Consider the following 230,206-nt stretch of genomic DNA (forward strand, 5'->3'; position numbering starts at 1 on the left):
CCACTCCTTGAGTTGGACAGCCACGTCGGGATCATGGGCAAGGCGGATGTGGCCAATACCCGGAAAGCTGGCCACGCCAGCGAGCGCCCAGCCCTTCCGTTCGCGGCCGCGGGCGCTGGACTCATGCACCAGTGCGTCCCCGAACAGCGCATTAGCCGGGTGCAGATGGCTGCGGGCGAGCGAGCCACAGACCACATAATGCCGGGCGCCGGGTAGCAAGGGTGGCTCGTCCTCAGTCGCATTTACGAACTCGCCGCGGGACAGGTTCCGGATGCCCTCACTACGCAGATCAATAATTTCACCCAATACCCGCAAATAGTCCCGCGTCGCCCGACCTGTCAGCTCCGCCGCTGCCCTGGCCCCTTTTGCCAACCACGAACCATCATGGGGAACACTGATATAGACACAATCACTCAGCTGTCCCACCCAGCCATAGCCATGGCGCTGGCCATGGTGGCAGGCACTGCGGATCAACAGCCCGCCCATACTGTGACCGATCAGGATAATCCGTTCAACAGCCACCGGCCATTGGCGGACCAGGGTATCAAGCATGTCGGCCAGAGTTTCTCCATTGCGGTATATTGGCCGGCCGGTGTTGTAGCGAAGGGTCAGGGGCGTAATGTCGCTGTTCGCAGCCGCCAGCAGCGAGCCGTAATGAGCGCCGTCACCGCCGGGAAGGGTCCATACCGACTCAAGCTCCATCAGACCGTGAATGGAAAGGCACAAGGTTGAACCGGAAGCCTCCACACACGGGGAGGCAGGATCGACTGACTCATGCCCATGAAAAAGCGCCATGGGCATGGCCAGGGGATTGTTGCGGGCCTCAAGCCAGTCTCCGAAGAACCCGCTGAAAATCGCTGAGGCGTGTTTTTGCCATGCCGGGGTGGTGTCTGTATCCATGCACAACCGCTACCGTCTTATGATCTAACCACCAGTCTACTCTGATTATTGCCCGACGATTGGCTGAAACTCCCTCACATGCCGCATTTTTATGTTGGAGTGGCGATCAGGTGGCTGGGGCATCGGTTTCACTGGCAGGTGGGTCCGCTTTTTCCTTCGCATGGGCCTGCTCGGCTTCCGCTTCCTTCATCAGCACCATGCCACCCTGCATCAGCAGCGACTTCAGGCGTGGATCGCTCTGCTCCACCACACCAAGGGTGAACGCAGCAGCAACAGCTTCCAGGGGGTTGTTACGGACAAGATTTCTGATGGAATCGATCGGAGAGGGCGGTGACTGCCCTTTGCCGTCTTCACCCTCAGAGGCAGACTTCTTCGAGGCAACCGGCCGGGTCATCCGATAGAAAAACAAAGCCAGCAATAACAGACAAAACAGGCCCGTCGCCGCCATCGCACCGGCATCGCCCAACCATGGGGACAACGCCAGTGTGGCAGCATTGACGAGCATATAAAAACTGGTAATCAACAGGGCGACCAGCAGCACAAAGGCCAGCATAAAACCGATAATGGCCGCAACTGCTTTGCGCAGGACGCCCCGTAACCAGGCTGAATCGAGCATGATCAGCGGTCCAGCAATCTACCAACAAGCAGTCCCGCAAGGAACATGATCATGATGCTGAGGAAAGGCCTTTCCCCGATTTTGCTCTCGGTATCGTCTATGGCCTTGGTGCCAGCATCACGGGCACGGTTGATGGCCTCATCGCCACGCTCCCTCACCTGGTCAAAAGCCTCCCGGCTCTCCCGGCGAATTTCATCACGGAGACTGCTGATGTTGCTCTTTTGTCCTTCCGTAACAGTTTTGGTGAGGTTGGAGAGATCGTCGCTGAGCTTTTTCAGATCTGCTCTTACCTGATCATAATCATTCTGGTTGGATTTCGCTTCCATTTGTTGCCTCCTTATCAGCAAACCTATGCTATTTTCGGTTTTTGATATCCATAAAAACTCTCGACTGAATAGTGCGTAAGAAAGTCAGATCGCATCTTTACAGATATTCAGTAACCATGGGTTTGTGAAGATTAACCATGATTACATTAACTGTAGCACAAGATAGGGGCCTCAATGGAAGCTCCCATTAATTGCGGCGCATTGGCTTGGCGTTTAGCCGGCTCATCATTACGAAACCGCCGCCAAAAAAAGGAACCCGACATGAGTGACCTGAAAACCCGTTTCGACGAAGCCGTAAACTACATCCAGAATGCCGAGGGCGATTTCAAACCGTCCAATGAAGTCAAACTGGAGTTCTACGCTCTTTACAAACAGGCCACCGAAGGTGATGTCAGCGGCAAGCGCCCGGGCATGATGGATTTCGTGGGCCGCGCCAAGTATGACGCCTGGGAAAAGCTGAAGGGCACCCCGTCCGAAGAAGCCATGCAGAGGTACATCGACAAGCTGGAAGCCCTGAAGTAACCACGCAGCCTGTTTTTATCGGGAGCAGCAATTGTTACAGATTGTTGCTCTTCGTCAATTTTCCCTGTGAAACTTTTGCGACGGTCAAACGGCTGTCATAAACTGCGCGCAATATAGGAACAACTACTCACAGGGAAGACGCACATGGATAGTACCGAGGCACTGGAACAGTCGCAGCCCGGCCTTGTCAGGCGAGTGACCAAGGCCATCCGCAAACACCATCTTAACTATCGCGCAGAGCAAACCTATCTCCACTGGATTTCCCGGTTCGTGCTTTTCCACGATCTGAAAAATCCGGAAACACTGCAACCGGGTGACCGACAGGCTTTCCTGGCACATCTCAGTGATCGTATGGAGGTATCACGAGCGCGCCTGAATCAGGCGAAGCAGGCTCTGGCATTCTTTTACGAGGACGTTCTGGGCAAAATCGAGACCGGAAGCGCTGCCGCCGCCTGAACCAGCGCTACGCAGGGGCGGGGGCACTGCCTCTCTCACTGGTCTGGCGTCATTGGCTGGTAACGGATACCCGTAATCACCACGTGGGTCCAGCCATCGGGAGTTCGCACGCCAACTTCGTCATCAATCCGCTTGCCGAGAAGAGCACGCGCCATAGGGGAATCGATGCTCAGGTAACCCCGGGACAGGTCGAACTCGTCAGGGCCGACGAGCCGGTAGGTGCTTTCGACGCCCTTCTCGTTCTCGATGGTCACCCAGGCACCGAAAAATACCTTGTTCCGGTCATCCGGCAATCGGTCCACCACCGTCAGCTCATCCAGGCGCTTGCTCAGGAACCGCACGCGGCGGTCAATTTCACGCAGCTGTTTCTTGCCGTAGATGTACTCGGCGTTCTCTGAACGGTCGCCCTGGGCGGCGGCTTCACGCACGGACTGGGTGACCTCCGGACGTTTCTCCTTCCACAGGTAGCGAAGCTCCTCGCGAAGGGCGCTTTCACCCTCCGCCGTTATGTAGCGGGTTCTGGCCATATAAAATCATCATTCAGAAATAAAAAAACCCCGTAAAAACGGGGTAAGGCTAGCGCTGTGCTGGAGAGAGAAGCAAGCGGAGTTTCCGCTGGCTTCCATAACTACCGCTTCGATTATGCACAGTCGAGGTTACACGGCAGTGGCCGCACGATTACGTTTTTTTCAGGGCAGAGATTAGGTTGTTCACTCTAGAGAGCGGCGTTAGGGTTCAGCCTAAATAACTGTATTACCACTTGAAGCTTTTTACTGATCAACACTTTCAGAAACAGGGCACCGACATGAATACAAAAAAACTCATCAACAGCGCGCTGAACGGTCTGGACAGTATCGGTTACCGGCTGGACCAGTATGGCATTACCGACAAGCTGAACCGACACAACCTGGCTGCCTTTATCATGCTGGAACAGAAACATCTGGAAGGCGAGTGGGACAGCATTCAGGCGAAGTTTGATCGCCGCCGCTCACAGGTCGAAGGCATTCTGAGCGCCATCGAAAGCCGTACCGATCCACTGATCAGGCCTCTGATCAGCCGTGTAGACCAGTTCCGGGGGGTGTCGGGAAGCTGATCAGGCACCTCTGAGCTCACCGGAAGATGTTTGCTCCCCGGTTTCCGGAGCCGGAATCGTCTGGCTATCCTTAAGACGCTTCCGGTTGGGGGAGTAGGCCGGCATACGAATCGTCACCATAAGTCCCGGATACTCCTCACCGGGGTGGTGATCGCTCAGCGAGATAACTCCCTGATGTATTTCTGCCACAGCACTGACAAGACTGAGTCCCAGACCATTTCCCGGTAGCGACCGGCTCTTGGCCACCCGGTAGAAGCGCTGGAATACCTGGTCCTTTTCCTCGTCGGGGATACCGATACCACTATCCCCCACTTCGAAAACCGCATCGCTTCCTTCCTTGCGAACATTTACCCGGATCTTGCCCTTTTCGGGGGTGTACTTGATAGCGTTATCAATCAGATTGCTGACCATCTGGAACAGTAAGTCCCGGTCTCCTTCAATCACCACGTGGTCTTCCAGGGACTGCTCGAAATCCTGATCCTTGTCTTCCGCCAGCGCCTCGTAGAGTTCACAGGCATCGCTGACCAGATCTCCCAGGCACACCTGTTTCATGTCCGCCGTATTACCCCGGGTTTCCAGCCGCGCAATCCGCAACAGGGCATTGAAGGTCGCCAGCAGCTGATCCGCCTCGGCCACCGCCTTACCGGCCTGGTCCCGCGCTTCGTCGTTGTCCACGGACATCAGGGTATTTTCCAGCTGGTTGCGTAGCCGGGTCAGGGGGGTTCTCAGATCGTGAGCGATACTGTCGGAAACATGGCGAATGCCTTCCATCAGGTACACAATCCGGTCCAGCATCTGGTTAAGGTTTTCCGCCAGCTGGTCGAAATCGTCGTCGGTACCCCGGGTGGGTATGCGCAGCGACAGATGCCCGTTCATGATTCGTCGGGACGTGTTGTTGATGACTTCAATTCGCCGCGTGGTACTCCGGCTCATCAGAAATCCACCCAGCAACGCCAGTGCCAGAGTAATCCCCATGCCCCAGTTGATGGCCGTCTCGATGACCCGCTTGAGGTTGGTGAGTTCGTCCACATCACGGCCGACCAGCAGGCGCAGGCCACCCTGAACCTCGAAAATACGCGCCCGCGCCAGGCGCTCGGGGCCGGTCCAGCCCACGGACTCATCCAGGGTGAAATTGATCCAGCCACTTTCCGAGCGTGAGCCGTTGGGCCAGGTTTCGATATTACCGGCGAGCTTGAGAAAGTCGTCTGTGGTCAACAGGTAAATGGATTTGGCATTGGGGTCGCGGGCAACGCGCTCGCGGATAATGGAAATCAGGCCATTGATACCGCTGCCGCGGTACTGTTCAGCGAGGCCGGCAATTTCTGCCTCGATGGTTTCATCGGTCTGCTCAGTCATGAACCCTGCTGTGCGCCAGTAGATGAACGCCAGCAACAGGAAAACCGAGGTGGCGAATACCACCATATACAACAGGGCTAACTGGAACGATGAGGTTCGAAGCTGGCTAAGCAGTTTCACGCAACATGTACCCTGCACCCCGGATGGTCTGCAGCAGCGGGGTATCGAATTCCTTGTCGATTTTTGCCCTCAGGCGGCTGATATGCACATCAATCACGTTGGTCTGGGGGTCAAAATGATAGTCCCATACTTTCTCAAGCAGCATGGTGCGAGTGACCACCTGACCGGCATTGCGCATGAGATATTCCAGCAGACGGAACTCCCGGGGTTGAACGTCGATATTGTGTCCTGCGCGCTTGACCGTCCGGGCCAGCAGGTCCATCTCCAGGTCCGCCACCCTCAGTACGGTTTCGGTTTCCGCGGACTGACGGTTGCGTCGTACCAGGGACTCAATGCGTGCCAGCAACTCGGTGAACGAGAACGGCTTGGTCAGGTAGTCGTCACCGCCACCCCGCAGGCCTTCGACCCGGTCATCGACATCGCCCAGGGCGCTGAGGATCAAGACGGGCACCTGGTTACCGGTGGCACGCACCGTCTTGATAATCGACAGACCATCCATTCCCGGCAGCATACGGTCGACAATCATGATGTCGTAGTCTTCGCTGGCGGCCATCATCATCCCGTCCTTGCCATCCGCCGCATGGTCCACGACAAAATCAGACTCTTTCAGCCCTTTGACAAGGTAGTTTGCCACGTCCTGATCGTCTTCAATTACCAGTGCTTTCACCGGTTATCCTCCTGAATAGCGGATTACATTAACAGCTAGGGTACGAAGAACATCGGTTGCCGGCCAGTTACGATCCTGTAAGAGGGTGTCGCCAATGGCGACGGTCAGGCCCCGTTCCGGAACCAGTTCAGACTTGCCGCCGTATCGCTGCTGGGGCGATATTCCGCACTCACCCAGCCACCATACCCCAGACGGTCGAGGGCCGCGAAAACATTCCGAAAGTTAATTTCTCCGGTACCAGGCTCATGGCGACCAGGATTGTCCGCAAACTGGATATGGCCAATCCACGGCAACAGACATTCCACTGAGCGTATCAGGTCCCCCTCCATGACCTGCATGTGGTAGAGGTCATACTGCAACTTGACGTTGCCGGCATCAACCGCCTCGATCAACTGCATGACCCGGGCAGAGGTATCCAGGAAGAAGCCCGGTATATCCACCCGGGAGTTGATGGCCTCCAGACAAAGAGTCATGCCTTCTTCTTCAAGCCTGGCGGCGCCATGATTGACGTTGTCCACCAGCGTTTGCCAGGCCAGCGACTCATCCAGCGTATCCGGCCGGATGCCGGCAAGGCAATTGATCTGCCTGCAGCCCAGGGCCTTTGCATAGCGAATGGCCTGTTCCACGCCTTCTCTGAATTCACCGACACGGTCTGGAAAGCAGGCAATGCCACGCTCGCCGGCGCTCCAGTCCCCGGCTGGCAGGTTGAAAAGTACCTGGGTAAGCCCGTTACTATCAAGCTCACGCCTCAGATCCTCTTCCGGCCACTCGTAGGGAAACAGGTACTCAACACCGGTAAAACCCGCCTCCCGCGCCAGCCGGAAACGGTCCATGAAATCCGCCTCGGTAAACAGCATGGAAAGATTGGCAGCGAAAACAGGCATGGCTTATCCCTTACGTTTGATGGCCGGTGAAGTGCCCAGCAGGGCACCATTGAGATGCTCCAGTTCCAGCAACAGGCCACTGTGGTCCACATCACTGTGCCCATTGGCCACCAGGCTCTGGTATTCATTATGCACCTGCTGCGCCAGAGGCAGAGTGAGCCCCTCGGAACGGGCTTCATCCAGAATCATACGCAGATCCTTGAGCTGGATCCGCGCCGGCGCACCGGGAGAGAAATCCCGGTCAATCATGCGCTGGCCGTGCAGTTCCAGAATCCGGCTACCGGCAAAACCACCCATCAGCGCCTCCCGCACCGCAGAAGGATCAGCACCACCCTTCGCCGCCAGCAGTAACGCCTCCGAAACCGCGCCAATGGTAATCCCCACAATCGCCTGGTTTGCCAGCTTGGCCAGTTGCCCGGCACCCACAGGCCCAATCGGCGTGCACTTCCCCAGCGCCTCAAACACGGGCCGTACCCGCTCAATATCCGCCTCCGGACCCCCGGCCATAATACTCAGCGTCGCCTGCTCAGCCCCGAGGGTACCACCCGACACCGGCGCATCTACATAACCGGCACCCTGTTCCCTAGCCAGTTCAGCATGGCGGCGAGCCAGCGAAGGCTGAACCGAACTCATATCAATATACACCGCCCCCGCTTTCAGCGCGCCGATACCACCCTGATCCACCATCACGCCGTCCACCACATCGCCGTTTTCCAGCATGGTGATCACCACATCAGCATCACGGATAGCGTCCTTCGGAGAACCGGCAATACCAGCCTCGCTTTGAAAAGGCTCACATTTGCTCGCGGTACGGTTCCACAAAGTGATTGGAAAGCCGGCACCCAACAAGTTCCTGACCATGGGCGCACCCATCAACCCAACACCGAGGAAAGCTATATGAAGCTGTTTCGTTACCATAATTTTTGGACCCTTACTGCCAATCCGGAAGAAGTGGGTGGGCAGGCCCTTCCAAAACACGCTGTGGATACGTCCCTGTACGCTCGGCTCCGCCATCCATGGCTCCGCACGGTTTTGGAAGGGCCTGCCCACCCACTTCCGCCCCAAGGTGTGTTTTAAAGGATTATACAAACAAAAACGCCACCAACCCCGCAAAGGGTGGTGGCGTTCTGACAAAAGCCGATATCATCCCTGGCTTATGCGGCGACGGCCTCTTCCGTCGTCATCTGGGCACGAATCTTCTTCATCGCGTTCTTCTCAAGCTGACGGATACGCTCCGCGGAAACACCATACCGGTCTGCCAGTTCATGCAGTGTAGACTTGCTGTCTGACAACCAGCGCTCCCGCAGAATGTCCTGGCTGCGCTCATCCAGCAGCGCCAGCGCCGACATCAGACGGCCATTGGAATCATCCGTCCAGTCCGACTGTTCCAGCTGGGTAGCCGGATTGCTGCGATGATCTTCCAGGTAGTACTGCGGTGCCTGGTAGGCATTGTCCTCGTCATCGTCCTGGGGGCCATCGAACGCGGTATCGTGAGAAGCCAGACGGCCTTCCATTTCACGTACCACTTTGGGTTCCACACCAAGGTCGCTGGCCACTGCCTTGACTTCCTCATGGCTTAACCATGCCAGACGCTTCTTCTGACTGCGCAGATTAAAGAACAGCTTGCGCTGGGCCTTTGTAGTGGCCACTTTCACGATACGCCAGTTACGCAGAATGAATTCGTGAATCTCGGCCTTGATCCAATGCACCGCAAAGGACACAAGACGCACGCCATATTCCGGATTGAAGCGCTTGACCGCTTTCATCAGGCCCACATTACCTTCCTGTATCAGGTCAGCCTGCGACAGACCATAACCGGCATAACTGCGTGCGATATGGATCACGAAGCGCAGATGAGAAAGAATCAACTCGCGAGCGGCCTCTACATCACCTTCGTAATGCAACTTTTCTGACAACTTGCGCTCTTCCTCAACAGACAACACCGGGATGGTGCTGGCCGCCTGAATATAAGACTCCAGATTGGCGCCTGGAACCAGCCTGTCGATGATCTGTAGATTTGTACCCATATTTTAACTCTCCTGACATGCCGGCCAATAAATGTACAGTGTGACCATTGACCACCAAGTGTTCCGCAAGTTCAAAAATTTCCTCAAAAACGTTTTAAAACAATAAACTGGAAACCTGACTGCCTTTTAAATTCTAACTTTAACCTACGCGAAAAGCAGGTCTGTTTTCAATACGGCATTTCCGAGACAAAATATCATCCGCCAGCAATCTCTCCAGGCTCTATATCGTCAAGATGGCGTTTGACAGCCAGCCATGCACCTAACCAGCCTAACAGCATGGCAGCAATTATCAACGCCAGCGCTCCGTCAAGGCTAAGCCCGTTAAGGGAGAATTCACTGCGATACAGCCCTGCCAGCCGCTCCACCGGGCCACTGAGCCACCAGAGTGATAACTGCAGCAGTATTAAAGCCACGATACCACCCCCGAGACCAAACCAGGCACCGGTATAGAGAAATGGCCGGCGCACGAAGGCATCCGTGCCGCCCACCAGCTTGGCCACCAGAATCTCATCACGTCGGTTTTCGATGGCAAGTCGCACGGTATTGCCGATTACCAGCACCACCGCTGCCGCCAGCAGCATCGCCAGCGCCCAGACGGCGCGACCGAGCAGGTCGGTCATGGCGTTCAGGCGCTGCAGCCAGCCCAGATCCACCTGAACGCGTTCAACGCCGTCCAGACCCTCGACAACCGTCAGCAGCATTTCCACCCCGTCAGCTGTGCGGGAACTTTCGCTGGGGGTGACCAGCAGGGTATGGGGCAGCGGATTCTCGTCCAGGTAGTCCAGAGCATCCTCAAGACCGGAAGAGGCCCGAAATTCCTCCAGTGCAGTATCCCGGTCAATCAGTTCCACCTCCGCCACCCGGCTGTCGTCGGTTACCGTGGCTTTCAGCGCCTGCGCCTCATCGATGGAAACTGAATCACCCAAATAGGCTGTCACCCGCGCGGAGCTCTCCCAGCCGGCGCTGACACCTTCCAGGCTGGCGAGCAATAACATCAGCGCCACCGGTAACGCCAGCGCCACGCCCATGACAGTCCAGGTCATCATGCTGGCAAGCGGGGACTGCCACAGACGCCGGGCGCTGTCCCGGGCGACTTTATGGTGGTGGCTCAGATAACTTTCGGCCTGTTCCCGCCAGGGGGAACGGCCACTTTTTGCGCCACGGCTCTGTTGCCTGCGGGATTCGTTAGCCATGCCAGCTCCCGGCAGCGCCAACACCGGCCGTCAGCCGGCCATGATCCAGTGTGAGCGTGCGACGCCCGAGATCATTGATCAGGGCGATATCGTGGCTGGCAATCAGTACCGTGACTCCAACCTGGCTGAACTCTGCAAACAGCCGCATGATATCGGCAGACAAATCCGGGTCCAGATTACCGGTGGGCTCATCCGCCAGCAGCACCGGGGGTTTGTTCACTACGGCCCGGGCAATGCCCACCCGCTGCTGCTCACCGCCGGAAAGCTGCAGCGGATTCATCTTTTCCTTGCTCAGCAGCCCCACCTTGTCCAGGGCGGCACGAACGCGGCGACCAATATCCCGGGCAGGCGTGCCCATGACTTCCAGGGGCATGGCGACGTTGTCGAAAACGGTACGGTCGAACAGCAACTGGTGGTTCTGGAATACCACGCCAATATGGCGGCGGATATAGGGAACCTGGCGGCGCGGCAGGGTATTGAGCACCTGCCCGCCGACAATCACCTCGCCGGCACTGGGGCGCTCCATCACCATGATCAGCTTGAGCAGAGTACTTTTGCCAGCACCCGAATGACCGGTGAGAAATACCAGTTCGCCACGCTCCAGACCGAAATTGACCTGGCGCAGAGCGGTATGATCGCTGCCGTAACGTTTGGTGACCTGGCGGAACTCGATCATCGAGGGTTACTTCTCCGGGCTTTCGTCGAACAGCGCATCCACAAAGGTGCGGGCATCGAAGCTGCGCAGGTCATCCACCTGCTCACCCACGCCGATATAGCGGATCGGCAACTGCAACTGCCGGGCGATAGCGAAAACAATGCCACCCTTGGCAGTGCCGTCCAGCTTGGTCAGGGTAATGCCACTGACTCCCACCGCCTGCTGGAACACCTGGGCCTGGTTCAGGGCGTTCTGGCCGGTACCAGCGTCCAGTACCAGCATGACTTCGTGGGGCGCACTGGCATCCAGCTTCTTTATAACCCGCACCACCTTTTCCAGCTCGCTCATCAGGTTATCCTTGTTCTGCAGGCGCCCGGCGGTATCTGCAATGACTACATCCACACCCCGGGACTGGGCCGACTGGACCGCATCGAAGATTACTGAAGCACTGTCGGCACCGGTGTGCTGTGCCACCACCGGCACGTTATTGCGCTCACCCCACACCTGCAACTGCTCAACGGCTGCTGCCCGGAAGGTATCCCCCGCCGCCAGCATCACCGACTTGCCGTCGCGCTGGAACAGTTTGGTGAGCTTGCCGATGGTTGTGGTTTTGCCCACGCCGTTCACACCGACCATCAGGATCACGTAGGGTTTCTTGCTGGCATCGATTTCCAGAGGCCTGGCAACATCCGCCAGCAAGCCATGGAGCTCATCACGCAACGCCTTGCGCAGGGCTTCCCCATCCTTGAGCTGATTGCGCTCAAGCTTATCCGTCAGCGATTCGATGATTTCCGAGGTGGCAGTGACGCCTACGTCTGCCATCAGCAGTGTGGTTTCGATTTCCTCCAGCAGATCCTCGTCCACTTTCTTGCCGACGGAGAACAGGTCGGCCAGGCCGCCGGTCAGGCTGGCACGGGTTTTACCCAGACCCTCGCGAATGCGCTCGAAAACGCTGACCGCCGGCGCTTCCCGCTCGGGTGCTACGGGGGCTTCGACCGGCGCTTCGGCAACCGGTGCGCTGACAGTCTCTGCTTTTTCCTCTGCCTCCGCTTTGGGTGTGGCACCTTCCGGGGCTTCCGGCTTTTTCTGGGGCACCGGCTTCGGCCGGGGAACACGCCGACGGTTGGCGGCCACATCCAGAACAAACACAAGCACAAGAAGGGCCAGAAGGCCGATATCAATCCACTCTGCCGTCATAGTCATACCATTGGTTGTCGATTCGCAGGATAAAAGAAAGACGGTATTCTAGCAGACTGCCTGCCCTAAGTGATGGTCACAGGTGACTCGCCCGATAAACCTTCGTAACGTAACATGGCGCAGATCGCAGCCAACCAGCATTCAGGGGTCAGTATTTCAGATGGCACGCAAGCAGAAACCCACGCCAGCCAGCGGCGGTGAACTCCGCATCATCGGTGGTGACTGGCGCAGCCGCAAACTGCGCTTCCCGGAAGCCGGCGGCGTCCGCCCCACGCCTGCACGCACCCGCGAAACCCTGTTCAACTGGCTGACATTCCACATCCCCGGCCGCCGCTGCCTCGACCTCTTCGCCGGTTCCGGCGCCCTCGGCCTGGAAGCCCTCTCCCGAGGTGCCGGCACAACCGTCTTCATCGACCACACCCCGGCACTGGCACAGGCACTGAGAAACAACCTGCGATTACTGAAATCGGACAAGGGGGAAGTCGTCTGCCAGAACGTCGATACCTACCTGGCGCAGCCACCGGCGGAAGCCTTCGACATCCTGTTCATGGACCCCCCATTCCGTCAGGGCTGGCTGGAAAAACTGTTGCCGATGATTGCGGTCAATGGCTGGGTAAAGCCCGGAAGCTGGATCTACGTGGAACACGAAAGCGATATGCCACCCCCCACGGCGCCGGCCAGTTGGAGCCTGCACCGGCAAAAAACAGCAGGCCAGGTGACTTACTGTTTATTCAGAGTGGAAGAATCAGAGCCTGTCTGAAGAAACCGAAAAAGCGATCCCACAGTGGTCAAACCGGTCTCGGGGTGGGGTACCTTTTCTGCCGGGAAAAGGTGTCTGAGCAAAGCGAGTTCTTTTCCCAGAAGAAAAGGTACCCCACCTCGGGACCAGACACCCCGGCCAACAGGCTACTAGGGCGAAGGCCGCAAAGAATAAGCCCGCAAATGTGCCGCAAAGTCCTCAAGGTAACGGATACCACTGGCCTCCGCCTCCCGGCACCACTCCTTCAGCGCCTGCAGCTTCTCCTGCGGCTTCAGCCCTCGCCGGCGCCACAACTGCTGTAGCTCATTGCTCTTCTCGTAGATCTGACGCAGTGCCTCGTTGCGCTCCAGCACCGTATCCAGGTGCTCCTTCTCATTCGGCTTGATCAAGGTAACCTCCCGGGACAGCAACCGCTTCAGACTGCGATAGCGGGGGCGGATCTCGTCGTCCATCAGCACCTTCTGCTGACGCAATACCGGCTCCATCACCCGCTTGCGATACTGGCGCATAATGTCGAAGCGGCTGTTGGTAATCGCCTGAACAGTTTCCACATCCACTTCCTGCTTGCCGGGCACGTAGTGCGCAATCGGCCTGAAGCCCTTGGGCTTTGCCAGCCCGAAGAACTGGAACAGGCGAATGTAGCCCCAGCCAATATCCACTTCGTACCAGCGACGGGAAAGCTTGGACGAGTTGGGATAGGTATGGTGATTGTTATGCAGCTCTTCGCCACCAATCAGGATGCCCCAGGGCGAAATATTGCGGGCATTGTCCGCACATTCGAAATTGCGGTAACCCATGAAATGGCCAATGCCGTTGACCACACCGGCGGCCCACACCGGAATCCACATCATCTGCACCGCCCATATCCAGATACCGTTCACGCCGAAAAGCAACAGGTCGATTACCGCCATCAGTTGAATACCAAGCATCCGGTAACGGCTGTAGACATTATTCTCCACCCAGTCTGCCGGGGTGCGCTGGCCGTATCGCTCAAGGGTTTCCGGGGTACCGGCTTCGTCGTAAAGTTCCGCCCCTTCAAGCAGCACCTTGCGAATGCCCAGAATCACCGGGCTGTGAGGGTCTTCCTCGGTTTCGCACTTGGCGTGGTGCTTGCGATGGATGGCGGTCCACTGCTTGGTATTCTGTGCCGTGGTCAGCCACAGCCAGAAACGGAAGAAATGCGCCAGCACCGGATGCAGATCCAGTGAGTTGTGGGCAGAATGGCGATGCAGGTAGAGTGTCACACTGATGATGGTGATGTGAGTGAGCCCCAGCGCAACCAGGATCAGCTGCATCACCGAAAGGTCCAGAAGGCCATTGTACCACATAGAATTTTCCTCTTTAAAGTCATAGGGTTGCGTGGTGCATGCCAGCCCGCCCATGCAAGCAGGCATGAGGGCTGACGGATCCGGTACTGCCCAACAACCGTATTCCACCACTCTAGCGTACAGTTGTTAGCCGGAACAACCGTAATTGGCAGCCAATTTGTTACTGATACACTTACCCGCTGACGCCCACGCAGTTGGAGTAAAGCCCCTTGCCCGAATTACCCGAAGTAGAAACCACCCGACGCGGCATCGCTCCCCATTGCGAAAACCGGACCATCACCCGGGTGACTGTGCGGGATCACCGTCTGCGCTGGCCGGTGCCGGGCAATCTCGCAGAACTTCTGGAGGGCGCGGTGATCCACACCGTTGACCGTCGCGCAAAATACCTGCTTATCGGCGTAAGCTCTGCCACTGTGGCCGGCTCGCTGATTGTACACCTGGGGATGTCCGGTAGCCTGCGGGTAATTACCGACCAGAGCGAACCTCTGCTTCATGATCATGTGGAACTGGAACTGGACAACGGCATCCGCCTGCGCTTCAACGATCCGCGCCGTTTCGGCTGCTGGCTATGGTCAGAAATGCCGGACCAGCACCCGCTGATTGCCGGACTGGGACCGGAACCCCTGACGCCGGAGTTCAACGGCCGTCTGCTGTATAGGCTGTCCCGGGGCAGGAAGACGGCGGTGAAGTCCTTCATTATGGATAGTCATGTCGTGGTGGGCGTGGGCAACATCTACGCCAACGAAGCGCTGTTCAAGGCCGGCATCCATCCCCGGCGTGCCGCCGGCCGTATCAGCCTGGACCGCTACAATCGGCTGGCAGAAGCAATCCGTGAAACCCTCAGCGCAGCCATTCTGATGGGCGGAACTACCCTGCGCGACTTTGTGAACAGCGATGGCAAGCCCGGCTATTTTGCCCAGTCTCTGCTGGTGTATGGCCGTAGTGGCGAGCCATGCAGGGAATGCGGGCATACCCTTAAAGAAATCCGGATGAACCAGCGCTCGACGGTTTACTGTAGCAGGTGCCAGCGATAGACCACGGCCAGACAACTATTGAAACAGAAAAATCGTTTGAAAATACGCAAATATGATTCATAGTTAACAGAGTATCCATAATCGCAAGCTACAATGAACGTGAATTATATCGCCAGCCCCCGCGGCACGGTGCCCATCGGCCGGACTGTAATGTCGACAGAAGGCGTTGACCAGGAATGCTGACAAAGCCAGGAGAAACAAGAAATGACCAGTAAGATTTCCCACATCGTTATTACCGCCGTAGCGGTTTGCCTGCTGGCGTTTTCCTCTGTCGGCCATGCCCAGGCTATTGATGAAAAGCCCTCCGCACTGGCAATGACCGGCGACGCCCTGTTTGTCCGCCCGGCCCTGTTTGCCACCACCATTATTGGCAGCGCTGTTTACCTGGTCTCCCTGCCATTCTCAGCCCTCGGTGGCAATGCCGCGGAAGCCGGTGAAGTGCTGGTTGTCGGGCCTGCCAAGGCCACCTTCGTTCGCTGCCTGGGCTGTACCCGCACCGGCAAAAAGCCAGAGACCGTCGAACAGGGCAATAACTGATCGGTAAAATCCCGCCTTGCCAATTTGCACATTATTCGGCAGCCTGAAGATCAACCAACTTCAGGCTGCTTTTGTTTATGGTGAACTGGCACTCCCTTGATACCGTGTTCCTGGATATGGACGGCACGTTGCTCGACCTGCATTTCGACAACCACTTCTGGCTCGAGCACCTGCCCCGGCGTTACGCCGAACACAACAACCTCAGCCCCGAAGAAGCCCGCGACACCATCATCCCCATGATCATGGCCGAACGTGGTTCCCTCAACTGGTACTGCACGGATTACTGGAGCGACCGTCTGGATCTGGACATCACCGGTCTCAAGTCGGAAGTCCGCGAGCGCATTGGCTATCTGCCCCACGTCACCGATTTTCTCGATGCGGTAAAAAGCGCCGGCCTGCGTTCGGTCATCGTCACCAACTGCCACCCGGACCCGCTCAGCCTGAAACTGCAGCACACCGGCCTCGACAGTCGCGTTGACAACATCATCTCCAGCCACCAGCTGGGCAAGCCCAAAGAAGACCCTGCCTTCTGGCAGGACCTGGCGAGCCTTGAAGTCTATCAGCCAGCCACCACCCTGATGGTGGACGACAGCTTTCCTGTCCTGGAGAGTGCCCGCACCGGCGGCATTGCCCAGTGTCTTGCCATTCTGGCGCCAGACAGCAAACAGGCGGCCCGGGACAAACACCCGGACATCCCGTCGATTCGTCACTTCAATGAAATCCTGCCGGCCCTGCGTCAGCGACAGCCCCTGCCATCCGGCCATTGAGACAGCTATACTATGGTTATATGCCCATCAGGTGAGGAGACATGACGGCAACCACCACTGAAGACACCCGCGTAAGACTCGACAAATGGCTATGGGCAGCACGCTTCTACAAAACCCGTAACCTCGCCAAACAGGCCATCGAAGGGGGCAAGGTTCACTACAACAGCCAGCGAACCAAACCCGGCAAACTGGTGGAACCCGGCGGCAAGGTTACCCTGCGCCAGGGATGGCAGGAGCGCATTGTCATCGTGGACGACATCAGCGAACGTCGCCAGGGTGCTCCCGAAGCCCAGAAGCTCTACCACGAAACCGAAGACAGCGTGAAACGCCGGGAAGAGCTCTCATGGCAGCGCAAAACCATGCAGGCGGCGCAATTACCACCAGCCCGGCGGCCCTCCAAGAAAGACCGCCGGGACATCCAGCGTTTCCGGGAACATAACGGGCTCTAGGTTCCTGCCTTTATCATCTGCGATTCCGACTTTAACGCTCAGGAGAAAACACCATGGCATCCCGGGACCAGTTCCAGCGATTTATTTTTGAAAACAGCCAGGTCCGGGGAGCCTGGGTGAAGCTCAACGACAGCTACAGCGAAATCGGCAACCAGGCACCCTACCCGGCCACTGTGAGACGCGTTCTCGGACAATCCCTGGCCGCCAGCGTATTGATGAGCAGCACCCTCAAGTTCGAGGGCACACTCTCTTTGCAGGCCCAGGGCAAAGGACCACTGCGCACCCTGATGGCCGAGTGCAGCCACGACCGCTTCATCCGCGGCCTGGCCCGTTACGATGAACACGCCGTCACCGAAGACACCCTGGATTCGCTGCTGGGTGAAGGCAGCATGGCCATCACCATCTCGCCGGAGAAGGGCCAGCGCTACCAGGGCGTGGTGCCCCGGGAAAAGGAAAACCTGGCTGGCTGCCTGGAAGAATACTTCGAGCGCTCCGAACAGATTCCCACCCGCTTCTTCCTGTTTGCCGGCGACAACTGCAGCGCCGGCCTGATGCTGCAGAAACTGCCCGGCGACACCGAACGGGATTCCGACCTGTGGGACCGCCTTAACCACCTGGCCAGCACCGTGGAAGCCGAGGAATTGCTGGGACTGGACAGCGAAACCCTGCTCCACCGCCTGTTCCATGAGGAAACCGTACGCCTGTTCGACGCTGAACCCGTTGCCTTCCGTTGCAGTTGCTCAAGGGGACGAACACTGGGCGCTCTGGAGGCCATCGGCCAGGAAGAGTGCTACAGTATTCTTGACGAGCAGGGTTCCATCGAAATGGACTGCCAGTTTTGCCATCAACACTATCGGTTCGATAGGAATGATATTGATCACCTTTTCACCGGTCATACGTTACACTGATCGCGGACTGAAAAGCCTGGATACCAGCCGCAGAGCGGCTTCCAGGGCAGTCGTTTTTTACCGGCGCCTCTGGCATAATAGCGCGCCTGAATTGACCCGATTGCTCAGATTTCCGTCAATTTTTTAGTTTTAGGGGGGACGGCCTGTGCAGTTACGATCACATCCCGAGGGCGAGGTCGAAGTGAGTAACACTTATAATGATCTGTGTACAGCACGACTGGTCGAGCTGGCACTGGAACGACGTGAAGGCCAACTGGCCGCAAACGGTTCACTGGTGGTAAAAACCGGCGAGCGCACCGGCAGGTCCCCGATGGACCGCTACATCGTGGAGGAGCCAAGCACCTCTGACGACATCCACTGGGGCCCCATCAACCGTCCGTTCGACGCGGAAAAGTTTGACGCCCTCTGGGACCGTGTTGAAGCCTACATCGCCGAGAAAGACAGCTTTGTAAGCCACGTACACGTCGGCGCCGACCCGGAACACTACCTGCCGGTGCGCATGACCACGGAAACCGCATGGCAGAACCTGTTCGGCCAGAACCTGTTCATTCGCCCGGACAGCTTCAACCCGGCCGACAAACAGGAATGGCAGATCCTCAACGCTGCCAATTTCAAATGCGTGCCCGAGCGTGATGGTACCAACAGCAATGGCTGCGTGATCATCAACTTTGCCCGGCGCAAGGTACTGCTGGCCGGCATGCACTATGCCGGCGAGATGAAAAAGGCGATGTTCTCTGTGCAGAATTTCCTGCTGCCAGAAAAGGACGTACTGCCCATGCATTGCTCCGCCAACGTGGGTGAGGACGACGAAACCTGCCTGTTCTTTGGCCTGTCCGGCACCGGCAAGACCACCCTCTCCGCCGATCCCGATCGTTTCCTGATCGGTGATGACGAGCACGGCTGGGGCCCTGGCACCGTCTTTAACATCGAAGGTGGCTGTTACGCCAAGTGCATCGACCTGAGCCGGAAGAACGAACCCATTATCTGGGACGCCATCCGCTTCGGTGCCCTCGTTGAAAACGTCACTATCGATCCTGACACACGCGAACCGGACTACAGTGACGTGTCCCTCACCGAAAACTCCCGCTGCGCCTACCCGCTGGAACACGTTGAGAAGCGCGTGGTTGAAAATCGTGCCGGTGAGCCGTCACACATTGTATTTCTGACCTGCGACATGACCGGCGTACTGCCGCCAGTCTCCATTCTCAGCAAAGAAGCTGCGGCCTACCACTTCCTCAGTGGCTACACCGCACTGGTGGGCTCTACTGAAATGGGGTCCTCTTCCAGCCTCAAAGCTACCTTCTCCACCTGCTTCGGCGCCCCCTTCTTTCCGCGCCCGGCCGGCGTTTACGCCGAACTGCTGATGAAACGCATGGACGAGTTCGGCAGCAAGGTCTTTCTGGTCAACACCGGCTGGACCGGCGGTCCCTACGGCGTGGGCAAACGCTTCAGCATTCCCACCACACGTGGCATCATTGCCGCTATCCAGAATGGCGATCTGGACGACGCTGAAACCGAGCACCTGCCCACTCTGAATCTGAACGTACCGGTAGACGTGCCTGGCGTCGACAACAACCTGCTGAACCCGCGTAACACCTGGGCCAGCAAGGAAGACTACGATGCCAAGGCGGCCGAACTGATCGGCCAGTTTGTTGACAACTTCAAGAAGTTTGATGTTTCCGACGCCATTGTGAAGGCAGGGCCGAAAGCGTAAGCCCGCCTTTACTGAAAAAAGCGCCTGCTCTCAGAGCACGCGCTTTTTTTGTGTTCAGCAAGCGCGGCCACGGGGCCGGCCATTATGGCTGCCCCAAGTCACCACTGTTCTCTGTCTTCGGCACTTTCCTCGGCTTCAATTTCTGCCTTGCGCTCCTGGATTTTTTTCATCTTTTCCTTCGATATCGGCATCTTGCCACTATCACGCAGCATGAACAGCCCACCTAGCACCAGGGCAACGGCACCAAGGAGGAAGACCCATCCTATGGTTGGCATAAGCATGACTCCCTGACCGGATTGGTTTTCCTTTATAGTGGACCACACGGGTTCAAACCTACAACCAGATTTCGGATATTAGTCCATGTCTTTTGCCAGAATCTACAGTCAGGCCGCCGCCCATAAGGGGGGAGAGGCCGCGCTTCGGTCAATGCTGCCCCATGTGGCCGAAGCCGGCGAACTGGAAGCGAAAGGAGACGACCGCTACCTGTCGGAGGTTACCCGCTGTGTATTCAAGGCAGGCTTTGTATGGCGGGTGATCGAGAACAAGTGGCCGGGTTTCGAAGATGCCTTCAAGGGCTTTGTGCCACTCTACTGGCAACAGGTGCCACCGGAAGTGCTGGAGGAACTGGCGCAGGATGAGCGCATCGTGCGGAACATGCAGAAAATCCGCACCGTGCCCGAAAACGCCCGCATGATTGTCGATGGTGCCCGAGAGCACGGCAGCTTCGGGGCTTTCCTGAGCCACTGGCCTTCCGATGACCAGGTGGGACTGCTGATCTGGCTCAAGCGCCACGGTGCGCGGTTAGGCGGCAACACCGCCCAGTATTTCCTGCGACGGGTAGGCTGGGATGGCTTTATCCTGTCATCGGATGTGGTCGCCGGACTGCACCGTGAAGAACGTCTGGATGCAACGCCCGGCAGCAAGAAAGCACTGGTTCAGGCGCAGGCAGCCTTCAACGACTGGCACCGGGAGACCGGCTTGCCTTACAGCCATTTGTCGCGGATTCTGTCCTTTTCAGTAGGGGACTGACTTCATTCACCGAGCAGGAGTTCCTTGGCCTCGTTGATGCGCGCAGCAAAATAGTTGCTACCGCCCCGGTCCGGATGCATTTTCTGCATCATCCGACGGTGCGCCTGGATGATGTCCTTGCGCGTGGCGTCGGGCTCCACTCCCAGTATATCCCGGGCTTCGCTTTCTGAAAGTGCACCGCCCCGGTAACTTTCTCCGCTTTCCCCACCTGCGCTTTCCCCACCTGCGCTGTCGTCGCTGGCGTGGGGGTCATCTGCACGCCAGGAGTCGCCGAAGCGGCGGTCCAGATAGGTTTCCAGCAGCCTGGCGGAATCGTCATCGTGCTGCCGGCAGTATTGCAGCAGTTCGATGAACTCGCCCTCGCCCAGATCTGCCAGCGCCCGGCCTGCCATGGGACCTTTGAGTATCTCGCCGGTCATGTTCCCGGAGTCATGGTCCAGTGTCATATCAAGGATGTCACTGGCAACGTGGGACTGGTTGCCGGTTCGGGCATCGGCACCGTCAGCCCCACCTCCGAAGCCACCACTGATACCGCCACCCAGCAAAGCCGGCAGGAAACGGCGCAGCAGGGGAAACAGGAATCCCAGCAGGGCAAACAGGAAATGCAGACGGCCCGTCAGCGCCATAACAACGACCATCAGGATGCCGGAGAATACCGCCAGTTTGATAATGGCCGGTTTGCGCTGACTGGCCGGCTGGCTGCGTAGCCAGAACCACGCAACTACCGCCAGAATAAGGACCAGAAAGGTTAATGGCACAATGAGCGCTACCTGATCTGTTGAGTCAACCGTTTCACTTCCGGGGAGCTGCCGCTGGAATAATCCTGCAATGCCCTGGCGCCTCCGGAAGCATAGACCGCAACGGCCGCCAAAAGATCCTTCAAGACCTGGGGGCTGTTGCGATCAAACCGTGCATAGGCACCCCCCGACAGTTTGCTCACCTGCTGGAAAACCGCTCTGGCATGGGCATCGCCGCCCTCGTGGAACATGAAAACCGGGGTTCTGAGCATGCCCAGTTCGCCGGCGGTGTGGCAGAGGTCGTCGACCGGCTCTTCGCAGCAATCGCCGATAAATACCACAGCCCTGACGGGCTGCACCCGGGTTTCCCTGACGGCATGAGCCAGAACCCGGCTGATCTGGGTTCGCCCGCCCAGGCAGGACACAGCGTTCATCAGCTTGAGCAGTTGCCCGGTTTCAGTAACGAATCCCGTGGATCTGAACTCGCGAAAACCCCGGTAATAACAAAGCTGTATTGCCAGGCCACCAAGATCCCGCGTTGCCATAAACAACTCGCTTTGCAGGTCACAGGCCTGATCCCAGGTAGCTTCCCGGCTGGCGGTGGCGTCCAGGGCAAAAATCAGCCGGCCCTGCCCGCCTCCTTTTTGCGGCGTCTTGCGAACCTGATGAATAAACTGGTCTATCGATTGTTTATCCGACCGTGTACTGACAGGTTTGTCATTCTTCGACATAGGCGTGAGGCCCCCCCCAGGTGACCTGGTTTCTTTAATAGTGGACCCTCGGCTTCGCTCCTACAACCGGTCTTACCGAGTCAGCAGGGTTGCACAGTGGGTCGCAAACCGCTATAGATTTGGTCAGCCGGTGGTGTCACAGCTATCGGCCAGTGACTAAAATGACAATAAACAATAAGGAGTTCCCGATGCGCAAACCTGAACTTGCCGCAACTGTTGCAGATCAAACCGGACTGACCCGGGACAAGGCCAGCGAAGTGATTACCGCTTTCACCGACCAGATCTCTGCCGCCGCTGCCCGGGGCGAAGATACTACCCTGATCGGTTTCGGTACCTTCAACATCCGCAGCCGTGACGCTCGCGATGGCCGCAATCCTCAAACCGGTGCTACCATCCGGATACCTGCCAGCAAAACTGTCGGCTTCAAGGCAGGCAAGGCGCTGAAAGATTCCATCCGTTAAAGCAGCAACCGGGAGGCCACATGGCCCCCGGGTTATTTTCCGGGCCAGGCCTGTTGCCCATTGCACAGGGTGAGACGAACCACACCTGGCAGATCTTTGCCGGGCAGCGGGACATGGCGTCCCACCGAGCAGAGGCTGATGTCGTCTGGCGTCCAGCTGGCATCGGGGTCGAACACGCACAAGTCTGCCACTGCGCCCTCCCGGAGTTCCGCGGAACGGCCAATGACGGAAGCCGGGCCTGAGGTTAGCGCCCGGACCAGGCTTGTCATGTCCAGCTCCCCTCGCTCCACCAGCAGCAGGCCCATCGACAGGGTGCTTTCAATGGCTGACAGCCCGGGCTCGGTGGCCTCCATCGGTGCCTGTTTGGCGGCGGAGTCGTGGGGCTGGTGCTGACTGGTGATGGCATCGATAGCGCCCTCCCGTACGCCCGCCAGCAGGGCCCGGCGATCTTTCTCCGAGCGCAGCGGTGGCCGCACATGGTAGCGGCTGTCAAAATCTGCCAGCGCGTCTTCAGTAAACATGAGCTGGTGCATGGCCACATCGGCGGTGACCGCAATACCTCGCTTGCGGGCGTCGGCCAGCATGTCGACACTGCGGGCGCAGGATAACTGGCCCAGATGCAGGCGCACGCCGGTCTCCTCCGCCAGCAACAGCATTTCCATCACCGCCGCCGTTTCAGCCACTTCAGGGATACCCAGAAGCCCCAGTCTGGAGGCCACCAGGCCATCGTGGGCGTAACCGTCGGCGGCCAGCGCCTGGTTTTCCGGACTGAACATCACCGTAAGGCCGAATGTCCGGGCATAGGCCATGCAGCGGCGGAGCACCCTGGCGTTTTTCACCGCGCGGGCGCCGTTGCTCATGGCAATACAGCCAGCGGCTGCCAGGCCCGCCATATCACTGAGCAGCTCACCTTCCAGGCCTCGGGTGATGGCACCCACTGGCAAAACCCGCACAGCTGAGCGCTTCGCTGCCACGTCGAGGATCAGATTGGTGACGGCGCCGGAATCGTTTACCGGCGAGGTATCCGGCGAGGCACACAGGGTGGTGAAGCCGCCGTGAGCCGCCGCCAGGGTTTCCGAGGCAATGTTACCTTTCTGTCCATTGCCGGGCTCGCGCAGATTGCAGCACAGGTCCACAAATCCGGGCGCCAGGATACACCCGGCGGCGTCGAAATCGCGATCGGAGGGCTCCCTCACAGCGGTATCGCCGAGTGCTGCGATCCGGCCATCCCGGATCAGCATTGTGGTTTCAGTATCGTTACCGGCCAGGCGGCCACCGCTTATTTTCAGACTGCTCATACCCGGGCCCTCCCTGCCTGCCTGCGAGTACGCTCTGCCATCTGGCCGCCCATGGCCATGGACATCACCGCCATGCGAATGGCAATGCCGTTGGTGACCTGGTTCAGAATCACCGATTGCGGCCCGTCTGCTACTGCAGACTCAATCTCCACGCCGCGGTTGATGGGGCCAGGATGCATCACAATGCATTCAGCATCCGCCAGGGCCAGTTTCTCCCGGCTGAGACCGTAAAGCCGGTAGAACTCCCGTTCGCTGGGCAGCAAGGCCCCTTCCATACGTTCTTTCTGCAGCCTCAGCATGATCACCACATCCAGGTTCTTCATGCCCCTGACCATGTCGTATTCGATGCTGCAACCCAGGCTCTCCACGTCGCGCGGCAACAGGGTGGCGGGGGCAATCACCCGTACTTCGGCGGCACCCAGTTCGTTCAGGGCACGGATCTGGGAGCGGGCCACTCGCGAGTGCAGCACATCGCCGACAATCGCCACTTTCAAGCCCTCGAAACGACCCTTGTGCTGGCGGATGGTAAGCATGTCCAGCATGGCCTGGGTGGGATGGGCGTGACGGCCGTCCCCGGCATTGATAATGGCTACGCCCGGGGTCACGCTCTCGGCGATAAAGTGAGGAGCGCCGCTCTGGGAATGGCGCACCACGAACATATCGCTGGCCATGGCTTCGAGGTTCAGCAGAGTGTCGGACAGCGACTCGCCCTTGGAAGTCGCGGAGGTACTGATATCCAGATTGAGCACGTCCGCTGACAGACGTTTGGCGGCCAGCTCAAAGGTACTGCGGGTGCGGGTGCTGGATTCAAAGAAGAGGTTGACGACAGTTCGGCCCCGCAATAGCGGTACCTTTTTGATACTGCGCTCCCCCACTTCAATGAAGGAGTCTGCGGTGTCGAGGATTTCTGTCAACAGCGCCCGGTTCAAGCCATCAAGGGTCAGGAAATGGCGTAACTGGCCGTCGTCGGTAAGCTGCAGGGATGTCGAAGAAGGGTCGTTTACCGTCATGTGTCGCCTGTTGGTGTTGTGCGTTCGCTGATTACCTGCCCGTTTCCTGCAGCTCTATGTACAGTGGATCCGGGCCGCGCAATTTCACACGCTGATGTGACTCCAGGGCCAGCACCTGTCCGGTTACGTCCGGTTGCACCGGCAATTCCCGTGCGCCCAGGTCAACCAGTGTGGCAAGGATGATACTCGCCGGCCGGCCGTAATCGAAGATTTCATTCATTGCCGCACGGATGGTCCGCCCACTCATGATCACGTCGTCGATGAGGATAATGTCCCGGTCTTCAGTACTGAACGGCAGGCTGGAAGGTTTCACTTTCGGGTTCAGGCCGATGCGGCTGAAGTCATCCCGGTAAAAAGAGATATCCAGCTCGCCCCAGGGCTCTTTCAGAGCGAGGCGCTTGCTCATGACATCCGCCAGCCAGACACCGCCGGTACGAATACCGATCAGCGCCGGGGCTGTCACGCCGCGCTCTTCCAGTATCCTGCGCAGGCCCGCTTCCAGGTCGTCCAGCAACCGGTCCATATCAAGCAATGCAGTCATTTCACTCCTCACTTCCAGCGGCCTGAGTGTGCTCAGGCAGAACGGGGTCCCTGCTGATGGAACCAGGTTTCCAGAATCAGTACGGCTGCGCGGTCATCAATGCCATCGCGGCCAAAATCGCGACTGCCACCGGCGGCCATGACGTCACCCCTGGCCTCGAAACTGGTCAGTCGCTCGTCCACCATTTCCACCTCAACGTGAAAGCGACCGTGTAAACGTTTGCCGAATTTGCGGGCCCGGGCACACATGTCGTTCTCGGTATCGTCCATGTTCAGGGGCAGGCCCACCAGCACCCGGTCCGGCTTCCACTCTTCCAGCAGGCTGCCGATCTGGTCCCAGTCGGGGACACCGTCACGAGCTGGCAGCATTGCCAGGGGTCTGCCGGTTCCGAGCAGTTCCTGACCACTGGCAACGCCGATGCGCCGGGTACCGAAGTCGAAAGCCATTATCCGGCGGTTTCCGGACTCAGGCATGACCAACGGACTCGCTGAGCTGGTTGAGGTCAATGCCGATCAGCTTCAATACAGCCTGGTAACGGTCTTCCCAGGGGGTGCGGAACAGAATGTCGCTGGTGGCCGGGCAGGTCAGCCAGGCATTGCTCGCCAGCTCGTCTTCCAGCTGCCCCTCACTCCAGCCCGCATAGCCGAGGCACACCAGATAGTTTTCCGGACCCTTGCCCGCACCGATGTCTGACAATATGTCCCGGGACGTCGTCAACAGGACATCGTCGGACACCTGGGCAGTGTTTTGCCAGCCGGCATCCGGAGAGTGCAGCACAAAGCCACGCTCGGGCTGTACCGGGCCGCCACCGTAGACCGGCACTTCCAGCTCGCCACCGTCCATGTCCAGTTGTTCGAGAATTTCCCCCAGCTGGATATCCAGGGGATGGTTAACCGTCAGTCCCAAAGCCCCCTCGTCGGAGTGCTCACACAGGTAAATCACTGCACCATGAAAGCGCGGATCCTGCAAATAGGGAGACGCCACCAGAAACTGGTGGCGCAGGCTGTGTGGAGAGTGTCTTGATGCTGTCATCCTGATGTCAGCCCTCGCCGTTCGAATACCCAGGTGCGGATAATTTCCAGTTCGTCGATATTCTCGCGCATGTCGTCCGGGAAGGGCGCAAAAGGTGCCGCCATTCTCACAATGCGTATCGCAGCATCATCAAGCACCGTACTCCCGGATGATTCGAGTATAGCCAGTTCCTTGATTGTGCCATCCTTCTGCAGCGAAACCAGCATCCTCAAAGTGCCATAGATTCCGGCTCGCCTGGCTTCGGTCGGGTAATTGATATTACCGACACGGGTAACCTTGCCGACCCAGTTCTGGACATACCAGGCGTTGGTCGATTTCAGGGTCGAAGCCGCAGTCACGCGCATGACTCTGGGCTTCTTGGCATAGGCCCGCTGCTGCTGGTCAAATCTGGCCTCCAGGCTGGCAATCTCCAGGCTTCTCTCCATCAGGCTTCTCTTTTCCCGTACCGGCAACGGCTCCTCTGGCTCAGGCCTGGCAGTCTCAGGCTTCGACACCCGGCGCTCACTGCGCGCCTCGGTCTGCACCACCGGCTGCTCCTGCTGTTGCGTGGGCGCAACCTGCGACCTGGGTTCGGGCTGGACCTCGGCAATCTCCTGCTGGCTGATTTCCGAGGGCTGCGGCGACGTCATTTCCACCGGCTCATCCTCGGAGCCACTGCCTTTCTGGCTGGTCTGGGCGAGAAAATCGGCCTTGTCAGGATCGGTCTCGTCATCGAACTGCGACAGGGTGATCTCCATGGTCTGTGCTGAAGAGCGGGGAGGCTCGGGGGCAAAGGTAATACCCAGCACCACGATGGCATGAAGCGCCAGCGCCATGAAAAGTGTGAAAGAAAACCGATCGAAATCGCTTACCTGTACTGCCATTCCTGAAGCTTACCTCGGTTAAACCCGGCTACGGACCATTATTTCAGACGACGCTCGATGGCATCCATCAACTGGCTGGATATATCGATTCCAAAGGCGGCATCAAGTTCCCGGATGCAGGTCGGGCTGGTCACGTTGATTTCGGTGAGATAGTCACCGATCACGTCGATACCCACGAAAATGAGCCCCTTTTCCTTGATCACCGGCGCCACCCGATCGCAGATTTCCCGGTCGCGGGGGGTCAGTTCGCGACCCTCGCCCCTGCCGCCTGCCGCCAGGTTGCCCCGGTTCTCGCCATGGGAAGGAATGCGGGCAAGTGCATAGGGAACCGGTTCGCCGTCAATCAGCAGGATGCGCTTGTCCCCCTGTTTGATCTCGGGGATGTATTTCTGGGCCATGGCCTGGTGGGCACCATGATTGGTCAGGGTTTCGATGATCACACCAAGGTTGTCATCGTTCTCTTTGACCCGGAAGATCGAACGCCCGCCCATGCCATCCACCGGTTTCATGATGACGTCGCCGTGCTCGGCATAGAACTCCTTCAGCCGCATGGCAGAGCGGGTCACGATCAGCGGAGGCGTGCAGTCTTCAAACTGCGCGGCAAACAGTTTTTCATTGCAGTCACGCAGCGTTGAGGCCGGATTGACCACCAGGGCACCCTGTTGCTCGGCGATTTCCAGAATGAAGGTGGCCATCAGGAACTCCCGGTCCACCGGCGGATCCTGCCGCATCAGGATCACGTCAAGATCACCCAGCGCCCTTTCCTGGGCACCGCCCAGGCGGAACCAGTCCTCCGGATCCAGGTGTACGGTGAGGTCGCGGGTTCTTGCTCTGGCCTGCCCGCCTTTCAGGTACAGATCCGGCAGCTCCATGTACTCGATTTCCCAGCCCCGCTTCTGGGCAGCAAGCAACATCGCCAGTGAGCTGTCTTTCCTGAAATGGATGTTCTCGATGGGGTCCATCACAATTCCGAGTCGGACTGTCATAATGCCTCGTCAGGTAAAAGGTTGAAAACACGAACCGGTCTGCAGAGCTGTGCCGGGAATAAATGCTATGCTTCGATCCCAGATGGTATTGTACCCGAGCCGCGAATGCATCCGGAGAAATCCCGTATCAATTACGTGACGTTCCGGGCAGAAGTACATTTGGTCACAAAGTTATACTTTTTATCCGGCCACCAATACTCTATAAATGAGCGGGATTTATAGAACAACGTTAACGGTTGTGCTAAAACCCCCGCTTGACAAAATAACGACAGTCGCAGAGCGCAAGGCAGTTGGACAATGGATGACAACTTCGAGAATCTGAAGATTATGGTGATCGACGACAGCAAGACCATTCGTCGCACCGCCGAAACCCTTCTTAAAAAAGTCGGTTGCGAAGTCATTACCGCAACGGACGGCTTTGACGCTCTGGCGAAAATTGCCGACTCCCAGCCCGATATCATTTTCGTTGATATCATGATGCCCAGGCTGGACGGCTATCAGACCTGCGCACTCATCAAGAATAACTCCTCTTTCAAAAAAACGCCGGTCATCATGCTCTCCAGTAAAGACGGACTGTTCGACAAGGCCAAGGGGCGCATCGTCGGATCCGACCAGTACCTGACCAAACCGTTCAGCAAGGACGAGCTTCTTAACACCATTCGCCAGTACGTTCCCCAGGCGGAACAATAAACCTGCTGAAGCAAAGCACTATTGAGGAAACCATGGCCCGCATTCTGATTGTTGATGATTCCCCGACCGAGGTTAAGAAAATCTCGACCATTCTGGAAAAGCACAAGCACGAAGTGCTGACGGCCGACAACGGCGCTGACGGCGTTGCCAAGGCCCGCGCCGAAACTCCGGACCTGGTACTGATGGACGTGGTCATGCCCGGCCTGAACGGCTTCCAGGCAACCCGTCAGCTGACACGTGCCCCGGAAACCGCATCCATCCCGGTCGTTATTGTAACCACCAAGGACCAGGAAACGGACCGTGTATGGGGTACCCGTCAGGGTGCAAAGGGTTATCTTGTAAAACCCGTCGTTGAAGACGACCTGATCAAGACAATCAACAGCCTGATCGCCTGATCCCCAACCGTGGAGTAAGCATGTCCGCCCAGGCCGCCCCTTTTGCCGTTCTGACGGATATCGCCCGACGCAGCCGCACCATGGCTGCCGGCCTGCCGGAACAACAGGAAGCTGTCGAACTCTGGAACGGCATCGGCTTTGTTCTTGCAGGCGAGCGCTATGTAGCGCCAATGGGTGAAGTCACTGAAATCCTCCATGTTCCCCGCTATACCCACATACCGGGGGTTCACCAGTTCATGTTGGGCGCCGCCAACGTGCGAGGCCGGCTTCTGCCACTGGTCGACCTTGCCGGCTTTTTCGAAATCCCCCGCTCCTCCCGCAGCCAGCGTGAGCGTCGGGTGCTGGTTGTCGAGCAGGGTGACGTGTTCAGTGGCCTGGTGGTGGACAGTGTCTCGGGCATGCAATATTTCGCAGCGGACAGCTTCGTGGCATCGCCACAGGATGTACCTGCAAACGTTCAGCCGTTTGTACATGGCGGTTACGAGCGTAACGAGGAAGTCTGGAAAGTGTTTTCTGCCGCCGAGCTGCTCGGGGACGAACGCTTCCTGGATGTAGCGCAATGGTAAGGGCGGAGACGACGGCAGGAACACCTTCCCGCCTGCCCAACGCCCGCAGAAACAAACTTGCCAATATTACGAAGAGGCCGGGAGCCAGAAAATGAAGAATAGAGCCGGAAGACTCGGTACGGGACAGGGAGGCAATAAACTGGTTGCCGGCCTGATTGTCGCACTGATCGCATTGACCGTCCTGCTCGTTGCAGTGCTGTTCATTATTAACAAGGACAGCCAGAACGATCAGGCATACATCGCCCACGCCTCGGAGCTAAGGGTACTGTCACAGGAAATCGCCAAGAACGCGACGGAAGCAGCTGGCGGTACCGCCTCGGCCTTCGACGCACTGCGACGCTCCCGTAACGAGTTCGAGCGCCTTTGGGGCTATGTAACCGACGGCAACCCGGAAACCGGCCTTCCGCCAAGTGAGATTGCCCGGAACAGTGACGTCCAGCAAACCTGGAACGAAGTAAGGGACAACGCCGACAGTATCCTGTCCACCCGTGACGCGGTACTCGGCCTCCACGAAGTCGCCCGGACCCTGAACGAAACCATCCCTCAGCTGCAGGTGGAATACGACGACATTGTTCAGATCCTGCTGGATAACAATGCCCCTGCCGAGCAGGTCGCACTGGCCCAGCGTCAGTCGCTGCTGGCCGAGCGGATTGTTCGCTCCGTCAATAACGTACTGTCCGGTGATGAAGACGCCGTTATTGCTGCCGACCGTTTCGGCCGCGACGCCAGTCTCTTTGGCCGCGTTCTTGAAGGCCAGATCAACGGCAACCCCGCTATGGGTATTTCGCAGGTTAACGACGAAGATGCCATCTACGGCCTCGAGGCTGTCGGTGAGCTTTTTGAATTCGTATCCCAGAACGTAGACGCCATCCTCGAAGCCTCCCCCGACCTCTTCAAGGTGCGTACTGCAGCCAGTGATATTTTCCAGAATTCCCAGGTTCTGCTGGACGAGTTATCCGTGCTTGCAGAGAAATTCCGGGGCCAGGCAAACTCCCGGTTCATCAGCCCGACTCTCGCCTTCATCATTCTGACCGCCATGGTGGGCATTGTTGTACTGATCGGCGTGGTGCTCTACCGCGAAGCCCAGGAGCGCCTGGCGACGACCCAGGAACAGAACGAGCAGAACCAGAACGCGATCCTGCGGCTGCTGGACGAACTCGCTGATCTGGCCGATGGCGACCTGACTACCGAAGCCACGGTCACCGAGGACTTTACCGGTGCCATCGCCGACTCCATCAACTACGCCATCGACCAGATGCGCGGGCTGGTACAGGCGATCCGTGGCACGGCCGTACGGGTAGCATCGGCCGCCCAGGAAACCCAGGCTACGGCCATGCACCTTGCCGATGCTTCCGAGCACCAGGCCCAGGAAATTGCCGGTGCATCTGCCGCGGTAAACGAGATGGCGGTGTCCATCGACCAGGTATCCTCGAACGCTGCTGAATCCTCCGCGGTTGCGGAACGGTCGGTCGCGATCGCGAAAAAAGGCGCGGAAGTGGTACAGAATACCATCCGCGGTATGGACAACATCCGCGAGCAGATCCAGGAAACCTCCAAAAGGATCAAGCGACTGGGCGAGTCTTCCCAGGAAATCGGTGACATCGTATCGCTGATCAACGACATCGCCGACCAGACCAACATCCTGTCCCTGAACGCCGCGATCCAGGCCTCCATGGCCGGTGATGCGGGCCGCGGCTTCGCAGTGGTTGCGGACGAGGTTCAGCGCCTGGCGGAACGTTCCTCTGCGGCGACCAAGCAGATTGAAGCGCTGGTAAAGACCATCCAGTCTGACACCAACGAAGCGGTTATCTCCATGGAGCATACCACCGCCGAGGTAGTCCGTGGTGCCCGCCTCGCCCAGGACGCGGGTATCGCCCTCGAGGAAATCGAGAACGTATCCATGAGTCTGGCGGAGCTGATCCAGAACATCTCCAACGCCGCGCGCCAGCAGTCGTCTTCTGCAGCTCACATTTCCAACACCATGAACGTCATCCAGGAAATCACTTCGCAGACCTCTTCCGGTACCAACGCGACTGCGAAGTCGATCGGTAATCTGGCAGAGATGGCGTCTGAACTGCGGTCCTCTGTTGCGGGCTTCACACTGCCCGAGGAAGAGTCGTCGGACCAGGAAGAAGAGGAAGACAGCGACGTTCCGGTGGTGAGCTGATCATCGCTCCGGGGCTGCTGACAGTTTATGGCTGAAACACGCAACCGTCCGCCAGCTGCCGACGGCATCTGGTCACTGCGCCGACTCCCCGACATGGACGAGGCGCAGTTCAGCCAATGGCAGACTCTGCTTGAGCACCGCACCGGCATCATCCTGTCATCAGACCGCAAGTCATTTCTCGAAACCAACCTCGGGATCCGCATGCGGGAGATCGGATGCAGCACTTACCAGGCCTACTATGAGCAGATCGTATCCGGCCAGGATGCCATTGTGGAGTGGTCTACGCTGGTGGACCGGCTGACGGTACAGGAAACCCGGTTTTTCCGGGACCCGGATGCTTTCAGGCTGGTGTCTGACTACGTGCTTACCCGGCCCCGTGAGGCACTGAAAAAGCGGCCGATTGAGGTCTGGAGTGTGGGTTGCTCCACCGGCGAGGAGCCCTACACCCTGGCAATGTTACTGAACGAGTGCATGGAGGGGTTGTCGCTACAGCCCCTGTTCGGGGTTACCGGGTCCGACATCAGCAAACCCGCCATCAACAAGGCCCGGTCCGGCCTGTTCAGTGCGCGCAAGTTGATGACGATGGACGAAGCCATGAAGGCCAGATACTTCCGGCCGGCAGAGCGGAACAACGTCGAGATCGTAAAAAGCATCCGGGAGCGGGTGTGTTTCACAAGGCTGAATGTGCTGGACCTGAAACACGCTCCCATGCACGGAATGAACATTATCTTCTGCCAGAATCTGCTGATTTATTTCCGGCGCTGGCGCCGGCGGGAAATCGTGAAACGGCTTGCAGAGCGGCTGGCGCCCGGGGGGTTGCTGGTGCTGGGCCAGGGAGAGCTGACCGACTGGCAGCCCCCGGGCTTACAGAGGGTACCCTCGGAACATGTGCTGGCGTGGATCAAACGCCAGACTGACGAAGAATAACCGGAGTGGTTATGGGCAATCACCATGACAGCATCGCCCTGGACTGGGTTCGGGGCGAAATACAGGACACGCTGACCCAGGGTCAGCAGGCACTGGAAGCATATGTCGAGAATCGGGACGACACCGCGCGCCTGCGCTTCTGCCTGAACTATCTCCATCAGGTTCACGGTTCCCTGCAGATGGTTGAGCTTTATGGCGCAGCCCTGCTGACCGAGGAAATGGAGAAGCTCACCCAGGCCGTCCTGAACGAAGCCGTCGCCAATGTGGACGACGCGGTAGAAGTGTTGATGCAGGCTATCCTGCAGCTTCCCCAGTACCTGGAGCACCTGACCAGCAGCAAGGATGATTTTCCGATGCTGCTGCTGCCACTGCTGAACGATCTCCGGGCTGCGCGGGGCGAATCACTGCTGTCTGACACGTCGCTGTTCAAGCCCGACCTGGCACCGTCCAGGGTTGTCGCAGCAGCCAATGTATCCCAGCGTCTGCAGGATCCGAAAGTACTCGGCCATATCCGCAAACTTCGCCAGATGTATCAGTTCGCCCTTGCCGGAGTGGTTCGTGAGGCCGATCTGGACGCCCACTTCGAATACATGCAGAAGGTTATCCAGCGGCTGATACGGTTGTGCCAGAAAACCCCGCGGGGACAACTCTGGAAAGCGGCCGGTGGCTTCGTGGAAACCCTTCAGCAACACGCCAATCCGGTGAATGCCGCCGTCAAGGCATTGTTGCGGGAACTCGACGCAGAAATCCGTCGACTGGCGGAAGAGCGTGTGGACATCCTGCAACAGCCGGCCCCCGAAGCTCTCCTCAAACACCTGCTGTACTATGTTGCCCGCGCCCGGGAGCTGGATACACCGCTGGTCCAGGAACTGCGCGCCGATTACCAGCTTGACCATGCACTGCCATCCGAGGATGACGTGGACGCCGCCAAGAGCCGGGTATCCGGCCCTGGCCGCGATGCTATCCACTCGGTGGTCAGCGCCCTGAACGAAGAGCTGGCCAGGCTCAAGGATCAGCTGGATCTGTTCGTCCGTTCCGATCTGAGACAGAACGATGAGCTGGAAGAACTGCTCCCCGGGCTGCGCCAGGTGGCCAATACCCTCGCTGTGCTTGGTCTGGGCATACCCCGCAAGGTCATTACCGAACAGCTTGAACTGGTGGAAAAGCTCTCCGCCCAGCCTGAAGCAGTAGATGACGGTACGCTGATGGATATCGCCGGCGCCCTGCTGTACGTGGAAGCCAGCCTCGCCGGGCTCGACAGCGATCGGCAGTCCGAGACCAGCCGCGCTGGCGAGGATCAGCAGTCCGTTAACATGGGTTCGCAAGAGCTGGGAGAAGCCAGCAGCGCCCTGTTAAGGGAATCACGCAATACCCTGGAGCAGGTCAAGACTGCCATCGTCAACTTCATTGCCTCCCAGTGGGAAACCGGCGAAATCGAACACGTGCCCGGTTTGCTTCACAGCATCCGCGGTGGCCTGAGGCTTATCCCTCTGGATCGTGTTGCCGACATGCTCGCCTCGGCCGAGCGCTACATAACCGATGTTCTGCTCGGGGGCAGGCAGGTTCCGGACTGGAAGCAGCTGGATACCCTGGCAGATGCGATTACGAGCATCGAGTACTACCTGGAGCGGCTGGCGGAAGGCATCGAGGACAATGACAGTGTTCTGGCCGTGGCGGAAACCAGCCTCGACTCCCTTGGCTTTCCGGTTGGCGCAGAGCCCACGTGGCAGCATCCGACGGAGGAAGAAGTACCTCTGGTTGAACCGGAAATGCCCGCAGAGTCAGCTGAAGCCGATACCAGGGGTTCGGATGAAGAGCTGCTGGATGACGAAATACTTGGCATCTTTGTCGAAGAAGCCGAAGAAGTCCTGGAAACCATCTACGAATTCTACCCTCGCCTGCGCCAGAACCATGACGATCGCGAAGCATTGACCGAAGTCCGCCGCGCCTTCCATACCCTCAAGGGCAGCGGCCGTCTTGTCGGCGCTACCAGTATTGGTGAGCTGGCCTGGGCGGTGGAAAACCTGCTGAATCGGGTCATTGACCAGACACTCCGGCCCAGTGACGAGATGTTCAGCCTGATCGACGATGTCAACGGCCGAATCCCTGCGCTGATCAATGACTTCCGCAGTGGCCAGGCTGATGGTGATGTGGCAGAGCTCATCGGGCGTGCCGAGTCCATGTCCACCACACGCAAGACCGAGATTGACAGTGCTAGCGCCGAGTCTGCCGCTGAATCTGACAGCGGGGAGACGGCAGCGGAAATCCCGCCAGAGCCACCGGCAGCGGTAGCGCAGGCAGAACAGTCTGTTGCAGAAGATGACGCAGAAGACGATCTCATCGACGACGAAATTCTCGAGATCTTTATCGAGGAAGCCGGTGAGGTTCTGGATACCATCGGTGAATTCCTGCCCATGCTGCTTCGCCAGCACGATGACCGTACCGCGCTGTCCGAAGTCCGACGCGGGTTCCACACCCTCAAGGGCAGTGGCCGCATGGTTGGAGCGCTGGTTGTCGGCGAGCTGGCCTGGTCTGTCGAGAACATGCTGAACCGCGTCATTGACGGCAGCATCTTCATGAATGATGACATTGCCGGTTTGTTGGAGGAGATAACGGCGGTTCTCCCCGAACTGGTCGAAGACTTCGAGAAGGGGCGCGCTCCGTCCCGTGACATCTCGGCGCTGGAAGCGCGTGCCACGGCCATGGCGAACGGAGAGATTCCCGACACCAGCACCATGCCGCCGTCGGACTCGCCGTCAGCCTCAGACAGGGAACACACCGCCGGGGCCCTGCAAACCGGGACAGACGACGAAAACGCCGTAGACCCCGTACTGCTGGATATTTTCGAGAGCGAGACCGAGACCCACCTGCAAACCCTGCAGGACTTTATCCACTCCGCCGGCGACAAGGCAAGCATTGCCTACACGGACGATCTCTCGCGGGCGCTTCATACCCTCAAAGGCAGCGCGCATACTGCGGGGATCGCGCCGATCGCCGCTGTGATTACGCCGCTGGAACGGTTTGTCAAGGAAGCCCGCGCCCGGAACAAGCGGGCTGACCAGGAAGTTGTCGGCCTCGTCGGTAACGCCTGTGACTTCCTCACCCAGGGTCTGAGCCAGATCCGGGAGAACCCCCAGGGTGACCTTCCCGGCACGGACATCTTCCTGGAAAAGCTGGAACAGATAAGCAATGCCACGCTGCGCGGCACCCGCTCCCGTGATGATGACACCGAAGACGATAACCGGCCGCAACTGGTCCAGCTATTCCTCAATGAAGGCCTGGACATCCTTCTGGATGCCGACCGGATTCTTGACGGGTGGGAGGAAGATCCCGGGCAGACCTCCGCACTGGACACCCTGCGTGCAGAGTTGCAGCAGTTGACTCGCGGTGCGCAACAGGCTGGCCTGACAGACGTTGCCGAGCTCTCGGGCGCGCTCACGAACGTTTACCAACGCGCTGCAAGGCCGGAATTCCAGCCAGATCCGCTCTTCTTCGATACCATCCGCGCAGGCCACGAACACCTGATCAACATGATGGATCAGGTGGCGGCCGGACTTGCCACTGAAAGCGGTGATGAGCTGATAGCCGCTCTCGGCGGGCTCGCTGTTGATGCTTCCGACGAGGCAGAAGAAACGGCGGATGCCTTTGAACAGGAATTCACCGGTGATCTGGAGGAGATTGATCGCAGCTTTGAGCTGGATACCGAAGATGCGGCGGAAGAAGGCAACGAACCGCCACCGCTGGCGGAAACAGACGAAGATCTGGATCAGGAACTGGCTGAGATCTTCCTGGAGGAAGCCCGCGACCTGATTGACAGTACAGCGGATGCTTTACAGAGCTGGAGTGACAATACCGGCAATCTTGACCTCCTGCGCCTGCTACAACGGGATCTGCATACACTGAAAGGTGGTGCTCGCCTTGCCGATATCCCGCCCGTTGGCGACCTTTCCCACGAACTGGAAAATCTGTTCGAAGGGCTGACGGAAAACCGCCTTGTCGTTACCGGCGAACTGTCCGACCTGCTGTTCCGCTGCCACGATCGCCTGGCGGGCATGGTGGATGCCCTGGAGCAGAACCAGCCGCCACGGCCGGCACCCGACCTTATCAGTGAAATCCACGCCTACATGGACAGCGCCACCGGCGGCTCCCGTCCAGCCACAGACATAAACCACGACGATGCCGAAGCCGGGGGTGATGAGGACACTCCGCTGGCTGATCCGGAGGAAGGCGACAGCGGGGAGGCGGAACATGGTACCGACCTCTCCCATCTCGACCCGGAGCTGACTGGCATCTTCCTGGAAGAAGCCTATGACCTGATCAACTCCACGGGCAGCGCACTGCACACCTGGAGTGAAGACACCTCCAACCGTGAAATTGCAGCACAGTTGCAGCGTGATGTGCATACGCTCAAAGGCGGTGCCCGCATGGCGGGTGTCGATGCCATTGGCGACCTGACCCATGTGCTTGAAGACCTGTTCGAGAAAGTTGCCGAGGGTCAGCTCAGCGCCAGTGATGACATGAACGACCTGCTGTTCGCCTGCCACGACCGGCTTGCGCAGATGGTCGAGCAGATAGCCACGCAGAAGCCGTGTCCGCCGGCGACGGAGCTGGTCGAGCAGGTGGAAGCCATTCTCTCCGGCAAACCGCTGCCCCCGGCAGAAGCTGAAGAAGCCCAGGAAGAGCCTGAAGGAAACGGGGACGCTGTTGATCAGCCAGAGCAACAGCCAGCCTCCGCCGCAGATGCCATTGCCGAGGGGGCCGACGATGATCTGGCAGGCATCTTCCTCGATGAGGGGCTGGAGATTCATGAAGCCATTGGCGAATGCCTGGCGCAGTGGAAAGACGAACCGGAGGAGCTGATCGGGGTAACCCAGCTGCAACAGGAGCTGCATACCCTCAAGGGGGGCGCACGCCTGTCCGATGTCGACCCTATTGCCGATCTGGCCGAAGCCTGGTCGGACGCGCTGGACCCCCTGATTGCCGGCTCCAACAACCAGGCTGTTGTGCTGGAACTCAGTGAGAAAGCTCATGGCGATTTGCGGAACATGCTTGCCAGCCTGGAAGACGGCAATAAGCCGGCCGCTGACAGGGTACTCATCGAGGCACTGAAAAATGCCTACAGCGCCTCAGGCGGTGAACTTTCCGAAGCCACTGCGCCAGCCGCGGCTTCCGGTGAGGAAGACGCTGTTGATGCTGAGGTTCTGGAGATCTTCCTGGAAGAGGCCGGCGAGATTCTCGACCAGCTCGAGCAGTTGCTGGACGACTGGCGCAAAGACCCGGGCAACCACCATTTTAACCAGGAAGCCCAGCGCGCACTGCATACCCTCAAAGGTGGTGCCCGACTGTCACAGCTTGCCGACCTGGGCGACAAGGCCCATGCTCTGGAAACACGGTTGATTGACCTCGGTGGTAACACCCCGGGCAATGACGCCTGGCAGGCCATAACTGAACATCACGATGGCATTGTGGCGCTGGTCACCGACATCCGTAACCGGTTTGAAAATACCGGCGCGGCTCCCGAAACCACTGAACCGGAAGCGAAGACACCGGAAGCAGCAACAGCCCCGGAGCCGGCCACAGAGAAGCCTGCCGAGCCGGAAAAACCGGCAGCACCTGCGCCCAGGCCCGAAAAAACGCCCTCCAGAACACCTGCGAAGGCGACTAACGCCCAGCGCGCGCCCCAGGAAACCATCCGGGTATCGGCACCATTGCTGGACGAGCTGGTCAACCTGGCAGGTGAAACCAGCATTACCCGTGGCCGTCTGGAGCAGCAGACCAGCGACTTCAGCCACAACCTCGACGAAATGGCCGCTACCATCGAGCGTCTGCGTGAACAGTTGCGCCGGATGGAAATCGAGACCGAAACACAGATCCTGTTCCGCGCCGAGAAAGAGCATGGACCGGATTACGGCGACGACTTCGACCCGCTGGAAATGGATCGATATTCCGCCATCCAGCAGCTGTCGCGGGCCCTGACGGAATCCTCATCGGACCTTACCGACCTGCGGGAAACCCTGTCCGACCGGGTACGGGACACCGAGACCCTTCTGGTACAGCAGTCACGGATCAATACGGAACTCCAGGAAGGTCTGATGAAGACCCGGATGATTCCGTTTGCCTCCATGGTACCCCGGCTACGCCGGATCGTTCGCCAGATCAGCGGCGAGCTCGGCAAGAAAGTCGAGTTTGATGTCCGTAACCCGGAAGGGGAAATGGACCGCAACATCCTCGAACGCATGATCGCGCCGCTGGAACACATGCTGCGTAACGCACTGGACCACGGCATTGAGACGCCGGCAGACCGCAAGCAGGCCGGCAAGCCGGAAACCGGAGAGGTTACCCTGTCACTGACCCGCGAAGGTGGCGATGTGGTACTGAGAATGATCGACGACGGCGCCGGCATCCCCGCCGGTGTCATCCGCGACAAGGCCGTTCGCCAGGGCATGATGTCGGCGGATGAGGACCTGAGCGAGCGGGAAATTCTGCAGTTCATTCTGCAGCCGGGCTTCTCGACTGCGCAGCAGGTGACCCAGATTTCCGGCCGCGGCGTCGGCATGGACGTGGTTGCCAGCGAGATCAAACAGCTCGGCGGCAGCCTGGATATTGATTCCACGGTTGGCAGGGGCACTGTCTTCACCGTCCGCCTGCCATTCACGGTATCGGTAAACCGCGCGCTGATGGTGTCTACCGGTGAGGATTTCTACGCCATACCGCTGAACACCATTGAGGGTATCGTGCGGGTCAGCACCTACGAGCTTGAAGAATACTACAAGCCGGACGCGCCCCTGTACGAGTACGCCGGCCAGCACTACCGCCTGCAGTATCTGGGCAGCCTGCTGAACAGCGATCACCATCCCAAGCTCCAGGGCCAGGCCCTGCCATTGCCAGTGATCCTGGTGCGTGGTGCCGAGCAGCCCATGGCCCTGCAGGTGGACAGCCTGATGGGTAGCCGCGAAATCGTGGTCAAGTCCCTTGGCCCGCAGTTCAACACGGTTCGGGGTGTCTCCGGTGCCACCATCCTTGGCGACGGCAACGTGGTGGTGATACTGGATCTGCCGGCGATGATCCGTTCCGATATCCTCTCCGAGCGCCAACGCATTGCCAACCTCGAAAAGGCGAAAGAAGCATCACGCCGCGAGGAGCAGGCTACCGTGGTTATGGTGGTGGACGACTCGGTCACAGTCCGCAAGGTTACCTCGCGCCTGCTGGAACGTAATGGCATGGAAGTCATCACTGCCAAAGACGGTCTGGATGCGGTGGCACAGCTGCAGGATCACAGGCCGGACATCATCCTGCTGGACATCGAGATGCCCCGCATGGACGGGTTCGAAGTGGCCAGCTTCGTGCGCCACGATGACAGTCTCAGAGACACTCCGATCTGTATGATCACCTCACGTACCGGTGAAAAACACCGGGAACGGGCATTGGCCATAGGTGTCAACGAATACCTCGGCAAGCCTTTCCAGGAGACCGACCTGCTTGACACCATCACGCGGCTGACCGGGAATCAGTGATGACCGGTCAGCCAGGACGGGCAACGGTCGGCATTGTCTCGGACATCGTGCTGCAACGGCACCGGCTGCACGAAGCCACGTCCAGGTTCGGCCTGGACGTCTGCTTTTCCGGCGACCCGGATCGCCTGCAGGGTTATCCGGAGTTCCCGGCTGCCAGTCTGTGGCTGATTACGCTGGAAGACGAGGCAGACCACCCGGTCCTGTTTGATCATCTGCTGGAGAACACCCAGGCACCGGTTCTGTTTGGCCTGGACCCGGCCCCGAAGCCCGGCACCACCGACTATGTGCGGTGGGAACGCCGATTACTGGACAAACTGGAACAGAGCCTCGGGCACCTTGAGAAGCTGGATTCTGCCGCCGCTATCGAGGAACTGGCCAACGACCAGCCCCGGACAGCAGGCTCGCCAGCACTGCCCCGCTGGATTCCGCCGGCCTCTGCAGACCTGCCGGCCGCAGAGATCTGGATTCTGGGGGCTTCACTTGGAGGCCCGGCGGCTGTCAAAACCTTTCTCGATAACCTGCCTCCGGGATTACCGGTGGGATTCGTCTATGCCCAGCATATCGACAGCAACTTTACCGAAGTGCTGACCCGTGTGCTCGGTCGCCATGCCCACTACCAGCTGAAACCGGCGGAAAATGGCTATCGCATTCACAACGGTGACGTTATCCTGATGCCGGTTGAGCATGAATGGACCCTGGACGACAGCGGTGCACTCCAGCAGCGGGACACGCCCTGGCCGGGCCCCTACGGCCCGTCGATTGACCAGGTACTGCTGAACATTGGTGACCATTACGGAGCTAATTGTCACGCCATCGTGTTTTCCGGAATGGGCAATGACGGCGCCATTGCCGCGCCATTGCTGAAGGCCTATGGTAGCCGCATCTGGGTGCAGGAAAGCACCAGCTGCGGCAACAGTTCGATGCCCGACTCGGTGGCAGCAACCGGTTGTTCCGTGTTTTGTGGCACGCCGGAACAGCTGGCCCGGGAACTCGTCAAAACGATTGAAGAATCCTGCCTGCTCAAGGGCCGGCAAAAACGGGATTCCGCCTGAGGAAATGAGTAATGAACGACAACAGCCAGACCCTGCCCTGCGTTATGATTCCCATGAGCGGAAAACAACTGCTGTTACCGAACGTTTCGATAGCGGAGGTTGTGGATTTCGCCAGTTCCGACCCGGCAGCCAATACACCGGAATGGCTGGTCGGTGAATTGGACTGGCGTGGCCTGAACCTGCCGGTTATCTCCTACGATGCAGCCAACGGCGGCAAGCTCATAGTCCCCGGTGGCAATCGGGGGCGCATTGTGGTGCTGAACACCATCGGAGACCACCACAATTCGGTGCCCTTCATGGCCCTGGTTACCCAGGGCATTCCCAGCCAGACACGCCTGACTGAAGATCAGCTGAAAAAAGTGGAAGGCGAGACCGGCCCCGCGGACCTGATGGTGGTGGAAGTGGACGGCGAAACCGCCATTATCCCGGATCTGGGCTACCTTGAGTCCCTGGCGGTGGAAGCATCCCGCTAGCTGAACCATCACGCTGAATTCGACACAGACGTGGCACTGTTTTTTGCTAATGTTATAATGTTGCAAATTCCGCAGGCCAGTGCCCATGTCATCCAGCGCTCTTCCCTATCGCCCCCATAACCACGAGGTTTGTGTTGCACAGGCACTGGCTGAGGCCAGGTCTATCTGTCAGCAGCATAATGCCCGCCTGACACCAACCCGCGAGCGGGTACTGGAATTGATCTGGCAATCCCACAAACCCCTTGGCGCCTATGACGTTCTCGCGGTTCTGGCAGAAGACGGCCATAACGCCGCGCCGCCAACCGTCTATCGTGCCCTCGACTTCCTTCAACAGCACGGTCTGGTGCACAGGATCGCCTCCCTCAATGCTTTTATCGGCTGCACTCATGCGGGTGAACGTCATAACGGTATGTTCCTGATCTGCCATACCTGCGGCAATGTCCTGGAACTGACCGCGCCGGGCGTATCCAATGCAGTAACACTGGCGGCTGCGGAGCAATCCTTCCAGCCGGATGACGTGACCATTGAGGTGGCAGGCTACTGCCCGCGCTGTGTACCGGAACCTGCCCATGACAGATGAAGCGCTGGTCGAACTGAAACGGTTAACCGTCAGATTTGATGACCGGCCTGTGGTTGATCACGTGGATTTACGCGTCCGGCGGGGCGATATCATCACCATTATTGGTCCGAATGGCGCTGGCAAGACGACGCTCATCAAGGCGGTACTGGGCATACAACCAATCTCTGGCGGCTCCCTGAGCATGACTCCCGGGCTGACCATTGGCTACGTTCCCCAGCATCTGACCCTTGAAAGCACACTGCCTATCAGCGTGAAACGCTTTATGCTGCTCAGCGGTCGTCCGCAAAAGCAGTGCCTTGATGCGCTGGCAAAGACCGGCATTGAGCACCTGTTCAATGCCTCGGTTCACCACCTGTCCGGTGGCGAGAAGCAGCGATTGCTGCTGGCCCGGGCACTGGCGCGAAGACCGGACCTGCTGGTGCTGGATGAACCCGCCCAGGGCGTGGATATAAACGGCCAGGCAGCACTCTATGATCTGATCCGGAGCGTGCGGGACGATCTGAACTGCGGCGTGATAATGATCTCCCACGACCTGCACCTGGTTATGGCAGCCACCGACCGGGTTATCTGCCTTAACCAGCACGTGTGCTGCAGTGGTTACCCGGCCGATATCTCGCACGACCCGGCCTTCATTGAAACCTTCGGACAACCGGTAGCGGAAAGCCTGGCGGTATACCATCACCACCACAATCACAGCCACGATCTCCACGGTGATGTTGTATCCGGCGAGGACGATGGCCACAGGGAGTGCTCCCATGCCCATCATTGATGCCGTGCTCGGGGACTTTTTCTGGCGGGCACTGATTGGCGGGCTTGGGGTAGCCCTGGTGGCCGGGCCGCTGGGCTGTTTCGTGGTGTGGCGGCGCATGGCCTACTTCGGAGATACCCTGGCCCATTCCGCGCTGCTGGGCATTGCCCTGAGTTTTCTGATCAGCGTGCCCGTCAACCTGGGTGTGATCATCACCTGCGTGGTGCTGGCCGTGGCTCTGGTTCTGTTCTCCCGCAGCAAGACTCTTGCCACCGATACCCTGCTGGGAATTCTGGCCCACAGTGCACTCGCCATTGGCCTGGTGACCCTCAGCTTCATGCCGGACATCAGGGTGGATCTGACCGGCCTGCTGTTCGGCGACCTGCTCGCCATGAGTCGCCGGGACCTGCTCTGGATCTACGGCGGTGCGGCGCTGATTCTGGGGTTACTCACCGTGCTTTGGCGTGGCCTGCTGATGAGCACCATTCACGAAGAGCTGGCGAGGGTTGAAGGTGTGCCGGTAGAACGCCTGCGGCTGGCACTGATGCTGATGTTTTCGATCGTCATCGCCGTTGCCATGAAGATTGTCGGGGTACTGCTGATCACCGCATTACTGATTATTCCCGCCGCCACCGCCCGGCGACTGGCACACAACCCCGAGCACATGGTGGGGCTGGCCATCGTATTCGGTTTTGTTGCCGTTAGCGGTGGGCTGACGCTGTCCTGGCACCTTGATACGCCCGCCGGTCCGTCGGTGGTGGTTACTGCGTTTTCAGTATTTCTGCTGATCTACGGCTCGGCCCGCCAGGCTCAGTCCTGACTGAGGGTCTTATGGGTGCCATCACACAGCGGTGGTGTTCCGGTGTGTTTGCAGCCACAGAATGTCACCTTTTCTTCCTTCTCGGCGGTGTATTTCACCGGCGTAAAGCCGGTCCCCTTGTGGGAGCCGTCGCAGAAAGGCTGACTCTCGCTACGGCCACAGGCGCACCACAAATAGTTCGTGCCGGCCTCCACTAAAACGGAATAGGGCGTGGTACTGGCTACTACTGGTTTCTCATCAGTCATCGGATAATCCCTGGTTATTTTTTCGACATTCCTGGGCAGTATAGTCAATGTACTGAGTGTTGCCGCGTTCCTGGCCTGCTTTTCTGGTGCAGGCTGGCATTGGGAGGGGCCTTGCCAGACACGCTACAAGCCCGTGCGGACCGCTACCAGGAAAGATCGCGTTATCCGTAAGCTGCGAGCATCGGTGCGGGGCACCTGTGCCAAACCGTGGAGCGCCAGGGATGGCGCGACCGAGCCCTACAGGGACGTATTTACGGGCGTGTTTGGAACAGGTGCCCTGCACCGATGCCTCCCCCAGGCCCAAAGGCCAGAATCCAATAAAACCCACCCGCGTTATCAGCGCTTCCCATCAAGTGGCCGCAACACGTCTTTCAGGCGGCCGGACTCCACCAGTTCCATGAACTCGTCGCCGAGGCGGTCACTCTCCGCAATGGCCTTGCGCCAGGCACGCTCACGGCCGGCGTCGTCACCAAGGTAGTGTTCGAAATCCTTGCGGTCCGGCAGCTTTTTGTCGGGGAGCGTCTCCAGATATTGGGGAGACGGCGACACCAGCAGCACGTCCTGCAGCCGGGTGGCATCACCCCGGCGCCAGGGCAGGGTCTTGTCGAACCAGCCGGGAACGACCTTATCGGTGAAGTGGGGATAGAGAATCACGCCAGGCTGTTTGTAGGGCAGATCCAGGTGATAGTCCAGCAGGCCACCGTCGCGGTAGAGTCCATCCGGTGCGCCGGGGATGTTGCGAACGCCGGACATCACCATGGGAATGGACGCCGAAGCCAGCAGCGCCGGCATCAGGTTGTCGCGGCTCAGGGCTATTTCATGGCTGGGGAAGTCCACCAGTTTGCCCAGGGGGGCTTTCTGCCGGGCGTCGTGGATGATGGCGCGCTCCATAAAGCGGCCCAGGTGGCGGCGACTGACCATATTGGCGCTGATGGTGTTCATCAGCGCCAGGCCGAGGCGGCCCCTGGTATCGTGCTCCAGCATGCCGCGGCTGCGGACCACGACAATATTCAGGCGATACCAGGGATGATTGAGGATGTGCTCCTCACAGCCGGCCAGTAATTCTTCCAGGAACAGCACACTCTTGCGGCTGACTTCAGCCATGCTGACACCCTTGGCGAAACGCTGATCGGTGTAAAGATCTGCCAGCCGGGCCAGTTGTGCCCCGGGATCGTCCGTTGACGCTACCGCTGCAAACCGCCAGCTTCCGATCGAAGAGCCAATAAGCGAACGCACCTGTGGCTTCTGCGGCAGAAAGTCGCCGAATATTGCCTTGTCGAGGCCGGAAATACCCAGCGCCTTGGGGCCACCCGCCGCTCCGGGCACAACATGCACATCGGCTGCAGTAAAAGGTTGCTTCTGCAACCGCGCCAGGGCGCGGTTGCCGGCGCGAATGGTCAGCGCAGGCGGACGGGTGTGGACAGCGGTCATAGCGGCTCCTTGATCAGAGCCAGCGAGTTTATCTAACTGCAGGCCGGGCAGCCATAGGCGCAGCATCCCGATTGACGCCAGCGCCAGTGTTGCGCCTGGCTACTTCGTTTGCCGGCAAAAATCCCGCCAGGCCCGATAAACCTCTGCTGCACTCTCGAAATGCGGGTAGTGGCCGACATTGCGCAGACCGACTACGTCGGCATCGGATATGAGCTCACGATAACGCCTGGCCATTGCGGCTCCGGAAACGGGGTCCGCCACACCGGAGATCAATCTCATCGGCTGCTTCGCATTCTGCAGCGCGCCCACCCAGCGATGGCGGTGACAGCGGCGTTCTTCCATGAAATGAATCAGGTTGTGCAGGATGCCACGGCCATTGTTGTAGGTCAGCAGATACCAGAAATCATCCATGTCCTCCTGGCCGGGCGCGTTATCGGGCGCGAACAGACGCCGGAAACTCCGCTCGAACACACCGCGGGTCAGACCCCGGCTGATCAGCCCTCCCAATGGACTACCCAGCAGCTTCTGTATCAGCAGGGGGTTGTGTACCTCCGGGAAAAGCGCCCCGTTGAGAAAGCCGACGCGGGTGATGGCAAATGGCAATACCCCTTCCTGGTCACGAGCCAACAGTTCCTGGGCCACACTGCATCCGTAATCGTGGGCTAACAGGCTGACATTTTTTAGGCCAAGGCCCGCAAGCCACCCCTCGATCATATCTGCCTGGTCTTCAATACTGTAATCATACAGTGCCGGCTTGTCAGAGAAGCCAAAGCCCAGCATATCCAGGGTCAGCAGCGAATGATGCTGCACCAGCATTGGCCACAGCCGGCTCCAGTCCCAACTGGCGGTAGGAAAGCCATGAAGCAGCACCACAGTATCGCCCTGCCCGGCCATGCGACTGAAAATGGCGTGCCCCCCGTAGGAAAACCATTTACCCTTCTGCTGCCAGCCTTCCAGCGTCCCTTTCATTGCGCCCTGAGCTGTCAGGCCCTGCGCTCCTGGTATCACCTGTTCCATTCCGGTTCCCTGAAACCTGCCCGAGAATGGAACTCTAAATCAAACGGGCCGGGGCCGCCATATCCGGACAGGCATTTTGCCAAACAGGGGGCTGCCGGGGGTGGTCTTATTAAACCGGATAGTCGTAGATCTGGAGGACACTGGCAAATTCCCTTAAGCTTTCGCCTTTGAACCGACACCAACACCGGAAGCCTCTATGACCAACAAGCTTGACGACCTGGCCAGCCATTTCCAGCACATTATCGCCGGCCTGGGCGAAGATCCTGGCCGCGAGGGCCTGCAGAACACTCCTCTGCGGGCAGCGAAGGCCATGCAGTTTCTCACCCAGGGGTACCGACAGAGTCTCGATGTCCTGGTTAACGATGCCGTTTTCGAGTCCTCCATGGATGAAATGGTTGTGGTTCAGGACATTGAGCTTTACAGCATGTGTGAGCATCACATGCTGCCGTTTATCGGCAAATGCCATATTGCCTACCTGCCTCAGGGCAAGGTATTGGGGCTGTCCAAGTTTGCACGCATTGTTGACATGTATGCGCGCCGGCTGCAGATCCAGGAAAATCTCACCCGTGAAATTGCCGAGGCCGTCGAAATGGTCACCGGAGCCAAGGGTGTCGCTGTGGTTATTGAAGCCCAGCACATGTGCATGATGATGCGCGGCGTTGAAAAGCAGAACTCACGTATGAAGACCTCAGTGATGTTGGGCCAGTTCAGGAAATCCCAGGCCACACGGACTGAATTCCTGACACTGATTCGGGATCGCTGAATATCCATCGATAACCTGGAGACCAGATGACTGCCGTGACCGGAAACCACCAAGCCACCGTGCGCATAAAGGATCTGCTGCTACGCGCGTATATCGGCATCAAGGAAGAGGAAATCAGCAACCAGCAGGACGTGCTGATCAATGTCCGGCTGACCTACAATGCGGCGGACGCCATCAACCAGAACGATATCCGTGTGGCACTGAACTATCGCACGATCACCAAACAGATCATCAGCCATGTAGAAGGCAACCGTTTTGCCCTTCTGGAGCGGCTGACCCACGAAGTGCTCTGCATTGTTATGGAGCATCAGGCGGTCAGCTGGGCCGAGGTGGAAATCGACAAGCCCCATGCGTTACGCTATGCGGAATCGGTGTCTGTCCGCCTTGAGGCACACCGGGCCACCTGACAAACCGGTAACCCGCATGTCCCGTAACAATCCCGAACAGCTACGCAGAATACTCGAAACCGTCCGCACTATTGCCCTGGTTGGTGCCAGCGACAAGTCCAGCCGCCCCAGCCATGAAGTGATGGCCTATCTGCAGGGGCGCGGGTACCGGGTGATACCGGTAAATCCCAGACTGGCAGGCAAGACGGTTCTCGGTGAAACCGTCTGGCCGGACCTCGCTTCTGTCACTACTCCCGTCGATATGGCAGATCTTTTTCTGGCCCCTGACCGCACCGACCCCGTCATAGACGACGCCATCAAACAGCAAATACCGGTTATCTGGATGCAGCTCGGGGTCATTAATGCAGAGGGTGCACTGCGGGCGGAAGAGGCAGGCATCACTGTTGTCATGGACAAATGCCCCAAGCAGGAAATTCCACGCCTTGGCATACCCCCTGTGACACAAACCGCAACGTCCCCTCGCGAAGGCCGGTAGTCCGCTCTCAGGCATGGATTCAACAATCGGTAACAGAACATCGCGTTTATCCCTCATAATCGGGGGAATCCGGCCGATATCCTGTTCAGTGAGTTCACCAACCGGAGCACTTTGTGGATAAACCTGCGTCAGCGCTATCCCTGTTTGTCAGGGGCTTGCTGAATCCGGTATTTCCAGCGCTGATTCTCCTGGTGTTCCTGGGTATCGCCCTGGTTCTGCAATACGGCATTGAAAGGCAGGATAACGCCCAGATCCAGTCCAATCTGGACAACGAGGCCCTCTCCATGGCCAAGCGCCTGGAGCGGGAATTTCTGGTTCATGCCGCGGCCATTCGGCGAATGGCGAAACGCCAGGAAGCCGCCCCGGACCTATCCCGGGAAGTATGGGCGCAGGACGCCCAGAACTACCTGGCCGATTTTGGTGTCTACCAGGCGATCGGATGGATTGACGAGAACTTCATAATCCGCTGGATAAAGCCCTACCAGGGCAACGAAGAGGCCATTGGCAACAGCGTCGCTTTCTCACCGGAGCGCCGGCAGGCTCTGGAAACAGCCAGGGCTACCGGCAACCTCGACATTTCCGGCGTTATTGACCTGAAACAGGGTGGCAAAGGGCTGGTTATCTACGCACCAATACTCTCCGGTGTCACCGACAACGGTTTCATTGCCGGCGTCTTCAGAATGGAAACACTTGCCCGAGAACTGTTTTCCCGGCGAGCACTGGAGTCCTTCCGCATTGATATACTGGACGATGGTAGCCCCACGTATGCCTTGAATCCCTCGGTGGCCACGGATCCCTCCTTCTCCAGCAGTGTCCGCGTCGAATTACCGACCCTGGACTGGACCCTGAAGGTTACCCCCTCTGTTTCCTGGGTGGGAGATCAGCGTAACAACTGGCCCTTGGTGACCTTCGTTGTCATGTTGTGCATGGGACTGTTGGTCAGTCTCACAACCTTGCTGGTGCAGCAGATTCTCAAACGCAATCAGGTGTTACTGAAAACGCGGCGCGAGCTGGATGCAGAAATCGGTCAGCGCCAGGCGGTACAGCAGGACCTGGTAAGGCTTGAAACCACTGACACACTGACCGGGCTGGCCAACCGCCGCTTTTTCATGGAAGACCTGGCCCATACCATGAGTATTGCCGACCGGCAGCTGCGGCAGTTAGCACTGGTGATGATCGACCTCGACCGCTTTCAGATGCTCAACGACTCGCTCGGTCACCAGTTCGGGGACGAACTGCTGATCAGGGTGTCCGAACGCCTGAACGCTCTCAGCGATGAAAGGATCATGGTCGCTTACTCTGGCGGCGACGAATTCATGATCCGCCAACAGCACGTGGAAGACATTGACGACATCATCAATCTGCTGGGCCAGATCAAGCATTGCTTTGAAGCGCCTTTTAATGTCCAGGGCGAAAAGCACGGCATCACCGCTACCATGGGCGTAGCAGTGTATCCCCAGAGCGGTCTCGACGCCGATACCCTGATGCGTAATGCGGACGTGGCGCTGTACCGGGCCAAAGAACAGGGCCGTAACACCTATCAGTTCTATACCGAGGGCATGCAGAACCGGGAAGTCATGCGCCTGGAGCTGGACAAAGATCTGGACAATGCCCTCGCTGAGGAAGAATTTGTGCTCTATTTCCAGCCCCAGCTGGATCTCAATGACTCATCGATCAACAGCGTGGAAGCTCTGATCCGCTGGCAGCATCCCCGCCGCGGCCTTCTGCCACCGGTGGACTTCATTCCCCTGGCGGAGGAAAGCGGACGCATTACCGATATCGGCCGCTGGGTTGTCATGGCGGCCTGCCGGCAGCTGGCAAAATGGCAGAACAGTCCGTTTTCCAACCTGCGTATTGCAGTAAACCTGTCAGGCCGCGAGCTGGACGACGAAAGTATTGTCGACCACATCCAGAATACGCTGGAATCTCACGGTGTTCCCGCAGACCGGCTGGAAGTGGAGCTGACAGAAGAGATTTTCATCCAGAACATCGAGCACAACCTCAACCAGCTCTCAAAGCTCCATAAGTTGGGTGTGCACCTGGCCATCGATGACTTCGGCGTTGGTTATTCCTCATTGGGTTACCTGCGGGATTTCCCGGTGGACCTGCTTAAAATCGACCGTTCCTTCATTACCGATGTCACCGAGCGCCATGACAATGCTGTCATTACCCGGGCAGTGATCAATCTCGCCCATAACCTGGGAATCCAGGTGGTGGCCGAAGGCGTGGAAACCCGGGAACAACTGAACTTCCTGAAAGATCACCGCTGCGATCTGATCCAGGGCTATCTGATCAGCCGACCGATTCCCGCCGACGAACTGGAGAAGGCGCTGGGCGCCGGTTTGCTGAATCTGGATACGCCGGTTGGTAGCTGATTGAAATGGGGGCTTTGAATCACCACTATTAGGGGTATCAGTTTTCAAGGTACCGGCTTATGAGTGCAAAATATCTGACCAGGGAACAGGAAGACCGCTTGCGGCGATGGGAAACCTGGAACAAGCGTTATTTTATTTTCGCGTTCTTCGCGCTGATTATAATTCTGGTTTTCAGCAGCCAGCTTGGTCTTTCCAGCGACGACAGCTGGGGCCCGCTGGGGATTCTCATTGCGGTATTGATCACTCCTATCATCGTCCTGCAATTGCGTCTGGAATGTCCTGCCTGTGGCCAGAAAATCGGCTGGCAGGCCAAGCTGATGGCCCCGGACCAGTGCAAGGCCTGTGGCACGTTCCTGCGCTCAAAAGACTCCTCTTCCTGAAAAAACCTTTGACCTGTGAGTAGCTCACAGGTTTTAGTCTATCCTTGGTGCAATGGCGGGTGGCATCCGAAGTGGAGTGCCATCCGTGAAGGAAAGACATCCTTTTCCGAAACACGCTCCTTCGGCCCATCCATGTGGCGCTTGAGCTTTGCCATCCATGGCTCCGCACAGTTTCGGAAAAGGATGTCTTCCCTTCACTCGATGAACATTGGGAATGGCCGTCAGAGTTATGAAAGTTAAAGACATCGCTATGGGTGCGGGGGTTAACCCCGATACCGTCCGGTTTTACACTCGGGAAGGGTTACTGAAACCTACGAGGAATCCGGACAACAACTACCAGCAGTACGACGCTGAAGATCTGCGGAGGCTGCGGTTTGCCCGCAAAGCACGTCAGTTGGGATTCTCGCTACCGGAAATCCGCCAGATTCTGGAACAGGCGGAGGATCATCATTCTCCCTGTCCCATGGTCCGGGATGTATTTCAGCAGCGGCTGGCGGAGGTGGAGCGTGAAATTGCCGAACTGCAGCAGCTTCGCAACCGTATGACGGCGGCGCTTTCTGCCTGGCAGGACATGCCGGATGGTACGCCGGATGGCCATACGATCTGCCGTTTGATTGAACACTGGGACGAATCAGTCCCGGAGCCAGCCACCGAGGAGTGATGCCTGATGAATGAGAAAACCGCGTTACACCCTGCGCTGTCGATATCCGGCGCATCCTGTCAGGGTTGCGTTCGCAGGATTCGGGGTGCTCTGGAGCCGTTGACCGGCAGTGGCGACCGGGTTGAGGTGAATCTGGACGAGCAGACGGTTGCGCTGCCGGATGGCGTTGATACCGGTGAAGCAGCCCGTGTTGTCACGGAGGCCGGTTACCCCGCCTCGCCCCTGACGGAGTCAGAGTCTTCCGCCGCTGGTCCGGTTCCGCAGAGTGACCATTGCCATGCCGGTAAAGATCAGGGCCAGACTGAAATCCGGCAGGAGCCTGAACAGGAAACGGGTAAAACCGGTTCTGCGGCTGACGGCGACCAGATTCACCTGGCGGTGACCGGCGCTACCTGCGCTTCCTGTGTGAACACCATTGAAAAGGCACTGAAGTCGGTGGATGGGATCACCGGGGCCCATATGAACCTGGCCGACAATACTGCCACGGCTACCGGGCATGCCGACCCGCAGACGCTGATTAAAGCAGTGGAAAGTGCCGGCTACGGGGCCAGCGTGATCGACGACCCGGATGCGGCGGATGATCGCAGGCAGGAACAGGATCGCAAGCAGTACAAGACGCTGTTGGTGAAGATGGCTGTCAGCCTGAGCCTGGGTCTTGGTCTGATGATCTGGGGCATGGGCTTCAACACCATGATGGTCACCCCGGACAACCAGATGACCTGGCTTACTCTGGGCATTCTGACCCTGGGTGTGATGATTGCCACTGGTGGCCACTTCTACACCGGTGCCTGGAAGGCATTCCGCCATCACAATGCCAACATGGACACTCTGATTGCCCTGGGGACCGGCACTGCCTGGGTCTATTCCATCGTGGTGGCCAGTGTCCCCGATGCGCTGCCGGAAATGGCGCGACATGTGTATTTTGAAGCCTCGGCGATGATTATCGGCCTGATCAATCTGGGCCAGGCACTGGAACTTCGCGCCAAGGGCAAAACCTCTGAAGCCGTGCGTCGGCTGCTGGACCTGCGGGCAAAAACCGCGCGGGTTATCCGTGATGGCGAAGAGCAGGACCTGCCGGTGGAACAGGTCCGGGTCGGGGACCGTATCCGTGTCCGTCCCGGCGAAAAACTGCCGGTGGACGGGGAAATCTCCGAAGGTACTACCCGCATCGATGAAAGCATGCTCACCGGGGAACCCATGCCCGTCAGCAAGGGCGAGGGCGATGGTGTGTCCGCGGGCACCCTGAATACTCACGGTTCGATTATATACAGGGCCACCCGTGTGGGCAGCGAAACTGCCCTTGCCCAGATTATCCGCCTGGTCAAGAAAGCCCAGGGTTCCAAGCCTGCCATCGGGCGCCTCGCCGACAAGATTTCCGCGGTATTCGTGCCCACGGTCATGCTGATAGCTGTAGTGGCCGCGCTGGTCTGGTACAACGTCGGGCCGGAGCCGACCGTGGTGCACATGATGGTCGCTGCCACCACCGTGCTGATCATCGCCTGCCCCTGCGCCCTGGGCCTGGCAACGCCAATGTCAGTGATGGTGGGTGTCGGCAAGGCTGCGGAATATGGCGCCCTGATCCGCCAGGGTGATGCCCTGCAGACCGCCGGCAAACTGGACCTGGTGATACTGGACAAGACCGGCACCATCACCGGGGGCCATCCGGTAGTCACCCGTTTCCATGCCACTGATGACGATAAAGGCAGATTGTTGGCCCTGGCCGCTGGCCTGGAGCAGCACTCGGAACACCCGTTGGCGGAAGCCATAATGGCAAAAGCCGGCGAAGAAGACGCCAGCCCGGAACATGTTACCGGATTCGAGGCCCTCAATGGCAAAGGCGTAAAGGGCGAGTTGGACGGTCAACCTTTACGCCTGGGCAATCGCCGCTGGCTGGAGGGTGAGGGCGTTGATCTGTCCGGGTTGCAGGACGAGGCCGATACCATTACCTCCGAAGCCGGAACGCCGCTGTTCCTGGCACTGGGTGAAAGAGCCATGGGCGTGATCGGCGTTGCCGACGCGATCAAACAGGATTCGCGGGACGCCATCCGCCGCCTGCACGATGCCGGCATTCGGGTGATGATGGTGACCGGTGACGTGGACGCCACCGCCCGGGCCATCGCCCGGAAAACCGGGATTGACGATTACCGCGCCGAGGTGTTGCCGGAAGACAAGGCCACCATCGTCAGCGAAATGCGCGGCAAGGGCTACACCGTAGCGATGGTGGGCGACGGTATCAACGACGCGCCTGCCCTGGCCGCAGCGGACGTCGGCTTTGCCATTGGCACCGGAACCGATGTCGCCATCGAAAGCGCCGGTATCACCCTGATGCGGGGTTCACTTCATGGTGTAGCCGATGCCATTGAGATATCGCGGGCCACCGTTCGTAATATCCACCAGAACCTGTTTGGTGCTTTTATATACAACTCCATGGGTATACCGGTCGCAGCCGGGCTGTTATACCCTGTATGGGGAATGTTGATGAGCCCGATACTGGCCGGCGCCGCCATGTCGCTGTCCTCGGTGACGGTGGTCACCAACGCCAACCGGCTGCGGTTTTTCAGAACCAGCAATAACGCCGGCAGGGAGGGGAACCAATGAGCACACTTCTGGTCAATGCCGGAGGACTGATCCTGATGGCCGCCATCGTCTGGTGGTTCTGGCTATCGCCCTCCGACGGCAGCAAACCGGACAACGATCACAGCCAACATCACTGAGGTAACGTCATGAAAAAACACATGCTGGCCCTGGGCCTCGTCGCCACCGTTGGTCTGAGCAGCCAATTACAGGCCGAAGAGGAGCTCAAAGACATTCATGTCTACAAGTCCCCCACTTGCGGCTGTTGCACCGATTGGGTGGATCATCTGGAGGACAATGGTTTCAAGGTGGAAGTGACCGAAACCAACGACCTGAACCCCATCAAGATCGATGCCGGCCTGACACCGTCACTGGCCAGTTGCCACACGGCGTTTGTCGGTGATTACGTGATCGAAGGGCACGTTCCGGCCAACGACATTCACCGCCTGATCGCGAATGCCCCGAAAGCCAAAGGCCTGGCGGTACCGGGCATGCCGGCGGGCTCCCCCGGCATGGAAATGGGTGACCGCAAAGATCACTACCAGGTGCTGATGTTTAACGAGAGCGGTCAGACCAGGGTGTTTGCAGAGCACAACTAGACTTTACTTCGCCCCATGACCATCCCGGCCGAGGAATCGAGCCGGGAAATTAACCCCGCGTAACAGGTCTGACTCATACCGCCATAACCGGTATACTCCCCGGCAACATTCAAATTTTATCCAGTCAGGTTCTGTTCATGCTAAACGCCGACGCCCTCACCCAGTTGCGCCAGCTGAAGTCCGATATTGAAGAAAACAAGGTGGTGTTTCGCGGCACTGTCAAAGCCACCAACGGGCGCTTCGGCTTTGTAGCACTGGATGAAGGCAGGGACGTGTTCCTGCCGCCGGAAGAAATGCAGAAAGTCCTGCCCGGCGACCAGGTTACCGTTACCGAGCAGGAAGGCGACAAGGGCAAGACCCAGGGCGTGGTGGACGAACTGCTGGAAACCAGCCTCGACACCTTCGTTGGACGCTATCTGGTGAAAGGCAAGGGCCACTTTGTAGTGCCTGAGACGCCTGGCATCAACCGCTGGATTTTCATTCCACCGCAAGAGCGCCAGAATGCAGAGCCCGATGACTACATCTACTGCCGCATCCACAAGCATCCCATCAAGGATGGCAAGGGCCAGGCAAAGATCCTGAAAGTGATCGGCAAGGCCGGAGAGTCCGGCATCGAGCGCTCCTTCACGGTCGCCACCTTCGACCTGCCGGATGCCTGGCCGGAAGCTGTTAACAAACAGGCCGAGGCACTGGATGAGTCCGTGATAGAGGCCAGGGGCGAAGACCGTGAAGACCGCACCGACCAGCCCTACGTCACCATCGACAGCCCCGGCACCCAGGACATGGACGATGCGCTGCTGGCCGAGCCCAATGCCACCGGCTGGAAACTCTCCATTGCCATCGCTGACCCCACTGCAGTCGTTGAGCCGGGCAGTCCGGCCGAGCAGGAAGCCTTCCGCCGCGCTACCGCCATCTACTTCCCCGGCGAGCCGCTGCCAATGCTTCCGGACTCCCTCAGCACCCGTCTGTGCTCGCTGATGCCGGAGGTCAAACGCCTGGCGCTGATCTGTGACCTGCAGGTAAACAACGACGGCAGTCTCGGCGACTACAGCTTCCACCAGGCGGTGATTCGCTCTCACGGAAAACTCAGTTACGAACTGGTATCCAACCTGATTGAGGGCCGGGAAGCCGATGACGTCAACGCGCTGTCGGACAGCGTCGTCAACAGCCTGGACCAGCTCCACCAGGCCGCCACGGCGCTCCGGAAATGGCGGAACGAGCACGCTCTGGTGAATGGCGACCGTCCCGAATTCCGCCTGCGCCTGGATGAGAATCGCCGGATACGGCTGATTGAACCTTCCGTGCAGAATGAGGCCCACCGCCTGGTGGAGGAATGCATGATCGCCGCCAACCGCTGTGCGGCCGACTTCCTCGGCCAGCAGAACAAGGGCCTGTTTATCCAGCATCCGGGTTTGCGCGAAGACCGTGCCGACAACGTTCGGGCCCTGCTGGAGGGCTATGCCCCCGACCTCGCCGGGGTGGATGCCACCAGTGCAGAAGGTTTCCGCGATCTGATGAAACAGACCGAGGGACTGGATTCGGAAGTACCGGTCAAGGCCGTCATCTCCCGCCAGCTTGCCCGTGCCGAGCTATCGTTCACACCTGCACCCCATCAGGGCATGGGACTGGCCGCCTACACCACCTTTACCTCACCACTGCGCAAGTTCAGCGACTTCTACGTGCATCGGCTGGTCAAGTCGATTCTGTGGCAGGAGCCACTGAGCGAGCTGAACGAGGCAGAGCTGGCAGAACTGCAACTGGCGCAGTTCCGCGCGCGGCAGGCGGCCAACAGCCTGGAAAGCTGGCTGAAAAGCGACTTCGCCCGCACCCTGGGCGAGGACGCCATGACCGGCGTAATCAGCCGCACCACGCCGTCGGGCTTTTTCGTGCGGCTGGACGCCAATGGTCTGGAAGGATTTGTCAGCTGCAAGACCCTGGACGGCAAGTTCAGCTTCGATCCGGTGACCCTGCGCCTGGTTCACAACAGGAACGGCCGAACCTTCCAGCTTGAGCAGCCGGTGACCGTGACCTTTTCCGGCGTGGATGACGAGCGCAAACAGATCCTTTTCAATCTGGTGGAAACACAGGCTGGAGATGGCGAGCCTGGCAACAAAGGCGACGCTTGAAAATCCGGTCTCGGATAACCATCGTATTGGGTTGAAGGCGCTTATTTATTACGGAGGTGAATCCGGATGCCTATCAGCCCAACGGAATTCCTGAAGAAGTACGGCTTCGAAGAGGAAGAAGAGGAGCGGGACCACAGCCTGCGCCACAATGCCCTGGAGCATGCCAGGCACCTCAAGCGCCCCCATGCCGGTACCCCTCACGACTGGGAAGAGTGGGAGCGCTACAAGAAAGAGCATCCCGATGAGGTCGACGACGATGAAGACAGCAACAACTAGCTTCCTTCAAGCATCCTCGACAGGCGTTCATCTTTTGCCCGCCACAGCTCCGCCAGCCAGTTCTTCACGTTTCTGCGGTGTTCGGCATCGGTTGCATAGTCCCGGCCCTTGAGGTGCTCGGGAATATCGAAGGTGTCGATCTCCATTTTTACTTCGCTGACCCTGCCGCACATGAAATCCCAGAAGGTGGGGGCACCACCCGGATAGGCGATGGTCACATCCACCAGGGTTTCGATGGCATCCCCCATGGCGTCCAGCACGAACGCCACCCCTCCGGCCTTGGGAGTCAGCAGATGGGTGTATTTTGATTTCTGCTGGTCGTGCTTGGCCTGCGTAAAGCGGGTGCCTTCCACAAAGTTCATGATGCTCACCGGTGTATGGCGGAACTTTTCGCAGGCCTGGCGCGTGGCTTTCAGGTCTTCACCACGTTTTTCCGGATGCTTGATCAGGTATTCGCGGGTGTAGCGTTTCATGAACGGGAAATCCAGGCCCCACCAGGCCAGGCCGATGACCGGCACCCAGATCAGCTGTTGCTTGAGAAAGAACTTGAGAAACGGCGCCCGACGGTTGAATACCCGCTGCATGGCAAAAATGTCGACCCAGCTCTGGTGGTTACTGAGCACCAGGTACCAGCTTTCCCGTTCGAGTTTTTCAGCGCCGTGCACGGTCCATTTGGTGCCATGGGTAAGTTTCATCCAGCCGGTATTGCAGGCCACCCAGGACTCGGAGATCCAGATGATGGCTTTGGTGCAGAGCACACGGAAGCCCTGGTGCGGAATGATGAGCTTGAAGATGGCCGGAATGTAGAGAAGCAGGCACCAGAACAGAGTGTTGAGTCCCAGCAGGATGGAGCTGAGTACGCCGATGACCGGAGCTGGCAGAAAGCTGAGCATGATTGTCCTGTTGTTGGTTTTATTGCGATGGACAAATGATACCAATGGTTGGCGCGTTTGGGCAGTGGCCTGAAGTAACCGGTTTGCCATTGGTGATGGACGTTCTTGCCATAGTTCTGGCCTGTGCGGAGCCAGGGATGGCGGAGCCCAGGCGTACAGGGATGTATTCACAGCGTGTTTCTGGATCACCCTTTCCGAGCCGTGCCGCCACCAACGTCAGAGGCTGGCCAATGTCGGGGGCAACTCCGACAGGCTGCGAACCACCGCATTCGGCTGAATCCCCCAGTCCTCGAAAACCTTCCCCGCATCCCTCTGAACCCATATGGCCATCAGCCCCGCTGCCCGGGCCCCGATCACATCCCAGGCATTACTGGACACCAGACACAACGGCTGATCCATCGCCCCCGTCGCCCGCCGGGCATAGGCATAAACCGCCGGATCCGGCTTGAAGCTCTTGATATCGTCCACCGACACCAACCCGTCAAACACCGCCAGCAGATCATTGTGGCCCAATACCTTCTCCAGCGCCGGATAGGTGCCGTTGGAAAACGCGTACATCAGATAATCCCCTTCCAGGGACTTCAATGCCGGCAGCGAATCATCAAACGCAGGCAGGGACAGATAGGCCGCCATCAACTCATCCTCCCGCTCCGGGTTCAGATCAAGCCCATGGCTGGCCATCGCATACCGCAGCGCCTGACGGGTACAGGCCCCGAAATCCTCATACATCCGCATCAGACCCTTGCGGAAGGAAAACTCCAGCTGCTTCTCCCGCCACTGGGCGCTGACAGACTCCGCCGCCTTGCCCGCATCCGGTGCCAGCAGTTCGGCCATACCCATCGGGTCCACCAGGGTTCCATACACATCAAATGCCAGAATCGGCTTCATCGCGATCTCCTTTGTCAGGCTTGCAGCGTAATCTCACTCCAGACAATGCCGAAACGGCATCTGAATGTATATTCAACAATGCCACAGCGAGAGCATAATAGGCAGCCCCCGGCACATAGCGTACACTCCCATTCATGAACCCCGTTGATGCATTTAACCTCGACATCCGCGCTCTCAGCACCTTCATTGCCGTGCTGGACGAAGGCAGTGTATCGAGGGCAGCCGTCCGCCTGGGAGTGAGCCAATCCGCGGTCAGCCACACCCTGGACCGCCTGCGGCAGGCCCTGGGGGATGCCCTGTTCGTCAAATCCGGCCGCGGCATAGTGCCCACCCGCTACGCCGTCCAGGCCGGGCCCCATATCCGCCAGATACTGGACGATCTACACTCCCTGTCCTCCGGCCCGCCATTCACACCGGCCAGCGCCGAATTCACCTTCACCATCGCCGCCAACGACTACCAGCGCGACCTGCTGTTACCCGGCTTACTGTCAGTCCTTCGACGGGAAGCTCCCGGCATTCGTCTGCAGGTAATCCCGTCCGGCATTCCCACCGCCGACATGCTGCGTAAGGACTTGTGCGATCTGATTATTTCCCCCCACGCACCGGAGGCAACCGATATCATGCAAAGGGGCCTGATGGCGGATCATATGGTGGTCTTCTTTGACCCGGCCCACCGTCAGCCTCCGCAATCCCTGGCGGATTACCTGAAGGCGGATCACATCGGCATCCTGTTCGGTACCGGCGAGAAAACAGCGTTTGAAGACTCGTTATCCGCCCGCGGCCTGACACGGCCAACGGCAGTCACCGTCTCCAACTTCTCCGGCCTGCCGGGGTTCCTGCGCGGAACCGACATGCTTGCCACTGCGCCGAAACGCATGAGTGAACACTTACTGCAGGACTTTGCCTCGACGCCTCTGCCCTTTGACTACAAGCCGTTCACCTTGCTGATGCTTTGGCATAAACGCAACCAGACCGACCCCGCGCACCGCTGGATCCGCAACCTCGTTAATGGCGTGGCCGCGACAATGAACGACCTCAATTCCTGATTCATCTGTTTTGTTCATATATTGTATGAAGCCGGCGGTCGTTATCCTGCCTCCATTACTACGTAGACTGATCAGATTCCGAGTAGGTCGCTGGAAGCGGGAATGGCCTTCCGAAACACGCTGTAAATACGTCCCTGTACGCTCGGCTCCGCCATCCATGGCTGCGCACGATTGCGGAAGGCCATTCCCACTCCCAGCTCGCTCACCATCGAATACCTTCAGGTCAGCTAATGCTCGCATTAACCAGTGTATGGACAACGATATTATTGGCAGCCGCTGTCGCCCTCGGGCCGCTGGCGATTGATATGTATCTGCCGGCGTTGCCCAGTATGGGGGAGTCCCTGTCAGCCGGTACCGGCCAGGTTCAGCTTACGCTGAGCGTCTACATGGCAGGTTTTGCTCTGGCCCAGCTGGTCTGCGGCCCCCTCGCCGACCGTTTCGGGCGCAAGCCGATCATGATTGGCGGTTTCCTGCTGTTTGCGGTTGCCAGTATTATCTGTGCGCTCGCCACCAATATTGAAACGCTGATCCTGTCCCGTTTCCTGCAGGCCCTTGGCGGCTCTGCCGGGCCTGTACTGGGTCGGGCGGCGGTGCGGGATATCTACTCCCCAAGGGAGGCTGCGAAGATCATGGCCATTCTCGCCAGCATCATGGCCCTGGCGCCGGCTATCGCACCTACCATTGGCGGGTTTATGGTGGTCGGCCTGGGATGGCAGTCCATTTTCCTGGCGCTGGCGGGTTATGCGCTGGTGATGGCAGTGGTTATTGCGGTGGGCATCCCCGAACCAATGCGACCGGAAAACCGGCAGTCCCTGCGCATCGGCAGCCTGTGGAAAAACTACCGGGCAATTGCCTCGGACGTCAGTTTCCTGGGATACACCCTGACCAACTCCCTGACCTTCGCCGGTCTGTTTGCGTTCCTGTCCGGCTCATCATTTGTGCTGATCGATTTTCTTGGCGTCGAGCCCCAGCATTTTGGCCTCTTCTTCGCCTGTATTGTAGCCGGTTATATCCTGGGCAACCTGACCGCCATTCGCCTTGGCCGCCGCCTGGTGCCAGACCAGATTCTGGTCAGGGGCCTGGTTATCTCGGTGGCCGGTGGCGGGCTGATGGCCGCGCTGGCGATTACACAGGTCTACAGCGTCTGGGCCGTGATCCTGCCCCAGACCCTGTTCATGATTGGCGTGGGCATGGTGCTGCCCCAGACCATGGCCGGTGCCCTGGCCAACTTTCCGCACATGGCGGGCTCCGCCTCTGCGCTTTTCGGCTTTGCCCAGATGCTGGTCGCAGCCACCATCGGCATGCTGGTAGGGCACTTCCACGACGGGACCTCTCTGGTGATGGCCGCGACCATCTCCACCTGCGCCATCGCAGCCCTGGCCAGTTACCTGCTGCTGGTTCAGCGACACCCCGCGCCCGGATTCGAGCCTGCCTGACAACAGTTTATTCCGGCTCCTGGATGAAAAAGCATCCAAAATGAGCTACACAGAGTAAGTTGTTCTGAAAACAAATCCATCAGGCCAGAAACAGGGAGCTCCAAATGAGCAATGTAACACTCGGCGGCGATCCGATTACCGTCAGCGGCACCTTACCGCAACCAGGCGACACAGCCCCCGATTTCACCCTCACCACCCAGGGACTGGAAGACGTCACCCTCGACAAATGGGCGGGCAAGCGCAAGATCCTCAATATCGTCCCCAGTGTCGACACCCCAACCTGTGCCACCTCTACCCGCAAATTCAACGAAAAAGCCAGCAGCCTGGACAACACTGTGGTACTCGTTATCTCCGCGGATCTGCCATTCGCCGCCGGCCGTTTCTGTGGCGCCGAAGGTCTGGAGGACGTTATTACATTGTCCAGCTTCCGTAACTACAGCTTCCAGCAGGATTACGGCGTTGCTATCCAGGACGGGCCACTTGCCGGCCTTACCGCCCGCGCGGTGGTGGTTCTGGATGAGGACAACACGGTTTTGCACAGTGAGTTGGTGGATGATATCAAGCATGAGCCGGATTATGAGAAGGCGCTTTCGGTGCTCTGATTCTTCACTTTTTTAGCCGGGCAGCGTCCATTGTCGGATTACGGCTTCGCCTGATCCGACCTACGTTGGGATTGGCGATAACTGTGTTGTCAGGTCGGGCTCGGGGTGGGGTGTCTTTTCTTATGGGAAAAGGTGTCTGAGCGAAGCGAGTTCTTTTCCCATAAGAAAAGACACCCCACCCCGGGCCCAGTCCCGTAGCCCGCCGTCTGCTCCTCATACCAACTCCCGAACCAGCAAACCTGCTAGAATCGCAGCCCCGAATAACACTTCAGGAACCAAAGCCCCAACGTGACCGACGCCGACTCCCAAGCCAGCCTGCCGCGCCAGTTGTTTACCATGACCTGGCCCATGCTTTTTGGCGTGCTGTCATTGATGACTTTTCAGTTGGTAGACAGTGTCTTTATTGGCCAGCTCGGCCGTGATCCGCTGGCTGCCCTGGGCTTTACCCTGCCCATGCAGCAGCTGATCATCGGGCTGCAGGTCGGCCTGGGCATCGCCACCACTGCCATCATCTCCCGTACCCTGGGCGCAGGCGACCAGCTGCGGGCAGAGCGCCTCGGCGGTCTGGTGGTCACTGTGGGCGCTATTCTGGTGATGATTCTGTGCATTGGCCTGTGGCTGCTGCAGACGCAGATTATGTCTGCGCTTGGCGCAGAACAGAGCCTGTTGCCACTGATCCGCACCTACTGGATACCCTGGCTGCTGTCTGCCTGGACCGGGGCAATGCTTTATTTCGGCTACAGCGTGTGTCGCTCCCATGGCGACACCAAACTGCCCGGTTACCTGATGGTGGCCACCAGCCTGCTCAACATTGCGCTGGACCCGCTTTATATCTTCGTCTTCGGCTGGGGTCTGCCCGGTGCGGCGCTGGCCACTGTTACCGCTTTCGGCATTGGCTGCCTATTCATCTATCCCAAACTGCTCCGTTGCGGCTGGTTGCGCTTTGACCTGAAGCAACTGGCTCTGGGGAGGGCACTCAGGCAGCTGAACGGCATTATGGCACCAGCGATGGTGAGCCAGTTGCTGCCACCGGTCGCCGCTATGGTGGCCACTGCACTGGTGGCCGGATTTGGCTCAGCGGCCGTAGCCGCCTGGGGTCTGGGTACGCGCCTGGAATTTTTCTCCATCGTGGTGGTGCTGGCGCTGACCATGTCCATGCCACCCATGGTCGGGCGCATGCTGGGTGCCGGCGAACTCGGGCAGATCCGCAAACTTGTGCGGCTTGCCGTCCGCTTTGTGGTGGTCTGGCAACTGGCCATCGGCCTGATATGGCTGATGGCCTCCGGGCTGGTATCGGAACTGTTCACCAGCGACCGGGAAGTCAGTGATGTGCTCGGCAGCTATCTGGTACGTGTACCCCTCAGTTACAGCGGGCTGGGCGTCTGCATGCTGATGGTGTCTGTCTGCAACGCCCTTGGGCTGGCGATGCGTGCCCTGCTGGTATCCACCCTTCGCCTGTTCCTCTGTTTTCTGCCCTTTCTCTGGTTCGGCGCCCAGATCGGCGGCATCAACGGGCTGATGAGTGGCGCCTTAGCTGGCAACCTGTTGGCCGGTGTCATGGCCTATGCCTTTTATCGCCAGGGCATCCGCAAAATGACAGCCCGGCACGCCGGCTCTTGACTTATAAGAATGAAAAAGTCTCAAACATTGGCTATACATACAGATTACTAATAAGCTGAACGCTTTGAAGAACTCACTCCTGACCGGCTGAATTCCGTTATGGACATTGGGCTTCTCGTATTTTTGCCTGTAGTGGGAGCCACTGCTTCGCTCCTCTCAAGGCTGAAGCAGCCCGGCCCGGATCATGTGCAGAACCACGCGCTGGTTGCGCTGATCGCCCCGGCCATTTGCCTGCTGCTTTTGCTCAGCTATCTTCCCCGGATCCAGTCCGGAGAAGCCCTTGTCTATTCCCTGTCGTGGGTTCCCGGGATCGGCCTTGACCTGGCCTTCCGGCTGGACGGTCTGAGCTGGTTATTTGCCACCCTGATTACCGGCATCGGCTGCCTGATCATTGTCTACGCCCGCTATTATTTCGCTGGCAAGGACACCGCAGGTCGCTTCTTCGTACTGATTCAGCTGTTCATGACGGCCATGCTGGGCATCGTGCTGTCGGAAAACCTGCTGTTCATGCTGGTGTTCTGGGAGCTTACCAGCCTGGTGTCTTTCCTGTTGATCGGCTTCACCTGTTCCAGCCGGGATGCACGCCGGGGTGCACGCATGTCGTTGGTGATTACCGGTGGCGGTGGCCTGGCCCTTCTCGGTGGCATTCTGCTGCTGGGGCAGATTGTCGGCAGCTACCAGATCAGCGATGTGCTGGCCGCCACCGATACCATTGTCAGCGATGACCGCTATCCGTTGACACTTTCGCTGATTCTGCTCGGCGCCTTCACCAAATCCGCCCAGGCGCCGTTCCATCTCTGGCTGCCCCACGCCATGGCTGCCCCCACGCCAGTCTCAGCCTACCTGCACTCAGCCACCATGGTGAAAGCGGGCCTGTTCCTGATGGCCCGCCTGCATCCGGCCATGGGCGACACCGAGCTCTGGTTCAGCCTGATTACCATTACCGGAATGATCACCCTGATGGTCGGCGCTTTCGTGGCCATGTTCATGCACGACATCAAGGGCCTGCTGGCCTATTCCACGATTTCGCACCTGGGGCTGATTACCCTGCTGATTGGCATGGGCAGTGAAATGGCGATGGCGGCGGCCCTGTTCCACCTGACAACCCATGCCCTGTTCAAGGCCCCCCTGTTCATGATGGCAGGAATTGTCGACCAGGCTACCGGCAGCCGGGATATGCGCAATATCAACGGCCTGTGGCGAACCATGCCGGCACTGATGCTTATTACCGTCATTCCGGCGGCGGCCATGGCGGGACTGCCACTGATGAGCGGCTACCTGAGCAAGAAAATGCTGTTCTCCGAAAGCCTGCTGGTAACGGCGCCCCACTGGGCCAACACGCTGATTCCGGTGTGGGTCACCATTGCCGGCCTGTTCTCCGTGGCCTATTCCGTACGCATCTTCCATAACGTGTTTTTCAACGGTAAACCGGTGGATCTTCCCCACTGGCCTCCCCGTAAAAAGCCGGTCGGCATGCTGGTACCGCTGTTCATTCTTGCCGCTGCCTCATTGCTGGTAGGGCTGGCACCGCAGGCCACCTACAACAGTCTGATTCACCTGGCAGTCATGGCCACGTCCATGACCCAGCTGCCGCTGTATGACTTCTCGGCTCTGTCGAACGCCCGGGTGCCGGCGATGATGAGCATGATTGCGATGATTGGGGGAATCGTGTTCTATCTTGCCCGTGGTCCGCTGTTTGCCATACATCGCCAGTTACCGGAAGTGGATGCCAAGAACATCTTCGAGCAGATCATGCAGCAGTGCATCCGCTTCGCCCAGTCACTGGTCTATCGCCTGGAAAATGGCTCGCTGCAACGCTACCTGGCGTTCATTCTGGTGGCTGCCATTGCGCCGGCACTGTGGCTGCTGGGCGGTTATAGCGGCTGGCAGGGCCCCTCTGAACTGACGGAGGTTAATCCGATCGTTGTTTTCGGCGCCGTCATCCTTTGTCTGTCCGCCATCGGCGTTGCACTGTTCCATCACCAGCGTCTGCCGGCCCTGCTTCTGTTGTCCGTCACTGGCCTGTTCGTTACCCTGGCTTTCGCCCAGTTTTCGGCACCGGATCTGGCCCTCACCCAGCTATCGGTGGAGGTCATGGCGGTGGTGATCATGATGCTGGCGCTGTCGTTTCTGCCCCAGACCTCGCCCAGAGAGTCCGGGGCCTGGAGGGTTGTCCGTGACCTGACACTGGCCGGCCTTGCCGGGATGGGCATTGCGCTCTTTGCCTACGCGGTACTGACACGCCCTGCCGAGACCATTTCCGGGTATTTCCTGGCCAACAGCGTTTCCGGTGGCGGCGGTACCAACGTGGTCAACGTTATTCTGGTGGACTTCCGGGGTTTTGACACCCTGGGTGAAATCACCGTGCTTGGCATCGCCGCCGTTGCAGTATTCGCGTTTACCCGTGATCTGCATCTCAAGGAACGGGTGGCCAGTGCCGGCACCGCAAAAGGATTCGCCGAACCTCATCCGGTCATCCTGCAGATGGTATCCCGCATGGCCCTGCCCATTGCCCTTCTGGTATCCGCCTATATTTTCCTGCGTGGCCACAATATGCCCGGCGGTGGTTTCATTGCCGGGCTGGTGACCGCCGTCGCCCTCACCCTGCAATATATGGCCGGCGGCCTGCTGTGGGCACAGGAGCGGATGCTTACGCACTTTCGTCCGCTGATTGGCGCCGGCCTGCTGATAGCAACGATTACCGGGCTCGGAAGCTGGTTGGTCGGCTACCCTTTCCTCACTTCCGCGTTCAGCCACATGCACTGGCCGCTGATTGGCGAATTCGAGCTGGCGACAGCGTTACTGTTTGATCTCGGGGTTTACACCACCGTAGTCGGGGCGACGCTGCTGATACTGGCAAACCTTGGCAAACTGATGACCGTGGCCGGCCCCGGCCAGGAGGTGGGCTGATGGAGCTGGTGATAGCCATTACCCTGGGCGTGCTGACCAGTACCGGTGTGTACCTGATCCTGCGGGCCCGCACCTTTTCGGTCGTGCTGGGCCTTACGCTGTTATCCCACGGCGTAAACCTGTTCCTGTTCAGCATGGGCCGGCTGACCACCGCGTCACCTGCCGTCATCGGGCTGGTGGAGGACTATACCGACCCGCTGCCCCAGGCGCTGGTGCTGACCGCGATTGTAATCAGTTTTTCGATGACGGCATTTGTTGTGGTACTGGCCCTGAAAGCGGCGGTGGAGCTGCGTAGTGATCACGTGGACGGCGAAGACCCGAACGAGGACCGTCAATGAACCACCTGATGATCATGCCCATCGTGATACCCCTGCTGACCGGTGCCTTCCTGCTGGTGATGTATCGCTACAACATCGGCCGTCAGCGCTCACTGGGCATTGGCTCCTGCCTGCTATTGGTGATGTTCGGAATATGGGCCGTTGTTCAGGCGGGTGTCACCGATTATACCCTTTACCACCTTGGCAACTGGCAGCCGCCATTCGGAATCGTGCTGGTGCTGGACCGGCTCAGCGCCACCATGCTGCTGCTTACCGCCCTGCTGAGCCTGTTCTGTGTACTCTATGCCAGCCGCGGTTCGGACCGGGAAGGCTCCCACTTTCACGCCCTGATGCAGTTTCAGCTTATGGGCATCAATGGTGCCTTCCTCACCGGGGATCTGTTCAACCTGTTTGTGTTTTTCGAAGTGTTGCTCATCGCCTCCTACGCGCTGCTGCTCCACGGCGGTGGCCGGGCACGCAGCCGGGCCGGGCTCCATTACGTGATCATCAACCTGGCTGGCTCGGCACTGTTCCTGCTGGCGCTGGGAATTCTTTACGGATTAACCGGCACGCTGAACATGGCAGACCTGGCTCGTGTGATCGCCGATGCACCGGAGGCGGATTTACCCTTGTTAAAAGCCGCCTCGCTACTGCTTATGGTGGTATTCGGTATCAAGGCTGCCCTGCTGCCGTTGCTGTTCTGGCTGCCGCGCGCCTATTCAGCTGCCAGTGCCCCGGTGGCTGCGCTGTTCGCCATTATGACCAAGGTGGGTTTTTACGCCATGGTGCGGGTGTTTCTGGTGGTGTTCGGACTGGACGAAGGAGCTCCTGCCAACGAAACAGCATTGGCGTGGCTGTGGCCCACGGCGCTGATCACCCTGGCGCTTGGCGGCATCGGCGTCCTGGGTGCGGCCAGCCTGCGCACACTGACTGCCTACCTGGTGATCGTGTCCGTGGGGATACTGCTGGCAACCCTGTCCCGCAATGATGAACAGCTGCTGGCCGCCAGCCTGTTCTACCTGCTGCACAGTACCATTATGACCGCAGTATTCTTCCTGCTGGCGGACCTGATCGGACGTTACCGCGACCAGGGTTACGACCGCTTTTCCGTGATCTCGCCGCTGTCACACCGCTGGGTTCTTGGCAGCATCTTTCTGGTGGCGGGTGTCAGTATGGCCAGCCTGCCTCCCTTCAGTGGATTTGTCAGCAAGGCGTGGATTCTGCAATCGTCCTCGCGGCTGCCGGACTATCTCTGGCTATGGGCGGCGATACTTGTGTCCGGTCTGTTAATCATCGCAGCTCTGAGCAGGGCCGGCTCGGGCTGGTTCTGGCGGCCGCAGGAGCGCACCCACAAAAGCGAACCGGGCCTGGACCGCGGCCGCACTGCCACCGTGTGTGTAATGCTGGCCATCAGCTTCGCTCTTGCGGTTTTTGCCCAACCGGTGATGGATTACCTGGAAGCAGCTGCAAGGCTGGTCTACCAGCCGTCCGGTTATGTAGATGCGGTGCTCGGTGATTACGTTCACCAGGGCGGGGAGGGAATCGAATGAACCGCCGCGAATTCTGGCTGCCAAGGCCGTTGTTCTCACTGTTTCTGGCGCTACTGTGGCTGTTAATGGTCAACAGTTTCTCGGTGGCCCACATCCTGCTGGGGCTGGCCCTGGGTGTTTTTATTCCTTTCATTACCCGTTCGTTCTGGCCAGAACAGGCCAGGGTGCGCTACCTGTTACCCCTGCTCAGGTACTTCCTGATATTGATGATAGACATCGTGCGCTCGAACCTGATCGTGGCAAGACGCATCCTCTGGTACCCCGACCAGCTGACGCCCGGTTTTGTCACCTTCCCACTGGAACTGGAAGATGACTTTGCCATCACCATACTGGCCAGCACCATTTCCCTGACACCGGGCACGGTAACCGCCCACTACGACAGCGACGCCGGCACTCTTCTGATTCACGCCCTGCATGTTACCGATGAGGATGAACTGGTACGGCAGATCAAGGCACAGTATGAACGGCCGTTGAAGGAGATCTTCCAGTGATTGCCACCGTGATTCCATTCGTGATCGGCGTGTTCTGCATCGCTGTCCTGCTCAATCTCTACCGGTTGGCCATCGGGCCGGACATTGTTGACCGGATTCTTGCCCTCGACACCCTGATGATCAACAGTATTGCCCTGATTGTTCTGGCGGACATCCAGATGTCCCTGGGCATTCTTTTCGAGGCTGCCTTACTGATTGCCCTTATGGGGTTTGTCGGTACCGTGGCCATGACCAAATATCTGCTGAGAGGGGATGTGATCGAATGAACGGTTCAGAGATGCCCCTGCTTCTGGAACTGGTTATCATCTTTTTTCTGGTAGCCGGTGCCATTGTCGCGCTGATCGGCTCCATTGGCCTGGCCCGGCTGAAGGATGTCTATATGCGCCTGCATGGCCCCACCAAGGCCAGCACCCTTGGCGTGGGCTGCATCCTGGTAGCATCGCTGCTGTATTTCAGCTTCCTGAAAGGCGGGCTGTCGGTGCAGGAAGCACTGGTGACCCTGTTCCTGTTCGTGACGGCGCCGGTCAGCGCCCACATGATGGCCAAGGCAGCGCTACACCGGAAACTGAAATGCTCCCCCCGGACCCGCACCGGCCCGCCGGATCAGTGACCGGCAAAGCGTGCACGGAAACTTTCCGGCATGGGCACAACGGATTTGCGCTGGTAGTTGAAGAACACAAAGCCGTATTTGGCCAGCGCCACCGGCTGTCCACTCTCGGCCTTGGTAACACGGAACACGAAATCGCCACCGTACTTGTTGAAGTCCATCAGTCCCACCTCGAACCTGAGCATTTCCGGAAAGAACGATTCCGACTGATACATGGTCGCCAGGTCGGTCACGATGATGCCGATGCCGTCGTTTCCGGCTTCCTGTACGCCATAGTTCACCAGAAACTGGGCCCTGGCTTCGGACAACATGGATATCAGCGCGTCATTGCCCAGGTGGTTGGCACCGTTGATATCGGCGATGCGAACCGGCATTCTGGTTTCGAAACAAAAGACGTCATCGGGAAAAGAGAGCTTGATACGGGCCAAGTTTGAATTCCTGTTTTGGGGAAGATTTCGGAAGAAGCCAATGATACTTGGTTGTTATCCTGCCTTCATCCCGGGACAGTAAGCCTGACATTGGTTAACCTGGTTTTTGCCTCCGGCGCATTTAGCCAGGGAGTAGCGGTGATCGGGATAGTGCTTTCAAAACACGCTCCTTCGGCACATCCCTGTGACGCTTGGGCTCCGCCATCCATGGCTCCGCACAGTTTTGAAAGCACTATCCCGATCACCGCCCCGGACTTTAACGCGCACCTACATCAAAAAGATAACGGACTTTTTATGGATATTCGCCCTGCTGCAACGCTGGTCCTAACAAAGGACACAACTGATGGCCTGAAGGTATTGCTACTGCAACGTACCTGGGAAGCGGTGTTCATGCCGGGCTTTTTCGTGTTTCCCGGTGGCTCGGTAGATGCGCAAGAGGCCTCAGGGAGAGAACACGCCATAGGGCCAGGAGATGCCGATATCAGTCAGACCATGAGTCTGGACGAGGGCGGCGCGGATTACATGCTGGCGGCGGTTCGCGAGTGCTTTGAGGAAGCCGGTATTCTGGTGGCGCTGGATAAAAACGGTCAGGAAATTACGCCGGATCACCCGGTTCACGGCGACCGCAAGGCATTATTCATTGGTGAACTGACACTATCCGAGGTTTGCCAGCGCCACAACCTGACCATTCCGCTGGACAGGCTGGCTTACCTGGGACACTGGACTACCCCACCGGGGCCACCCCGCCGGTTCGACACCCGGTTTTTTGTGGCGGTAGCGCCAGAGCATCAACTGGCCAGCCATGACGGCATGGAAACGATTGATAATATCTGGCTGAGCCCGGCACAGGCGCTGGAAGATCACCGTAGCGGGCAACGTTTACTGGGCCTCCCGACTATCCGGACATTGCGGATACTCAGCGATTTCGACACCACCGGGGCGGTGATGCGTTACGCCCACGCCAACCCTCCGGAGCCCTATCCCAGCAAGCCGTGGCCGGCGGTGAAGAAGGGCAGGACGGTTATGCTGGAGCCCGGAGCACCGGCCTATGACGAAGCCGCCAAGCTGGACCCGGAGGGAGAAGGATCAACCCGTGCGGACATTGTTCCCGGTGAACCGGTGGAGGTGGCAGCAGGGGTGGTGCGACTGACGGCGCCTAATCCGGGGATGATGACAGGGCCGGGCACCAATACCTATGTGCTGGGCCACGAACGCTTTACGGTGCTGGACCCCGGCCCGGACAACGCTGTCCATATTGAGCGGATTCTGGAAATTACCGGCGGTCTGATTGATCAGATTGTGGTGACCCACACCCATCAGGATCATTCACCGGGCACCGTGGCGCTGAAAGCCAGCACCGGGTGCCGGGTTTATGGGTTACCGGCGCCGGCAGGAGCGGCCCAGGACCCGACGTTTGCGCCAGACGAGAAACCTGTCCACGGAGATGTGATCAAAACCGATGCAGGCACCCTGAAAGTGCTTCACACCCCGGGCCACGCCTCCAATCACCTGTGTTACCTGCTGCTGGAGCAGGAACTGCTGTTTTCAGGGGACCACGTCATGCAGGGTTCCACGGTGGTGATCAACCCCCCGGACGGGGACATGAAGGCCTATCTTGAATCGCTGTATCATCTGCTGGACGAACCGGTACGCTACATTGCCCCGGCACACGGATTTCTGATGGGCCACCCCGAAGCGGTTATCGATTACCTCATTACCCACCGGCTGGCCCGCGAGCACAAGGTGGCGCGGGTTCTGAAGAACCGTGGCAGAACCAGCCTCAAGGAGCTGACAGCAGAAGCTTATGACGACGTGCCGGCGGCCATTCATGGTGTGGCGGCCCGTTCAGCACTGGCACACCTGTTAAAGCTGGAGACGGATGGAAGGGCGGCGAAGGAAGGCGAAACCTGGCATGCCACATCACACACCTGAGTTTCCGCCTGTCATCACTTATCGGGCCCCGGCCGGGGCCCTGTTATTTCTTTGCGATAATCCATACTGCGTGGACAATACCCGGAATGTAACCAAGAAGGGTCAGCAGGATGTTGATCCAGAAGTGCTTGCCAATCCCCACTTGTAAGAAGACACCCAACGGCGGTAACAAAATTGCAATCAGAATTCGCAAAAGATCCATAGCGTTAACTCCCTTTCAAACGTATAACTGATGCAGAACCGTAACATGCGTCCTGTAGCCTCAACCAATAGGTCATTTTGCGGAAATACACAAAAAACTTCATGAAAATGGCATTAAACCTGTGTCACAGCGGTATCCAGGGAACTTCGGGGCCACTATCCTTGTCCCGCCCTGCAAATACCGGGCACCTGGCCCCGAACGGCCGTCAACCTGAGAGAGACTATGCTGTACCGCTGGCTGACACCACTGTTTCGCGCTGGCCTGATTTCCACACTCTGCGGCAGCCTGGTAGTCCTGCCGACAGCGTACGCAGAACAGTCCGCTGGTTCCGATAAACAGGAAGTCCTCATGGCAGAGCTTGTCGGGGACGAAAATGTTGAAGATGTCGCGCAGTCCGAACCGCTGCAGTTATTAAAACCGCAAGAGCCATCAGCTCCGGTAAAAGAGCCGTCATTCCCGCTAAAAGAGCCCTCAGCCTCGATAAAAGAGCCTTCGGCCTCGGTAGAGAAGCCCCCAGCTGAAGTGCAGGAACCCTCAGTGGGGGCAACCGTGCCGTCAGAGCAGCCTGCACCACGGGAAGAAGCGTCCAGTCTGACGCTACTGGGCTCAGAGGTGCCACCAGGAACGGCCACACGGCTGTCCTGGTCACCGGCTATCCAGGGGGCCGGCCTGTCCCAGCCAACGCCTGTGCTGGTGGTCAACGGCGCCAGACCGGGCCCCACCCTGTGCCTGACAGGCGCTGTTCACGGCGATGAGCTTAACGGCATCGAGATCATTCGTCGCACCATATATGACCTGGAGCCGGCCAAACTTTCGGGCCGCGTTATCGGAGTCCCTATAGTCAATCTGCCGGGTTTTCAGCAGGGCAGCCGCTACCTGCCCGACCGCCGCGACCTTAACCGGCATTTCCCCGGCAGCCCCGACGGCAATCTGGCAGACCGGATTGCCCACTCGCTGTTTGAAAACGTGATCCGTCATTGCGACATGCTGGTGGACATTCACACCGGGTCCCTCAAGCGCACCAATCTGCCGCAGCTGCGCGCCGACATGAACAATCCCGATGTCGCTGAACTGACCCGCGGGTTCGACCGCATGGCAGTGGTTCACAGCACTGGTAGCAAGGGCATGCTCCGGTTTGCCGCCATTGACGCCGGCATCTGCGCTGTCACCATGGAAGCGGGCGAATCCCTGAGAATCCAGGAGCACCAGATCAAGGCCGGCGTCAACAGCCTGACCAGCCTGATGGACAAGGAAGGCATGATTTCGAGAATGTTTGTCTGGGGTGACCCGGAACCGGTGTATTACGACTCTGAATGGGTTCGGGCGGAACACGGTGGCATTCTGTTCAGTGAAACCAGACTGGGCGACAAGGTCGACAAGGGTGAAATCCTGGGCTATGTGTCCGATCCCATCACCAACGCCCAACACCGGATAAGAGCCAGCAGCAACGGCCGGGTAATCGGGATGGCCGTGGATCAGGTTGTCATGGCGGGTTTTGCCGCCTACCACGTAGGTACGGAGGCAGAAGTGCCCGCAGAGTAGTATCCTGTCGGGTTCCTGAAATCCTTCAGGAACCCGACAGGAGTCCGCGTGTCTTCAGATACCTCGAAACCACCTCTATGGCTGGCCTACACCGGCCTTGTCCTGACCCCACTGTTCTGGGCAGGCAATGCGGTCGTCGCCAAGGGCGTGGTGGGTGAGATTCCGCCACTGTCCATGTCATTCTGGCGTTGGGTGATCGCCCTGGTGATCCTGTTGCCCGTCGGATTGCCCGGACTCTGGCGCCAGCGCCAGACGATCCGTCAAAACTGGCTGTCTATTCTGGCACTGGCCACCTTCAGTGTTGCGGCCTTCAACTCGCTGCTCTACTTCGCCGCAGTCACCACCACCGCCACCAATATTGCGCTTATCAATGCCACCATCCCTATCATGGTGGCATTACTGGCCTGGATTCTGCTTGGGGATCGCACACGGCCGGTACAGGCATTCGGTATCGCCCTGGCCGTGCTGGGCATTCTGGCGGTGGTCGCCCGAGGGGACCTTTCGGTGCTTACCGGCCTGCAGGCACAACCCGGCGACCTGATCATGGTGCTGGCGGTATTCAGCTGGGGGCTGTTTTCGGTGCTGCTTCGCCGCCAGGCGGTACCATTGCCACCACTGACATTCCTGACCGTGCAGATTGCAACCGGAACAATCGTGATATTGCCGTTTTACCTGGTTGACCTGCTGTTCTTCTCCGGCGGATTCGAGCTGAACCGGTCAACAGCCCTGCCAATGATATACTTTGCCATATTCCCCGGTATTCTGGCCTATGCGTTCTGGAACCACGGCGTGCACCGCATCGGTCCGGCGAAGGCAGCCATATTCATGTATCTGACCCCGGTGTTCGCGTCGGTGATGGCCGGCATCTTCCTCGATGAGCGGCTTGGGCTGTTCCACATTATCGGCGGGTTGCTGATCCTTGCCGGCCTGTTCCTGGCCACCCGCACGACCGGACTCAATCAAAGATATCGATGAGCGTGTAAAGGGAATCAGTCTGTCCTTGTCGACATCGCCTGCCGGATCTGCTCCAGAGCGGTCTCCAGTGTGCGCCTTGGGCAACCGATATTCATTCGCATGAATCCACTGCCTGGCTCTCCGAAGGTATTACCCGGATTCAGACCGATGCCTGCCTGATGGACGAAGAAGTGTTTCAGCCCTGAATCGTCCATCCCCAGGGAACGGCAATCGAGCCATAACAGATAGGTGCCTTCCGGTTCCGTCACCGCAATGCCGGGTAGATGCTGGCGAACGTAATCGATCACGTAATCACGGTTGCCCTGCAGGTAAGCCATCAGCTGTTCAAGCCAGGGGCCGCCGTGGCGGTAACCGGCCTCGAAGCCGGCGATGCTGAAGGGATTGCACTGGCTCATGTGCATGGCGTCGAACACCTCTTTCAACGCCTTGCGGTGTGACCGGTTGGCTACTACCAGCGCCGACAGTCCCAGGCCGGGCATGTTGAAGGTCTTGCTGGGCGCCACCGCCGTGACCAGAGCGTCATCCTGGCCCGCCAGACGCGCCAGCACATGATGGGCGGGCTTGTCCGGATAGATCAGGTCACAGTGAATCTCATCCGACAGCACCATCAGGTTATGTTGCCGGGCAATCGACAGTACGGCCCTGAGCTCACTCTCACTCCATACCCGTCCCACCGGATTATGGGGCGAACACAGCAACAGTACCCTGGCATCGTCCCGTGCCGCGCAGGCTTCAAGGTGCCCGAGGTTCATCTGATATCGGCCGTTCACCTGCTCAAGCGGGTTTTCGATCACCAGACGGCCGGTTTTCTGAATGGAACTGAAAAAGGGGGGGTAGACCGGTGGCTGGATAATCACGCCCTCGCCTTCACCGGCAAACGCCAGGGCCGCGGCGTGAAGAGACGGTACCACGCCCGGCGCCATCAGTAACCAGTCCCGCTCGATGGTCCAGTCATGGTGACTTTTGAACCAGTCAATGATGGACCCGTACAGACTTTCCGGAAACAGCGTATAGCCGTAGACCGGATGCCGGGCCCTTTCCGCAAGAGCCTGCGTGACAGCCTCTGGCGCCGGGAAATCCATATCCGCCACCCATAGCGGAACCACATCCTCGCGCCCGAACACCGCCTTGCGGGCATCGAACTTTACCGAGCAGGTATTTTCCCGCTGAAGCGGCCGATCAAAGAAATCCGGCACAGAAGGCCTCCGTCATGGTGGTGGGTGCTGCACGGTATTCTGGGCCAGGAGTGATAACGGCCGCAACCAGAGGGGCTGTCTTTGGTCGCAAAAACGCAGGTTTTGCTTGCCCGGCACCGTCACTACTTGCGAACCTATCGGATTATTTGTGCGTCCCGGTACCTTTTCGGAGCCAATACATGCTTGCCCAGATTCTGTCCACGATGTTGCCGGTGTTCCTCATCGCCGGTTGTGGTGCCCTCTATGGTCGTTACCGTACGCCCGATATCAAGGGGCTGAATACCCTCAACATGGAACTGTTTGTACCCATGCTGGTGTTTGCTGTGCTGGCGGACCGGCAGGCGCCATTGCAGGAGTACACCAGCCTGGCCCTTGCCGCAACGGTAGTTGTGCTGGGTTCCGGTATTATCCTCTATCCCCTGGCAAGGGTACTGAATCTGAACCTGAAAACCTTTCTGCCGCCAATGATGTTCAACAATTCCGGCAACATGGGCATTCCCATGCTGGTGTTCGCCTTCGGCGAGGCGGCACTGCCGGCAGCCGTCGTGCTGTTTGTCGTAGAGATGCTGCTGCATTTTACCGTGGGTATCTATATGCTGGATCCACACACCTCGATCATCAGACGGCTGCGCCTGCCCGTTATTGTGGCCAGCATTGCCGGGCTTGCCGTCAATTTTGGCGGGGTGCCACTGCCACAGTGGCTGCTGGAGACCCTGAATATGCTGGGTGGAGTGTGTATCCCGCTGATGCTGTTTACCCTCGGTGTGCGCATGCTGGATGTCGATTTCAGCGACTGGAAACTGGGCATGCTGGGCGCCATTGCCGGCCCTGCCTCGGGGTTGATCCTGGCCTGGCCGATGATCGCGATTCTCGATCTGCCGGGCTTGCAGGTGGCTGCGCTGTGGGTCTTTGCAGCGATGCCGCCCGCTGTGCTGAACTATATGCTGGCAGAGCAGTACAAACAGGAGCCCCACAAGGTGGCCTCGCTGGTGCTGATCGGTAACCTCGGGAGCCTGGTGGTTATGCCCATTGTACTCGGACTGGTGTTTGCGGCCGGCTATGTCTGAAACCATTGCAGTCGTACGCGCCTCCCGCCCCAATTTCCTGGTGCTCGCGCTCCTGTGCGCGGGTCTTGGCGTTGCGCTGGCCTGGCAACAGGGTGAGCCACCACCACTACCGGATGCCCTTCTGGTACTTATAGGTGCTGTGCTGGCCCACGCTGCGGTCAACCTGCTCAATGAATATGAAGACTTCGCCTCCGGACTGGATCTGATCACCCGTCGCACCCCTTTTTCCGGTGGCAGCGGGGCGTTGCCGGAGATACCTTCAGCCGCAACAGGGGTCCTGATTGCGGGTTTCAGCGCACTGGCGATGGTGATCGCCATTGGTCTGTATTTCCTCTGGCTGCGGGGGCTGCCAATGCTGGCACTCGGTGCTTTCGGCGTTGTCCTGGTGTTGACTTACACCCGCTGGATTACCCGTTCGCCCCTCATCTGCCTGCTGGCGCCGGGGCTGGGCTTCGGCCCGGTGATGATTCTGGGAAGTCTGATTGCTCTGGGTGCCCCGCTGGATTCAACAGCTCTCACGGTTTCGCTGGTCAGCCTTCTGCTGGTAAGCGAACTGCTGCTGATCAACCAGATACCGGATGCCGAGGCAGACCGTAAAGTCGGGCGCCGGCACCTTGTCATCACCCTTGGCATACCAGCGGCCGTTCGACTCGTGGGCACCATGCTGCTGGCCAGCTACGGAGTGCTGATCGCAGGCCTGCTGGCAGGCTGGTTACCAGTGTGGAGCATCCTTGCTCTGGCGCCGCTGCCCGCGGCGCTGTGGATAACCCTCAGACTACCGGGCGCGGTTACCGATCCCCAACAGCTCGATACCCTTCTCGGCGTTAATGTTGCGGTACTGCTGACAACGCTGGCATTACTGATACCGGGTCTCAGCCTTTAAGCCGGAACACGCTGACCCGCCCACTCAACTGTTCCGCCAGCGTAGCAAGATCGCGGCTGGCGCCGGCCACCTGCTCGGAACCGGCGGAGGTTTCCACGGTGGAGTCGTGAATACGGCTGATGTTGCGATTTACTTCCTCGGCAACACTGCTCTGTTCCTCCGCAGCGCTGGCGATCTGGGCATTCATGTCATTAATCTCACCCACTTCCTGCCGGATCTGCGTCAGTGCCTGCTCTGCGGAACGGGTCTTTTCCACGGTGGTCCTGACCAGATCACGACTCGCCTCCATCACTTTCGCCGCTTCCCCGGCGCCGGTCTGCAGTTTCCCGATCATCTCCCGGATTTCACGGGTTGAATCCTGGGTACGGGTCGCCAGTGAACGCACTTCGTCGGCCACCACTGCGAAGCCGCGACCATGGGTACCGGCACGGGCCGCTTCGATGGCGGCGTTCAGGGCCAGCAGATTGGTCTGTTCTGCGATAGCATTGATCACTTCAATGATTTTTTCGATATTGGCGCTGTCATCGGAAACTCGATGTACGGTTGCCGACGCCCTTTCGAGGGTGTCGGCCAGTTCTCCGATAGAGACGGCCGTTTCCTGGACTACACGGTTACCGGTTTCCACTTCCTGATCCGCTTTGCCGGTCGCTGTGGCGGCACTGGAGGCAAATCCCGCCACTTCGTTCACCGTAGCTGCCATCTGGTTGATGGCGGTTGCCATTTGCTCCGCTTCTTCGGACTGAATGCGGATCTGGCGATTATTGTTGTCGGATGTAGACAACAGTTCGGAAGAGCTTCTGGACAATTCCGTTGCCGACTGGCGGACCTCACTGATAATTCCGGCAAGCCGTTCCACCGTATCCCTGAGTGCACCCATTACGCTGTCCGGATATTTCGTGCGGATATCCTGGTCAAGAATACCATCCGAGAGCCGGCGAATGGCGTCGGCGACCTCATCCGGCTCCGCACCGAGGGTTGAGCGGATCTTGCGGATAATAAGCACCGCCACGACAATGCTCAGCAATACCGCGAAGCCGGTCACCAGGAATATCATTCTGTTGAAATTGCCGGCTGCATCGCGCACCGCACCCACGTTTGTGGTGATGAAGGCTTCCTGATGATCGATGAAGGCGTTGATGCGATCAAGCCAGGTGGTATAGGCGGGGGAGACATCCTCCAGCAGAAATTCCCGGGCTTCATCGATTCGGCCCTGCTGGCGCATGTCCAGCAGCTCGTCAGTCAGCGCAAGGGTGGTACGCTCTATATCCTTGATATTCGCCAACAGGTCCTTTTCCCGCTCTGAAGCTCCGGCCGACCTGAATAACTGATCCATGGGTCTGGCAGATTCCACATAAAAGGTTTTCAACCGCTCGATATCCCGGAGATGGGTTCTCAGGTCCTGATCGTCGCGTACCAGTACCGCATCGCGGATAGCAATCGCACGATCATGAACACTGCCACGAAAATTGATGGCGTAGCGCTGTTTCATGGCTGCGTCATCGCCTACCTCAGTGAGTGTGCGGTCGATAAAGCCAACCCGGTGATTACCAATCACACTGACAAGCACCATCAGGGAAAGGATAAGGCCAAAACCCAGGGCAAGGCGTTTGGCGACAGTGAGATTGCTGAACATCATGTTACTCCGGCAATTTAAACCATACATCGAAGATATCTATTCCCCGGTTCAGCGAGATTGGATCAATGGATGGGCCAGATAATGGTGATCTTTTACAATTATTTTCATTGCTACGTATCGTTACGTCCCGTTGCAATCTGCAGGGGTAACCGGTGGATGCGCTTGCAACCGCCGGGGCTTTGTCCGAAGGTAAGATCATTCAGGTTGAATTTCATTTTGATACGGAGATCCGCCCATGAGTGTTCTGCTTCTCCTCCTCAGTGCATTGGTACTGATTTATCTGGGTATCGGTGGCACCACCGCCGCCGCTGTCCTGGTGATTGCAACGGTGATAGGCCTGTTTCAGGACGGCTGGCACATCCTCAGCATTCTGTTTGGCGGTGGCCTGCTTGCTCTGGGCCTGGTGCTGGTGCTGCCAGGCGACCTGAGACGCGAAAAACTCAGCGCTCCCCTGCTGGGCTGGGTAAGAGGGCGCCTGCCCACGCTTTCGGATACCGAAGCCGAAGCAATCCGCTCGGGCTCTGTGGACTGGGATGGGGAACTGTTTTCCGGCCAGCCCGAATGGTCCAGGCTCCTGGACGCAAAACCTGCCCATCTTTCCAGCGAAGAGCAGGCGTTTCTGGACGGGCCGGTGGAAAAGCTCTGCGACATGCTGGACGACTGGAAGATCACCCACGAAGACTATGACCTGCCTGACAAGGTCTGGAAATTCATTCGTGAAAACGGGTTCTTCGGGCTGATGATTCCCCGGGAACAGGGCGGCAGGGGCTTCTCCCATACCGCGCATTCCGAAATCGTAATGAAGATTTCCACCCGCAGCGTGTCTGCCGCTGTCACTGTCATGGTGCCCAATTCCCTGGGGCCGGGCGAGTTACTGATGGAATACGGCACTGATGCCCAGAAAGAGCATTACCTGCCCCGGCTCTCCAGCGGCGAGGAAATCCCCTGCTTTGCACTGACCTCGCCGGTGGCCGGTTCCGATGCCGGCGCAATTCCGGACAAAGGCATCGTCTGCAAGGGCCAGTGGAACGGCGAGGAAGTGCTGGGCCTGAAAGTCACCTGGAACAAACGCTACATCACCCTGGCACCGGTCGCCACGCTGATTGGCCTGGCCATCAAGGTGTACGATCCGGACCGGCTGCTGGGTGATTCCGACGAGATCGGTGTGACCTGTGTGATGATTCCCCAGGACCTTGAAGGGGTGCACTCCGGCGCCCGTCACTTGCCGATGAATACAGTGTTCATGAACGGCCCGACGTGGGGCAACGACGTCTTCATCCCCATGGACCAGATCATCGGTGGCCAGGACATGCTGGGCAAGGGCTGGAAGATGCTGCTGGAAACCCTTTCCATTGGCCGCTCCATCTCCCTGCCCGCACTGGGCACCGGCGCCGGCAAGGTGGCCAGCCTGGCAACCGGTTCCTATGCCCTCACCAGAGAACAGTTCGGGCGCTCCATCAGCCAGTTTGAAGGGGTGCAGGAAGCTCTCGAACCCATTGCCGGTTACACCTACATGATGGATGCCGCGCGTCTGCTGACCTCCGGCATGCTGGACCGGGGTGTGCGGCCATCCGTGCCCTCCGCGTTGCTCAAGTACCGCAATACCGACCTGATGCGTATTGTGATCAACCATGCCATGGATGTGGTGGCGGGCCGTGGTGTCATAACCGGCCCCCGCAACTTCCTGGCCCGGGCCTACCAGGCTGTGCCTATCGGCATCACGGTCGAAGGCGCCAATATCCTCACCCGCAGTCTGATGGTGTTCGGCCAGGGCGCTATCCGCTGCCATCCGTTCATTGTCGAAGAGATCGAAGCGGCAGGCATGGAAGACAACAAAGCGGCAGTCGAGAAATTTGACGGCATCTTCTATCGCCATATCGCCCACACCACCCGCAATGCGCTGCGATCGTTCGTGCTCGCACTGACTGGCGGCTTGCTGGAACCGGTACCACGCCAGGGCAACATCCAGTCCAGCTATCGCCAGCTGGCCCGCTTCTCCTCAGCTTTTGCGCTGATGACTGACGTAACCCTGCTGACCGTCGGCGGCGGCCTCAAGGCCCGCCAGCGTCTGTCCGGACGCATGGCGGACTGCCTGGTGCATCTGTACTACGCCACAGCCGTCATCAAGCAGTGGCACGAGGAAGGCTATCCGGATGATCAGCGCCCGCTGGTGGACTGGTGCCTGCAAACCAGCCTGCGGGACTTCAAGACGTCGATGCGCGAGCTGATCATTAACTTCCCGGTTCCACTGCTACGCTGGCCCATGCGGGTACTGGTGTTCCCGCTCGGGGCCACTGGTCTGAACGGGCCAAATGACAAGCTCGGCGCCAAAGTTGCGGCCAGCATCGTCAGGGATACGCCGCTGCGCCAGCGCATCAGCCGTGGCAGCTACATCAGCACTGACCCGGACGATGCACTGGGCCGCGTACTGAATGCCTACCGGCTTGCCAATGAAACCCGCGAAATGCGCGAGCGCCTGCATGAAGCCCTGCGCAATCGCGATGAAGACGAACTGGGCGGCATTGATCTGCTGATGGGCCACGAGCGCAAGGAACTGGTGGACTGGGCCTGTGATCAGGGTGTCGTGAAGAAGGAGGAATGCGACAAGCTTCTGGAAGCCCTGGAAGCGCTCTACGATGTTATCCGCGTGGATGCATTTGAAGCGGATGGCCTGAAGGCATTGTCCAGATGTGCCAAGGGCAAGCGCAAGGTCGTTGAACGCCCACCCAGAGAAGAAGAGTGATTCCCCTCAGCCGCGCCCGATAACCGGGTGCGGCTGAGGCTCTACATCTGATCTACCCGCCCGACCCCACTATTGCCTCAGCCTCTCGGTACAATTGCCACATTCTATGAAAGAAGAATCAGAAAGCGCTTTTTATTACGAACTTCTAGTTATAAAATACCACCTATATATTTCATTTAAGCATATAAAGATATTCCGGCAGGCTATATGGAACTTCAGTTCAGCGAGGTGACCAAATCATTTGGCGACCTCAATGTGATCAGGCAATTTGACACCACTATCCGCAACGGCGAAATCGTTGCGCTGGTGGGCCCGTCCGGTTGCGGCAAATCCACGTTGTTACACATGCTGGCCGGACTTCAACAGCCTTCTTCCGGGGGCCTGACTGCGGATGGTGCCTCGGTTGCCATGCCGTCCCCCGAGCGCACCCTGGTGTTCCAGGAACACGCCCTCTATCCCTGGATGACCCTGCTGGACAATGTAGCCCTGGCACTGGAGTTCCAGGACAAGCCCCGCAAGACATCTCTGGCAGAGGCCCGCAAATGGCTTTCCAGGGTCAGGCTTGTGGGATTTGAAGACTATTACCCCCATCAGGTGTCGGGAGGCATGCGCCAGCGTTGTGCCCTGGCCAGGGCCTTTATCGCCCGCCCCAAGGTCCTGTTGCTGGACGAACCTTTTGGTGCCCTGGATGCGCTGACCCGGATGACCCTGCAAAGCGTCCTCAAGGATCTGATCGAGGAAGAGCGCCCCACTGTGGTTCTGGTCACCCATGATGTGGATGAAGCCCTCTATCTGGCAGACCGCGTGATGGTTTTCAGCCAGCGCCCGGCGACCGTTTTGCGGGAAGTCGAACTGGGGCATATTCCCAAGACCCATGATCTGTCCGCTTTTGCCGATGTCCGTCGGGAAGTACTGAACCTGCTGGGCATTGACACTGACGAACACATACCCACTGATTCCCAAGGAGAAACGGCATGAACCGCTTTTTACTGGCTCCCGTCTTTGTCTTCCTGCTGGGCCTGGTTGTTGCCAGCCCGGCAACAGCCGCAGAAGAATTCCGTGTTGGTTATGTCCGCGTTATGGACGATGCCCAGGCCATGCTGGCCTACGAAGCAGGCCTCTATGAGAAGTATGGCCTGGACGCACAGCTGATCGAATTTACCTCGGGCACTGACCTGATCAAGGGCATTGTCGGTGGCCAGCTGGATATCGGCGTACTGGGCTTTTCCAACGCCTTTACCTGGGCTTCCAGGGGGGCGGACCTGAAAATCGTCGGTGGGGCCCAGCGCGGTTATCACTCCCTGCTGGTGCGCGAAGATTCCGGCATTGAATCGGTGGAGGATCTCGAGGGCAAAAGCCTGGCGTCCCAGAAACAGGGCAGCACCGCAGACATTGTGCTCAAGGGTGTAATGCTCGCCAATGCCGGACTGGAACCGTCGGACCTGAATATCATGGGTGTTGCCCCTGCTGTGGCGGTACAGTCGCTGGTTGGTGGTCGTGTGGATGCCGCCTTCCTTTTCGAGCCCTATGACCGCATTGCGCAGCTGGTCGCTCCGGTCAGGCAGATCTATGAGATTGGCGAAGTCTGGCCGTTCCCCTGCATGGTAGTGATCACTTCCGGGGAAACCCTGGAAAAGCGCAAGGACGTACTCTGGGCGGCACTGGATGCCCAGCGCGAAGCCATTGAAATGCTTGAGAACGACCCCGAGAAGGCAGCGCCCTACATCACCGACTACTTTATCCGGGAGCCGGTAGTGAAGTCCCGCAACCAGGGCGATGTTCCCAGTGAGCAGGTGATTACCGAGGCCATCAAGACCAACGACTTCAGCGCCAAGCTGACTGAAGACGATATCGGCCGCATGAAGGAACTGGCCGCCATCATGCAGGAACAGGGCATTCTCCAGGTGGAAGGCGAGTTTGATGTCGACTCCCTGCTCGACATGTCCTGGCAGCAGGCGCGTGAGCTCTAGGCATGAGTAATACCCAGTCAACCGGCGTTGCCAGCAAACGGGCCTATGTGGCCGCTATCGCCATCATCCTGTTTTTCTGGCAGGTGGCGGCCTGGTTCCTGCCGGACTTCCTGATGCCGGATGTACCGGTGGCCCTGCAGCGATTGTGGGAGGAACTGAACAGCGGCGACTTCTACGAGGGGCTCGGCAACAGCATGAGCCGCCTCGGCATCGGCTACGGGGCCGCCCTGTTCTTTGGCATTGTTCTGGGGCTGGTGGGGGGCACCCTCGACATGGTGCGCAGTACCCTGAAGGCCGCCATCATCATCCTGCAATCCATCCCGTCCATTGCCTGGGTGCCGCTGTTCCTGATCCTGATGGGTTTCGGCAACATGCCGATCATTGTGGTGGTGGCCATCGGAGCGTTCTTCCCCACCGCTCTGAGCGTGATGAATGCCACCGAGAGCGTCGAGAAAGTGCATATTTCAGCGGCGCGTGTGATGGGTGCGTCAAAGATGCAGATGCTCAGACGGGTCTACTTCCCTGCCGTTACCCCGGAGCTGATTACCGGCGCCCAACTGGCTTTCGGCAACGCCTGGCGGGCCCTGATCTCGGCTGAGATGATTGTTGGCTTCAGCGCCGGCCTGGGCAAATCCCTCGCCTATTCCGGCGAGATTGCGGACATGACCGGTGTGATGACCAACATCCTGGTGATTGCGATACTGGCCGCGGTGATTGACCAGGTCATCCTGGAGCGCATCAAGCACAGGCTGCTTCGTTACCAGTATCTCTGACACTCACTCCGCCCTGAGACCACCACGAATGGCCTCATCCACCAGCCACCGGCGCAGAATCCGGATACCCCGCTCGCGCTGGCGGCTGGTTTTCCAGGCGAAGTAGAATTTGTCCCCGGTCATCACCGAGTGGCAGGGCAAGCGCACAAAATCCCCCGAATCCTTTCGCGTGCTGAGCATGTAATCGTTCGTCAACGCGATACCCTGATGGTACCGCGCCGCCTCCAGCGCCAGCAGCATGTGACTGAAATGCTGGATTCGCGCCGCGCCGGGAATGGTCTGATCCACCCCGCGATACCAGGCCTCCCAGTCACCGGCCGCTTTGTCGAAAATACTGTGGGTGGAAAGCAGGGGAAACCGGGACACTTCCTCCGGTGACAACTCCGGCTCATCCCGCCCCTCAATCTCCGAATCCCGCCCCAGCTCCCGCCGGATACGCTGCCAGTAATCCTGGCTGCACACCGGAAACAGCCGCTCGATGTACAACAACTCATAACTGAACGCCGCCGATGCGGGCTTGATGGTAATAAAACAGTCTGCGACCCGGTCCGACAACACCGGATTCTCGCTACTCATCTCCAGTGACAGCTCCAGCTGCGGATGCTCGCGCTGCAAATCCGGCAACCGCGGCACCAGCCAGCGCACCGCAAACGAACTGAACACCGACAGCCGCAACCGCGACTCCTCATGCCCCAGCAACTGCTCACTCACCCGCTCAATCTGCAACAGCGCCGACCCTATCCCATCCAGATACTGCCGTCCCTCATCGGTCAGCGTCAGCGTTCGCCCGCTGCGCCAGAACAGCTTCTCACCCAGGTAGGTCTCCAGCTGCTTGATCTGATGACTGACCGCACTCTGACTCACAGCCAGCTCCTCAGCGGCCAGCGAAAAACTGTTCAGCCGGGCAACGGCCTCGAAGACGGGCAGTGATTTCAGGGGTGGAAGCTTCATTATCTATTTTTCTAATACCTATGGATTAAAGATCATTTTATCAGATATTAGCACAGGCATAGAATGCCAACACAAGGTTCAGGTTGAGAAACAAAAAGACCGTTTAAAAACACCGAGAGCCATCGCTGGAGTATGGGAGTCAGCGGGTAAGGCCTTTTCGAAAGCGTGCGGAGCCATGGATGGCGGAGCTCGAGCGTACAGGGATGTATTTACAGCGTATTTCGAAAAGGCCTTACCCGCTGGCTCAAACTCCCAAATTTCGAGCAAGACCAGAAATAGGAGTTTCCATGTCAGGCAAAACCGTAAACAGTGCAATCCTTCTGCTGGTGATCGGCAACGCCATGGCAATCATATCCGACGTCTTCATCAAACTGATGGAACCCGGCGCGCCGATCTTCCAGTTTGCCTTCCTGCGCTGCGTGATCACCCTGTTGCTGTTACTGCCCCTGGCCGGCCAGCTCAATCGCAAGCACCTGTTCTCCGGCTTCAAAGTCCACGCCGTGCGCGCCCATATACACCTGGCCGGCATCCTGTGCATGGTCGTTGCCCTGGCCAACCTGCCCCTGGCCACCGCCAACGCCGTCTTCTACGCCGCACCCATACTGGTCATGGTGCTGTCCGTCATCCTGTTCCGGGAAAAACTCACCCCCCTGAGCGTCTTCGCCGTATTCAGCGGGTTCGGCGGCATCATCGTCATCCTGAGACCGATGGAATTCAACTGGGCGGCCATCGCCGCACTGGCAGCCGCCCTTGCACTGGCCATCAACGCCGTCATGGTGCGCAAGCTGCCCCGGGAGCAGACCACCGTACACAAGCTGTTGCTGAACTACGCACTGATCATCCCGGCTGCCGGTGCACTGGCGATCTGGGAAGGCGCCGCCTGGGACAGTTCCATACTCGTCAGTGCCCTGGGTTCCGCCCTGTTTATCCTGGGCTACAACATCACCGTATTGCTGGCCTATCGGCAGGTAGACGCCAACCAGGTAACCGCTGCTGAATACACCGGGCTGATCTGGGCAGTTGGCATTGGCTGGATCTGGTTCTCGGAAGTGCCGGACCTGTGGTTCCTGGCCGGCAGCACCATGATCGTGGTGCCACTGATACTGATCGGCCTGCAGCAACACCGGCGCCGCTCAAGGGCGCCGGCCAGAGGCTTTAATCCGGATACTCAGCGGGTCACATCAATAAGCAGCTGAGCGCCCTGCTCTACCGGATGGTAGCCACTGTCGTATCCACGATATTACCGGGTGACGTCAACGCAGGTGAGACTCCAGTTCAAAGACGTGGGGGTCGTGATCGCCAAGGGCCCTGAGCGCCTCTGCCAGTTTCAGGAGGTATTCGCTGTTGGGACCACTGGGGCCCGACGAACGCGCAATCTGGCGGGCGATATCGAGGGAGGAGGCTGGTCCCAGAAAGGCGGCGTTGTCCGCAGTGGCAATGTAAACAAGTCCTTCTGCACTGCTTTTATCGTCGAATGTCATGGGCGTGCCGAAGCGCAGATAGCCGTTTTTCTCGCGCACGTCCAGATGCCGGAACACCTCCGGTGATACCCGATAGGCCATGCCCTTGCACAGAGCCCCAGGCTGCTCAATCAGTGTTACCACCCGGCCCGGAGCTTGCGGAGTGCCGCGGTGATCATGAGAGCCCTGCCAGAACCGCCGCGCCCAGCCCTCGATGGTTGCCGGGCGCTGCTCGATAAACGGGAAATCCACCTTGTAGATCAGCGAACCGTAGCCGAACAGCCAGACCGAAGACAGGCCCTCGAAGTTCTGACGCAAGCGGTTGTGTTCAACGGTCGTTATGGTCATCAGCCTCAATCATCCCTAAATTACTCAAACAGACGCCATGAATCCCGCTATCCCCGTCAACACGATCTCCGCCGCCATAGCGGACAGGATAAGTCCACTGATCTTGGAAAGGATGTTCAGCCCGGTCTTACCCAGGACTTTTTCGAGATAGCCGGACAGGTGAAGCAGTACCGCCAGTATGACCAGTCCCGACACCAGACCAAGCAGGCCACCGAGCACCTCCGATACGCTGCTCAACTCGGCACCGTAAACCAGAATAGCACCAATGGTGGCGGGGCCGATCATCACCGGTATCGCCAATGGCACCACGGCGATATCATCCCGGTCCTCGTCCGGCAGCCCGGTGGCGTGGTTGCGGGTACCACTGGTAACCAGGCTGATGGCCGTCAGGAACAGCAGGCTTCCGGCACCGATCCGGAATGAGTTCAGGGTAATGCCAATGGCACTGAACAGTACCGGGCCGGCAAAGAACAGTACCAGCCCCAGGATCAGCGCCGAGACAGTGGAGCGGCGGATAATCGAGTTCTTTTCCGCCGCCGGCAGGCCCCGGGTCAGAGCCAGGAACATGGTTACCACAAAGAACGGTGCCAGCAGGAACAGGAAACGGATCGTGCTGCTGATATAGGTACTGACAAACGCTTCAAACATTCAGAGTATCCGGCCAGGGGGTGAAAAACGGTACAGCATAGCGGCAGCGGCGCCTGAGCGCCGTACGGAAGTGAACGTATCCTAGCGTTTGACGCTGGGCTTGCGGGGTTTCCGTGGCTTTACCGGTTTAGCGGGTTTTCCCGGCCGCGGGGGCTTGCCGCGTTTGCCAGCCGGTTTTCCCGGCATTCCCCCTTTCCCATTCCTGCCACCGGGTCCATGGGGCGGCTTACCCGTCTTTTTGCCCGGCTTTTTCCCCGCCGGCTTCCTGGTTTCGCTGCGGGTGTCCGGGCTGACATCCGATGACGAGTCGCGGATCATGTCGAACAGGCCGGCCAACTCCTTTTCGCTCAGGTCACGCCACTCACCCACCGGCAATCCCTTCAGGCTGATATTCATGATGCGCACGCGCTCGAGCCGGGTGACGTCGTAATCGAAGAACTCGCACATGCGGCGGATCTGCCGGTTCAGGCCCTGCACCAGGGTAATACGAAACACGAAACGGGAGACCTTCTCCACTTTGCAGCGTTTGGTGACCGTGCCCAGTATCGGCACACCGGCACTCATACCCTGGACAAACTCCGCGGTCACCGGCTTGTCGACGGTTACCACGTATTCTTTCTCGTGGTTGTTGCCGGCCCGCAGGATCTTGTTGACGAGGTCGCCGTTGCTGGTGAGAAAGATCAGCCCCTGGGAGTCCTTGTCCAGGCGGCCAATGGGGAAGATCCGCTCGCCATGGCCGACGTGGTTGACGATATTCCTCGGCTCCGCCGGGTCGGTGGTGCTGACCACGCCCACGGGTTTGTTCAGGGCAATAAAGATCAGGTCTTCCTCGTCCCGGGGTTCGATCAGCTGGCCGTTAACGGTAACCCTGTCTCCCGGAAGGACCTGGTCCCCTACCTGGGCCGCCCTGCCATTGATGGCGACGTTGCCGTTCTCGATATAGCGGTCCGCCTCCCGCCGGGAACACATGCCACTCTCGCTGATGTATTTGTTGAGGCGGGTCGAGTTTTTGCCGGGCATGGGGTTCCTGTCCAAGGTCGGTTGTTTGATTGAAAATGTCGTGACGTTGCGGTTTCTGACGGATCAAAGTCAACCGGACGGGCTGATGTAGACCCAGTTGGTGCCTACGTCATCACACACCACGATGTCGCGGTTGATCTCCATGCACAGGGAGAGGTCGCCCGGCAACTCATCGTGATAGCGGGGCTTTACCGCCAGGTTTTTCTTGTCCTGCTTGAGCAGCGTAAAAGTCTGCTCCATGCGCCGGGCAAAGTCGACACCGCCGTCTTCCATGATATGGAAGGCATGATGGAACGCGGTGAAACTCATAGTGTTGGCACCCAGGCCGATGTCCACCATTTTGGGGATGTAGCGATCGTAGGCGTCTGACAGGTAACGTCGCACCGCTTCCTCGTCTTTGCGGCTGCCCTTGTATGAACTCAAACCCAGGCGGTTATCCGGCTCCAGAGCCCCATCCGCCAGTCTGCTGTTGGGCTGGTTCATCGCAAGGTCAAAACGGCGTTCCGGGCAGGTAATTCGCTGGCCTTCGAGGCGGCAATCCGCCAGCTGACCGCCATCCGCCGGTGGGTTGTTCTCCGGCTCAGCCACCTCCGGCTGTGTATCAGCCTGCTCTGTTTGAGTCCGGGCGTCGGCCGTTGCTGAAGCCCCGGGCTGCGGAACTTCCAGCCCCAGACGGCCGGCCGGCCGGCGTAAGAGCAGCGCCTGCACCTGTGGGTCGTTGCGTTTGAAATCCGTTGGAGAAGGCAAGCCTGCTCCCCCTCCTTCGGCGACAACCTCGCAGTACAGCTTTTCCAGACCGGTTTCCGCGCCTTCAAGGCAAGCACTCCCGGCTGCGTTGGCGGTGCTTATACACAGACCAAGCACCAACGAGGCGTGCCATCTAGTCCTCATCACGCTGCCCCAGTGCCACACGCGCCATCAGATCCTCAACCCGGCGGATGGTTTCTGCGTCGCCTTTCTTACCCGTAAGCACCACCTGGGAGCCGATAGTAGCAACGTACATCAGCAAGGACAGATCCCGTATGCGCTGGGGATCACTGCTCAGCCGCTCATACAGCTCACAGTTCTGGTTGATCCTGGCTTCGTCCACCTCGGTCACCAGGTCCGCCGCATAGTCGTTGCGGCGGGCAAAATCCCGCACCGCCAGCTCCACCTGAAGGCGGCGGATGTTGCGGGAAGCGTCGGTAAGCAGCAGTTCCAGAATCTGCCTCAGCTCGGTTTCCACATCCCCGCCTTTGGGTTTCCAGTACTGAAGCTCGTGGAGGCGCCGGTCCCGCCAGCGGTCGAGAAAGCTGACCACCAGCTCCTCATGGTCCTTGAAGTGCCAATAGAAACTGCCACGGCTGACGCCAAGCTTTTTCGACAGCGTCAGCACCCTCAACTGACTGAAACCCCCGGCAGCCACTTCGCCGGCGGCGGCGTCCAGCCAGTCGTCACGGGTCAGTTGTGCTTTTTCCGGCGTCTTGCGTCTGGTCTGTCGGGCATCAGTCATTCGGTGGTCAGATCCTGCTGCGGGCGGTTTATGGGAACCTGTGAGGTCGATTCTACATGAACAGGGGCACCACTTCTGAAACCGTTGACCCTGCCAAAAACATACATTAGTGTATGGCCAAACAATACACCAGTGTATGGAGATTTCAACGGGTGTCTTCATACCGATGATCAATCCTGTTCCAGTATCAGGGAGTTGCCCAATGAGTACTGCCCATTACGATCTGAATGGCTCTATCGCCGTTATCCGGCTCGATAACCCGCCGGTCAATGGCCTCGGCTTTGCCTTGCGCAAGGGTATTGTCAATGGCATTCGCAAAGCCGAGGCTGACGACGCGGTCAGGGCCGTGGTACTGATCGGCTCCGACCGCGCCTTTTCCGGTGGCGCTGACATCAGCGAATTCGGTACCGGCAAAGCCACCGCCGAACCCAACCTGAACACGGTCGTCAACTATGTGGAAACCAGCCGCAAGCCGGTCGTCGCCGCTATCAGCGGTGCCTGTATGGGCGGTGGGCTGGAACTGGCGCTGAGTTGCCATTACCGGATCGTCAAACCCGATGCCCAGATTGCGCTGCCGGAAGTAAAACTGGGCCTTTTGCCTGGTGCCGGCGGCACCCAGCGCCTGCCCCGGGTGATCGGCGCCGAACACGCGCTGAACATGATCGTCTCCGGCAGCGTGGTGCCCGCGAAGCAGTTCCAGGGCAGCGCCCTGTTTGACGAAATTATTGATGGCGAACTGCTGGATGCAGCCATTGCCTACGCCAACAAGGTTGTTAACGAAAACCGGCCATTGAAAAAAGTGCGCGACCTGAAAGTAAAGCACGCTAATCCGGAAGGTTTTTTCATGTTCGCCCACAATACCGTGGGGGCCATGACGAAGAACTATCCGGCGCCGCTGAAGTGTGTGAATGCAGTGGAGGCAGCCGTCACCAGACCCTTCGACAAGGGTATGGAAGTTGAGCGCGAAGCCTTCGTTCATCTGATGCACACCCCCGAATCCCGTGCCCTGCGCCATGCTTTCTTCTCCGAGCGCCTGACCAGCAAAATTGCCGATGTGCCCTCCGACACCCCGGTTCGCGACATCAGGTCCGTCGGTGTGATCGGCGGCGGCACCATGGGCACAGGTATCAGCATCAACTTCCTCAACGCCGGAATTCCGGTCACCCTGGTGGAAATGAAGCAGGAAGGCCTTGATCGCGGCGTCGCGGCTATCCGGAAAGTCTACGAGGGCCGGGTGAAAAAAGGCCGCATGAGCGAAGACGATGCCAACGCCAAAATGGCGCTGCTCACGCCGTCACTGAGCTATGACGACCTCGGCAACGCGGATCTGGTGATCGAAGCCGTATTCGAGGAAATGGGCGTGAAGCAGTCCGTGTTCGAGAAGCTGGACGAGGTGTGCAAGCAAGGCGCCATCCTGGCCTCCAACACCTCCACCCTGGATCTCAACAGGATCGCCAGCTTCACCAAACGTCCGCAAGACGTCATCGGCCTGCACTTCTTCAGCCCGGCCAACATCATGAAGTTACTGGAAGTGGTGCGCGGCGAGAAAACCTCCAGGGACGTTCTGGCCACTGCCATGAAACTGGCCAGGACCATCAGAAAGACCGCCGTGGTTTCCGGCGTGTGCGACGGCTTTATCGGCAACCGCATGATCAACCAGTACCAGCGCGAAGCCCTGCTGATGCTGGAAGAAGGCGCCAGCGTGCAACAGATCGACAGGGCCATCGAGAAGTTCGGCTTTGCCATGGGCCCGCTGCGCATGGCCGACCTGGCCGGCGGCGACATCGGCTGGGCCATCCGCAAACGCCAGTATGAAGAAAATCCGGACATGGTGAAGATGGTGGTGGCTGACCGTCTGTGCGAAATGGGCCGCTACGGCCAGAAAACCGGCGCCGGTTTCTACCGCTACGAGCCGGGCAACCGCAACGCCCTGCCTGATCCGGAAGTGGACAGGGTGGTCGATGAAGTTCGTGCCGAACTGGGTATTACCCCGCGCAGGATCAGCAACCAGGAAATCGTCGAGCGCTGTGTCTACGCCCTGGTCAATGAAGGCGCACAGATTCTGGACGAAGGGATCGCCCAGCGCGCCTCCGACATCGACATGGTGTACCTGACCGGTTACGGCTTCCCGGTATTCCGCGGTGGCCCCATGCATTACGCCGAAGAAGTCGGGCTGCTCAACGTGGTTCGCGCCATGCAGGCCTTTACCGAAGACCGCCACACCCAACCAGGCTTCTGGGAGCCTGCGGCCCTGCTCGCAAGGCGTGCCGAGGAAGGCGGGGGTTTCGACGATAAATAACCGGTCCACGAATTTATTCGGAGAATTATTATGTCCAATGATGTTGTCATCGTATCCACCGCCCGCACGCCCCTGGCCAAGTCCTGGCGCGGCGGCCTGAACATGACCCACGGCGCAACCCTGGCCGGCCACGCTATCCAGCATGCGGTCGAGCGCTCGAAAGTCGACCCCAACGAAATCGAAGACGTGCTGATGGGCTGCGCCCTGCCGGAAGGCTCCACCGGTAACGACGTCGCCCGTATGGGCGCCATCCGTGCCGGCCTGCCGGTCTCCGTGGCCGGCGCCACCATCAACCGCTTCTGCTCCTCGGGCCTGCAGGCCATTGCCATGGCGGCCCACCACATTGCCGTGGATCGGGTGCCGGTGATGGTCGCCGGTGGCGTGGAATCCATCTCCACCGTCCAGGCCAACCTCAACCAGAACTACCTGATGGAACCCTGGCTGGCGAAAAACAAGCCGGAGCTGTACTGGTCCATGCTGGATACCGCCGAAACCGTGGCCAGGCGCTATGGCATCAAGAAAGAAGATATGGACGAATACGGCGTCCGTAGCCAGAACCTGGCCGCCAAAGCCCGCGAAGACGGCAAGTTCGACGACGAAATCGTACCCATCACCACCACCATGGGTGTTGCCGACAAGGCCACCGGTCAGCTCAGCAGCCAGGAAGTGACGGTCAGCCAGGACGAGGGCATCCGCCCGGATACCAACCTGGAAGGCGTCAGCAAGATTCGCTCCGCGATGGAAGGCGGCGTGGTCACTGCGGGCAACGCCAGCCAGTTCTCTGACGGTGCTTCAGCGTGCGTTCTGATGGACAGCAAAATCGCCGAACAGCGCGGCGCCACTCCGCTGGGTATCTTCCGCGGATTCGCGGTTGCCGGTTGCGAGCCGGACGAAATGGGCATCGGCCCTGTGTTCGCGGTTCCCAAGCTGCTCAAGCGCGCCGGCCTGACGGTTGACGACATCGGCCTGTGGGAATTGAACGAAGCTTTCGCCGTCCAGGTTCTGTACTGCCAGCGCAAACTCGGCATCCCGATAGACCGCCTGAACGTCAACGGCGGCGCCATCGCAGTCGGCCACCCCTACGGCACCACCGGTTCCCGCCTGGTCGGCCACGCCCTGATCGAAGGCAAGCGCCGTGGTGTCAAGTACGTCGTCGTTACTATGTGCGTCGGTACGGGTATGGGTGCTGCCGGGTTGTTTGAGGTTGCCTAAGGCTTTTTTTGCCTGAAGCTTAGGTGGAAGCGGCTGTTGGGTGGGGGGTTCCGAAACACGCTGTAAACACGTCCGTGTGCGCTTGGGCTCCGCCATCCATGGCTCCGCACAGTTTCGGAACCCCCCACCCAACAGCCGCCCGTAGCTTTGCGCAATGGCCAACAGGTGCAGCTATCCAAGGCTAGAGAATGCTCGCCCAAAGCGATTTACAAAAGCAGGCACGCACGAACTCGAAGCGTCGGATGGGTATCCCCTTTCAAAACTGTACGGAGCCATGGATGGCGGAGTCCAAGCGTCACATGGATGTGCCGAAGGAGCGTGTTTTGAAAGGGGATACCCATTCGGCGCCACCCCCGAGTTTATAGGCCCGGCATTAAAAACCAACAGGCAACACAAAAGTCAAAACCATCAACCTCAGCCAAACAGACAAGAGGTGCAACATGGACCTGAACTACACCCCCGAACAAGAGGCGTTCCGCGCCGAAGTTCGCCAGTTTCTAGACGAAAACCTGCCGGATGACATTCGCGAACGGGTGCAGAAACGACTGCGCCCGGACAAGGCGATGACCGAGCGCTGGCAGAAGATTCTGTTTGATAAGGGCTGGGGCGCTTCCACCTGGCCGGAAGAATTTGGCGGGACCGGGTGGAGCCCGGTTGAGCAGATTATTTTCGAGGAAGAGTGCGCCCTCGCCGGTGCGCCCCGCCAGCTGGATTTCGGATTGCGTATGGTCGCGCCCGTAATCATGACATTCGGCAACGAAGCGCAGAAAAAACGTTTCCTGCCGGGCATTCTCAGTGGCGAGGACTGGTGGTGCCAGGGTTATTCCGAGCCGGGAGCAGGTTCGGACCTGGCGTCGCTGCGTACTTCGGCAAAACTCGAGGGCGATCACTATGTCGTCAACGGCCAGAAAACCTGGACTACGCTGGGCCAGCATGCCGACTGGATTTTCTGCCTGGTGCGGACCAGTAACGAAGGTAAGCCGCAGCAGGGGATTTCGTTCCTGCTGATTGACATGAATAGCCCTGGCATCGAGGTTCGGCCGATCATCATGCTGGACGGTGAGCATGAGATTAATGAGGTCTATTTCGACAACGTGAAAGTGCCCGCCGGGAACCTCGTCGGCGAGGAAAATAAAGGCTGGACCTACGCCAAGTTCCTGCTCGGCCATGAGCGTACCGGCCTGGCCAATGTGGGGCAGTGGAAAGCCATGATGAAGCGGCTGAAGGAAGTGGCGCGACAGGAGCAGGATGGCCAGCGGCCGCTGATTGAGAACACCCGCTTCCGTGACCGGCTGGCACAGCTGGACGCCGAGCTGCGAGCCCTTGAGCTGACGGTATTGCGGGTTCTGACAGACAAACGTGGCCCGGGGCCGCAGGCGTCGATTCTGAAAATCCGTGGCACGGAAATCGGCCAGCAACTGTTTGAAATGCTTATGGAGGCCGGCGGCCAGGATCCCATTGCCCATATTCCGGAAGCACTGGAGCTGGACTACAACGGCCCACGTGCGGGCTCAATGGAGGCGACACCCTCTGCCGGGGACTACTTCAACATGCGCAAGCTGTCGATCTTTGGCGGGTCCAACGAGATCCAGCGCAATATCATTTCCCAACTCGTGCTAGGTCTTTAAGGAGGCGCTATGAATTTTGATCTGAGCGAAGAACAGCAAATGCTGAACGATTCACTGCGCCGCTTCGTGACTAACGAATATAGCTTCGAAAAGCGCGGGGAGATAATCAGCTCCGGAACCGGCATTGACCGGGCCACCTGGTCGAACTTCGCCGAGATGGGACTGCTTGGCTTCACCTTCCCGGAAGACTTTGACGGGCTGGGCGGCAACGCCGTCGACACTATGGTGGTGATGGAAAACTTTGGCCGCGGCCTGGTGGTGGAACCCTATCTGGCGACGGTGGTGCTGGCCGGCGGACTGATCCGGGATGCCGGTAACGATGCGCAGAAAGCCGATATCCTGCCGGGTATCGCCAGTGGCGAAAGGCTTCTGGCACTGGCTCACTACGAACCGGGCGCCCGCTACAACCTGAGCCATGTGCAGACTACCACCCGCAAGGACGGCCATCATTTCCGGATCAGCGGCCATAAAACCGCTGTACTGCATGGCGGCCAGGCCAACCAGCTGGTCGTATCCGCACGCACCAGCGGCAGTGTGAACGATGAATCCGGACTGTCCCTGTTCCTGGTGGATCGTGACGCGAAAGGCGTCAAGGTGGACGACTTTGCCACCCATGATGGCCACCGCACTGCCGAGATCAGCCTCAGCAATGTCACGGTCAGTGCCGACAACCTGATCGGCACCGCTGATGGCGCCTTCCCGGCCATCGAAAAAGCCGTGGATCTGGGCATTGCCGCCCTTTGTGCCGAAGCCGTCGGTGCCATGGAAGCCATGAACGCCGCCACGCTGGAATACATCAAGACCCGCAAGCAGTTCGGGGTGCCTATCGGCAAGTTCCAGGTGCTGCAGCACCGCATGGCGGATATGTTTATCCAGACCGAACAGGCCAGAACCATGGCCATCCTGGCAGCCAGCGAAGCGGATTCCGATGACCGGGCCCAGCGCCGGGAAGCTGTCTCCATGGCCAAGACCCTGGTCGGACAGGCCGCGCGTTACGTGGGTCAGCAAGGGGTTCAGCTGCATGGCGGCATGGGCGTGACCGACGAGATGTTCGCTGCCCACCTGTTCAAGCGCCTGACCCTGATCAACCTTCTGTTCGGTGATGCCGATCACCACCTGGCGCAGGTCAGCGACGGACTGCTGGTTTAGACGGTCAAAGGCACAGACTGACCTGCTCCGGGTCCAGATTGCCGCCGGTAATGATCAGAACCGTGGCCCTGTCCGGAGCAGGCGGAACCCGGTTTTCCAGTAACGCTGCCAGACCAACGGCGGCGCCCGGCTCCACATAGAGCCTGGCCTCGGTCAGCAATTGCCGGGTAGCGTCGCGGATGCCGGCTTCGGTGACCGTGACAATCCGGTCTACCACCTGGCGGGAGGCGGCATAGGTGCAGTCACCCACCACCACCGGTGCCAGGCTGGCCGCCCAGGTATCCACCGAGTCCAGGCTGGCGCTGGCATCCTGATGTTGCCAGGCATTCAACATGGTGGCGGCTCCCTCCGGCTCAACGCCGATCAGCTCGACCTGCGGCCGCTGCGCCTTGATCGCCAGCCCCAGCCCGGAAATCAAACCGCCACCGCCAATGGGACACAACACCCGATCCAGCTCCGGTTTTTGACGCAGCAATTCCAGGCCAACGGTGCCCTGCCCGGCCATGATGCGGACATCATTATAGGGGTGAACCAGGGTCAGCCCTTCCTCATCCCGCAGTTCATGGCACAGGGCCACTGCCTGCTGGATACTGCCGTGAACAATCACCTCAGCGCCCAGCGCACGGGTACGGTGAATCTTCAGCGGGCTGGAACCTTCGGGCATCACCACCGTGAGCGGGACATCCTGCATCGCCGCCGCCCAAGCCAGGGCGATGGCATGGTTACCGGCGGATACCGTTACCAGGCCGGCTCTGAGTTCCTCCGCGCTGGCGGTCAGCAGCCAGTTCAATGCCCCTCGGGCCTTGAAGCTGCCGGTGCGCTGAAGGCTCTCGCACTTCAACCCGAGCGGCTGGCCCATGGCGGCATCCAGGTCAGGCACCTGCAACAGCGGGGTTTCACCGAGTTGCGGCCTGATGCGCTGCTCCGCCTCGCGAATCCTCGATTCATCAGGCAGGATTGGATTGCTCATGGTTCGCTCCCCTGTTTTTGTCTTGATCAAACCATGACGCGATCAGTGCTGACTATCAAGTCGCCGCTCTGCCACGCGCAAAATCACATCCTCAAATCAGTCCACACTTCCGTTTTCTGCCATGCCGCGGGCAGATCTGGCAACTTGCACTAGTATGTACATATCCAGAGACGTGTTTCATCGGGCAACCCGGAGGACGTATCAACAATGAAAATCGGTATCCCCAGAGAAATATTCAAGGATGAGCGACGGGTAGCAGCCACACCCCCGTCTGTTCACAAACTCATTGGCCTTGGCTACGAGGTAGTCGTTGAAGGCAGCGCCGGCGAGGCCGCGAACTACTCGGATGAAGCCTATGAAAAAGTGGGGGCGAGCATCGCGGCCGATACCACATCGCTGTGGCAGAATGCGGACTTCATCCTGAAAGTCCGTGCACCCATGGAAAATCCTGCCCTTGGCAAACACGAAGTGGATCTGATGAAGGAAGGGGCGTTTCTGGTCAGCTATATCTGGCCGGCGCAGAACCCCGAACTGCTTGAAAAGCTGGCCTCAAAGAAGATTACCTCGTTCGCCATCGACAGCCTTCCGCGCATCAGCCGTGCCCAGAAGATGGATGCTCTCAGTGCCATGGCCAACATTGCCGGCTATCGGGCGGTGATTGAGGCGGCCAACAATTTCGGGCGCTTCTTTACCGGGCAGGTGACAGCGGCAGGCAAGGTGCCGCCAGCGAAGGTCATGGTGATCGGTGCCGGCGTGGCAGGCCTTGCTGCGATTGGTGCGGCCAACAGTATGGGCGCCATCGTGCGGGCCTTTGATACCCGGCTGGAAGTAAAGGAACAGGTCGAAAGCATGGGCGCCGAGTTTCTGGAACTGGATTTCGGCGACGAGGAAGGCAGCGGCAGTGGCGGCTACGCCAAGCAGATGAGCGATGAGTTCATCAAGGCCGAGATGGCACTGTTTGCGGAGCAGGCGGAAGAGGTGGATATCATCATCACCACCGCGCTGATTCCCGGCAGGCCCGCTCCGAAACTGATCACTGCCGATATGGTGAAATCCATGAAGCCGGGTAGCGTGATAGTCGACCTGGCCTCGGAACGCGGCGGCAACTGCGAGCTGACCGAGCCCGGCAAGGTAGCGCATCACCATGGCGTGACGCTGATCGGCTATACCGATCTTCCCAGCCGTATGGCCAAGGTGGCCAGCGATCTCTACGCCACCAATCTGGTGCACCTGCTCACCGAGTTGACTCCGGAGAAGGACGGCAAGCCCCAGGTGAACATGGAAGACGATGTCATCCGCGGCCTGACGGTAGTGCGGGAGGCCGAGGTTACCTGGCCGCCACCACAGCCGGAAGCACCGGTCAGCCCGAAACCGGCGCCGGGCACAGAGGAACCGTCCGCCGCCGACAAAGCCGCTGCCAAGAAGGACGCCGATCGTCGAAGCCTGATTGGCAAAGGCGCTCTGCTGGTGGTGACGGCGCTGGCGCTCTATGGGGTTGGCGCCCACGCGCCGGAAAGCTTCCTGCAACACTTTACGGTGTTTGTACTGGCCTGCTTTATCGGCTGGCAGGTGATCTGGAACGTGACACCGTCGCTGCACACTCCGCTGATGAGCGTGACCAATGCCATCAGCGGCATCATTGTGATCGGTGCCATTCTGCATCTGGCCCAGGCGGAGAATATCGCCGTCGGCATTATGGCTTTTGTCGCGGTGCTGATTGCCAGCATCAACGTAGGGGGCGGCTTCCGGGTCACCCATCGCATGCTCAAAATGTTCCGCAAGTAGGAGGCGCCCGATATGAGCACAGGATTGGTGAGCGTGGCCTATGTGGTCGCAAGTATCTGTTTTATCCTCAGCCTGGGCGGCCTCAGCCACCAGGAATCGGCACGGCGCGGTAACCTTTATGGGGTGGCCGGCATCATCATCGCAGTGGGAGCGACTCTCGCCAGCGTTGGTGATGGCGGTATTACCGCCATTGTGATCGCGGTACTGGTCGGTGCCGGTATTGGTATTCCCATCGCCAACAAGGTGGAAATGACCCAGATGCCCCAGCTGGTCGCCCTGCTGCACAGTTTTGTGGGTCTGGCAGCGGTGCTGGTGGGCTTCTCCGGTTATATCGAGCCGCTGATCGCCACCACCGGCGCTGAACATACCATCAAACTGGTGGAAGTGTTCGTGGGCATCTTTATCGGCGCGGTGACCTTCACCGGGTCGCTGGTCGCCTGCGGCAAGCTGGATGGCCGCATCGACAGCAAGGCCCTTACCCTGCCCGGCCGCCACCTGATGAACCTGGTGGCGGTCATCGCCTGTGTCCTGTTGGGTGCCTGGTTCCTGGGCACCGACAGCATGGCAATGGGGATCATCGCCCTGGTTATCATGACGGTCATCGCCTCGGTGCTCGGCATCCATCTGATCATGGCCATTGGCGGTGCCGACATGCCGGTGGTGGTGTCCATGCTCAACAGCTATTCCGGGTGGGCGGCCGCCTCCATCGGTTTCATGCTGGGCAACGACCTGCTGATTGTCGTCGGTGCGCTGGTGGGCAGCAGCGGTGCCATCCTCAGTTACATCATGTGCAAGGCCATGAACCGTTCGTTCATCAGCGTGATTCTTGGCGGCTTCGGCCAGACCACCAGCAGCGCCAGCGCCACCGATTCTGACCAGACGGTGTACGAATCCAGCGTGGATGATGTCTGCGAGGAACTGCGCAATGCCGATTCGGTGATCATTGTGCCGGGCTATGGCATGGCGGTGGCCCAGGCCCAGAACGGCGTCAGCGATATGACGAAGATACTGCGGGAGCGGGGTGTAAATGTGCGTTTTGGCATCCATCCCGTGGCCGGCCGCCTGCCCGGCCACATGAACGTGCTGCTGGCGGAAGCCCATGTGCCCTACGACATCGTGCTGGAAATGGACGAGATCAACGCCGATTTTCCGGAAACCGATGTGGTGCTGGTGATTGGCGCCAATGACACGGTGAACCCCGCAGCCGCCGAAGATCCGGGCAGCCCCATTGCCGGCATGCCGGTACTGGAGGTATGGAAAGCCCGGCAGGTGGTCGTCCTCAAACGGGGCATGGCCACCGGTTATTCCGGTGTCGAGAACCCGCTGTTCTTCAAGGACAATACCCGCATGCTGTTTGGTGACGCCAAGGAAAGCATCGATAAGCTGGTAGGGGGTTTACGGGCCTGATCACTCAGGCCTCCCTGGAGAAGAACCTCTCAATCTGCCGGGCGTGGCTCTGGCCATCCCGGTAGCCCAGTTCGATCAGGCCACGGCAGAAACGTTTTTCGAACAGCAGGAAGCTGGCGAGGTTGGCACTGGAAAATGGCGCGGATTCCGACGCGCCAGTGAGCCGTCGCAACACCAGCGGCATGGCATCCACATACTTCATGGCCAGCTCATTGATGGGCTCGGACGGGGAGATTTCGAGGATGTCCACCGGGCTGAGGTCGATCCCGGATTTCTGCAGCCGCTCTTCCGGTATCAGTTCCAGTAACTGGTTAATCAGCCGCAGACGGTCGATGTCGTAGTCCATGGTATCCAGGAACATGCCGTTAAACACATGCGCCAGCACCTGGGTCAGCGTTGGCATACCGGGCTGGTCCGGGCGCTGGGGCGGGCACATGGCGTTGGCACTGACACCAATCACCAGCACCTTGCGTGCGCCCAACCGGAGCGCAGGGCTTATGTGAGCCATCTGGCGGGTAATGCCGTCACCAAAATATTCGTGGTTGATTTTCACCGGTGCAAACAGGGTGGGAATGGCTGCAGAAGCCATGATGTGATCCAGTCCCAGTTCAGTGCGCCTGCCACCACGCTGACCCACCGACCAGTCGTCAAGCCCTTCGGCCCCCTCAAAGAAACAGACATTCTGGCCCGTGGCATAACCGCAGGCATTCAGGCCCACCGCATCGATATCGCCCTCCTGGATCGTCTTGCGGATGCTCTGAAGGTCGATCTCCTGCTCCAGTAACTTCCGTAACGGTGAGTTATCCAGGAAAGATGCCGGCCCGCTCCCGGTCGGGCGGCTGATGGTCTTGCGGGCGATACTGCTGAAACTGCGCATCAGGCTGATGGTATCGGCCCTGAACACCCGATCCATGCTCAGCTCGGACCAGACCTTCTCCAGATGGTCTATGTTGTGGCGGAACAGCCCGCGATTACCAGCCACCGCCATGGCGTTGATGGCACCTGAGGAGGTACCGACTATGACATCAAACGGATGGCTCCAGTCCGGATACATATCAGCGATGGCTCGCAGCACACCTACCTGGTAGGCCGCTCTCGCCCCACCGCCCGTAAGAATTACACCGATCTTTGCCATGGCTGGTTTCCGCAGTAGGCAGCGCCCGGCATCACGCCCGCTTTATTTTGCGCTGGCGCCTGCTGGCAAACGGATTGTTGAAGCTGGAATCCTGCCCCTGTAATTCTGCTTCGGGGTGGTTCTTCGTCATCAGTTCCTTGACCTTGGGAACGTGTTTTTTGGGCGCATCCACCATAATCAGGTACTTGCCTGCCTCAATATCATCGTGAAAGGGCTCAATGCGGTAGTTTTCACCCTGAATACCCCCGAAGCCACCGATCCAGCCCCCGGCAATAACCACAAAGATGAACAGGGCTATCCAGGCAGCAGCCGGCATCTGCAGAATGTTCAGCAGTGCCAGCGGAAGTATGAAAGCAAGGGCCAGGATAAATCCGATAAGGGCACCACGTTCCACGTATCGGGGGAGGTCTGTACGATCGACAATGGAAGCTGTGTGAAGCTGGTGTGTATAGAGCCCGGCCTCATCCTTGCTGACAATATGGAAGCGCCAGTCGGTGACGCCATGCTCATGCAGGTCGTCGGAGATTTCCTTTGCGCTGTCAATCGAAGAGACCAGATAAAACAAACGTATCATGGTGTTTCTCCCTTCAGTCGCCAATCGATTACGATTAGGCGTTGTTATTATCACACCCTAGTTCAAAATCTCCGGTTTTACGCAATCCGGACCAACATCACCGGACCCGCAAGCGCGATTGTCCATGCGAACAAGGCAAGAAAGCCGTCCCTGGATATCATCGCAAGGCCGAACATCATCAGGGCCAGGCCGGCAATACTGGAGCTGAATGGCACAAGCTCGGTTGCCGGCATAACTACCCCAATGATCATACATGCCAGCGTCATCACATAGAGCCCGAACCCCTTGACCAGAAAGACCAGTCGCGGGCGTATCAGACGGTCAATATGCCGGGCGGGCAGGCGTAGCATCTCCAGACCCTGTACAAGCTTGTCGCGGGGTATCTGCCGCTGAACCAGAAAGTCTGGCAGCCAGAAGTGTTTCCGACCAATGAGGACCTGCCCCAGCGTCAACAGGGTGAGCATACCCATCAGCGTCGGCATCCCTGGCACACCGCTCAGGGGTGTTACCAGAATCAGTCCCACCATGAGCACAATCGGGCCAAACGTCCGGCGTCCCACTGAATCCATCATTTCTCCAATGGAAACGTGAGACCGATCGGTGGACCCGGCTTCTATCCGGTCCAGCAGCTCTTCAATATCAGCCGGCTCACGGTGATTATCCATAGCCACTGTCTCCGGATAGTCCGCGTTTTATTCGGTCGTGTTATACACGTAGGAGGACACGGTTCCGTCCTGATTGAAGCGCACTACCAGGTCAGTGGTTTCAGCATCACCAAAGGCGGACCAGCGGTACTTGCCGTAAGTCCAGGTACGCTTGCCGTCTTCAACACCGGTGCGCCAGGGCTCGCCAAACATTTCCTGAATCTCCGCTCGGGTGGTTTCCCCGATCTCGATCTGGTCCACATTGTGGGTGGCGAAGTCCTCACCGACAGTGGCGCAGCCTGCGACGACGACTGACAAGACAAACAGGGTAATGGTAAAAAATGACTTAACAGCGCTCATGGCGTATCCCTTCTATTGTAAATCAGACCATCAATCATACGGGTTTCAGGCGAAGATTAAATTAAAGCACGGACAGACACAAAAAGCCCCGGTGGCTGGCCGGGGCTCATCATCAACGCATTGTGAACTCAGTAAAGCTTCGCCAGTGATTTCCTGGCGAACGGCTCGACTTCAGCAATGCGACCTTCCTTCACTTTCACCAGCCATTCCGGATCCTGCAGAAGCGCACGGCCGACAGCAATCAGCTCAAACTCGCTGTTATTCATGCGCTCAACAAGCTCGTCGATGCCAGACTGCTCAACCGCTTCCTTCTTGCTGGCAAAGGTGCCGCTGATGAAGTCTTCCGTCAGGCCCACGCTACCCACAGACATCGCGGGTTTGCCGGACAGTTTCCGGGTCCAGCCTGCAAGATTGAGGTTGGAGCCTTCGAACTCCGGCTCCCAGAAACGGCGTGTGGAAGCGTGGAAAATATCAACGCCGGCTTCCACCAGCGGCTTCAGGAACTGCTCCAGTTCTTCCGGCGTATTGACCAGCCTGGCCTCGTAATCCTGCTGCTTCCATTGCGAAAAGCGCAGCATGATGGGGAAATCCGGACCCACGCGAAAACGCACGGCCTCGATGATTTCCACCACAAAGCGCAGACGGTTTGCCATGCTGCCGCCATACCCGTCGTCACGCTGGTTGGTGCCTTCCCACAGGAACTGGTCCAGCAGGTAACCATGGGCACCGTGAATCTCCACGCCGTCGAATCCGAGCGCCCTGGCATCCTGGGCGGCATCGGCGAAGGCATTCACCACATCGGCAATGTCTTCAACCGTCATGGCCTTGCCATTGGGTTTACCCGGAGCAAACAGACCAGAGGGGCTGTAAGCGGGCACTTTCGGGTCCGGTTCAATACCTTCCTTGCGCACTGCGCCCACATGCCATAGCTGGGGAAAGATGGCACCACCGGCTTGGTGAACCGCATCCACCACCTCTTTCCAGCCGGCAAGAGCCTTATCGCCATGGAAAAACGGCACGTTCGGGTAACCGTTGGCCGCCGGGTGATTCACCGTAGTACCTTCGGTAATCAATAGCCCGACGCCACCTTCAGCGCGGCGGCGGTAATAGTCCACCACTTCCTGGCCCGGTGCGTTGCCCGGCGAGAAATTACGGGTCATCGGGGCCATGGCAACGCGGTTACGCAGGGTCAGATTATGGATGTCAAAAGGCTCAAACAGGGGGCCAAGGTTCATACTCATGATAGATCGCAACCTCACTAATCTGGTTTCTTCAAGCAACCTTATTAAATCTGGTTTTACAATGCAACCCTATTAGGTACACTGCCAGACATGGCCAGAAAACGTTTTGATGATTCCAGCTGCTCCGTCGCCCGTGCCCTGAATGAAGTGGGAGACTGGTGGTCCCTGCTCGTGGTGCTGCACGCCATGTATGGCACACGCCGCTTTGTGGATTTCCAGCAGGAACTGGGCATTGCCCGCAATATCCTTTGCGACCGGCTGGCACGGCTGGTGGATAACCAGGTACTGAAGAAGGTGGATGTCGGCGAGCACGGCTCACGCTTCGAATACCGGCTGACAGAAAAAGGCCGCGACCTCTTCCCGATCGTCATTGCCCTGCGCCAGTGGGGTGACAAATGGAACCCGGCACCGGACCAGGAACCCCTGGACCTGCGGGACCGTTTAACCGGGCGCACTATCCGCCCGATGGAAGTTCAGGATGCCGACGGTAAACCGCTTACCGTCCGGGATGTGTTTGTACCGGAAGGCGACGCCGCCGACGAACTCAAGCCCCGGAAAGCAAAAAGACAGCCGGCTGACAAGCCGTAGAACTACCCCCTTCTTTCATTTTCTTGAGTTGAATCAATCCGCCGGCGAACTCGGCGCCCGGGGCTAGTTGCACTTGCGCTATGTCAAGTTTCCGTTCTCCGTAAACATTAACCTGTAGTCATTGATTATTCAGGTTCAAGGAGAAGGATATGTCCCGTAATTTTAAACTTGGCGTTCTTGCTGCTGGCATTCTGGCGGCCGCCCCTGCTGCGCAGGCGTTCGAGGCTGGTGATTTTATTCTGCGTGCGGGTGTGGCGCATGTGGCGCCGGATGATTCCAGTGATTCCATCACCGTGGGCGGTGCTCCATTATTAAGCGGGGCAGATTCTCAGGTTACAGTTGACTCAAACACCCAGCTCGGCCTGCGCGGTACTTATATGTTTACCAGTAACCTCGGTATAGGCTTGCTGGCCTCAACGCCTTTCCAGCACGACATCAATGGTGGTGGAGATATTTCAGGCGACGTAAAGCTGGGTGAAACAAAGCATCTGCCTCCAACCCTGACATTGGAGTATTTCCCAATGCACAGCTCTTCGGCTCTCCAGCCTTATGTCGGCGTTGGCGTCAACTACACAACCTTCTTCGAGGAAAAAACTAGTGACACTCTGAACAGTGTGGTGGGTGCGGAATACGATATCCCGGGGGCGAGTACTTCTCTGGAGCTTGATGACAGTGTAGGCGTAGCCGTTGAGCTTGGCATGGACTACATGCTGAGCGAAAACTTTGGCCTGAACGCGGCCATCTGGTGGGCAGACATCAACACTGACGCCAAGGTCGAAGTCTTTGACGGCGCCGGCAACTTTGCAGCAGAAACTGACGAATTCGAAGTCGAAATCGACCCGATGGTCTACATGGTAGGCTTCACCTACAAGTTCTGATAAACGTAAACGCCGAAAACCTCACGATTAGTGAGGTTTTCGGATAGTACGTCCTCCAGTGCGGGGCCTTCGGGCCCCGCTTTTTTATGGAGTCGGCCGGATCAGGCGGTTTCGCGCTGGGGTGAGCGTCGTGCCTGGCCACCGTTGCCATTCTGGCTACGGCCACCACTGCGGCCAGCGGGCTTGCCGCCAAAGCTGCGACCGTTACCGGCCGGTTTGCCATTGCCACCACCGTTGCGGTTACGGGCGCGGCTTGGATCCGCCTTGGCCTTGGGTTTCAGTGGCAGGTTGTTGCTCGGCTCAAAGCCTTCTACCGATTTACGCGGCAGCTGCTTCTTCAGCAGTCTTTCAATACCCGCCAGCATCTGGCCTTCATCGGCACTCACCAGCGACAACGCGTGACCGCTCTCACCGGCACGACCGGTACGGCCGATACGGTGCACATAGTCTTCCGGCACGTTGGGCAGCTCGAAGTTCACAACCTGGGGCAGCTGTTTGATGTCCAGGCCACGGGCGGCGATATCGGTTGCCACCAGAACACGCACTTCACCCTGCTTGAAATCGGCCAGGGCACGGGTGCGGGCACCCTGTGACTTGTTGCCGTGGATCGCCGCCGCAGTAATGCCGTCGCGCTCCAGTTTCTGGGTCAGGCGATTGGCGCCGTGCTTGGTACGGGTAAATACAAGTACCTGTTCCCAGGCGTTATCGCGCACCAGCTTGCTCAACAGGGCGGTTTTCTGGCTCTGATCCACCGGGTAGACAGACTGTATGATGCTCTCGGCAGCGGTGTTACGGGCCGCTACTTCCACCTGAACCGGGTTATCCAGCAGGCCCTCTGCCAGGGTGCGGATTTCCTTGGAGAAGGTGGCGGAGAACAGCAGGTTCTGGCGCTTGGCCGGCAACAGCGAGAGAATCTTGCGGATGTCGCGGATGAAGCCCATATCCAGCATGCGGTCAGCTTCGTCCAGCACCAGGATTTCCACTTCGTCGAAGCGAACCGCGTTCTGCTGGTAAAGATCCATCAGGCGGCCGGGTGTTGCCACCAGCACGTCCAGACCCTTGCGCAGCTTCATCATCTGCGGATTGATTTTCACACCGCCGAAAACCACGGCGGACTTGGTGGGCATGTACCTGCTGTACAGGGCCACACTGTCGTGTACCTGGGCCGCCAGTTCGCGGGTTGGCGCCAGGATCAGTACGCGCGGGCCTTTGCCGGTGCGGGGGTTTTCCGCCAGACGCTGCAGTAATGGCAGGGTGAACCCTGCGGTTTTACCGGTGCCCGTCTGGGCAGCCGCCATCACGTCCCTGCCGGAAAGCACGGCGGGGATGGCCTTGGCCTGAATAGGAGACGGGGTTTCATAACCCTGGTCGGTAGTAGCACGGACCAGTTGCTCGGACAGACCGAGTGAAGAAAAACTCATATTGTATAACTCTTGATTGTTCTGCCTCCACGAACACCGTTAAGGGCGAATGCGGGCAGATGCCATGGAGATTCATGGAATAAAAGACGACTACGGTCACACACCGTTAACGGGGTGACGTCCTCTGGCAGGTCGTATGGATAATTCGCAAGATGGCCGAAGCCGTGTACTGCGGAGTCCTTAGAGGCAGGATGCAGGCACGGTATCAGAGGGTCCGTGAAATAGCTATAGGTGCTTTTCAGTAGTAAGCTTTTTAATTTTCGGCAACGTTCGGCGAGCAGGGAACTCTCATCCACGCTGCCGGTCACTAGCCGCCGTACCTTAGCAAAAAAATCCACTCGATGACCGGAGAAGTCATGCTCAGCGTAGGCGTTGGCCCCTTCAGCCTTTCCATAGGACACCTGTTGCTGATTATGGCTTTTGTTGTCGCCCTGATTGTAGGGGCGTTAGCGGGCCGCAAGCAAAACCTTCCGATATCCGGCGCACTGGCGGATATTTTCCTTGTCGCCATGGTGGCCGCCCGCATCGGTTTTGTAGTCCGTTACTTCGAACACTATCAGGGCGACTGGCTGGGCATCATCGACATCCGCGATGGTGGCTTCGACGTGGTCTCCGGACTGGTAGTGGCGCTGCTGTTCACCGGCTACCTGCTCTGGCGACGCACCAGCATCCGTCGACCCCTCGGAATGGCAGTAGCCGCGGGCCTGATGACGTGGGGCTTCACCGCCGGTGTGATTGCCCTGATCGAGGATCAGACCCAGGGACTGCCTGATGTTGCCCTGACCGACCTGAATGAGCAACCGGTCAGTCTGGACTCCCTGACCCGGGGGCAGCCTACGGTGGTAAATCTCTGGGCCACCTGGTGCCCTCCCTGCATCCGCGAAATGCCGGTGCTGGAAGAAGCCCAGGATCTCTATCCGGGCGTCAACTTTGTTTTTGCCAACCAGGGCGAGCATCCTGAAACCATCAGCCGGTTTCTCAGCGCGCAGGACCTGAATCTGGAGCATGTGCTCAGCGATCGCCAGGGCGGCTTCGGCCGCGCCACCGGCAGCCAGGGCCTGCCCACCACTCTGTTCTATGACGCGCGGGGCAAACTGGTGGACAGCCACATGGGTGAGCTGTCCAAAGCCAGTCTGGCCCGGGGCCTTGAACGCTTCGGCGCCAGCCATCTCGAACCATCACCAACGAAGGAGGTAACATCACGATGACCCTGCCCCCACTGCCACGTTTATTATGCGGCGCACTGCTATCCACCACGGTTTTTGCCGCCGGTGTTCAGGCTGAAGACCGCCCGCAAGCCATTCAGCAACTTGAAGAACGCGGCGTGGAAGTCATGGAAAGTTTTCAGGCACCCGGCGGTATGACAGGCTACGTTGGCCAGATGCAGGGGCGGTCTCTGGCTTTCTACCTGACCCCCGATGGCAATCACGTGATCGTTGGCACATTGATGGATAAGGACGGCAACAACCTGAGCCAGGCCAGCATAGATGAACTGGTGACAGGCCCGAAATTCGAAAACGCATGGTCGGAAATCGAGGACAGCCACTGGGTCCGGGAGGGCAACAGGGACGCGGATACCGTCATTTACACCTTTACCGACCCCAACTGCCCTTATTGCAACCGTTTCCATCAGCAGGCCCGGCCCTGGATTGAAGCGGGCAAGGTACAGCTGCGCCACATCATGGTCGGTATTCTCGCTGAAGACAGCCTGACGAAAGCGGCCACCATTCTCGGCAGCGAAGATCCCGAAAAGGCGATGCATGAGCATCAGACCTCTTTCGAACAGGGAGGGATTGAGGTAGACCGCAAGCATGTGAGTGCGGCTCATCTCGAGGTAAAAGCCAATAACAGCCTGATGCAGGAACTGGGCCTGCAGGCAACGCCCAGCACCCTTTACAGGGGGGAAGACGGGAAAATCACCATGGTACAGGGCCTTCCCAATCCACAGGCACTGGAGCGCATGATGGGCCCTCGCCCCTGATGGCAGTTGCTGTCCCGCCGGCAAGAGTGGCGGGACTCAGACTCATTCCGTGGCGGCTTTGGCAATGCCGGCCAGCGCACCCTTCACTTTCTCGATGACCTCGTCACATCCATCAATGTCATGGCGCTGCCTGAGGTAATCGGGGTCGTTATAGCCCAGCCAGACTTGCCCCTCGCCATCCTCCCATACCAGTGCTTTCTGGGGCAGATCAATGGCGACACTCTGGGCGCACTGCATCAACGGCGTGCCCACCCTGGGGTTGCCAAATATCACCACCTCCGTGGGCCGCAACTCCAGACCGGCGCTGTCTGCACCATCGGTATGATTGATGCGATTCATTACCGTCATGCCTTTGTCTTTGAGCACGGCTTCCAGTTTGTCCGCCGTGGCCTCGGCACTGTGACTGCTTTTGACCGTCACCATCCCCTCGGCCGCTATCAGCGACAGCGGTAGAGCCAGCATTACAATCGCAATCAGACGCCTTGAACCCGCAAACATGAGTGTCTCCTCCCGTTGGATCATGTGCAGTCAGCATAGGCCAGTATGGCGTGCACTGCCTGTGCTACTGGGGGTATAGTGATACGAATTGGTTACAGGTCCGTAACACAGGACACAGATCCGGGTTACAAGAGGTCCCCAATGACTCATAAAATCGGTGGCGCGCTGCTTCCATTTTTCTTTGTCATCGCCGGTTGCGGCCAGGGTGATGCCAACGCTGTGAACATGGATAAATCTGCAGAACCACTGGCACCACCGGAAGAAACCGGTGTGCTAGAGGTTGCTACCCGCAATGGCTCCACCACCTACTACCTGGACCGCCACGAGAAGCCCAGCGGACCCGAATACAGCCTGATTACACGTTTTGCGCAAAGCAGGGGATGGGACGTCAACTGGACCATGCATGAGTCCACGTCAGCGGTGCTCGAGGCCCTGGAGTCAGGGAACACCCATATTGCTGCCGCCGGCCTCACTCATCTGCCATCCAGAACGGGGCAGTTCGTCCGCGGCCCGGCGCATACAGAAGTAACAGAGCAACTCGTCTGTCATCGGGAAATGCGACCGATGCCACGCATGCCCGAAAGCATCGCTGGCGTGGGAATTACGGTTACCGCGGACTCCAGTTATGTGGAAACACTTAACCGGCTGGCCGGCGACCACCAAGGCATTGAGTTCAGCGAGGACGCAGACCGCACCACCGAAATATTGCTGTCTGCAGTGGCCGAAAAGGCGATTGACTGCACGGTGGCCGACTCCAACATCGTCCAGGTGATGCGCCGCCACTTCCCTCATCTTGAAGTGGCGATGAACCTGAATACCGGCAACAACCTGGGCTGGTATCTGCCCGAAAGTTTCGGCGACCTGGCAGGCACCGCCCGCGAATGGATGAACAGCCCCGCCGGCGACGAGGCCATCGGCGACATGGAAAGCCGATACTACGCCTACATCGGAGAGTTCGATTTCGTCGACCTGAGAGCGCTGAACCGCCGCATTGATGACCGGCTGCCGAACTTTATCAATCGATTTTCCGAAGCCGAGGCCACTACCGGCATGCCAGCTGACCTCCTGGCGGCACTTTCCTACCAGGAATCCCACTGGGACCCGAGCGCCGTGTCACCCACCGGCGTCCGGGGCATCATGATGCTCACACAGAACACCGCACAGTCCCTCGGCGTTACCAACCGTCTGGACCCGGCCGCTGCCATTGATGGCGGCGCACGCTACCTGGCCGACCGTCATCGCCGGCTGCCGGACACAATTCCCGAGCCGGATCGTACTTTTCTGGCTCTGGCCAGCTACAACATCGGTCGCGGCCATCTGCTGGACGCCCGCCAACTGGCGCGGGAACTGGGTAAAAACCCCGATTCCTGGGACGACATGAAGGAGGTGTTGCCGCTGAAAGCCGACAAACGCTATTACCCGGGCACGCGCTACGGTTATGCCCGGGGCTATGAGCCGGTGCATTACGTACAACGCATCCGTAACTACCGGGATGTGATCAGCGCATCATTCAGGTAAGCGGGGGCTCAGTAAACTTTTGGGGCCCCCTCGGGGCGGGTCTTGAAACGTTTGTGCAACCACAGGTACTGGTCCGGCTGTTCGCGGATGGTGTCTTCAATATAGCGACTCCAGGCCTCAGTGTCTTTTTGTTTGTCCGTGCCAAAACCTTCCTGGATGGGTGAGAAGATGACCCGGTAGTGCCCGTCCGGTATCCGCAGATGGCTCACAAAGATGACCGAGGCACCGGATACTCTGGCAATGTAGCTGGGCGAGGTGATGCAGCCGGCGTCCGTGCCGAAAAACGGCACGAAAAGCTCGGTTTTGTTACCGAAATCCTGATCGCAGGCAAACCAGACTTCACCCCCTTTTTTCAGGAAGGACACCAGCGGGCGCAGCTCACGTTTGGTGAAGGGGCGGATACCGAAATGGCGCCGGCGACCGTTTTCAATCATGCGGTCGATAACAGGGTTGTTGTTGGGACGGTACATGTAGCCCGGTTTTTTCAGGTGGCAGGCAATCAGCGGCAACGCAAAGTCAAAAATGCTGTAGTGGCCACCAATCAGCAGTGCGCCCCTGCCCCTGGCCTGGGCCTCTCTCAAATGCTCCAGCCCGTGGACTTCGGCCTCCTCGCAGTACCCGGACATATCCCGCCACCAGGCATGGGTACTCTCCAGGAAACCACGGGCACAGGCAACAAAATTGTCCTGTACCAGCTGTTTACGGGCTTCTTCGTCAAGTTCCGGAAAACAGGTGGCAATGTTGGTGTTGGCCACTCTGGCCCGGGATTTCAGCTTGCCCTCCAGAAAACAGCCGAGCCGACGGCCAAGGCGCTGTTTGGCCGTCATCGGTAGCAATGAGAGCAAATACAGCGCAAATACCAGAAGCCACGATGGCCAGAGCGCGGGATGCCACAAGGGCCTGCTCTTCCTGTTCCTGCTGCCGGACATACATTATGGCCTGTTAAAAAACGAGTACGGAGCCTGCCACAGAACACTGGCAAAGTGTACTTCAAATGTGAGCGGAAACGTTCCGCCCCGCCTCAGGAGCCGAACAGGGCCGACTTCAGCGGCTGGAAAAAACCGGTCGGCGGCGCAGTGTTTTCCACCGCGCGAGCGCCGTCAAATTCCAGGTACCCGTCTTCAATCGGATCAAACCTGAGGGTTTTCACATCTGCCAGGTAATTCTGGGTGACCCTCCAGGGATCATGGGAGCCCTGGCGTGGCAGGCGATCATCGGCGCGGCGAATATACCCGGAATCCAGCCCGCCCATCACTGTGCCCTCACCACGGCTGTCGCCGGTATCCCGTGGTATACAGACGCGTTTGCCGCGGATGTCCATATAGTTCAACAGACGGCACAGGTATTCTGCAGCGATATCAACCTTCAGGGTCCAGGAGATATTGGTGTAACCGAAAATCATCCCGGCGTTGGGCACCCCCTCGACCATCACATTTTTGTACACAATCCTGTCCCGCAAAACCACGGGTTGGCCATCAACCACCAGATCCATGCCACCGAGCATCTGGATATCCAGCCCTGTCGCCGGAATGATGATATCAGCCACCAGCTGCTGGCCGGATTTCAGCCGTATGCCCCGCTCAGTGAAACGGTCAATATGATCCGTCACAACCGACGCCCTGCCTGCCCGGATGGCAGTGAACAGATCACCGTCCTTGACCACACACAATCGCTGATCCCAGGGATTGTAAGTGGGCGAGAAGTGACTCATATCGGCCTTGCCATCCAGTTGTCGGCGCACCAGGCGCAGCATCAGCCGGCGCATGATTGCCGGATTCCTGCGCGAACGGTTATAGAGAAAACGGGCAACCGCCACATTCCGCGCCCGGGTCAGGCGGTAAGCGGTTTCCGCCGGCAGTATTCTCTGGAAAAACATCGCCAGCCTGTCATTCGACGGCAAGGGTATCAAATAGGTGGGCGAGCGCTGCAGCATGGTTACGTGTCCGGCTTCTTCCGCCATGGTAGGTACCAGCGTCACGGCGGTGGCGCCGCTGCCAATAACCACCACACGCTTACCCGCGTAGTCCAGGTGTTCGGGCCAGTGCTGGGGGTGCACAATCTGGCCCCGGAAACTGTCTTCACCGGGAAAATCGGGTTTATAGCCGGCGTCATAATTGTAATAGCCCGTGCAACCAATCATGAAACTGGCGGTGAAGGTGAGTGTTTCGCCAGTAGCCTCCTGCTGGGCCGTCAGCGTCCAGCACCTGTCGGTACCGGACCATTCCGCGCGTTTGACTGCTACACCATACCGGATATGCTTTTCGACATCGTTTTCGGCGGCGGTGTCACTCACGTACTGCTTGATGGAAGGGCCATCGGCAAGAACCTTGTCACTGGTCCAGGGCCGGAAGCTATAACCGAAGGTGTACATGTCGGAATCCGAACGGATACCGGGATAACGGAAAAGATCCCAGGTGCCACCCAGGGATTCCCGGCGCTCAAGAATGGTGAACGACTTGCCCGGACACTCCCGTTTGAGATGACAGGCCATACCAATGCCGGAAACACCGGCACCGACAATCAGTACGTCGACATGTCCTTCGCTCATATATACCCCGAGTTACACGCTACTTATTATTCTGCCAGGGCCATTTGCCGGACATTTCCACCTCCAGAGTCAGACTCAGGAAGGTACGGATAAGAACGACGATGGCCAGAACCCCGATTGTCTCAAAGGTCAACTGCACTGCCACCGTGTAGATAATGTCCGATGCAATGAGAAATTCAAGCCCGAGCAGAATGCCACGACCCAGCAACTGGCGCAGTTCATCGAAGATCGAATCGCTCTCTTCCTTTTTCAGCGCCCTGGTTACAGCGTTATACAGCGCGTATAACGCAAACAAGGTAATAATGCCGATTCCGATGGATTCAATAATTGCAGCGCACCAGGCTGCCACGGGTGCTATAAAGTCAATCACGTCAACTCCCTATGTGTCAGCGAACACTGAAGCGCGAAGCTGCCTCATTGTTCGGCTATTGCAACTCCAATACAAGATTTCTGCCGCCAAGGAAGAGCACCCAGACCGCCACCGCAACCCAATGAATGATGACGGGAACCCAGATTGAACGCGAAACGACATAACTGTAACCACATGTGATTCCAAGGGCACAGACGATCACCAGAAACCAGGGATTCAGGAACAGGGGAATGGCAGTGTGATTGAATGCCAGCGCATTGATCGGATGCCACGCAACAAACGCGACCGTGCTGATTGCCACCGCCCCGGTGGCCCTGGCGGCGCCAGCTTTCAATGTGTTTCGCGGGATCAGAATACCCCTGAAAAAGGCTTCCTCAAGTAACGAGGGGAAAACAAATAATATAAGGGGCAACAAGGGTGCGATCTTCGAATCCAGCAATTCGACTTCCAGTAACCCTGCTTCAAATCCAGCGGATACCGATATAACGACGAGCACTGGCACCAGTGCCCAGGCTTTCAGAGGGGCCCGGAAAGGTGACGTGCAAAAACTCTTTCCAAGGTTGTTACGAAGGTAGCGTGTCATCTCATTAGCTGCTCGCAAGCATGTATCTAGCCAGCGTCAGGGCTCAACCTGGCCAACCAGTAGATCAACTCCACTTGCGGGTGGGCGGCTGGTAGTTCTTCAGTGCCGATACCAGCGCTTCGGGCTGTTGTTCGACAATCAGCATATCCGCATACTCCGGCTTGAGAAAACCGGCGCCGGACATCTTCAGAATGAAAGCCAGCAACTCATCGTAGTAGCCGTTGACGTTATAGAATGCGCAGGGCTTGCTGTGATAGCCGAGCTGGCCCCAGGTCCAGGCTTCGAAAATCTCATCCATGGTGCCCGGGCCGCCGGGCAGCGCGACAAACGCGTCGGCCATGTCGGCCATCAGGGCCTTGCGCTCGTGCATGGAGGCCACCACATCCAGCCGGGTCAGGCCCTGGTGGGCGAGTTCACGATCACGCAGTGATGCGGGGATGACGCCATACACTTCGCGGCCGCCGGCCAGCACAGCATCGGCAACCACGCCCATCAGGCCCACCTTACCGCCACCAAACACCAGATCTATGCCCTGGCTGGCCAGATACTGGCCAAACACTCCGGCGGCTTCAGCAAAACGTTCATCTTTACCCCGGCTGGAGCCACAGAAGACAGCGATTTTCATGACAGATTCCTATGACTGGATTCGTTGTTTGGTGTGTTGGGCAATATACTGTCAGGCATTGGTCAGGGACCAAAACTGCCTGGCTCACTGATATCAACACGGATTACCATCCCATGAAAACCGTTTTTTCACCACTGCACAACCGACGCACGGCAATGACCGAGCTGGACGGCGGCATCCTGATCGCGCCCCATGAGAAGCCATCAAGGGCTGAGACCATACTCAGCCGGGTGCGGCAGGAGCAGCTGGGAGAAGTACTGCCGCCATCAGAGTCCGGTCTGGGCCCGGTGCTTCGCGTGCATACCCGGGACTACGTGGACTTCCTCAGGACGAGCTGGGTGGACTGGACCGCCGGGGACAAACCCGGCGAAGCCATTCCCGCGGTGTGGCCCGCCAGGGGCATGCAGCAACGGGTACCGAAAGACATCGACGGCCGTCTGGGCTATTACAGTTTTACCGCTGATACTTCCATAACCGAAGGCACCTGGGACGCCGCCTGCGCCTCGGCCAACGTCGCGCTGACCGCGCAGGCGCTGGTAGCCAACGGCGAGCCCGCCGCCTTCGCACTGTGCCGCCCGCCCGGTCACCACGCCCATGCTGACCTGTTTGGCGGCTATTGCTTCTTCAACAACGCCGCCATATCCGCGCAGGCGTTTCGCGACCAGGGCGCCAGACGAGTAGCGGTGCTGGATGTGGACTTTCACCACGGCAATGGCACCCAGAGTATTTTCTACCAGCGTGACGATGTAATGACCATCAGCCTGCACGGCGACCCGGACCTGGTGTTTCCCCACTTCCTCGGCTTCGAAGATGAAACCGGGGAAGGCCCCGGTGAGGGCTTCAACCTGAATCTGGTATACCCACCCGGCACGCCTTTTCCAGTCTGGCGGGAGGGACTGGAAACCGCCTGTGCCAGAATAGAGGCCTATCAGGCCGATGTCCTGGTGATCGCCCTTGGCGTGGACACCTTCGAGCAGGACCCGATTTCCTTTTTCAAACTGACGTCGGCGGACTATCTGCTGATGGGGGAACGGTTGGGGAGACTGAACCTGCCCACCCTGTTTACCATGGAAGGCGGTTACGATGTGGACGCCATCGGCGTAAACGTGGTGAACGTGCTGAAAGGGTTTGAAGGCGCCCGGCTATGAACCGGGCTCCTCCAGGTTTTCAAAGGCTTTCGGATAACGGCGTTTCATCCGGGCGAGCCGGAAAATGGTGATAAAATTGGTGACCACGACCATGCCCTCCGCCAGGGTGCCGCCCACCGAGCCGATGACGATGTTATTCAGCATCCAGGCAATGGCTGCGGCCGCCAGCATCAACCGCATGGGAATGCCCCTGAGCATGAACATGCCCACGGTGCCGAAGATGGCGGCCGCAATGGCGAAGTAATCCACCGGGCTACGCCAGGTCAGTGCCGCAGCCACCAGATTCACCGCCAATACTGCCAACATCACCTGCCAGTTGCCGAGATAGCGACGGGCCAGCATGATGCGGCCGATCACCAGCAGGCTCAGAACGGCCGCCGTCCAGCTGCCAAACAGCGCAAACTGCAGCGCAAAGGCTACGTTCGCGGAAATCAGCAGCACCATCAGGCGGTCATCCCGCTTGCTGGCAAAGCCGACAATGCAGAAACCCAGCGCAATCAGGCTGACGACCTGGCCCGCCATGTCGGTATAGCTCATCCCCTCAAGCATGACGAACGATCATCAACAACCGGCAATGGCCTCCCAGGACCCGGATCACCTTCTGCGATAATCCGGGTCGGTCCAGCAAAGCGGCAGGGATTCCCCGGACGGGAAGTTCAGGCCGGCTTTTTCAAATTCCTCTGCATCCTGGGCCTCCTCACCGAAGTGCAGGCTGCCCTTCACTGTCGATTCATTGGGATCGAACAGCGCCCTGGTGTCCAGCACTTCAATCATGTGCCCGGTCGACTTTTCGGCGAGAAACATAAATCCCTCCCGGATTTCCCTGATGGTGTATGAAACGAGCTAGCTCGCGAACTCAATCTTCCTGAAGTCGAGTGTATTCTCTTTGGGCGAGGCTTGAATACCCATCACCTCGGAGCGACGCTTCACAACAATGTAGACGAAGCAGCTGAAGTACAACGCAATCACCAGAGCACCTACCCACTGGATGCGGAGGAAATCAAGCTGGAACAGCATGGTCAGACCACACATCGCAAGCAGGTTACCCAACCAGTATCGACCCTGACCGAACCTTTTCGCGGTCAGGTTCAGATTATCGGTGTAAAGCCGGATCAGCGAATCCAGTGAGTTGATCACCATCAGAACCCCCACGGTGATCATCGCAATGTTGATGAACGCTGCGATCTCCAGGCCCTCGGCATGATAGTGATACAACACCGAAAACCAGGTGGCAATGGCAACAGACGGAAATACCAGCATGGCCATCATCAGTTGCCAGGTGCGCAGACCGCTGACGAACCGTGCAGTGAACTGGCCGATCATGATGCTCCAGGAGAACCACCAGAACAGGTAAAACTCGTGATAGTCGTTCAGCGGCAACATGAACTGGTGCAGGTTAGTGAAGTATTCACCAATCAGCCCCGCCGTTCCCACGAAATCTCCCACACTGCCGTTATCCGTCAGGAATGCACGGCCCCACATTACCGCGATCAGGGCGATAAAAAGCCAGCTCGAGCCCACGCTGAGTATCTTTACATATTTGATTTTACTGCTGGAATACACTGCCGCCGCAATTGCCAGAAAGACAATCAGGTAGAAAGTGGGAACCACGGTTTCGCCATCGCCGATCTCCGGCAGGTACCAGGGCAGATTGACCAGCAACAGGAAGGCAGTGAAGGCACAGGTGCCGATGATCACCGCATTGTTGACCACTCTCACCAGGGGAATATCAAAAAACTTCACCCGTGGCTCAATCACGCAGAAATAGAAGCAGGTGAGAAAGTAAAAGCCCCAGATCAGGAAGGCCCAGAACCCGAACTCGATAGCGAGCGGGTTGGCAAAGCCGTATTCCGGGCTTTCCGACAGATTGCCATAGCCGGCAAATTCCGTCAGAGGGAACATGATCAGGCCGACATCGAGGCCAGAGGTAAACAGAATGGCAATGAACGTGAAAGTTCGCACCGGCGTCACGCCGATGACTTTCAGGTCCCACCATTTGAACAGGATCAGCGCGATAGCCGCGAAGGTGAAGATCAGGCCTGTGGATAACCAGAGTGTCATACACACCTCCGGCTACAGGATAACGTGATTATATCGGACAACATGGGTGTTCCTCCTCCACTTTGAAGCACGTGTTCATTCGAATAGGACACAAACCCCCGCGCTGACGGGTCAACACTTAACTATCGCGCACTCAGGACGGTGCGTTTTCCGCAGCGGCAGCGACGATAGGTAAGTCCTGATGGTTTGCATAAAAAACCGGCGGCCATTGCGCCACCGGGATATGGTCAGGCGGTCACGCGTCTGGCCCCTCCGGGGCGCTGGCGATTACGCCAATGCTGGTCCATTTCCACGGGGGCAACGGACGGATCCAGTGGCTCTACGCCACGAATAAGATCAGCGGCACGCTCCGCCACCATGATGGTGGGAGCATTGAGATTACCGTTGGGAATGGTAGGGAAGATGGACGAGTCCACCACCCGCAGGCCGCTCACGCCATGAACCCGGGTATCCGGGCCCACCACGGCCTGATCGTCCACACCCATCTTGCAGGTGCAGGAGGGATGGTAGGCGCTTTCCACCGCCTGGCGGACAAAGGCGTCGATTTCTTCGTCACTCTGCACATCGACACCGGGTTGTATTTCCGGGCCGCGGAACCGATCCATGGCGGGCTGGCTGATAATCTCCCGGGTCAGGCGCACGCAATCCCGGAAACCTTCCCGGTCATCCTCATGCTGCAGGTAATTGAACAGGATGCGCGGCGGTTGCCGCGGGTCACCTGACTGCACATAAACCGAACCACGGCTGCGGGGCTTGTTGTGGCCGATATGCAACTGAAAACCGTCGCCGCTGAAAGCTTCCTTGCCGTCGTACCGCATGGCCGCCGGCAGAAAGTGATACTGCATGTCCGGCCACTCAACGCCGGCCCTGGAGCGGATAAAGCCGCAGGATTCGAAATGGTTGGTGGCTCCCAGGCCATCCTTCTTCAACAGCCAGCGAACACCGATCTTGAGTTTGTTCCACCAGTCGAGCTTGCCATTAAGAGAGACGGGCTCTTTGCAGCGGAACTGGAAGTAGAACTCCAGGTGATCCTGCAGGTTGCCACCAACACCGGGCAGCTCGTGATTGACAGGAATAGCCGCCTGCTCCAGCACCTCACGATTACCAATGCCCGAGAGCTGCAACAGGTGGGGCGAACCAATGGAGCCGGCACTGAGAATTACTTCACTGGAGGCCGTCACATCCACCGGCTTGCCGTCTTTCTCGTAACGCACACCGGTGGCCTGCTTGCCCTCCAGCAATACCCTGTGAACCAGCGCATGGGTGACCACCGTCAGATTGTCCCGCTCCATGGCGGGCCGGAGGTAGGCATTGGCGGTGGACCAGCGGCGGCCATTCTTGACCGTCATGTGCATGGCACCAAAGCCTTCCTGGCGCGCACCGTTATAATCATCGGTGGCGAAATAACCGGCATCCACACCCGCATCCACAAACGCCCTGTAGAGCGGGTTCTGCATGTTATTGCCGTTATTCACACCCAGCGGGCCCTGGTCACCACGGTACTCATCACCGCCAAAAGCCCAGGTTTCAGCTTTCCTGAAATAGGGCAGGCAGTGACGATAGTCCCAGCCATCGGCGCCCTGTTGCTGCCACTCGTCAAAGTCACGGGCATGGCCACGCACGTAAACCATACCGTTAATGGAAGACGAACCGCCCAGCACCTTGCCCCGGGGGCAGTGCATGCGGCGGTTATCCAGGTAGGGTTCCGGCTCGGTCTCGAACTGCCAGGCATATTTTTTGGTGTTCATGGGGATGGATAGCGCAGTGGGCATCTGGATAAAGATGCTCTTGTCGCTGCCCCCGGTCTCCAGCAGCAACACCCGGTGGCGGCCATCCTCGGTAAGCCGGTTGGCCAGCACACAACCGGCAGACCCGGCCCCGACAATGATGTAATCGTAGTTTGCTTCTTTCATACGCAGCTCCGAGCAGCCCGGTCAGAACGGGCTGTCTATGTCCTCCATTCCCACGTACACCGCTTTCAGCTGCGTGTAGTGGTCGAGTGTGACGCGACCGTTTTCACGGCCAATACCCGAGAGTTTGTATCCACCCACCGGCATTTCCGCTGGCGAGGCTCCGTAGCTGTTGATCCAGCAGATACCCGCCTGGATCCGGTGAATAACCCGATGGGCGCGACGGATGTCGTTGGTAAACACACCGGCGGCCAGGCCGGTGTCAGTGTTATTGGCCCGATCAATGACTTCCTCTTCACCGGAGAAGGTCAGCACCGACATCACCGGCCCGAAGATTTCCTCACGGCAGATGGTCATGTCATCGGTGCAATCGGTGAAGATGGTGGGTTCCACGAAATAACCGCCAGGGGCGGATGCCGGCTTTGCGGCCTTGCCGCCGTGGCTGAGAGTGGCGCCTTCGGCGATGCCTTTCTCGATGTAGTCCAGAACCAGTTGCTGGTGTTTACCGGAGATCAGTGCCCCGAAGTTGGTGTCAGGATCTGTCGGATCGCCCATGCGGATGTTGTTCAGCGTCCGCTTCAGCAACCGGTCCATGAATTCCGAGTAGATGGCTTCGTGCACGAACACCCGGGTGCCGTTGGTGCATATCTCGCCCTGGGTATAAAAGTTGCCCAGCATGGCGGCTGATACGGCGTTGTCGATATCCGCATCATCAAAGATAATCAGCGGGGATTTACCGCCCAGCTCCATGGTGACGTCTTTCAGGGTGGAGGCGGCTGCCGTCATTACTTTCCTGCCGGTGCCTACTTCCCCGGTAAACGACACCTTGGCAATGGCCGGGTGGTGGGTCAGCCAGGCGCCCACCTCACCATCACCCTGAACCACGTTGAACACGCCCGCAGGCACGCCGGCTTCGGTGAAAATCTCCGCCAGCTTCAACGCGCCCATCGGGGTTTCCTCGGAGGGCTTGAAGATCATGCTGTTGCCCGTGGCCAGCGCCGGGGCCGACTTCCAGCAGGCAATCTGCAGGGGGTAGTTCCAGGCACCGATTCCGGCACACACACCCAGGGGCTCCCGGCGGGTGTAGTAGAAATCACCGCCGAGATCCTGCTGGTTACCCTCAACCGACGCGGCCAGGCCGGCAAAGTATTCCAGGGTATCGCAGCCGGTGACCACGTCGACCACCTGGGCTTCCTGCCAGGGTTTGCCGGTATCCTTTACTTCCAGGGCCGCCAACTCATCATTGCGTTCCCGCAGCAATGCCACGGCACGCTGGAGAATGCGTCCACGCTGGGCACCGGTCATTGCAGACCAGGTCTTGAAGCCGGCCTGGGCACTGCTGATAGCGGCCTCGCGGATACTGTCATCGGCTATTTCCATTTCATAGATCACCTCGCCCGTGGCGGGATTGACCACCGGGAAGGTTTCGCCGGACTCGTTGGCCATGGCTTGGCCATGGATGAAGTTCTGATAACGGGGTAATTCAGTCATAGGGTTCAGACCTGAGCTGGTGAATTCGTTGTCGGGTTGAGCGCGTTCAATGCAAACCGCTTGCACAGGGTCTCGGCGGCGGCGAAGCCTTCCTGGGGATCCGTGCTCAGGGCACTGCGCAGCCAGAAACCGTCAATCATTGCCGCCACCTGGCGGGCGGCTTCGGTGGCGGCCTGTTTCGGCAAACGCCGGGCAAAGGCGTAACGCAGATTGCTGTAAAGCCTGGCATTGTTTATCTGCTGTAGCCGCTGCAAGCCGGGCTCGTGCATGGAGCGGGACCAGAAGCTGAGCCAGGTTTTTGCGGTCAGTTCGGAGCGCTGGAACTCGGAGAAATTGGCTTCCACAATGCACTGCAGGCGCTGCTCCGGAGAGCCATCGGTGCGGGCCATTCGCTCCCGCAATTCCCTGCCAAGCTGGCCCAGCAGATAGCGAAGCGCCGCCTCGATCAGCCCCTGCTTGCCGCCGAAATAATGGCTGATGATGCCGGACGACATGCCGGCACGACGGCTGATGGAAATAATCGTGGTGTTCTGCAGACCCAGCTCGGCAATAGACGCCATGGTGGCATCAATCAGTTGCTGCTTTCGGGTGTCTTTTACTCCGACAATCGGCATCGCGGTTTTGACTCAATCTTAGTTAATTGAACGTTCAATTAAAATAAAGTGTACAGAAGGTAATTGACTTGTTCAACCGGGAGATACTCGCCCATAAAAAAGCCCCGCTATCCGGAAATCGGACAACGGGGCTGAAAACACGAACTGTTGGTTAGGGGTCAGCCGTGTGTGAACCTGTTTTCAGGCAGTGGTTCAGGCCGCCTCTTCGTCACTCTCGCTGTCATCAGCGGAATTGCGGATCAGGAAGTCAAAGGCGCTCAGGGCGGCCTTCGAGCCATCACCCATGGAAATCACGATCTGCTTGTAGGGCACGGTGGTCGCGTCGCCGGCGGCAAAAACACCCGGGATGGAAGTTTCACCGCGCTCATCAACAATGATCTCACCATGCTGGCTCAGCTCGATCGAGCCTTTCAGCCATTCGGTGTTGGGAATCAGGCCGATCTGGATAAACACACCTTCCAGGGCAACATGATGCTCTTCGCCGCTGTTCCGGTCCTTGTAGTTCAGACCGCTGACCTTACCGTTCTCGCCCACGACTTCGGTGGTCTGGGCGGAGGTCAGGATTTCCACGTTCTTCAGGCTGCGCAGCTTTTTCTGGAGTACGTCATCCGCCTTCATTTCAGAGGCGAATTCCAGCAGGGTAACGTGGCCGACGATGCCAGCCAGATCGATGGCCGCTTCCACGCCGGAGTTACCACCCCCAACGACCGCCACGCGCTTGCCCTTGAACAGCGGACCGTCACAGTGCGGACAGTAGGCGACGCCCTTGTTGCGGTATTCTTCTTCGCCCGGCACACCCAGCTGGCGCCAGCGTGCGCCGGTGGACAGAATCAGCGTGCGTGCCTTCAGAGAGGCACCGTTAGCCAGGCTGACCTCATGGAGACCGCCCCGACTGGACGCCGGGATCAGCTTCTCGGCGCGCTGCAGGTTCATGATGTCCACGTCGTATTCCTTGACGTGCTGCTCCATGGCCGCCACCAGCTTGGGGCCTTCGGTGTAAGGCACGGAAATCAGGTTTTCGATACCCATGGTGTCCGCCACCTGGCCGCCGAAACGCTCGGCGGCAATACCAGTGGAGATGCCCTTACGCGCTGCGTAGATGGCGGCTGCGGAACCCGCCGGGCCACCACCGATGACCAGCACTTCAAACGGGTCCTTGTGCTTCAGTTTCTCGGCTTCGCGCGCTTCCGCACCAGTATCCACCTTGGCGATAATCTGCTCCAGGGTCATGCGGCCCTGGCCGAACGGCTTGCCATTCATGTATACGCTGGGCACGGCCATGACTTCGCGCTGCTCTACCTCGTCCTGGAAGAGGGCACCGTCGATCGCGGTGTGCTTGATCCGCGGATTGAGAACGCTCATCAGGTTCAGAGCCTGAACCACGTCCGGGCAGTTCTGGCACGACAGGGAGAAATAGGTTTCGAACTCGAACTCACCGTCGAGGTCTTTCACCTGCTCGATCACCTCCTGGCTGGCCTTGGGGGGGTGACCACCGACCTGCAGAAGCGCCAACACCAGGGAGGTGAATTCGTGACCCATGGGAATAGCGGCGAATCTGACACCGATATCGCTACCCACCCGGTTGATCGCGAAGGACGGACGACGCACGTCTGCGGATTCTTCCGTGCGTAAGCTGATCTTGTCCGACAATGGCTCGATTTCGTCCAGCAGCTGCTTCAGTTCCTGGGACTTACTGCTGTCGTCATAGGCTGCAACCAGCTCGATCGGCTGTTGCAGCTTTTCCATATAGGCTTTCAATTGCTCCTTGATACTGGCATCCAACATGTTCTTTCTTCCTCTCAGGAAATCATAAAATCGAATTAGCAAACTCAGGTTGAGTCGAGAATCGAATATGTAAGTACACTACGGACAGGCCAGGCAGAGCTCAAATTAATTGATCTAAAGTATTTGATAGGCCTTTGCTATTCGACTCAGAAAATCAACCAGATAGAAATGAAGAAGGCCCGCGGTGCGGGCCTTCTTACCGGTTTCCACTGGTCTGAAACCTTAGATCTTGCCAACCAGGTCCAGTGACGGCGTCAGCGTCGCTTCGCCTTCTTTCCACTTGGCCGGGCAGACTTCGCCAGGATGGGCGCGAACATACTGCGCCGCTTTTACCTTGCGCATCAGATCGTCCGCGTCACGGCCGATGCCTTCAGCCGTGATTTCCATGGCCTGGATAATGCCATCCGGGTCGATCAGGAAAGTCGCGCGGTCTGCAAGGCCCTGGCCTTCACGCATTACACCGAAGTTATTGGTGATGGTGCCGGTCTGGTCGCCAACCATGAAGTAGTTGATCTTGCCGATGGTCTCGGAGCTGCTGTGCCACGCCTTGTGAGTGAAGTGAGTGTCAGTGGACACGGAAAATACTTCCACGCCCAGCTTCTGCAACTCTTCATACTTGTCGGCAACATCGCCGAGTTCGGTCGGGCACACAAAGGTGAAGTCAGCCGGATAGAAGAAAAATACGGACCACTTGCCTTTTACATCGGCTTCGGAAATTTCAACGAACTCACCCTGCTTGAAAGCAGTTGCGTTGAACGGCTTAATTTCGCTATTAATCATACCCATTAAAGATGTCTCCAGTTGGTTAGTTCAGGTAATGGCTAAACTTGAGTCGGATACAATATTGATCCGACCAAAAACATGCAAATTGATTGTTTTTAGTTGTTTGATAGGAAATTGCTATTGTAATTCCGGGCAGGCTGCAGGAAAAGACTATTCCGCGTTTTCGGGCTTGAAGGCACCCTTGTGGAATTCGATGGCGGTGTCCACTTCCTCTATGCCGCAGTCTTTTGGCTCGCTCAACGTGCCTCCGGCCAACACCTCAAGCACAGCATACACGCCATGAGACAGTGATTCGGTATTATAACCGCCCTCCAGGATCATCGCCAGGCGGCCATTACAGTGCCTGTCGGCAATTTGCTGGACAATTCCGGTCATGGCTGCAAAGCCCTCGTAAGACACATTGAGTGCCAGATCAAACCAGTGGGCATCAAAGCCGGCGGAAACCAGCACCAGGTCCGGTTTGAAGAAGTCTGCCGCCGGCACCAGAATCTCACGCATGGCCTTCAGATAGGCCACATCGCCAGCGCCGGCGGCCATAGGCACATTGACAGTGGTGCCCTCGCCGCGACCTGCGCCAACGTCGGTCAGCGAGCCGGTGCCCGGATAGAATGGCGCGGCGCGGTGCATATCGAAAAACATGACGTCCGGATCAGCCCAGAAAATATCCTGTGTGCCATTACCATGATGGGCGTCCCAGTCAACAATCAACACTCGCTTGCAGCCTAGAGCAGCATGGGCGTGAGCCGCCGCAATCGCCACATTGTTGAACAGGCAGAATCCCCTTGCCCGTGCCGGCTCGGCATGGTGACCGGGCGGCCGTACTACCGCGAAAGCGGCACCAGTACGACCCTCAACAACGGCTTCCACCGCCGCAATGGCAGTACCGGCAGCCACTTCGGCGGCCTGGACACTGCCAGGTGAAACCGCCGTGGTGTCCACATCCAGCCAGGCACTTTCATTTCGCAGAGAAAAAATGTCGTCGAGAAAGGACCGGGTATGGACCCGACTCAACTCATCCTTGGTTGCTGCCTTGCCGGGCTCGATCCGCATACCGGGAATCGGTTCGCGGGCCAGGAGCTCCATGATCGCAGTCATGCGGCCGGGGTGCTCCGGGTACTTCCACTGCACGTCCAGGTCCGACAGAATGGTGCGAATCCGCTTGTCCAGGCGGCCGGGCAAAAAATCCACATTGCTGTCCGGGGCATGAGCCAATACCCGCTCATCGTAAAAAACAGTGACGTCCCTTTGCTGTACCAAAGCCGTGTCCTCCCTATAGCAGCTCTGTGACCATCATAGCCCTATGAGGGTAAATAACAACGCTGCGCGCATCCGCCAGCGGATCACACGGGACTGACCTGCGACACCGGTGACTTCCTGCTCAATAGAGAGAGCTATCCCGGGAAAAACTCCAAAAAGTAACTGTACAAGCCGATCCCGATCAATACGTTAAACGGAAACGTCACACCGAGAGAGGCGAGCATGGCCAGTCCGATATCCGCCTCGGGAATGGCGTGTCGCACGGCCACCGGCGCTGCAATATAGGACGCACTGGCGGTGAGCGCACCCAGAATAACAATGGTGCCGGTCTCAAGCCCCAGCCACAGGCCCGTCGCCAGCCCGGGCAGAGACAGAATCGGAGGCATGCACAGGGCGAAGACAATCAGCCGCCAGTGGCGAAGCTGGATTTTGCGCAGGGTTTCGGCTGCCACCAGGCCCATCTCCAGCAGGAACAGCGACAGCACCAGGGAGAAAGCACCCGTCAGCGGCGCCGTCACGCCATCCCCTTTGTCCGGACCGTAGAGAATGCCTATAACCACGCCGCCAACGAGCAAAACAACGCTTCGGTTGGTCAGAGTCTCCTGCCACAACGGTGTACCTGTGCTGCTCGATTGGACCGACTCCTGGGTGAAACGCCGGTACAGCCAGAGACCGGTAAGGATTGCCGGCAACTCCAGCAACACCAGGTACAGGGTAACCTGCCCGTCAGTGGCCAGTCCCCGGGACTCGACCCAGGCCAGCGCAACGGCAAAGGTACCCGCGCTGACGGAACCGTAGTGGGCACAAAAACTGGCAGCGTCTGCCACGTTCAGCCGCACCAGGTGCCGCAGCAGCGGAAACAGCACCAGAGGAATGGCAAAGCCCAGTGCCATAATCGCCAGTACTTCTGTAACGAGTCCCCAGTGAAGGTTGCCATGCAGTGCCATGCCGCCCTTGAGGCCAATGGTCAGCATCAGCAGAAGGCTGAGAATATCGTAAACGGCCTTGGGGATCGTCAGGTCTGAGCGAAGGGTTCCCGCAATCACTCCAAGCAGGAAGAACATCACGATGATGTCGGGCATGAATCAAAAACTCCAGTACGAAAAAGGGCCCCGCAGGGCCCTTGCAATAACAGTTTAAGCTACGCAATCAGCTACGCCGTTCCCACCTGTTGTGAAGTTGGCCGGAACAGAATCGCGTTTGCCTGCTGGTTCGATGCAACCGGTTTTCTGGCCGGGGCCTGTGCCACCTCAAATACATGATAGGCTTCAGGGCCAAAGGGGTCGAGTGCGGTATCCAGATGCTGGTAACTGACAGGTACCGGGTCGCCCGAATATACCACTACAAATTGCCGTTCTACCATCGGAATGGCCACGTTCAGTGGTTGTTCCACCCACAGGTAAACGCCCTTCTGGGATACCAGGTATTCGCAGCGAACCACGCGATACCCTTCACGCAGCTTCAGCGTATTGGGTTCTCTGCCGATCTCGAGACGGAACTTGTGAATCGTTTTCATAGCCTGATCTCCTTCTATGGGACACAGTGCCATCATCCACAAACAATAAATCGAGAGGAATACAGTTTTTTCTGGTTTATTGTTCGCTTTTTTCGATTTTATCATTCAGTTCAGGACGCTCCCGCAATAACTCGGCCACTGCTGCGTTATGGCTTCCCCTGGCCCGGGTCACCGCATACAGGGTGTCCCTTACCTCGTGGATGCTGGCCACATGCTCTACCTGGTATTGCCGACAAACCTCATCATGGATTGCTGTGGGTGCGGCAAAATAACCCACGCCCTCGCGGCCGAACACCTTGATCAGAGCACTGTCATCCACCTCGGCAATCACTTTCACGCGGATATTCTGGCTGGAAAACCAGTTCATCAAAGCGCTGATATAAGGGGCATCAAGCGATGTCGCCAGAAATGGCTGCCGATCAAGACTTGCAGGAAAATCCGAAGACAATTTACGCGCCAGATCCGGGGCCGCAAACAGTGACATCGAGGAGCTTGCCAGCCGGTGACTGCGGAAATGGCTGGCCTCGCCCGACGCCGGCTCGCGATCAGTGAGGACAATATCCAGCTCGCGCTGGCCAAGGCGTTTCAACAATTCAGTGGTGTCACCGGTGCGGCAGCTCAGCCGCACTTCGCGGGCGAGGAACAGGGCCGGCGCGGTCAGATGATAGGCAATCAGCTTGTGGATTGAGGCGGCAATGCCGACTGACAGGCTCAGGGGTCTGTTTTCCGGCGGCTGCTGGAGCACATCGGTCAGCGCCTGGGCCGTCTGGAACATATCGTCGGCGTAACCGAAGACAGTTCGTCCGAAATCAGTCAGCTGCAGGGACCGGTTGGCGCGACGGAAAAGGGCATTGCCCAGGACGGATTCGAAGGTAGCAAGCTGGCCGCTGAGGGTCTGCGGTGTCAGCTCAAGACTCTCTGCCGCCCGGACAATGGAGCCCTCACGGGCAATCACCCAGAAGTAATAAAGATGTCGAAGGTTCAGGTTACCCATCTCTGACATGACTCACTGTTTGTCTGACACCTGTAGCACTGGCTGAGGGAGGCTAATACAGCTAACGCCGAAGTGCACCGGTGACTTTGAGGTAGCGAAGCGGAGACAAAGGCATCCGAGTGACGCGCCTGGTTAACTGTTCCCAAGCATGTATGCACGAAGCTGCCGCTCCTCTCGCATGACATAAAGGACGAGACCCCGCTTCTTATCCTCACGATAAAAAAATGCGGCACGGTGGAACCACTACCTCCCTGTATACCGAATCAGGGAGTTCTGGAGGAATCCGTCCGGATTGGGGAAAATCTTCCAAGCGCTCGGTCTTATCGAAAACTTCCTGGACCAGATGACTTGCGGCAACAGGATTATCCAGAACAATGTACTCAGCGATGGCATCCAGTTCTTGAACGGCAGGCTCAGTCCAGATTACTTCAGCCATTTACTCATTTTCTCCCTGGCCTCACTCTGGCTGTACGTTCTTCCCTCAAGTACAGCACGCGCGGCTACGAAACGGAGGCGAAGTCGCAATCTAGTAGACGTCGCCGTAACTGGCATGGTTAGGCATTGCTCAGTCTCTCGCACCGCATGGTACAGCCGGCAATTTGTCCGCCAGAGTTCGCTCCCAGGCCGTAGCAGCTTCCCGGGAACTGAATGTTCCCCGTAATTTTCCACTAAATGCTGGCGCCCATATTGTCGCCCTCAAGAACTCGCGGCCACCGGCAACAATGCGGCTCATTTTGCTGCGGTTTGTTTCCGTAAATTTCTCAAAGCTCGTGGCACCAAGTTCCGTCAATTTGATGAAAACCGGCCAGCCGCGGTCCGTCTGTTCCCCTACGGCTGACTCCTGCACATAAGACGAACACAGGTGAAACTCCAGCTCAGTCTCTGCCAATGCAATGGCGGGAGTAATCAGCAAAAGAATAGCCATCCATTTCATCGTGACGATTGCCTAACGAATGCATAAACGGCGGCTTTTACGCAGCGAAGCGGAGAAAAAGCCGCCCGGTGGAGGCCCATCGGCCGGAACGTATTTAATGCACTGGTTATGTGGTGCGCGGCGCAAACATGATGATTGCCATGCCCACCAAAGCAACGGCTGAGCCAACCAAATCCCAGGCCGTCGGACGGATGCCATCTACTGCCCACAACCAGAGTATTGCCATGAAAATATAAACGCCACCATACGCAGCATAGACTCTGCCCGCAGCGGTCGGATGCAATGACAGCAGCCAAGCAAATGCCGCAAGACTCAGCGCACCTGGCACCAGGAGCCAGATAGTTTTACCCTCGCGAAGCCAGAGATAGGGCAGTAACCAGATCCGCCAAGGCTACCGCCGGCGTTATACGCCCCCGGCTACCCTGCCCTTTACTCGCCAGGCCGGGCGTATAACTCCACCCGCAGCTTTGTCTCTTTTCAAGCCTATCAGAAGGTTACCTCGTTCGCTCGCGTACTGTTCCGGGATTTTGCGAACGCGTTCGGATAATTCCGCAAAACAATAAGGTGAAAGCCCATGCCCACTTACACGGTGACCACGGCCATTACAGCTATCAGTTCGGAGGGCATCTGGATTTATCTGCAAGATGTTGCGGCGGAGCAGATGGTTGAGTTTGGTCGTTTCCTGCCCTCACCGGTCCAGGAAGATTAATGGGGCGGGCTTAAAGCATCCCGCCACGAGTTCATCGCTTCCAGTCTGTGGCGCATCCGCCGCACATGGCTTCCTTCCCAGTAAAGCTGACGACAGGTGGCACAGGCCAACACATTCTGCCCGTCCAGTTTGGATGCCTGCGGGTAGAAATTCTGTATTTCCCGGTCGCTGGCCGGGTGAAGTGGTGTATTGCAGTTTTTACAGCGGCTGAACGGGGCATAACACCAGTCCAGGTCCAGCCTGAGTGTCAGTTCCTGCAGGCGCTCACATTCGCCCTGCGCCGCCAGGTAGATAACGTAGAAAGGTGCACAGCTGAACTCCAGCAGGTCGGAATCGGCGGTGATGATCCAGCGCTGTTGAGCCTGGGCCTGCTCTACCAGTTGCCGGTCCGATGCCCCCTCAACGGGCATGGTCACATCGTACCCGGCAATGCGTAGCCATTGCGCCAGGCCGTTCAGCATCTCGTCACACACAAAGCGCAGCGGTGCCAGTGAACACAGACTGCCTTCAATCAGCTTCATACCATCCCCACCGGCACTTGAAATGACAATAAGGCACTTTTTTACCTATTTTTGGTCACTAACCGCAACCACCGGAGAGCATCATGAATCACTTACTCGGATATTTACTGGCATCCCTTATCCTGTCCGCCCTGACCGCATTGGTCCATGCAGACAATAGAAACGAGTCACTGGTAAAGGCCTTTTCAGCGATGACATCCCTGGAGGATGGCTGGGAACCACTGGAATTTCCTGATATCGACCACCATAGCCGCTACCAGCTGGTGGACGACAACGGCGAGCAGGTGGTCAGGGCGACCACCGACAACAGCGCCTCCGGGCTGATCGCACGGGTATCGGTGGAACCCGGGGACTCGCTGGTTCTGCGCTGGCGCTGGAAGGTGTCGAATGTGTTCGAACAGGGCGACGCCCGCAAAAAGGACGGCGATGACTATCCCGCCCGGATCTACGTCGCGTTCGAATTCGAGCCTGAAGAAGCCGGTTTTTTCGAGCGCGCCAAACGCAAAGCGGTGGAAGTGGTGTTCGGAGAGGAACTGCCGGGCAACGCCCTGAATTATATCTGGGCCAACCGGCTGCCGGTCGGGGAGATCGTCGCCAACCCTTTTACCGATACCACGATGATGGTCGCGGTGAACTCAGGGGAGGAGAACAGCGGCGAGTGGGTTACCGTGGAGCGGGATATTGTGGCGGATTACAGACAGGCCTTTGGCCGCAAACCACCAAAACTGGCGGGAGTTGCTATCATGTCGGATTCCGACAATACCGGAGAATCCGCCACTGCCTGGTATGGCGATATCCAGTTGATCAGGCCCTAAAGCAGATCGGCTAAACCCGGAAGCTGAAATCCCTCGCTCAAAGGCCGGGGCTGCGGAACCTCACCGCGTTCTGCGAGGCGAAGGTAGGCATCATCAAATTCGTCACGCAACTGACTGCTTCTCGGGTTCGCCAGCGAGAACACCCAGGCCGTGTTCCGTATCCGCACAGGGTACTCACGAATACCCTGAACCGGAAACTCCTTGAGTACGGCTTTTACCGGGCCGTGAAAATCCAGCAGATAGTCGCCCCGTCCCCGCTTCAGCATTGCCACAGCCGCCTGATGACTGGGGGCGTCGGTCAGTGCAATATCAGGGGTGCGTTCCAGAAGATCCGCCAGGCCACCATAGGTGTAGCCGGAGATAAGAATCAGGGTTGTGCCCTTCAGATCATTGAAGTGCGAAACCGGCGGCATGGTTTGCATTCCCCAGGCGCTGAGCTGGAATGGCTGCGGGCTGACAAAGCTCTCCAGCACTTCGCCTTTGAGCGCCGGAACATCAGTGACACCGGGCCAGACGTCGATGCCACCGGTACGCAGGTAAAAATAGGCGCGTGTGACCGGCAGATACTCAAAATCCGGATCATACCCCGCTTCCTCCGCCACGCGGCGGGTCAGCTCGATAAAAGATCCTTCGGCACGACCATTTTCACTCTGGTATGTGAGCGGGGGCGCGTCTATGTATCCCACTTTGACGGTGTCGCGTAGTTGCTGGGCTTGGCCGGGGCCGGCAAGGAAAATAAATGCGATAAGGAAAGGCACAAGTCCACGGGGGGCAACAAAACGCCTGTGATACGAAAAAACACAGAAGAATGGGGTCAGAATTCCGGGTGTAATGATCATCGTTGCTGTTTGCCGCTGTCTTTTTATAAACCATAAAAAGAGTAACAGACCTGCGCCGGAATGCACTGATTGCCGGCGAGTTTTTGTCGATAGCGCGAACAGTGACCGGTTTACACCAGGTTGGTAACACTGAACAGGCCCACAGAGCCCATTACGATGGTATAGGGAAACGCCATGATCACCATGCGGCCATAGGACAGACGCACTAACGGAGCAATGGCAGAGGTCAGCAGGAACAGGAATGCCGCCTGGCCATTGGGTGTGGCCACGCTGGGCAGGTTGGTGCCGGTGTTGATGGCGATGGCCAGTTCCTGGAAGTGCTCATAGTCGATACTGCCGGCGTCCAGTGCCTGCTTTATTTCACTGATGTATACCGTAGCCACGAACACGTTGTCGCTGATCATCGACAGCAGGCCGTTGGCAATAAAGAACATTCCCGGCTGCTGGTCCTGTGGCAGGCTGAGCACAAAATCAATGATCGGCTTGAACAGGTGCTGTTCATGGATAACCGCAACGATGGCAAAGAACACCACCAGCAGCGAGGTAAAGGGCAGGGATTCCTGGAAAGCCTTGCCGATCTGGTGCTCGTCGGTTATACCGGTGAACGAGGTGATGAGGATAATCACCAGCAGGCCGATCAGTCCCACTTCTGCCAGATGAAACGCCAGGCCGATGACCAGTACCAGCGCGGCCATGGCCTGTACCCATAGAGCGGCCTGGTCAGCCTTGGTACGCCTGGTACGTTCGTTGTCGGCAAACTCTTCCAGCACCCGGCGAACCGGTTTCGGCAGGCGGGCGCCATAACCGAACCAGCGCAGCTTTTCCAACAGCCAGCAGGTCGTCAGGCCCGCAGCCAGCACCGGCAGGCTCACCGGCGCCATATGCAGGAAAAAGCTGACAAAATCCCAGCCTACCACCTTGGCTATCAACAGATTCTGGGGCTCGCCCACCATGGTGGCCACGCCGCCAAGCGCGGTGCCAATGGCGCCATGCATCAGCAGACTGCGCAGGAATGCGCGGAACCTGTCCAGGTCTTCCCGGTGCAGTTCAATCACCTGTTCGTCACTGTTGGCGTTATGATCCGTGTGCTGGTAGCCCTTTCCGGATGCCACCTTGTGGTACACCGAGTAGAAACCCACGGCGACACTGATGATCACAGCGGTTACGGTCAGCGCATCCAGAAACGCTGAAAGCAGTGCTGCCGCCGCGCAGAACAACAATGACAGGGCCGATTTGGACCGCACCCCCACCAATATCTGGGTAAAGGTTACCAGCAACAGCTCTTTCATGAAGTAGATACCCGCTACCATGAACATCAGCAGCAGGATAACCGGGAAATTCACCAGTAATTCGTGATACACCGCGTCTGCGGTTGTCATCCCTATCAACAGTGCCTCGATCGCCAACAGGCCACCGGGAAGCAGGGGATAGCACTTCAGTGCCATGGCAAGGGTAAAGATGAATTCGCCCACCAGAACCCAGCCGGCCACGACCGGCCCCAGGGTCCAGACAATCAGCGGGTTGGCAATCAGAAACAGGATAATGACCTGTTTGTACCAGGTGGGTGCGTTACCCAGAAAATTATGAGTAAAGCCGGAGAGTACGGTTTTGGGCATTGCGGAATCTTCTGAGTAAACAGTGGCTTGTATTGTATGTCAGAAGATCCGCATAGTCCTTGATATTTATGTGCCCGGTAATCCGTCAAAGGTACCGGATGAGTACCTATTTGGTCCTAAGACGCCTTCTCAACGGCGTCGGCCAGCATCTCGGCCGTAATCGCCGACAGGGTCCAGCCCAAGTGACCGTGCCCGGTGTTATAGAACACCGTGGACAGACGACCCGGCCCGACCCGCGGCATCATGTTGGGGAGCATGGGGCGCAGTCCTGCCCAGGGCACCACGCGCCGGGTGCTGACCCCCGGGAAACATTGCTCTACCCAGCGGGTGAGCGGCCGGATCCGGTCATCCCGGATGTCGCGATTATAACCACTGAATTCCGCAGTGCCCGCAATACGGAAACGGTCATCACCCAGCCGGCTGGTCACGATCTTGGTGGCATCGTCCAGCAGGCTGACGTTCGGCGCCGCTGCCCGGGAAGCCTCGTCGTCCAGTTCAACAGTGATGGAATAGCCTTTGACCGGGTAAATGTTGACACGATCGCCCAGCTTCGATGCCAGCGCCCGACTGCCAACACCGGCACAGATTACCACGCCGTCATAGGTTTCACGGGTTTGCTGTTCGCCATCATCTGACGTTACCCAGGCACTGGCCTGATCGGCACTGAGTTCGGTCACGGAGTGCCCATAACGTGTCTTGACACCAAGGCGCTGGATCGCGTCTGCCAGACCGTTGGTGAACTTGTGGATATCACCGGTTGAATCGCTCTCGGTGAAAAAGCCACCGTAATAACTGCCGGCCAGCGTGGGCTCGATGGCGCGCATTTCATCGGGAGTTACTGCCCGGCGCTGAAGGCCCCCGGCGGCCAGCAGTTTCGAGACGTTGGCAGCGTGGTCGAAGCCGGCCTTGTCACGATAGATATGCAGAATGCCCTGCTTCTTCAGGTCGAAGTCGATACCTTCCTCTTGCGCCCACGCAAACAGGTGTTCACGGGCGGCAATGGCCATACGGGCGGTTTCGGTGGTGTTGTTTTCATACTGGGGAATGGCGGCAACAAATTCGGCAAACCAGCTGAGCTTGTGCCAGGAAGGTCTGGGGCTGACCAGAAGCGGCGCATCACTGCGAAACATCCACTTCATGCCCTTGATCACCGTCTGCCAGTTGTTCCAGACCTCGGCATTGGAGGCCGACAACTGGCCACCGTTGGCAAACGACGTTTCCATCGCCGCGTAACGGTGCTTCTCGTAAACGGTGACATCCAGGCCGCGTTTGGCCAGAGTGTAGGCTGTGGTGATACCGGTGATACCACCGCCAATAACTGCAATACGTTTCATAGCAATCTCCAGGGAGCGTCGGGGGGTTTCCTTTCTACACCAGGTGGTAGAAAGCACCCCTTCCGTCACGGGACCTGAGAGATTCACGGCCCTTTCCACGAAAGCGGCCGCTTGCTCCTTCGGTGTGCCGACAGACGCAGTCGTCGACAACTCTTCGGAAAGTCTTCGTGCTAGCGGTCCTTTTGCCTGAGAGTTTCCGGGGCAGTTGCTCCTTCGGCGCCGGCTACACAGTTATGTGACCCGGTCTCTCCCGCTAGCAGGTTTTATATAGTTAGTGACTATCTACTTCAGAAAATAGCAAAAATCTGAAGGTTTGGTGTCAGAAAACAGCAAAGTTTAATAAAACTTACCTCATTCTTCGCGCCAATTTCTGCTTCGCAAGATTCTAAGGTTTAATATTTTCCGCCTTATTACTAGTCGTTTCGTTCAGAATCATAACAATAAGATTTAAAATTTTACATACTTACAATGACCTTCCCCAGTCCACTGCTCGGCATCAAGCCAGTGACAGGGACCAGTTCTCGTTCAAGTATTCCTGGCGAAGGGCGGGAGGCCGACTGCTCCAACGCCGAGCGAGTCAAATCTAGGTCGTCGGCTGGACAATCATGCTACCGCAAATTTTTAATCTAGCTTCTAGGATCTCTCGCCTAATCGTATGTCCTGTGTTCCTGGTGTTGGGAGAGATTATTACGGACTTGTCCTAGCTAGAGCAGCAAAGCTCGAGGCAGAAACTTCTACTCTGTTAAGTATCCCCTAGAGTCCACTCGTGTGCCATTTGACGCAATTCTTTGCGCCTTTTTTTGGTGCCATTCGCACTCTGTACGGTCGGGAACTCTTCCAAAAAGAAGATGCGGGCTGGGACCTTAAAATTGGCAAGCCCTTCTCTACAAAATGCCATCAGATCCGCTTCATCAACCTGGGCACCGCTATCACAGCAGACAAAAGCAATCGCCCTCTGAACATGGCGCTTGGTCCCGGTGACGATCGCGCATCCAAGCACGTCCGGGTGGCGCTCGAGATAGGCTTCGATCTCTGCTGGCGCGACCAAGAATCCGCCTAGCCGCAGTGCGTCACCTGCGCGTGTCATGAACATGAATCCCCCATCGGCCAATGTATAGCCCATATCGCCGGTACGAAAATAGCCATCCTCGGTGTAGGCCCTGCTGGTCGCTTCAGGATTGGCAAAGTAGCCCTGCATCAGACTTGGCGTTATCAGTTGTAATTCGCCCACTTGGGAGTGATCCAGAACCTGTTCAGTATCAGGATCAACAGCGCGCACTTTGGCCTCAGCAGATACCGGAATCCCCCCGCCAAACTCCCGCCGCTCCGGCTCATCGGGTTGCACCGCAAAAAGTGCCTGGCACTCGCTCATGCCGTAAAGACCACGCATGGCGATTCCTCGCTCCCGTGCTCGCTCAACTAGTCCCGGCATGCCGGCAAAGCGCGCGAATCCACAGAATCGCAAAGCAGGGAGAGGTACTTGATAATCGGTGGCACTGAGCATTCGTGCGACCATATCGTCACTGGCGCAAAAGTGTGTCACCTGATGACGGCGGCCCAACTCAACCGCCTCTTCTGCATTGAAGGTGGTTTGAAGCACGGCCATTTGCCCAGACGCCAAGCCACTGAGAAACTGGCTAAGCCCAAAGGTACCGCAAAATGGGAGAACTTGGAGAAGCGTAACTCCGGGCATCTCCAAATCAAGCGCTGCGGCAGTATCGCGGGCATGGCTGGTTAAGGCTGACTGCTTGTGTAGGACGAATTTGGGAGCAGAGGTGGTTCCGGAGGTAGTAAAGATGGTGCATGATGAGTCTGGCGTTCCATGATCCTGTTCAATGGGCGCGCATGCGGAGAGCTCCTCGAAGGGACAATGCGCTCGGCCTGGCAGAATTTCAGGGGTATCCTTACCAGTCTGGCGGCAAGCCACTATGTGCTCCACAGCCTCGAGCATCCCAGTCTCTACGTCACGCAGGATAGCGACGAAGTCAATCTCCTTGAAGTTGGGCCAGAGCACGATCATCTTGCAGCCTGAACGACCAACGGTATCACCGACTTCACTGCTACGAAAACGGGTATTGACCGCCACTGCAATAGCTCCCAGCCGAGCGCAGGCAAAATAGAGTATCGGCCATTCTGGAGTATTGGGTAGCCAGATAGCGACACGGTCACCGGGCTGGATACCCAACTTTTGGAGCCCTGCCGCAACTCGTCGGCTCTCATCCGCCAGGTTGCGGAAGGAGAGGTACTGCCCATTATGGAAGATCACAGGCGCGTCGCTAACCATGCTGTCCAGCATGTCGCCCAAGCTCTCCTGAAAGATGGGTTCTAGCATCATAAAAAGCACTCAATGCGTGGGGCCGGGAGCGGAGATATCATTTGCTTGTCCCGGTGTTTTGATGTCCTGATTCACAAAGTTAGTTGCATTTTGAGTCGGCCGCATCCTTGCGTAGCATCTTAGGACGTCAACTCCGACCAGTTGTTGCTTATATGCTCGGCGGTTCGTAGCGCAAGTGCATGCACTGTAAAAGTCGGATTAACGGCACCGCTAGTGGGAAAGAGGCTGGTACCGGCAACAAAAAGGTTGTCGACATCATGACAGCGACCGTAGCTGTCAGTCACCGAAGATTGTTGATCCCGACCCATGATGCATCCACCCATAATATGCATGTTTGCCTTTGGTCCGGCCCACACATCTTTGGCCCCGGCCTCCTCCAGAACCTCGAGTCCCCGAGCAACTGCCGCATCAAAGCAGCGGTTGTCGTCCTCCGAGTATTCATGCTCGACCCGTGCCACGGGAAAGCCGAAACGATCCTTCTCGCTACTCAGCTGCACCCGGTTTTCCGGCTGTGGCAGGTTTTCACCAACCAGGGTCATGGTGGCAAGGTGTGAAGCTGCACGATGCATGAATTTGTGAAGCTCCTGACCGAACAGGCCTCCCCGCGCATTGGCGACGCCAAGCAGATCCGTTGGTTTGAGAGCGTTGCCGATCAACCATTGCGAGCTGCCGAGATAGCCTTTATCCGGATCTTTCGCATAGTCATCCTGGCAAAGGAGCTGGCCGCCGGTCATACCAAATTCGTTTTCGGTGTTCTCTTCGAACATGCCAAAAAGATTGGCTGCACCGTGCGCCATCATATAGCGCCCTACCAGCCCACTGGAATTCGCGAGGCCCTGTGGATGTTGAGCATTCGCGGAATTGAGCAGGATCCTTGGGTTCTGAACAGCGAAAGCGCCCAGCACCACAATCTCGGCACTCAACTCGTGCCTGGAACCATCCGAGCTGAAATATTCGACCCCGACTGCCCGCCGGCCGCTCTCGTCGGTCAGCACCCGGCTAACGTGGCAATCCGTGCGCACTTCGGCTCCGGCGGCTTTGGCCTCTTTCAGATAGGTGACCAGGGGATTCGCCAGTGCGCCAATAGGACAGCCCGCATCACACCAGCCATCATAGATACAGGCAGGGCGGCCCTTGTAGGGTACGGAGTTGATTGCCATGGGCAACGGCGAGGTGTGCATTCCAAGCCGTTTGAAACCTTCAGCAATCAATCGCCCCTGGGCGAATTGCGCCAGCGGGGGCATCGGGTAAGGTTCACCTTCCGGGCGCCAGACTTCCAGATCTGCATCGCCGGACAGGCCTACCTCTTCCTGGATCCGGTCATAGAAGGGCTGCAGCGTGCCATAGTCGATAGGCCAGTCCAGCGCTTTTCCGAATTGTGTACGAACCTTGAAATCCTCCGGGTGTAACCGGAACCAGCAGGCATAGTGGTGCAGTGCAGCACCTCCCGTACCGTGCCCCTGGTTGAAATTGATGGCAATAGGGTCCTTGCCTGCAGTTTCAGTGGTCGCGGGCCTGGCTTTCAGCTTTCGGGCCCAGATCGAGGAGCTGTAAAGTTCATTAAGCTCCCTGGTTGGGCCTGCCTCGAGTACCACGACACTCCTGCCCGCCTCAGCCAGCTTTGCGGCGATTACGCTTCCACTTGCACCCGCACCAACGACAATGGCATCCACCTTGGTATTTGTGTTTATCTGCGACATGCCTTACCCCCTCCGCGGCCATTTTTCGGGCGGTGTAATATGCGCCATGTAAGGCACACCCAGTTCAGCAAACCCGGTTTTTGTGCCGTAATAGACGTCGAGCGCATCGTTGCGCAGCACGAAGCAGAACAGCGGCGCTGGCGCCCCTTTCCAAAGCGCAGGATTTGCGCCGACCAGGTCTTCAACCAGGGCGTTCCTGCCAGCCTCTTCCCCTTCGTAAAAGGGCTTGTCATAGCGTTCAGTGTGAACTGCGTTCAGCGAAGCCAGCCCAACTTTGTAAAAATCCGAAAACGAGCCGGTATAATCCATGTACTTCAGGATCAGGGCGGGGTTCTCCGCCATCAGCTGGGCATCGACAAAGTCAGCCAGCCCGGCATCCGACGCGCCGGGCAACAGAGTATCCCCGAATGTCTCAAGAGTGCGCACCTCTTCCTGGGTGAAGCTGTGCCATACTTTTTCACTGTTTACCCGCGTCGCTGCCTGCAATTTCAAGCTGACAGCAGAGGTCAGGATGCCAGTACCAACCAGTCCCAGAAAGGTGCGCCGGGACGTGCTGCGGGGTCGGTCGTTTTTATAATCAATCACCCTATTTATCCTCTTAAAAAAGAAGGCCCGCTTATCAGTATCCAAACGGGCCTTCTGACAATCAACAGCTTAAGTCATTGCTGCCCGGGATCATCTGGCGATATCAGAGAGCTCGCCACTCGCCGCCTGCTTGAGTACCTGCGGAGAGAACGACTCCGGCGTCAGTTCCGGCGTATTCTGCTTCATCGAAACTATGTCGATATAGGTCGCCCGCTGACGCTGGAAGTCGATGGCCTGAGTATGGAGAAATCCAAGAGCCGGCTCGCCGTTACCCGTGGTAATCGGGGCATAGGACTGACGCCACATCCTCCAGAAATCACCCTTTTTGTCGTAGATCTCCGAGTGGTAGATCAGGGGATAATTCGTATCCATATAAAGGACTTTTTTACCATAAGGGTGTTCCGCCGGTGGCGTTGCCTCTATCACAAATACTTCCTTTGGCTCCCAGGTGACATTGATCGGATTCCAGTAGGGCTCCGACTGCTCCACCAGGTTGGAATACTCATGCTCCACATTCGGGTTCTGAGCCGTGGTCACACCAAGAATCCACCGCTTGTCAACGACCTCCCAATCCGTGTACCAGAGCGGAAACGCGTTGATCGCCTGGTTATCATCGTTAAGCAGATCCATCTTTGGTTGTGGGTCCATCCACGACTGTCCGCCAGCAATGCGTCGCGTTCTACGAATGGATTTTACGTAAGCCCAAGCATCATCAACCTTGCCCGTATTGTACTGCTTGGTAAAGATCCCGAGCCCCGCCACGTCGTAGGGCTTGCTGAGTACCAGGAGGTAACTCGCATGCTCGTCTTCGTTACCGACGTTAGTCGGCTCGATCGCCGTTCTGCCTTCCAACAGCATTTTTGCACTTATAGCCTCGAAACGGTCTACGGTGCCGTTGTCCGCCTCGACCACAGTTACGTCACCCACAGCAATCCAGTTATCGCCGGTAATGGGGTTGGCGTAATAGTGGTTCCAGGCCAGCTTGTAGCCGGCATTCGGGTCATCGGCGCTAACATCGAGAAACGGGATCCCCGCCGTGTAGTTTTCAACCATCTTGGTATCAGGGTTCAGCCGGGCTTCACCAGCCTTATTCTTACTGGCGTCCAGATATGACGGGTTTAGCTCAGGCTCCTTGGAGGGCCCGAGTTTCATTGTGAGATTATGATTGCGGATCCACATCTCGAACTTGTCAGTAAGCAGATCCCGGACGGGGATACCCTCAAAGGTTTTATCCTGAAGGCTATCCAGATTGTCCTTGCTTATCACCGTACCCGCCGGCACTTCTTCGGCCATGGCCAGACCGCTCGTCAGGGCCAGCAGGCCACTCAGTGCCAACGGCTTGATTAGCTTTTTATATTCGTTTACTTGCATGGTGCACCCCATTGTTTTTTTTGGATGTCAAAGCGATTAGAACTGGTAAGTAATCCGAGTGTATAACTGGTCACTTTCATCAAAAGACCCGAATAGTGATGTTCCGTCAGCAGGGCTCTTATCGCCGCCGTAAAACAGGTCAAGCTCGGTCTTCAGGCGCCAATGCTGGCCAAAGGCAAACTCGACTGAAGGCACGAGTACACCACCGCCATTGCTGGCGTCGTGCACAGCCACCAGTTGACCCACAACGGAGTCATACTTGTAAGGAAGAGTAAAAATGGCCGTCAGCCAGGTGGTATGCTCGTCTTCCACCGTTCCAAAGGCGTTCTGAACGGCTTCAGGACTGCTGATATCCTGAGTGTGGTTGTCGAGGTAAGTATTGAACACCTGCAGACTCAACATGCTTGGGCTACTTGTGCCCAGCGTGTTCTGAAGTCGCAGGTTGGTGTCGAGGCCGAACATCATCCGGTAGGTATCTTTTTCCACAACACCCCCAGCCGGATTGTTGTAGGGTTTATCCGGTGTGTAGGCAAGCTCGGCCCGAAAGACGCTGTCAATGGGGGCTATATAGCCGCTCAGTGTGCCACCAACGATATCGATTTCGGGGTAAACGAATGCGGCTCCTATGGGTGCATTGGCCTTTTCTGTCGGGAACACAACAGGGTCCTGTCCCTGGGTGTGATAATAGTTAACGCTGTAGGCGAGGCCGTCATACTCACCCAAGGTGCCAGACCACCTGAATCCGTAATGAGGGTCGTCGGCATCACCCTCATCATTGTTGTAGTCAATCGGAAGCACTGTCCCCTTCAGGTTGAAACCCCGGTTGCCTTTACCTGCCCAGCGCCCCCCATAAAGGTCGTAGGTGTTACCGATATCCTCTTCGTCATCCAGCCCCGGACGCACCAGCAGCTGTAACTGGCCGCTCATCTCGGGAATGTCGATGGTCGCATTGGCTAGAATCAGCGGCTTGCGCCACTCTTCGTTCTCGGGTTCCAGGAAAGACCGCCAGGACTGGTCATAACCGTGAACGACATCCATGGCCTGAAAGAAATCCGTTTCACCCCACACCACTTGCTGCTTTCCAAGACGCAAAAAAATGCGGTCAGTAGGTCGAAAATCTGCATATAGCTCACGGACATCCAGTTCGTTTAGCTCATCCTGGAAATCGGCTCTGACGCCCGTTACTTCGGTCAGGTCTTCCAACCGATCCATATAATCGGTCATATATTCATAACTAGCACGTCCGATTGCCGTAACGCGCGCCGGGCCTACTTCCCCTCGTGCCTGGAGCAACGCTGTAGTGCGAGCCATAGACATATCCCACTTATCATCCTCGGCCGTTGCGGAAACGTCGTCCAGGTTCCAGCTCAGGTACTGACGCAGATAACCATTCACCGTGAAGTTGCCAACTTCAACCGCACTGACATAGCCTGGATAACCCGAGGCCAATGGTAAGACAATTGCAGCAATGCCCCTGATAAGCCTTCTGCTTGGTGCGCTAGCCATACGTTCTTCTCCGATGCTTTTTGTTTTATGCCCCTGCCATGCTTCACATGACCGGCATTGGAGCCGCGTGCGGACTACTGGAGACTCTCCCCTGCACAACGACCATTTACTTAAGCTCCTTGCTCGCTCACCGCGGATCCGTCCGAAGCTCTCTTGCGACCGCCGGTCAGAATGCGACCAGCATGGGTACGGGTTAAGCTCTTCCCTGCACCGCATAGGCCGCACCTGTCCCTGCCGAATCAGCCGAATAGTCCTCTCCCTTCCTGACTGCACCGAAAATGAACCGGGGGCGCAGCAGGTAAACCATTGAGGGAATAACAACCAGGGCACTAATGGCTGAAACGCTCATCCAGAGAGCAATCAGGAGCCCCATTTCGGCCTGGAAGCGCAATGAAGAGAAGAAGTACCAGAGAACGACGGAAGCGATCATCGTCGCGGCGGTGACGATCACGGCGCGGCCTGCTGTACTCAGGGCGAAAGCAATAGCCTCTCTGACGTCGCCATCCTTGTGGAAACTCTCGCGAATGCGGTCCGTAATATAAAAGGCATAGTCAACGCCCAGCCCGATTCCAAGGGCGGCGACCGGCAGCGTGTTGACGTTCAGACTGATGCCCTGCCAGCTCATGAAGCTGAATGTCACCGTGTTTGACAGCACCACCAAGGGTAAGAAAAACAGGCCAGCCTGGCTCGACCTGTAGGCCAGGGCGCAAAAGAAAAACAATACCAGCAACGCCAGGGCGATACTCTGGATCTGCCCCGAGAAAATTACCTCATTGGCTGCTGCAAGCACCCCGATCAACCCGCCTGCCAACCGGTACTCCACTCCGTCAACGGGATTCGCCGCGGCAAAGTCCTTGCTCGCCTGAATGGCGGTACGAATGGTGTCCCCCTGGTGGTCACGGAAAGACAACTGCACAGCGCCATTCTGGTACTTGATGTCGGAAAAGCGTGCGATGTCGCCCGGATCGGACCCTGCAAGGGCAAAGAACAGGAATTCGCCATTGACCAGTGCGTTGTCGCCGGTCTTGAAGAAGCGTGGATTACCTTCATGAAGCACCATGTTTACAGGCCGGATGACATCAACCAGGGACTGGGTGCCACCGACGCCTTCCAGGTTCTCCATGTACTGCTGGTACTGCATAATGTTGTCGAGAACTTCCGGACGCTTCAGGGCATCGGGTTCTTCGCCCTCAATGACGACAAACATCCGGTCACTGCCAGGGAAACGGCTATTGATGCTAGCGTCCGACCGGTTGTACTCGGAGTCCGGCCAGAGAATAGGTGACCCCGGGTTGGCGTCACCGACCGTAATGTCTTTGGCAAAAAAGCCTGACACTGCCAGCAGAACCACAGCCACTATCAAAACGGCAGAAGCACTGGCGCGGTTAGTCGTAAGCCGGGTACAAAGGCGGAGGAAAGCAGAGACAGCAGTATTGACCCGCAGGTCCACCAGCCGGTGCTCTGAGTCAGCCCTGACCCAGGAAAGTGCGACGGGAACCATGACAAGAGTGCCTATCACCATCGCACCAACCCACATTGCCCCGATCAGGGAGGCTTTCTGAAGCAGCGGTATGGGTGTCAGCGCGACCACCAGCATAGCGCCTGCATCCGTGGCCAGACCCAGCAGTCCCGGACGAAACAGCTTGCGTAATGCCAACCGCGCCGCATCGCGGGAATTCAGGCCACCGCTGCGACGCTCATCATCGAATGCCGAGTTCAGCTGGATAGTGTGGGATACGGCTCTTGCCGCTATCAGGAATGTAATGACGATCGCCAGCGGATCAAGGTTGATCCCCATCAGGGTGATAACCCCCATCACCCAGACGCCGGTTACTCCGCCCGACAACAGTGGCAGCAACATACCTCGCAAGGTGCCTTCCGTCACTAACAGAAGCAGAGCAATCACGCCGATGATCATACCGACAATTTTCAGAGTCTCTGGCAGATAGTTAATGATCAGACCGGCCAGGATGGGCTGACCGACGACTTTGACCTCAACGCCGTCAACTTCCACCTCATTTATGATTTCCTGGATTTGCGGATAGACCTTGTCGTAGTCGATCAGCCGGTCAATGAAGTCAACGGTAATTAGCGCTGCGCTCAGATCCTTGGAAACGTACTGGCCGTAAACCATCGGGTTGGAAATTGCGGCCTCCCGCAAAACCTCGATCTCCTGGTCACTGGAGGGCAGGTCCGGCCACATCAACGGTAGCGACTCAATGCCCTCGGTGGATGCCTGCACGTTTTTTATTTTCTTGCTGGCCAACGAGGTAATCTGAAACTGATTGACCGCGTCGATGTACTGCAGATCCTTGGTGATTCGCTGTACGATCTCCAGAATATCTCTACGGAAAATGTCGCCCTTATCCACCTGGACCATCAGGGTTACAACATTGGCTCCGCCAAAGGTCGTCTTATACTTTTCATTGATCTGCACGTAGGGGTGGTTGGCAGGCTGCAGGTCGCTGAAGGTTGTTTTAACCTCGAGCCCCAGAGCAAAATACCCCAACACAACAGTCACGACGGCAAGCAGGGCCACGACAGCCACTCGCCATTGAATCAAAAAACCCGAGAGTCGCTTAATCATTCTGATTCTCTCTTATCCACTTGAGCGACATCTGTGCGTGAGGTAAACGCATGTGATCCCTGGGGCCCCAGGAAACGGATCCCCCGACCGGCAATATAAAAGCCGCCATCGGTCGCCGTTATATTTGTGTACCAGCCATAGTTGCCGTCGGCGACCGAACCGATGTCCCATTGACCTGAGTCAGTCCCACTAACCAGAACACCGCCATTTCCAACCGCCTGGTAACGCGCGCCGCTCCAGCTCACGTCGAACAGATGCGCACTGGTGTCCAGTTCCACTGCAGTCCAGTGTTTACCACTGTCGACGGTCTGGATGACCGTGCCGGACAGCCCGACGGCGATGCCTTTTCCTCTACCTGAAAACGTGATGGCCATCAGACTTGATGCTGTGGGACTCGGTATGGATTCCCAGGTATCACCGCCATCCGGCGAACGTTGGATCTCACCGAATTCACCAACCACCCAAACAGCTCCGGAGGAATCAACCGCAATATCATTCCAGCTGACATCCTTTCGGGGATGAGCCTGTTGCCAGGTGGCTCCCCTGTCTTCGCTTAACAGCACCGTGCCCATCCCCCCAGCGACCCAGCCGCGCCCTTCGGCATCGACATGCGCTCGCAGGAACTGCCCACCACCCATGGGAAAGGTGTCTACCTCAAGCAACTGCCAGGAATCACCACCATTCCGGGTCATTAGCAAAACGCCCTTATCCCCAGCTGCGAAGGCAGTTTCAGCGTCCCATGCTGCGATATCCTGCAGGTGCGATTTCACCGGCGTCGGCTGGATCTGCCAGGTTTTGCCCCCATCCTCACTTCGAACGATTTTTCCAAAGCTACCCGCAGCCCACACCACGCGTCCTGAATCACCCGGGGACGCAACACCAAAAAAGTTATCGCGCGGCTCAATAGCCTGCGCCTCGACGCTGGGCACATCGACAGACGGCTTGACGAAGAACGCCACCCAGAAGAGTCCTCCGAGAATCAGCAGCGACAGTGCTACTTCAAGTGCATAAGAGACATAGTTTTTATTCATACAACCTCGAGTTTTTCGTCACTGATCCGCCGGCGCACCTTTGGCCAATCCTATGCAATCACCTGACAGATCTTGGGCGATGCCTCTGTCATCAGTTGTCAATTTTCAGTTAATAACAGGTTAGTTGATTAGTCAAATATATACACCTGAATTTTTTATGTCTGATATTTATTGGGGTGGTCAGGCCGCGACTCAGGTCGCCTGAACGCATCTGATGAAGACTAGGCGAATCGACCTGACGGGGCGGACGAAAGTGGCTGGAGCGCCAGAGGCCTCTCGGGAACCACGGCTACCAGGTGGGGCAAAGTTGGTTGGTATTGGATTGGCGCCGGAGCTTTTCAAGAGCCAGAAGCTGGCGCCTGACAGTCTTTCAGGCTTCCTGGCGAGCGCCAAGCCGATGCTCAAGCCACCCCAGGGGTATTGCCAGCATGGCTGTCAGCATGGCTGCGGCGATCATGGCCCACGCCCCGAACTGCCAGTCCCCTGACCACGCCACGAGCCAGGAAACTACCGCAGGGCCGGCGAACTGGCCCAGCTGGCTCCCCTGGACAACCAGCCCGGTTACGCTCCCCACCCTCTGGGGCCCGGGCGAATGTACCGTTATTCCAGCAATTACAGCGCCAGGAATCAGACCGCCAACCCCCGAAATAGCAACAGCACAGAGGAAGCGGATACTGCCGGCTATGTTTTCATTCACTAATCCCCAGGCGGCAACTGCCAGGCACACTGAAGCCCCCGCTATCAGTCCTGCGCGAGACACTCCTCGCCCCAGCAACCAGCCTGCCGACACTCCACCACCCGCGTTGGCAAGCATGACCAAAGCGGTCAGCTCCGCCGCTCGTGCCGTTGAATGACCGTACTGATCGATAAGCAAGGTAGGCAGAAAGCCGATCAGCGCCAGATGCTGGAAAGTAAAACCGGCAAAACAGGCCGCAAGCAGCAGAGGTCCGGGACTGGTGACGACGACCCTGAGATCCCCCAGACCACCTCCAGACCGCGTCCCGGGACGCCCCGGCGGCAGCACGGCGAGCACCGCAACCAGTACGGCGCCAACCAAAATAGAGTTACCCCACCACAGCCCACGCCAGCCCCAGCTACCCAGCAGCATTGGCCCCGACAAAAGCATTAAAGAAACACCGACCGGCATATAGGCGCTCCATATGCCCATGGCCATCCGCTGTTGAGCCCCGGACACCAGAATCGAGATGATTCGAGGGCCTGAAGTGCTGACCAGGAGGAATCCAACTCCCTCGATCAAACGGCTCGCCAACAACTGACTGAAGCCCTGCGAGCTTGCACCCCACGCGCTGGCAGCGACAATTAACGCCAGCCCACCGGTTAGCGTACGCCGGTAGCCAAATCGGTCCACTGTCATTCCCGAGAACAGGCCGCCAATACCCGCTAGCAAGCTGAATATGGCCACAATCCAGCCAGCCGCTACCAACGTCAGGTCCAGCTCCTGTCTTAGCAAAGGCAGTGCTACCGGCGCCTTACCAACCTGCAGAGCAGCAGCAACACCAGCGAGGAAAACCAGGCTGACCGCAAACCAGGCAGAGCGTTGGCCCGACAATTCTTGAGTCATTTCCCCATCATTCACTGAATACCCCTCTAATACGCTTGTTTGGATTAGCTCCGGCCAACCAAGATGCCTGATTTACAAGGGGCAACGCTTGTCCCTGCACCTTCACCCAAGCCCACATCATTAACGGTTATACTTTATACACTTAAAGAAAAATTGACTTTCGCCACAGTATTGCACTAAAGACAACAATTATTTGACATAGAGATATCTTCAAGTTAAAACTTTTAGTTACAATGTAATCTCCTGGGCATGCAGCTTAGCTGTCGAGGCAAAAGAATGGGTAAATAGAGTGAAAGACAAATCAGTTCGTAGTAAAGAGACAGTGCGGCTATGGCTGCGAATGCTTCCCTGCGTGAATATGGTTGAGCAGGTATTACGGGTCCGTTTTCGCGAAAACTTCGGTATGTCTTTGCCTCAATTCGATGTGATGGCCCAGTTGGCCCGCAGCAGTGAGCCCCAAACCATGTCTGAGCTATCTCGCCAGTTGGTGGTCACTAGCGGCAACATTACCGGCTTGGTGGATAGGCTTGTAAAGAGCGGATACGTCGTACGTAAACCTAGTGAAACCGACCGCCGCGTCCAGTATGTTCAACTCGAACCGAAAGGACGAGAAGAGCTGGAGAACATGGCAAATGCCCATGAACGCTGGTTGACCGAGTTGTTCGAAGGACTCCGTGATGAGGAACTGCAGGAGTTTAATGCATTGCTGGAGCGAACCAAGCGGCTTTTACGCCAGGCGCCAGAAACAAGAGCCTGAGCTGCGATGCATTATACAATCAGCAGCCCATTGACTCACTCTCGCTGCTGAAAGGCATGACCTGCAATTTTAATCAAAGAGTGCACTAAGCCTGGAAACACTACCAGGCTCACCGAGCGGCGAGAGTACTCGCTCCACCTTGCCCACAGAGTGTATTTTTCTCAACCAAAGGCCTGGATACCGGTTTGAGCCCTTCCGAGAATTAACGCATGTACATCGTGGGTTCCTTCGTATGTGTTGACCGCTTCCAAGTTCATGACATGGCGAATAACGCCGTATTCGTCAGAGATTCCGTTGCCTCCATGCATGTCCCGGGCGGCTCGCGCTACGTCTAGCGCCTTGCCGCAGTTATTACGCTTCATTAGTGAGACCATCTCAGGCGCCCATGCGCCTTCATCCATTAAACGGCCCACCTGCAAAGCACCTTGCAACCCTAGCGCTATATCAGTCTGCATGTCGGCCAGTTTTTTCTGTATAAGCTGGGTCGCGGCCAGGGGCCGACCAAACTGTTTACGGTCGAGAGTGTATTGTCTGGCCGCATGCCAGCAAAATTCTGCAGCACCCATCGCCCCCCAGCTAATGCCAAAACGGGCCTTATTAAGGCAACTGAACGGTCCTTTGAGGCCCTCAACATTAAGCCGGTTACCTTCAGGCACAAAAACCTCGTCCATGACAATTTCCCCCGTAACTGAGGCACGGAGCGAGAACTTGCCTTCAATCTTAGGGGCGGAGAGACCCTCCATCCCTTTCTCTAATACGAATCCATTAATAATACCGTCGAGCTTTGCCCAAACCACGAACACATCTGCAATAGGAGAATTGGTGATCCAGGTTTTTGCACCAGTGAGCTTGTAGCCGCCGGATACGGCGGTCGCCCGGCTAAGCATGCTACCGGGATCCGAGCCATGATCAGGTTCCGTGAGGCCAAAGCACCCTACCCACTCTCCACTAGCCAGTTTGGGAAGATATTTCTTTTTTACCGGCTCGTTACCGAAGGCAAAGATGGGATGCATCACCAGCGAAGACTGTACACTCATAGCCGATCGATAGCCGGAGTCGACACGCTCTACCTCTCGGGCAACCAACCCATAGCACACATGGTTTACCCCGGCGCCACCATATTGCTCAGGCAGGGTGGAACCCAAAAAGCCCAACTCCCCCAACTCCGTCATGATTTTCCGATCAAATATCTCGTGGCGGTTTCCCTCCAGCACGCGAGGCATCAACTGGTTTTGACAGTAATCGTGGGCGGCATCGCGCACCATACGCTCCTCGTCTGTGAGCTGACGATCTAGCATCAGGGGGTCTTCCCAGTTAAATATACTCATTGCTATTACTCCTAATTATGGTTTTAACCGTCAAAAGCTGCTGCGGTTCCGGAACTAAACACGTGTGCCCTTGGCAAATCACTATCTCGAGCTTGGCCTGGCAGCGATTACACCTAGGATTCGGGGCTAGGCACACTCTTGCGGGGAAGAGTAGGGGGCTACCTGGCTCGGCTTACATTGCTGGAGAACTCTGGGATCAGTGCAAACGCCGGCACCAAGCCCTGGAAATTCTCAGGCAGCCGCTATCAGACATGGGCTAAACCCTCCGGTGATATAGCTGCAGGGCCCGCCGAGCTGTCTTTTTTCAGCTTCGCTAGTTCTCTACGTAGATTGTCCCCACCTTCATCAGCCAGTGCCGCCTCACGCAGACGGTCCACAATAGCCGCAGGCTGCTCGCAATGCTTTATTTGCTTCAGCTCCGCCAGAATCAGTTGCAAACTTCTCAGTCCTCGCTCAAATGTGTCACCGTACCCTTTCACCAGGCGCTGGCAACGCACTACTTCGAGCGCCAGGCTGTAGTCAACCGGCACCAGATCGTGGACATGGGCGAGCCACTCATCAATCCGTGCCTGCTCAGCCCGATAACGCAGGGTTCCACGGCGCCAACGTCGCAGGCGGGCCGTCACGAACAGAATAGAAAATCCCAGTGCGGTAGACGTCCTCATCAGCCGCCCTTTGGTTGTAAAACGCCCTATCAACCCCCGGACCCATCCTGTATCGAGAATCCACTGGCCAAGGACAGCCGGCAGGGTATCGCAGATCTCTTCGACACGGGGATGCATGAACTCTGTGACGTGTACAACCTGATCGTCTTTGGCCTGCACTTCATTCCGAAAGCGCTGGAAGCGGGTAGAGCGGGTTTTCAGGTCGGCAACGCGGATGGTGTCTTCGTAGGCCATCCAGAGCGCCAGATAGCGCGCTGTTTCCCGGGAAAGCTCATAACCATGTGCTTCACCACCGTACCTACGGTCGAGCTGACTGACGGATTCCAGTCGATCCAGGTACAGGCCTGCATACTCGGGATCCTGGTAGTCTATTTGCCGCCGCACGCCTTCTACAGCGAGATCCTGAACACTCGAAGGCAACCTCCTGACGCGATCAAGCAGGGCTGCAACAGCGGGATGATGTTTCTGTACTGCATTTCCCTGCGGTGGCACATAATGGCCAACCTCGCCTTTTCCGCTGACTGGCTGTTCCGAGCCCTTACATGCCTTGTCGTAGGAAGCCGAAAAAGCTTTCAGGCTTGCCTCAACTCCAATACCACTCCGGCGGATGGCATCTTCATAGGCCTTACGTGGAAATGGCAGTGCCTTGGCGCCTGCGAGAGCGCCAAAAAGGACGGAACTGATAACGCTACCCTCGCTCTCAGCAAGAGCGGCCATATCAAAATAAACGAAATGTCTGGCCGCCTCCTCTCCCGCCTCGATAACCCTGGTGTGGTCCAGCAAACCGTCACCCAAGGCCATCTTTTCACCAATCGCATAGTCCCGATGGGTTGATGCGATCAGGGAGGTCCGGTCGCTTGTGACCATGCCGCGACTAATGGCGCGGCCCGCTTCCATCAGTTCCGCAGCAATAACGACATCAACGTCACCTTCCATGGGCATCAGGGCCAGTACGGGGTCTCGCCCCCGTTGTTTCGCATCGGCCTCCGGAAACATTTCCAGGTAATATATGGTTGCCCCGGTACGCTGAGCCACCCCAGGAACCGAAGTAGCCTGGGCCAGATATCCGTTGTGTTCTGCAAGATCCACTATCCAGTCAGAAAGTACGCCACCACCCTGGCCGCCCATTGCTAATATAGCGACCGTTATTGGCCTCGTGCCAGTACTCATAAATCTCTCCTCGCTCATCCTGCTCAGACCGCGTATTTGGCCAATCGCCGCTCACTCAGGCGCTGGAGTGCCCCAATGAACTTACCGCGCCAACGCGCAACAAACTGGTCTTTCCAATTGGGGTTGGAGACAATCTGCGCCCGATAAAAGGATGGGCACAACACCGCAGCGTGGGCCACTTCTCCACAGAGCCCACAGCCCACACAGCTGTTTTTGACATACGTTACCGGATCGGGCCTCAGCGGGTCAGGATTTGGTTTTACACTGAGCGACGGGCAACCTGACAGCCTTATGCAGGCTTTATCACCAGTACAGGTGTCGCTGTCGACGCCAAAGCGATTCTGCACCACCCTTGTCCCTTTTTTCAGCCGCTCACGACGTTTCGGTTTTTCCCGGCGCTCAAGGTTGAGCATGCACTCGGACTGAGCAATTATGATCTTTGGTCCTTTTTCTTCAGTGGTCAGCGCTTCCCGCAGAGTTTTCTGCATGCCTGCAAGATCATAAGTGTTGGTCAATGTACGGACCCACTTTGCGCCGACTCCGCGGACGGCCTCTTCTATGGAGTGGCCGGTATTGCGGTGCGGAACGCTGGCATGGGAGGAGGGAATGTCCTGTCCGCCAGTTGCAGCTGAATAGCCATTGTCGATGATCAGCAGAACGCTGTCGTACTCATTGAATATAGCGTTGGTTACACCGGTGGTAAGACCGTTATGCCAGAAACCGCCATCGCCCATGACGCTGATCGTGCGCCTGGCGTCCGGCACATTGAAGGCGGTGGCGCCTGCCCCACCCAGACCGTATCCCATGGTGGTATGACCGATGTTGAAAGGCGGCAGAATCGAAAACAGGTGGCAGCCGATGTCCGCACTCACATGCCGGGGCCCCAGGTCCTTCTCAACCAGCTTCATGGCAGTGAAAATGGGTCTTTCCGGACAGCCGGTACAGAAGCCAGGCGGACGCGCCGGCACAACTTCACTCAGAGCCTCAAACTTGGCCGGTGAGCTGCTGTCCTCCCAGGCTTCAGGTTTGAAGGTTAAAGGTTGCGCTTCTACCCCCTCCAGCCGATCTTCCGGTTGTGAAAGGAGATGGGGCGCAGTCGAGCCCAAAAACTTCTTCATACCGCCCATTAATGTGGCAGCGGTGTACTCTCCCGCCATCGGCAGTACGTCTTTACCGAAAAGCCGGGTCTGAAGATCTCCCTTCCGCAGAATCGAATGCAGGGCCTGCTCGAGGAAATCAGGTTGTCCTTCTTCTATCAAGAGGACCGCTCGCTTATTGGTACAGAATTTCCGCACCTCGTCATCCACCAGTGGGTAAGTGACGTTAAGCACATACATGGGTATGGAGCATTCACCATAGGAATCCGCCAACCCGAGCTTTTCCAGCGCACGAATCACGCTATTGTAAAGACCACCCTGGAGTATCAGCCCGATATTGTCTTCGGTGCCATCGAATACTTCGTTGAGTCCATGTTTGCGTATGAACTCCTGAGCGGCCGGCCAGCGATTTTCGACCTTTTCCTTCTCGTGGACGAAAGTTGCTGGCGGCAGGACAATACGGCCTGTATCTCTGTCCGGTCTATCAAGAGCATCGCGCAGACTCAATGGCGGGCGCTGGTTATCCTTGGCGATAAACTTGCCGTGGACGTGGCAGGCGCGAATCCGCAATTGCAGCATGACCGGGGTGCTGCTCGCCTCAGACAACTCAAAGCCTTTTTCTACCATCTCGACAATACTGGTAAGGTTGGGCCTTGGATCCAGCAGCCAGAACTGCGACTTCATGGCAAAGGCGTGGGTTCGCTCCTGCATAATGCTTGAGCCCTCGCCATAATCCTCACCGACGACTATCAGAGCACCGCCCATTACACCACCAGACGCAAGGTTTGCAAGTGCATCGGAGGCGACATTGGTTCCAACTGTAGACTTCCAGGCTACAGCACCGCGTAACGGATAGTTTACAGAAGCGGCCAGGCTGGCGGCTGCTGTCGCTTCGCCCGAGCTGGACTCGAAGTGAACCCCGAGCTCTTCCAGAATGTCATTGGCATCATTCAGTACATCCAGCAGGTGCGAAATGGGTGCCCCCTGGTAACCGCCAACGTAGGCGACGCCGGATTGCAGCAACGCCTTCGTGACAGCCAGGATACCTTCACCATGGAACTCCTCCCCGGCACCGCTGCGGAGCTTTTTAACTTCGTTGACAAACGATCTCTCTGCCATGGTTTACCCCATTATCAGATTGAAAATTTACCCGGCAAGGCAGCAATCAACCTTTTCAGGAAGGAACCAGCGCTAACACCCGGCAGGGGCTTCCTGAACCATTCCGGATCTTCAACGGTGCCGCAAAAATCACCGCGCCGGTGGGCGGAAGCTGATCGAGATTGGTCAGGCTGGCCAGTCCCATACGGTTGGTGCCGTGCATAATGTTATGGCAAGGCAGTGGGGGGTCGAGGGAAAAACCCTGCCCGGAATCAGTGCCAACCGTTTCTGCACCGAAACCAAGCACATCGCGCTGCTCTGCCAGAAAGCGGATCGCTGCCGCACTCGCCCCTGGGGTGTGGCTACCGCTTTCATCCATGTTCAGGAACTCATTGGGATCGGTGCGATGGGACCAGTCCGTGCGGAAAAATACCCATGCCCCGGCTGGAATGCGGCCGTGTTTCTCCTCCCAGGACTCGATGGCTTCGACGCTCAGAAGATAGTCATTGTCTTCCGCTGCCTGCGCCGAACAATCGATAACACAGGCCTTCGCTACGAATTTCTGTACTGGAATGGTATCTGTGGCGTTGTTCTCGTGATCTTTGCCGGTGACCCAGTGAATCGGTGCGTCAAAGTGAGTGCCTGTATGCTCTCCACAGGAAATATTGTTCCAGTACCAAAAAGGACCCCGTTCGTCATACCGAGAAATTTCTTCAATCCGCAATGGCCAGGACTTACCGAACTCCTCCGGCAACTGCAGCAATGGTGTGTCTTCTGACAGAGTCTGGGTCAGATCCACAACCCGGATTTCACCTGCAACAAGCGCTTCTGCAAAATCAGCCAGTTTTTGTGTATTCACGTCAACTCTCCCGTAATGACCATATCAACAGACATTCACTCCGCGTCTTGAACAGAACGCTTGTCCATGGTCGGCCTTTTTGTTGTATTACTGCCTTTGATATAACGCCCGCATTCAGGAGGATATTTTTGCGGGCCCGACACCAGCCTCCAGCTTTTCATTCGGTGCAATCACCTCGTGGCTTCGGGGCCGGGCCATTGTCTTCAGTTCGACCAGTTCATCCCGCTCCTTCTCTGACTGTCGTAACAGCTGGAACTTGCCTGCAAGATAGGGCTTCGGCCAGAACTGGTTTTTCTGTTCGTACCAGGCAGCGGATCGCAGGGTAAAGTAGGGATCACTCAGGTGAGGCCTTGCCATGGCCACCAGGTCAGCCCTGCCAGCAACCAGAATAGTATTCACCTGATCAGCGGATGTGATGTTGCCAACGGTTATAGTGCTGACCCCTGCCTCGTTGCGAACAAGGTCAGAAAAAGGAGTCTGGAACATGCGTCCATAGACTGGCTTCTGATCCGCGACCGTCTGACCAGCGGATACATCGATAAGGTCAACCCCGGCATCCCGGAACACAACCGCGAGCTCCTTAAGATCCTCAGTAGTCAAACCTCCCTCATGCCAGTCTCCCCCGGAAACGCGAATAGACATGGGTTTTTCTGCAGGCCAGACTTCACGGACGGCATGAAACACCTCACGGGGAAAGCGAAGACGATTTTCCAGAGATCCTCCGTATTCATCCTTCCGCTGGTTCGTGAGCGGTGAAATAAAGCTCGCCAACAGATAGCCATGAGCCATGTGCAGTTCAAGCATGTCGAAACCTGCCTCGTCGGCATAACGGGCAGAACGGGCAAAATCTGAAACTACCTGATCCATATGCTCCCGCGTCAGCTCTATCGGCACCTGGCTTTCGGGCAGATAAGGAATTGGTGAAGCTGAATAGATTGGCCAGTTACCCTCTGGCAGTGGGTGGTCCATCTTGTCCCAACCAAGCTGAGTTGACCCTTTGCGTCCGGCATGCCCTAACTGCATGCACATTTTGGCTCTTGACTCATTGTGGGCGAAGTCGACTATTCGCTTGAATGCATCACGCTGCTCTTCATTCCAGAGGCCGGTACAGCCCGGAGTGATCCGCGCATCCGGAGATGGGCAGGTCATTTCCGTATAGACCAGGGCCGCGCCGCCGATGGCGCGGCTAGCGTAGTGAACAAAATGCCACTCGTTTGGAACTCCATCCTGAGCCTTGTATTGGGCCATTGGAGAGAGAACAACCCGATTATCCAGTGTCATTTCTCTTAGCTGGAAGGGTGTAAACATCGGGGGCGTGTCGGTATCCACATCGAAGCCCGCGGCCTGCACCTGTCGGTTGAAAACTTCGGTGCACTGGTCGACGAAAGCCTGGTCCCGTAGTCGCAGATTTTCATAGGTGAGCTTTTTCGAACGCGACATGCAGCCAAATGCGAACTGCAGCGGTTCCATATCCCAATAGCGTCCCATGTTTTCAAACCAGGAAAGCGACACATCGGCGGCATGCTGAGTAACCTCGACATCGGTACGGCGATCCCGCTCAAAGGCAGTCAGCGCTGCTGGTACTTCTGAATTCGTCTTCATGGCCTCGAAAAGCGCGATCGCGCTCTCCATGGCCAGCTTGGTCCCGGACCCGATGGAGTAGTGGGCGGTATGCTGGGAATCGCCCAGCAACACGATATTGTCTTTGACCCAGTGCTTATTGCGAATCGCCGGAAATCTTCGCCAAAGTGACCGATTGGTGATGAACGAATGACCGTCCAGCTCTTCCGCGAAAATGTCTTCTATGACCTTCGTGTATTCTTCTTCCAACATCTGGCCAAAGCCGAAACCCTCCCAGGTTTCGGGTGGCATCTCAATCACCCAGGTACTGCGTCCCGGCTCATACTGATAGCTATGGGAAACGACAGGTCCATGCTGAGTTTCGCGGAAGAAATATTTGAAAGCGTCCAGTTCCCGCGAGGAGCCGAGCCAGCAGAAATAGTTCCGGCGCAAATCGACCTGGGGCTGAAACCAGTCCTTGTATTGCTCACGGATGAAACTGCCGATCCCATCCGCAGCAATGATCAGGTCGCTGTCGGAGAACTGATCCACGCTCTCAATCTCGGTATTGAAATTGAGGTGAACTCCAACTTCCTGGCACCGATCCTGAAGAATTTGCAGAAGCGTCAATCGAGAGCAACCACAGAAACCATTGCCTGCACATCGAATGACTTCGCCCTTAAAGTGAACATCGACATTGTCCCAATAAGCAAAGCTGCGACGGATTGCTTCATAGCTTGGATTATCATAGTCGTCCAGAAAACCAAGGGTTTCATCAGAGAAGACCACACCGAACCCGAAGCTGCTGTCAGGCGCATTTCGCTCATAGACAGTGATATCGTAATCTGGCCATTGTTTTTTCATCAAAATGGCTGCGTAAAGTCCACCCGGCCCACCACCGATTACCGTGATTTTCATGAATTACCCCTCGCCCCTGTTGGCAATTGATTCACTCAGGTTCCGCCGTTATATCTTTGCTTGTAAAAGCGACAACCCTTTAATTTGAGTATAACTTCGATACTTTACTTGTCAACTTTTTACTATTGAAATTTATGAAGCAGCTGTGCCCAGTGAAATGGAAGCCGCAACTCATTGAACCAGGGAAAAAAACAGCCTTACAAAATTCGACAAACCTCGTCGAAATCTGGTCGAGGACTACGCGGGTAGAGTGTTTTCTCCTCTCCATAGCCAATATTACAAAGGAAGTTAGAATGGACAGACGTGCCGGCGAAGAACTCCTGGTCCACAAGGGCATTATCGAAACCAGACATTGGCCCACAATCCAACCCGACCGCGCGCGCAGCAAGCATGAAGTAAGCGCCCTGAAGACTGCCGTTGCGAAAAGCGGTTTCTGCCGAAAGCTCAGCACTCTCGCGGAACATACCACTAAAATCCTTGGCGGGATTCAGGGTTGGGAGCTGCTTCCAAAACTGCAGGTCATACCCGAAAATAGCGGTCACCGGCGCCGCCATCGTCTTATCCCTGTTACCCGCAACCAGTGCAGGCCTGAGCCGTTCTTTGGCCTTCTGACCAACAATGAACACCATCCTTAAGGGGAAACCATTGAAACTGGTCGGGCCCATCTTCGCCAGGTCATAGACTTTGCGCAGCAACGTCTCGTCGACCGGGCGGTCCTGCCAGCCATTGAAGCTTCGTGCACTGCGAAACAGCAGATCCATCGAACCTTCAGTCAGGAACTTGCGGCTTGCACCGTTGTTTGTCGTACTCATCAGTCCCTCCCGGAAATCTGCCAGTGCGGAGAGTCCGCCGGAACCTCAGGCATCAGACTTCTCCGGACTCCGCTTCATCATGCCGAACCCGCCGTCGCAATATAGTAAGGGTTCCCGGCACCCGGGCTCAGCAAGAGCAAGCACGTCTGCCACCACAATCCCATGCGTACCGCCGTCATGTACCTCGGCGATATCACAATCAAAAGTGGTCAGACAATCCGCCAGCACCGGCGCGCCAGACACGAGCGTACTCCAGCTGCCTTCGGCGAACCGGGACTCGCCTGAATGCCGGCTGGACGCGAACCGCATCGCCAGCGCGTTCTGGCCGTGGGCCAGAACATTCACTGCCAGCGGCGCCCCGATTTTCAGCGACTGATAGGTCGCTGAATTCTTGTTTACACAAACCAGGATTCGCGGTGGCTCAGTGCTCAGAGAGCAGAATGAAGACACCGTCAATCCGGCCGGCCGGTTGTTCTGAACGGTTGTCGCCAGTGCAACTGAGGCCGCCAGCTGCCGCATGGCGCCACAGAACTCCTCGGCCGAAACATGCCTGGGCGATTGAGTTTCCCATCCCTTTTGCATACTTAAACCCCCCATATTCATTCATTTTCCTGCCGCTCGGCTTCAGCAATCGGCATGCGCAGACCCATCCGCTCAAGCCTTGGAAGCACCTCATCGCGGAAGTAAGGAAATTCCTTCACATAGTCCACGAAAGACAGAGTGCTGCCTGCGAAACCGGTGTCGTAGAGCTTCTGTATACCCGCCGCCACGGTGTCAGGATCGCCAACAAGTGGGTAACCGCCATGACCGCCCGCCATGCGGTTGCGCAGGGTTCGAATGACATCTTTGGGAAAGGATTCGGCATGTTCGAACATCAGGCGGATGATGTTGTCCACTGCATCCCAGTCGGCGACTTCATTCGCATAGTATTCATGGTATTCCTCGGCTTCTTTCTGGGTCGGCCGGCACACCACATAGGAGAGCGTCAGCATCTCCACTTCACGCTTTTTGGCCTGGGCCTGTTTTTTCAACTGCTGAATTTCCTCACGGGACTTATCCAGATCGATAGCCGGGGTAAACAGGAAGTCAGCGTTACGGGTGGCGAATACGCGACCGTGTTCAGATCCTGCCGCGTTAAAGATAGGCACGCGGGGGTTCACCGGTCGAGGAAGGCTATAGGTATCTTTGAGCTGATAGTAATCTCCGTTCCAGTCAAAGGGACCCTCTTCCTGCCACAGTTTATGCACCAGCGAAAACCACTCCTGGCCAAACCCGTAGCGGGTTTCATGGTCGCTGGGCAGATCAGTCCCCAGGGCATCATATTCGGGCTTATTCCAGCCACAAACTACGTTCAGCCCCGCACGACCATTCCCGATCTGGTCCATGGTCGCAATCTGCTTGGCCACGACAACAGGATGGTTGAAGGCCGTGTGGACGGTTGCAAAAATGTTAATTCGCTTGGTCAACGCCAGCAGGCCTGTTGCCCAGGTGACCGTTTCCAGAACGCTACCGTGAAAATTAGTCTCTCCGCCATACCCGATCCAGCGTGCAATCGGCAGCATGAACTCCAGCCCCGCCTCGTCCACCAGCTGTGCCAGCTTTACATTGTTCTCCCAGGAGTTAACCCAGCGCTCAGGGGCTTTAGTTACTGCGAGGCCACCGGAACAGTTAGATGAAAAGGTACCCAGCTTAAACTTATTGCGATTACGCATCGGGATCATAGGCGTCGACATACTTACATCTCCTGTTGTGGCCTTTGGCCACTGTTTTTTGCTTTTGTTTTACTAGTAAATTCAATTTAGGTTTAAACTTTCTACGTGTCAACAATCATGAACCCTAAATCTGATGTTAAGCTAGAGGAAATGTTTCAAAATAAGAGGGCCTCAGCGCCGTGGCGAATAAGCATGCAACTGATGATAAGAGCGAGAACAACCTACCGCGCTTGAGGGGAGAGCCTATCCCCCTTGATCGACACTGGCATTTGGCTAGAGATGAGCGCGAGACCTCGGTGACCGACCTTGAACATACACTGCTCCGCGCCTTTGCAGCTTTTGAGCGCTGGCAGTCGGAATGTCTCGCAGCAGTCTCCCATCAGCCCCTATCCAGTACCGATAACGCTGTACTTCATATTATTCGTATGAAGGAGCGCCCTAAAACCCTAACTGAAGTCGCTCGGCTACTGGCGCGGGACGACCTGAGTAACCTCCAGTACGCGATAAAGAAACTTACTTCAGCCGGTCTCGTGGAAAAAAGTAAAGAGAAAAAGCGCCGAGGCGTTGCCTACTCTGTCACTGATCAGGGCCGACAAGTCACGGACGATTATGCAGACCTGCGCCGGGCCTTGCTGATTCAAATGCTTCCCGAAGAAAGGGATTCATCAGCCCAGTTTGACAGCGCCAGACGCTTGCTGAACCTCCTGCAGGGAGTCTATGACCAGGCCGCTGTTTATGTAGTCAGTCACAGCAACCCTGACTGAAGGGCGGGGTCGGTGCCTCCTCCGCCCTGTCAGATCTCAGATCAGAAAGGAATGCTCGCCTTGAGCCACAGGGAGTCACCCTGGGGACGATTCTCAACCTGCAGTTCCCGCTCATACTTGAGCGAAACAAAGGCCCCCTTACCGTTGTCCCACTTCACCGACGGGCCAATGGCCAAAGCCTGGCCACGATTGCCGATATTGGTCCCGTTCAGACGATCATCGGTCAACTGTCGATAAGCATAACCTCCGACCCCTGCAATCCAACCGGGATGAACCGCATAGCCCAGGGAATAGTCGGCATGCAGCTCCTGACCGGAGTGGTAGTCGGTATCACTATTCTCGAAATTGTAGTCATACATCAGTTTGATGTCCCAGTTGAAACCCTCAGGATCAACATGAGAGACGGCATAGACCCCCTGTACGGTCCAGTAGTTGCGACCGATATTGGCCAACCGATTGCGATCGAAACTACCGGTAGGCACAAAGACATCGAACCCCACAGCACTGTGAAGATTAGGACTGTGGTGATAGGCCAGGGCCGTGGTGAGGTCGATATCACCGATTCCACGATCGCTGTCGTTCCGGCCATTCACAGTGACATCCAGGTCGACCAGCGGGAAGAGGCCGGCAAAGACCAGCTGCCCGCCCAGGATAGTCTGTTCAGTCACCCACAGCAGGCGAGGCGCCACGACATTGGCACGCAGCCGGAAGTCTATGGGCAGGCTGTCGCCCTGACCATCATGGAGATCATCGGCGGCATAATGATTGGCGTAGAGCAATGGATAGGTTCCCGGTGGTGGCAAGGCCCCCATCAGGAAATTCTCGGCGCCCATTGGATAGGCGGAGCCGCCACCCTCAGTGGCCTGGGCCGAGGCTGCAGTCAGCAGAGCCAGGCCGGCAACGCTGGCCCGTAATGCGGTAGAGACAATTGTCATCAGGTTATCACTCACTTCGTGTTGTTATTATCACCCGGAGCCCTAAGGCTCCGGCCATTGGGGGTCAGGCACATTGAAAACTGCCCTGGTAAAACAGCAGAGGTTTACCCTCTTCGCTGGCGAAGCGCAGTACCCGGCCAACAATAAGTAGGTGATCCCCGGCGACACGGGTGAACTCGACGCGACACTCCAGCCGTGCCAGGCTTTCCACAAGTAGCGGCACACCCTCAGCACTGGACCGGACATCGACACCCGCAAACTTGTCCTCAGCCGGGCGGGCAAACTGCATCGCCAGCGCCTCCTGCTCAGCACTGAGAATATTCACCGAGAAGCAGCGCCCCTCAATGAAGGCGTCAAGGTTGGGCGACTTCACCCCCAGGCTCCAGAGAATCAGAGGCGGATCCAGAGAGAGCGATGAAAATGAGTTAGCCGTAATCCCGATGGGTTCGCCGTCTTCGCCCGTCGCAGTTATCACAGTTACGCCGGTCGCAAAGTTGCCCAGAGTGTTACGCAGGGCGAGAGGATCCAGCGCCTCTACGGGATCTACAGCCGGACCAGGTGCGGTCATAGTAGTCATGGTTAAGCCCCCTCCTTCAGTTGCTCGTCGATAAGATGCCGGCAGGCCTTGGCGTCCAGCCACCAGGGCATATAGTCCGGCGGATTGTCGAATCCGTTGGCAAGCATGGAGGCCAGTTCCGGTGAGTGCTGGGCGGCACCAAGTAGCTCCAGGATGTGCTCGGGCGGTGGAAGTAGCAGACTATTGGTCCAGCTGACCACCTCACTGGCATAACGCCAGTAAGTCTCGAAGGTGGCCTGCATCCATGCCTCATCGAAGGCCTCGTCGCCACGAGCCAGGATCGACTCCAGGTAAATACGGCTGCACTTGGCACCATTGTTGGACCCCTGACCGGTGATCGGATCATTGACTACCAGGGCATCGGCAATGCCCAGCACATGGCGCCCGGAAGGCAGGGTAGCTACTGGTTTGCGCACTGTCGGCGGGAAACGACCGGCCAGAATGCCATTATCGTCCGTAAGTTGAACGTTCTCGCAGCGCTCCGCTTCCCAGGGAGCGTAAGTCCGTAACAGTTCGAGACTTTTGGCCAGATGCTGCTCAGGAGTGGATACCTCATGCCAGCAGTCCATCGGCCCACCGGGAATGCCCTCAAACACCATGATCTCGCAGGGTCCGTTAAGGGTCAGTGCCGGGAAGACGAAGTACTCGCCCACGCCGGGAATAAGATTGAAGGCCACCCGTGAGAAGTCCTTGTGAGGCCTCATGCCCTGCACGTAGGTCAGGGCCAGAGCCCGCTGGGGCTTATCGAAGCGTGAGCGTTGCTCGTCTCGCTCGAACAGCCGCACGATGTCGCCCTTGCCTGCCGCCACCAGAACCAGGTCATGGCTGACAGCCAGCTCCTCCAGATCATCGATTCCAGCATCGCGGATCACCAGCTCGCCGCCCAGGCGTTCGAACTCATCCATCCAGACCGGCATTTTGAGCCGTTGATCCACCGACTGGGCGGGACGATCCAGCGGCGCGGCCCAGTCGATCAGTTTGGTACCAGGGCGCTCAGGATCGGGAACCGTCATACCGATCCCTTCCACCGGGGGACAATCCTGCTCCCAGAAGTTCAATCCCAGGTCACGCTCCGTCTGCAGAGCCTGATCAAACATGCACTGGCTCGACATCACTCGCCCCTGGCGAATCTGTTCGCCGGTTCGGTTTGATATCATGGTCACCTGATAGCCTTTCTGGAGCAGGCCGATACCAGTCTGCAGGCCAGACTGACCGGCCCCTACTATGGCAATAGATCGAGTCATAGGAATTTCTCCACAAATTGTTGTTATTGAAGCCGTATGGCTGTTGGTGGATCAGCCGGCGAGCCGTGGGATCGCCGGCGCACGCTGCTCAGGGCCGAGTGCCGAATAGCCCCCGTCCACCGCGTAATCGGCGCCGGTAACGAAACTGGCCCGATCGGAGCAAAGAAAAAGCACCACCTGGGCCACCTCCTCAGGGTTCCCAGCGCGGCCAAGCATATGGAAGTCCGCTGCTACCCGATCAGTACGCTGGCGATCGCCGCCACTGACTTCTTCGATCAACCGCGACCAGGTCCAGCCCGGCGACACCGAATTGACACGGATATGATCTTCAGCCAGATCAAGGGCCATACTGCGGGTCACCTGTTGCATCGCGGCCTTGCTGGCCGGATAAAGCCAGCGTCCGGTCTGGGCGACCTGGGCCGAAATGCTGCTGAAGTTGACGATGGCACCGCCACCGCGACGGCACAGGGCCGGGTGAACGGCCCGGCTTGCCATGACGGCGCTGACGAGATTGATATCCAGCGCCTGAAGCCAGTCGGCCCGGGACGAGGTCAGACCATCGTCCAGGTAGCTGCAAGCTAAGTTGATCAGCGTGTCGATACCACCGACTTCATCCTCTACCTGAGCTACCGCGGCCTGCAGCTGATCATCCTTGGTGATATCAGTCGCAATAAAGCGGGCGTTGGGGCCCAGGCGATCAGCCAGTGCCGCTCCGCCTTCCTCATCGATATCGAGAATGGCGACATGACTGCCCGCCGCCACAAAAGCCTCGGCCAAGGCTTGGCCGATCAGGGTGGCTCCGCCGGTGATAATGACGCTGCGATTACGTAGTGATTCCATTTCCGCTTCCTCCACTCGATCAGCGATTGGCACTGTAGCCCCGGGCGGGCATCAGTTCGTTAAGAGAGTGGGGAGTGTCGCTGATGGTGCCGCTGTTATCTGCGGCCTTGATATCGATGGAATTACCCATACTGGTGCCTCCGGTTGTTGTTATTGGCGATTCATTGAGGAAATCCACGCCACTACCATAGGTGACCGGTCAGGCACAGGACGATCCGCTGGATGCAGCCACTATCCGCTCAGTGCAGAAAGTGGTTTTCCAGCACCCAAGTCAAGAAATTCGTCTTCTATACTCAGAGGCTCATCGGTATACGCTGATGCATAACAACAACAAGTGAGGTCTCCATGGCAGCACGAAAGTCGCTACCTGACTGGCTGAAGCGGGCCCTGATGAAGGGCAACCGGAGCCTGGTGTTCAGCTCGACGACAGTGGAAGAAGTGAGGGAGGGTGTGGCCAATGTCTTCAAACCACATCAACTGGAACCGCTCAGCAGCGGTGGCCGCCTGGCCGCCCGCCTCCATTCGGTCCCTCTGGGCCAAGTCTCTTATAGCCGCCTTGCCTATGGCTGTGATGTGCGCATCGATCCCGAGCACCTCGAGCGCTTCTATCTGATCCAGATGCCACTCGAGGGACAGGCCCAGATCGACAGCGACACCGAAAGTGTGATCTCCGGACAGGGCCTGGCATCGGTACTCAATCCTACGGCACGCCTGAGGATGCACTGGAGTAATGACTGTGATCAGTTGATGCTACGCATCGATCGCACTGCACTGGAGCAGATCTGCAGCCAGATTCTGGGACGCCCCCTGCGTGAGGCACTGCGTTTTCATCCAGAGCTGCGCTGGCGCGACACACCTGGCTGGTTCAACCTGATCACCTATATCACTCAGTTAATCGAAGGATCACCGGAGATCTATCAGGATCCATTGATTGCACCCCAGCTCGAACAGCTGATCATCCATACGTTACTGACGACACAGCCTCACAACTACAGCGAAACGCTGCGTCGGGAGGACAAACGACTCGCACCCCGCCACGTCAAGCAGGTGGAGGAATATATTGACGCCCATGCCGACAGGGCTCTCACACCAGCACAGTTGGCAGCATTGGCCAATGTCAGCCTGAGAACCCTTTATGCCGGCTTCCACGATTTTCGTCGACAGAGCCCCATGGAGTACCTGCGACAGGTGCGGTTACAGAGAGTCAGGCAAGATCTTTTGGCAGATAACAGCGGGGCTTCGATCACCGACATCGCCATGCGATGGGGCTTTACTCATATGGGCCGCTTCAGCCTCAATTACCGAAAGGTCTTCGGTGAATCGCCCAGGGACACCCGACGAAACCAGGGCCTGAGCACCCAGTAAAAAAAGCCCCTGTGCAGAGGACAGGGGCAGTGGCGAATAATGCGAAAGGTAAGACAGGATTCGCCCAAGACAACACCAGCAGCAATCAGTCAGGCACAACGGCAGTCGCCTCTATTTCCATTTTCGCTTCTTCTTCAACCAAGCCGGCGACCTGCACCATGGCAATTGCAGGAAAGTGACGGCCTATAACATCACGGTAGACTCGTCCAACCTCGTTGAGTCGGGAGAGGTACTCCTGTTTATCGACCACATACCAGGTCAGGCGCACAATATGCTCGGGGCCGGCATCCGCCTCCTGAAGAATAGTCAGAATATTCTGCAGGGTCTGGCGCAGCTGATCGATAAAATCGCTGCTTTTAAAGGTCTCGGTCTCATCCCAGCCCACTATGCCTCCGGTCACCACTAGCTGGCCTTGGGCGGCAATACCATTTGAATAACCTTTCGGGCGTTTCCAGTGCGGCGGATTCAGTATCTGCATATCATGTCTCCTAGATGTTAAGCGTCAATAGTCCTGGCAAGCTTATGCTGCAGTAGGGAGGGCAACCGAGCCCCACCCTCAGACCTCTCATTACCTGTCCAACCCAGATCCAGAAATGCCCTCAGGCGCTGCTCATTTCCGGAAAAAACGGAAGCACTTATTTTCATTCGCCGCTCGTCGAATCCCTGAAGCCGCAGCTCAAAGACCAGTTGGTCTCCGAGTCGACTGGGGCGATGAAATTCAACCTCGATCCGGGCTATCTGAGGCCCGGCTTCGAAGGCATTGCCGTCTGACGGGTAGTGCCATGTGCCCGCCTGAAGCAACCAGTCTTCTACAGCTTCGTCAAGCATTTCAAAATAGCGTGGATAGAACACAATCCCCGCCGGATCGCAGTCCTGAAATTTCACGCTGCGCAGTGTCTGAAAGCTCATTTCGCTACCGCTGAAGGCGTAGATGAACGGAAGGCTGCCAGGGTCTGTTTGGCGATAATCTGCTGCTGTACCTCTGAGGCGCCCTCATAAATCCGCAGTGCACGAATTTCGCGATACAGCTTCTCCACGGGTTCACCGGACACAACACCAAGACCGCCATGTAACTGCAGGGCAGCATCAATAACCTGCTGGGCCATCTCAGTGGCATGCAGCTTGGCCATAGCAGCCTCGCGTGAGATTCGTTGACCCAGGCAGTCCTTTGCCCATCCAGCGCGATAGATCAGAAGGGCGCTGGCATCGATGCCCATAGCCATGTCAGCGAGCTTGGCCTGAGTCATTTGCATATCGGCCAGTGGAGCACCGAACAGATAGCGCTGAGAGGTATGACCCAGCGCTCTGTCCATTGCTCGCCGGGCAAAGCCCAGAGCGGCCCCGCCCACCGTAGAACGGAATACGTCCAAGGTTGCCATCGCAATCTTGAAGCCCATTCCGGACTCACCGATCATGTTCTCCCGGGGGACCCGGCAGTCATCGAATTGCAGACGCCCAAGTGGATGGGGGGCGATCAGATCGATGCGCTCAGGCACCGAGAAACCCGGTGTAGCTGCATCTACGATGAACGCAGAGAGGCCTTTTGCCCCCGGTGCGTCACCTGTTCGTGCAAACACGGTGTAGGTGTCGGCGATCCCCCCATTGGAGATCCACATCTTGGTTCCATTGAGGACGTATTCATCGCCGTCCAGGCGGGCAGTCGTTGCTAGCGCACTGACGTCAGATCCAGCCTCAGGCTCCGACAGGGCGAAAGCTGCGATTCTCTCACCCGACCGAACGCCCGGCAGGAATTCTTCCTGCTGAGAACGGGTGCCAAACAACGACAGCGCGCCGGTACCCAGTCCCTGCATCGCAAACGCAAAATCTGCCAACCCTTCATGCCGGGCAAGCGTCTCACGGATCAGGCACAGGCTACGAACATCAAGTCGACCCTCAACACCTTCAGCCACACAGTGCCGAAGCAGACCCCCGCGTCCCAGGTCACGGACAAGCTGCCGGCAACTGGTATCCACGTCGTCATGGCTTATATGCTGAAGATGCTTGTCCGCCCAAGTCTCAACCTCAGCCGAAAGCTCGCGGTGACGATCCTCAAGAAATGGCCAGTCTAAAAAGGTCTTGTCGCTCATCAGTTACCCTCGAACACTGGTTTCTGCTTGTTGGCAAAGGCCTGGTAGGCGCGATGGAAGTCCTGAGCCTGCATGCACAGCGCCTGTGCCTGGGCCTCCGATTCGATGGCCTGCTCCAGGCCCATATTCCACTCCTGGTTCAACATCGTCTTTGTTATACCGTGAGCGAACGTTGGCCCTTCCAGGAGACGCTTTGCAACCGAGAGACCCTCGCCCTGAACTTCCGCAGGATCACAAAGGCGATTAAAAAAGCCCCAGCGCTCGCCTTCATTGGCCGTCATTGAGCGTCCGGTAAGCAGCAGCTCTGTAGCGCGTCCCTGCCCGATGATACGGGGTAGCATCGCACAGGCCCCCATGTCACAGCCGGCCAATCCTACCCGGGTGAACAGATAGGCAACCTTGGCCAGAGGAGTGCCCAGCCGGATGTCGGCGGCCATGGCAATAGCGGCCCCGGCACCGGCGCAGACTCCATCTATTGCGGCAATAACGGGCTGGGGACAGGCTCGCATCGCCTTGATCAGATCACCGGTCATACGGGTGAACTCCAACAGCTCCTTCATATCGCACTTTGTCAGAGGACCGATAATCTCATGGACATCGCCGCCGGAGCAGAAATTACCGCCCTCACCGTTGATGACGATTGCCTTGATGTCATCGGCGTAGACCAGGTTCCGGAACAGATCCCGCAACTCGGCATAGGAATCGAAAGTGAGTGGGTTTTTGCGCTCTGGCCGATTAAGGGAAATCATTCCAACCTCGCCTTCAGTGCGCCAGCAGAAATGATTAGCCTGGTAATCTTTAAGCTTCATTTTCTGATCCTTTTATTGTCATCATCATCAACAGTCAGGCGTGTCAGGAGCGCACGAATCACCGCTCAGTCGGGCAGGCTGGAATCACACTCGGGCTGCCAGCGCAGTGATCCGGAGGCCAGCCTCATTACATAACCTCACCGCAAGCTACGGGAATGGACTGACCCGTCATCGCATCAGAGTTGGGAAGGCACAGCCAACTCACTGCTGCAGCAACTTCCGCCGGCTGAACCAGCCGACCCTGGGGGTTGAGCCTGGTTAGCTGTTTCAGTGCCTCTTCGCGGGTGCGGCCAGTTTTCTCAACAATATTATTAAGAGCCTGGTTCATCATCTCGGTATCGGTATAACCGGGACAAACGGAGTTAATGGTTATTCCATCCCGGGCAACCTCCAGCGCAAGCGAGCGTGTCAGGCCAATGATCCCGTGTTTTGCGGCACAATAGCTTGCCACATGGCTGTATCCCTTAAGGCCAGCACTGCTCGCAATATTGATTACGCGACCCCACCCCTTTTCGCGCATGCCGCTCAGTACCTGTTGAGTACATAAGAAGGTACCGGTGAGATTAACCGCCAGCACGGTCTGCCAATCCCCAAGCGCGATCTTTTCAAAGGGAGCACTGACTGCGTTACCGGCATTGTTTACCAGCACACTCACCGGACCGAAATGATTAACCGCGCTGGTAAAAGCAGCCTTTACTGAGTCCGGATCGCTTATGTCGACACAGACGGCCTGCGCTTCCCCCAACCGGGCGCAGGTGGTCTCAAGCGGATCTTGTCGGCGCCCCATTACTGTCACGCGCATCCCCAGCTCGGCAAGGCGGACAGCTATTTCAGCGCCTATGCCTGTTCCACCGCCGGTAACCACTGCGTGTAGATTTTGTAAATCAGTGCCTGAAGAGATCGCGCTCTTTTTCATGCCTCAATTGCCTCTGTTTTTTAATCACGAAGAACGCTGACTGACGGGTTAGCCCGCTAAGCCTCCGTTCCTGCGGTCACGGCAGTGTTGCCCGATAGAGAGCTATCCACCAAATAGTCATTCATGGCCTCCCTGAGGGCTGGCGGAATCTCCAGCCCGCGTAATTGCACGCCGGAGGTATCCGTCAGAACAAGAACGACCTTTGCATTAAACCGGGCCTGTTCTTCACAATCGGCGATAACTATCAGTTCGATGGAGCTGCGCCCAGCACGAACCAACTGAAGTGAAAGACGCAACTCTTCGCCGAGACTGACCACCTGCCCCACCTCAAGCTCCAGCCGGACAGTTGGGATTCCCACCTGACGAGTGCCGTCGTGCATAGCGGCAAAGGAAAAGTCTAGCGGACCTCCGAACCACTCCTCGACCACCCTGTTGACCAGTTCGAAATAGCGACTTACCTGCAATTTTCCACTCGGCCCGCAGTGACTGGAACGTAATTTTAGCCGGCTCACGAAGACAGACATCCGTCCCTCACCTTTCTCTTTTTTTCGGCGGTCTCAATCCTAAGACTGCGATTGCCGCCACGTATGTGAGAGAAAACATAGCACCGCCTCCGTGTTACTTCAAGTATAAAATATTTATTCATTGATTATATGTACTGAAAGGATCTAATTGATGAATCTTGCAGACAGCCTTGAGAAGATAGTATTGATGGCAGAAAACTCAGAGCTTTCCGGGGAACCGGAAGCTCCCGTCTCAGGCGTAGGGATCATGCGGAGTTTTGCGGGGAGGGTAATACTCGGTCAGTATTCTATATTGGTCACACTGAGCTAGCTGAGCCCTGGAGTCGGGAACTTGTAAAAAGTAAATACGGCGCAGTTGTGTCGACAATAAGTCTGGGTGGATTATTTACAATTGACAGGAATCTTGATGGGTCTGGCCCAATGATCAGGACTCAGGACTATCGAGTTGAAGCTTGGCGATAGGTCTTACTTCACAATCTCCACGCCGTTCTCCCAGTGCGGCAACGCCGGCCAATAAGGACCCAAAGACTTTCGGTGACATTCGTATTATTGAACGCAAACCATCGCTACACAGCAATTCCCATGGATTCAGCTGGAGGCGGAGGTTGCCCCTCCAACTGGATAATGTTGGCAGTACGAATGTGTATCTGTGCAAATAGTGCGGACGTGTCCCATCCTAAAAAAACCGCCGTTCCGCGCGGTCGAGAATCACCGGAGGCCATTCTCATCAACCTTTAATGTAAGCAATCAAACATTAAAGTCTTTTATAAACCGAAAAATAATTTATGATCAAATACTTACTCCACCGTAACGCTTTTAGCCAGATTGCGGGGCTGGTCCACATCGGTGCCTTTGAGTACTGCCACATGGTAGGACAGCAGCTGCAGGGGCACGGTATAGACAATCGGCGACGTAATCGGGTGTACCGACGGCAGCGACATCACGTGGATGCCCTCCTGCGCCTTCACGTCGGCGGCCTGGTCGGCAAATACAAACAACTCGCCGCCCCTGGCGCGGACTTCCTCCAGGTTGGACTTCAACTTTTCCAGCAGCTCGTTGTTCGGGGCCACCGTCACCACCGGCATGTCACCGTCCACCAGCGCAAGAGGACCGTGCTTGAGCTCACCGGCCGGGTAGGCTTCGGCGTGGATGTAGGAGATTTCCTTGAGCTTCAGCGCGCCCTCGAGTGCCACCGGGAACATGGCGCCGCGGCCCAGGAACAGGCTGTGGAACTTGTCCATGAACGATTTCGACAGTTCGACGATCTCGGCATCCAGTGCCAGCACCTGCTCGACCTGCCCGGGAATCAGGCGGATGGCTTCAACAATTTCCGTTTCCCGTGCTTCTTCAAGGCCGTTATGACGAGCCAGCGCCAGGGTGAAGATCAGCAATGCGGTTAGCTGGGTGGTGAACGCCTTGGTAGACGCCACACCGATCTCGGGGCCGGCCTGGGTCATGATGACCAGGTCGGATTCCCGCACCAGGGAACTGCCCGGTACATTGCAGATAGCCATGGCGGCGCGGAAGCCGGCTTTCTTGGCCTGGCGCAGGGCGGCCAGGGTATCAGCGGTTTCGCCGGACTGGGAGATGCACAGAAACAGGGTATCGGGCTGGATAACGTGTTTGCGGTAGCGGAACTCGGAGGCTACCTCGACGGAGCAGGGCACGCCAGCCAGGTCTTCAATCCAGTAGCGTGCCACCAGACCCGCGTGGTAACTGGTGCCACAGGCGATGATCTGGACATGGCGCACGTTCTCCAGCAGATTGCCGGCCTGGGTGCCCAGAGCCTGTTCCAGCACGCGGGTATTGGTTATGCGGCCTTCGGTGGTGGCGCGAATGACCCGGGGCTGCTCGTGGATTTCCTTGAGCATGAAGTGGCGGTACTCACCTTTTTCGGCGGCATCGGAGCTGTGTTCGAAACGGGTGATCGCCCGCTCGACCAGTTGTTTGTCGCGGTCGTGAATCTCGATGCTGTCGCGGCGGATATCGGCAATGTCGCCCTCTTCCAGAAACATGAAACGGTCGGTCACCGGCGTCAGCGCCAACTGGTCGGAGGCGATGAAATTCTCGCCAATACCCACACCCACCACCAGCGGACTGCCCTCACGGCAAACCACCATGTGATCCGGCTCGTCGGCGTGGATCACGGCCAGGGCGTAGGCACCGCGCAAACGCTCAATAGCAGTGCTGACCGCCTGATAGAGGCTTTTGCTCACGCGGTACTGTTTTTCGATCAGGTGCACGACCACTTCAGTATCGGTCTGGGAGGTGAATTCAAAGCCTTCCGCTTTCAGTTCTTCCCGCAGTTCCTGGTAATTCTCGATAATACCGTTGTGAACGATCGCCAGGCGCTCGCCGGACATGTGCGGGTGGGCGTTGATTTGTGACGGCTCACCATGAGTTGCCCAACGGGTATGGGCGATACCGGCAGTGCCCTCCAGGCCTTCCCCGCTAATAACCTCGGCCAGGGCCGCAACCTTGCCCACTTCCCGCGCCCGGTTTATGGCATGCCTGCTGTCGATAACGGCCATGCCCGCTGAATCATAACCCCGGTACTCAAGGCGGCGCAGTCCCTCAAGCAAAATACCCTGAACATCCCTTTCCGATACTGCACCTACAATTCCACACATAAACCTGTCACCTGTTCTGAATGTACTGAAGCCTTTCCGGGCTTTCGAATCAGTCTTTTTTCACCGGGCGTTGCCAGTTGTCGATATTACGCTGGCGCCCGCGGGCCACCGCCAGTTCGCCTGTCTCTACGTCACGGGTGATGGTCGATCCGGCACCAATAGTCACATTGTCTGCCAGTGAGACCGGTGCCACCAGAGAGGTATTTGAGCCCACGAAGACACCGTCGCCTATCACCGTCCGGTACTTGTTCACTCCATCATAATTGCAGGTGATGGTTCCTGCACCGACATTCACATTACGGCCGAGTAGGGCGTCGCCCACATAGCTGAGGTGATTGATCTTGCTGCCTTCACCTACCTCCGCCTTCTTGGTTTCCACGAAGTTGCCCACCCTGGTTTGATCAGCCAGCCTGGTACCGGGCCGCAGCCGCGCAAACGGCCCGACCTGGGCGCCACCGCCAATCTCCGCGCCATCGATTACGGAACTGGCTTCGACACGGGTACCGGGGCCAATGGTGGCATCGCGGATCACACAGTTGGGACCGATACTGACATTATCGGCGAGGGTGACCGCTCCCTCGAAGACCACATTGACATCGATCAGCACATCCTGGCCTACCGTCAGGTTGCCACGAACGTCTATCCTGGACGGATCCGCCAGGGTGGCACCCTCGGTCATCAGGCGGTTGGCCTCCTGACGCTGATACCACCGTTCCAGTTCCGCCAGCTGCAGCCGATTATTCACGCCCTGCACCTCGTAGGCATTGGCGGGTTGTGCCACGGAAATAGCCACGTCTCTGTCGGCCGCCATGGCAATGATATCGGTGAGGTAGTATTCGCCCTGGGCGTTGCTGTTGGACAGTTGCGGCAACCAGTCCTTGAGGTGGCGTGCGGACACGGCAAGGATGCCGGTATTCACCTCGGTGACCGCTTTCTGCGCCTCCGTGGCGTCTTTCTGCTCCACAATGGCTGTTACCTGGCCGGCACCATTGCGAAGAATGCGTCCGTAGCCGTCCGGGTCATCAAGGGTGACAGTCAAAAGCCCGAGTGAGTCCTCACTGACCTTGTCGACCAGGTTCTCGAGGGTTTCCGCTCGAGTCAGTGGTACATCGCCGTAGAGAATCAACACCCGTGCATCGTCAGGTAATGCCGGCAGCGCCTGGGCAACCGCATGGCCGGTACCGAGTTGCTGCTCCTGCAACGCCCATTGTACATCCTCCGCCGGGGTGAGTGCCTTGACGTCATCGGCACCGTGCCCGATGACACCATGAATGCCCTCAGCGCCCAGTTTACGGGCCGTGTCCATAACGTGATGCAGCATTGGCTTTCCGGCAATGCGGTGAAGAACCTTGGGCAGGGCGGATTTCATGCGGGAGCCCTGGCCGGCGGCCAGAATTACAACGTGCAGGGATGTCATAGGGATACCATGCTCCGGGCTGGTGGCGGGTTTGAATGTATTGAACAAAAAAAGCCGCTTCCCTTGCAAATGACGCTCCGGAAAGATTCCGGCGGGTCATCCGTTTCAGGATGCGGCTCTTGTCAGGCGAACGGCTGCCGATACGCAGGTTCCGGGTGTAACCGGTTTCAGCGAACGTTCTTACGCAGCTTCTGAAGCGTACGCAACTGAGCGGCAGCTTCTGCCAGCTCGGCTGCGGCACGGGAGTATTCAAACTCGCCTGTCTTGTTTGCCAGTGCCTTTTCAGCTTCTTTCTGGGCTTCCAGTGCCGCTGCTTCGTCCACATCCTTGGCGCGAATAGCGGTGTCAGCCATCAGGGTGATGAGGTTGGGCTGAACTTCCAGGTAGCCACCTGAAACGTACAGAATTTCCTCTTTTCCATCCTGCTTGATGATCCGTACTGAACCGGGTTTGAGCTCGGTCAGCAACGGAGCATGGCCCAGCTGTATACCCATTTCACCCTCGGTACCGGTAGCGATCAGCATCTCTACCAGTCCGGAGTATATCTGTTCCTCGGCACTTACGACGTCACAATGTACAGTCATAGCCATTTTTGATGCCTCTTGGGTCTGAAAGAGAAGAAAGTCTTACTTCTTGCTTTCCTTCTCTTTCATTGCCTTCGCCTTCTCGATCACTTCCTCAATGCCGCCGCACATGTAGAAAGCCTGCTCGGGCATTTCATCGTACTCGCCGTTCAGGATACCTTCAAAGCTGGCGATGGTCTCTTTCAGAGACACGTACTTACCCGGAGAACCGGTAAATACCTCGGCAACGTGGAACGGCTGGGACAGGAAGCGTTCGATCTTACGAGCGCGGGATACGGTCAGTTTGTCTTCTTCCGACAGTTCGTCCATACCCAGGATCGCGATGATGTCTTTCAGCTCTTTATAACGCTGCAGTACGTTCTGAACACCGCGGGCAACGTCATAGTGCTGCTCGCCAATCACCAGTGGATCAAGCTGGCGGGAGGTGGAGTCGAGCGGATCGATCGCCGGGTAGATACCCTTGGAAGCGATGTCACGGCTCAGTACCACAGTAGCATCCAGGTGCGAGAAGGTGGTTGCCGGCGACGGGTCAGTCAGGTCGTCCGCCGGTACGTAGACCGCCTGGATAGACGTGATCGAACCGGTCTTGGTGGAAGTAATACGCTCCTGCAGCTCACCCATTTCCTGGGCCAGTGTGGGCTGATAACCTACCGCGGACGGCATACGGCCAAGCAGTGCGGATACCTCGGTACCGGCCAGTGTGTAACGGTAGATGTTGTCAATGAACAACAGTACATCACGGCCCTCGTCACGGAATTTCTCCGCGATGGTCAGGCCGGTCAGGGCCACCCGCAGACGGTTTCCGGGAGGCTCGTTCATCTGGCCGTAAACCATCGCGACCTTATCGAGAACGTTGGACTCCTTCATTTCATAGTAGAAGTCGTTACCTTCCCGCGTCCGCTCACCGACACCGGCGAATACGGAGAGGCCGGAGTGCTCTTTGGCGATGTTGTTGATCAGCTCCATCATGTTAACGGTCTTGCCTACGCCGGCACCGCCGAACAGACCGACTTTACCACCCTTGGCGAACGGGCAGATCAGGTCGATAACCTTGATGCCGGTTTCCAGCAGATCGGCAGACGCTGCCTGATCCGCATAGCTGGGTGCCTTGCGGTGAATCGCCCAACGCTCTTCTTCACCGATCTCGCCCTGTTCGTCAATCGGACGGCCCAGTACGTCCATGATACGACCCAGAGTCTGGGTGCCCACGGGTACCGAAATCGGCTTGTTGGTATTGTCTGCTTTCAGGCCACGCTTGAGGCCTTCGGTGCTGCCCATTGCGATGGTACGTACAATCCCGTCGCCCAGCTGTTGCTGGACTTCCAGAGTTGTCTCACCACCTTCAAGCAGCAGTGCGTCGTAAACGCCCGGAACGGAGTCACGTGGAAATTCCACGTCGATAACCGCGCCTATGATCTGAACGATATGTCCGCTACTCATGCTCGGTTCCTCGTTATCTTGATAGTCAATAAAACCAGTAGGATTGTGCGCCGGATCAGACCGAAGCCGCGCCGCTCACAATCTCCGAAATTTCTTGCGTAATGGCTGCCTGACGCGCCTTGTTGTACGCCAGCTGGAGTTCGTTAATGATTTCGCCAGCGTTATCTGTCGCGCTCTTCATGGCAATCATCCGAGCGGCCTGCTCGCAGGCCAGATTCTCTACCACGCCCTGATAAACCTGGGATTCGATATAACGTGGCAACAACCCATCAAGGATGGGGCGGGAATCCGGCTCGTAGATGTAATCCCACTGGTGACCGATTTCTTCATCATTGTCTTCTGGCAGGGGCAGAAGCTGCTCTGCGACCGGCTGCTGGGTCATGGTGTTCACGAACTCGTTATAGATGACATAAAGGCGGTCAATCTTGCCTTCCTCAAACGAATCGAGCATGACCTTGACGTTACCAATCAGCTTCTCAGCACTCGGGCTGTCGCCGATATGAGTCAGTGCCGCAACCACGTTTCCGCCGTAACTGCGGAAGAACGAGGCACCCTTTTGCCCGATGGCGCAGATATCGGTCTCTACACCTTCTTCTTTCCATGCACGCATTTCACGGACAAGCAGCTTGAACGCATTGGTGTTCAGACCACCACAGAGTCCCCGATCCGAGGACACCACGATGTAACCGACACGATTGACGTCACGCTCTTTCATGAACGGATGCACGTAATCCTTGTTGGATTTGGCAATATGTCCGATTGCCTGACGCATCTTTTCGGCATAGGGCCGCGTGGCCTTCATGCGATCCTGAGCCTTACGCATTTTGCTTGCAGCCACCATTTCCATGGCGCTGGTAATCTTCTGCGTGCTCTTGATGCTTCCGATCTGGTTACGTATTTCTTTTCCGACGGCCATAAGTCACTGCCTTTTCAAGTTAGACACTCATGTGGACCAACAGGCCCGCCGCGGCGGGCCCCGGGCTTACCAGCTTTGAGTGGTCTTGAATTTCTCCAGAGCAGCTTTGAGGCCGGCGGCAATATCGTCATCGAACCTGCCTTCTTCACCGATCTTGTCGAGCAGGTCTTTCTGTTCGGCACGCATCCAGTCAAGCAGCTGCGCTTCGAATTTGACCACGTTGTTCACCTCGACATCGTCCAGGAAGCCTTCGTTAGCTGCGAACAGTACGGTACCCATTTCCGCAACGGTCATGGGGCTGTACTGATTCTGCTTCATCAGCTCGGTAACGCGCTGACCGTGCTCCAGCTGGTTCCGGGTCGCTTCGTCCAGGTCCGAGGCGAACTGGGCGAATGCCGCCAGCTCACGGTACTGGGCGAGAGCCAGACGGATGTTACCGCCGAGCTTCTTCATGATCTTGGTCTGGGCGGAGCCACCAACCCGGGATACGGAGATACCGGCGTTCATCGCCGGACGGATACCGGAGTTGAACAGGTTGGTTTCCAGGAAGATCTGACCGTCGGTAATGGAGATCACGTTGGTCGGTACGAATGCCGAAACGTCACCGGCCTGGGTTTCAATGATCGGCAACGCGGTCAGAGAGCCGGTCTTGCCTTTCACTTCACCGTTGGTGAGCTTTTCAACCTCGTCGGCATTAATCCGGGAGGCACGCTCCAGCAGACGGGAGTGCAGGTAGAATACGTCACCCGGATAGGCTTCACGGCCCGGTGGACGGCGCAGCAGCAGGGAAATCTGGCGATAGGCCACAGCCTGCTTGGACAGATCATCGTAGATGATCAGTGCGTCTTCGCCACGGTCACGGAAGTATTCACCCATGGACGTACCGGAATACGGAGCCAGGAACTGCATCGCAGCAGGATCAGCAGCGCCGGCCGCAACCACAATGGTGTGAGCCATGGCGCCATGCTCTTCCAGCTTGCGGACAACGCCGGCGATGGAAGACTGCTTCTGGCCAATGGCCACGTAGATACACTTGATACCGGTGTTCTTCTGATTGATGATCGCGTCGATAGCAACGGCGGTCTTACCAATCTGACGGTCACCGATGATCAGCTCACGCTGACCACGGCCGATCGGCACCATGGTGTCGATGGCTTTAAGACCGGTCTGAACCGGTTCATCAACCGACTGACGCGCGATAACGCCCGGTGCAACCTTTTCGACCGGAGCGGTGAGGGTGTTGCCCAGTTCGCCCTTGCCATCGATGGTGTTACCCAGACCGTCAACAACCCGGCCCAGCAGTTCCGGACCAATCGGAACTTCCAGGATGCGGCCGGTACAACGGACTTTCTGGCCCTCGGCCAGCTCTTCGTAATCACCCAGTACCACGGAACCGACGGAGTCCCGCTCCAGGTTCAGTGCCATACCGTAAATGCCGTTTTCGAATTCAATCATCTCGCCGTACATAACATCGGCCAGACCGTGAATACGCACGATACCGTCGGAAACGGAGAGGATGGTACCTTCGTTCTTTGCTTCCGAAGAGATATCGAGCTTTTCGATTCTCTTCTTGATGATGTCACTGATCTCGGATGGATTCAGTTGCTGCATGCCTTTGTCCTCAAACCTTGTGCTGAAATCAGGAGCCCACGGCGTTGGCCATTCTTGCCAACTTGCCACGAACCGAAGCGTCGATAACCAGGTCGCCCGTACGTATAACCACCCCGCCAATCAGCGACTGATCAACCGAGGATTCAAGTTCGACCTTGCGCTCCAGTTTCCTGGACAGGGCATCGATCAACTTCTGCTGCTGCTCGGCTGTCATTTCGAACGCTGTGCTTACCTGCATCTTCACCGTGCGTTCGAGATCTGCGCGGTAGAGGCTGAACAGCTCAGATATGGCTGGCAGCAGGGCAAGACGGTTGTTTTCAGCAAGAATCGACAGGAAATTACTGAGCGCCTCGGGAAGCTGCTCTTCAAAACAGTCAGCGAGAAGCTCCGCCTTGCGTTGCTCAGCCAGGCCGGGTTTGGCCAGGATGACCTTTACCTGTTCGTTGGCCGCAACCTGGGCAGCGAAAGCCAGAGCCTGATCCCACAGATCAACGGCATCCTGGTCCTTCGCAGCCTCAAAAACGGCTTTCGCGTAGGGTCGGGCTAACGTAGTCAGTTCTGCCATGATGACCCTCTTTTAGAGTTCTGCGGCCAGCTTGTCCAGCATCTCGCTGTGAGCTTTGGCATCTACAGAGGTTTCCAGGATCTTCTCGGCACCGGCAATGGCAATAGCTGCCACTTCTGCTCTCAGTGCATCACGAGCCTGAACACGCTCCTGTTGAATTTCCGCCCGGGCCTGTTCGATGATCTTCTCGCCTTCTTTGCGAGCATCATCCTTTGAAGCCTCAACGATCTGGGCGGCACGCTTGTTAGCCTGGTCAATCAGAGCTGCAGATTCTTCTTTCGCTTTCTGCATTTCCTTGGAGGCTTTTTCCTGCGCAAGTTCCAGATCGAGGGAAGCCCGATCTGCGGCAGAGAGGCCGTCGGCAATTTTCTTCTGGCGCGCGCTCATGGCCCCGGTAATGGGGGGCCATACATATTTGACGCAGAACCAGACGAAAATAGCGAAGGCAATCGTTTGCCCTATTAACGTAAGGTTTATATTCACGGCGGTGTACCTCTTGCTATTCGTTGCGTCCCGGTGTCCGTAGAGCGGGCGCGGCCTCAGTCTAGGAGAACAGCACCCGGCTCTTCCGGCTGATTAACCAGCTACAACGAAGATCAGGTACATCGCGATACCAACACCGATCATGGGAACGGCGTCGAGCAGACCGGCCATGATGAAAGCCTTGGTTTGAAGCTGGTTGCCAAGTTCTGGCTGGCGAGCGGTAGACTCAAGCAGCTTGCCACCGAGCAGACCGAAGCCAATGCCAGCGCCCAGGGCGCCCAGTCCGATGATCAGTGCGGCTGCCATAATTACCATTTCCATTTAAGACTCCTCAGTTTTCTCAGATAGTTAAGGGTTTGTTGATTAGGTTACTTGTCCGTGATCTTCATGCGCGGCGCTGAGGTAAACCACAGCCAGCGTTGTAAAGATAAATGCCTGCAACGTAATTACCAGAAGGTGGAAGATGGCCCAGGGTACGTTCAGGGACCACTGAATCCACAAGGGTAACAGCGCAATCAGAATAAATATGACCTCACCGGCGTACATGTTGCCGAACAGACGCAATGCCAGGCTGATCGGCTTGATAATCAGTCCCAACAGCTCGAGCACCAGGTTGAAGGGTACCAGAGACCAGTGATTGAAAGGTGTGAATGACAGTTCTTTGGCGAAACCGCCAGCACCTTTTACCTTGAAGCTGTAGAAGAGAATCAGCAGGAATACGCCAAGGGCAATGCCGAAGGTACCGTTGGGATCGGTTGTGGGCACGATCTTGAAATATTCCAGCCCCATCGCATGGGCAATGGAAGGTATGTAATCCACGGGTATCAGTTTCAGGCTGTTCATCAGGAAGATCCAGACGAACATGGTCAGGGCCAGTGGCGCAATGATCGGGTTCTTGCCATGGAAAACATCGCGCACGATGTTCTGAATGAACTCGACGGTCATTTCGACAAAGTTCTGCAGGCCCGATGGCGTATCTGTCGTAGCGTTTTTTGCCACGAACCGGAACAGGCCGAGGAAAAGCAGACCCATGGCGATCGACCAGCCCATGGTATCGACGTGGACCGCCATGAAACCCATGTCCATGGCTTCCTGGCCGTTACGGGCCATGGTCCAGGTGGCTTCCTCAACGACGGTGCCGTCGGCACGTTCGTAACCTTCCGGCAACTTGCCATAGGTCAGGTTGGTAAGGTGGTGCTTTATATACTCTACTGGGGTACCAGCTGCCATACTGTTCTCGTCCAGTCATCGCTGTGGTTGTGGTCGGATGAACCAGCGCAGAAGCGGGCTCAAAACAACCATCACAGCAAAAGTGAATAACAGAGCCGGCACATGTACAGGCTCCATCAAGATGAAAACGGCCGCAAAAAAGACGGCGGTCAGGGCCAGTTTGACGGTTTCAGCCCTGAACATGTTGCCCACCACCAGGTGCGCGTTCCGCGCTCCCTCAAACCGGTACATCCGGTGGGCAAAGTATGCGTTTGGTATGACATAAATAAGACCGCCGACAAAAGCGGAATAACCAGCCAAACGACTTTCTGTAAACCAGGCAAGGCTCAACACGACAATGAGCCCGGTTTCGATTGCCAGCCACTGCAAAAATGGCAACCGGTTAATACGCTTTCTGGTCGGGGACATGGAACCAGCCTGAAAAATGGTCATGCGTATGTGAAACCTGCTTCCTGTCACACCCTGCCCGGAGTTTATGCAAGCGCGCGAAATTATATGTGTTAACCGATGGGTGTTCAACAGAACCGGCGGGAAAATTTGATGGAAAAATAGTCAGGTTTCACGACATATTTCACCAATATCACACAAGTTGTGTTGTTTAACAATTCTCATCACGACATGTGGTGTTTTTGTGGCATATCAGTACTTTCGCACTATCGACCAATGATATTACTTGATGTGGCCGAGAATACCATCCAGCTCGTCCAGTGACGTGTATTCAATCACCAGTTTGCCTTTTCCACGCTGGCCGTGATCAATAGATACACGGGCGCCGAGTCGCTCGGCCAGGTCGTTCTGAAGAGCACGGATATTGGGATCCACTTCCCCTTTGGCTTTCCTGCGCCCCGGGATTTCCTGCTGCACCCGGCGCACCAGGGCTTCAGTCTGGCGCACGGACAGGGATTTGGCCACCACCTGTTTCGCCACCTGCATCTGCTGCTCCGGCTGCAATGTGAGCATTGCGCGACCATGGCCCATTTCCAGGTCCCCGTGCTCGAGCATAACCCGCACATCTTCGGACAGGCTGATCAGCCGCAGCAGATTGGTGATGGTGGTTCGGGACTTGCCCACCGCTTCGGCAACCTGCGTCTGGGTCAGGTCGAATTCATCCTGGAGTCGTTGCAGCGCAAAGGCTTCTTCAATGGGGTTGAGGTTCTCGCGCTGGATATTCTCGATCAGCGCCATGGCGATCGCGGCATCATCCGGTACATCACGGATAATGGCAGGGATGCGATCGAGTTCCGCCATCTGCGTGGCGCGCCAGCGGCGCTCACCGGCGATGAGCTCGAAGCGTCCTTCGGCAACCGGGCGCACCACGACCGGCTGCATCACGCCCTGCTGGCGAATGGAGTCCGCCAGTTCCTGCAGGGCCGCCGGGTCCATGTCCCGACGGGGCTGGAAACGGCCACGCTGGATGAGATCGATGGGGACGTCCCGCAGCTCACCGTCGTGGTCCTTCAGTTCCTGGTCCAGATTGACCCTGGAGCCCTGCAACAGAGCGCCCAGTCCGCGCTCACCCAGTCCTCGTTTCTTCGCCGCCATGGTGTTTGTCATTCTTCCCGATGAAAAATCTGTGTGCAAAGGAGAGGTAGTTTACACGGCAACCGCCGCGGATGTCTTTTGTGAACCATGCCGGCGAACCATTTCGCCAGCCAGGGCCAGATAGGCAATGGCGCCCTTGGACGCGCGATCGTATTTCAGCGCCGGCAATCCGTAACTGGGCGCTTCCGCCAGCCGTACGTTACGGGGAATCACTGCCTTGTAAACCTTGTCGCCGAAAAACTCGCTGAGCTGGCCGGAAACATCGAGAGTCAGGCTGTTGCGGGGGTCGTACATGGTACGCAGGATGCCTTCCACCTGCAGGTCCGGGTTAACGGTTTCCTGGATCTGTTCAACGGTATTCATCAGTGCCGCCAGACCTTCCAGTGCATAATACTCACACTGCATCGGAATCAGCACGGTATCTGCCGCCGACAGCGCGTTGACCGTAAGCAGGCTGAGGGACGGCGGGCAATCAATGAGAATGTAGTCGTAATTCTCCCGCACCTTGTTCAGGGCCAGGCGCAGCCGGTGTTCGCGGCCAATCTCGTTCATCAGCTCCACTTCGGCGGCGGTCAGGTCACCATTAGAGGGCAGGATGTCAAAACCGGACGCTTCCGCCCGGAAAATCACTTCGGCGGCGGTGGCCCGTTTGGTGAGCATGTCATAGCCGGAGCGTTCCAGGGCATTCTTGTCCACACCGCTGCCCATGGTGGCGTTGCCCTGCGGGTCCATATCCACCAGCAGCACGCGGCGCCTGGTCGCAGCCAGGGAGGCGGCCAGGTTGACGCAGGTGGTGGTTTTGCCAACACCGCCTTTCTGATTGGTCACTGCAATCACACGCGCCATGACTGGTCTCCTGTGGTGAAATTCTGATGGCCGGAATCGTGGGCGATCACCAGCAGATGCCGGTCGCCATCCGAGCCGGGTACCGATAACGAATGCCGGGACGTTACCTGCCAGCCCGCGGGCAAGGCAGCCACCTCATCATCCGGAAACTGGCCTTTCATGGCAAGGAACTCACCGTCATCGGCGAGCAGATGTCCGCACCAGGCAACAAGATTATCCAGTGCAGTAAACGCCCGGCTGCTGATCTGGTGGTATCGGGTTTCAGGATCACAATTTTCGGCCCGGCCGTGAATGATGTCCACGTTTTTCAGGTCCAGTTCCAGAACGCACTGGGTCAGGAACCGGGTTTTCTTGCTGTTACTGTCCAGCAGCGTAAAGCGCTTATGTGGCAGGGCTATGGCCAGGGGAATACCCGGCAGTCCACCGCCGGCACCTACGTCCAGCAGATGATCGGCAGTGACAAACGGCAGGATGCTGAGGCTGTCCAGCAGCTGGCGCGAGACCATCTCCCGCGGCTCCCGCACGGCGGTGAGGTTATAGGCCCGGTTCCACTTGTTCAGTAGGGTCAGAAACGCCAGCAACTGTTGCTGACTGGCGTTATCCAGCTCCAGATCCAGATCGACCAGCCCTTGGGAGAGCTGGCGTTGCCACAATGCGTCGCTCATGAGCCCACTCAGGCGGATTGCTTGCGCAGCAGGTCGCGCTTCTTGAGATGCACCAGCACCTGGGAAATGGCCGCCGGGGTTACACCCTGAATGCGCGAGGCCTGGGCCACGGTTTCCGGCCGCACCTCCTTGAGCTTCTGCCTGATCTCGTTGGACAGGCCACCAATGGCATCAAAATCGATGTCGTCCGGCAGGCGGGTGTTCTCGTTCCGGCGCAAGCGTGCGATTTCGTCGGTCTGGCGGGAGATATAGCCCTCATACTTGATTTCGATTTCCACCTGATCCGCAACAATCGGATCGTCCGCGATCCCTTCGGCCATCTGTGTAATATGGCTGTAGTTGATCTCCGGGCGCCGCAGCAGTTCCGCCAGGGTCTGGTCACGGTTCATCGGCTGGCGCAGGAAGCTGTTGGCAGCCTCGCCGCCGGTGGTACCCGGATGGATGCGGGTCGTTTCCAGACGATGGCGTTCGGCAGCGATGGCTTCACGCTTGATATTGAAAGCCTGCCAACGATGCTCATCCACAACCCCCAGTCTGTGACCGGTTTCGGTCAGACGCAGGTCAGCGTTGTCTTCCCGCAAAATCAGCCGGTATTCGGCGCGGCTGGTGAACATGCGGTAGGGCTCGGAGGTGCCCATGGTAATCAGATCATCCACCAGCACACCAAGATAGGCCTCGTCACGGCGGGGATACCATTCATCCCGCTCCTGGGCCCGCAATGCCGCGTTGATGCCCGCAAGCAGGCCCTGGGCACCGGCTTCTTCGTAACCGGTGGTGCCATTGATCTGGCCGGCAAAGTACAGGCCCCGGATAAATCTGGTTTCCAGGGTGTGGCGCAGGTCCTGGGGATTGAGGAAATCGTACTCGATGGCGTAACCGGGCCGGGTAATGTGGGCGTTCTCGAAGCCCGGAATGGTGCGCACGGCGGCCAGCTGGATATCAAACGGCAGGCTGGTGGAAATACCGTTGGGATACAGCTCGTTGGTGGTCAGCCCTTCCGGCTCCACGAAAATCTGGTGCGAGTCCTTGTCCGCAAAGCGGCTGACCTTGTCCTCAATAGATGGGCAATACCGGGGCCCGATGCCTTCAATGTTGCCGGCAAACATCGGGGAACGGTCGAAGCCGCTGCGGATGATGTCGTGGGTCTGCTCGGTGGTGCGGGTGACATAGCAGCACACCTGCTCGGGATGCTGGTCACGGGAACCCAGGAACGACATCACCGGAGCCGGATCATCCCCCCACTGCTCCTGCATCACGGAAAAATCCACGCTGCGGGCATCGATACGGGGCGGGGTACCGGTTTTCAGGCGCCCGACATTGAACGGCAGCTCCCGCAGGCGCTGGGCCAGGGCATTGGCCGGGGCGTCGCCGGCACGGCCACCGGAGTGCTGCTGCATACCAATGTGGATAACGCCGCCAAGGAAGGTGCCGGTGGTCAGCACCACGGTCGGTGCCCGGAAACGGATACCGGACTGGGTCACCACACCGGTAATGCGCTCGCCCTCAACGATCAGGTCGTCGGCGGCCTGCTGGAACAGGGTCAGATTGGGCTGGTTCTCGAGGATTTCGCGGATGGCCGCCTTGTACAGCACCCGGTCTGCCTGGGCACGGGTCGCACGAACAGCCGGGCCCTTGCGGGAATTGAGCACACGGAACTGGATACCGGCCTTGTCGGTAGCCATGGCCATGGCACCACCGAGGGCGTCGATTTCCTTCACCAGGTGGCTCTTGCCAATGCCGCCAATCGCCGGATTACAGGACATCTGGCCCAGGGTCTCAATGTTGTGGGTCAGCAGCAGGGTCCGGGAACCCATGCGCGCAGCCGCCAAAGCGGCTTCAGTGCCGGCATGGCCACCACCAATGACAATCACATCGAAACGGGTCGGATAATCCACTACATCACCTCGGCAAACGGGTATCAGAAAATTCTGGGTCTAAAAAAACAGCCTGAAAATCAGGGCGGGGAGTATAACGCCTCACCCGCAAAATTGCAGTCAGAATGTGCAAATTTTAACCAGACTGGATGACATGGAAAACCCCTGACACAGCATTCGGACGATGGCTGAAGTTCCACACAAGGTTTCACAGATACGTGAAAACCGAAATCCGAAAAATTTCAGGGGCTTGTAGAAGTGTTCTGAGAAAACTTTTCAAGAAAGTTATCCACATTCGAAGCTGCCTTCAAAAGTATCAAAATACATACCAGGTATCTGTTATTGTTATAAAATTTCAGATTTAACCAAAGCTTATCCGAAGGTTATCCAGTAATTTATCCACAGGCTGCCACCGGACCGGCGCTTTCAGAACTGGTCCACCTGCCTGGACTGCGCAGCAGCCGCTATCCCGCGGCCACCTGCAGACCCCCTGGCCTGTTTCTCGAGTTCCAGGCTCACCGCATTACTGGACCTGGCAAAGCGGGCGAGAAGATTGTAGAGCACAGGAATGATGAACAGGGTCAGGGTAGTGGCAAAGATCAGCCCGCCGAGGATGACGATACCGATGGAAGCCCGGCTCTCGGCACCCGCACCGCTTGCCAGCACCAGCGGCACTGCGCCGAAGACCGTTGAAATAGTAGTCATCAGCACAGGCCGGAAGCGCAGGATGGCCCCCTCCAGGATGGCATCATAGACCTCGTAGCCTTTATCCCTCAGCTGGTTGGCAAACTCCACGATCAGTATCCCGTTCTTGGCCATCAGCCCCAGCAGCATGATGATCCCTATCTGACTATAGATGTTGAGGGTGATACCGGTAAAAAACAGAGCATAGAGCGCGCCGGTGACTGCCAGAGGCACAGACAGCATGATGATCATCGGGTGAATCCAGCTTTCAAACTGCGCGGCCAGCACCAGGAAGACGATAACGAACGCCAACGCGAACGTCACGTAGATGGCCGCGGAAGAATCCTGGAACTCCTGGCTCAGGCCCTTGTAACTGACCCTGGCCTCCGGCGGCAGGTTATCCACAGCGAGATTGTTGAGATAGGTCAGTGCCGAACCCAGATCGTAACCGTCTGCCAGGGAACCACTGATAACGACCGCCGGCAACCGGTCAATGCGCCGCAGGTCCGGATTGGCACCTACCTCTTCGATGCTCACCAGCGCTTCCAGGGGAATGAGCTCGCCACCCTCACGTGGACGCAGGAACACGCGACCAAGATCATTGGGTGTAGCCCGGTCGATGTCCGCCGCCTGAACGATGACATCGTACTCCCGGCCACGATCAAGGTAGGTCGTTACCTGTCGTGAAGCCAGCATGGTCTGCAGGGTCAGGCCCACGTCTTCCACGGTCACGTCGAGATCCGCGGCACGTTCCCTGTCGATGGTGACATTCAGTTCCGGGCGTGTCAGCTCGAAGTCGGTTTCCAGGCTGAGAAGATTGGGGTTGTCTTTCGCCCGCTCGACAATTTCCTCACTCCATGCCTGTACCGATTCATAGTCAGGGCCACCAATAACGAATTCCACCGGCTGGCTGAATCCACGCTGCCCCAGGCCCGGCGGGTTCACCGCCACCGAACGCACTCCGGGGACACCTGCCAGTTTGTCCCGGACTTCACTGGTTATTGCCTGCTGCCTGATCTCCCGCTCGTCCCAGGGCGCCAGGCCCATGATCATGAACGCACTGTCCGCCTCGTTGCGGAACCCGACGATGGAGAGTATTCGGGTGGCACTGCCGTTTTCCAGGTAGGGCAGCAACAGCTCTTCGGCCTTGAGTACATGGTGGTCGGTGTATTCTACCGTGGAGCCACGTGGTGCGCTGGTGGGCATGATGATGATACCGCGATCTTCGGTCGGAGCCAGCTCCTGGGGTAATCGCGGGAATACCACCACCGCCATGATCAGACCCACCATACCCAGACCCAGCAGCAGGCCGGGCTGGCGCAGGGAAAATCGCAACATGCGGGCATAGCCGTTGGTGAGCCCGTTGAGGGCCCGCTCGCTGGCGGCCCACAGGCGGTGGCCTTCTTCGGTTTCGGGGCTGTGCGTTAGCCACCTGGAACACAGCATGGGCGTCAATGTAAGCGCCACGATGCTGGATACCACCACGGCCGCCGCCAGGGTAAAACCGAACTCTGCAAACAGGCGGCCCACGTTTCCGCCCATAAAGGAGATCGGCACGAAGACCGCAATCAGCGTCAGGGTGGTGGCGATAATTGCAAATGCCACCTGCCGTGCACCCCGATAGGCAGCCAACAACGGCGGCTCACCCTCGTCGATACGCCGCTGGATGTTCTCCAGCATTACAATGGCATCGTCCACCACCAGGCCGATGGCAAGGATTACCGCCAACAGTGTCAGCACGTTGATGGAAAACCCCAGAGCACCAAGGCCGATGAACGCACCGATGACAGCCACCGGGATGGTCACCGCCGGAATCAGTGTTGCCCGCCACGAACGCAGGAACATGAAGATCACCAGAATGACCAGGGATACCGAAATCGCCAGGGTAATGGCCACTTCCCGGATGGAGGCACGGATAAAGATGGATTCGTCGTAGCTTTCCGCGATGTTGACTTCCGGGGGCAGGGTTTCGCGGATTTTATCCAGTTCTGCCCGAACCAGATCCGAGACAGCAACAGTGTTGGATTTGGATTGCCGGATAACGCCCAGCCCCACTGCGGTCTGCCCGTTAAAGCGCAGACGGCCGGTGTCGGATTCGACCCCCATTTGCACATTGGCAACCTCGCCAAGCCTGAGCAGATCGTTACCGTCACGGCGGATAACCAGCTGGCGGAACTCATCGACACCGCCAAGCCGCCCTTTGGCGCGTACGGTGAAATCCCGGGTGGAGGATTCTACCGAGCCGGCCGGCAACTCTACGTTATTCGACCTCAGGGCCTGTTCCACCTCCGCCACCGTCATGTCCCGGGACGCCAGCTTTTCGCGGTCCAGCCAGACGCGAATGGCATAGCGCCGCTCGCCACCGATCCGGACGTCCGCTACACCATCCAGAACCGAGAGACGGTCAACCAGAACCCTTTCCGCAAAATCACTGAGCCCGGCGCTGTCCCAGACATCACTCCGTAACGACAGCCACATCATTGGCCGTGCATCGGAATCAGCCTTTTGCACCACCGGTGGGTCGGCTTGCTCCGGCAGCTCGCTGGCAATCCGGGCTACCGCGTCGTGGACGTCATTGGCGGCGATATCCACATTGCGTGAGGTATTGAATTCAATGGAGGTTCGGGACTCACCCTGTTCGGTGCTGGACTCGATGGAGCGAATCCCTTCGATACCGCTAATGGCGCCCTCGATCACCTGGGTAATCTGGGTATCCACCACCTCGGCCGCAGCACCGGTATAATCGGTGGAAATGGAAACCACCGGCGGGTCAATGTCGGGGTATTCCCGCACCGGCAGACCGCGCAGGGCGGCGAGACCAAAAACCAGTATCAGCAGGCTGATAACCGTGGCGAAGACCGGTCGTTTGATGGAAATGTCGGAGAGAATCATTGATCAGGAATCCGGGGAACTGGCAAAACGGTTTTCCGGGATCGCGTTGTCGTCATCCACCACATCGATGCGGTCGCCGCTGCTGAGGCGATCCTGGCCGGTGACAATCACCCGGTTGTCCTGAGATAGCCCCCGGGATACCTCGACCCAACCCGGGGACCTGGAGCCCAGGGAAACGGATACCCGGCGGGCGATACCGTCCTCGGCAATGAAGACATACTTGTCATCACCGCGAATCATCAGCGCCTGCTCGGGAATAACCAGTGCTTCCCGCTCCCGTAATGTCAGATTGGCAGACATGAACTGTCCGGGCCGCAATTTGCCATCGGGGTTGTCGATAATCGCCCGCACCGGCAGTGTGCGGCTGAGCTCGTTGATCCGGGTGCCAAGTTCCACCAGTTCACCCTCAAATCCCTCATCGGGATAGGCCGGCGACCTGCCGAGTACCAACTGTCCTGTCCGGACCTGGCCCAGGAAACGCTCGGGAATCGAAAAGCCCAGTTCCATGCGATCGGTTGAATCCAGGCTGGCTACGGACGTTCCCGAACTGAGGTAGGTGCCAAGGCTGATATCACTGAGTCCGATCACGCCTTCGAACGGCGCTTCAATGCGGTGGTTGTCCAGACGGGTCCGGGCAGATTCGCGCCGGGCCTCGGCCACAGCCATGGCGGTGCGAAGCTCATCTACCTGGGACCGGGAAATACTGTTGTTGGTTTGCAGGCGCTGGGCCCGTTGATACTGACGGCGGGCATCGGCCAGGGTGGCTTCCGCTACCTGCAGGTCGGCCCTGGCCTGGCGATCGTCCAGTCGCAGCAGCAACTGGCCCTGGCTGACCCGCTTTCCGCTGGCCAGGTTCATTTCCACCACGCGGCCGCTGACCTCAGTTGTCAGCTCCACCTGGTCGAGGGCGCGAAGGTTGCCCACGGCGTTAACGGAATCCCGTACCACTTCCATGTTCGGGCTGATCGCATTCACCTTGCTCGCCGGACGCTCCCTCTGTGCACTGTCAGCCTCTTCCGGGACCAGGTAGTGCCAGGAGAGAGCACCTGCGGTTGCCAGAGCCACAAGTACCAGGGCGATCAGCCATTGCTTGACCATAATCTGCTCGATAAATTCGTTTAGTGTCGTTCACCGCTGGTACCGGGGTCCGGCCCGATTACTTCCTGCTGATCACCAGCACAATTTCACCCACTTGTATCCCCCATTTGGTCATGGTGGTCTGGTTGATCAGGGTGTCGGGCGTGATCAGGTACATCCAGTCATCCATACGAACATCAATGGTGTCATCCCCGTATGCCACCCGCAGAACATAGTTCATGTGGATCGCATTACCCTGCCAGCGCATGGTGCCAGGCTCCACCACATCTCCGGCATCGGCGTGCAGGGCACCATTATCCGGTGTCAGAGTCCAGACCCGGGTTTGCACCTCGCCATCGTCAAACCGGAACTCTTCATCCAGCGTGCCAACGCCCGCGTCGTCCCAACTGGCGGAAATATCCGCGTCAAAGGTACGAATGACTTCACCGGAAAAATCCTTGACCACACCCCGGGCGGAAAGTTCGCCGGTGAAGAACTCCTGGGGCGTCAATACCGGTTCCCGGTCCTGATAGTCCTCCAGCGCCGGTCCGGCGCAGCCAGCGAGCAGGGCTGTGGATAACAATAACCAGAGGTAGCGGGGCAAACCAGTGAATGCTTTCAATAAGAGGGGACTTTGCATGACTTTTACACTCTCGGCATGTTTCGCAGTGAATTTCCAGTCCCTGGAATACGCCAGAAGCGCCATTACCGATCAATGTGAGGCCTGTTACAAAAGCACTTCGGGCATACCAAAGTAGTCACCCTGGGAAAAATCAATGCCCAATTCGCGCACCCGCTCCTGAACGGCCTCATTGTGAACGAATTCGGCCACCGTGCGGATATTGAGGCTGCCGGCGAACTGGACTATGCCACTGGTGACCAGAAACGCGGTATGGTCTTTATCAAGGTTACGGATCAGGCTGCCGTCGATTTTTATGTAATCAACCTTCAGGCTCAGAAGGTGGGCAAAATTGGAGTAGCCGGTGCCAAAATCATCAATGGCAATATGACAGCCGAACGGTTTTACCTGTTCAATGAACCTGCGGATCTCATCGTAATTGGCGACGCCATCGGATTCCAGGATCTCGAACATCACCCTGTTGCCAATGCCATAACGGTCCAGCGCCTCCAGAATCCTGTTCACCGTCTCTGAATCGGCGATGTCGCCGTACGAGAGATTAATGGAAAATTCTTCCTTTCGGCTGGAAAAACGGGCGAAACACTTTTCGATCATCAGCACCGTGATTCTGCGGTTCAACCGCAACCGGTCGGCAATCTTGACGAACTGGCCGGCACTCATCACCCGTCCGTCCGGCTCTACCATGCGCACCAGACACTCATACTTGGTAACACGCTGCAGCTGATTATCGTAAATCGGCTGAAACCAGGGCACCAGGCGATCATCGTCAATCGCTGCCTTCAACCGGTTGGCCCAGTAAAGGTTGGCCTCGTAATTTTCCTCGACCCCCACAGAAGGGTCGTAAAGCAGGTGATGACGGTTCTGCTCCCGTGCCTGCAGCACTGCCACCTTGGCCTGGCTGACCAGTTGATCGGTGGAATTCCCGGGCTTGCGATCTTTCTGCATCGCCATTCCGATACTGACATCGACCGTCAGCGGCTGCTGCTGCCAATAAATCCGTTCTCCGTTAACGAGGTGGCGTATCTGCACTGCCAGCCCCTCGATAACCTGCTCCTCAAGCAAGGGGGCGAGGATTGCGAATTCATCACCCGGCAAGCGGTATACCCTCAGCGAATCCGGTGCCTGATCACGGGTAAAGGCTGTCAACCGCGTTGCGATGGCCAACAATACATGGTCGCCGCAAACATTGCCGAACAGGCTGTTTATTTCGTTAAAACGGTCCAGATTGATGATCAGCAGCGAGGCATCATTCTGGGTCTGTAAATCCTGTAACAGGCGGATCCGGTTGGGCAATCCCGTGAGATCATCGGTGTAGGAGGCCCGCAGTTCCCTGACCAGCTGGATAATCCGATACAGCAGATAGAGACTGAGAAGCAGTATCGCAGACACGGTACCCACCAGAACGCGCTGGTTGGTCTGCTTCATGGGGCGCAGTCCCGCGTTGATTTCATCCACCGGCACGCCCGCGCCATAGACCATGCCTCCGGCGGTGGCGCCATAATACAGTTCGTAGACATCCTCCCCGACCGTGAGCGTGCGGGTGGCAAGCGCGCCGGTTGCGGAATGTTCATCGGCACTGCCAGCGAGTTCCAGTGCGAGAATCGCATCCATCAATGCCTGTTCCTGCCCGGTATCCTCACCCTTGCCAAGGCTCGACAGGTTGCGATTGTTCCTGTCGTTAAGGAAGGTAAAACTGTGTTCGGTGACCGTAATATGGCTTACAACGTCAATCATCCGGTCCGCTGTCCAGGTGGTGGTTGCCATGCCAAGCAGGTTTTTCCGGCGGTCATACATCGGGCTTGCCAGCGTCAGCACTGGCCGTTCGATGTTGACGTCATAATAGATCGGCGACCAGTAGACTTTGTCCGCGTTGTCGGAGGTCGGTGTCCATTCCGGCCCCAGGGTGTGGCTGAACCAGGGCGCATCACGGTAATTCCCGAAACGGTTTTCAACATCGAGCCGGTTCAGCTCCTGTTCCTCCGGGCCCTGTACAAAGTAGGGCATGTAACTGACAGCAGGCCCGGAAAGAACACCGGGCCGGAACCACAGGCCGCCGCCAGCAGCGCCGTCAAAATTCTGCAACTGGTCTTTGAGGGCGTTTTCCAGAGGAGTCCGGAGATGGGAACTGTCAGGCTCGGAATCGTCGTTTTCTGCTATCGCGTGGAAGCTTTCTCCCACGTTTGCCAGGGTCGTGGTGTAACCGGCCAGGGTTGAGTGGCGGGCGTTGATACGCATCAGCCCGGCGCTCACGACTTCATGGATCTGTTGACGTCGAAGCTCAGACAGGGCATCCCGGGAATAATTGATGTTCAGAGTGGAAAGCAGAAACATGCCGGCCACGAACACCAGTACCAGCAAACCCAGCAACCACATCACGGACTGCCGGGAAGCCGGCGTTTTCCAGTTGGTCGGACGGTGGGTCAACTTTCCCGGCATGAATGGCTATCCTTGGGCGGATCAAACTGAGGCTTTCAAAGGTTTCCTCTGGGCTTACTTGCCAATACAGAAGCTGCTGAAGATCTTACCGAGCAACTCGTCCGGTGTCATTGCACCGGTAATTTCTCCCAGGGCATCCTGGGCAGCGCGCAGGTCCTCTGCCAGTAACTCACCGGCACCAAAGCCCTGTAACTGATCCTGTCCCTGCAACAGGAAATCCCGGGCCCGCTCCAGGGCATCCAGGTGACGGCGCCGGGCAATAAAGCCCCCTTCGGTGGTACTGGCAAATCCCATACACTGCTTCAGGTGCTCCCGCAAAACCTCCAGCCCGTCGGCGGATCTGGCGGCAATGCGAATGACTGGTGCCGCTTCTTCGGTCGGTTGTTCGATACCCACGGCTTCACCGCTCAGGTCGACCTTGTTCCTGATTACAGTAAGCGGGGCACCCGCGGGCAGCTGGTCGATAAAGTCCGGCCATAACCGCTGGGGTTCGGTCTCGGGTGTGGTGGTGGCATCCACCATTAACAGAATACGGTCGGCCTGGCGAATTTCCTCCCAGGCGCGGGCAATACCGATCTGTTCCACTTCATCGGGGCTGTCCCGCAGGCCTGCGGTGTCAATAATATGCAGCGGCATACCATCAATGTGGATATGCTCACGCAGCACATCCCGCGTCGTACCTTCGACAGCCGTCACAATAGCCGCTTCACGGCCCGCCAGGGCATTGAGAAGACTGGATTTGCCAGCGTTGGGGCGACCGGCAATCACTACTTTCATGCCATCCCTGAGAATGGTGCCTTGCTGGGCTTCCCCGAGAATAATCTGCAGATCGCGGATAATAGCCCGCAGATCGTTGGCAACCTTACCATCCGCAAGGAAGTCTATTTCCTCTTCGGGGAAATCAATCGCCGCTTCAACGTAGATACGCAGGTGGGTAACCGCCTCCACCAGGGCGTCAATCCTGCGGGAGAACACGCCCTGCAACGAGCGGACCGCGCAGCGCGCCGCCTGTTCGGAACTGCTCTCGATCAGGTCGGCAATGGCTTCAGCCTGGGCCAGATCGAGTTTATCGTTAAGAAACGCCCTTTCGGAAAACTCACCGGGCCTGGCAAGGCGGGCACCCAGCTCACAAACAGTCCTTAACAGCAGGTCCAGGATGACCGTGCCGCCGTGCCCCTGAAGCTCAAATACGTCCTCGCCGGTAAAGGAATGGGGATTGGGGAAAAACAGCCCGATGCCTTCGTCGATCAACTGGTTGTTGGTATCCGCGAAAGGGCCATAGTGAGCATAACGGGGTCTGGGCCGGAAACCCAGCATCCGCTGCGCGATGGCCGCTGCATCCGGGCCGGATACGCGCACGATACCCACACCGGACTGGCCCGGCGCTGTCGCTATGGCGGCTATGGTATCGGTGGCATTGAACATGATTGTATTCCCTGAAACAACAGAGGCTCCCGGTAGGAGCCTCTGCAATTACTGGTTTCGATGGTGCCCGATCAGCTCTTCTTGTTGGCCATTTCCGCTTCAATCTTGCGGGTAATATACCATTGCTGGCTGATGGAAAGAATGTTGTTAACCAGCCAGTACAGTACCAGACCTGCCGGGAACCAGAGGAAGAATACTGTGAACACCAGAGGCATCAGTTTCATGATCTTCGCCTGCATCGGGTCCGGCGGAGTCGGGTTCAGGCTCATCTGCAACATCATGCTGGCACCCATCAGGATTGGCAGGATGAAGTAGGGGTCCATCACCGAAAGATCCTGGATCCAGAGCATAAAGGGCGCGTGGCGCAACTGCACGCTTTCAAACAGGACCCAGTAAAGGGAAATGAACACCGGCATCTGTACCAGTATCGGCAGGCAGCCACCAAGGGGATTTATCTTTTCCCGCTTATACAGAGCCATCATTTCCTGCGACATTCGTTGCCGGTCGTCGCCGTAGAGTTCCTTCAGTCGGGTCAGCTGCGGTGCAACCGCCCGCATTCTGGCCATGGACCGGTAACTGGTGGCTGAAAGCTTGAAGAACACTGCCTTGACCAGAACCGTCAACAGTATGATGGCCACACCCCAGTTGCCGACCAGACCGTGGAACCAGTCGAGAATCAGGAACAGCGGTAGCGCGATGAAGAACAGAAACCCGAAGTCGACGGTCCGGTCCAGATTGGGCGCTACATCTTCCAGCCGCTCAATGATCTTTGGCCCTACGTAGGCTCGGGCAGAGACTTCCGCGGTTTCACCCGGTTCAACCTGTGTCGCCGGATAGACAAACCCCATTACATGAAGCGGTCCCCGTTGTGTGGACTGGAACTGTGCGGGTTGGTCCCGTTCCGGTATCCAGGCAGCGAGAAAGTAATGCTGGAGAAATGCCAGCCAGCCGTTGGTGACCGACTGGTTGACAGGATCTTCAGTGAGGTCATCAAAATCGTATTTTTCGTAGGGGTCTTCAGGTGTGCTGACCACCATACCCAGAAATGCCCTGATACCCAGGCTGTTCTGCGCTGTAGGATCGGGAGCTTCATCCCTGACGATCTTGCCGGTCATGTTGGCCTGCCAGAGATCGTCTGACTGGTTATTGATCAGATAGCGAAGATCGATCTCATAGCTGTCACGGGCGAACTGGTACTGTTTTGTGATTTCGACATTATTATCTGTGGTGTAGGTCAGATTGACGGTCAGCGAATCTTCACCTTCCTCCAACTCATACTCTGTCGAAGACGCGTCATATACCGGGGCACCGTTGTTGCGCTTGCTGTCAATGCCATCGCGTCCGATGAGACCGCTTTCCATGATATAGGTGCGGCGGCTGGTATTGGTCAGGATCCTCAGGGACTCTTCGCTGTCCAGAGAACGGTCATACTCGAGCAGGGAGCTTTGGATCAGGTTACCGCCCACCCGGTCTATTTTCAGTTCATAGACATCAGTACGCACGGTGATCAGCTGATTGCTGACATCCACCGAACCGGTTTCTGTGCTGCCGATAGCCTGGCTGTCGCCTTCCGGTGTGGTGAACTCCTCATCGGCGGATCGGGATCCGTCCCGGGCTTCCTCCGGTAGCGTGAGGTTGTCGCCATTACCGGATTGGGCGGTGGAACTGGTCTGTTCGGCAACCTGCTCTGTCCGGGGCTGGTTATAGTCTTCGTTCCAGGCAAGCACCATCATGTAACTGACAATGGCCAGGCCGGCAAATAATACAACGCGTTGAATATCCATAAACTTACTGTTTGGTCTGGTTAGTGTTATGGGTTTGGCTGGCCGGCCCGCAGCAGGTGGTAGGTGTTACCTCACCGCAGACTTCAGTGCCCGGAACGGGATCATACCCGCCTTTTGCCCACGGATGACACCTCAGAAGACGTTTCACCGCAAGAAAAAGGCCTTTTACAGCGCCATGGTAAGTAATGGCTTCGATCGCATATTGGGAACAGGTCGGATAGTGACGGCAGTGACTGGCCATCAGGGGACTGATTGCGTACTGGTAGACACGGATGGGCAGGAGCAACAGTTTGCGCATTAACCCGTTCCTTTGCCGGTACCGGAGTGTTCCGATGTTGAGGATTTCTGGAGCTGGCGGTTTTTGCGTCTGAGACGCGACCAGAGCTCCGTCAGGGTAGCATTGAGCGTTGCATTATCAAGCTCTGACAGTCCTCGTCGCCCGAGTACCACGATGTCCAGGGCAGGAAATTCTGTCTGGTGCCTGAAGGTTTCCCGGACCCTGCGTTTGACGCGATTGCGCTGTACGGCAAGTCTGAGATTTTTTTTCGAAAACACCAGGCCGATCCTGGCGTGTCCCAGGGTATTGGGTGTCGCCAGGATCAGAAAATTCCGGTGCGGAACCCTGATCTGAACGTCATCGAAGACTTGACCGTAATCAGCCGGTTTAAGTAGCCGGGACGATTTTGGAAAGGTCAAAGCCTTCATCAGGCGGTCAATGTCTTACGCAGACAGACGGGCACGGCCCTTGGCACGACGGCGGGAGATAACCTTGCGGCCATTGGCAGTTGCCATGCGGGCACGGAAACCGTGAACGCGCTTACGCTTCAGTACGCTTGGTTGAAACGTTCTTTTCATGGTGTCGATCTCACATTACGGGTATTTGAAATTCAATGATTGACCGGAAAATGATCAGCCAAAACAGGAGCGGCATTCTATGCAATGTGGCGGAGGAATTCAATGCTTATCGATTGCGCCATGCGCTTATCCTGAAGAAGGGTTGGCGAGGCTCATCAGTAATAATTGTAATAGGTCTTTTTTAATTTCTTTAAAGACTATTACTACTGTTATTAGGCAAGGCCTTTTCTGTGGATAAGACTATAAATCCTAATAAAGATAATCGTTTGCAGGCTTTAAAAGGTGGTTGACAAGTGCCAGTGAGCTCTGTGGGTAACCGTCGCGGGAAATGGGGATAACATGGGTGGGTGTCATGCAGGGTAGTTATCCACCCTTGGTCTGCGGTTTATGCACAGGGTTGGGGCCGGGTTGCGAACAGAGGGCTGTGGGTAACTGAATGTGATATTGTTTTCTGTACACAAGCCTGTAGGTAAGTCTGTAACAGATTGAAATGTAATAAAATTAATTTCCACAGCCTGTTTATTAAATGCGTTTGGCCCTTTCACTTGAAGGGTGCTCGGGTTAGAATCCGTGGTCATCTTTCGTCGGGTCTGAGATCCGTGACGAGTAATTTCTGAGGCATCGGAGGCAAGACTGTCGTGCCGAATAATATCTGGCATCAGTGTCTGGAAATACTCCGGGACGAGTTTCCCGCCCAGCAATTCAACACCTGGCTGAGGCCCTTGCAGTCTGATCAGAGCGAAGGCAGGCTGATGCTGTTTGCGCCAAACCGCTTTGTGATGGACTGGGTTAACGAAAAATACCTCAGACGAATTGAAGAAGTATTGAAAGACCTTCACGGTGGTCAGGCTCCGCTGGTGAACATGAAAGTGGGTTCCGCACCGAAAACGGCGGACCTGGTGATCCGGTCGGACGCTGCTGCTACCGGGGCCGCGTCTGAACAGGAAAATGCCAGTGCGGTGACGGAGGAAGAAAGAGGTATTGCAGCGACGGCAAACCCGCGGCCGGCAAAGCCCGGAAACGCAGATAGTCGGCGCGCTGTCCAGGTGGATGGAGACATCAAGCATCAGAGCTTTCTGAATGAGGGCTTTACCTTTGACACCTTTGTGGAGGGCAAGTCCAACCAGCTCGCCAGAGCAGCCTCCATGCAGGTTGCGGAAAATCCCGGTGGCGCCTATAACCCGTTGTTTCTTTATGGCGGGGTGGGTCTTGGTAAAACCCACCTGATGCACGCGATCGGTAATGATATTGTCCGCCGTAATCCAGGAGCGAAGGTGGCGTATCTGCGCTCTGAACGTTTTGTTGCGGATATGGTCAAGGCGTTGCAGTTGAACGCGATTAATGAGTTCAAGCGCTATTACCGGTCGGTAGACGCTCTGTTGATCGATGACATCCAGTTTTTTGCCCGTAAGGAACGCTCCCAGGAAGAGTTTTTCCATACCTTCAATGCGCTGCTGGAGGGCGGTCAGCAGGTCATCGTCACCTGTGACCGGTTCCCGAAAGAAATTGTGGATATGGAAGAGCGTCTCAAGTCGCGGTTTGGCTGGGGGCTGCAAGTCATGGTTGAGCCACCGGAGCTGGAAACCCGGGTTGCAATCCTGATGAAAAAAGCTGAGCAGGTAAACGTGAAGCTCAGTAGTGAGGCCGCCTTTTTTATTGCGCAGAAAATCCGGTCAAATGTCCGGGAGCTAGAAGGCGCGCTTCGTCTGGTGATAGCGAATGCTCACTTCACGGGGTCGGAAATTACCCCGCCTTTTATTCGGGAAAGCCTCAAGGACCTGCTGGCGCTGCACGAAAAGCAGGTCAGTATCGACAATATCCAGCGCACGGTGGCGGAGTACTACAAGATCAAGGTGTCTGACCTGCTGTCAAAGCGACGCACCCGTACCATCACGCGGCCACGGCAGGTTGCCATGTCTCTTGCCAAGGAACTGACCAATCACAGTCTGCCGGAAATTGGCGACGCGTTTGGTGGTCGTGATCACACCACGGTACTGCATGCCTGTAAGAAGATTGTGGAACTGCGGGAGACAGACCCGGGTATCCGCGAGGATTATCAGAACTTTATGCGGTTGCTTACAACCTGAGCGGGTCCGTGAACAACCAGTAAACATTCACCTTCCAACAGAAGAATGCTGAGTGCCATGAAACTGACGATCAGCCGAGAATCCCTGCTTGCCCCGCTGCAATCCATCGCTGGCGTGGTGGAGCGAAAACAGACAATGCCGGTGCTTTCCAACGTATTGCTGGTAGCGGAAGACAATACCCTTACCCTGACCGGAACCAATATGGAAGTGGAACTGGTGGGCCGGGTCTCACCGGTGCATGTGGATCAGCCGGGGCGCATTACCGTGCCCGCGCGGAAGCTGTCCGATATCTGCCGGGCACTTGGCGACCAGGCGCCGATCGAGTTGGTGCTGGAAGGTGATCGCCTGCATTTGCGATGTGGGGCCAGCCATTTCACGCTGTCGACCCTGCCTGCCGAGCATTTCCCGAATGTCGAGGACGAGCCCGAAAGCTTCCGGCTTGAGCTTCCCCAGAAGGAACTCAGCCGCATGTTTGATGCAACAGCCTTTGCCATGGCGCAACAGGATGTCCGTTATTATCTCAACGGCCTGCTGCTGGAAGTGGACAAGGATCATGTCCGCACGGTCGCAACGGATGGCCATCGCCTGGCCATGGCACACTTCGACATGCCGACAGGGTGCGCTGAACCGCGTCAGGTCATTGTGCCCCGCAAGGGCGTGCTTGAGCTGTCACGCCTGCTGGATGATGTGGAAACGCCGGTGACTTTGGTGATCGGGGATAATCATCTGCGGGCGACGGTGGGAGCGTACACCTTCACCTCCAAGCTGATAGAAGGCAAATTTCCGGACTATAACCGGGTCATTCCCCGGGGTGGCGACAAGATTGTGTTGGCGGACAGGGCCACGCTGAAAAATACGCTACAGCGTGCGGGCATTCTGTCCCATGAGAATATCCGCGGTGTGCGGCTTAATCTGGCACCCAACGAGTTGCAGGTGTTTGCCAATAACCCGGATCAGGAACAGGCCGAGGATGCATTGCCGGTAGAGTACCAGGGCGAATCACTGCAGATCGGATTTAATGTAGGCTATCTGGTGGATGTCATGAACGCGCTGGAGGAAGAGCAGGTGAAGATTACCCTGGCCAACCCCAACAGCAGTGCGTTGATCGAAGCCCAGAATGATAACCGCTGCCTTTATGTCGTGATGCCCATGCGGCTCTAAAAAAAGGCAAGGTTTACAGCATATTGAAGGATGACAATGATGGGAACGGTAACGAACAGTCTCAAGGGCGCTTTTCGAATCGGCCAGACAGTGGCGGTACTGGGGCGCGCCGGCACCAATTGGATTCGCGGTGACCGCCCGCCGGCGCCACGCCTGCTCAGGCAGACGTTCGAGTCCCTTGGGGCCACCTACATAAAGCTGGGTCAGTTTATTGCCAGTTCCCCCACGTTCTTTCCCAAAGAATACGTGGAGGAGTTCCAGTACTGTCTGGACCGGACGCCCAACCTGCCCTTTGGTGTGATCCGAAAAATCATCAGGGATGAACTCGGTCGCCCGATTGAGGAAGTCTATTCCGATATTGATCCGGTGGCGCTGGCGTCGGCATCCATAGCACAGGTTCATGCTGCGAAACTGATCACCGGGGAAGATGTGGTGATCAAGGTACAGAAGCCGGGGGTGGAAAATATCCTGCTCACGGATCTGAACTTCCTGTATCTGTCAGCGCGAATACTGGAAGTCCTGGCTCCAAAACTGTCGTGGACGTCGCTGTCCGGGATTGTTGAGGAAATTCAGCGAACCATGATGGAAGAGTGTGACTTTATAAAGGAAGCGAACAACCTCAAGGTCTTCCGCGAATTTCTGCTGAACACTCACAATGAGGATGCCACTGTTCCGCTGGTGTATGAAAGCTGCAGCACCCGACGGATTCTGACCATGGAACGTTTCCATGGCGTGCCATTGACCGACCTGGAAAGTATTCGTGGTTATGCGCGGGATCCCGAGCGAACCCTGATCACGGCCATGAACACCTGGTTTTCCAGCCTGACCCAGTGCGAATTTTTCCATGCCGACGTGCATGCGGGCAACCTGATGGTGTTGAAGGACGGGCGGGTCGGATTTATCGATTTCGGCATTGTCGGGCGGATACGTCCGGACACCTGGCAGGCGGTCAGCGATTTTATATCCTCTGTTATGGTGGGAAATTTCGATGGCATGGCGGACGCCATGATCCGTATTGGTATTACCCATCAGAAGGTCGAGACAAGTGAACTGGCGGAGGATCTGCGCCGCTTGTACCAGCAGATGGACACCATGGTACCGGATGAGGTGCCGTATCAGCCGGAGCAGGCGGAGGACGATGTCAACAATATCCTCATGGACATGGTGAGGATTGGCGAGGGTCACGGGCTGCATTTCCCGCGTGAGTTTGCGCTGTTGCTGAAACAGTTTCTGTATTTCGACCGTTATGTTCACATCCTGGCACCGGAGATGGATGTGTTTATGGATGAACGGTTGAACATGCTGCATTAATCGCGTTCATCCGGAAGGTTTTGTACACTGGGGCAGCGTCGCCGATTGGTCACGCTGCCTTTTTTGTTTCCCTCTCCCGGGCTGTTAACTTATTGTGACTTATGGCGCTCGTTAAACTTCAAACGGAAAATTTCCGTAATCTTGCCAAAGCGCCGGTCAGCTTCTCTCCCTCCATGAATCTTTTATACGGCGAAAATGGAAGCGGTAAAACAAGCGTGCTGGAAGCCATTGGCTATCTCGGTCTTGGGCGCTCGTTTCGCGTCAGTCGGCACCAGGCCGTCGTCAGTCATGGCCAAAAAAAACTGACGGTATTTGGCGGTCTCGATAAGGGAATGTCCGCGGAACCTTCGTCTGTTCCCGGTGAGTTATATCACCGGGTAGGCATATCCCGTGATGTGTTGGCAAAAGAAACAACCTTACGTGTCGACGGCGAGGCGGTTCGCAACCTTTCATCACTGGCGCAGCATTTACCTGTTTCCGTTATCGATCCCGGCGTGTTCGATATTGTGGCGGGCAGTCCGGGTAAGCGTCGGCAGTTTCTGGACTGGGCAGTGTTCCACGTGGAACCTTCTTTCGCATCAATCTGGCAACAGTGCCAAAGAGTCACATCACAGCGGAATCAAATCCTCAGAACTGGTAGAATAGACGACGCTCTGATGAAGGTCTGGGACTCACAGTACACTGAGTTGGCGGAGCGTCTGACAAAAGCACGAAAAGATACGTTTCGCCTATTCACCGACGCCTTTGATAGCCTCCTTGGCGAGATTGATGCGCCTTGGGTAGACGGGCTAAAGCTTGATTTCTATGCCGGCTGGGATTCGTCGCAATCCCTGGTCGATGTATTGAAAGCCCATCGGGAACAGGAACGGAAAATGGGTCATACGTTATATGGTCCTAATCGTGCCGATATACGGTTGCGATTCCAGGGGCGCCCGGTGTCGGAAACATTTTCCCGGGGCCAACAGAAAACCCTGGTTATTTTAATGAAGATTGCTCAGGGCATGGTACTGAGTGATCTTGGCAAGCAGGTCACCTTTCTGCTGGATGACATCAACGCAGAACTGGATGTCGGGCATCGGGCCATGCTGGCTCAAAAGCTCTACGAGTTACGTTGTCAGGTGTTTCTGACTTCCATAGAGCCGCCCCGACCGGAAGAGCTATGGCAGAACACCATGCCTGAATACAGATTGTTCCACGTGGAACATGGAAAACTAACGGAAGAATAGAATAAGTCCCGGCTGAGCCATCTTCATTCCTCTTCAGCAGAGGCAATGGCGTCAGGCCGGGGAATCACCCTTCAGGAGTGCCCTAATGAGCGAATCGATTTACAATTCCTCCAGTATCAAGGTATTGAAAGGACTGGACGCGGTGCGGAAACGGCCCGGCATGTACATTGGCGATACCGATGACGGAACCGGTCTGCACCACATGGTCTTTGAGTTGGTGGATAACTCAATTGACGAAGCGCTCGCCGGGCACTGTTCTGAAATCGGGGTGATCATTCATCCGGATGAATCGGTGACGGTCAAAGACAACGGACGTGGTATCCCGGTTGATCTTCACGAGGAAGAGGGCGTGTCCGCCGCCGAGGTGATCATGACCGTTCTCCATGCCGGGGGAAAATTCGACGACAACAGCTATAAGGTTTCCGGCGGCCTTCACGGTGTCGGGGTTTCCGTTGTAAATGCCCTGTCCTCTTCTCTCACCCTGACTGTCCGTCGTGATGGCAAGGTGTATGAGCAGGTTTACCACGACGGTGTACCCCAGTCGCCACTGAGTGTCGTGGGCGATACCGATGCCACAGGCACCAAGGTTCACTTCATCCCTTCTCCCGATACCTTCACCAGCATCGAGTTCCACTGGGATATCCTGGCCAAGCGGCTCCGGGAACTGGCCTTCCTGAACAGTGGCGTGCGTATCCGGTTGCAGGACGAACGCTCGGGCAAAGAAGAAGTATTTGAGTATGAGGGTGGCCTGCGGGCTTTTGTTGAGCACCTGAATGCCAACAAAACTCCGATCAACCGGGTATTTCACTTCATCAAGGAGCGTGAGGACGGCATTGTGGTGGAAGTTGCCATGCAGTGGAACGATGCCTTTCAGGAACATATCTATACGTTCACCAACAACATTCCCCAGCGCGACGGTGGCACCCACCTGGCGGGCTTCCGTGCGGCGCTGACCCGTTCGCTGAATAACTACATCGAACATGAAGGCCTGGGCAAGAAGGCAAAGGTCAGTACCTCAGGTGACGATGCCCGGGAAGGCCTGACTGCCATTATCAGCGTCAAGGTACCGGACCCCAAGTTCTCCTCCCAGACCAAGGACAAACTGGTTTCTTCCGAGGTGAAAACCGCGGTTGAGCAGGAGTTGTACCAGTCGTTCGCGTCCTTCCTGCAGGAGCAGCCGAACGAGGCCAAGCTGATCGTCAACAAGATGATTGAAGCTGCCCGCGCTCGTGAGGCGGCCCGCAAGGCAAGGGACATGACCCGTCGCAAGGGTGCCCTGGATATCGCCGGCCTGCCCGGCAAGCTGGCCGACTGCCAGGAAAAGGACCCTGCGCTGTCTGAACTGTTCATTGTGGAGGGTGATTCTGCGGGCGGCAGTGCCAAGCAGGGGCGTGACCGCAAAACCCAGGCGATTCTGCCGCTCAAGGGCAAGATCCTGAACGTCGAGAAAGCACGTTTTGACAAGATGCTGTCGTCTGCGGAAGTGGGCACGCTGATTACCGCTCTCGGTTGCGGTATCGGCCGGGAAGAGTTCAATCCGGAAAAACTCCGTTACCATTCCCTGATCATCATGACCGATGCGGACGTGGACGGCTCCCACATCCGTACCCTGCTGCTCACCTTCCTGTTCCGCCAGATGCGGGAAATCATCGAACGGGGCCACGTATTTATTGCCATGCCACCGCTTTACAAGGTGAAACGGGGCAAGCAGGAACAATATCTGAAGGACGAAAAGGCCAAGGAAGCCTATCTGACCCAGACCGCCCTGGAAGGTGCCCAGCTTTATGTAAATCCGGAAGCCCCAGCTATCAAGGATTCGGCGCTGGAAACCATGGTCAAGGATTACCAGGCAGTGATGGCGATGATTGATCGTCTGTCCCGGGCCTATCCCGCAAAGGTGCTTCAGCAGATGCTGGACAACGTCACCCTGAAGTCCGAGGATCTGAAGGATGAAGAAACAGTAGCGCGCTGGGTGGCCCGCCTGGGTGATGGCCTGCAGCTGGACACCCGTACCGGTACCAAGTACACCTTCTCGGTGGAAAAGGATCCGGAACGGGATCTTTACCTGCCCAAGGTGGTGATTTACGTGCACGGAATTCCCCATAACCACGTTTTCAGCCACGAATTCTTTGAGTCTTCTTCCTACAAGGCTATCGCACGCATGGGCGAAACCCTGGACGGCCTTGTTGAAGAGGGTGCCTACATTCAGCGTGGTGAGCGCAAACAGGCAGTACTGTCCTTCGCCGGTGCTCTGGACTGGTTGATGAAGGAAGCCCAGCGCGGCCTCAACATCCAGCGCTATAAGGGACTGGGGGAGATGAACCCCGATCAGCTGTGGGAAACCACCATGGACCCGGAAACACGTCGCATGATGAAAGTGACTATCGAGGACGCCTTCGCCGCTGATCAGATCTTCACAACCCTGATGGGCGATGATGTGGAACCGCGCCGGTTGTTTATCCAGAATAACGCTCTGGAAGTCACCAATCTGGATATCTGACGTTGCCCGGCAAAAGCGGGCAAAAATTGCCCTGATATCCCCCTCCCCAGGGCAAAAAAGGCGACCAACTGGTCGCCTTTTTTATTTAATTTTCAAAAGGTTGGTGACCATCACGGGTCATGGCGGTTTGATGTGGTCTCTGTTGATTTGCTTTCATGTTGGGCCGCCAGGTGCGGAGCCATCACCTCTTCGAGGGTGTAGCCGGTGAGCCGGCGAATTGAGCGCCAAAGATAAAAGAAAATGGCGATCATCATGATCATTGAGGGAATGGCAATCACCGGATAACTCACCAGTGTCATTCGACCAAGTTCTTCGTTGAAGGCCTGGCTACCCGAAGCACTGGTGACAATCCACCTGGCCAGCACAAAATTCATAACCGATGAAAACAGAAACGTCAGGCTGAAGAAGTAGCTGGCCTTGAGTAACCGTTCCTCGAACTCCGCCTCGCTTCCCCTCTCCTTCAGCACCGCCTGGATCTTTTCAACATCCAGCACCGTGGGGTTGTATAACAGCGTTTTCACCAGTGGGTATCGGGTACGGGTGGAAACAAGAACGGCAATGCCAATCACCGCCGGAACCGCAGCTTCCTTGATCGCCAGCCAGCCGGCATCGAGCTCCAGCAGCCCGATACCACCGGTGAGCCCTACACTGATCACGCCCAGCACGGCAATAAAGTTGTACTTGCGGTAGCGTATCAACTCGAACAGACCCCAGCCCAGCGGGAAGGCAAGCCCGATTACCAGGGCAAGAACGCTCCCCAGGTACTCGTCCCCGCTCAGCTTCATGAGAATGACGGAGGGAATGATGATACTGACAAGCAGGTCTACCCATGGCCTGGGCTTGTGTGTCGGTCTTGATTGAGGTTCCGGGGAGGTCATAGATCAGCCTGATGGTTCGGGAAATAATATCGGTGATTATTGAGCATACCGAAAAAGTATTCAGTGAGTATACGATGAAAGGGATGGTAACCGAAGGCAGGACGGACTGGTCCGTTATCAGCTTCCGGTTTGTTGTTCTTTATGGGTGCGTGTCATGCAATTGCAACACTCACACAGGCGGGATCGGTTAAGCTGGCAGCCGTTATCTTGTCGGGGGCTTCAGGAGGGAGCATGAAGATCATTGCGTTTTACAGTCTGAAAGGAGGCGTCGGCAAAACCGCGGCGGCTGTTAACATGGCCTACCTGGCGAGTCAGGACGGTATTCCTACCCTGTTATGGGACCTGGACCCTCAGGGGGCGGCAAGCTGGTACCTGGCAGGAACTGACGAAGTCAGGGGCCGTAAACTGGCAACCCTGATGGATGGCAAAACCCCGATCGGCAAATTCATTCGCGACACTGCCTATCCCAACCTGGATTTCATTCCCGCCCATAACAGCTTCCGCAACCTTGATGTGCGACTGGACAGGGACGACAGCAACAACACCCTGAAGAACTGGCTGGCGCCGTTGTCGGAGGAAACCAGCCTGGTGGTGCTGGACTGCCCGCCGTCCATGTCGCGGCTGTCCGAGCAGGTGCTGAAAACAGCCGACGGCGTGTTCGTACCGGTGGTCCCCACCTGGCTCGCGCTCAACAGCTGGCACCAGCTTCAGGCTTTTGCCAGAGACAAGAAGCTCAAACCCGGCCGTCTGCATCCATTTTTCTCCATGGTGGACCGGCGCAAGAATCTGCACAGGGATATGGTGATCAACCGTAAACAGCATCTTGACGGCGGTCTCGATGCCATTATTCCCAATGCCAGTGTGGTGGAAAAAATGGGGGAAAGCGGCCAGCCGGTCGAGTTGATAGACCGTTCATCAGCTGCCGCTGGCGCCTACCGGCGGTTGTGGAAGCAAATCCGCAAACTGCTTTAACCGGTCTCAGCCATAAAAAAACGCTGGCCAGCAATTAACTGACCAGCGTTTCCGTCATCACCAGCTTCACCGGCAGAACAGTGATAAATCCTGCCTGAAAGCCGCTTCAGGCGAGCTCTTTCAACGCCTGCTCAACGATACCAAGCCCTTCTTCAAGAAGGTCGTCTTCAATGGTCACCGGCATCAGGAAGCGGATGGTATTGCCATACATACCGCAGCTGAGCAGGATCAGGCCGTTTTCCTTGGCTTTTTTGGTCACCGCGGCGGCAAAGTCCGCTCTCGGTTCCCTGCTGGTCTTGTCAGTTACCAGTTCAATGGCGGCCATGGGGCCCAGATTGCGCACGTTGTCCACATGGGGGAACTGTTCCTGCCACTGGTCAAAACGCTTGCGCAGCTTGTCGCCCAGGCGCTGGCTCTTGCCCAGAATATCCTCGTTCTCGAAAACCTCCAGCACTGCCAGGGCTGCGGCACAGGCGGTGGGGCTGCCGGTATAGGTTCCGCCGAGGGAGTTGGGGCCGGAGGCATCCATATGCTTGTCAGTGCCCACAATGGCAGAGACGGGCATGCCGTCAGCCATGCTCTTGGCCATGGTCATCATGTCCGGCTCAACGCCGCTGTGCTCAATGGCAAACATTTTACCGGTACGGCCGAAACCGCTCTGGACTTCATCCACGATCATCAGGATGCCGTGCTCGTCGCAGATCTCGCGAATAGCCTTGAGGAAGCTTGGCGGTGCGGAGTAGAAACCGCCCTCGCCCAATACCGGTTCGATAATGATGGCGGCAGTGTCCTTGCCGGGAGAGTCCGCCTTCATGGTCATTTTCAGGCCGCGAAGCGCCTCATCTTCACTGACACCATGGTAAGGCACCGGATAGGGCGCGCGGAAAACAGTACCCGGCATCGGGCCGAAGTCAGTCTGGTAGGGCGCTGCCTTGCCATTCATGGCCATGGTGTAAAAGGTACGACCGTGGTAACCACCGTCAAAACAGATCACGTTGCTGCGACCGGTAGCGGCCCGGGCGATTTTAACGGCGTTCTCGAGCGCCTCAGCGCCACTGTTGGCCAGCATGACCTTGGCATGGCCACGCACCGGTGCGATGCCACTGAGCTTCTCAGCCAGCCTCACATAGCCCTCGTAGGGCATGACCGTCTGGCAGGTGTGCATCAGCTTGTCCAGCTGGCCTTTCACCGCTTCGACCACTTTCGGGTGACGATGGCCGATATTCAGTACACCGATGCCGCCGGCGAAGTCGATCATCCGCTTGCCATCGGCATCCCAGAGTTCGGCGTTGGTCGCGTGGTCGGCAAACTGTTCGTTGGGACTGGCGGCCCCGGCCGCGACATAACGTTCTTTGAGTGCCTGCAATTCTTTGTTCGTCACTTTGCCTTCTCCTCGAATTCGGTTTAGTCCTACCAGCATACACGAAATGGCCGCCCGGTTTGAAAACCCGGCACTGATGTTTCTACGTATTCCCGCCCTTGCCGTCTTCCCGGAACTGGAGTTCCGCCAGCCGCCGGTACAGCGGATTCCGTGCAACCAGATCGTCGTGGTTACCGATATCCTGAACAATGCCGGCCTCCAGGACAATAATACGATCGGCATGCCTCACGGTTGCAAGCCGATGCGCAATCACCAACGTGGTGCGGTCTGACATCAGCCCCGGCATTGCCTGCTGGATCAGGTGTTCGCTCTCTGCATCCAGAGCACTGGTGGCCTCATCCAATAACAGTATAGGCGCATCGGCGAGCAATGCCCTGGCAATGGCCAGCCTTTGCTTCTGACCGCCGGACAGCCCCAGCCCGGTGTCACCCAAAGGCGTCTCATAACCCTGCGGCAGTTTGCGGATAAATTCATCGGCATGGGCGATACGGGCGGCTTCCACCATGGCATCGTCGCTGGCATCCGGGCGCGCGTAGCGGATGTTGTCGGCAATGGTGCCATGGAATAATGCAGGATTCTGGGGTACCAGAGCAAAACATCGTCGCAGCTCATCGAGTGCGACCTGGCGGCTGTCGGTATGGTCGATCAGGATCTGCCCCCGGTCCGGGTCATAGAAGCGCAGTAACAGGTCAAACAGCGTGGACTTGCCCGCACCCGAGGGACCGACCAGAGCCACGGTTTCCCCGGCATGAATACTGAGTGACAGATCCTTGAGAACCTCGGTATCGGGCCGGGAGGGATAGCAAAAGCTCAGGTTGTTGATGGTTATATCGCCTTGGATGGTCTGAGGTAGTACGCCGGCAGCAGTGGCTTCCGACGGGATTTCACTGGGGGTCTGCAACAACTCGAAGATCCGCGCTGCCGCTCCGGCGGCCCGCTGCAGTTCGCCGATCACCTCGCTGATTGCACCGGCTGCCAGGCCCACCAGCAGGCTGTAAAACACAAACGCCGCCAGCTCGCCGGGGCTGATGCGCCCGGAGATAACATCCAGGCCACCAATCCAGATCACCACCCCGATGGCACCCATCACCAGTGTGATGGCGATGGTGGTCAACCAGGCCCGCTGGCGAATCCTTGTCCGGGCAATATCGAAGGCATTCTCCGCCACCCGGGCGAAGAAACGGCGGTCATGGGGCTGGTGGTTGAACGCCTGCACGGTCTTGATCTGGGTAAGGTTCTCTCCCACGTAACTGCCCACTTCCGCCACCCGGTCCTGGCTCAGCCTGGAAAGCTGTCTGACACGACGCCCGTAAACCAGAATGGGAATGATCACCAGTGGAAAGCCCAGGATGATGATGCCAGCGAGTTTGGCATTGGTGACAAACAGCAGTATCAACCCGCCCACCAGCATCAGCGCGTTGCGCAACGCGATGGACACGGTGGAGCCGATAACCGACTGCAGCACGGTCGTATCGGCGGTGAACCGCGACTGGATCTCCAGGCTCCGGTTTTTCTCGTAGAAGCCGGGATGAAGATCAATCAGATGATTGAACACCTGCTTGCGAATATCTGCAACTACCCTCTCGCCAATCCAGGACACCAGGTAGAAGCGGGCAAAAGAGCCGATTGCCAGTCCGATGACCAGCACAAAAAACAACCCCACAGCCCGGGACAGCATGGCGGGCGATTGCGTTGCCAGACCCTGATCGACCAGAATTCTTAACCCCTGACCAAGTCCAAGCGTGATGCCAGCCGTAAACACCAGGGCCACAAGGGCACCGACAACCGCCCTGCGGTAGGGACTGATAAAATCGACAACCAGCTTCAGAGCCTTGCGATGACGGGTGTTGATGGTGTGCCTCCTGATTGGCGGTGCTGTAAACTCTGGCAACCATACGCTGATAGCCGATAATGAGACCTATCATACATCCGGGCAGAGCACACGTGGGTGGCAGGGGCTTCCGGGACACGCTGTAAATACGTCCCTGTACGCTCGACAAAAGCCATCCATGGCTTTTGACGTTCCCGGAAGCCCCTGCCACCCACGCGCGCTCCCCAACCCAGGAGTTATTCTCGACAGTGAGAGCCTACGCCGACAACGATTATCCCGCGGATCACAAACCCAACTGGAAAGTGATTTCCGGTCTCTGGCCCTATCTGGCGGAATTCCGTGGCCGTGTCGTTCTGGCATTGGCCTTCCTGGTTATTTCCAAACTGGCCACGGTCGCGACACCGGTAGCCCTGAAGTACATCGTCGATTACCTGGACCAGAACCGGGGTGGCGAGGTGCTGCTGTGGATTCCTGTGCTTCTGGTAGTGGCCTACGGCCTGCTCCGGTTTGGCAGCACGCTCTTCAGCGAACTGCGGGATGCCGTGTTCGCGCGGGTGGCGGAACGGGCCATGAGGCGGGTGTCGCTGCGGGTTTTTGAACACCTGCATAACCGCGAGTTGGCGTTTCATCTGGATCGCAAGACCGGTGGCCTTGCCCGGGATATCGAGCGGGGCACCAGCGGCATCAGCTTTCTGCTGCGTTTTACCCTGTTCAACATCGTGCCCACGCTGCTGGAAATCGTGCTGGTGGCGGGGATTCTGTTTGTCGTGTTCAACGTGGGCTATGTGCTGGCGATTCTGGTGGCGGTAGTGGTGTATGTGGTGTTTTCCATCAAGGTCACCGAGTGGCGCACCAAGTTTGTACGGGAAGCCAATTCCCGGGATAACCAGTCCAATTCCCGGGCCGTGGACAGCCTGCTGAACTATGAGACGGTAAAGTATTTCAATAACGAGCGCTTCGAGGCGCAGATGTATGACCAGAACCTGGAAGACTGGGAGCAGGCCCGCCTGAAAAACCGGCTGTCCCTGGCAGCGCTGAACTCGGGCCAGGCACTGATCATCGGTCTGGCGATGATTGTCATCATGGCCATGGCGGTCCGGGAAGTGGCCATGGGTGAGATCACCCTGGGTGATTTCACCATGATCAACGCCTATCTGCTGCAGCTGTTTATCCCGTTGAACGCGCTGGGGTTTGTATACCGGGAAATCCGCCAGGCACTGGTCAACGTGGAGCGGTTGTTTGGACTGCTTGGTGACGAACCGGTGATCAAGGATGCACCGGATGCCAAAACTCTGGTTGTCGATAAAGGCGAGGTCCGTTTCGACCATGTCTGTTTTGCCTATCGGCCGGATCGTCAGATACTTCGCGATGTCAGCTTTTCCATCCCGGCCGGCCACACGGTGGCGGTGGTGGGCGCCAGTGGCGCAGGCAAGTCTACCCTCGCCCGTCTGCTATTCCGGTTCTATGATGTCGATCAGGGCAGTATCTCCATCGATGGCCAGGACATTCGCTCGGTCACCCAGGACAGCCTGCGCGCCGCGATTGGCGTAGTGCCCCAGGACACCGTGCTGTTCAACGACACTCTCTACCGCAACCTGGCCTATGGCCGGCCCGAGGCCACTGAAGAGGAAGTCTTCCGGGCCGCCCGCATGGCTCACCTGGAAAACTTTATCCACAGCCTGCCTGATGGCTACCAGACCCAGGTCGGCGAGCGAGGGCTGAAACTTTCCGGTGGCGAGAAACAGCGGGTAGCGATTGCCCGGGTGATCCTCAAGAACCCGCCGGTGCTGATTCTGGATGAGGCTACGTCTTCCCTGGATTCCCTGTCCGAGCAGGCAATTCTGGGCGCGTTGAAGGAAGTCAGCCGTCAGCGCACCTCGCTGGTCATTGCCCACCGCCTTTCCACCACCCGGGACGCCGACACCATCCTGGTGATGGACGACGGCTGCATTGTTGAAAGCGGGAACCACTCTGAGTTACTGGCCCGAGATGGCCGCTATGCCCATCTATGGGCGCAGCAGCATCGCAGTGGCGACGATGCGGCCAGTGAATTCTGAGAGTAAGCGTTCAACGCTCCTGGTACGCGAACGGACAACGCACCTTGAGCCGAACGCTGTCAAGAAGCCTTTTTCTGGCGGTTCCGACTCAGTAATGCCTCGAAATCATCCTGACGCAGGGGCCGGGAGAACAGAAAGCCCTGGACGTCTATCGCATGAGCCAAAGCGATCATGCCTACCAGTATGCGGCCGGCATCACCGCCTCGGCCAGCGTCCCTGATCAGCTCTCTGTCCAGCTTGACAGTGTCCATCCTGAACTCCTGAAGAGACAACAGGAAGCGTTGATTCACCCTGATAGCGTCATCCAGTTCCCGGTTCAACCGCATATGCTCTGATTCGCTCTGCGCCATCCAGGACTCATAGACCTGAACCTGTTTTGCGCTCAGTGATGTCCCGCGATGTCTTGACGACAGCTTCAACTTCATCCCGGTCGTTAAAGACCGGGACAAACTGGCAGTCAAAATATACCTCACGGCCGGAAGGTAAGCAGTGATGAAACTCGCTACGCTGAGTCTGACCGGTAGTGACAGTTGTGGTGATCGCGTGGTGCAACTCTGTGGCCAGGTCCAGACCCAGCTCACGCGGAGTTTTACCAACAATGTCCCGATGTGTCGCATTGATCAGATAGGCCATAGCCTGATTGACAAACAGGTGCCTGCAATCGGGATCGAATATGGCGGCGGGGTCAAGAGAGTCTTTCAGCATGGTTTCGATGGGGCGTGTTTCCTGCTCTTTGAGGGATGAGAAGCTGGACGCCGAGCTGGCAGGGCACGGCTTCTGCCCAGCCTTCAAGCAGTTGTTCCTTTTCCGCCTGGATAAATTGGGCCAGCTTCATAAACAAGGGCCTTTTCTGGCAATCCTCAGGCTTGCTTGCGAACGGGGAAATGGCTCGTCGACCTGTGGTGTTGTTTAAGCCATTCGATCAGTGAAAGGATGGTGAAACTGTCGTTTTCAACGCCATCGAAATCGACACCAATACCATTTTCCGACTTGCGGACAACAAGACCTTTGAGCCGGCGAAACTGCTTTTCCTGTTTGTCAGGAAAGCCGAATTCGAGATCCAGGATCTGGTTTAGCTGAACGTCGTTGTAGTCCGTGGCAATAAAAAGCCCCCGGTTTGACGCATCCCGGACCTGACCGGTTGCCACCGGCATTCCGCGCTTGCAAACCAGCACGCCAAGCTTCCCGTCTGTGCGTTTACTCAGTCTGTGTTCCATCAGTATGTTCCTTCCGTGGCTCTGTAAGAACGTCATGTGCTGACATTGTCTGTACGGTACCCCACATACGGTTGCATCTTTTTTGATGTTGATCAACAAACAGCCTGATTTACGGCAGGCTCGCTGGAAAAATAGCCTTGCGCTCCTACACTCAAGGAGCACACATTCTCAGGAGGAGATTCGTATGGCTAACATAACCCGCTGGAATCCGGTCAGAGAGTTTGATGACCTGATGAGTCGTTACAACCGGCTACTTGGCCTGACACCCGGCACCGATGGAGGGGAAGGCAAAGACCTGTTCAGCAGCAGCGACTGGACCCCGGCCGTGGATATCAAGGAAACCCCGGAAGCCTTCAATATCGAGGCGGAACTACCGGGTATGTCCAAGGACGACGTGAAAGTCACGGTGCAGAACGGCGTTTTAAGCATTGAGGGTGAGCGCAAACAGGAGGAAGAGACCGACGACAAGAAGCAGCACCGCATTGAGCGGTTCTACGGCAGCTTCCTGCGTCGATTTACCCTGCCCGCAAACGTGGACGAAGACAGCGTCAAGGCCAGTTTCAAGGATGGCGTTTTATCCCTGACACTGACCAAGACCGAGCCCGCTGAACCCAAGGCCATTGAAGTGGACGTTCAGTAAACCGGCACGGCCAGAACGAGGCAGAGCCGGGCGCAGTGTTCAACGGCCCAGACCTCGTGGATGCACTCTCGATTGCCGGCAGTTAGAGCGGCAAAACCCTACAGTGGCACACGCATGGTTTCGGAGCCGCTGTCGGGCATGCCGATCATTTCATCGGTGCCGGTGGGAGGGAGAACCACCGTGTCGTCCACCTGGTAATCATGGAAAAATTCTTTGACCGCGCTGGCTCCGGTAAACATGACAACCTTGTCGTGATTATCGGTCAGTACGTAGCCCTGCCCGTCGAGATAGAATCGGGCCATGTAATAGCGCCCCTCCATGGAAACGATCTCCAGCAGGGAAATGGTGTCGTGTTTGTGGGATTTCAGTTCGCCGGTGTGCATGTACATGGGAAATCTCTCTTTTCGGCGTATGCGTCAGGAAAGAGTACGGAAGGGTTGTACAATCGGGTCAATAAATGAGCAATTAGCGGAGCTGAGAAAGAATCTGCTATGGTCGGGTGTTCGTATTGATTAAAATATAATCAATGAGAGGTGCGTCATGGACCGTAACCATATGGGCATCAGCAGGCCGGGAACCGGAATGAAAGCCATCGCTTTTGTGCTGGCCGGCGTGGCTGCGGTGTTGCTCTGGTCTTCCCGGCCTCTGGCCGGCGACACGGATGAAGAGATCCGCGACACCATACTCCGCCAGATCGAAGCGTTCGCCAATAATGATCAGGAACAGGCCTGGGCCTACGCTTCCGAGGGCATCAAGCGCCGCTTCGGATCTTCCCGGGTGTTTATTGATATGGTTCGCGAGGCGTACCCTGCCGTGCACAGTGCTACCGCCATAGAGTTCAGCGAGCGCGTGCCCCACGACAGCTTTGAGATACAGGTGGTGAAACTGCAGGGCCCTGAGGGCAAGCGCTGGGATGCGTATTACCGCATGGTGATGACCGAAGGCGCCTGGAAAATAGCGGGGGTGCGCCTGAAACCGGCCGAGATCGGTATCTGAGGCATTTATACGCTCAGAAAGGTTCGGGAAAGAGCCGTCAGGCCCGGGGCTCTTTCCGTAACGAGGTTTCCAGCTGCTTGGTTTCGGTAATATCCACCAGGGTGATCACCACGCCGTCAATCACGTTGTCTACCCTGCGGTAGGGCATGATCCTGACGGTAAACCAGCGATCATCATCGGTACTGACCTGCTTTTCGCTGACTGCCAGGGTATCGAGGGTCCTGCGGGCGTCTTCCTGAAGTTCCGGGTAATCAAGGCTGGTGGAAAGGTCACTCAGCGGGCGGCCGATGTCACTTTCACGCAGGCTGATAATGGCGGTGGCCCGTTCAGTGTAGCGCCGCACGTTGAGGTCCTGATCCAGAAACAGAACCGCAATCTCGATGCTGTTGAGCACGTTCTGCATATCGCTCTGGGCGAGCGCGAGGTCATCCAGCTTGTTCTGCAACTCTGTGTTGATGGTTTGCAGCTCCTCGTTCATCGACTGCATTTCTTCTTTGGACGTTGTCAGCTCTTCGTTGGTGGACTGGAGCTCTTCGTTAGTGGACTGAAGCTCCTCGTTAGACGCCTGCAGGTCCTCCCGCGTCTGTTTTGCCTGCTGCCGCAGGCTTTCAATTTCCTTCTGGTAGCGCTCGATTTCCGCAGCGTGTTCCGCTTCCGTGGGAGAGGCAGGTTTGCGGCGCCCGGTGTCCATCGGTGTGGGTGCATCGCGGAACACAACCATGGTCTTGCCTTTCAGGGCTTCGGGTTCGTGCAGAGTCTGAATGGTCACGTCAACGGCCTGGGTACCTGAGTCGGTCTGCACCATCACCCCCAACAGTTCAAGCGGTTCCTCCTGTTCCGACGCCCGCCGCAGGCCTGTATACAGGGATTCGCGCAGACCTTCACGGGCCATGGCATGGATATTCCAGTTGGCTTTCCCGGCTGCCGGTTCCAGGTACTTGCCGGTACGGCCACTGATATAAACGATGTCAGCATCCGCATTGAGCACCACAGCGGCCGGTGCATAGACCTGCAGCAGCACATGGTCGGCCGCGGATTGCAGGCTGTCGGTAGCCTCCTTTGGGGGAACGTGGCTGGATTGCACGGGATGCTCCTTGTGCATGCTGGACACCGGTGGAAATGATTTTAACAGGAAGTCGGAGTGGCGGACGGATTCGAAGCGCTTGCTTCGGTACAGCCGCATTCTGGGTTTCAGTTGTTCAAACAGATGGTTCAGCCGGCCGACGGTCTCGGAAGTACCCAGCATCAACAGGCCGTTGGGGCGAAGGCTGTAATGGAACAGGGGCAGTATCCGCCGTTGCAGCGCTACGTCGAAATAAATCAGCAGGTTGCGGCAGGTAATCATATCCAGCTTGGTGAACGGTGGATCAAGAATGACATCGTGGGGTGCAAACAATATTCTGTCACGTATGGTAGGACGTACCTGATAATAATTGTCATGTCTGGTGAAAAAACGCGCCAGCCGGTCTTTGGAGACGGTGTCTTCGATACTGAGCGGGTACTGCCCCCGCCGTGCCACGGTGATCGCTTCCGGGCTGATGTCGGAGGCAAAAATCTGCAGATCGAGCTCCTGCCCCGGATTGGTAGCCTCCTGCGCTTCTGTAAACGCAATGGCCAGGGAATAGGCCTCCTCTCCGGTGGAGCAACCGACCACCCAGGCCCGCAGCGTATGTTCCGGCGCTTGCTCCGTGAGCAGTTCCGGCAGCGCGGTTTCAATCAGGTAGTCCCAGGTCTCGGGATCCCGGAAAAACCTGGTAACGCCGATCAGCAGTTCCTGGAATAACAGCTGTACTTCCTGGCTGTTATCGGCCAGGAAACGGGTGTAATCCTTCAGATCCGCAATACCGTGGATGGCCATACGCCGTTCAATCCGGCGGTTCAGCGTGGAGGGCTTATACAGGGAAAAATCGTGGCGCGTGTGCTGTCGCAGCAGGCTGAAGATCGAGTCAAGCTGTCTCAGCGACTTGAGGGCACGATGATCATGCTCGGGACTTTCACCCGGTTCGGGAACACGCCGGACATACTCCAGAATGCGAGCCGGTAATTCATTCGCCGCTGCCACGATATCGACACAACCTGCGTCTATGGCGCTCTTGGGCATGGCGTCGAACTGTGCCGAGTCGGGCGCCTCCACCAGCGTCAGTCCGCCGGTGGCCTTGATGGCCTGCATGCCCAGGGTGCCATCGGAGCCCATCCCGGACAGCACAACGGCAATGGCCCGTTCGCTCTGGGCACTGGCCAGGGATGAGAACAGCACATTGATGGGCAGGCGCCGCCCCCTGGGTTCCGCCGGCTGATTCAGTTTCAGGGTTCCATCGAGCACCCGCAGCTCCCGGTTCGGCGGGATCACATAGACCGAATCGGCGCGAACGGGCATGTTCTGCTGCGCTTCGTGTACCGGCATCTCGGTATAGCGCTGCAGCAGTTCCGGCAGCATTGCCTTCTGGGTAGGGTCCAGGTGCTGCACCACCAGAAATGCCATGCCGGTATCGCAGGGCGTATTGTGAAAAAAGTCCTCGAACGACCCCAGGCCGCCTGCGGAGGCGCCAATACCAACGATACGCATCAGAACCTGGCAGAGTCCGTCGTGGCTTCAGTGAGTATTATCAGCACGCCGTCATTGTCAGCGGCAGCCCTGGCATGGACCGTGACCCACCGGTGATCCGGGAGTTCAACCGAACCCCTGGCGGTGCCATGTTCGGCAGAAGTTCTGAGCAGTGTTTCTATGGTTGCTCCCTGGCCTGGGGCCAGAAGCGTCGACAGGGCTTTGCCGGCAAGAGCCGTGTTGAATTCGCCGAAAAGCGCGCCTGCCGCCTGGTTGCCTTCAATAATTCCGCCGTCGCTGGCAATAACCAGATAGGGGGCAGGCGCCTGCTCGAAAAGCGCCCTGTAATGCGCCAGGTCCTCGCTGATTTCCTGTTCATTGGCCTGAAGCTGCTCATACAGAAGATCGAGCTCCACCTGATAGGTCTGCAGCTCATGGAGCAACTTGCGGGCGTCAGCAGCGGATTCGGGCGTGCTGGCGCGCTCGTAAAGCAGTTGCAGCGCATCCACGCTCAGAGTGCCACCGCTGCCGCGAGGTGGCACACCGTGGTCGATCAGGTCCCTGGCGCTGCGGCGTAGCCGTTCATGGCTTTCGGCGTTCGGGTATCTGTGTGTGCTGGTCATCTTGCCTCCTTACAGATGCATTCAGGATGGTGCTTCTCAAATGCACCTCTCAAAACCGGCGCGCGAGTTACGTCAGTGAAGTCTACTCCTCCTTGAGATTCCCGAATAGCGCCCGTTGGTGTTTTTGAAAAGGGGACCTGGTGTGTGCGGTAGCGTACCGAAGATCTTCCGGGCGAAGCCTATCGTCTTTGTAACAGGATGTTGCCGGGCGGATGGCTGTGCGCACCGCTGTGTTGAAGTTGTTAAAAACAGGGAACAGATCATGCTACGAAATCGCGATTTTTTTCCGTTGACGGCGGATACCGAAGCCAACGCGGTGCGGAGTCATGGTATCCCGCCGGGTGATGTATTACCGCTGGGTATTCTGGTGACGGACCGGGATGGCAAATGCCTTTCCAGCAATGAGGCCTATCAGAAGCTCTGCGGCTGGACCGGAGACGAGCTGATCGGCTCGCACTGGAGCTCGGTCATTCACCCCGAGGACCACGAGAAAACAGTCCGGCACTGGCACGCTGCCTTGTTGGGCCAGGAGCCTTTCATGTGCGAAGCGCGATTGCAGAGTCCGGATGGCGGGGTGATCTGGACTCGCCATAATGCCGCTCTGCTGACAGACAATATGCCCCACCTCGGATACGTGCATACCGTAGAAGACATCAGCAGCTACAAAGCCGATGAGAAGGGCCGCAGGCAGGCCGAGGAACAGCTGTTTGAGGAAAAGGAACGGGCGCAGGTCACCCTCGACTGCATTGGTGATGCCGTACTGAGCACCGACATTGAGGGCCGGATTGTCTATCTGAATGTTGTGGCAGAGACGCTGACCGGATTCAGCCGTGAGGAGGCCGTTGGGCGGCCCCTGAGTGACGTTTTTCAGGTGGTCGATGCCGACACCCGTCAGCCTGTGACTGATCCCGCCCGCCGCGCCATTCAGTCCGACAGCATTGTGGCTCTGGAAGCGAACGCGCTGTTGGTGGCCAGAGACGGCGTGGAGCTGGCGATTGAAGACTCGGCAGCACCGATACACAACCGCTTCGGGAGCATCACCGGGGCGGACCAGGCTTTTGCCGTTGCTGACAAAATACGTGAAACGGTTGCAGTGCCGATGGATATTGATGGACGGGATGTGTCACTTCAGCTCAGTATCGGAGTCAGCGTGTATCCCGACAATGGGGAGACCGTTGATGAGCTCCTGAAAACAGCGGATATGGCCATGTACCGGATCAAGGAACTGAGCCAGAAAGCTCACGCAGTGCGCCCGAAACCGCGGCTTGTGAGCCGATAACCAGCTCTCAGTTACTGGAGTAGCCCTGAGGTCAGGCGCTCTGTTTCCCGCCTGACCGCGGCATAGCATTCACAGCTGAGAGCCTCGAGCCCCGGACGGTCTTTCACTGTAATCTGGCCGCGGTGGTATTCGATAATCCCCAGATCCTGCAGTTTGCCGGCCGCTTCGGTGACACCTTCACGGCGCACGCCCAGCATGTTGGCAATGAGTTCCTGGGTCATTTTCAGCTTATTGCCCGGCAGGCGGTCGAGAGACAACAGCAGCCACCGGCACAGTTGCTGGTCAATGGAATGGTGGCGATTACATGCCGCGGTCTGGGACATCTGGGTGATCAGCGCCTGGGTATAGCGCAGTGTCAGCACCCGTACCTCGGGACTGTTGTCGAATTCACTCTTGAGTTCCGCGGCCGGCATCCGGTAAGCAAACCCGCTGCTTTGCACAATCGTTCTGTTGGGGGTGCTGTCTCCACCCATGACGACAGCGATACCGGTCATGCCCTCGTTGCCGACCACGGAGATTTCGGCGGACGAGCCGTTGATCATGTCGTAAAGCAGCGAGACGATGCCGTTGGCGGGGAAATAGACAAACTCAATGGGCTGGTCGGATTCGTAGATCACGTCGCCGAGTTTCATTTCAACCAGTTTGAGGCGCGGAAAAACGCGTGCTTTGATGCTGTCCGGCAATGCGGCCAGCAGATGATTCTGTTCTTGAGAAATTGATGGATCGGGCATTGCCACCTCTTGGCGGAGCTACCGTTATTCGGTGCATCACGCTAACATAAAACAGACATTCCGGTTGAAAGAATATCAGATTCTGTCGCATGTTCTAGTGCTTGAACATGCCGGCAGTAGCTGTGCAGGTGGCTGGTGTTCGAGGCTGTTGGACCAATTATCCCAGATAAAGCTGTCTGCCCATTCCAGTGCCGTCGTCAGCGGCATCGGCCTGCTGTAGAAAAAATCCTGCCCCGGCTCGCACCCCAGCTCTAGTGTCCGTTGATATTCACCTTGGGCTGGTAATAGAGCTCAGGCTGGCCAAACCTGAGGGCATCGCCGATCACCTTGAACTAGACTGAACGCAAAATAAAAAAGGCAGATTTCCATGACATTACGCAATTTCTGGGGTTGGGGTAACGAAGACAAGGCATTCGATGACCGGCAGATCAGCCAGTTGCGTCAGCTGGTCGGCTTACAGTTTGGTGATGCAGAGCTCGCCTGTCAGGCTCTGCCGGTGTTGGCGGACCTGGACATGCCGGACTGCCGGTTGCAGCCTCCGGCGTCGTTGGCTCCGATGATCTCTTCGGACCGCCGCGACCGCGCCAGCCATACCTACGGCAAATCCTTCCGCGACATTGTGCGGGGTCTGGCGGGGGATTACCGCTGCGCCCCGGACCTGATTGCCCGGCCCTCCACCGAACAGGAGCTTCTCGACGTGCTGGACTACGCCAGCAGCATTGGCGCTGCGGTGATTCCCTACGGCGGCGGCTCCAGTGTGGTGGGAGGCACCGAGCCCCGCTATGAGGGAAACTGGAAAGGCACCGTTACCGTCGATATGGAGCGCTTCAACCGCATTATTGAAGTGGATCATCAGTCCCGGGCGGCTCATATAGAGGGCGGCATCTATGGGCCAGCCCTTGAGGACGGTCTCCGGCCCCACGGCTATACCCTGCGGCATTTCCCCCAGTCCTTTGAGTTCTCGACCCTGGGCGGCTGGATTGCCACCCGCTCCGGCGGCCATTTTGCCACCCTCTACACCCACATTGATGAGCTGGTGGAATCCACCCGTGTGGTGACCCCCAGGGGAGCCCTGGAAACCCGGCGGCTGCCGGGCTCGGGCGCCGGACCTTCGCCGGACCGACTGTTCCTGGGCTCTGAGGGCATTCTCGGATTTGTAACCTCCGCCTGGATGCGTGTGCAGGAGCGGCCGCAATTCCGGGCCACCCGAACCGTTCATTTCGGGGAGTTTCTGCAGGGGGCAGAAGCGGTTCGCAGGCTGTCCCAGTCCGGCCTTTATCCCACCAATTGTCGTCTGATTGATGCCCGCGAAGCGATGATTAACGGCATCGAAAACGGAAGTAAGCACTTACTTATTGTCGGCTTCGAGTCTGCTGACCATCCGGTGGATGGGTGGATGGAGCGGGCACTGGAAATCGTCACCGATGCCGGCGGAGCTGTCCAGGCCAACCGGCAACAGAAGCCCGATAAGGACCAGGCAGGTGACTGGCGCCAGCAGTTTATCCGCGCTCCCTACATGCGGGATGGGCTGATCCGCCTGGGGCTGGTGGCAGAAACTTTCGAAACCGCCATTACCTGGGACAGGTTCGAAGATTTCCACCGCGGCGTCAGCGAAACCGTGAACAGGGTGACCCGGGAGATCTGTGGCAAGGCGCTCGTCACCTGTCGCTTCACCCACGTCTACCCTGATGGCCCGGCACCCTATTACACCGTGATTGCCCCGGGGCGGCATGGCGACCAGGTAAAACAGTGGGACGAGATCAAGCTGGCGGTGATGGAAACCCTGATCGACCTGGGCGGCACGATCACCCATCACCACGCCGTCGGCCGTGATCACCGGTGGGGTTATGATCGCCAGAGGCCGGAGCTGTTTGCGGAGGTTTTAAAGGCGACAAAGAAAACGCTGGACCCCGGGGGTATGTTGAATCCCGGGGTGTTGATCTAATCTAAGGTTGGATCTGGTCGGCGTGGCAGGATTCGAACCTGCGACCCCTTCGTCCCGAAGGCAGTAGTCTAGTGTTTCATTTCGGTTCATTCAGGTTCATTTCGGTTCCGTTAATTCGTAATAACTATATGTTTTATATAGTTTTTTTATAGAATTTTTGTGTGTTGAATTGGTTCAGGTTGTGGCAAGACGTTTTACCGGTACCCAGCATGTACCCAAGCCAGAATCTGTCCCCAGCCAGTACCCAAAATTCTTTAAAATTAGCTTTAACGGAGTCAGAAAATGGCAGTAAAAAACAAGGCGCTTCTTCCAAGGAGCGCCGATTCAGCAGATAAATATATCTCGAAACAACTCCCCAGCCAGAAAGACGCTTACATCCAGGATTCCACTGTCACCGGCCTAGTATTGCGTGTAACGCCCAGCGGAAGAAAAGTTTGGCATCTGAGGTATACCGTTCAGGTTGGTTCCGGCCAGTGGGTCGGGCGAAAGTATTCACTTGGTGCTTTTTGCGAAGGACTGCGAACGCGTTCTGCGAGGGAGCAGGCCGAGACATGGCGGGTCCGTATTCGACAGGGAGAAGACCCCCAAGAGGAAAAAAAGAAGCAAGCCGAACAGCGAAAGGCTGAGCACCTGCTGGAAATAGAACGGAAGCAGGCATTGCGGACCTTGAACGATGTTGCCACTGTTTACGCTGCACAGCTCGCCAATAAAAAGAAAGGACATAAGGATGGCGGAACGCACGCTATGACGATCCTGCACAATCATTTGCTTGATCGCTTTGGCACGATACCCATCCAGGAGTTTACGCGCCAAGATTTCTTTGCCGCGATTGATCCTGTACTCGAAGCTGGACACAACTCAATGGCCAACACGGTGATGTCCTACACAAAAGCGATGTTCAAGTTGGCCGTCAAAAGGGAGTTCATTGAGTACTCCGTTTTAGATTGCCTCGACAAAGCAGACGTCGGCGGGAAAGATAAAATCAGGAATAGAGTACTTTGTGCGACTAGAACAAAAGAGGATGAGCTGGAAGATCTATACCGAATATTGCCAGAGTCCGGTTTGTCACTGAATCTGCAATGCTCTGTTCACATCCTTCTTGGGACAGGGTGCCGCGGTATTGAGTTATTTAAAGGAAGGTGGGATCACGTGAATTTTGCGACTAACACTTGGCTGATTCCGGACGAAAATTCAAAAAATACTGATCCGATTATTATTTATTTGTCGGAATACTCTAAAAAGTGGTTGTCCGAGTTACATAAACTCACAGGCCATACCGGCTGGATTATGCCATCAATAAAATCGGAAGAACGTCCTTACATGCTGCCCAAAGTATTGAGCAAGGCTGTATGCGAGCGACAACGTGCTCCTGATGCACCGCAGAAAAAAGGCCGGACAAAAAACCACTCAACCTTGATACTGCCTGATGGCCATTGGACAGTGCATGACCTGAGGCGTACGGCGGCAACTCAAATGCAAATGCTCGAAGTAACGCCGGATATTATTGATGCCTGCCAGAATCACCGTCCCCTAGGTGTCCGTCGTCGATATCAACATGGTCATAGCATGGATCAGATGAGAGTTGCGTGGGATTTGCTGGGACGCTCTCTAGCGGCCAAAGCTGATGTCTACCAGCCGGCAGGCTGATGGTGTTCGCAAGACTTTTCTACGTCTAGGATAGGGGCCCGATTTCGCAAGAAAGACGGCTCCAGGCCGAGCCTGCTCAGGTGTCGTCTACCAAATCCTAGTCTCGTTAAGAAGCCATTATGAAACCGCGCCCTGTTGCCACTCTCCTATCAGGGCATCTACCCTATTTTAAAGCACCAACTTTAATTAAATACGGTTCATGGCGATGAGCTCAGTTTGTCTCATTTCCAGTCAGATGATGATTGATTCTCACAACATTGTTTGAGCTTCGAGCTTATTTTGGAGGATACACTTCGGTTCTAAGGACCAATAATGAAATAGTTCAAAAAAAATGACAGATAAAGAAGGACGAGATATGTCGACAACGCGGGGAACATCAAATAACTCTCCTGAGAAGCGTATGGAAAGAATAGGGTCGAGGCTCACTAATTTGAGGCGCTGGCTCAGTGTACGCTGATTCAAACTCAAGAATCGGGGACATCCTGCTGGAGCTGTATCGATATCAGAAAAAACATAACATCACTGGAGAGACTCCACTGGTAATAAACGGGCGTGAGATTGGACTGCTTCATTCTGCTCCAAAAGACGATGACTCTGAGCTTTGAGTCTGATTATCAAGCCAGTTTCGGGCTTTAATCAGTTGATCACGATCCGTTTCAGACCCGGAGATCGTCAATGGCGCACTCCTTTCCTAGGGGCCAGTTGTCCGCGCAAAAAAGGCGAAAGGCAGAGATGAAGGTATCTGAAGCTAACCGAATTTACCTTGCCAAAGATGTTTACCGTATCTGGAAGAGTCGGGTTTCTGAGGCTGCAGAGTCGATCACTGTATACACCCCTTTCTTCGATGGCCTGCTTATCTCGCTGCTCAAGAACGCGCAGCTTGAAAATGAGAGTATCACCATCGTCACAGATCTGGATCCCTCGTCTCTGCTCGGAATGCCTAAACAACTCCAAGCCATCAAGCGCGCATTGTCCAACGGTATCAATGTGTTGAGCACCCCGCGCCTCCATGCGAAGGTGCTGCTCACCGACGACAAGTTGATTACAGTTGGCTCTCAGAACTTCACGTCTTATGGCAGGAAGAGTAAGGAATGCACAGCTGTTCCCGCAGCGACTCTGATCGGATCAAACTTTGTTGATTCGTTAATCCGCTGGAGGGACGATGCCACATCCATCGACGAAGACTTCATTGACACGCTCCTTGCTAAGCTTTTGCCCCACATCAAGCGGCATAAACAGCTGCTAGAAGGGACGGAAGCAGAATTCGTTAATCTCCTCGCACAACATAAAGAAAAAAAGCACAAAACTCTTCTCCGTCGCCTTGAGTATCTAGAGCGACAGTCTCGCATCAGGATGTCCAATGGAATCGTTTACGCCTCCATTGAGCACATTTACGGTGAAGGGGATGACTACGATAGCCTCATAGCCGATCAGCAATACGACATGACGCGATGGGTAATTGAAAAACCAAACGGCAGCTCAGAACCATACCTTCTCAGTCGATTGGCCATGTACCCAATGATAATAGCTGAAACTGGCCGCATGGGTTTTGCCAGAATCGGGAAAACACGAATCACATACATCAGGAAGAGTTTGAAATGGTCTAAGAGGGCACTCGAAGTCGGTGGCTACAGCCTGGGCGTGACCATCAATTTTCCTGCAACGGACACCAAGAAACGAAACATCGAGGTCAAACTCACACACCCGTATTTGGGAGCATGTGAAGCAGCTTTTCTTTTTACAGGAGACGAATTCCGATTAATCCGAAAAAGTTACTCAAAAGGCGGTTCTCAGTGGAACGATCAGTACAAGACGCTCGTGAAAATATTGGACGATGATTTTTTTGGGGCTCCAGACAGCATTTCTTCCTTCTTTCGAAAGTTTTTTACGAGCTTCACCTACAAGGAGCTTGGCATTGACAACAAGAATGTTAGAGATTTTCTCACTGGCACCCGCTTCCGATTAAGCGTAATTCAATATCAAGAGAATCCTGTCCTGGTGATCAAAACGCAATCATAGTGAAGGCGCAGAAGAACATGACCTACAGCGACATGGATTAGCTGCGAAAGAGCGGCCATCAACTACGAGACAGCTCCTTGTTCCCATTTTTTGATCAGTCTTCGTATTTTTTCAAGCCCCGTTTTGGTCTCCATTAGCGATACCGGGGAGTGGTTGCCCAAGACCCTAATCGGCGAAGATAGCCATCGATTGGCATTAGCTTTGTCGCCCTCGAAGAGCTCAAGAACATCACGATAAACCCGCTCCCTCAGTTCAGCTACAACTTCCTCCTTACTCACATCAGTCATCCCGGCCACCCATTTTCTAGCTTGAATCACATCCTCGGTCCCTTCGCAAAACGCTCGCCAGACCAATTGCTTGGTCAAACTGCGCATTCGTGTATTGTGGAATTCGACCGGTCAAAAATCTAATTCCACAGGAGTTTTATATATGAAGAATGCACTCAGAGAGATCAGCTCGTTGCTAAAACAAGCACTTGCAGTCGCAGAAACCGTTGATCACTTCAAAGGCGCTGTTGTGTCACTGGATCTGTCTTGTTTCGACGGCAGCACCGCAGCGGTGACGGAAACTATCGACAACCCCGGAGATGACACCGACAACTCTGGATCGTCTATCTCACATACGCCACGCCAAAAATCATTGGTGGATCAGCTTGGCGACATCAAAACTAACACTTGGTTCTGAAGGAAAAGTAACTATGAAATCTATAATCGAAGCAAAACGGCTAGCCGCCGCACTCGCATGCGAATTTGGCTGCGGCGATCTGCACATTAATGTCCAAATGCAACGCGGTGAGAACTGGATCAACATCGATATGTATCAGAACTCCAGCGAACCTGAGCGCCTCCTGGCGACTCTCGATTTCGATACCGGCGCCCGCTTGATGGTGGATAATTCGACCACACTGCACTAAGCGCTCCAGCGCAGCCCCGATCACACATTCGTGGTTGGGGCTCTTTGCCGAGAAGAGCTTTCACGACTAAGGGATTATGCCCAGCTGGATTTGCTGAATAAAACGCCGTAGCCGACCAATATCCTCGTGAGTCTCCAGCAAACACTCCGGCGCGACATTACCCAGAAACGGCCGGGGTCGCCCCATCCAATCCCGAGCCAGGGCTTCGTCGCCTTCAAATAATTCAACAACTTCCAGCCACACTGCGCTTTTGAGCTCTGAAAGCTCCGGCTTATCGCTACCTGAGATCTCACTGTCATTTATCGGCATTGGGAGTGACCTCGCCAATCAGTTTCCACCTGGATCTTCGTCCGTTAACGGTAGTACTTTTTCGATTGTTTTACACCAATCTTACCCGGACGGCCTCCTTGGCTTGTTGGAGCCTTTTTATCGAGAGCTCCCAGCCAGGCTTCAGGGCGCCCTAACGCTCTGACGAGCAATCTGAGAACACGCAGATTTTCTTTTTTAGTTGATTCAGACGAGGAATGGGCGGGCAGCCATACATTCCGGAAGTACAGGCAATGTTTAAGCTTAATCTGCTCTGGCCGGGCCACGTGCGGGAATTGCAATTCAATAACCGCACCAATCCGATTGATCCGGTTGATGTACCGTTTCCGCTCCGTTTCGCTGAGTGCACTGAAATCCAACCGCGCCAGAATGTGGTCAAGCTGCATTGCGCATCCCTCCCACGTAAGAACTGGCTACTGACACTCGGTAGTGGCCCAACTGCCGGGAGACCTCCTCTCTGGCGATCCGATCCATGATTTTGTCGCGGATCGGTGCTTTCAGCGGTGACGGCCCGCCCATCACCTCTTCATAGATATCCTGCGCAAAACCTGCCCTGAGTTCCACGAAATGAGGAATTCCAGACGACAGCAAAAATTGCCGGCAAGGATTAACCTCTTTCATCAAAAAAGACTTTACCGTGTCGGTTTCCGACAACAAGTTCCGGGATCCTTCCGGTCGCACCTCGATTGCATACTTCAGCGCTTCCATACGAAATTCATTCGCCTTGATCGTGCGGTCTTTAGCTTTTCTCCCGCCTTTGCAGCC

Annotated in this window: 219 protein-coding genes and 1 riboswitch (2 of these 220 cut by a window edge); of the genes, 85 read left to right on the forward strand and 134 right to left on the reverse strand. The window is 57.4% G+C overall.

Annotation, left to right across the window (positions count from 1 at the left end):
• The 3 genes from DIT72_RS04305 to DIT72_RS04315 form a co-directional block, all read right to left on the reverse strand.
• Window positions 1-900 carry the 5' portion of an esterase/lipase family protein gene (locus DIT72_RS04305; RefSeq protein WP_135953945.1) on the reverse strand. The gene continues 9 nt to the left of window position 1, outside the view, so 900 of the gene's 909 nt are visible here — the first part of the coding sequence; the start codon lies at window positions 898-900; its stop codon lies off the left edge, out of view.
• A gap of 106 nt (window positions 901-1,006) precedes the next feature.
• Entirely contained in the window at window positions 1,007-1,516 is a 510-nt protein-coding gene (locus DIT72_RS04310; RefSeq protein WP_135953946.1) for a hypothetical protein, read from the reverse strand.
• Between the two features lie 2 nt (window positions 1,517-1,518).
• A complete protein-coding gene (locus DIT72_RS04315) occupies window positions 1,519-1,842 on the reverse strand; it encodes a DUF883 family protein (RefSeq protein ID WP_135953947.1) in 324 nt (107 codons plus the stop codon).
• A 261-nt stretch (window positions 1,843-2,103) separates the two neighbouring features.
• Here DIT72_RS04315 and DIT72_RS04320 point away from each other — a divergent pair, with 261 nt between their 5' ends.
• Window positions 2,104-2,364, forward strand: a complete 261-nt coding sequence (locus DIT72_RS04320) for an acyl-CoA-binding protein (protein WP_135953948.1) — start codon at window positions 2,104-2,106, stop codon at window positions 2,362-2,364.
• Between the two features lie 144 nt (window positions 2,365-2,508).
• On the forward strand, window positions 2,509-2,820 hold the full coding sequence (locus DIT72_RS04325; protein ID WP_135953949.1) for a site-specific integrase: 312 nt from the start codon (window positions 2,509-2,511) through the stop codon (window positions 2,818-2,820).
• A 35-nt stretch (window positions 2,821-2,855) separates the two neighbouring features.
• Here DIT72_RS04325 and greB read toward each other — a convergent pair whose 3' ends face one another.
• A complete protein-coding gene (greB, locus tag DIT72_RS04330; protein ID WP_135953950.1) occupies window positions 2,856-3,347 on the reverse strand; it encodes a transcription elongation factor GreB in 492 nt (163 codons plus the stop codon).
• A 278-nt stretch (window positions 3,348-3,625) separates the two neighbouring features.
• Here greB and DIT72_RS04335 point away from each other — a divergent pair, with 278 nt between their 5' ends.
• Window positions 3,626-3,913, forward strand: a complete 288-nt coding sequence (locus tag DIT72_RS04335) for a hypothetical protein (RefSeq protein WP_135953951.1) — start codon at window positions 3,626-3,628, stop codon at window positions 3,911-3,913.
• Here DIT72_RS04335 and DIT72_RS04340 read toward each other — a convergent pair whose 3' ends face one another.
• From DIT72_RS04340 to ftsY, 8 genes are all read right to left on the reverse strand, one after another.
• Complete coding sequence (locus DIT72_RS04340; RefSeq protein ID WP_135953952.1) at window positions 3,914-5,389, reverse strand: sensor histidine kinase; 1,476 nt, start codon at window positions 5,387-5,389, stop codon at window positions 3,914-3,916. It lies immediately after the preceding gene.
• The gene (locus DIT72_RS04345) at window positions 5,376-6,056 is read right to left on the reverse strand and encodes a winged helix-turn-helix domain-containing protein (RefSeq protein ID WP_027830077.1); all 681 of its coding nucleotides are present in this window, start codon (window positions 6,054-6,056) and stop codon (window positions 5,376-5,378) included. The genes DIT72_RS04340 and DIT72_RS04345 overlap by 14 nt, the downstream gene beginning before the upstream one ends.
• Window positions 6,057-6,160: 104 nt before the next feature.
• Window positions 6,161-6,940, reverse strand: a complete 780-nt coding sequence (gene hyi, locus DIT72_RS04350) for a hydroxypyruvate isomerase (protein ID WP_135953953.1) — start codon at window positions 6,938-6,940, stop codon at window positions 6,161-6,163.
• Window positions 6,941-6,943: 3 nt separating this feature from the next.
• Window positions 6,944-7,858 carry an NAD(P)-dependent oxidoreductase gene (locus DIT72_RS04355; protein WP_135953954.1) on the reverse strand — a complete coding sequence of 305 codons (915 nt, stop codon included), beginning with the start codon at window positions 7,856-7,858 and terminating at the stop codon, window positions 6,944-6,946.
• A 236-nt stretch (window positions 7,859-8,094) separates the two neighbouring features.
• Window positions 8,095-8,967: an RNA polymerase sigma factor RpoH gene (gene rpoH / locus DIT72_RS04360; RefSeq protein WP_135953955.1), complete on the reverse strand. Its 873-nt coding sequence runs from the start codon at window positions 8,965-8,967 to the stop codon at window positions 8,095-8,097.
• 194 nt (window positions 8,968-9,161) lie between these two features.
• Window positions 9,162-10,160, reverse strand: coding sequence for a permease-like cell division protein FtsX (ftsX, locus tag DIT72_RS04365; protein ID WP_135953956.1), 999 nt, complete (start codon window positions 10,158-10,160; stop codon window positions 9,162-9,164).
• Window positions 10,153-10,836 (reverse strand): cell division ATP-binding protein FtsE, encoded by a 684-nt coding sequence (ftsE, locus tag DIT72_RS04370; RefSeq protein ID WP_135953957.1) that lies wholly within the window; start codon window positions 10,834-10,836, stop codon window positions 10,153-10,155. The genes ftsX and ftsE overlap by 8 nt, the downstream gene beginning before the upstream one ends.
• A 6-nt stretch (window positions 10,837-10,842) precedes the next feature.
• Window positions 10,843-12,012, reverse strand: coding sequence for a signal recognition particle-docking protein FtsY (ftsY, locus tag DIT72_RS04375; protein WP_135953958.1), 1,170 nt, complete (start codon window positions 12,010-12,012; stop codon window positions 10,843-10,845).
• A 160-nt stretch (window positions 12,013-12,172) separates the two neighbouring features.
• Here ftsY and rsmD point away from each other — a divergent pair, with 160 nt between their 5' ends.
• Entirely contained in the window at window positions 12,173-12,772 is a 600-nt protein-coding gene (gene rsmD, locus DIT72_RS04380; protein WP_135953959.1) for a 16S rRNA (guanine(966)-N(2))-methyltransferase RsmD, read from the forward strand.
• A 149-nt stretch (window positions 12,773-12,921) separates the two neighbouring features.
• Here the strand turns inward: rsmD and DIT72_RS04385 are convergent, their stop codons facing one another.
• On the reverse strand, window positions 12,922-14,100 hold the full coding sequence (locus DIT72_RS04385; protein ID WP_135953960.1) for a DesA family fatty acid desaturase: 1,179 nt from the start codon (window positions 14,098-14,100) through the stop codon (window positions 12,922-12,924).
• Window positions 14,101-14,309: 209 nt separating this feature from the next.
• On the opposite strand from DIT72_RS04385, the gene mutM reads away from it, so the two are divergent.
• From mutM to DIT72_RS04415, 6 genes are all read left to right on the forward strand, one after another.
• Window positions 14,310-15,134, forward strand: coding sequence for a bifunctional DNA-formamidopyrimidine glycosylase/DNA-(apurinic or apyrimidinic site) lyase (mutM, locus tag DIT72_RS04390; RefSeq protein ID WP_135953961.1), 825 nt, complete (start codon window positions 14,310-14,312; stop codon window positions 15,132-15,134).
• 204 nt (window positions 15,135-15,338) lie between these two features.
• The gene (locus tag DIT72_RS04395; protein WP_135953962.1) at window positions 15,339-15,671 is read left to right on the forward strand and encodes a hypothetical protein; all 333 of its coding nucleotides are present in this window, start codon (window positions 15,339-15,341) and stop codon (window positions 15,669-15,671) included.
• 77 nt (window positions 15,672-15,748) lie between these two features.
• The gene (gene yrfG / locus DIT72_RS04400) at window positions 15,749-16,438 is read left to right on the forward strand and encodes a GMP/IMP nucleotidase (protein ID WP_135953963.1); all 690 of its coding nucleotides are present in this window, start codon (window positions 15,749-15,751) and stop codon (window positions 16,436-16,438) included.
• 41 nt (window positions 16,439-16,479) lie between these two features.
• A complete protein-coding gene (gene hslR, locus DIT72_RS04405; RefSeq protein ID WP_135953964.1) occupies window positions 16,480-16,887 on the forward strand; it encodes a ribosome-associated heat shock protein Hsp15 in 408 nt (135 codons plus the stop codon).
• Window positions 16,888-16,940: 53 nt separating this feature from the next.
• Complete coding sequence (hslO, locus tag DIT72_RS04410) at window positions 16,941-17,795, forward strand: Hsp33 family molecular chaperone HslO (RefSeq protein WP_135953965.1); 855 nt, start codon at window positions 16,941-16,943, stop codon at window positions 17,793-17,795.
• A 181-nt stretch (window positions 17,796-17,976) separates the two neighbouring features.
• The gene (locus DIT72_RS04415) at window positions 17,977-19,509 is read left to right on the forward strand and encodes a phosphoenolpyruvate carboxykinase (RefSeq protein WP_135954728.1); all 1,533 of its coding nucleotides are present in this window, start codon (window positions 17,977-17,979) and stop codon (window positions 19,507-19,509) included.
• 98 nt (window positions 19,510-19,607) lie between these two features.
• Here the strand turns inward: DIT72_RS04415 and DIT72_RS04420 are convergent, their stop codons facing one another.
• Window positions 19,608-19,784, reverse strand: a complete 177-nt coding sequence (locus tag DIT72_RS04420) for a DUF2897 family protein (protein ID WP_135953966.1) — start codon at window positions 19,782-19,784, stop codon at window positions 19,608-19,610.
• A gap of 85 nt (window positions 19,785-19,869) precedes the next feature.
• Between DIT72_RS04420 and DIT72_RS04425 the strand changes: the two genes are divergently transcribed.
• Entirely contained in the window at window positions 19,870-20,538 is a 669-nt protein-coding gene (locus DIT72_RS04425) for a DNA-3-methyladenine glycosylase I (protein ID WP_135953967.1), read from the forward strand.
• A gap of 2 nt (window positions 20,539-20,540) precedes the next feature.
• Here the strand turns inward: DIT72_RS04425 and DIT72_RS04430 are convergent, their stop codons facing one another.
• Both DIT72_RS04430 and DIT72_RS04435 read right to left on the reverse strand, forming a co-directional pair.
• Window positions 20,541-21,296: a DnaJ domain-containing protein gene (locus tag DIT72_RS04430; RefSeq protein WP_135953968.1), complete on the reverse strand. Its 756-nt coding sequence runs from the start codon at window positions 21,294-21,296 to the stop codon at window positions 20,541-20,543.
• An 8-nt stretch (window positions 21,297-21,304) separates the two neighbouring features.
• Entirely contained in the window at window positions 21,305-22,006 is a 702-nt protein-coding gene (locus DIT72_RS04435; protein WP_135953969.1) for a VWA domain-containing protein, read from the reverse strand.
• Window positions 22,007-22,194: 188 nt separating this feature from the next.
• Here DIT72_RS04435 and DIT72_RS04440 point away from each other — a divergent pair, with 188 nt between their 5' ends.
• On the forward strand, window positions 22,195-22,467 hold the full coding sequence (locus DIT72_RS04440; protein ID WP_135953970.1) for an HU family DNA-binding protein: 273 nt from the start codon (window positions 22,195-22,197) through the stop codon (window positions 22,465-22,467).
• A gap of 32 nt (window positions 22,468-22,499) precedes the next feature.
• On the opposite strand, the gene DIT72_RS04445 is transcribed toward DIT72_RS04440, so the two are convergent.
• Genes DIT72_RS04445 through gshB form a run of 7 tightly spaced genes read right to left on the reverse strand, consistent with a single transcriptional unit; the run spans window position 22,500 to window position 28,197 of the window.
• Entirely contained in the window at window positions 22,500-23,765 is a 1,266-nt protein-coding gene (locus DIT72_RS04445) for a dihydroorotase (protein WP_135953971.1), read from the reverse strand.
• Window positions 23,762-24,775: an aspartate carbamoyltransferase catalytic subunit gene (locus tag DIT72_RS04450; RefSeq protein WP_135953972.1), complete on the reverse strand. Its 1,014-nt coding sequence runs from the start codon at window positions 24,773-24,775 to the stop codon at window positions 23,762-23,764. Before DIT72_RS04450 ends, DIT72_RS04445 begins: the two co-directional genes overlap by 4 nt.
• Window positions 24,776-24,806: 31 nt before the next feature.
• On the reverse strand, window positions 24,807-25,316 hold the full coding sequence (pyrR, locus tag DIT72_RS04455; RefSeq protein ID WP_135953973.1) for a bifunctional pyr operon transcriptional regulator/uracil phosphoribosyltransferase PyrR: 510 nt from the start codon (window positions 25,314-25,316) through the stop codon (window positions 24,807-24,809).
• A gap of 32 nt (window positions 25,317-25,348) precedes the next feature.
• A complete protein-coding gene (gene ruvX, locus DIT72_RS04460; protein WP_135953974.1) occupies window positions 25,349-25,789 on the reverse strand; it encodes a Holliday junction resolvase RuvX in 441 nt (146 codons plus the stop codon).
• The gene (locus DIT72_RS04465; protein ID WP_168355014.1) at window positions 25,782-26,348 is read right to left on the reverse strand and encodes a YqgE/AlgH family protein; all 567 of its coding nucleotides are present in this window, start codon (window positions 26,346-26,348) and stop codon (window positions 25,782-25,784) included. The genes ruvX and DIT72_RS04465 overlap by 8 nt, the downstream gene beginning before the upstream one ends.
• Window positions 26,345-27,211 carry an energy transducer TonB gene (locus tag DIT72_RS04470; protein ID WP_135953975.1) on the reverse strand — a complete coding sequence of 289 codons (867 nt, stop codon included), beginning with the start codon at window positions 27,209-27,211 and terminating at the stop codon, window positions 26,345-26,347. The genes DIT72_RS04465 and DIT72_RS04470 overlap by 4 nt, the downstream gene beginning before the upstream one ends.
• Window positions 27,212-27,249: 38 nt before the next feature.
• A complete protein-coding gene (gshB, locus tag DIT72_RS04475; RefSeq protein WP_135953976.1) occupies window positions 27,250-28,197 on the reverse strand; it encodes a glutathione synthase in 948 nt (315 codons plus the stop codon).
• 297 nt (window positions 28,198-28,494) lie between these two features.
• Between gshB and pilG the strand changes: the two genes are divergently transcribed.
• The 11 genes from pilG to znuB all read left to right on the forward strand — a co-directional run bounded on the left by pilG (window position 28,495) and on the right by znuB (window position 44,129).
• The gene (gene pilG, locus DIT72_RS04480; RefSeq protein WP_008175635.1) at window positions 28,495-28,887 is read left to right on the forward strand and encodes a twitching motility response regulator PilG; all 393 of its coding nucleotides are present in this window, start codon (window positions 28,495-28,497) and stop codon (window positions 28,885-28,887) included.
• Between the two features lie 32 nt (window positions 28,888-28,919).
• Window positions 28,920-29,282, forward strand: a complete 363-nt coding sequence (gene pilH, locus DIT72_RS04485; protein ID WP_007154227.1) for a twitching motility response regulator PilH — start codon at window positions 28,920-28,922, stop codon at window positions 29,280-29,282.
• Window positions 29,283-29,302: 20 nt separating this feature from the next.
• Complete coding sequence (locus DIT72_RS04490) at window positions 29,303-29,848, forward strand: chemotaxis protein CheW (protein ID WP_135953977.1); 546 nt, start codon at window positions 29,303-29,305, stop codon at window positions 29,846-29,848.
• Between the two features lie 91 nt (window positions 29,849-29,939).
• A complete protein-coding gene (locus DIT72_RS04495; RefSeq protein WP_135953978.1) occupies window positions 29,940-32,015 on the forward strand; it encodes a methyl-accepting chemotaxis protein in 2,076 nt (691 codons plus the stop codon).
• 27 nt (window positions 32,016-32,042) lie between these two features.
• Window positions 32,043-32,942: a CheR family methyltransferase gene (locus tag DIT72_RS04500; protein WP_135953979.1), complete on the forward strand. Its 900-nt coding sequence runs from the start codon at window positions 32,043-32,045 to the stop codon at window positions 32,940-32,942.
• Between the two features lie 11 nt (window positions 32,943-32,953).
• Window positions 32,954-40,456, forward strand: a complete 7,503-nt coding sequence (locus DIT72_RS04505; protein ID WP_135953980.1) for an Hpt domain-containing protein — start codon at window positions 32,954-32,956, stop codon at window positions 40,454-40,456.
• Window positions 40,456-41,508, forward strand: a complete 1,053-nt coding sequence (locus DIT72_RS04510; protein ID WP_135953981.1) for a chemotaxis protein CheB — start codon at window positions 40,456-40,458, stop codon at window positions 41,506-41,508. Before DIT72_RS04505 ends, DIT72_RS04510 begins: the two co-directional genes overlap by 1 nt.
• Before the next feature lie 11 nt (window positions 41,509-41,519).
• Entirely contained in the window at window positions 41,520-41,981 is a 462-nt protein-coding gene (locus tag DIT72_RS04515) for a chemotaxis protein CheW (protein WP_135953982.1), read from the forward strand.
• 85 nt (window positions 41,982-42,066) lie between these two features.
• Window positions 42,067-42,561: a Fur family transcriptional regulator gene (locus DIT72_RS04520; protein ID WP_135953983.1), complete on the forward strand. Its 495-nt coding sequence runs from the start codon at window positions 42,067-42,069 to the stop codon at window positions 42,559-42,561.
• Window positions 42,551-43,330 carry a zinc ABC transporter ATP-binding protein ZnuC gene (gene znuC / locus DIT72_RS04525; protein ID WP_135953984.1) on the forward strand — a complete coding sequence of 260 codons (780 nt, stop codon included), beginning with the start codon at window positions 42,551-42,553 and terminating at the stop codon, window positions 43,328-43,330. Before DIT72_RS04520 ends, znuC begins: the two co-directional genes overlap by 11 nt.
• Window positions 43,317-44,129 carry a zinc ABC transporter permease subunit ZnuB gene (gene znuB, locus DIT72_RS04530; RefSeq protein ID WP_135953985.1) on the forward strand — a complete coding sequence of 271 codons (813 nt, stop codon included), beginning with the start codon at window positions 43,317-43,319 and terminating at the stop codon, window positions 44,127-44,129. The genes znuC and znuB overlap by 14 nt, the downstream gene beginning before the upstream one ends.
• Here the strand turns inward: znuB and DIT72_RS04535 are convergent.
• The 3 genes from DIT72_RS04535 to DIT72_RS04545 form a co-directional block, all read right to left on the reverse strand.
• Entirely contained in the window at window positions 44,120-44,374 is a 255-nt protein-coding gene (locus tag DIT72_RS04535; protein WP_135953986.1) for a CDGSH iron-sulfur domain-containing protein, read from the reverse strand. The two genes, znuB and DIT72_RS04535, sit on opposite strands and share 10 nt — an antisense overlap.
• Window positions 44,375-44,710: 336 nt before the next feature.
• The gene (locus DIT72_RS04540) at window positions 44,711-45,805 is read right to left on the reverse strand and encodes a patatin-like phospholipase family protein (RefSeq protein ID WP_135953987.1); all 1,095 of its coding nucleotides are present in this window, start codon (window positions 45,803-45,805) and stop codon (window positions 44,711-44,713) included.
• Window positions 45,806-45,904: 99 nt separating this feature from the next.
• Complete coding sequence (locus DIT72_RS04545; protein WP_135953988.1) at window positions 45,905-46,822, reverse strand: alpha/beta fold hydrolase; 918 nt, start codon at window positions 46,820-46,822, stop codon at window positions 45,905-45,907.
• Window positions 46,823-47,018: 196 nt separating this feature from the next.
• Between DIT72_RS04545 and folE the strand changes: the two genes are divergently transcribed.
• The 10 genes from folE (at window position 47,019) to DIT72_RS04595 (ending at window position 57,458) form a co-directional block, all read left to right on the forward strand.
• Entirely contained in the window at window positions 47,019-47,585 is a 567-nt protein-coding gene (folE, locus tag DIT72_RS04550; protein WP_135953989.1) for a GTP cyclohydrolase I FolE, read from the forward strand.
• Window positions 47,586-47,611: 26 nt separating this feature from the next.
• Window positions 47,612-47,992, forward strand: coding sequence for a dihydroneopterin triphosphate 2'-epimerase (gene folX, locus DIT72_RS04555; protein ID WP_135953990.1), 381 nt, complete (start codon window positions 47,612-47,614; stop codon window positions 47,990-47,992).
• A 16-nt stretch (window positions 47,993-48,008) separates the two neighbouring features.
• The gene (locus DIT72_RS04560) at window positions 48,009-48,467 is read left to right on the forward strand and encodes a CoA-binding protein (RefSeq protein WP_135953991.1); all 459 of its coding nucleotides are present in this window, start codon (window positions 48,009-48,011) and stop codon (window positions 48,465-48,467) included.
• 113 nt (window positions 48,468-48,580) lie between these two features.
• The gene (locus tag DIT72_RS04565) at window positions 48,581-50,842 is read left to right on the forward strand and encodes a putative bifunctional diguanylate cyclase/phosphodiesterase (RefSeq protein WP_135953992.1); all 2,262 of its coding nucleotides are present in this window, start codon (window positions 48,581-48,583) and stop codon (window positions 50,840-50,842) included.
• A 59-nt stretch (window positions 50,843-50,901) separates the two neighbouring features.
• Window positions 50,902-51,222 carry a hypothetical protein gene (locus DIT72_RS04570; protein WP_135953993.1) on the forward strand — a complete coding sequence of 107 codons (321 nt, stop codon included), beginning with the start codon at window positions 50,902-50,904 and terminating at the stop codon, window positions 51,220-51,222.
• A 229-nt stretch (window positions 51,223-51,451) separates the two neighbouring features.
• Window positions 51,452-51,883, forward strand: a complete 432-nt coding sequence (locus DIT72_RS04575) for a MerR family transcriptional regulator (protein WP_135953994.1) — start codon at window positions 51,452-51,454, stop codon at window positions 51,881-51,883.
• A gap of 6 nt (window positions 51,884-51,889) precedes the next feature.
• Window positions 51,890-54,481: a heavy metal translocating P-type ATPase gene (locus DIT72_RS04580; protein WP_135953995.1), complete on the forward strand. Its 2,592-nt coding sequence runs from the start codon at window positions 51,890-51,892 to the stop codon at window positions 54,479-54,481.
• A gap of 125 nt (window positions 54,482-54,606) precedes the next feature.
• Entirely contained in the window at window positions 54,607-55,056 is a 450-nt protein-coding gene (locus DIT72_RS04585) for a DUF411 domain-containing protein (RefSeq protein ID WP_135953996.1), read from the forward strand.
• A 137-nt stretch (window positions 55,057-55,193) separates the two neighbouring features.
• On the forward strand, window positions 55,194-57,182 hold the full coding sequence (locus tag DIT72_RS04590) for a ribonuclease R family protein (protein ID WP_135953997.1): 1,989 nt from the start codon (window positions 55,194-55,196) through the stop codon (window positions 57,180-57,182).
• A 66-nt stretch (window positions 57,183-57,248) separates the two neighbouring features.
• On the forward strand, window positions 57,249-57,458 hold the full coding sequence (locus DIT72_RS04595) for a hypothetical protein (RefSeq protein WP_135953998.1): 210 nt from the start codon (window positions 57,249-57,251) through the stop codon (window positions 57,456-57,458).
• On the opposite strand, the gene DIT72_RS04600 is transcribed toward DIT72_RS04595, so the two are convergent.
• Together DIT72_RS04600 and DIT72_RS04605 are read right to left on the reverse strand one after the other, a co-directional pair.
• Window positions 57,455-58,351 carry an acyltransferase gene (locus DIT72_RS04600; protein ID WP_135953999.1) on the reverse strand — a complete coding sequence of 299 codons (897 nt, stop codon included), beginning with the start codon at window positions 58,349-58,351 and terminating at the stop codon, window positions 57,455-57,457. The genes DIT72_RS04595 and DIT72_RS04600 overlap by 4 nt on opposite strands.
• Window positions 58,352-58,567: 216 nt before the next feature.
• A complete protein-coding gene (locus tag DIT72_RS04605; protein WP_135954000.1) occupies window positions 58,568-59,239 on the reverse strand; it encodes a haloacid dehalogenase type II in 672 nt (223 codons plus the stop codon).
• Window positions 59,240-59,373: 134 nt separating this feature from the next.
• Here DIT72_RS04605 and DIT72_RS04610 point away from each other — a divergent pair, with 134 nt between their 5' ends.
• The 10 genes from DIT72_RS04610 to DIT72_RS04655 all read left to right on the forward strand — a co-directional run bounded on the left by DIT72_RS04610 (window position 59,374) and on the right by DIT72_RS04655 (window position 69,821).
• Complete coding sequence (locus DIT72_RS04610; protein ID WP_135954001.1) at window positions 59,374-60,285, forward strand: LysR family transcriptional regulator; 912 nt, start codon at window positions 59,374-59,376, stop codon at window positions 60,283-60,285.
• Window positions 60,286-60,515: 230 nt separating this feature from the next.
• Window positions 60,516-61,721, forward strand: coding sequence for a Bcr/CflA family multidrug efflux MFS transporter (locus DIT72_RS04615; RefSeq protein WP_135954002.1), 1,206 nt, complete (start codon window positions 60,516-60,518; stop codon window positions 61,719-61,721).
• A 104-nt stretch (window positions 61,722-61,825) separates the two neighbouring features.
• Window positions 61,826-62,323 carry a thiol peroxidase gene (tpx, locus tag DIT72_RS04620; protein ID WP_135954003.1) on the forward strand — a complete coding sequence of 166 codons (498 nt, stop codon included), beginning with the start codon at window positions 61,826-61,828 and terminating at the stop codon, window positions 62,321-62,323.
• Between the two features lie 336 nt (window positions 62,324-62,659).
• Window positions 62,660-63,943 carry an MATE family efflux transporter gene (locus DIT72_RS04625; protein ID WP_135954730.1) on the forward strand — a complete coding sequence of 428 codons (1,284 nt, stop codon included), beginning with the start codon at window positions 62,660-62,662 and terminating at the stop codon, window positions 63,941-63,943.
• A 99-nt stretch (window positions 63,944-64,042) separates the two neighbouring features.
• Window positions 64,043-66,853 (forward strand): monovalent cation/H+ antiporter subunit A, encoded by a 2,811-nt coding sequence (locus DIT72_RS04630; RefSeq protein WP_135954004.1) that lies wholly within the window; start codon window positions 64,043-64,045, stop codon window positions 66,851-66,853.
• Window positions 66,853-67,191 carry a Na+/H+ antiporter subunit C gene (locus DIT72_RS04635; protein ID WP_135954005.1) on the forward strand — a complete coding sequence of 113 codons (339 nt, stop codon included), beginning with the start codon at window positions 66,853-66,855 and terminating at the stop codon, window positions 67,189-67,191. The genes DIT72_RS04630 and DIT72_RS04635 overlap by 1 nt, the downstream gene beginning before the upstream one ends.
• Window positions 67,188-68,720 (forward strand): monovalent cation/H+ antiporter subunit D, encoded by a 1,533-nt coding sequence (locus tag DIT72_RS04640; RefSeq protein ID WP_135954006.1) that lies wholly within the window; start codon window positions 67,188-67,190, stop codon window positions 68,718-68,720. Before DIT72_RS04635 ends, DIT72_RS04640 begins: the two co-directional genes overlap by 4 nt.
• The gene (locus DIT72_RS04645; protein ID WP_135954007.1) at window positions 68,717-69,211 is read left to right on the forward strand and encodes a Na+/H+ antiporter subunit E; all 495 of its coding nucleotides are present in this window, start codon (window positions 68,717-68,719) and stop codon (window positions 69,209-69,211) included. The genes DIT72_RS04640 and DIT72_RS04645 overlap by 4 nt, the downstream gene beginning before the upstream one ends.
• Window positions 69,208-69,477 (forward strand): K+/H+ antiporter subunit F, encoded by a 270-nt coding sequence (locus DIT72_RS04650; RefSeq protein WP_135954008.1) that lies wholly within the window; start codon window positions 69,208-69,210, stop codon window positions 69,475-69,477. Before DIT72_RS04645 ends, DIT72_RS04650 begins: the two co-directional genes overlap by 4 nt.
• Complete coding sequence (locus DIT72_RS04655) at window positions 69,474-69,821, forward strand: Na+/H+ antiporter subunit G (protein WP_228260726.1); 348 nt, start codon at window positions 69,474-69,476, stop codon at window positions 69,819-69,821. Before DIT72_RS04650 ends, DIT72_RS04655 begins: the two co-directional genes overlap by 4 nt.
• Here the strand turns inward: DIT72_RS04655 and DIT72_RS04660 are convergent.
• A complete protein-coding gene (locus tag DIT72_RS04660) occupies window positions 69,815-70,246 on the reverse strand; it encodes a thioesterase family protein (RefSeq protein WP_135954009.1) in 432 nt (143 codons plus the stop codon). The two genes, DIT72_RS04655 and DIT72_RS04660, sit on opposite strands and share 7 nt — an antisense overlap.
• Window positions 70,247-70,540: 294 nt before the next feature.
• On the opposite strand from DIT72_RS04660, the gene DIT72_RS04665 reads away from it, so the two are divergent.
• Window positions 70,541-72,178 (forward strand): MBL fold metallo-hydrolase, encoded by a 1,638-nt coding sequence (locus DIT72_RS04665; RefSeq protein WP_135954010.1) that lies wholly within the window; start codon window positions 70,541-70,543, stop codon window positions 72,176-72,178.
• A 43-nt stretch (window positions 72,179-72,221) separates the two neighbouring features.
• Here DIT72_RS04665 and DIT72_RS04670 read toward each other — a convergent pair whose 3' ends face one another.
• The gene (locus DIT72_RS04670) at window positions 72,222-72,380 is read right to left on the reverse strand and encodes a YqaE/Pmp3 family membrane protein (protein WP_135954011.1); all 159 of its coding nucleotides are present in this window, start codon (window positions 72,378-72,380) and stop codon (window positions 72,222-72,224) included.
• A 222-nt stretch (window positions 72,381-72,602) separates the two neighbouring features.
• Between DIT72_RS04670 and DIT72_RS04675 the strand changes: the two genes are divergently transcribed.
• On the forward strand, window positions 72,603-73,922 hold the full coding sequence (locus DIT72_RS04675; protein ID WP_135954012.1) for a succinylglutamate desuccinylase/aspartoacylase family protein: 1,320 nt from the start codon (window positions 72,603-72,605) through the stop codon (window positions 73,920-73,922).
• Between the two features lie 48 nt (window positions 73,923-73,970).
• Window positions 73,971-74,897, forward strand: a complete 927-nt coding sequence (locus DIT72_RS04680; protein WP_135954013.1) for a DMT family transporter — start codon at window positions 73,971-73,973, stop codon at window positions 74,895-74,897.
• A 14-nt stretch (window positions 74,898-74,911) separates the two neighbouring features.
• On the opposite strand, the gene DIT72_RS04685 is transcribed toward DIT72_RS04680, so the two are convergent.
• Entirely contained in the window at window positions 74,912-76,093 is a 1,182-nt protein-coding gene (locus tag DIT72_RS04685) for a MalY/PatB family protein (protein WP_135954014.1), read from the reverse strand.
• 179 nt (window positions 76,094-76,272) lie between these two features.
• Between DIT72_RS04685 and DIT72_RS04690 the strand changes: the two genes are divergently transcribed.
• Both DIT72_RS04690 and DIT72_RS04695 read left to right on the forward strand, forming a co-directional pair.
• Window positions 76,273-77,160: an AEC family transporter gene (locus tag DIT72_RS04690; RefSeq protein ID WP_135954015.1), complete on the forward strand. Its 888-nt coding sequence runs from the start codon at window positions 76,273-76,275 to the stop codon at window positions 77,158-77,160.
• A complete protein-coding gene (locus DIT72_RS04695) occupies window positions 77,153-78,043 on the forward strand; it encodes a prenyltransferase (protein ID WP_135954016.1) in 891 nt (296 codons plus the stop codon). The genes DIT72_RS04690 and DIT72_RS04695 overlap by 8 nt, the downstream gene beginning before the upstream one ends.
• On the opposite strand, the gene DIT72_RS04700 is transcribed toward DIT72_RS04695, so the two are convergent.
• Window positions 78,033-79,676 carry a methyl-accepting chemotaxis protein gene (locus DIT72_RS04700; protein WP_135954732.1) on the reverse strand — a complete coding sequence of 548 codons (1,644 nt, stop codon included), beginning with the start codon at window positions 79,674-79,676 and terminating at the stop codon, window positions 78,033-78,035. The genes DIT72_RS04695 and DIT72_RS04700 overlap by 11 nt on opposite strands.
• Before the next feature lie 238 nt (window positions 79,677-79,914).
• Here DIT72_RS04700 and DIT72_RS04705 point away from each other — a divergent pair, with 238 nt between their 5' ends.
• The 4 genes from DIT72_RS04705 to DIT72_RS04720 all read left to right on the forward strand — a co-directional run bounded on the left by DIT72_RS04705 (window position 79,915) and on the right by DIT72_RS04720 (window position 85,165).
• A complete protein-coding gene (locus tag DIT72_RS04705) occupies window positions 79,915-82,422 on the forward strand; it encodes an acyl-CoA dehydrogenase (protein ID WP_135954017.1) in 2,508 nt (835 codons plus the stop codon).
• A 207-nt stretch (window positions 82,423-82,629) separates the two neighbouring features.
• Window positions 82,630-83,400 carry an ABC transporter ATP-binding protein gene (locus tag DIT72_RS04710; protein ID WP_135954018.1) on the forward strand — a complete coding sequence of 257 codons (771 nt, stop codon included), beginning with the start codon at window positions 82,630-82,632 and terminating at the stop codon, window positions 83,398-83,400.
• Window positions 83,397-84,392 carry an ABC transporter substrate-binding protein gene (locus tag DIT72_RS04715; RefSeq protein WP_135954019.1) on the forward strand — a complete coding sequence of 332 codons (996 nt, stop codon included), beginning with the start codon at window positions 83,397-83,399 and terminating at the stop codon, window positions 84,390-84,392. Before DIT72_RS04710 ends, DIT72_RS04715 begins: the two co-directional genes overlap by 4 nt.
• Before the next feature lie 2 nt (window positions 84,393-84,394).
• Complete coding sequence (locus DIT72_RS04720; protein WP_135954020.1) at window positions 84,395-85,165, forward strand: ABC transporter permease; 771 nt, start codon at window positions 84,395-84,397, stop codon at window positions 85,163-85,165.
• 3 nt (window positions 85,166-85,168) lie between these two features.
• Here DIT72_RS04720 and DIT72_RS04725 read toward each other — a convergent pair whose 3' ends face one another.
• Window positions 85,169-86,116 carry a LysR family transcriptional regulator gene (locus DIT72_RS04725; protein ID WP_135954021.1) on the reverse strand — a complete coding sequence of 316 codons (948 nt, stop codon included), beginning with the start codon at window positions 86,114-86,116 and terminating at the stop codon, window positions 85,169-85,171.
• A 287-nt stretch (window positions 86,117-86,403) separates the two neighbouring features.
• Here DIT72_RS04725 and DIT72_RS04730 point away from each other — a divergent pair, with 287 nt between their 5' ends.
• Window positions 86,404-87,312 carry a DMT family transporter gene (locus DIT72_RS04730; protein WP_135954022.1) on the forward strand — a complete coding sequence of 303 codons (909 nt, stop codon included), beginning with the start codon at window positions 86,404-86,406 and terminating at the stop codon, window positions 87,310-87,312.
• Between the two features lie 57 nt (window positions 87,313-87,369).
• On the opposite strand, the gene DIT72_RS04735 is transcribed toward DIT72_RS04730, so the two are convergent.
• The 5 genes from DIT72_RS04735 to DIT72_RS04755 form a co-directional block, all read right to left on the reverse strand.
• Window positions 87,370-87,924, reverse strand: a complete 555-nt coding sequence (locus tag DIT72_RS04735; protein ID WP_135954023.1) for a gamma-glutamylcyclotransferase — start codon at window positions 87,922-87,924, stop codon at window positions 87,370-87,372.
• Window positions 87,925-87,948: 24 nt separating this feature from the next.
• A complete protein-coding gene (locus DIT72_RS04740; RefSeq protein WP_135954024.1) occupies window positions 87,949-88,572 on the reverse strand; it encodes a MarC family protein in 624 nt (207 codons plus the stop codon).
• 81 nt (window positions 88,573-88,653) lie between these two features.
• Window positions 88,654-89,592, reverse strand: a complete 939-nt coding sequence (rluF, locus tag DIT72_RS04745; RefSeq protein WP_135954025.1) for a 23S rRNA pseudouridine(2604) synthase RluF — start codon at window positions 89,590-89,592, stop codon at window positions 88,654-88,656.
• A 69-nt stretch (window positions 89,593-89,661) separates the two neighbouring features.
• Window positions 89,662-90,483 (reverse strand): hypothetical protein, encoded by an 822-nt coding sequence (locus DIT72_RS04750; protein ID WP_228260727.1) that lies wholly within the window; start codon window positions 90,481-90,483, stop codon window positions 89,662-89,664.
• Window positions 90,473-91,084: a TetR/AcrR family transcriptional regulator gene (locus DIT72_RS04755; RefSeq protein WP_135954026.1), complete on the reverse strand. Its 612-nt coding sequence runs from the start codon at window positions 91,082-91,084 to the stop codon at window positions 90,473-90,475. Before DIT72_RS04755 ends, DIT72_RS04750 begins: the two co-directional genes overlap by 11 nt.
• 202 nt (window positions 91,085-91,286) lie before the next feature.
• On the opposite strand from DIT72_RS04755, the gene DIT72_RS04760 reads away from it, so the two are divergent.
• The 4 genes from DIT72_RS04760 (at window position 91,287) to DIT72_RS04775 (ending at window position 97,372) form a co-directional block, all read left to right on the forward strand.
• Window positions 91,287-93,383, forward strand: a complete 2,097-nt coding sequence (locus tag DIT72_RS04760) for a 3-hydroxyacyl-CoA dehydrogenase NAD-binding domain-containing protein (RefSeq protein WP_135954027.1) — start codon at window positions 91,287-91,289, stop codon at window positions 93,381-93,383.
• A gap of 30 nt (window positions 93,384-93,413) precedes the next feature.
• Entirely contained in the window at window positions 93,414-94,595 is a 1,182-nt protein-coding gene (locus DIT72_RS04765) for an acetyl-CoA C-acyltransferase (protein ID WP_135954028.1), read from the forward strand.
• Between the two features lie 440 nt (window positions 94,596-95,035).
• Window positions 95,036-96,223 (forward strand): acyl-CoA dehydrogenase family protein, encoded by a 1,188-nt coding sequence (locus DIT72_RS04770; RefSeq protein ID WP_135954029.1) that lies wholly within the window; start codon window positions 95,036-95,038, stop codon window positions 96,221-96,223.
• 9 nt (window positions 96,224-96,232) lie between these two features.
• On the forward strand, window positions 96,233-97,372 hold the full coding sequence (locus DIT72_RS04775; RefSeq protein WP_135954030.1) for an acyl-CoA dehydrogenase family protein: 1,140 nt from the start codon (window positions 96,233-96,235) through the stop codon (window positions 97,370-97,372).
• Window positions 97,373-97,376: 4 nt separating this feature from the next.
• Here DIT72_RS04775 and DIT72_RS04780 read toward each other — a convergent pair whose 3' ends face one another.
• Window positions 97,377-98,342, reverse strand: a complete 966-nt coding sequence (locus tag DIT72_RS04780; RefSeq protein WP_135954031.1) for a threonine/serine dehydratase — start codon at window positions 98,340-98,342, stop codon at window positions 97,377-97,379.
• Window positions 98,343-98,549: 207 nt separating this feature from the next.
• On the opposite strand from DIT72_RS04780, the gene DIT72_RS04785 reads away from it, so the two are divergent.
• On the forward strand, window positions 98,550-100,127 hold the full coding sequence (locus tag DIT72_RS04785; RefSeq protein ID WP_135954032.1) for a Re/Si-specific NAD(P)(+) transhydrogenase subunit alpha: 1,578 nt from the start codon (window positions 98,550-98,552) through the stop codon (window positions 100,125-100,127).
• Window positions 100,128-100,139: 12 nt separating this feature from the next.
• The gene (gene pntB, locus DIT72_RS04790) at window positions 100,140-101,534 is read left to right on the forward strand and encodes a Re/Si-specific NAD(P)(+) transhydrogenase subunit beta (RefSeq protein WP_135954033.1); all 1,395 of its coding nucleotides are present in this window, start codon (window positions 100,140-100,142) and stop codon (window positions 101,532-101,534) included.
• 4 nt (window positions 101,535-101,538) lie between these two features.
• On the opposite strand, the gene DIT72_RS04795 is transcribed toward pntB, so the two are convergent.
• The 5 genes from DIT72_RS04795 to DIT72_RS04815 form a co-directional block, all read right to left on the reverse strand.
• Window positions 101,539-102,669, reverse strand: coding sequence for a patatin-like phospholipase family protein (locus DIT72_RS04795; RefSeq protein WP_135954034.1), 1,131 nt, complete (start codon window positions 102,667-102,669; stop codon window positions 101,539-101,541).
• Window positions 102,670-102,700: 31 nt separating this feature from the next.
• A complete protein-coding gene (locus DIT72_RS04800) occupies window positions 102,701-103,243 on the reverse strand; it encodes a hypothetical protein (RefSeq protein ID WP_135954035.1) in 543 nt (180 codons plus the stop codon).
• Between the two features lie 77 nt (window positions 103,244-103,320).
• A complete protein-coding gene (locus DIT72_RS04805; RefSeq protein ID WP_135954036.1) occupies window positions 103,321-103,908 on the reverse strand; it encodes an exopolysaccharide biosynthesis protein in 588 nt (195 codons plus the stop codon).
• Between the two features lie 27 nt (window positions 103,909-103,935).
• The gene (bamE, locus tag DIT72_RS04810) at window positions 103,936-104,247 is read right to left on the reverse strand and encodes an outer membrane protein assembly factor BamE domain-containing protein (protein ID WP_135954037.1); all 312 of its coding nucleotides are present in this window, start codon (window positions 104,245-104,247) and stop codon (window positions 103,936-103,938) included.
• Window positions 104,248-104,375: 128 nt separating this feature from the next.
• Window positions 104,376-105,488 carry an NADH:flavin oxidoreductase gene (locus tag DIT72_RS04815; RefSeq protein WP_135954038.1) on the reverse strand — a complete coding sequence of 371 codons (1,113 nt, stop codon included), beginning with the start codon at window positions 105,486-105,488 and terminating at the stop codon, window positions 104,376-104,378.
• Window positions 105,489-105,578: 90 nt separating this feature from the next.
• Here DIT72_RS04815 and DIT72_RS04820 point away from each other — a divergent pair, with 90 nt between their 5' ends.
• Both DIT72_RS04820 and DIT72_RS04825 read left to right on the forward strand, forming a co-directional pair.
• On the forward strand, window positions 105,579-106,076 hold the full coding sequence (locus DIT72_RS04820) for a winged helix-turn-helix transcriptional regulator (protein ID WP_135954039.1): 498 nt from the start codon (window positions 105,579-105,581) through the stop codon (window positions 106,074-106,076).
• A gap of 149 nt (window positions 106,077-106,225) precedes the next feature.
• Window positions 106,226-106,954, forward strand: a complete 729-nt coding sequence (locus DIT72_RS04825) for an OmpW/AlkL family protein (protein ID WP_135954040.1) — start codon at window positions 106,226-106,228, stop codon at window positions 106,952-106,954.
• A 101-nt stretch (window positions 106,955-107,055) separates the two neighbouring features.
• Here the strand turns inward: DIT72_RS04825 and DIT72_RS04830 are convergent, their stop codons facing one another.
• A complete protein-coding gene (locus tag DIT72_RS04830; protein ID WP_135954041.1) occupies window positions 107,056-108,375 on the reverse strand; it encodes a DEAD/DEAH box helicase in 1,320 nt (439 codons plus the stop codon).
• Window positions 108,376-108,731: 356 nt separating this feature from the next.
• Here DIT72_RS04830 and DIT72_RS04835 point away from each other — a divergent pair, with 356 nt between their 5' ends.
• Window positions 108,732-109,583, forward strand: coding sequence for a TlpA disulfide reductase family protein (locus DIT72_RS04835; protein ID WP_135954042.1), 852 nt, complete (start codon window positions 108,732-108,734; stop codon window positions 109,581-109,583).
• The gene (gene dsbG / locus DIT72_RS04840; protein WP_135954043.1) at window positions 109,580-110,356 is read left to right on the forward strand and encodes a thiol:disulfide interchange protein DsbG; all 777 of its coding nucleotides are present in this window, start codon (window positions 109,580-109,582) and stop codon (window positions 110,354-110,356) included. Before DIT72_RS04835 ends, dsbG begins: the two co-directional genes overlap by 4 nt.
• Before the next feature lie 42 nt (window positions 110,357-110,398).
• Here dsbG and DIT72_RS04845 read toward each other — a convergent pair whose 3' ends face one another.
• Complete coding sequence (locus tag DIT72_RS04845) at window positions 110,399-110,854, reverse strand: DUF302 domain-containing protein (protein ID WP_135954044.1); 456 nt, start codon at window positions 110,852-110,854, stop codon at window positions 110,399-110,401.
• Window positions 110,855-110,995: 141 nt separating this feature from the next.
• On the opposite strand from DIT72_RS04845, the gene mltF reads away from it, so the two are divergent.
• The gene (mltF, locus tag DIT72_RS04850; RefSeq protein ID WP_135954045.1) at window positions 110,996-112,372 is read left to right on the forward strand and encodes a membrane-bound lytic murein transglycosylase MltF; all 1,377 of its coding nucleotides are present in this window, start codon (window positions 110,996-110,998) and stop codon (window positions 112,370-112,372) included.
• Between the two features lie 8 nt (window positions 112,373-112,380).
• Here mltF and DIT72_RS04855 read toward each other — a convergent pair whose 3' ends face one another.
• The 5 genes from DIT72_RS04855 to DIT72_RS04875 all read right to left on the reverse strand — a co-directional run bounded on the left by DIT72_RS04855 (window position 112,381) and on the right by DIT72_RS04875 (window position 116,498).
• Window positions 112,381-113,268: a lysophospholipid acyltransferase family protein gene (locus DIT72_RS04855; protein ID WP_265937488.1), complete on the reverse strand. Its 888-nt coding sequence runs from the start codon at window positions 113,266-113,268 to the stop codon at window positions 112,381-112,383.
• 125 nt (window positions 113,269-113,393) lie between these two features.
• The gene (locus tag DIT72_RS04860; protein WP_135954047.1) at window positions 113,394-114,920 is read right to left on the reverse strand and encodes a flavin-containing monooxygenase; all 1,527 of its coding nucleotides are present in this window, start codon (window positions 114,918-114,920) and stop codon (window positions 113,394-113,396) included.
• Between the two features lie 19 nt (window positions 114,921-114,939).
• Entirely contained in the window at window positions 114,940-115,290 is a 351-nt protein-coding gene (locus DIT72_RS04865) for a DUF1622 domain-containing protein (RefSeq protein WP_135954048.1), read from the reverse strand.
• A gap of 55 nt (window positions 115,291-115,345) precedes the next feature.
• Entirely contained in the window at window positions 115,346-115,873 is a 528-nt protein-coding gene (locus DIT72_RS04870) for a CPBP family glutamic-type intramembrane protease (RefSeq protein WP_135954049.1), read from the reverse strand.
• A 64-nt stretch (window positions 115,874-115,937) separates the two neighbouring features.
• Window positions 115,938-116,498 (reverse strand): LOG family protein, encoded by a 561-nt coding sequence (locus DIT72_RS04875; protein WP_135954050.1) that lies wholly within the window; start codon window positions 116,496-116,498, stop codon window positions 115,938-115,940.
• A gap of 113 nt (window positions 116,499-116,611) precedes the next feature.
• Between DIT72_RS04875 and DIT72_RS04880 the strand changes: the two genes are divergently transcribed.
• Window positions 116,612-117,646, forward strand: a complete 1,035-nt coding sequence (locus DIT72_RS04880) for a histone deacetylase family protein (RefSeq protein ID WP_135954051.1) — start codon at window positions 116,612-116,614, stop codon at window positions 117,644-117,646.
• On the opposite strand, the gene DIT72_RS04885 is transcribed toward DIT72_RS04880, so the two are convergent.
• The 15 genes from DIT72_RS04885 to DIT72_RS04960 all read right to left on the reverse strand — a co-directional run bounded on the left by DIT72_RS04885 (window position 117,641) and on the right by DIT72_RS04960 (window position 131,373).
• Window positions 117,641-118,195 (reverse strand): YgjV family protein, encoded by a 555-nt coding sequence (locus DIT72_RS04885; protein WP_135954052.1) that lies wholly within the window; start codon window positions 118,193-118,195, stop codon window positions 117,641-117,643. The two genes, DIT72_RS04880 and DIT72_RS04885, sit on opposite strands and share 6 nt — an antisense overlap.
• Window positions 118,196-118,240: 45 nt before the next feature.
• Window positions 118,241-118,450 (reverse strand): acetyltransferase, encoded by a 210-nt coding sequence (locus DIT72_RS04890; protein WP_135954053.1) that lies wholly within the window; start codon window positions 118,448-118,450, stop codon window positions 118,241-118,243.
• Window positions 118,451-118,489: 39 nt separating this feature from the next.
• Complete coding sequence (locus DIT72_RS04895; RefSeq protein ID WP_135954054.1) at window positions 118,490-119,707, reverse strand: BCCT family transporter; 1,218 nt, start codon at window positions 119,705-119,707, stop codon at window positions 118,490-118,492.
• A gap of 227 nt (window positions 119,708-119,934) precedes the next feature.
• Window positions 119,935-121,620 carry a choline dehydrogenase gene (gene betA, locus DIT72_RS04900; protein WP_135954055.1) on the reverse strand — a complete coding sequence of 562 codons (1,686 nt, stop codon included), beginning with the start codon at window positions 121,618-121,620 and terminating at the stop codon, window positions 119,935-119,937.
• A gap of 21 nt (window positions 121,621-121,641) precedes the next feature.
• Complete coding sequence (gene betB, locus DIT72_RS04905) at window positions 121,642-123,108, reverse strand: betaine-aldehyde dehydrogenase (RefSeq protein ID WP_135954056.1); 1,467 nt, start codon at window positions 123,106-123,108, stop codon at window positions 121,642-121,644.
• Window positions 123,109-123,113: 5 nt separating this feature from the next.
• Entirely contained in the window at window positions 123,114-123,722 is a 609-nt protein-coding gene (gene betI / locus DIT72_RS04910) for a transcriptional regulator BetI (protein ID WP_135954057.1), read from the reverse strand.
• A gap of 192 nt (window positions 123,723-123,914) precedes the next feature.
• Window positions 123,915-125,507, reverse strand: a complete 1,593-nt coding sequence (gene ahpF / locus DIT72_RS04915; RefSeq protein WP_135954058.1) for an alkyl hydroperoxide reductase subunit F — start codon at window positions 125,505-125,507, stop codon at window positions 123,915-123,917.
• A gap of 222 nt (window positions 125,508-125,729) precedes the next feature.
• Window positions 125,730-126,293, reverse strand: coding sequence for an alkyl hydroperoxide reductase subunit C (gene ahpC / locus DIT72_RS04920; protein WP_168355015.1), 564 nt, complete (start codon window positions 126,291-126,293; stop codon window positions 125,730-125,732).
• Window positions 126,294-126,440: 147 nt separating this feature from the next.
• Entirely contained in the window at window positions 126,441-127,547 is a 1,107-nt protein-coding gene (locus DIT72_RS04925; RefSeq protein WP_135954059.1) for a histone deacetylase family protein, read from the reverse strand.
• Between the two features lie 134 nt (window positions 127,548-127,681).
• Window positions 127,682-128,629 carry a sodium-dependent bicarbonate transport family permease gene (locus DIT72_RS04930; RefSeq protein WP_135954060.1) on the reverse strand — a complete coding sequence of 316 codons (948 nt, stop codon included), beginning with the start codon at window positions 128,627-128,629 and terminating at the stop codon, window positions 127,682-127,684.
• 71 nt (window positions 128,630-128,700) lie between these two features.
• Entirely contained in the window at window positions 128,701-129,063 is a 363-nt protein-coding gene (locus DIT72_RS04935; protein ID WP_135954061.1) for a DUF7352 domain-containing protein, read from the reverse strand.
• 76 nt (window positions 129,064-129,139) lie between these two features.
• Window positions 129,140-130,066, reverse strand: coding sequence for a LysR family transcriptional regulator (locus tag DIT72_RS04940; protein ID WP_135954062.1), 927 nt, complete (start codon window positions 130,064-130,066; stop codon window positions 129,140-129,142).
• Window positions 130,067-130,268: 202 nt separating this feature from the next.
• Window positions 130,269-130,493: a type II toxin-antitoxin system RelE/ParE family toxin gene (locus DIT72_RS04945; RefSeq protein ID WP_228260728.1), complete on the reverse strand. Its 225-nt coding sequence runs from the start codon at window positions 130,491-130,493 to the stop codon at window positions 130,269-130,271.
• A 129-nt stretch (window positions 130,494-130,622) separates the two neighbouring features.
• Window positions 130,623-130,991 (reverse strand): hypothetical protein, encoded by a 369-nt coding sequence (locus DIT72_RS04955; protein ID WP_135954063.1) that lies wholly within the window; start codon window positions 130,989-130,991, stop codon window positions 130,623-130,625.
• A 106-nt stretch (window positions 130,992-131,097) separates the two neighbouring features.
• Window positions 131,098-131,373: a YnfA family protein gene (locus DIT72_RS04960; protein ID WP_228260766.1), complete on the reverse strand. Its 276-nt coding sequence runs from the start codon at window positions 131,371-131,373 to the stop codon at window positions 131,098-131,100.
• Window positions 131,374-131,565: 192 nt separating this feature from the next.
• Here DIT72_RS04960 and DIT72_RS18470 point away from each other — a divergent pair, with 192 nt between their 5' ends.
• Window positions 131,566-131,700, forward strand: coding sequence for a hypothetical protein (locus DIT72_RS18470; RefSeq protein WP_265937489.1), 135 nt, complete (start codon window positions 131,566-131,568; stop codon window positions 131,698-131,700).
• Here the strand turns inward: DIT72_RS18470 and DIT72_RS04970 are convergent.
• Entirely contained in the window at window positions 131,697-132,221 is a 525-nt protein-coding gene (locus tag DIT72_RS04970) for a DUF5615 family PIN-like protein (RefSeq protein ID WP_135954064.1), read from the reverse strand. The two genes, DIT72_RS18470 and DIT72_RS04970, sit on opposite strands and share 4 nt — an antisense overlap.
• An 83-nt stretch (window positions 132,222-132,304) precedes the next feature.
• On the opposite strand from DIT72_RS04970, the gene DIT72_RS04975 reads away from it, so the two are divergent.
• Entirely contained in the window at window positions 132,305-133,036 is a 732-nt protein-coding gene (locus DIT72_RS04975; RefSeq protein ID WP_135954065.1) for a DUF3047 domain-containing protein, read from the forward strand.
• On the opposite strand, the gene DIT72_RS04980 is transcribed toward DIT72_RS04975, so the two are convergent.
• The 11 genes from DIT72_RS04980 to DIT72_RS05030 form a co-directional block, all read right to left on the reverse strand.
• Window positions 133,033-133,794 (reverse strand): substrate-binding periplasmic protein, encoded by a 762-nt coding sequence (locus tag DIT72_RS04980; protein WP_228260729.1) that lies wholly within the window; start codon window positions 133,792-133,794, stop codon window positions 133,033-133,035. The two genes, DIT72_RS04975 and DIT72_RS04980, sit on opposite strands and share 4 nt — an antisense overlap.
• Before the next feature lie 191 nt (window positions 133,795-133,985).
• Window positions 133,986-135,491 carry a sodium/proton antiporter NhaB gene (gene nhaB / locus DIT72_RS04985; RefSeq protein WP_135954067.1) on the reverse strand — a complete coding sequence of 502 codons (1,506 nt, stop codon included), beginning with the start codon at window positions 135,489-135,491 and terminating at the stop codon, window positions 133,986-133,988.
• Between the two features lie 116 nt (window positions 135,492-135,607).
• Window positions 135,608-136,825 (reverse strand): D-amino acid dehydrogenase, encoded by a 1,218-nt coding sequence (locus DIT72_RS04990; protein ID WP_135954068.1) that lies wholly within the window; start codon window positions 136,823-136,825, stop codon window positions 135,608-135,610.
• A gap of 164 nt (window positions 136,826-136,989) precedes the next feature.
• A riboswitch (glycine riboswitch) is annotated at window positions 136,990-137,088 on the reverse strand.
• A 479-nt stretch (window positions 137,089-137,567) separates the two neighbouring features.
• Complete coding sequence (locus tag DIT72_RS04995; protein ID WP_168355016.1) at window positions 137,568-139,121, reverse strand: AMP-binding protein; 1,554 nt, start codon at window positions 139,119-139,121, stop codon at window positions 137,568-137,570.
• Window positions 139,122-139,279: 158 nt separating this feature from the next.
• Window positions 139,280-140,860, reverse strand: coding sequence for a GMC family oxidoreductase (locus DIT72_RS05000; RefSeq protein ID WP_135954070.1), 1,581 nt, complete (start codon window positions 140,858-140,860; stop codon window positions 139,280-139,282).
• Window positions 140,861-140,863: 3 nt separating this feature from the next.
• Window positions 140,864-141,445 carry a gluconate 2-dehydrogenase subunit 3 family protein gene (locus tag DIT72_RS05005; RefSeq protein WP_168355017.1) on the reverse strand — a complete coding sequence of 194 codons (582 nt, stop codon included), beginning with the start codon at window positions 141,443-141,445 and terminating at the stop codon, window positions 140,864-140,866.
• Between the two features lie 90 nt (window positions 141,446-141,535).
• A complete protein-coding gene (locus DIT72_RS05010; protein WP_168355018.1) occupies window positions 141,536-142,816 on the reverse strand; it encodes a DUF1329 domain-containing protein in 1,281 nt (426 codons plus the stop codon).
• A 36-nt stretch (window positions 142,817-142,852) separates the two neighbouring features.
• Window positions 142,853-144,322 (reverse strand): DUF1302 family protein, encoded by a 1,470-nt coding sequence (locus DIT72_RS05015; protein WP_135954073.1) that lies wholly within the window; start codon window positions 144,320-144,322, stop codon window positions 142,853-142,855.
• Window positions 144,323-144,515: 193 nt separating this feature from the next.
• Window positions 144,516-146,909, reverse strand: coding sequence for an efflux RND transporter permease subunit (locus DIT72_RS05020; RefSeq protein WP_135954074.1), 2,394 nt, complete (start codon window positions 146,907-146,909; stop codon window positions 144,516-144,518).
• On the reverse strand, window positions 146,906-147,940 hold the full coding sequence (locus DIT72_RS05025; protein ID WP_135954075.1) for a WD40/YVTN/BNR-like repeat-containing protein: 1,035 nt from the start codon (window positions 147,938-147,940) through the stop codon (window positions 146,906-146,908). Before DIT72_RS05025 ends, DIT72_RS05020 begins: the two co-directional genes overlap by 4 nt.
• Window positions 147,941-148,310: 370 nt before the next feature.
• A complete protein-coding gene (locus tag DIT72_RS05030) occupies window positions 148,311-149,522 on the reverse strand; it encodes an MFS transporter (protein WP_135954076.1) in 1,212 nt (403 codons plus the stop codon).
• A gap of 289 nt (window positions 149,523-149,811) precedes the next feature.
• Between DIT72_RS05030 and DIT72_RS05035 the strand changes: the two genes are divergently transcribed.
• Window positions 149,812-150,279: a MarR family winged helix-turn-helix transcriptional regulator gene (locus DIT72_RS05035; RefSeq protein WP_206081047.1), complete on the forward strand. Its 468-nt coding sequence runs from the start codon at window positions 149,812-149,814 to the stop codon at window positions 150,277-150,279.
• A 161-nt stretch (window positions 150,280-150,440) separates the two neighbouring features.
• Here the strand turns inward: DIT72_RS05035 and DIT72_RS05040 are convergent, their stop codons facing one another.
• The 8 genes from DIT72_RS05040 to DIT72_RS05075 form a co-directional block, all read right to left on the reverse strand.
• Entirely contained in the window at window positions 150,441-151,607 is a 1,167-nt protein-coding gene (locus DIT72_RS05040) for an acyl-CoA dehydrogenase (protein ID WP_135954077.1), read from the reverse strand.
• Window positions 151,608-151,852: 245 nt separating this feature from the next.
• Window positions 151,853-153,442 (reverse strand): indolepyruvate oxidoreductase subunit beta family protein, encoded by a 1,590-nt coding sequence (locus DIT72_RS05045; RefSeq protein WP_135954078.1) that lies wholly within the window; start codon window positions 153,440-153,442, stop codon window positions 151,853-151,855.
• Window positions 153,443-153,465: 23 nt separating this feature from the next.
• On the reverse strand, window positions 153,466-155,658 hold the full coding sequence (locus DIT72_RS05050) for a thiamine pyrophosphate-dependent enzyme (protein ID WP_135954079.1): 2,193 nt from the start codon (window positions 155,656-155,658) through the stop codon (window positions 153,466-153,468).
• Window positions 155,659-155,713: 55 nt separating this feature from the next.
• Window positions 155,714-156,496 carry a cyclase family protein gene (locus DIT72_RS05055; protein WP_135954080.1) on the reverse strand — a complete coding sequence of 261 codons (783 nt, stop codon included), beginning with the start codon at window positions 156,494-156,496 and terminating at the stop codon, window positions 155,714-155,716.
• A gap of 114 nt (window positions 156,497-156,610) precedes the next feature.
• Complete coding sequence (locus tag DIT72_RS05060; RefSeq protein WP_135954081.1) at window positions 156,611-158,974, reverse strand: bifunctional salicylyl-CoA 5-hydroxylase/oxidoreductase; 2,364 nt, start codon at window positions 158,972-158,974, stop codon at window positions 156,611-156,613.
• 197 nt (window positions 158,975-159,171) lie between these two features.
• Window positions 159,172-159,786, reverse strand: a complete 615-nt coding sequence (locus DIT72_RS05065; RefSeq protein ID WP_135954082.1) for a malonic semialdehyde reductase — start codon at window positions 159,784-159,786, stop codon at window positions 159,172-159,174.
• A gap of 45 nt (window positions 159,787-159,831) precedes the next feature.
• Window positions 159,832-160,305 (reverse strand): flavin reductase family protein, encoded by a 474-nt coding sequence (locus DIT72_RS05070; RefSeq protein WP_168355019.1) that lies wholly within the window; start codon window positions 160,303-160,305, stop codon window positions 159,832-159,834.
• An 80-nt stretch (window positions 160,306-160,385) separates the two neighbouring features.
• On the reverse strand, window positions 160,386-161,519 hold the full coding sequence (locus tag DIT72_RS05075; RefSeq protein ID WP_135954084.1) for an LLM class flavin-dependent oxidoreductase: 1,134 nt from the start codon (window positions 161,517-161,519) through the stop codon (window positions 160,386-160,388).
• Between the two features lie 275 nt (window positions 161,520-161,794).
• Here DIT72_RS05075 and DIT72_RS05080 point away from each other — a divergent pair, with 275 nt between their 5' ends.
• Window positions 161,795-162,262, forward strand: a complete 468-nt coding sequence (locus DIT72_RS05080) for a winged helix DNA-binding protein (RefSeq protein WP_135954085.1) — start codon at window positions 161,795-161,797, stop codon at window positions 162,260-162,262.
• Between the two features lie 41 nt (window positions 162,263-162,303).
• On the opposite strand, the gene DIT72_RS05085 is transcribed toward DIT72_RS05080, so the two are convergent.
• From DIT72_RS05085 to DIT72_RS05100, 4 genes are all read right to left on the reverse strand, one after another.
• On the reverse strand, window positions 162,304-163,197 hold the full coding sequence (locus tag DIT72_RS05085) for a SphA family protein (protein ID WP_135954086.1): 894 nt from the start codon (window positions 163,195-163,197) through the stop codon (window positions 162,304-162,306).
• Between the two features lie 64 nt (window positions 163,198-163,261).
• A complete protein-coding gene (locus DIT72_RS05090; RefSeq protein WP_206081048.1) occupies window positions 163,262-163,774 on the reverse strand; it encodes a flavin reductase family protein in 513 nt (170 codons plus the stop codon).
• Between the two features lie 2 nt (window positions 163,775-163,776).
• Window positions 163,777-165,018, reverse strand: coding sequence for a styrene monooxygenase/indole monooxygenase family protein (locus DIT72_RS05095; protein ID WP_135954087.1), 1,242 nt, complete (start codon window positions 165,016-165,018; stop codon window positions 163,777-163,779).
• 51 nt (window positions 165,019-165,069) lie between these two features.
• Window positions 165,070-165,858: an SDR family oxidoreductase gene (locus DIT72_RS05100; protein WP_135954088.1), complete on the reverse strand. Its 789-nt coding sequence runs from the start codon at window positions 165,856-165,858 to the stop codon at window positions 165,070-165,072.
• A gap of 345 nt (window positions 165,859-166,203) precedes the next feature.
• On the opposite strand from DIT72_RS05100, the gene DIT72_RS05105 reads away from it, so the two are divergent.
• Window positions 166,204-167,223 carry an AraC family transcriptional regulator gene (locus tag DIT72_RS05105; RefSeq protein ID WP_135954089.1) on the forward strand — a complete coding sequence of 340 codons (1,020 nt, stop codon included), beginning with the start codon at window positions 166,204-166,206 and terminating at the stop codon, window positions 167,221-167,223.
• Between the two features lie 85 nt (window positions 167,224-167,308).
• Here the strand turns inward: DIT72_RS05105 and DIT72_RS05110 are convergent, their stop codons facing one another.
• The 30 genes from DIT72_RS05110 to rpmH form a co-directional block, all read right to left on the reverse strand.
• Window positions 167,309-167,701: a RidA family protein gene (locus tag DIT72_RS05110; RefSeq protein ID WP_135954090.1), complete on the reverse strand. Its 393-nt coding sequence runs from the start codon at window positions 167,699-167,701 to the stop codon at window positions 167,309-167,311.
• A gap of 17 nt (window positions 167,702-167,718) precedes the next feature.
• Entirely contained in the window at window positions 167,719-168,132 is a 414-nt protein-coding gene (locus tag DIT72_RS05115; RefSeq protein WP_135954091.1) for an acyl-CoA thioesterase, read from the reverse strand.
• Entirely contained in the window at window positions 168,129-169,310 is a 1,182-nt protein-coding gene (locus tag DIT72_RS05120) for an acyl-CoA dehydrogenase family protein (RefSeq protein WP_135954092.1), read from the reverse strand. The genes DIT72_RS05115 and DIT72_RS05120 overlap by 4 nt, the downstream gene beginning before the upstream one ends.
• Window positions 169,310-170,119, reverse strand: coding sequence for an enoyl-CoA hydratase family protein (locus DIT72_RS05125; protein ID WP_135954093.1), 810 nt, complete (start codon window positions 170,117-170,119; stop codon window positions 169,310-169,312). The genes DIT72_RS05120 and DIT72_RS05125 overlap by 1 nt, the downstream gene beginning before the upstream one ends.
• A 127-nt stretch (window positions 170,120-170,246) precedes the next feature.
• On the reverse strand, window positions 170,247-171,035 hold the full coding sequence (locus DIT72_RS05130) for an SDR family NAD(P)-dependent oxidoreductase (protein ID WP_135954094.1): 789 nt from the start codon (window positions 171,033-171,035) through the stop codon (window positions 170,247-170,249).
• 56 nt (window positions 171,036-171,091) lie between these two features.
• Window positions 171,092-171,559, reverse strand: coding sequence for an acyl-CoA thioesterase (locus DIT72_RS05135; RefSeq protein ID WP_135954095.1), 468 nt, complete (start codon window positions 171,557-171,559; stop codon window positions 171,092-171,094).
• Window positions 171,560-172,356: 797 nt separating this feature from the next.
• Window positions 172,357-174,189 (reverse strand): glutamine--fructose-6-phosphate transaminase (isomerizing), encoded by a 1,833-nt coding sequence (gene glmS / locus DIT72_RS05140; protein ID WP_135954096.1) that lies wholly within the window; start codon window positions 174,187-174,189, stop codon window positions 172,357-172,359.
• Between the two features lie 49 nt (window positions 174,190-174,238).
• Window positions 174,239-175,606 carry a bifunctional UDP-N-acetylglucosamine diphosphorylase/glucosamine-1-phosphate N-acetyltransferase GlmU gene (glmU, locus tag DIT72_RS05145; RefSeq protein ID WP_135954097.1) on the reverse strand — a complete coding sequence of 456 codons (1,368 nt, stop codon included), beginning with the start codon at window positions 175,604-175,606 and terminating at the stop codon, window positions 174,239-174,241.
• A gap of 167 nt (window positions 175,607-175,773) precedes the next feature.
• Complete coding sequence (locus tag DIT72_RS05150) at window positions 175,774-176,196, reverse strand: F0F1 ATP synthase subunit epsilon (protein ID WP_135954098.1); 423 nt, start codon at window positions 176,194-176,196, stop codon at window positions 175,774-175,776.
• Window positions 176,197-176,232: 36 nt separating this feature from the next.
• Window positions 176,233-177,630, reverse strand: a complete 1,398-nt coding sequence (atpD, locus tag DIT72_RS05155) for a F0F1 ATP synthase subunit beta (RefSeq protein ID WP_135954099.1) — start codon at window positions 177,628-177,630, stop codon at window positions 176,233-176,235.
• Between the two features lie 55 nt (window positions 177,631-177,685).
• Entirely contained in the window at window positions 177,686-178,546 is an 861-nt protein-coding gene (gene atpG / locus DIT72_RS05160) for a F0F1 ATP synthase subunit gamma (RefSeq protein WP_135954100.1), read from the reverse strand.
• Window positions 178,547-178,612: 66 nt separating this feature from the next.
• Window positions 178,613-180,157, reverse strand: a complete 1,545-nt coding sequence (gene atpA, locus DIT72_RS05165; protein ID WP_135954101.1) for a F0F1 ATP synthase subunit alpha — start codon at window positions 180,155-180,157, stop codon at window positions 178,613-178,615.
• Between the two features lie 28 nt (window positions 180,158-180,185).
• Entirely contained in the window at window positions 180,186-180,722 is a 537-nt protein-coding gene (locus tag DIT72_RS05170; protein ID WP_135954102.1) for a F0F1 ATP synthase subunit delta, read from the reverse strand.
• Window positions 180,723-180,734: 12 nt separating this feature from the next.
• Entirely contained in the window at window positions 180,735-181,205 is a 471-nt protein-coding gene (locus tag DIT72_RS05175; protein ID WP_135954103.1) for a F0F1 ATP synthase subunit B, read from the reverse strand.
• A 93-nt stretch (window positions 181,206-181,298) separates the two neighbouring features.
• The gene (gene atpE / locus DIT72_RS05180) at window positions 181,299-181,526 is read right to left on the reverse strand and encodes a F0F1 ATP synthase subunit C (protein ID WP_135954104.1); all 228 of its coding nucleotides are present in this window, start codon (window positions 181,524-181,526) and stop codon (window positions 181,299-181,301) included.
• A gap of 42 nt (window positions 181,527-181,568) precedes the next feature.
• Window positions 181,569-182,435: a F0F1 ATP synthase subunit A gene (gene atpB / locus DIT72_RS05185; protein WP_135954105.1), complete on the reverse strand. Its 867-nt coding sequence runs from the start codon at window positions 182,433-182,435 to the stop codon at window positions 181,569-181,571.
• 15 nt (window positions 182,436-182,450) lie between these two features.
• Window positions 182,451-182,867, reverse strand: coding sequence for an ATP synthase subunit I (locus DIT72_RS05190; RefSeq protein ID WP_228260730.1), 417 nt, complete (start codon window positions 182,865-182,867; stop codon window positions 182,451-182,453).
• A 237-nt stretch (window positions 182,868-183,104) separates the two neighbouring features.
• Window positions 183,105-183,977, reverse strand: a complete 873-nt coding sequence (locus DIT72_RS05195; protein ID WP_135954106.1) for a ParB/RepB/Spo0J family partition protein — start codon at window positions 183,975-183,977, stop codon at window positions 183,105-183,107.
• Between the two features lie 51 nt (window positions 183,978-184,028).
• A complete protein-coding gene (locus DIT72_RS05200; RefSeq protein WP_135954107.1) occupies window positions 184,029-184,823 on the reverse strand; it encodes a ParA family protein in 795 nt (264 codons plus the stop codon).
• Complete coding sequence (gene rsmG / locus DIT72_RS05205; RefSeq protein WP_135954108.1) at window positions 184,811-185,488, reverse strand: 16S rRNA (guanine(527)-N(7))-methyltransferase RsmG; 678 nt, start codon at window positions 185,486-185,488, stop codon at window positions 184,811-184,813. The genes DIT72_RS05200 and rsmG overlap by 13 nt, the downstream gene beginning before the upstream one ends.
• Before the next feature lie 8 nt (window positions 185,489-185,496).
• On the reverse strand, window positions 185,497-187,383 hold the full coding sequence (gene mnmG, locus DIT72_RS05210; protein ID WP_135954109.1) for a tRNA uridine-5-carboxymethylaminomethyl(34) synthesis enzyme MnmG: 1,887 nt from the start codon (window positions 187,381-187,383) through the stop codon (window positions 185,497-185,499).
• 405 nt (window positions 187,384-187,788) lie between these two features.
• Complete coding sequence (locus DIT72_RS05215) at window positions 187,789-190,938, reverse strand: efflux RND transporter permease subunit (RefSeq protein WP_135954110.1); 3,150 nt, start codon at window positions 190,936-190,938, stop codon at window positions 187,789-187,791.
• 3 nt (window positions 190,939-190,941) lie between these two features.
• Window positions 190,942-192,036 carry an efflux RND transporter periplasmic adaptor subunit gene (locus DIT72_RS05220; RefSeq protein ID WP_135954111.1) on the reverse strand — a complete coding sequence of 365 codons (1,095 nt, stop codon included), beginning with the start codon at window positions 192,034-192,036 and terminating at the stop codon, window positions 190,942-190,944.
• A gap of 58 nt (window positions 192,037-192,094) precedes the next feature.
• A complete protein-coding gene (locus DIT72_RS05225; RefSeq protein WP_135954112.1) occupies window positions 192,095-192,655 on the reverse strand; it encodes a DUF3833 domain-containing protein in 561 nt (186 codons plus the stop codon).
• An 87-nt stretch (window positions 192,656-192,742) separates the two neighbouring features.
• Window positions 192,743-195,091, reverse strand: a complete 2,349-nt coding sequence (locus DIT72_RS05230) for a bifunctional diguanylate cyclase/phosphodiesterase (protein ID WP_228260731.1) — start codon at window positions 195,089-195,091, stop codon at window positions 192,743-192,745.
• A 54-nt stretch (window positions 195,092-195,145) separates the two neighbouring features.
• Window positions 195,146-196,516, reverse strand: coding sequence for a tRNA uridine-5-carboxymethylaminomethyl(34) synthesis GTPase MnmE (gene mnmE, locus DIT72_RS05235; RefSeq protein WP_135954113.1), 1,371 nt, complete (start codon window positions 196,514-196,516; stop codon window positions 195,146-195,148).
• 71 nt (window positions 196,517-196,587) lie between these two features.
• The gene (yidC, locus tag DIT72_RS05240; protein ID WP_135954114.1) at window positions 196,588-198,300 is read right to left on the reverse strand and encodes a membrane protein insertase YidC; all 1,713 of its coding nucleotides are present in this window, start codon (window positions 198,298-198,300) and stop codon (window positions 196,588-196,590) included.
• A gap of 4 nt (window positions 198,301-198,304) precedes the next feature.
• Entirely contained in the window at window positions 198,305-198,598 is a 294-nt protein-coding gene (gene yidD, locus DIT72_RS05245) for a membrane protein insertion efficiency factor YidD (RefSeq protein ID WP_135954115.1), read from the reverse strand.
• Window positions 198,598-199,005, reverse strand: a complete 408-nt coding sequence (gene rnpA, locus DIT72_RS05250; RefSeq protein WP_135954116.1) for a ribonuclease P protein component — start codon at window positions 199,003-199,005, stop codon at window positions 198,598-198,600. The genes yidD and rnpA overlap by 1 nt, the downstream gene beginning before the upstream one ends.
• A gap of 15 nt (window positions 199,006-199,020) precedes the next feature.
• Window positions 199,021-199,155: a 50S ribosomal protein L34 gene (rpmH, locus tag DIT72_RS05255; RefSeq protein WP_008172542.1), complete on the reverse strand. Its 135-nt coding sequence runs from the start codon at window positions 199,153-199,155 to the stop codon at window positions 199,021-199,023.
• Between the two features lie 638 nt (window positions 199,156-199,793).
• On the opposite strand from rpmH, the gene dnaA reads away from it, so the two are divergent.
• The 5 genes from dnaA (at window position 199,794) to gyrB (ending at window position 207,440) form a co-directional block, all read left to right on the forward strand.
• The gene (gene dnaA, locus DIT72_RS05260; protein ID WP_135954117.1) at window positions 199,794-201,242 is read left to right on the forward strand and encodes a chromosomal replication initiator protein DnaA; all 1,449 of its coding nucleotides are present in this window, start codon (window positions 199,794-199,796) and stop codon (window positions 201,240-201,242) included.
• Window positions 201,243-201,299: 57 nt separating this feature from the next.
• Window positions 201,300-202,403, forward strand: a complete 1,104-nt coding sequence (gene dnaN / locus DIT72_RS05265; RefSeq protein ID WP_135954118.1) for a DNA polymerase III subunit beta — start codon at window positions 201,300-201,302, stop codon at window positions 202,401-202,403.
• Window positions 202,404-202,442: 39 nt separating this feature from the next.
• Window positions 202,443-203,714 (forward strand): ABC1 kinase family protein, encoded by a 1,272-nt coding sequence (locus tag DIT72_RS05270; RefSeq protein ID WP_135954119.1) that lies wholly within the window; start codon window positions 202,443-202,445, stop codon window positions 203,712-203,714.
• 101 nt (window positions 203,715-203,815) lie between these two features.
• Complete coding sequence (gene recF, locus DIT72_RS05275; RefSeq protein WP_135954120.1) at window positions 203,816-204,940, forward strand: DNA replication/repair protein RecF; 1,125 nt, start codon at window positions 203,816-203,818, stop codon at window positions 204,938-204,940.
• A gap of 85 nt (window positions 204,941-205,025) precedes the next feature.
• The gene (gene gyrB, locus DIT72_RS05280) at window positions 205,026-207,440 is read left to right on the forward strand and encodes a DNA topoisomerase (ATP-hydrolyzing) subunit B (protein ID WP_135954121.1); all 2,415 of its coding nucleotides are present in this window, start codon (window positions 205,026-205,028) and stop codon (window positions 207,438-207,440) included.
• Between the two features lie 110 nt (window positions 207,441-207,550).
• On the opposite strand, the gene DIT72_RS05285 is transcribed toward gyrB, so the two are convergent.
• Window positions 207,551-208,318: a VC0807 family protein gene (locus DIT72_RS05285; RefSeq protein WP_135954122.1), complete on the reverse strand. Its 768-nt coding sequence runs from the start codon at window positions 208,316-208,318 to the stop codon at window positions 207,551-207,553.
• Between the two features lie 231 nt (window positions 208,319-208,549).
• On the opposite strand from DIT72_RS05285, the gene DIT72_RS05290 reads away from it, so the two are divergent.
• Entirely contained in the window at window positions 208,550-209,290 is a 741-nt protein-coding gene (locus tag DIT72_RS05290) for a ParA family protein (RefSeq protein WP_135954123.1), read from the forward strand.
• 106 nt (window positions 209,291-209,396) lie between these two features.
• Here DIT72_RS05290 and gabT read toward each other — a convergent pair whose 3' ends face one another.
• Together gabT and DIT72_RS05300 are read right to left on the reverse strand one after the other, a co-directional pair.
• Window positions 209,397-210,671, reverse strand: coding sequence for a 4-aminobutyrate--2-oxoglutarate transaminase (gene gabT / locus DIT72_RS05295; protein ID WP_135954124.1), 1,275 nt, complete (start codon window positions 210,669-210,671; stop codon window positions 209,397-209,399).
• Between the two features lie 82 nt (window positions 210,672-210,753).
• Complete coding sequence (locus DIT72_RS05300; RefSeq protein WP_135954740.1) at window positions 210,754-212,499, reverse strand: ABC transporter transmembrane domain-containing protein; 1,746 nt, start codon at window positions 212,497-212,499, stop codon at window positions 210,754-210,756.
• A gap of 251 nt (window positions 212,500-212,750) precedes the next feature.
• Between DIT72_RS05300 and DIT72_RS05305 the strand changes: the two genes are divergently transcribed.
• Window positions 212,751-214,559 carry an ABCB family ABC transporter ATP-binding protein/permease gene (locus DIT72_RS05305; protein ID WP_135954125.1) on the forward strand — a complete coding sequence of 603 codons (1,809 nt, stop codon included), beginning with the start codon at window positions 212,751-212,753 and terminating at the stop codon, window positions 214,557-214,559.
• 59 nt (window positions 214,560-214,618) lie between these two features.
• On the opposite strand, the gene DIT72_RS05310 is transcribed toward DIT72_RS05305, so the two are convergent.
• The 3 genes from DIT72_RS05310 to DIT72_RS05320 all read right to left on the reverse strand — a co-directional run bounded on the left by DIT72_RS05310 (window position 214,619) and on the right by DIT72_RS05320 (window position 215,776).
• A complete protein-coding gene (locus DIT72_RS05310) occupies window positions 214,619-214,909 on the reverse strand; it encodes a hypothetical protein (protein ID WP_168355020.1) in 291 nt (96 codons plus the stop codon).
• 7 nt (window positions 214,910-214,916) lie between these two features.
• Window positions 214,917-215,351 (reverse strand): PAS domain-containing protein, encoded by a 435-nt coding sequence (locus tag DIT72_RS05315; RefSeq protein WP_135954127.1) that lies wholly within the window; start codon window positions 215,349-215,351, stop codon window positions 214,917-214,919.
• Between the two features lie 68 nt (window positions 215,352-215,419).
• The gene (locus tag DIT72_RS05320; RefSeq protein WP_135954128.1) at window positions 215,420-215,776 is read right to left on the reverse strand and encodes a PilZ domain-containing protein; all 357 of its coding nucleotides are present in this window, start codon (window positions 215,774-215,776) and stop codon (window positions 215,420-215,422) included.
• A gap of 184 nt (window positions 215,777-215,960) precedes the next feature.
• On the opposite strand from DIT72_RS05320, the gene DIT72_RS05325 reads away from it, so the two are divergent.
• On the forward strand, window positions 215,961-216,416 hold the full coding sequence (locus tag DIT72_RS05325) for an Hsp20/alpha crystallin family protein (RefSeq protein ID WP_135954129.1): 456 nt from the start codon (window positions 215,961-215,963) through the stop codon (window positions 216,414-216,416).
• Between the two features lie 98 nt (window positions 216,417-216,514).
• Here DIT72_RS05325 and DIT72_RS05330 read toward each other — a convergent pair whose 3' ends face one another.
• Window positions 216,515-216,805 carry a DUF6482 family protein gene (locus tag DIT72_RS05330; RefSeq protein WP_135954130.1) on the reverse strand — a complete coding sequence of 97 codons (291 nt, stop codon included), beginning with the start codon at window positions 216,803-216,805 and terminating at the stop codon, window positions 216,515-216,517.
• Between the two features lie 151 nt (window positions 216,806-216,956).
• Here DIT72_RS05330 and DIT72_RS05335 point away from each other — a divergent pair, with 151 nt between their 5' ends.
• On the forward strand, window positions 216,957-217,412 hold the full coding sequence (locus DIT72_RS05335; RefSeq protein ID WP_228260732.1) for a DUF4864 domain-containing protein: 456 nt from the start codon (window positions 216,957-216,959) through the stop codon (window positions 217,410-217,412).
• A gap of 37 nt (window positions 217,413-217,449) precedes the next feature.
• Here DIT72_RS05335 and DIT72_RS05340 read toward each other — a convergent pair whose 3' ends face one another.
• Together DIT72_RS05340 and DIT72_RS05345 are read right to left on the reverse strand one after the other, a co-directional pair.
• A complete protein-coding gene (locus DIT72_RS05340) occupies window positions 217,450-219,978 on the reverse strand; it encodes a chemotaxis protein CheB (protein WP_135954131.1) in 2,529 nt (842 codons plus the stop codon).
• Entirely contained in the window at window positions 219,978-220,580 is a 603-nt protein-coding gene (locus DIT72_RS05345; protein WP_135954132.1) for a PAS domain-containing protein, read from the reverse strand. Before DIT72_RS05345 ends, DIT72_RS05340 begins: the two co-directional genes overlap by 1 nt.
• 262 nt (window positions 220,581-220,842) lie before the next feature.
• On the opposite strand from DIT72_RS05345, the gene DIT72_RS05350 reads away from it, so the two are divergent.
• Window positions 220,843-221,859 carry a PAS domain-containing protein gene (locus DIT72_RS05350; RefSeq protein ID WP_135954133.1) on the forward strand — a complete coding sequence of 339 codons (1,017 nt, stop codon included), beginning with the start codon at window positions 220,843-220,845 and terminating at the stop codon, window positions 221,857-221,859.
• A gap of 11 nt (window positions 221,860-221,870) precedes the next feature.
• Here the strand turns inward: DIT72_RS05350 and DIT72_RS05355 are convergent, their stop codons facing one another.
• The gene (locus DIT72_RS05355; protein ID WP_135954134.1) at window positions 221,871-222,590 is read right to left on the reverse strand and encodes a Crp/Fnr family transcriptional regulator; all 720 of its coding nucleotides are present in this window, start codon (window positions 222,588-222,590) and stop codon (window positions 221,871-221,873) included.
• 367 nt (window positions 222,591-222,957) lie between these two features.
• Here DIT72_RS05355 and DIT72_RS05360 point away from each other — a divergent pair, with 367 nt between their 5' ends.
• The 3 genes from DIT72_RS05360 (at window position 222,958) to DIT72_RS05370 (ending at window position 228,201) form a co-directional block, all read left to right on the forward strand.
• The gene (locus tag DIT72_RS05360) at window positions 222,958-224,535 is read left to right on the forward strand and encodes an FAD-binding oxidoreductase (RefSeq protein ID WP_135954135.1); all 1,578 of its coding nucleotides are present in this window, start codon (window positions 222,958-222,960) and stop codon (window positions 224,533-224,535) included.
• A 282-nt stretch (window positions 224,536-224,817) separates the two neighbouring features.
• Window positions 224,818-226,182 (forward strand): tyrosine-type recombinase/integrase, encoded by a 1,365-nt coding sequence (locus DIT72_RS05365; RefSeq protein ID WP_135954136.1) that lies wholly within the window; start codon window positions 224,818-224,820, stop codon window positions 226,180-226,182.
• 732 nt (window positions 226,183-226,914) lie between these two features.
• The gene (locus tag DIT72_RS05370; protein WP_168355021.1) at window positions 226,915-228,201 is read left to right on the forward strand and encodes a phospholipase D-like domain-containing protein; all 1,287 of its coding nucleotides are present in this window, start codon (window positions 226,915-226,917) and stop codon (window positions 228,199-228,201) included.
• 62 nt (window positions 228,202-228,263) lie between these two features.
• Here the strand turns inward: DIT72_RS05370 and DIT72_RS18550 are convergent, their stop codons facing one another.
• Complete coding sequence (locus DIT72_RS18550) at window positions 228,264-228,575, reverse strand: MbcA/ParS/Xre antitoxin family protein (protein WP_135954138.1); 312 nt, start codon at window positions 228,573-228,575, stop codon at window positions 228,264-228,266.
• Window positions 228,576-228,630: 55 nt separating this feature from the next.
• Between DIT72_RS18550 and DIT72_RS05380 the strand changes: the two genes are divergently transcribed.
• Window positions 228,631-228,885: a hypothetical protein gene (locus tag DIT72_RS05380; protein WP_135954139.1), complete on the forward strand. Its 255-nt coding sequence runs from the start codon at window positions 228,631-228,633 to the stop codon at window positions 228,883-228,885.
• Between the two features lie 13 nt (window positions 228,886-228,898).
• Window positions 228,899-229,114, forward strand: a complete 216-nt coding sequence (locus DIT72_RS05385; RefSeq protein WP_135954140.1) for a hypothetical protein — start codon at window positions 228,899-228,901, stop codon at window positions 229,112-229,114.
• 66 nt (window positions 229,115-229,180) lie between these two features.
• Here DIT72_RS05385 and DIT72_RS18555 read toward each other — a convergent pair whose 3' ends face one another.
• The 3 genes in view from DIT72_RS18555 to DIT72_RS05400 are tightly spaced (at most 44 nt apart) and all read right to left on the reverse strand, a layout consistent with a single transcriptional unit that may run on beyond the window.
• Window positions 229,181-229,423 (reverse strand): antitoxin Xre/MbcA/ParS toxin-binding domain-containing protein, encoded by a 243-nt coding sequence (locus DIT72_RS18555; RefSeq protein ID WP_135954141.1) that lies wholly within the window; start codon window positions 229,421-229,423, stop codon window positions 229,181-229,183.
• A gap of 44 nt (window positions 229,424-229,467) precedes the next feature.
• The gene (locus tag DIT72_RS05395; protein WP_135954142.1) at window positions 229,468-229,827 is read right to left on the reverse strand and encodes a hypothetical protein; all 360 of its coding nucleotides are present in this window, start codon (window positions 229,825-229,827) and stop codon (window positions 229,468-229,470) included.
• Window positions 229,817-230,206, reverse strand: the 3' end of a protein-coding gene (locus DIT72_RS05400; protein ID WP_135954143.1) for a site-specific integrase. Its footprint extends 639 nt past the window's final position; 390 of the gene's 1,029 nt are visible here — the last part of the coding sequence; its start codon lies beyond the right edge, outside the window — the gene reads right to left on this strand; it ends in the stop codon at window positions 229,817-229,819. The genes DIT72_RS05395 and DIT72_RS05400 overlap by 11 nt, the downstream gene beginning before the upstream one ends.

It is taken from the genome of Marinobacter orientalis (assembly GCF_004792665.1).
GTDB lineage: Bacteria > Pseudomonadota > Gammaproteobacteria > Pseudomonadales > Oleiphilaceae > Marinobacter > Marinobacter orientalis.

Bases quoted from the DNA above. Each gene is read 5' to 3' on its own strand.
- DIT72_RS04740 (WP_135954024.1), bottom strand. From the start codon at position 88,572: ATGTTTGAAGCGTTTGTCAGTACCTATATCAGCAGCACGATCCGTTTC.
- DIT72_RS04665 (WP_135954010.1), top strand. From the start codon at position 70,541: ATGGATATTCGCCCTGCTGCAACGCTGGTCCTAACAAAGGACACAACT.
- DIT72_RS04420 (WP_135953966.1), bottom strand. From the start codon at position 19,784: ATGCCAACCATAGGATGGGTCTTCCTCCTTGGTGCCGTTGCCCTGGTG.
- mnmE (WP_135954113.1), bottom strand. From the start codon at position 196,516: ATGTTCAATGCCACCGATACCATAGCCGCCATAGCGACAGCGCCGGGC.
- DIT72_RS04645 (WP_135954007.1), top strand. From the start codon at position 68,717: ATGAACCGCCGCGAATTCTGGCTGCCAAGGCCGTTGTTCTCACTGTTT.
- znuC (WP_135953984.1), top strand. From the start codon at position 42,551: ATGACAGATGAAGCGCTGGTCGAACTGAAACGGTTAACCGTCAGATTT.
- DIT72_RS04655 (WP_228260726.1), top strand. From the start codon at position 69,474: ATGAACGGTTCAGAGATGCCCCTGCTTCTGGAACTGGTTATCATCTTT.
- DIT72_RS04670 (WP_135954011.1), bottom strand. From the start codon at position 72,380: ATGGATCTTTTGCGAATTCTGATTGCAATTTTGTTACCGCCGTTGGGT.
- DIT72_RS04600 (WP_135953999.1), bottom strand. From the start codon at position 58,351: ATGCTCAGCTTTCTGCCAGCTCCGGTCATCGGCGTACTCAGCTCCATC.
- pyrR (WP_135953973.1), bottom strand. From the start codon at position 25,316: ATGACTGCATTGCTTGATATGGACCGGTTGCTGGACGACCTGGAAGCG.
- DIT72_RS04690 (WP_135954015.1), top strand. From the start codon at position 76,273: ATGCTTGCCCAGATTCTGTCCACGATGTTGCCGGTGTTCCTCATCGCC.
- DIT72_RS05105 (WP_135954089.1), top strand. From the start codon at position 166,204: ATGGCAGCACGAAAGTCGCTACCTGACTGGCTGAAGCGGGCCCTGATG.
- DIT72_RS05195 (WP_135954106.1), bottom strand. From the start codon at position 183,977: ATGGCGGCGAAGAAACGAGGACTGGGTGAGCGCGGACTGGGCGCTCTG.
- atpB (WP_135954105.1), bottom strand. From the start codon at position 182,435: ATGGCAGCTGGTACCCCAGTAGAGTATATAAAGCACCACCTTACCAAC.
- DIT72_RS04580 (WP_135953995.1), top strand. From the start codon at position 51,890: ATGAATGAGAAAACCGCGTTACACCCTGCGCTGTCGATATCCGGCGCA.
- yidD (WP_135954115.1), bottom strand. From the start codon at position 198,598: ATGCGCAAACTGTTGCTCCTGCCCATCCGTGTCTACCAGTACGCAATC.
- glmU (WP_135954097.1), bottom strand. From the start codon at position 175,606: ATGACATCCCTGCACGTTGTAATTCTGGCCGCCGGCCAGGGCTCCCGC.
- DIT72_RS04495 (WP_135953978.1), top strand. From the start codon at position 29,940: ATGAAGAATAGAGCCGGAAGACTCGGTACGGGACAGGGAGGCAATAAA.
- DIT72_RS04500 (WP_135953979.1), top strand. From the start codon at position 32,043: ATGGCTGAAACACGCAACCGTCCGCCAGCTGCCGACGGCATCTGGTCA.
- DIT72_RS04605 (WP_135954000.1), bottom strand. From the start codon at position 59,239: ATGAAGCCGATTCTGGCATTTGATGTGTATGGAACCCTGGTGGACCCG.
- DIT72_RS05220 (WP_135954111.1), bottom strand. From the start codon at position 192,036: ATGGTCAAGCAATGGCTGATCGCCCTGGTACTTGTGGCTCTGGCAACC.
- ftsY (WP_135953958.1), bottom strand. From the start codon at position 12,012: ATGACGGCAGAGTGGATTGATATCGGCCTTCTGGCCCTTCTTGTGCTT.
- DIT72_RS05355 (WP_135954134.1), bottom strand. From the start codon at position 222,590: ATGCCCGATCCATCAATTTCTCAAGAACAGAATCATCTGCTGGCCGCA.
- DIT72_RS05125 (WP_135954093.1), bottom strand. From the start codon at position 170,119: ATGAAGCTTAAAGATTACCAGGCTAATCATTTCTGCTGGCGCACTGAA.
- DIT72_RS04425 (WP_135953967.1), top strand. From the start codon at position 19,870: ATGTCTTTTGCCAGAATCTACAGTCAGGCCGCCGCCCATAAGGGGGGA.
- DIT72_RS05045 (WP_135954078.1), bottom strand. From the start codon at position 153,442: ATGAGTACTGGCACGAGGCCAATAACGGTCGCTATATTAGCAATGGGC.
- DIT72_RS05100 (WP_135954088.1), bottom strand. From the start codon at position 165,858: ATGGAATCACTACGTAATCGCAGCGTCATTATCACCGGCGGAGCCACC.
- DIT72_RS04775 (WP_135954030.1), top strand. From the start codon at position 96,233: ATGAATTTTGATCTGAGCGAAGAACAGCAAATGCTGAACGATTCACTG.
- DIT72_RS04540 (WP_135953987.1), bottom strand. From the start codon at position 45,805: ATGACCGCTGTCCACACCCGTCCGCCTGCGCTGACCATTCGCGCCGGC.
- DIT72_RS05350 (WP_135954133.1), top strand. From the start codon at position 220,843: ATGCTACGAAATCGCGATTTTTTTCCGTTGACGGCGGATACCGAAGCC.
- DIT72_RS04505 (WP_135953980.1), top strand. From the start codon at position 32,954: ATGGGCAATCACCATGACAGCATCGCCCTGGACTGGGTTCGGGGCGAA.
- DIT72_RS18555 (WP_135954141.1), bottom strand. From the start codon at position 229,423: ATGCCGATAAATGACAGTGAGATCTCAGGTAGCGATAAGCCGGAGCTT.
- DIT72_RS04765 (WP_135954028.1), top strand. From the start codon at position 93,414: ATGTCCAATGATGTTGTCATCGTATCCACCGCCCGCACGCCCCTGGCC.
- DIT72_RS05150 (WP_135954098.1), bottom strand. From the start codon at position 176,196: ATGGCTATGACTGTACATTGTGACGTCGTAAGTGCCGAGGAACAGATA.
- rpmH (WP_008172542.1), bottom strand. From the start codon at position 199,155: ATGAAAAGAACGTTTCAACCAAGCGTACTGAAGCGTAAGCGCGTTCAC.
- DIT72_RS18470 (WP_265937489.1), top strand. From the start codon at position 131,566: ATGCCCACTTACACGGTGACCACGGCCATTACAGCTATCAGTTCGGAG.
- DIT72_RS05365 (WP_135954136.1), top strand. From the start codon at position 224,818: ATGGCAGTAAAAAACAAGGCGCTTCTTCCAAGGAGCGCCGATTCAGCA.
- recF (WP_135954120.1), top strand. From the start codon at position 203,816: ATGGCGCTCGTTAAACTTCAAACGGAAAATTTCCGTAATCTTGCCAAA.
- DIT72_RS04825 (WP_135954040.1), top strand. From the start codon at position 106,226: ATGTCCCGTAATTTTAAACTTGGCGTTCTTGCTGCTGGCATTCTGGCG.
- DIT72_RS04310 (WP_135953946.1), bottom strand. From the start codon at position 1,516: ATGCTCGATTCAGCCTGGTTACGGGGCGTCCTGCGCAAAGCAGTTGCG.
- DIT72_RS05230 (WP_228260731.1), bottom strand. From the start codon at position 195,091: ATGCCGGGAAAGTTGACCCACCGTCCGACCAACTGGAAAACGCCGGCT.
- ftsX (WP_135953956.1), bottom strand. From the start codon at position 10,160: ATGGCTAACGAATCCCGCAGGCAACAGAGCCGTGGCGCAAAAAGTGGC.
- betI (WP_135954057.1), bottom strand. From the start codon at position 123,722: ATGCCGATTGTCGGAGTAAAAGACACCCGAAAGCAGCAACTGATTGAT.
- DIT72_RS05115 (WP_135954091.1), bottom strand. From the start codon at position 168,132: ATGAGCTTTCAGACACTGCGCAGCGTGAAATTTCAGGACTGCGATCCG.
- DIT72_RS04890 (WP_135954053.1), bottom strand. From the start codon at position 118,450: ATGTTTCTCGCCGAAAAGTCGACCGGGCACATGATTGAAGTGCTGGAC.
- DIT72_RS04570 (WP_135953993.1), top strand. From the start codon at position 50,902: ATGAGTGCAAAATATCTGACCAGGGAACAGGAAGACCGCTTGCGGCGA.
- DIT72_RS05395 (WP_135954142.1), bottom strand. From the start codon at position 229,827: ATGCAGCTTGACCACATTCTGGCGCGGTTGGATTTCAGTGCACTCAGC.
- DIT72_RS05120 (WP_135954092.1), bottom strand. From the start codon at position 169,310: ATGAGCGACAAGACCTTTTTAGACTGGCCATTTCTTGAGGATCGTCAC.
- DIT72_RS05135 (WP_135954095.1), bottom strand. From the start codon at position 171,559: ATGTCTGTCTTCGTGAGCCGGCTAAAATTACGTTCCAGTCACTGCGGG.
- DIT72_RS04675 (WP_135954012.1), top strand. From the start codon at position 72,603: ATGCTGTACCGCTGGCTGACACCACTGTTTCGCGCTGGCCTGATTTCC.
- DIT72_RS04465 (WP_168355014.1), bottom strand. From the start codon at position 26,348: ATGACAGCATCAAGACACTCTCCACACAGCCTGCGCCACCAGTTTCTG.
- DIT72_RS04615 (WP_135954002.1), top strand. From the start codon at position 60,516: ATGCTCGCATTAACCAGTGTATGGACAACGATATTATTGGCAGCCGCT.
- DIT72_RS05050 (WP_135954079.1), bottom strand. From the start codon at position 155,658: ATGGCAGAGAGATCGTTTGTCAACGAAGTTAAAAAGCTCCGCAGCGGT.
- DIT72_RS04895 (WP_135954054.1), bottom strand. From the start codon at position 119,707: ATGACACTCTGGTTATCCACAGGCCTGATCTTCACCTTCGCGGCTATC.
- DIT72_RS05335 (WP_228260732.1), top strand. From the start codon at position 216,957: ATGGACCGTAACCATATGGGCATCAGCAGGCCGGGAACCGGAATGAAA.
- DIT72_RS05380 (WP_135954139.1), top strand. From the start codon at position 228,631: ATGAAGAATGCACTCAGAGAGATCAGCTCGTTGCTAAAACAAGCACTT.
- DIT72_RS05130 (WP_135954094.1), bottom strand. From the start codon at position 171,035: ATGAAAAAGAGCGCGATCTCTTCAGGCACTGATTTACAAAATCTACAC.
- bamE (WP_135954037.1), bottom strand. From the start codon at position 104,247: ATGAGCGCTGTTAAGTCATTTTTTACCATTACCCTGTTTGTCTTGTCA.
- ahpF (WP_135954058.1), bottom strand. From the start codon at position 125,507: ATGTTGGATGCCAGTATCAAGGAGCAATTGAAAGCCTATATGGAAAAG.
- DIT72_RS05190 (WP_228260730.1), bottom strand. From the start codon at position 182,867: ATGACCATTTTTCAGGCTGGTTCCATGTCCCCGACCAGAAAGCGTATT.
- DIT72_RS04735 (WP_135954023.1), bottom strand. From the start codon at position 87,924: ATGACCATAACGACCGTTGAACACAACCGCTTGCGTCAGAACTTCGAG.
- ruvX (WP_135953974.1), bottom strand. From the start codon at position 25,789: ATGCCTGAGTCCGGAAACCGCCGGATAATGGCTTTCGACTTCGGTACC.
- DIT72_RS04355 (WP_135953954.1), bottom strand. From the start codon at position 7,858: ATGGTAACGAAACAGCTTCATATAGCTTTCCTCGGTGTTGGGTTGATG.
- tpx (WP_135954003.1), top strand. From the start codon at position 61,826: ATGAGCAATGTAACACTCGGCGGCGATCCGATTACCGTCAGCGGCACC.
- DIT72_RS05025 (WP_135954075.1), bottom strand. From the start codon at position 147,940: ATGAATAAAAACTATGTCTCTTATGCACTTGAAGTAGCACTGTCGCTG.
- DIT72_RS05290 (WP_135954123.1), top strand. From the start codon at position 208,550: ATGAAGATCATTGCGTTTTACAGTCTGAAAGGAGGCGTCGGCAAAACC.
- DIT72_RS04820 (WP_135954039.1), top strand. From the start codon at position 105,579: ATGGCCAGAAAACGTTTTGATGATTCCAGCTGCTCCGTCGCCCGTGCC.
- DIT72_RS04575 (WP_135953994.1), top strand. From the start codon at position 51,452: ATGAAAGTTAAAGACATCGCTATGGGTGCGGGGGTTAACCCCGATACC.
- DIT72_RS04795 (WP_135954034.1), bottom strand. From the start codon at position 102,669: ATGGCAAAGATCGGTGTAATTCTTACGGGCGGTGGGGCGAGAGCGGCC.
- folX (WP_135953990.1), top strand. From the start codon at position 47,612: ATGACTGCCGTGACCGGAAACCACCAAGCCACCGTGCGCATAAAGGAT.
- DIT72_RS05370 (WP_168355021.1), top strand. From the start codon at position 226,915: ATGAAGGTATCTGAAGCTAACCGAATTTACCTTGCCAAAGATGTTTAC.
- greB (WP_135953950.1), bottom strand. From the start codon at position 3,347: ATGGCCAGAACCCGCTACATAACGGCGGAGGGTGAAAGCGCCCTTCGC.
- rsmD (WP_135953959.1), top strand. From the start codon at position 12,173: ATGGCACGCAAGCAGAAACCCACGCCAGCCAGCGGCGGTGAACTCCGC.
- DIT72_RS04990 (WP_135954068.1), bottom strand. From the start codon at position 136,825: ATGAAACGTATTGCAGTTATTGGCGGTGGTATCACCGGTATCACCACA.
- dsbG (WP_135954043.1), top strand. From the start codon at position 109,580: ATGACCCTGCCCCCACTGCCACGTTTATTATGCGGCGCACTGCTATCC.
- DIT72_RS04870 (WP_135954049.1), bottom strand. From the start codon at position 115,873: ATGACACGCTACCTTCGTAACAACCTTGGAAAGAGTTTTTGCACGTCA.
- pntB (WP_135954033.1), top strand. From the start codon at position 100,140: ATGAGCACAGGATTGGTGAGCGTGGCCTATGTGGTCGCAAGTATCTGT.
- DIT72_RS04590 (WP_135953997.1), top strand. From the start codon at position 55,194: ATGCTAAACGCCGACGCCCTCACCCAGTTGCGCCAGCTGAAGTCCGAT.
- DIT72_RS05225 (WP_135954112.1), bottom strand. From the start codon at position 192,655: ATGCAAAGTCCCCTCTTATTGAAAGCATTCACTGGTTTGCCCCGCTAC.
- atpA (WP_135954101.1), bottom strand. From the start codon at position 180,157: ATGCAGCAACTGAATCCATCCGAGATCAGTGACATCATCAAGAAGAGA.
- rpoH (WP_135953955.1), bottom strand. From the start codon at position 8,967: ATGGGTACAAATCTACAGATCATCGACAGGCTGGTTCCAGGCGCCAAT.
- DIT72_RS04445 (WP_135953971.1), bottom strand. From the start codon at position 23,765: ATGAGCAGTCTGAAAATAAGCGGTGGCCGCCTGGCCGGTAACGATACT.
- DIT72_RS04755 (WP_135954026.1), bottom strand. From the start codon at position 91,084: ATGACTGATGCCCGACAGACCAGACGCAAGACGCCGGAAAAAGCACAA.
- DIT72_RS05020 (WP_135954074.1), bottom strand. From the start codon at position 146,909: ATGATTAAGCGACTCTCGGGTTTTTTGATTCAATGGCGAGTGGCTGTC.
- DIT72_RS05015 (WP_135954073.1), bottom strand. From the start codon at position 144,322: ATGGCTAGCGCACCAAGCAGAAGGCTTATCAGGGGCATTGCTGCAATT.
- DIT72_RS04520 (WP_135953983.1), top strand. From the start codon at position 42,067: ATGTCATCCAGCGCTCTTCCCTATCGCCCCCATAACCACGAGGTTTGT.
- yidC (WP_135954114.1), bottom strand. From the start codon at position 198,300: ATGGATATTCAACGCGTTGTATTATTTGCCGGCCTGGCCATTGTCAGT.
- atpD (WP_135954099.1), bottom strand. From the start codon at position 177,630: ATGAGTAGCGGACATATCGTTCAGATCATAGGCGCGGTTATCGACGTG.
- DIT72_RS05285 (WP_135954122.1), bottom strand. From the start codon at position 208,318: ATGACCTCCCCGGAACCTCAATCAAGACCGACACACAAGCCCAGGCCA.
- DIT72_RS18550 (WP_135954138.1), bottom strand. From the start codon at position 228,575: ATGCGCAGTTTGACCAAGCAATTGGTCTGGCGAGCGTTTTGCGAAGGG.
- DIT72_RS04995 (WP_168355016.1), bottom strand. From the start codon at position 139,121: ATGCTGGACAGCATGGTTAGCGACGCGCCTGTGATCTTCCATAATGGG.
- DIT72_RS04395 (WP_135953962.1), top strand. From the start codon at position 15,339: ATGACCAGTAAGATTTCCCACATCGTTATTACCGCCGTAGCGGTTTGC.
- DIT72_RS04945 (WP_228260728.1), bottom strand. From the start codon at position 130,493: ATGGCTGAAGTAATCTGGACTGAGCCTGCCGTTCAAGAACTGGATGCC.
- DIT72_RS04545 (WP_135953988.1), bottom strand. From the start codon at position 46,822: ATGGAACAGGTGATACCAGGAGCGCAGGGCCTGACAGCTCAGGGCGCA.
- DIT72_RS05040 (WP_135954077.1), bottom strand. From the start codon at position 151,607: ATGAGTATATTTAACTGGGAAGACCCCCTGATGCTAGATCGTCAGCTC.
- DIT72_RS04335 (WP_135953951.1), top strand. From the start codon at position 3,626: ATGAATACAAAAAAACTCATCAACAGCGCGCTGAACGGTCTGGACAGT.
- nhaB (WP_135954067.1), bottom strand. From the start codon at position 135,491: ATGCCCAAAACCGTACTCTCCGGCTTTACTCATAATTTTCTGGGTAAC.
- DIT72_RS05060 (WP_135954081.1), bottom strand. From the start codon at position 158,974: ATGAAAATCACGGTAATCGGTGGTGGGCCGGGTGGACTTTACGCAGCC.
- mltF (WP_135954045.1), top strand. From the start codon at position 110,996: ATGACTCATAAAATCGGTGGCGCGCTGCTTCCATTTTTCTTTGTCATC.
- betA (WP_135954055.1), bottom strand. From the start codon at position 121,620: ATGAAAGAAGCAAACTACGATTACATCATTGTCGGGGCCGGGTCTGCC.
- DIT72_RS04635 (WP_135954005.1), top strand. From the start codon at position 66,853: ATGGAGCTGGTGATAGCCATTACCCTGGGCGTGCTGACCAGTACCGGT.
- DIT72_RS04955 (WP_135954063.1), bottom strand. From the start codon at position 130,991: ATGAAATGGATGGCTATTCTTTTGCTGATTACTCCCGCCATTGCATTG.
- DIT72_RS04585 (WP_135953996.1), top strand. From the start codon at position 54,607: ATGAAAAAACACATGCTGGCCCTGGGCCTCGTCGCCACCGTTGGTCTG.
- DIT72_RS04450 (WP_135953972.1), bottom strand. From the start codon at position 24,775: ATGACGGTAAACGACCCTTCTTCGACATCCCTGCAGCTTACCGACGAC.
- gyrB (WP_135954121.1), top strand. From the start codon at position 205,026: ATGAGCGAATCGATTTACAATTCCTCCAGTATCAAGGTATTGAAAGGA.
- DIT72_RS04975 (WP_135954065.1), top strand. From the start codon at position 132,305: ATGAATCACTTACTCGGATATTTACTGGCATCCCTTATCCTGTCCGCC.
- DIT72_RS05215 (WP_135954110.1), bottom strand. From the start codon at position 190,938: ATGATTCTCTCCGACATTTCCATCAAACGACCGGTCTTCGCCACGGTT.
- DIT72_RS04830 (WP_135954041.1), bottom strand. From the start codon at position 108,375: ATGAGTTTTTCTTCACTCGGTCTGTCCGAGCAACTGGTCCGTGCTACT.
- ftsE (WP_135953957.1), bottom strand. From the start codon at position 10,836: ATGATCGAGTTCCGCCAGGTCACCAAACGTTACGGCAGCGATCATACC.
- DIT72_RS04470 (WP_135953975.1), bottom strand. From the start codon at position 27,211: ATGGCAGTACAGGTAAGCGATTTCGATCGGTTTTCTTTCACACTTTTC.
- DIT72_RS04875 (WP_135954050.1), bottom strand. From the start codon at position 116,498: ATGAAAATCGCTGTCTTCTGTGGCTCCAGCCGGGGTAAAGATGAACGT.
- DIT72_RS04805 (WP_135954036.1), bottom strand. From the start codon at position 103,908: ATGGATAATCACCGTGAGCCGGCTGATATTGAAGAGCTGCTGGACCGG.
- DIT72_RS04860 (WP_135954047.1), bottom strand. From the start codon at position 114,920: ATGAGCGAAGGACATGTCGACGTACTGATTGTCGGTGCCGGTGTTTCC.
- DIT72_RS05090 (WP_206081048.1), bottom strand. From the start codon at position 163,774: ATGACTACTATGACCGCACCTGGTCCGGCTGTAGATCCCGTAGAGGCG.
- DIT72_RS04440 (WP_135953970.1), top strand. From the start codon at position 22,195: ATGCGCAAACCTGAACTTGCCGCAACTGTTGCAGATCAAACCGGACTG.
- DIT72_RS04800 (WP_135954035.1), bottom strand. From the start codon at position 103,243: ATGATACGTTTGTTTTATCTGGTCTCTTCGATTGACAGCGCAAAGGAA.
- DIT72_RS05270 (WP_135954119.1), top strand. From the start codon at position 202,443: ATGGGAACGGTAACGAACAGTCTCAAGGGCGCTTTTCGAATCGGCCAG.
- DIT72_RS04750 (WP_228260727.1), bottom strand. From the start codon at position 90,483: ATGAGGACTAGATGGCACGCCTCGTTGGTGCTTGGTCTGTGTATAAGC.
- dnaN (WP_135954118.1), top strand. From the start codon at position 201,300: ATGAAACTGACGATCAGCCGAGAATCCCTGCTTGCCCCGCTGCAATCC.
- znuB (WP_135953985.1), top strand. From the start codon at position 43,317: ATGCCCATCATTGATGCCGTGCTCGGGGACTTTTTCTGGCGGGCACTG.
- hslO (WP_135953965.1), top strand. From the start codon at position 16,941: ATGGCATCCCGGGACCAGTTCCAGCGATTTATTTTTGAAAACAGCCAG.
- DIT72_RS05110 (WP_135954090.1), bottom strand. From the start codon at position 167,701: ATGCAGATACTGAATCCGCCGCACTGGAAACGCCCGAAAGGTTATTCA.
- DIT72_RS05360 (WP_135954135.1), top strand. From the start codon at position 222,958: ATGACATTACGCAATTTCTGGGGTTGGGGTAACGAAGACAAGGCATTC.
- DIT72_RS04515 (WP_135953982.1), top strand. From the start codon at position 41,520: ATGAACGACAACAGCCAGACCCTGCCCTGCGTTATGATTCCCATGAGC.
- DIT72_RS04720 (WP_135954020.1), top strand. From the start codon at position 84,395: ATGAGTAATACCCAGTCAACCGGCGTTGCCAGCAAACGGGCCTATGTG.
- DIT72_RS04845 (WP_135954044.1), bottom strand. From the start codon at position 110,854: ATGTTTGCGGGTTCAAGGCGTCTGATTGCGATTGTAATGCTGGCTCTA.
- DIT72_RS05320 (WP_135954128.1), bottom strand. From the start codon at position 215,776: ATGGAACACAGACTGAGTAAACGCACAGACGGGAAGCTTGGCGTGCTG.
- DIT72_RS04560 (WP_135953991.1), top strand. From the start codon at position 48,009: ATGTCCCGTAACAATCCCGAACAGCTACGCAGAATACTCGAAACCGTC.
- DIT72_RS04780 (WP_135954031.1), bottom strand. From the start codon at position 98,342: ATGAGCAATCCAATCCTGCCTGATGAATCGAGGATTCGCGAGGCGGAG.
- hyi (WP_135953953.1), bottom strand. From the start codon at position 6,940: ATGCCTGTTTTCGCTGCCAATCTTTCCATGCTGTTTACCGAGGCGGAT.
- rluF (WP_135954025.1), bottom strand. From the start codon at position 89,592: ATGCCCGGCAAAAACTCGACCCGCCTCAACAAATACATCAGCGAGAGT.
- DIT72_RS05170 (WP_135954102.1), bottom strand. From the start codon at position 180,722: ATGGCAGAACTGACTACGTTAGCCCGACCCTACGCGAAAGCCGTTTTT.
- DIT72_RS05330 (WP_135954130.1), bottom strand. From the start codon at position 216,805: ATGTACATGCACACCGGCGAACTGAAATCCCACAAACACGACACCATT.
- DIT72_RS04885 (WP_135954052.1), bottom strand. From the start codon at position 118,195: ATGCTTGAGGGGATGAGCTATACCGACATGGCGGGCCAGGTCGTCAGC.
- DIT72_RS05065 (WP_135954082.1), bottom strand. From the start codon at position 159,786: ATGAGTACGACAAACAACGGTGCAAGCCGCAAGTTCCTGACTGAAGGT.
- DIT72_RS04535 (WP_135953986.1), bottom strand. From the start codon at position 44,374: ATGACTGATGAGAAACCAGTAGTAGCCAGTACCACGCCCTATTCCGTT.
- DIT72_RS04610 (WP_135954001.1), top strand. From the start codon at position 59,374: ATGAACCCCGTTGATGCATTTAACCTCGACATCCGCGCTCTCAGCACC.
- pilH (WP_007154227.1), top strand. From the start codon at position 28,920: ATGGCCCGCATTCTGATTGTTGATGATTCCCCGACCGAGGTTAAGAAA.
- DIT72_RS04640 (WP_135954006.1), top strand. From the start codon at position 67,188: ATGAACCACCTGATGATCATGCCCATCGTGATACCCCTGCTGACCGGT.
- rnpA (WP_135954116.1), bottom strand. From the start codon at position 199,005: ATGAAGGCTTTGACCTTTCCAAAATCGTCCCGGCTACTTAAACCGGCT.
- DIT72_RS04320 (WP_135953948.1), top strand. From the start codon at position 2,104: ATGAGTGACCTGAAAACCCGTTTCGACGAAGCCGTAAACTACATCCAG.
- atpG (WP_135954100.1), bottom strand. From the start codon at position 178,546: ATGGCCGTCGGAAAAGAAATACGTAACCAGATCGGAAGCATCAAGAGC.
- DIT72_RS04725 (WP_135954021.1), bottom strand. From the start codon at position 86,116: ATGAAGCTTCCACCCCTGAAATCACTGCCCGTCTTCGAGGCCGTTGCC.
- DIT72_RS05085 (WP_135954086.1), bottom strand. From the start codon at position 163,197: ATGACAATTGTCTCTACCGCATTACGGGCCAGCGTTGCCGGCCTGGCT.
- DIT72_RS04625 (WP_135954730.1), top strand. From the start codon at position 62,660: ATGACCTGGCCCATGCTTTTTGGCGTGCTGTCATTGATGACTTTTCAG.
- DIT72_RS04935 (WP_135954061.1), bottom strand. From the start codon at position 129,063: ATGAAAACGATTCACAAGTTCCGTCTCGAGATCGGCAGAGAACCCAAT.
- DIT72_RS05385 (WP_135954140.1), top strand. From the start codon at position 228,899: ATGAAATCTATAATCGAAGCAAAACGGCTAGCCGCCGCACTCGCATGC.
- DIT72_RS04595 (WP_135953998.1), top strand. From the start codon at position 57,249: ATGCCTATCAGCCCAACGGAATTCCTGAAGAAGTACGGCTTCGAAGAG.
- DIT72_RS05075 (WP_135954084.1), bottom strand. From the start codon at position 161,519: ATGTCGACGCCTATGATCCCGATGCGTAATCGCAATAAGTTTAAGCTG.
- DIT72_RS04730 (WP_135954022.1), top strand. From the start codon at position 86,404: ATGTCAGGCAAAACCGTAAACAGTGCAATCCTTCTGCTGGTGATCGGC.
- DIT72_RS04630 (WP_135954004.1), top strand. From the start codon at position 64,043: ATGGACATTGGGCTTCTCGTATTTTTGCCTGTAGTGGGAGCCACTGCT.
- DIT72_RS05095 (WP_135954087.1), bottom strand. From the start codon at position 165,018: ATGACTCGATCTATTGCCATAGTAGGGGCCGGTCAGTCTGGCCTGCAG.
- rsmG (WP_135954108.1), bottom strand. From the start codon at position 185,488: ATGAGCGACGCATTGTGGCAACGCCAGCTCTCCCAAGGGCTGGTCGAT.
- DIT72_RS05345 (WP_135954132.1), bottom strand. From the start codon at position 220,580: ATGACCAGCACACACAGATACCCGAACGCCGAAAGCCATGAACGGCTA.
- DIT72_RS04325 (WP_135953949.1), top strand. From the start codon at position 2,509: ATGGATAGTACCGAGGCACTGGAACAGTCGCAGCCCGGCCTTGTCAGG.
- hslR (WP_135953964.1), top strand. From the start codon at position 16,480: ATGACGGCAACCACCACTGAAGACACCCGCGTAAGACTCGACAAATGG.
- DIT72_RS04940 (WP_135954062.1), bottom strand. From the start codon at position 130,066: ATGTCAGAGATGGGTAACCTGAACCTTCGACATCTTTATTACTTCTGG.
- DIT72_RS04315 (WP_135953947.1), bottom strand. From the start codon at position 1,842: ATGGAAGCGAAATCCAACCAGAATGATTATGATCAGGTAAGAGCAGAT.
- DIT72_RS04970 (WP_135954064.1), bottom strand. From the start codon at position 132,221: ATGAAGCTGATTGAAGGCAGTCTGTGTTCACTGGCACCGCTGCGCTTT.
- DIT72_RS05200 (WP_135954107.1), bottom strand. From the start codon at position 184,823: ATGGCGCGTGTGATTGCAGTGACCAATCAGAAAGGCGGTGTTGGCAAA.
- DIT72_RS05010 (WP_168355018.1), bottom strand. From the start codon at position 142,816: ATGCAAGTAAACGAATATAAAAAGCTAATCAAGCCGTTGGCACTGAGT.
- DIT72_RS05340 (WP_135954131.1), bottom strand. From the start codon at position 219,978: ATGCGTATCGTTGGTATTGGCGCCTCCGCAGGCGGCCTGGGGTCGTTC.
- pilG (WP_008175635.1), top strand. From the start codon at position 28,495: ATGGATGACAACTTCGAGAATCTGAAGATTATGGTGATCGACGACAGC.
- DIT72_RS04930 (WP_135954060.1), bottom strand. From the start codon at position 128,629: ATGCCCGACATCATCGTGATGTTCTTCCTGCTTGGAGTGATTGCGGGA.
- DIT72_RS05310 (WP_168355020.1), bottom strand. From the start codon at position 214,909: ATGGCGCAGAGCGAATCAGAGCATATGCGGTTGAACCGGGAACTGGAT.
- DIT72_RS04705 (WP_135954017.1), top strand. From the start codon at position 79,915: ATGAGTGTTCTGCTTCTCCTCCTCAGTGCATTGGTACTGATTTATCTG.
- DIT72_RS05070 (WP_168355019.1), bottom strand. From the start codon at position 160,305: ATGCGGCAGCTGGCGGCCTCAGTTGCACTGGCGACAACCGTTCAGAAC.
- yrfG (WP_135953963.1), top strand. From the start codon at position 15,749: ATGGTGAACTGGCACTCCCTTGATACCGTGTTCCTGGATATGGACGGC.
- DIT72_RS04835 (WP_135954042.1), top strand. From the start codon at position 108,732: ATGCTCAGCGTAGGCGTTGGCCCCTTCAGCCTTTCCATAGGACACCTG.
- ahpC (WP_168355015.1), bottom strand. From the start codon at position 126,293: ATGGGTATGATTAATAGCGAAATTAAGCCGTTCAACGCAACTGCTTTC.
- DIT72_RS04760 (WP_135954027.1), top strand. From the start codon at position 91,287: ATGAGTACTGCCCATTACGATCTGAATGGCTCTATCGCCGTTATCCGG.
- DIT72_RS05325 (WP_135954129.1), top strand. From the start codon at position 215,961: ATGGCTAACATAACCCGCTGGAATCCGGTCAGAGAGTTTGATGACCTG.
- atpE (WP_135954104.1), bottom strand. From the start codon at position 181,526: ATGGAAATGGTAATTATGGCAGCCGCACTGATCATCGGACTGGGCGCC.
- DIT72_RS04695 (WP_135954016.1), top strand. From the start codon at position 77,153: ATGTCTGAAACCATTGCAGTCGTACGCGCCTCCCGCCCCAATTTCCTG.
- DIT72_RS04880 (WP_135954051.1), top strand. From the start codon at position 116,612: ATGAAAACCGTTTTTTCACCACTGCACAACCGACGCACGGCAATGACC.
- DIT72_RS04700 (WP_135954732.1), bottom strand. From the start codon at position 79,676: ATGTTCAGCAATCTCACTGTCGCCAAACGCCTTGCCCTGGGTTTTGGC.
- DIT72_RS04785 (WP_135954032.1), top strand. From the start codon at position 98,550: ATGAAAATCGGTATCCCCAGAGAAATATTCAAGGATGAGCGACGGGTA.
- DIT72_RS05030 (WP_135954076.1), bottom strand. From the start codon at position 149,522: ATGACTCAAGAATTGTCGGGCCAACGCTCTGCCTGGTTTGCGGTCAGC.
- DIT72_RS04490 (WP_135953977.1), top strand. From the start codon at position 29,303: ATGTCCGCCCAGGCCGCCCCTTTTGCCGTTCTGACGGATATCGCCCGA.
- folE (WP_135953989.1), top strand. From the start codon at position 47,019: ATGACCAACAAGCTTGACGACCTGGCCAGCCATTTCCAGCACATTATC.
- DIT72_RS04435 (WP_135953969.1), bottom strand. From the start codon at position 22,006: ATGTCGAAGAATGACAAACCTGTCAGTACACGGTCGGATAAACAATCG.
- DIT72_RS04385 (WP_135953960.1), bottom strand. From the start codon at position 14,100: ATGTGGTACAATGGCCTTCTGGACCTTTCGGTGATGCAGCTGATCCTG.
- DIT72_RS04715 (WP_135954019.1), top strand. From the start codon at position 83,397: ATGAACCGCTTTTTACTGGCTCCCGTCTTTGTCTTCCTGCTGGGCCTG.
- DIT72_RS04770 (WP_135954029.1), top strand. From the start codon at position 95,036: ATGGACCTGAACTACACCCCCGAACAAGAGGCGTTCCGCGCCGAAGTT.
- DIT72_RS04510 (WP_135953981.1), top strand. From the start codon at position 40,456: ATGACCGGTCAGCCAGGACGGGCAACGGTCGGCATTGTCTCGGACATC.
- gshB (WP_135953976.1), bottom strand. From the start codon at position 28,197: ATGACAGTCCGACTCGGAATTGTGATGGACCCCATCGAGAACATCCAT.
- betB (WP_135954056.1), bottom strand. From the start codon at position 123,108: ATGACTGAATTACCCCGTTATCAGAACTTCATCCATGGCCAAGCCATG.
- glmS (WP_135954096.1), bottom strand. From the start codon at position 174,189: ATGTGTGGAATTGTAGGTGCAGTATCGGAAAGGGATGTTCAGGGTATT.
- DIT72_RS04710 (WP_135954018.1), top strand. From the start codon at position 82,630: ATGGAACTTCAGTTCAGCGAGGTGACCAAATCATTTGGCGACCTCAAT.
- DIT72_RS05000 (WP_135954070.1), bottom strand. From the start codon at position 140,860: ATGTCGCAGATAAACACAAATACCAAGGTGGATGCCATTGTCGTTGGT.
- DIT72_RS04815 (WP_135954038.1), bottom strand. From the start codon at position 105,488: ATGAGTATGAACCTTGGCCCCCTGTTTGAGCCTTTTGACATCCATAAT.